The organism is Lysobacter sp. 05T417 (assembly GCF_056396405.1).
In genome coordinates, this window is record NZ_JBFTLK010000004.1 from 114308 (window position 1) to 344993 (window position 230686).

The 230686-nt window shown below is 67.4% G+C and carries 204 protein-coding genes, 3 tRNA genes, 2 pseudogenes and 1 riboswitch (2 of these 210 cut by a window edge); of the genes and pseudogenes, 120 read left to right on the forward strand and 89 right to left on the reverse strand.

Annotation, left to right across the window (positions count from 1 at the left end; all coding sequences use genetic code 11):
- Together aceE and AC1DER_RS08360 are read left to right on the forward strand one after the other, a co-directional pair.
- On the forward strand, positions 1-1867 hold the 3' portion of the coding sequence (aceE, locus tag AC1DER_RS08355; RefSeq protein WP_477357848.1) for a pyruvate dehydrogenase (acetyl-transferring), homodimeric type. 836 nt of this gene lie to the left of the window's left edge; 1867 of the gene's 2703 nt are visible here — the last part of the coding sequence; its start codon lies beyond the left edge, outside the window; its stop codon occupies positions 1865-1867.
- A 194-nt stretch (positions 1868-2061) separates the two neighbouring features.
- Entirely contained in the window at positions 2062-2859 is a 798-nt protein-coding gene (locus tag AC1DER_RS08360; RefSeq protein WP_477244663.1) for a type I restriction enzyme HsdR N-terminal domain-containing protein, read from the forward strand.
- A 52-nt stretch (positions 2860-2911) separates the two neighbouring features.
- On the opposite strand, the gene AC1DER_RS08365 is transcribed toward AC1DER_RS08360, so the two are convergent.
- Positions 2912-3796 (reverse strand): HNH endonuclease, encoded by an 885-nt coding sequence (locus AC1DER_RS08365; RefSeq protein ID WP_477244661.1) that lies wholly within the window; start codon positions 3794-3796, stop codon positions 2912-2914.
- A gap of 205 nt (positions 3797-4001) precedes the next feature.
- Between AC1DER_RS08365 and AC1DER_RS08370 the strand changes: the two genes are divergently transcribed.
- Both AC1DER_RS08370 and AC1DER_RS08375 read left to right on the forward strand, forming a co-directional pair.
- Complete coding sequence (locus AC1DER_RS08370) at positions 4002-4748, forward strand: glucose 1-dehydrogenase (protein ID WP_477244659.1); 747 nt, start codon at positions 4002-4004, stop codon at positions 4746-4748.
- A 137-nt stretch (positions 4749-4885) separates the two neighbouring features.
- Complete coding sequence (locus tag AC1DER_RS08375) at positions 4886-5701, forward strand: energy transducer TonB (protein ID WP_477357851.1); 816 nt, start codon at positions 4886-4888, stop codon at positions 5699-5701.
- Positions 5702-5713: 12 nt separating this feature from the next.
- Here the strand turns inward: AC1DER_RS08375 and AC1DER_RS08380 are convergent, their stop codons facing one another.
- The gene (locus AC1DER_RS08380; RefSeq protein WP_477244655.1) at positions 5714-6544 is read right to left on the reverse strand and encodes an oxygen-binding di-iron domain-containing protein; all 831 of its coding nucleotides are present in this window, start codon (positions 6542-6544) and stop codon (positions 5714-5716) included.
- Between the two features lie 62 nt (positions 6545-6606).
- Here AC1DER_RS08380 and AC1DER_RS08385 point away from each other — a divergent pair, with 62 nt between their 5' ends.
- Positions 6607-7602: an alpha/beta fold hydrolase gene (locus tag AC1DER_RS08385; RefSeq protein WP_477244653.1), complete on the forward strand. Its 996-nt coding sequence runs from the start codon at positions 6607-6609 to the stop codon at positions 7600-7602.
- A gap of 10 nt (positions 7603-7612) precedes the next feature.
- On the forward strand, positions 7613-8740 hold the full coding sequence (locus AC1DER_RS08390; RefSeq protein WP_477244651.1) for a helix-turn-helix domain-containing protein: 1128 nt from the start codon (positions 7613-7615) through the stop codon (positions 8738-8740).
- On the opposite strand, the gene AC1DER_RS08395 is transcribed toward AC1DER_RS08390, so the two are convergent.
- Positions 8714-9394 (reverse strand): DUF2306 domain-containing protein, encoded by a 681-nt coding sequence (locus AC1DER_RS08395; RefSeq protein ID WP_477244649.1) that lies wholly within the window; start codon positions 9392-9394, stop codon positions 8714-8716. The two genes, AC1DER_RS08390 and AC1DER_RS08395, sit on opposite strands and share 27 nt — an antisense overlap.
- Before the next feature lie 190 nt (positions 9395-9584).
- On the opposite strand from AC1DER_RS08395, the gene AC1DER_RS08400 reads away from it, so the two are divergent.
- Both AC1DER_RS08400 and AC1DER_RS08405 read left to right on the forward strand, forming a co-directional pair.
- On the forward strand, positions 9585-10838 hold the full coding sequence (locus tag AC1DER_RS08400; RefSeq protein ID WP_477244647.1) for an MFS transporter: 1254 nt from the start codon (positions 9585-9587) through the stop codon (positions 10836-10838).
- Positions 10839-10927: 89 nt separating this feature from the next.
- Positions 10928-11437, forward strand: coding sequence for a DUF1697 domain-containing protein (locus AC1DER_RS08405; protein WP_477357854.1), 510 nt, complete (start codon positions 10928-10930; stop codon positions 11435-11437).
- 24 nt (positions 11438-11461) lie between these two features.
- On the opposite strand, the gene AC1DER_RS08410 is transcribed toward AC1DER_RS08405, so the two are convergent.
- Entirely contained in the window at positions 11462-12001 is a 540-nt protein-coding gene (locus AC1DER_RS08410) for a DUF6630 family protein (RefSeq protein WP_477244643.1), read from the reverse strand.
- Positions 12002-12169: 168 nt separating this feature from the next.
- On the opposite strand from AC1DER_RS08410, the gene AC1DER_RS08415 reads away from it, so the two are divergent.
- The 6 genes from AC1DER_RS08415 to AC1DER_RS08440 all read left to right on the forward strand — a co-directional run bounded on the left by AC1DER_RS08415 (position 12170) and on the right by AC1DER_RS08440 (position 16783).
- Positions 12170-12568, forward strand: coding sequence for an SRPBCC family protein (locus AC1DER_RS08415; protein WP_441816449.1), 399 nt, complete (start codon positions 12170-12172; stop codon positions 12566-12568).
- A gap of 76 nt (positions 12569-12644) precedes the next feature.
- Complete coding sequence (locus AC1DER_RS08420; RefSeq protein ID WP_477244641.1) at positions 12645-13247, forward strand: TetR/AcrR family transcriptional regulator; 603 nt, start codon at positions 12645-12647, stop codon at positions 13245-13247.
- Complete coding sequence (locus AC1DER_RS08425) at positions 13244-13366, forward strand: hypothetical protein (RefSeq protein ID WP_477244639.1); 123 nt, start codon at positions 13244-13246, stop codon at positions 13364-13366. Before AC1DER_RS08420 ends, AC1DER_RS08425 begins: the two co-directional genes overlap by 4 nt.
- Before the next feature lie 53 nt (positions 13367-13419).
- On the forward strand, positions 13420-14613 hold the full coding sequence (locus tag AC1DER_RS08430; protein ID WP_477244637.1) for an acetyl-CoA C-acyltransferase: 1194 nt from the start codon (positions 13420-13422) through the stop codon (positions 14611-14613).
- 38 nt (positions 14614-14651) lie between these two features.
- Positions 14652-15359, forward strand: coding sequence for an SDR family oxidoreductase (locus tag AC1DER_RS08435; RefSeq protein ID WP_477244635.1), 708 nt, complete (start codon positions 14652-14654; stop codon positions 15357-15359).
- A 110-nt stretch (positions 15360-15469) separates the two neighbouring features.
- On the forward strand, positions 15470-16783 hold the full coding sequence (locus tag AC1DER_RS08440) for an alpha/beta hydrolase family protein (protein WP_477244633.1): 1314 nt from the start codon (positions 15470-15472) through the stop codon (positions 16781-16783).
- A 48-nt stretch (positions 16784-16831) separates the two neighbouring features.
- Here the strand turns inward: AC1DER_RS08440 and AC1DER_RS08445 are convergent, their stop codons facing one another.
- Complete coding sequence (locus tag AC1DER_RS08445; protein WP_441816454.1) at positions 16832-17380, reverse strand: hypothetical protein; 549 nt, start codon at positions 17378-17380, stop codon at positions 16832-16834.
- 196 nt (positions 17381-17576) lie between these two features.
- On the opposite strand from AC1DER_RS08445, the gene AC1DER_RS08450 reads away from it, so the two are divergent.
- Positions 17577-18563, forward strand: coding sequence for an NAD-dependent epimerase/dehydratase family protein (locus tag AC1DER_RS08450; protein ID WP_477244630.1), 987 nt, complete (start codon positions 17577-17579; stop codon positions 18561-18563).
- 55 nt (positions 18564-18618) lie between these two features.
- Here the strand turns inward: AC1DER_RS08450 and AC1DER_RS08455 are convergent, their stop codons facing one another.
- From AC1DER_RS08455 to AC1DER_RS08465, 3 genes are all read right to left on the reverse strand, one after another.
- Positions 18619-19065 (reverse strand): hypothetical protein, encoded by a 447-nt coding sequence (locus tag AC1DER_RS08455; protein WP_441816456.1) that lies wholly within the window; start codon positions 19063-19065, stop codon positions 18619-18621.
- A gap of 187 nt (positions 19066-19252) precedes the next feature.
- Positions 19253-19837 carry a hypothetical protein gene (locus tag AC1DER_RS08460; protein WP_477357857.1) on the reverse strand — a complete coding sequence of 195 codons (585 nt, stop codon included), beginning with the start codon at positions 19835-19837 and terminating at the stop codon, positions 19253-19255.
- Between the two features lie 237 nt (positions 19838-20074).
- Positions 20075-20434, reverse strand: coding sequence for an RcnB family protein (locus tag AC1DER_RS08465; RefSeq protein ID WP_477244626.1), 360 nt, complete (start codon positions 20432-20434; stop codon positions 20075-20077).
- Positions 20435-20834: 400 nt separating this feature from the next.
- Here AC1DER_RS08465 and AC1DER_RS08470 point away from each other — a divergent pair, with 400 nt between their 5' ends.
- The gene (locus AC1DER_RS08470) at positions 20835-22163 is read left to right on the forward strand and encodes a metal-dependent hydrolase family protein (protein WP_477244624.1); all 1329 of its coding nucleotides are present in this window, start codon (positions 20835-20837) and stop codon (positions 22161-22163) included.
- 65 nt (positions 22164-22228) lie between these two features.
- Here the strand turns inward: AC1DER_RS08470 and AC1DER_RS08475 are convergent, their stop codons facing one another.
- Positions 22229-22594 carry a YciI family protein gene (locus AC1DER_RS08475; protein WP_441816674.1) on the reverse strand — a complete coding sequence of 122 codons (366 nt, stop codon included), beginning with the start codon at positions 22592-22594 and terminating at the stop codon, positions 22229-22231.
- Between the two features lie 226 nt (positions 22595-22820).
- On the opposite strand from AC1DER_RS08475, the gene AC1DER_RS08480 reads away from it, so the two are divergent.
- The 3 genes from AC1DER_RS08480 to AC1DER_RS08490 all read left to right on the forward strand — a co-directional run bounded on the left by AC1DER_RS08480 (position 22821) and on the right by AC1DER_RS08490 (position 24737).
- A complete protein-coding gene (locus AC1DER_RS08480) occupies positions 22821-22943 on the forward strand; it encodes a hypothetical protein (protein ID WP_441816460.1) in 123 nt (40 codons plus the stop codon).
- Positions 22944-23040: 97 nt separating this feature from the next.
- Positions 23041-23979 (forward strand): ABC transporter ATP-binding protein, encoded by a 939-nt coding sequence (locus AC1DER_RS08485; RefSeq protein ID WP_477244621.1) that lies wholly within the window; start codon positions 23041-23043, stop codon positions 23977-23979.
- Positions 23976-24737: an ABC transporter permease gene (locus AC1DER_RS08490; RefSeq protein WP_477244619.1), complete on the forward strand. Its 762-nt coding sequence runs from the start codon at positions 23976-23978 to the stop codon at positions 24735-24737. Before AC1DER_RS08485 ends, AC1DER_RS08490 begins: the two co-directional genes overlap by 4 nt.
- A gap of 24 nt (positions 24738-24761) precedes the next feature.
- Here the strand turns inward: AC1DER_RS08490 and AC1DER_RS08495 are convergent, their stop codons facing one another.
- From AC1DER_RS08495 to AC1DER_RS08510, 4 genes are all read right to left on the reverse strand, one after another.
- A complete protein-coding gene (locus tag AC1DER_RS08495; RefSeq protein WP_477244617.1) occupies positions 24762-25328 on the reverse strand; it encodes a DUF3016 domain-containing protein in 567 nt (188 codons plus the stop codon).
- Positions 25329-25442: 114 nt separating this feature from the next.
- Entirely contained in the window at positions 25443-25682 is a 240-nt protein-coding gene (locus tag AC1DER_RS08500; protein ID WP_477244615.1) for a DUF3297 family protein, read from the reverse strand.
- Between the two features lie 101 nt (positions 25683-25783).
- Positions 25784-26218: a DUF4019 domain-containing protein gene (locus tag AC1DER_RS08505; protein ID WP_477244613.1), complete on the reverse strand. Its 435-nt coding sequence runs from the start codon at positions 26216-26218 to the stop codon at positions 25784-25786.
- Positions 26219-26319: 101 nt separating this feature from the next.
- On the reverse strand, positions 26320-26604 hold the full coding sequence (locus AC1DER_RS08510) for a DUF4031 domain-containing protein (RefSeq protein ID WP_441816466.1): 285 nt from the start codon (positions 26602-26604) through the stop codon (positions 26320-26322).
- Between the two features lie 253 nt (positions 26605-26857).
- Here AC1DER_RS08510 and AC1DER_RS08515 point away from each other — a divergent pair, with 253 nt between their 5' ends.
- Complete coding sequence (locus AC1DER_RS08515) at positions 26858-27067, forward strand: cold-shock protein (protein WP_158732419.1); 210 nt, start codon at positions 26858-26860, stop codon at positions 27065-27067.
- A gap of 199 nt (positions 27068-27266) precedes the next feature.
- On the opposite strand, the gene AC1DER_RS08520 is transcribed toward AC1DER_RS08515, so the two are convergent.
- From AC1DER_RS08520 to AC1DER_RS08535, 4 genes are all read right to left on the reverse strand, one after another.
- Positions 27267-27596: a low molecular weight protein tyrosine phosphatase family protein gene (locus AC1DER_RS08520; RefSeq protein ID WP_477244610.1), complete on the reverse strand. Its 330-nt coding sequence runs from the start codon at positions 27594-27596 to the stop codon at positions 27267-27269.
- Positions 27593-28003: a DUF3037 domain-containing protein gene (locus tag AC1DER_RS08525; protein ID WP_441816468.1), complete on the reverse strand. Its 411-nt coding sequence runs from the start codon at positions 28001-28003 to the stop codon at positions 27593-27595. Before AC1DER_RS08525 ends, AC1DER_RS08520 begins: the two co-directional genes overlap by 4 nt.
- Positions 27990-28757, reverse strand: coding sequence for a HipA family kinase (locus tag AC1DER_RS08530; protein ID WP_441816675.1), 768 nt, complete (start codon positions 28755-28757; stop codon positions 27990-27992). Before AC1DER_RS08530 ends, AC1DER_RS08525 begins: the two co-directional genes overlap by 14 nt.
- An 82-nt stretch (positions 28758-28839) precedes the next feature.
- Complete coding sequence (locus AC1DER_RS08535) at positions 28840-30069, reverse strand: CynX/NimT family MFS transporter (protein WP_441816676.1); 1230 nt, start codon at positions 30067-30069, stop codon at positions 28840-28842.
- A gap of 413 nt (positions 30070-30482) precedes the next feature.
- On the opposite strand from AC1DER_RS08535, the gene AC1DER_RS08540 reads away from it, so the two are divergent.
- Complete coding sequence (locus tag AC1DER_RS08540; RefSeq protein ID WP_477244608.1) at positions 30483-32150, forward strand: M28 family metallopeptidase; 1668 nt, start codon at positions 30483-30485, stop codon at positions 32148-32150.
- A 104-nt stretch (positions 32151-32254) separates the two neighbouring features.
- Here AC1DER_RS08540 and AC1DER_RS08545 read toward each other — a convergent pair whose 3' ends face one another.
- Positions 32255-32581 (reverse strand): hypothetical protein, encoded by a 327-nt coding sequence (locus AC1DER_RS08545; RefSeq protein WP_477244606.1) that lies wholly within the window; start codon positions 32579-32581, stop codon positions 32255-32257.
- 174 nt (positions 32582-32755) lie between these two features.
- Between AC1DER_RS08545 and AC1DER_RS08550 the strand changes: the two genes are divergently transcribed.
- From AC1DER_RS08550 to AC1DER_RS08560, 3 genes are all read left to right on the forward strand, one after another.
- The gene (locus AC1DER_RS08550) at positions 32756-33325 is read left to right on the forward strand and encodes an RNA polymerase sigma factor (RefSeq protein WP_441816471.1); all 570 of its coding nucleotides are present in this window, start codon (positions 32756-32758) and stop codon (positions 33323-33325) included.
- Positions 33322-33831, forward strand: a complete 510-nt coding sequence (locus tag AC1DER_RS08555; protein WP_477244604.1) for a hypothetical protein — start codon at positions 33322-33324, stop codon at positions 33829-33831. The genes AC1DER_RS08550 and AC1DER_RS08555 overlap by 4 nt, the downstream gene beginning before the upstream one ends.
- A 103-nt stretch (positions 33832-33934) precedes the next feature.
- Positions 33935-35197, forward strand: a complete 1263-nt coding sequence (locus tag AC1DER_RS08560; RefSeq protein WP_477244602.1) for an aminopeptidase — start codon at positions 33935-33937, stop codon at positions 35195-35197.
- Between the two features lie 78 nt (positions 35198-35275).
- On the opposite strand, the pseudogene AC1DER_RS08565 reads toward AC1DER_RS08560, so the two are convergent.
- From AC1DER_RS08565 to AC1DER_RS08585, 5 genes and pseudogenes are all read right to left on the reverse strand, one after another.
- Positions 35276-36212: pseudogene (locus AC1DER_RS08565) on the reverse strand (RtcB family protein).
- A gap of 56 nt (positions 36213-36268) precedes the next feature.
- Positions 36269-37393, reverse strand: coding sequence for a slipin family protein (locus AC1DER_RS08570; RefSeq protein WP_477244600.1), 1125 nt, complete (start codon positions 37391-37393; stop codon positions 36269-36271).
- A gap of 360 nt (positions 37394-37753) precedes the next feature.
- Positions 37754-37819 (reverse strand) — tRNA-Pro (locus AC1DER_RS08575).
- A gap of 2 nt (positions 37820-37821) precedes the next feature.
- Positions 37822-37892: transfer RNA gene (locus tag AC1DER_RS08580), tRNA-Trp, on the reverse strand.
- A gap of 641 nt (positions 37893-38533) precedes the next feature.
- Positions 38534-39220, reverse strand: a complete 687-nt coding sequence (locus tag AC1DER_RS08585; protein ID WP_441816677.1) for an arylesterase — start codon at positions 39218-39220, stop codon at positions 38534-38536.
- Positions 39221-39296: 76 nt separating this feature from the next.
- On the opposite strand from AC1DER_RS08585, the gene AC1DER_RS08590 reads away from it, so the two are divergent.
- Both AC1DER_RS08590 and AC1DER_RS08595 read left to right on the forward strand, forming a co-directional pair.
- Positions 39297-39998 (forward strand): ABC transporter ATP-binding protein, encoded by a 702-nt coding sequence (locus AC1DER_RS08590; RefSeq protein ID WP_441816476.1) that lies wholly within the window; start codon positions 39297-39299, stop codon positions 39996-39998.
- Positions 39995-42493 carry an ABC transporter permease gene (locus tag AC1DER_RS08595; RefSeq protein WP_477357861.1) on the forward strand — a complete coding sequence of 833 codons (2499 nt, stop codon included), beginning with the start codon at positions 39995-39997 and terminating at the stop codon, positions 42491-42493. Before AC1DER_RS08590 ends, AC1DER_RS08595 begins: the two co-directional genes overlap by 4 nt.
- Positions 42494-42523: 30 nt before the next feature.
- Here the strand turns inward: AC1DER_RS08595 and AC1DER_RS08600 are convergent, their stop codons facing one another.
- Positions 42524-42784, reverse strand: coding sequence for a hypothetical protein (locus AC1DER_RS08600; RefSeq protein ID WP_441816478.1), 261 nt, complete (start codon positions 42782-42784; stop codon positions 42524-42526).
- Between the two features lie 160 nt (positions 42785-42944).
- Between AC1DER_RS08600 and AC1DER_RS08605 the strand changes: the two genes are divergently transcribed.
- From AC1DER_RS08605 to AC1DER_RS08615, 3 genes are read left to right on the forward strand one after another with little or no spacing between them, the layout of a single operon-like run.
- Complete coding sequence (locus AC1DER_RS08605; RefSeq protein WP_477244595.1) at positions 42945-44069, forward strand: class I SAM-dependent methyltransferase; 1125 nt, start codon at positions 42945-42947, stop codon at positions 44067-44069.
- The gene (locus AC1DER_RS08610) at positions 44066-44773 is read left to right on the forward strand and encodes a pseudouridine synthase (RefSeq protein ID WP_477244593.1); all 708 of its coding nucleotides are present in this window, start codon (positions 44066-44068) and stop codon (positions 44771-44773) included. Before AC1DER_RS08605 ends, AC1DER_RS08610 begins: the two co-directional genes overlap by 4 nt.
- Positions 44770-45486, forward strand: coding sequence for an HAD family hydrolase (locus tag AC1DER_RS08615; protein ID WP_477244591.1), 717 nt, complete (start codon positions 44770-44772; stop codon positions 45484-45486). The genes AC1DER_RS08610 and AC1DER_RS08615 overlap by 4 nt, the downstream gene beginning before the upstream one ends.
- A gap of 10 nt (positions 45487-45496) precedes the next feature.
- Here AC1DER_RS08615 and AC1DER_RS08620 read toward each other — a convergent pair whose 3' ends face one another.
- On the reverse strand, positions 45497-46036 hold the full coding sequence (locus AC1DER_RS08620) for a DUF1415 domain-containing protein (protein WP_477244589.1): 540 nt from the start codon (positions 46034-46036) through the stop codon (positions 45497-45499).
- 6 nt (positions 46037-46042) lie between these two features.
- Positions 46043-46525, reverse strand: coding sequence for a YajQ family cyclic di-GMP-binding protein (locus tag AC1DER_RS08625; protein WP_477244587.1), 483 nt, complete (start codon positions 46523-46525; stop codon positions 46043-46045).
- Positions 46526-46720: 195 nt separating this feature from the next.
- Here AC1DER_RS08625 and AC1DER_RS08630 point away from each other — a divergent pair, with 195 nt between their 5' ends.
- The gene (locus AC1DER_RS08630; RefSeq protein ID WP_477244585.1) at positions 46721-47800 is read left to right on the forward strand and encodes an NAD(P)-dependent alcohol dehydrogenase; all 1080 of its coding nucleotides are present in this window, start codon (positions 46721-46723) and stop codon (positions 47798-47800) included.
- Between the two features lie 2 nt (positions 47801-47802).
- Entirely contained in the window at positions 47803-48690 is an 888-nt protein-coding gene (locus tag AC1DER_RS08635; RefSeq protein WP_477244746.1) for a DMT family transporter, read from the forward strand.
- Between the two features lie 106 nt (positions 48691-48796).
- On the opposite strand, the gene AC1DER_RS08640 is transcribed toward AC1DER_RS08635, so the two are convergent.
- Positions 48797-48991 carry a hypothetical protein gene (locus tag AC1DER_RS08640; RefSeq protein WP_441816486.1) on the reverse strand — a complete coding sequence of 65 codons (195 nt, stop codon included), beginning with the start codon at positions 48989-48991 and terminating at the stop codon, positions 48797-48799.
- A 183-nt stretch (positions 48992-49174) separates the two neighbouring features.
- Entirely contained in the window at positions 49175-49825 is a 651-nt protein-coding gene (locus AC1DER_RS08645) for an OmpW/AlkL family protein (protein ID WP_477244583.1), read from the reverse strand.
- 293 nt (positions 49826-50118) lie between these two features.
- Here AC1DER_RS08645 and AC1DER_RS08650 point away from each other — a divergent pair, with 293 nt between their 5' ends.
- The 4 genes from AC1DER_RS08650 to lpdA all read left to right on the forward strand — a co-directional run bounded on the left by AC1DER_RS08650 (position 50119) and on the right by lpdA (position 54975).
- Positions 50119-50943 (forward strand): DUF2884 family protein, encoded by an 825-nt coding sequence (locus AC1DER_RS08650; RefSeq protein WP_441816488.1) that lies wholly within the window; start codon positions 50119-50121, stop codon positions 50941-50943.
- Positions 50944-51049: 106 nt separating this feature from the next.
- Positions 51050-52516, forward strand: coding sequence for a dihydrolipoyllysine-residue acetyltransferase (locus AC1DER_RS08655; RefSeq protein WP_477244579.1), 1467 nt, complete (start codon positions 51050-51052; stop codon positions 52514-52516).
- Entirely contained in the window at positions 52513-53160 is a 648-nt protein-coding gene (locus AC1DER_RS08660) for a hypothetical protein (protein WP_441816490.1), read from the forward strand. Before AC1DER_RS08655 ends, AC1DER_RS08660 begins: the two co-directional genes overlap by 4 nt.
- Positions 53161-53175: 15 nt before the next feature.
- Positions 53176-54975, forward strand: coding sequence for a dihydrolipoyl dehydrogenase (gene lpdA / locus AC1DER_RS08665; protein WP_477357865.1), 1800 nt, complete (start codon positions 53176-53178; stop codon positions 54973-54975).
- A 76-nt stretch (positions 54976-55051) separates the two neighbouring features.
- Here the strand turns inward: lpdA and AC1DER_RS08670 are convergent, their stop codons facing one another.
- Complete coding sequence (locus AC1DER_RS08670) at positions 55052-55882, reverse strand: hypothetical protein (RefSeq protein ID WP_477244574.1); 831 nt, start codon at positions 55880-55882, stop codon at positions 55052-55054.
- Between the two features lie 285 nt (positions 55883-56167).
- Positions 56168-56383, reverse strand: a complete 216-nt coding sequence (locus tag AC1DER_RS08675) for a DUF2061 domain-containing protein (RefSeq protein WP_477244572.1) — start codon at positions 56381-56383, stop codon at positions 56168-56170.
- Between the two features lie 323 nt (positions 56384-56706).
- Here AC1DER_RS08675 and AC1DER_RS08680 point away from each other — a divergent pair, with 323 nt between their 5' ends.
- From AC1DER_RS08680 to AC1DER_RS08720, 9 genes are all read left to right on the forward strand, one after another.
- Positions 56707-57075, forward strand: coding sequence for a hypothetical protein (locus tag AC1DER_RS08680; protein ID WP_233264781.1), 369 nt, complete (start codon positions 56707-56709; stop codon positions 57073-57075).
- Positions 57076-57085: 10 nt separating this feature from the next.
- Positions 57086-57916, forward strand: coding sequence for a F0F1 ATP synthase subunit A (gene atpB / locus AC1DER_RS08685; RefSeq protein ID WP_441816494.1), 831 nt, complete (start codon positions 57086-57088; stop codon positions 57914-57916).
- A gap of 80 nt (positions 57917-57996) precedes the next feature.
- Positions 57997-58293, forward strand: coding sequence for a F0F1 ATP synthase subunit C (gene atpE / locus AC1DER_RS08690; protein WP_158732391.1), 297 nt, complete (start codon positions 57997-57999; stop codon positions 58291-58293).
- 90 nt (positions 58294-58383) lie between these two features.
- Entirely contained in the window at positions 58384-58854 is a 471-nt protein-coding gene (locus AC1DER_RS08695) for a F0F1 ATP synthase subunit B (RefSeq protein ID WP_477244569.1), read from the forward strand.
- Between the two features lie 8 nt (positions 58855-58862).
- The gene (locus AC1DER_RS08700; RefSeq protein ID WP_441816495.1) at positions 58863-59390 is read left to right on the forward strand and encodes a F0F1 ATP synthase subunit delta; all 528 of its coding nucleotides are present in this window, start codon (positions 58863-58865) and stop codon (positions 59388-59390) included.
- Positions 59391-59454: 64 nt separating this feature from the next.
- The gene (gene atpA / locus AC1DER_RS08705) at positions 59455-61020 is read left to right on the forward strand and encodes a F0F1 ATP synthase subunit alpha (RefSeq protein ID WP_477244567.1); all 1566 of its coding nucleotides are present in this window, start codon (positions 59455-59457) and stop codon (positions 61018-61020) included.
- 94 nt (positions 61021-61114) lie between these two features.
- Positions 61115-61978, forward strand: a complete 864-nt coding sequence (gene atpG, locus AC1DER_RS08710) for a F0F1 ATP synthase subunit gamma (RefSeq protein ID WP_441816497.1) — start codon at positions 61115-61117, stop codon at positions 61976-61978.
- Between the two features lie 82 nt (positions 61979-62060).
- The gene (atpD, locus tag AC1DER_RS08715; protein WP_477244564.1) at positions 62061-63461 is read left to right on the forward strand and encodes a F0F1 ATP synthase subunit beta; all 1401 of its coding nucleotides are present in this window, start codon (positions 62061-62063) and stop codon (positions 63459-63461) included.
- A 12-nt stretch (positions 63462-63473) separates the two neighbouring features.
- Positions 63474-63899, forward strand: a complete 426-nt coding sequence (locus AC1DER_RS08720) for a F0F1 ATP synthase subunit epsilon (RefSeq protein WP_441816499.1) — start codon at positions 63474-63476, stop codon at positions 63897-63899.
- Between the two features lie 104 nt (positions 63900-64003).
- On the opposite strand, the gene AC1DER_RS08725 is transcribed toward AC1DER_RS08720, so the two are convergent.
- On the reverse strand, positions 64004-64408 hold the full coding sequence (locus AC1DER_RS08725; RefSeq protein WP_477244562.1) for a GtrA family protein: 405 nt from the start codon (positions 64406-64408) through the stop codon (positions 64004-64006).
- A 153-nt stretch (positions 64409-64561) separates the two neighbouring features.
- Here AC1DER_RS08725 and glmU point away from each other — a divergent pair, with 153 nt between their 5' ends.
- The 5 genes from glmU to AC1DER_RS08750 all read left to right on the forward strand — a co-directional run bounded on the left by glmU (position 64562) and on the right by AC1DER_RS08750 (position 79756).
- Complete coding sequence (glmU, locus tag AC1DER_RS08730) at positions 64562-65932, forward strand: bifunctional UDP-N-acetylglucosamine diphosphorylase/glucosamine-1-phosphate N-acetyltransferase GlmU (RefSeq protein ID WP_477357868.1); 1371 nt, start codon at positions 64562-64564, stop codon at positions 65930-65932.
- 285 nt (positions 65933-66217) lie between these two features.
- Positions 66218-67921, forward strand: coding sequence for a ShlB/FhaC/HecB family hemolysin secretion/activation protein (locus AC1DER_RS08735; RefSeq protein WP_477244413.1), 1704 nt, complete (start codon positions 66218-66220; stop codon positions 67919-67921).
- Positions 67922-68008: 87 nt separating this feature from the next.
- Positions 68009-78337, forward strand: coding sequence for a two-partner secretion domain-containing protein (locus tag AC1DER_RS08740; protein ID WP_477357871.1), 10329 nt, complete (start codon positions 68009-68011; stop codon positions 78335-78337).
- A gap of 9 nt (positions 78338-78346) precedes the next feature.
- The gene (locus tag AC1DER_RS08745) at positions 78347-78553 is read left to right on the forward strand and encodes a hypothetical protein (RefSeq protein ID WP_477244417.1); all 207 of its coding nucleotides are present in this window, start codon (positions 78347-78349) and stop codon (positions 78551-78553) included.
- 501 nt (positions 78554-79054) lie between these two features.
- Positions 79055-79756: a hypothetical protein gene (locus AC1DER_RS08750; RefSeq protein ID WP_477244419.1), complete on the forward strand. Its 702-nt coding sequence runs from the start codon at positions 79055-79057 to the stop codon at positions 79754-79756.
- Positions 79757-79879: 123 nt separating this feature from the next.
- Here the strand turns inward: AC1DER_RS08750 and AC1DER_RS08755 are convergent, their stop codons facing one another.
- From AC1DER_RS08755 to AC1DER_RS08780, 6 genes are all read right to left on the reverse strand, one after another.
- Positions 79880-81199 carry a sensor histidine kinase gene (locus AC1DER_RS08755; RefSeq protein WP_477244421.1) on the reverse strand — a complete coding sequence of 440 codons (1320 nt, stop codon included), beginning with the start codon at positions 81197-81199 and terminating at the stop codon, positions 79880-79882.
- Positions 81200-81203: 4 nt separating this feature from the next.
- Complete coding sequence (locus AC1DER_RS08760; RefSeq protein WP_477244423.1) at positions 81204-82541, reverse strand: sigma-54-dependent transcriptional regulator; 1338 nt, start codon at positions 82539-82541, stop codon at positions 81204-81206.
- 73 nt (positions 82542-82614) lie between these two features.
- A complete protein-coding gene (locus AC1DER_RS08765) occupies positions 82615-83850 on the reverse strand; it encodes an ABC transporter permease (protein WP_477244425.1) in 1236 nt (411 codons plus the stop codon).
- Positions 83851-83862: 12 nt separating this feature from the next.
- Complete coding sequence (locus tag AC1DER_RS08770) at positions 83863-85182, reverse strand: ABC transporter permease (protein WP_441816512.1); 1320 nt, start codon at positions 85180-85182, stop codon at positions 83863-83865.
- Positions 85183-85195: 13 nt separating this feature from the next.
- Positions 85196-85927 (reverse strand): ABC transporter ATP-binding protein, encoded by a 732-nt coding sequence (locus AC1DER_RS08775; protein WP_441816513.1) that lies wholly within the window; start codon positions 85925-85927, stop codon positions 85196-85198.
- Positions 85928-85948: 21 nt separating this feature from the next.
- The gene (locus AC1DER_RS08780; RefSeq protein ID WP_477244428.1) at positions 85949-87238 is read right to left on the reverse strand and encodes an efflux RND transporter periplasmic adaptor subunit; all 1290 of its coding nucleotides are present in this window, start codon (positions 87236-87238) and stop codon (positions 85949-85951) included.
- Between the two features lie 197 nt (positions 87239-87435).
- Here AC1DER_RS08780 and glmS point away from each other — a divergent pair, with 197 nt between their 5' ends.
- Positions 87436-89268 carry a glutamine--fructose-6-phosphate transaminase (isomerizing) gene (gene glmS, locus AC1DER_RS08785; RefSeq protein WP_441816515.1) on the forward strand — a complete coding sequence of 611 codons (1833 nt, stop codon included), beginning with the start codon at positions 87436-87438 and terminating at the stop codon, positions 89266-89268.
- Positions 89269-89356: 88 nt separating this feature from the next.
- On the opposite strand, the gene AC1DER_RS08790 is transcribed toward glmS, so the two are convergent.
- The 3 genes from AC1DER_RS08790 to AC1DER_RS08800 form a co-directional block, all read right to left on the reverse strand.
- Positions 89357-89965 carry a hypothetical protein gene (locus tag AC1DER_RS08790; protein ID WP_477244432.1) on the reverse strand — a complete coding sequence of 203 codons (609 nt, stop codon included), beginning with the start codon at positions 89963-89965 and terminating at the stop codon, positions 89357-89359.
- Positions 89966-90158: 193 nt separating this feature from the next.
- Positions 90159-91136 carry an alpha/beta fold hydrolase gene (locus AC1DER_RS08795; protein WP_477244434.1) on the reverse strand — a complete coding sequence of 326 codons (978 nt, stop codon included), beginning with the start codon at positions 91134-91136 and terminating at the stop codon, positions 90159-90161.
- 108 nt (positions 91137-91244) lie between these two features.
- Positions 91245-92231 (reverse strand): alpha/beta fold hydrolase, encoded by a 987-nt coding sequence (locus AC1DER_RS08800; RefSeq protein WP_477244436.1) that lies wholly within the window; start codon positions 92229-92231, stop codon positions 91245-91247.
- Positions 92232-92380: 149 nt separating this feature from the next.
- Here AC1DER_RS08800 and AC1DER_RS08805 point away from each other — a divergent pair, with 149 nt between their 5' ends.
- From AC1DER_RS08805 to AC1DER_RS08840, 8 genes are all read left to right on the forward strand, one after another.
- Entirely contained in the window at positions 92381-92761 is a 381-nt protein-coding gene (locus AC1DER_RS08805) for a VOC family protein (RefSeq protein WP_441816521.1), read from the forward strand.
- Between the two features lie 51 nt (positions 92762-92812).
- On the forward strand, positions 92813-93229 hold the full coding sequence (locus AC1DER_RS08810; protein WP_441816522.1) for a hypothetical protein: 417 nt from the start codon (positions 92813-92815) through the stop codon (positions 93227-93229).
- A 202-nt stretch (positions 93230-93431) separates the two neighbouring features.
- Positions 93432-94646 carry an acyl-CoA dehydrogenase family protein gene (locus AC1DER_RS08815; protein WP_477357874.1) on the forward strand — a complete coding sequence of 405 codons (1215 nt, stop codon included), beginning with the start codon at positions 93432-93434 and terminating at the stop codon, positions 94644-94646.
- Positions 94647-94770: 124 nt separating this feature from the next.
- Positions 94771-95418: an N-acetylmuramoyl-L-alanine amidase gene (locus tag AC1DER_RS08820; protein WP_477244441.1), complete on the forward strand. Its 648-nt coding sequence runs from the start codon at positions 94771-94773 to the stop codon at positions 95416-95418.
- A 79-nt stretch (positions 95419-95497) separates the two neighbouring features.
- Positions 95498-97609, forward strand: coding sequence for a CHAT domain-containing protein (locus AC1DER_RS08825; RefSeq protein ID WP_477357877.1), 2112 nt, complete (start codon positions 95498-95500; stop codon positions 97607-97609).
- An 86-nt stretch (positions 97610-97695) separates the two neighbouring features.
- The gene (locus AC1DER_RS08830) at positions 97696-101475 is read left to right on the forward strand and encodes a WD40 repeat domain-containing protein (RefSeq protein ID WP_477244445.1); all 3780 of its coding nucleotides are present in this window, start codon (positions 97696-97698) and stop codon (positions 101473-101475) included.
- A complete protein-coding gene (locus AC1DER_RS08835) occupies positions 101472-102872 on the forward strand; it encodes a C25 family cysteine peptidase (RefSeq protein ID WP_477244447.1) in 1401 nt (466 codons plus the stop codon). Before AC1DER_RS08830 ends, AC1DER_RS08835 begins: the two co-directional genes overlap by 4 nt.
- 12 nt (positions 102873-102884) lie before the next feature.
- Entirely contained in the window at positions 102885-104192 is a 1308-nt protein-coding gene (locus AC1DER_RS08840) for a hypothetical protein (RefSeq protein ID WP_477357880.1), read from the forward strand.
- Between the two features lie 56 nt (positions 104193-104248).
- Here the strand turns inward: AC1DER_RS08840 and AC1DER_RS08845 are convergent, their stop codons facing one another.
- Positions 104249-105070 (reverse strand): alpha/beta fold hydrolase, encoded by an 822-nt coding sequence (locus AC1DER_RS08845; protein WP_477244451.1) that lies wholly within the window; start codon positions 105068-105070, stop codon positions 104249-104251.
- A 285-nt stretch (positions 105071-105355) separates the two neighbouring features.
- On the opposite strand from AC1DER_RS08845, the gene AC1DER_RS08850 reads away from it, so the two are divergent.
- Positions 105356-106018 carry an HD domain-containing protein gene (locus tag AC1DER_RS08850; RefSeq protein WP_477244453.1) on the forward strand — a complete coding sequence of 221 codons (663 nt, stop codon included), beginning with the start codon at positions 105356-105358 and terminating at the stop codon, positions 106016-106018.
- Positions 106019-106022: 4 nt separating this feature from the next.
- Here the strand turns inward: AC1DER_RS08850 and AC1DER_RS08855 are convergent, their stop codons facing one another.
- The 3 genes from AC1DER_RS08855 to AC1DER_RS08865 form a co-directional block, all read right to left on the reverse strand.
- A complete protein-coding gene (locus AC1DER_RS08855) occupies positions 106023-106907 on the reverse strand; it encodes an RNA polymerase sigma-70 factor (RefSeq protein WP_477244454.1) in 885 nt (294 codons plus the stop codon).
- 228 nt (positions 106908-107135) lie between these two features.
- Positions 107136-107546 (reverse strand): cupin domain-containing protein, encoded by a 411-nt coding sequence (locus AC1DER_RS08860; protein ID WP_441816532.1) that lies wholly within the window; start codon positions 107544-107546, stop codon positions 107136-107138.
- A gap of 35 nt (positions 107547-107581) precedes the next feature.
- Positions 107582-108061, reverse strand: a complete 480-nt coding sequence (locus AC1DER_RS08865) for a carboxymuconolactone decarboxylase family protein (protein ID WP_441816533.1) — start codon at positions 108059-108061, stop codon at positions 107582-107584.
- A gap of 200 nt (positions 108062-108261) precedes the next feature.
- Between AC1DER_RS08865 and AC1DER_RS08870 the strand changes: the two genes are divergently transcribed.
- The 5 genes from AC1DER_RS08870 to AC1DER_RS08890 all read left to right on the forward strand — a co-directional run bounded on the left by AC1DER_RS08870 (position 108262) and on the right by AC1DER_RS08890 (position 112368).
- Entirely contained in the window at positions 108262-108498 is a 237-nt protein-coding gene (locus tag AC1DER_RS08870) for a sigma factor-like helix-turn-helix DNA-binding protein (protein WP_477244456.1), read from the forward strand.
- Positions 108495-109562, forward strand: coding sequence for a LysR family transcriptional regulator (locus AC1DER_RS08875; protein WP_477244458.1), 1068 nt, complete (start codon positions 108495-108497; stop codon positions 109560-109562). The genes AC1DER_RS08870 and AC1DER_RS08875 overlap by 4 nt, the downstream gene beginning before the upstream one ends.
- 162 nt (positions 109563-109724) lie before the next feature.
- On the forward strand, positions 109725-110264 hold the full coding sequence (locus AC1DER_RS08880) for an Ohr family peroxiredoxin (protein WP_477244460.1): 540 nt from the start codon (positions 109725-109727) through the stop codon (positions 110262-110264).
- A 33-nt stretch (positions 110265-110297) separates the two neighbouring features.
- Complete coding sequence (locus AC1DER_RS08885) at positions 110298-111578, forward strand: cytochrome b (RefSeq protein ID WP_477244552.1); 1281 nt, start codon at positions 110298-110300, stop codon at positions 111576-111578.
- 28 nt (positions 111579-111606) lie between these two features.
- The gene (locus tag AC1DER_RS08890) at positions 111607-112368 is read left to right on the forward strand and encodes an SDR family oxidoreductase (protein ID WP_477244462.1); all 762 of its coding nucleotides are present in this window, start codon (positions 111607-111609) and stop codon (positions 112366-112368) included.
- Between the two features lie 57 nt (positions 112369-112425).
- On the opposite strand, the gene AC1DER_RS08895 is transcribed toward AC1DER_RS08890, so the two are convergent.
- Both AC1DER_RS08895 and AC1DER_RS08900 read right to left on the reverse strand, forming a co-directional pair.
- Entirely contained in the window at positions 112426-113433 is a 1008-nt protein-coding gene (locus AC1DER_RS08895; RefSeq protein ID WP_477244464.1) for a CheR family methyltransferase, read from the reverse strand.
- 214 nt (positions 113434-113647) lie between these two features.
- Positions 113648-114142: a hypothetical protein gene (locus AC1DER_RS08900; RefSeq protein ID WP_477244466.1), complete on the reverse strand. Its 495-nt coding sequence runs from the start codon at positions 114140-114142 to the stop codon at positions 113648-113650.
- Positions 114143-114381: 239 nt separating this feature from the next.
- On the opposite strand from AC1DER_RS08900, the gene AC1DER_RS08905 reads away from it, so the two are divergent.
- The 9 genes from AC1DER_RS08905 to AC1DER_RS08945 all read left to right on the forward strand — a co-directional run bounded on the left by AC1DER_RS08905 (position 114382) and on the right by AC1DER_RS08945 (position 126995).
- Positions 114382-116010 carry a TldD/PmbA family protein gene (locus AC1DER_RS08905; RefSeq protein WP_441816540.1) on the forward strand — a complete coding sequence of 543 codons (1629 nt, stop codon included), beginning with the start codon at positions 114382-114384 and terminating at the stop codon, positions 116008-116010.
- Positions 116011-116025: 15 nt separating this feature from the next.
- Positions 116026-117360 carry a TldD/PmbA family protein gene (locus AC1DER_RS08910; protein WP_441816541.1) on the forward strand — a complete coding sequence of 445 codons (1335 nt, stop codon included), beginning with the start codon at positions 116026-116028 and terminating at the stop codon, positions 117358-117360.
- A 159-nt stretch (positions 117361-117519) separates the two neighbouring features.
- On the forward strand, positions 117520-119145 hold the full coding sequence (locus tag AC1DER_RS08915; RefSeq protein WP_477244468.1) for a TldD/PmbA family protein: 1626 nt from the start codon (positions 117520-117522) through the stop codon (positions 119143-119145).
- Complete coding sequence (locus tag AC1DER_RS08920; protein ID WP_441816542.1) at positions 119142-119843, forward strand: DUF4159 domain-containing protein; 702 nt, start codon at positions 119142-119144, stop codon at positions 119841-119843. The genes AC1DER_RS08915 and AC1DER_RS08920 overlap by 4 nt, the downstream gene beginning before the upstream one ends.
- Before the next feature lie 25 nt (positions 119844-119868).
- Positions 119869-120864: an AAA family ATPase gene (locus tag AC1DER_RS08925; protein ID WP_477244471.1), complete on the forward strand. Its 996-nt coding sequence runs from the start codon at positions 119869-119871 to the stop codon at positions 120862-120864.
- A gap of 26 nt (positions 120865-120890) precedes the next feature.
- On the forward strand, positions 120891-121805 hold the full coding sequence (locus AC1DER_RS08930) for a DUF58 domain-containing protein (RefSeq protein ID WP_477244473.1): 915 nt from the start codon (positions 120891-120893) through the stop codon (positions 121803-121805).
- A complete protein-coding gene (locus AC1DER_RS08935; RefSeq protein WP_477244475.1) occupies positions 121802-122962 on the forward strand; it encodes a BatA domain-containing protein in 1161 nt (386 codons plus the stop codon). Before AC1DER_RS08930 ends, AC1DER_RS08935 begins: the two co-directional genes overlap by 4 nt.
- A complete protein-coding gene (locus AC1DER_RS08940; RefSeq protein ID WP_477244477.1) occupies positions 122959-125154 on the forward strand; it encodes a hypothetical protein in 2196 nt (731 codons plus the stop codon). The genes AC1DER_RS08935 and AC1DER_RS08940 overlap by 4 nt, the downstream gene beginning before the upstream one ends.
- Positions 125151-126995 carry a carboxypeptidase regulatory-like domain-containing protein gene (locus AC1DER_RS08945; RefSeq protein ID WP_477244479.1) on the forward strand — a complete coding sequence of 615 codons (1845 nt, stop codon included), beginning with the start codon at positions 125151-125153 and terminating at the stop codon, positions 126993-126995. Before AC1DER_RS08940 ends, AC1DER_RS08945 begins: the two co-directional genes overlap by 4 nt.
- A 30-nt stretch (positions 126996-127025) precedes the next feature.
- Here AC1DER_RS08945 and AC1DER_RS08950 read toward each other — a convergent pair whose 3' ends face one another.
- A complete protein-coding gene (locus AC1DER_RS08950; protein ID WP_477244481.1) occupies positions 127026-127373 on the reverse strand; it encodes a GFA family protein in 348 nt (115 codons plus the stop codon).
- Positions 127374-127399: 26 nt separating this feature from the next.
- Complete coding sequence (locus tag AC1DER_RS08955) at positions 127400-127924, reverse strand: nuclear transport factor 2 family protein (RefSeq protein WP_441816549.1); 525 nt, start codon at positions 127922-127924, stop codon at positions 127400-127402.
- Positions 127925-128115: 191 nt separating this feature from the next.
- Here AC1DER_RS08955 and AC1DER_RS08960 point away from each other — a divergent pair, with 191 nt between their 5' ends.
- Positions 128116-129654 (forward strand): PAS domain-containing hybrid sensor histidine kinase/response regulator, encoded by a 1539-nt coding sequence (locus tag AC1DER_RS08960; RefSeq protein WP_477244483.1) that lies wholly within the window; start codon positions 128116-128118, stop codon positions 129652-129654.
- A gap of 154 nt (positions 129655-129808) precedes the next feature.
- Here AC1DER_RS08960 and AC1DER_RS08965 read toward each other — a convergent pair.
- The 6 genes and pseudogenes from AC1DER_RS08965 to AC1DER_RS08990 form a co-directional block, all read right to left on the reverse strand.
- Positions 129809-130168 (reverse strand): annotated as a pseudogene (locus AC1DER_RS08965) (DUF2269 family protein); the annotation flags it as partial.
- Entirely contained in the window at positions 130165-131310 is a 1146-nt protein-coding gene (locus AC1DER_RS08970) for a saccharopine dehydrogenase family protein (RefSeq protein WP_477244485.1), read from the reverse strand. The pseudogene AC1DER_RS08965 and the gene AC1DER_RS08970, both read right to left, overlap by 4 nt.
- 156 nt (positions 131311-131466) lie before the next feature.
- On the reverse strand, positions 131467-134037 hold the full coding sequence (locus AC1DER_RS08975) for a TonB-dependent receptor (RefSeq protein ID WP_477244487.1): 2571 nt from the start codon (positions 134035-134037) through the stop codon (positions 131467-131469).
- 85 nt (positions 134038-134122) lie between these two features.
- Complete coding sequence (locus tag AC1DER_RS08980) at positions 134123-136150, reverse strand: tetratricopeptide repeat-containing sulfotransferase family protein (protein ID WP_477244489.1); 2028 nt, start codon at positions 136148-136150, stop codon at positions 134123-134125.
- Positions 136151-136277: 127 nt separating this feature from the next.
- On the reverse strand, positions 136278-137459 hold the full coding sequence (gene pcaF, locus AC1DER_RS08985) for a 3-oxoadipyl-CoA thiolase (protein WP_477244554.1): 1182 nt from the start codon (positions 137457-137459) through the stop codon (positions 136278-136280).
- Positions 137460-137483: 24 nt separating this feature from the next.
- Positions 137484-138299 carry an IclR family transcriptional regulator domain-containing protein gene (locus tag AC1DER_RS08990; RefSeq protein WP_477244491.1) on the reverse strand — a complete coding sequence of 272 codons (816 nt, stop codon included), beginning with the start codon at positions 138297-138299 and terminating at the stop codon, positions 137484-137486.
- Between the two features lie 223 nt (positions 138300-138522).
- On the opposite strand from AC1DER_RS08990, the gene AC1DER_RS08995 reads away from it, so the two are divergent.
- From AC1DER_RS08995 to AC1DER_RS09060, 14 genes are all read left to right on the forward strand, one after another.
- The gene (locus tag AC1DER_RS08995; protein WP_477244493.1) at positions 138523-139839 is read left to right on the forward strand and encodes an aminotransferase class III-fold pyridoxal phosphate-dependent enzyme; all 1317 of its coding nucleotides are present in this window, start codon (positions 138523-138525) and stop codon (positions 139837-139839) included.
- Positions 139840-139892: 53 nt separating this feature from the next.
- Positions 139893-141461, forward strand: a complete 1569-nt coding sequence (locus AC1DER_RS09000; protein ID WP_477244495.1) for an aldehyde dehydrogenase family protein — start codon at positions 139893-139895, stop codon at positions 141459-141461.
- A 4-nt stretch (positions 141462-141465) separates the two neighbouring features.
- Positions 141466-142317: a CoA transferase subunit A gene (locus tag AC1DER_RS09005; RefSeq protein ID WP_477244556.1), complete on the forward strand. Its 852-nt coding sequence runs from the start codon at positions 141466-141468 to the stop codon at positions 142315-142317.
- A complete protein-coding gene (locus AC1DER_RS09010) occupies positions 142314-143108 on the forward strand; it encodes a CoA-transferase subunit beta (RefSeq protein WP_441816558.1) in 795 nt (264 codons plus the stop codon). Before AC1DER_RS09005 ends, AC1DER_RS09010 begins: the two co-directional genes overlap by 4 nt.
- A complete protein-coding gene (locus AC1DER_RS09015) occupies positions 143105-144481 on the forward strand; it encodes an acetyl ornithine aminotransferase family protein (protein WP_477244498.1) in 1377 nt (458 codons plus the stop codon). Before AC1DER_RS09010 ends, AC1DER_RS09015 begins: the two co-directional genes overlap by 4 nt.
- 5 nt (positions 144482-144486) lie before the next feature.
- Positions 144487-147024: a CehA/McbA family metallohydrolase gene (locus tag AC1DER_RS09020; RefSeq protein ID WP_477244500.1), complete on the forward strand. Its 2538-nt coding sequence runs from the start codon at positions 144487-144489 to the stop codon at positions 147022-147024.
- A gap of 3 nt (positions 147025-147027) precedes the next feature.
- On the forward strand, positions 147028-149091 hold the full coding sequence (locus AC1DER_RS09025; RefSeq protein WP_477244502.1) for a S9 family peptidase: 2064 nt from the start codon (positions 147028-147030) through the stop codon (positions 149089-149091).
- Positions 149091-150260: a DmpA family aminopeptidase gene (locus AC1DER_RS09030; RefSeq protein WP_477244504.1), complete on the forward strand. Its 1170-nt coding sequence runs from the start codon at positions 149091-149093 to the stop codon at positions 150258-150260. The genes AC1DER_RS09025 and AC1DER_RS09030 overlap by 1 nt, the downstream gene beginning before the upstream one ends.
- A gap of 100 nt (positions 150261-150360) precedes the next feature.
- Positions 150361-151644, forward strand: coding sequence for a Xaa-Pro dipeptidase (locus tag AC1DER_RS09035; protein ID WP_477357884.1), 1284 nt, complete (start codon positions 150361-150363; stop codon positions 151642-151644).
- Between the two features lie 93 nt (positions 151645-151737).
- Positions 151738-153111, forward strand: coding sequence for an APC family permease (locus AC1DER_RS09040; protein ID WP_477244508.1), 1374 nt, complete (start codon positions 151738-151740; stop codon positions 153109-153111).
- Positions 153112-153185: 74 nt separating this feature from the next.
- On the forward strand, positions 153186-154382 hold the full coding sequence (locus tag AC1DER_RS09045) for an aminomethyl transferase family protein (protein WP_441816565.1): 1197 nt from the start codon (positions 153186-153188) through the stop codon (positions 154380-154382).
- The gene (locus AC1DER_RS09050; RefSeq protein WP_477244510.1) at positions 154382-155962 is read left to right on the forward strand and encodes a phytoene desaturase family protein; all 1581 of its coding nucleotides are present in this window, start codon (positions 154382-154384) and stop codon (positions 155960-155962) included. The genes AC1DER_RS09045 and AC1DER_RS09050 overlap by 1 nt, the downstream gene beginning before the upstream one ends.
- A gap of 17 nt (positions 155963-155979) precedes the next feature.
- The gene (locus AC1DER_RS09055) at positions 155980-157500 is read left to right on the forward strand and encodes a phytoene desaturase family protein (RefSeq protein WP_477244512.1); all 1521 of its coding nucleotides are present in this window, start codon (positions 155980-155982) and stop codon (positions 157498-157500) included.
- A 45-nt stretch (positions 157501-157545) separates the two neighbouring features.
- On the forward strand, positions 157546-158253 hold the full coding sequence (locus tag AC1DER_RS09060; protein ID WP_477244514.1) for a DUF998 domain-containing protein: 708 nt from the start codon (positions 157546-157548) through the stop codon (positions 158251-158253).
- 56 nt (positions 158254-158309) lie between these two features.
- Here AC1DER_RS09060 and AC1DER_RS09065 read toward each other — a convergent pair whose 3' ends face one another.
- Positions 158310-159419: an aromatic ring-hydroxylating oxygenase subunit alpha gene (locus AC1DER_RS09065; protein ID WP_477244516.1), complete on the reverse strand. Its 1110-nt coding sequence runs from the start codon at positions 159417-159419 to the stop codon at positions 158310-158312.
- A gap of 251 nt (positions 159420-159670) precedes the next feature.
- Here AC1DER_RS09065 and AC1DER_RS09070 point away from each other — a divergent pair, with 251 nt between their 5' ends.
- Both AC1DER_RS09070 and AC1DER_RS09075 read left to right on the forward strand, forming a co-directional pair.
- A complete protein-coding gene (locus AC1DER_RS09070) occupies positions 159671-160291 on the forward strand; it encodes a ferritin-like domain-containing protein (protein ID WP_477244518.1) in 621 nt (206 codons plus the stop codon).
- Complete coding sequence (locus AC1DER_RS09075) at positions 160292-161506, forward strand: NAD(P)/FAD-dependent oxidoreductase (protein ID WP_477244520.1); 1215 nt, start codon at positions 160292-160294, stop codon at positions 161504-161506. It abuts the gene before it with no gap.
- A 119-nt stretch (positions 161507-161625) separates the two neighbouring features.
- Here AC1DER_RS09075 and btuB read toward each other — a convergent pair whose 3' ends face one another.
- From btuB to AC1DER_RS09090, 3 genes are all read right to left on the reverse strand, one after another.
- A complete protein-coding gene (gene btuB / locus AC1DER_RS09080) occupies positions 161626-163506 on the reverse strand; it encodes a TonB-dependent vitamin B12 receptor (RefSeq protein WP_477244522.1) in 1881 nt (626 codons plus the stop codon).
- Between the two features lie 162 nt (positions 163507-163668).
- A riboswitch (cobalamin riboswitch) is annotated at positions 163669-163887 on the reverse strand.
- Positions 163888-164130: 243 nt separating this feature from the next.
- A complete protein-coding gene (locus AC1DER_RS09085) occupies positions 164131-164520 on the reverse strand; it encodes a TfoX/Sxy family protein (protein ID WP_441816573.1) in 390 nt (129 codons plus the stop codon).
- Complete coding sequence (locus AC1DER_RS09090; protein WP_441816574.1) at positions 164517-165002, reverse strand: GAF domain-containing protein; 486 nt, start codon at positions 165000-165002, stop codon at positions 164517-164519. The genes AC1DER_RS09085 and AC1DER_RS09090 overlap by 4 nt, the downstream gene beginning before the upstream one ends.
- A gap of 54 nt (positions 165003-165056) precedes the next feature.
- Between AC1DER_RS09090 and bioD the strand changes: the two genes are divergently transcribed.
- The 3 genes from bioD (at position 165057) to AC1DER_RS09105 (ending at position 170306) form a co-directional block, all read left to right on the forward strand.
- Positions 165057-165785, forward strand: coding sequence for a dethiobiotin synthase (bioD, locus tag AC1DER_RS09095; RefSeq protein ID WP_477244524.1), 729 nt, complete (start codon positions 165057-165059; stop codon positions 165783-165785).
- 147 nt (positions 165786-165932) lie between these two features.
- Positions 165933-167123, forward strand: a complete 1191-nt coding sequence (locus AC1DER_RS09100) for an efflux RND transporter periplasmic adaptor subunit (protein WP_441816576.1) — start codon at positions 165933-165935, stop codon at positions 167121-167123.
- 9 nt (positions 167124-167132) lie between these two features.
- On the forward strand, positions 167133-170306 hold the full coding sequence (locus AC1DER_RS09105) for a multidrug efflux RND transporter permease subunit (RefSeq protein ID WP_441816577.1): 3174 nt from the start codon (positions 167133-167135) through the stop codon (positions 170304-170306).
- A 251-nt stretch (positions 170307-170557) separates the two neighbouring features.
- Here AC1DER_RS09105 and AC1DER_RS09110 read toward each other — a convergent pair whose 3' ends face one another.
- Positions 170558-170968 (reverse strand): phasin family protein, encoded by a 411-nt coding sequence (locus tag AC1DER_RS09110; RefSeq protein ID WP_441816578.1) that lies wholly within the window; start codon positions 170966-170968, stop codon positions 170558-170560.
- A 393-nt stretch (positions 170969-171361) separates the two neighbouring features.
- Between AC1DER_RS09110 and AC1DER_RS09115 the strand changes: the two genes are divergently transcribed.
- Positions 171362-173683 (forward strand): patatin-like phospholipase family protein, encoded by a 2322-nt coding sequence (locus tag AC1DER_RS09115; protein WP_477244527.1) that lies wholly within the window; start codon positions 171362-171364, stop codon positions 173681-173683.
- A 6-nt stretch (positions 173684-173689) separates the two neighbouring features.
- Here AC1DER_RS09115 and queD read toward each other — a convergent pair whose 3' ends face one another.
- On the reverse strand, positions 173690-174046 hold the full coding sequence (gene queD / locus AC1DER_RS09120; RefSeq protein WP_477244529.1) for a 6-carboxytetrahydropterin synthase QueD: 357 nt from the start codon (positions 174044-174046) through the stop codon (positions 173690-173692).
- Between the two features lie 47 nt (positions 174047-174093).
- Positions 174094-175209, reverse strand: a complete 1116-nt coding sequence (locus AC1DER_RS09125) for a serine hydrolase domain-containing protein (protein WP_477244531.1) — start codon at positions 175207-175209, stop codon at positions 174094-174096.
- A 250-nt stretch (positions 175210-175459) separates the two neighbouring features.
- Between AC1DER_RS09125 and AC1DER_RS09130 the strand changes: the two genes are divergently transcribed.
- Positions 175460-175831 carry a BON domain-containing protein gene (locus AC1DER_RS09130; protein ID WP_477244533.1) on the forward strand — a complete coding sequence of 124 codons (372 nt, stop codon included), beginning with the start codon at positions 175460-175462 and terminating at the stop codon, positions 175829-175831.
- A gap of 101 nt (positions 175832-175932) precedes the next feature.
- Positions 175933-176958 carry an SDR family oxidoreductase gene (locus AC1DER_RS09135; protein WP_477244535.1) on the forward strand — a complete coding sequence of 342 codons (1026 nt, stop codon included), beginning with the start codon at positions 175933-175935 and terminating at the stop codon, positions 176956-176958.
- A gap of 15 nt (positions 176959-176973) precedes the next feature.
- On the opposite strand, the gene AC1DER_RS09140 is transcribed toward AC1DER_RS09135, so the two are convergent.
- From AC1DER_RS09140 to AC1DER_RS09185, 10 genes are all read right to left on the reverse strand, one after another.
- Entirely contained in the window at positions 176974-177768 is a 795-nt protein-coding gene (locus AC1DER_RS09140) for an alpha/beta hydrolase family protein (RefSeq protein WP_477357887.1), read from the reverse strand.
- Entirely contained in the window at positions 177752-178933 is a 1182-nt protein-coding gene (locus AC1DER_RS09145; protein ID WP_477244539.1) for a DUF3182 family protein, read from the reverse strand. Before AC1DER_RS09145 ends, AC1DER_RS09140 begins: the two co-directional genes overlap by 17 nt.
- Positions 178934-178939: 6 nt before the next feature.
- Positions 178940-179140 (reverse strand): hypothetical protein, encoded by a 201-nt coding sequence (locus AC1DER_RS09150; RefSeq protein ID WP_441816586.1) that lies wholly within the window; start codon positions 179138-179140, stop codon positions 178940-178942.
- Between the two features lie 108 nt (positions 179141-179248).
- Entirely contained in the window at positions 179249-180439 is a 1191-nt protein-coding gene (locus AC1DER_RS09155) for a BamA/TamA family outer membrane protein (protein ID WP_477244542.1), read from the reverse strand.
- A gap of 30 nt (positions 180440-180469) precedes the next feature.
- Complete coding sequence (locus AC1DER_RS09160) at positions 180470-181423, reverse strand: SphA family protein (RefSeq protein WP_441816588.1); 954 nt, start codon at positions 181421-181423, stop codon at positions 180470-180472.
- A gap of 25 nt (positions 181424-181448) precedes the next feature.
- Positions 181449-184058, reverse strand: a complete 2610-nt coding sequence (locus AC1DER_RS09165) for a hypothetical protein (RefSeq protein WP_477244544.1) — start codon at positions 184056-184058, stop codon at positions 181449-181451.
- A gap of 82 nt (positions 184059-184140) precedes the next feature.
- Entirely contained in the window at positions 184141-184674 is a 534-nt protein-coding gene (locus AC1DER_RS09170; protein WP_477244546.1) for a hypothetical protein, read from the reverse strand.
- Positions 184671-185471, reverse strand: coding sequence for a DUF2092 domain-containing protein (locus AC1DER_RS09175; RefSeq protein ID WP_477244548.1), 801 nt, complete (start codon positions 185469-185471; stop codon positions 184671-184673). The genes AC1DER_RS09170 and AC1DER_RS09175 overlap by 4 nt, the downstream gene beginning before the upstream one ends.
- A 78-nt stretch (positions 185472-185549) precedes the next feature.
- A complete protein-coding gene (locus AC1DER_RS09180) occupies positions 185550-187034 on the reverse strand; it encodes a DUF1254 domain-containing protein (protein WP_477244550.1) in 1485 nt (494 codons plus the stop codon).
- Positions 187035-187568: 534 nt separating this feature from the next.
- Positions 187569-187645, reverse strand: a tRNA-Met gene (locus AC1DER_RS09185).
- Between the two features lie 174 nt (positions 187646-187819).
- Between AC1DER_RS09185 and AC1DER_RS09190 the strand changes: the two genes are divergently transcribed.
- The 3 genes from AC1DER_RS09190 to bfr all read left to right on the forward strand — a co-directional run bounded on the left by AC1DER_RS09190 (position 187820) and on the right by bfr (position 189326).
- On the forward strand, positions 187820-188425 hold the full coding sequence (locus AC1DER_RS09190) for an RNA pyrophosphohydrolase (RefSeq protein WP_477357890.1): 606 nt from the start codon (positions 187820-187822) through the stop codon (positions 188423-188425).
- 93 nt (positions 188426-188518) lie between these two features.
- On the forward strand, positions 188519-188722 hold the full coding sequence (locus AC1DER_RS09195) for a (2Fe-2S)-binding protein (RefSeq protein WP_241920572.1): 204 nt from the start codon (positions 188519-188521) through the stop codon (positions 188720-188722).
- 133 nt (positions 188723-188855) lie between these two features.
- Positions 188856-189326, forward strand: coding sequence for a bacterioferritin (bfr, locus tag AC1DER_RS09200; RefSeq protein ID WP_441816594.1), 471 nt, complete (start codon positions 188856-188858; stop codon positions 189324-189326).
- Between the two features lie 74 nt (positions 189327-189400).
- Here the strand turns inward: bfr and AC1DER_RS09205 are convergent, their stop codons facing one another.
- Complete coding sequence (locus AC1DER_RS09205; protein WP_477247579.1) at positions 189401-189982, reverse strand: DUF4126 domain-containing protein; 582 nt, start codon at positions 189980-189982, stop codon at positions 189401-189403.
- A 77-nt stretch (positions 189983-190059) separates the two neighbouring features.
- Here AC1DER_RS09205 and AC1DER_RS09210 point away from each other — a divergent pair, with 77 nt between their 5' ends.
- From AC1DER_RS09210 to AC1DER_RS09235, 6 genes are all read left to right on the forward strand, one after another.
- On the forward strand, positions 190060-190803 hold the full coding sequence (locus AC1DER_RS09210; protein ID WP_441816596.1) for a DUF6776 family protein: 744 nt from the start codon (positions 190060-190062) through the stop codon (positions 190801-190803).
- An 89-nt stretch (positions 190804-190892) separates the two neighbouring features.
- A complete protein-coding gene (locus tag AC1DER_RS09215; RefSeq protein ID WP_477247581.1) occupies positions 190893-191312 on the forward strand; it encodes a bactofilin family protein in 420 nt (139 codons plus the stop codon).
- A gap of 148 nt (positions 191313-191460) precedes the next feature.
- Positions 191461-192171 (forward strand): DUF6776 family protein, encoded by a 711-nt coding sequence (locus tag AC1DER_RS09220; RefSeq protein ID WP_477247583.1) that lies wholly within the window; start codon positions 191461-191463, stop codon positions 192169-192171.
- Positions 192172-192285: 114 nt separating this feature from the next.
- Positions 192286-192663, forward strand: a complete 378-nt coding sequence (gene erpA, locus AC1DER_RS09225) for an iron-sulfur cluster insertion protein ErpA (protein ID WP_477247585.1) — start codon at positions 192286-192288, stop codon at positions 192661-192663.
- A gap of 2 nt (positions 192664-192665) precedes the next feature.
- Entirely contained in the window at positions 192666-193616 is a 951-nt protein-coding gene (gene nudC, locus AC1DER_RS09230) for an NAD(+) diphosphatase (protein ID WP_477247627.1), read from the forward strand.
- A gap of 70 nt (positions 193617-193686) precedes the next feature.
- Positions 193687-194640: a hypothetical protein gene (locus tag AC1DER_RS09235; RefSeq protein ID WP_477247587.1), complete on the forward strand. Its 954-nt coding sequence runs from the start codon at positions 193687-193689 to the stop codon at positions 194638-194640.
- Positions 194641-194647: 7 nt separating this feature from the next.
- On the opposite strand, the gene AC1DER_RS09240 is transcribed toward AC1DER_RS09235, so the two are convergent.
- Complete coding sequence (locus tag AC1DER_RS09240) at positions 194648-194992, reverse strand: CD225/dispanin family protein (protein WP_477247589.1); 345 nt, start codon at positions 194990-194992, stop codon at positions 194648-194650.
- Between the two features lie 76 nt (positions 194993-195068).
- The gene (locus tag AC1DER_RS09245) at positions 195069-196955 is read right to left on the reverse strand and encodes an MFS transporter (protein ID WP_477247591.1); all 1887 of its coding nucleotides are present in this window, start codon (positions 196953-196955) and stop codon (positions 195069-195071) included.
- A gap of 303 nt (positions 196956-197258) precedes the next feature.
- Between AC1DER_RS09245 and AC1DER_RS09250 the strand changes: the two genes are divergently transcribed.
- Positions 197259-197531, forward strand: coding sequence for a hypothetical protein (locus AC1DER_RS09250; RefSeq protein ID WP_441816602.1), 273 nt, complete (start codon positions 197259-197261; stop codon positions 197529-197531).
- A 29-nt stretch (positions 197532-197560) separates the two neighbouring features.
- Here AC1DER_RS09250 and purD read toward each other — a convergent pair whose 3' ends face one another.
- On the reverse strand, positions 197561-198862 hold the full coding sequence (gene purD / locus AC1DER_RS09255; protein ID WP_477247593.1) for a phosphoribosylamine--glycine ligase: 1302 nt from the start codon (positions 198860-198862) through the stop codon (positions 197561-197563).
- Between the two features lie 140 nt (positions 198863-199002).
- Between purD and AC1DER_RS09260 the strand changes: the two genes are divergently transcribed.
- The gene (locus AC1DER_RS09260; protein WP_477247595.1) at positions 199003-200451 is read left to right on the forward strand and encodes an alanine/glycine:cation symporter family protein; all 1449 of its coding nucleotides are present in this window, start codon (positions 199003-199005) and stop codon (positions 200449-200451) included.
- A 122-nt stretch (positions 200452-200573) separates the two neighbouring features.
- On the opposite strand, the gene AC1DER_RS09265 is transcribed toward AC1DER_RS09260, so the two are convergent.
- From AC1DER_RS09265 to prmA, 7 genes are all read right to left on the reverse strand, one after another.
- Positions 200574-201071, reverse strand: coding sequence for a GNAT family N-acetyltransferase (locus AC1DER_RS09265; RefSeq protein ID WP_477247597.1), 498 nt, complete (start codon positions 201069-201071; stop codon positions 200574-200576).
- 139 nt (positions 201072-201210) lie between these two features.
- The gene (gene purH / locus AC1DER_RS09270) at positions 201211-202794 is read right to left on the reverse strand and encodes a bifunctional phosphoribosylaminoimidazolecarboxamide formyltransferase/IMP cyclohydrolase (RefSeq protein ID WP_477247599.1); all 1584 of its coding nucleotides are present in this window, start codon (positions 202792-202794) and stop codon (positions 201211-201213) included.
- 126 nt (positions 202795-202920) lie between these two features.
- Complete coding sequence (locus tag AC1DER_RS09275; RefSeq protein ID WP_477247601.1) at positions 202921-203613, reverse strand: hypothetical protein; 693 nt, start codon at positions 203611-203613, stop codon at positions 202921-202923.
- An 8-nt stretch (positions 203614-203621) separates the two neighbouring features.
- A complete protein-coding gene (locus AC1DER_RS09280; RefSeq protein ID WP_477247603.1) occupies positions 203622-204830 on the reverse strand; it encodes a S1 family peptidase in 1209 nt (402 codons plus the stop codon).
- Positions 204831-205081: 251 nt separating this feature from the next.
- Entirely contained in the window at positions 205082-205354 is a 273-nt protein-coding gene (fis, locus tag AC1DER_RS09285; RefSeq protein WP_441816608.1) for a DNA-binding transcriptional regulator Fis, read from the reverse strand.
- Positions 205355-205520: 166 nt separating this feature from the next.
- A complete protein-coding gene (locus AC1DER_RS09290) occupies positions 205521-206363 on the reverse strand; it encodes a DUF3426 domain-containing protein (protein WP_441816609.1) in 843 nt (280 codons plus the stop codon).
- A 195-nt stretch (positions 206364-206558) separates the two neighbouring features.
- Entirely contained in the window at positions 206559-207479 is a 921-nt protein-coding gene (gene prmA / locus AC1DER_RS09295; protein WP_477247605.1) for a 50S ribosomal protein L11 methyltransferase, read from the reverse strand.
- 225 nt (positions 207480-207704) lie between these two features.
- Between prmA and AC1DER_RS09300 the strand changes: the two genes are divergently transcribed.
- Complete coding sequence (locus AC1DER_RS09300) at positions 207705-208637, forward strand: hypothetical protein (protein WP_477247607.1); 933 nt, start codon at positions 207705-207707, stop codon at positions 208635-208637.
- Complete coding sequence (locus AC1DER_RS09305) at positions 208634-209047, forward strand: hypothetical protein (protein ID WP_441816611.1); 414 nt, start codon at positions 208634-208636, stop codon at positions 209045-209047. The genes AC1DER_RS09300 and AC1DER_RS09305 overlap by 4 nt, the downstream gene beginning before the upstream one ends.
- Positions 209048-209202: 155 nt before the next feature.
- Here AC1DER_RS09305 and accC read toward each other — a convergent pair whose 3' ends face one another.
- From accC to AC1DER_RS09330, 5 genes are all read right to left on the reverse strand, one after another.
- Positions 209203-210570 carry an acetyl-CoA carboxylase biotin carboxylase subunit gene (gene accC / locus AC1DER_RS09310; protein WP_477247610.1) on the reverse strand — a complete coding sequence of 456 codons (1368 nt, stop codon included), beginning with the start codon at positions 210568-210570 and terminating at the stop codon, positions 209203-209205.
- 9 nt (positions 210571-210579) lie between these two features.
- Complete coding sequence (gene accB / locus AC1DER_RS09315; protein ID WP_477247612.1) at positions 210580-211050, reverse strand: acetyl-CoA carboxylase biotin carboxyl carrier protein; 471 nt, start codon at positions 211048-211050, stop codon at positions 210580-210582.
- 84 nt (positions 211051-211134) lie between these two features.
- Positions 211135-211572: a type II 3-dehydroquinate dehydratase gene (gene aroQ / locus AC1DER_RS09320; protein WP_441816614.1), complete on the reverse strand. Its 438-nt coding sequence runs from the start codon at positions 211570-211572 to the stop codon at positions 211135-211137.
- 131 nt (positions 211573-211703) lie between these two features.
- Positions 211704-212300 carry a TlpA family protein disulfide reductase gene (locus AC1DER_RS09325; RefSeq protein WP_477247615.1) on the reverse strand — a complete coding sequence of 199 codons (597 nt, stop codon included), beginning with the start codon at positions 212298-212300 and terminating at the stop codon, positions 211704-211706.
- Between the two features lie 75 nt (positions 212301-212375).
- The gene (locus AC1DER_RS09330) at positions 212376-214745 is read right to left on the reverse strand and encodes a protein-disulfide reductase DsbD (protein ID WP_477247617.1); all 2370 of its coding nucleotides are present in this window, start codon (positions 214743-214745) and stop codon (positions 212376-212378) included.
- 277 nt (positions 214746-215022) lie between these two features.
- Between AC1DER_RS09330 and AC1DER_RS09335 the strand changes: the two genes are divergently transcribed.
- Positions 215023-215502 (forward strand): hypothetical protein, encoded by a 480-nt coding sequence (locus AC1DER_RS09335; protein ID WP_477247619.1) that lies wholly within the window; start codon positions 215023-215025, stop codon positions 215500-215502.
- A 4-nt stretch (positions 215503-215506) separates the two neighbouring features.
- Here the strand turns inward: AC1DER_RS09335 and AC1DER_RS09340 are convergent, their stop codons facing one another.
- Entirely contained in the window at positions 215507-215908 is a 402-nt protein-coding gene (locus AC1DER_RS09340; RefSeq protein WP_441816619.1) for a helix-turn-helix transcriptional regulator, read from the reverse strand.
- Positions 215909-216422: 514 nt separating this feature from the next.
- On the opposite strand from AC1DER_RS09340, the gene groES reads away from it, so the two are divergent.
- The 4 genes from groES (at position 216423) to glnE (ending at position 225238) form a co-directional block, all read left to right on the forward strand.
- Positions 216423-216710 (forward strand): co-chaperone GroES, encoded by a 288-nt coding sequence (groES, locus tag AC1DER_RS09345; RefSeq protein WP_477247621.1) that lies wholly within the window; start codon positions 216423-216425, stop codon positions 216708-216710.
- 128 nt (positions 216711-216838) lie between these two features.
- On the forward strand, positions 216839-218476 hold the full coding sequence (gene groL / locus AC1DER_RS09350) for a chaperonin GroEL (protein ID WP_477357894.1): 1638 nt from the start codon (positions 216839-216841) through the stop codon (positions 218474-218476).
- Between the two features lie 370 nt (positions 218477-218846).
- Positions 218847-221453, forward strand: coding sequence for a S8 family peptidase (locus AC1DER_RS09355; protein ID WP_477247625.1), 2607 nt, complete (start codon positions 218847-218849; stop codon positions 221451-221453).
- A gap of 944 nt (positions 221454-222397) precedes the next feature.
- On the forward strand, positions 222398-225238 hold the full coding sequence (glnE, locus tag AC1DER_RS09360; protein WP_477248536.1) for a bifunctional [glutamate--ammonia ligase]-adenylyl-L-tyrosine phosphorylase/[glutamate--ammonia-ligase] adenylyltransferase: 2841 nt from the start codon (positions 222398-222400) through the stop codon (positions 225236-225238).
- Between the two features lie 23 nt (positions 225239-225261).
- Here the strand turns inward: glnE and AC1DER_RS09365 are convergent, their stop codons facing one another.
- Positions 225262-226227 (reverse strand): mitochondrial fission ELM1 family protein, encoded by a 966-nt coding sequence (locus AC1DER_RS09365; RefSeq protein WP_477357897.1) that lies wholly within the window; start codon positions 226225-226227, stop codon positions 225262-225264.
- Positions 226228-226359: 132 nt separating this feature from the next.
- Between AC1DER_RS09365 and AC1DER_RS09370 the strand changes: the two genes are divergently transcribed.
- The 6 genes from AC1DER_RS09370 to AC1DER_RS09395 form a co-directional block, all read left to right on the forward strand.
- The gene (locus AC1DER_RS09370; RefSeq protein ID WP_441816625.1) at positions 226360-226962 is read left to right on the forward strand and encodes a malonic semialdehyde reductase; all 603 of its coding nucleotides are present in this window, start codon (positions 226360-226362) and stop codon (positions 226960-226962) included.
- Between the two features lie 53 nt (positions 226963-227015).
- Positions 227016-227606: a YceI family protein gene (locus AC1DER_RS09375; protein ID WP_441816626.1), complete on the forward strand. Its 591-nt coding sequence runs from the start codon at positions 227016-227018 to the stop codon at positions 227604-227606.
- A gap of 9 nt (positions 227607-227615) precedes the next feature.
- Entirely contained in the window at positions 227616-228323 is a 708-nt protein-coding gene (locus tag AC1DER_RS09380; protein WP_477246524.1) for a pirin family protein, read from the forward strand.
- A gap of 94 nt (positions 228324-228417) precedes the next feature.
- Positions 228418-228615 (forward strand): zinc-finger domain-containing protein, encoded by a 198-nt coding sequence (locus AC1DER_RS09385; protein ID WP_441816628.1) that lies wholly within the window; start codon positions 228418-228420, stop codon positions 228613-228615.
- A 30-nt stretch (positions 228616-228645) separates the two neighbouring features.
- Entirely contained in the window at positions 228646-229773 is a 1128-nt protein-coding gene (locus AC1DER_RS09390) for a glycosyltransferase (protein ID WP_477246526.1), read from the forward strand.
- A 10-nt stretch (positions 229774-229783) separates the two neighbouring features.
- Positions 229784-230686, forward strand: partial view of an O-antigen ligase family protein gene (locus AC1DER_RS09395; protein ID WP_477246528.1) — the 5' portion only. The gene runs 399 nt beyond the window's last position; the window shows 903 of its 1302 coding nt (coding positions 1-903); its start codon is at positions 229784-229786; its stop codon lies beyond the right edge, outside the window.

The following is a 230686-nucleotide window of genomic DNA, read 5'->3' on the forward strand; positions in this document are numbered from 1 at the left end:
CAAGATCATCCAGGAGCTGGAAGGCCAGTTCCGCGGCGCCGGCTGGAACGTCATCAAGACCGTGTGGGGCAGCTACTGGGATCCGCTGCTGGCGCGCGACACCACCGGCAAGTTGCGCCAGCTGATGATGGAAACCGTCGACGGCGAGTACCAGAACTGCAAGGCGTTCGGCGGCAAGTACACGCGCGAGAACTTCTTCAACAAGTACCCCGAGACCGCCCAGCTCGTCGCCAACCTCAGCGACGACGACATCTGGCGCCTCAACCGCGGCGGCCACGACCCGCACAAGGTGTACGCGGCGTACCACGAAGCGGTGAACACCAAGGGCATGCCCACCGTGATCCTGGCCAAGACGGTCAAGGGCTACGGCATGGGCGCGGCCGGCGAGTCGCTCAACCCGACCCACCAGACCAAGAAGCTCGATGACGATGCCGTGCGCGTGTTCCGCGACCGCTTCAACATCCCGGTGACCGATGCGCAGCTGGCCGACGGCAAGGTGCCGTTCTTCCACCCGGGCGAGAACTCGCCGGAAGTGGAATACATGATGGAGCGCCGCAAGTCGCTCGGCGGCTTCCTGCCGCAGCGCCGGCAGAAGTCGACGCAGTCGCTGGAAGCACCGAAGCTGGAAGGCTTCGACCGCCTGCTCAAGAGCACCGGCGAGCGCGAGATCAGCACCACGATGGCGTTCGTGCAGGCGCTCAACATCATCCTGCGCGACAAGCAGGTCGGCCCGCGCGTGGTGCCCATCGTCGCCGACGAAGCGCGCACCTTCGGCATGGAAGGCCTGTTCCGCCAGATCGGCATCTACGCCCCGCACGGCCAGAAGTACAAGCCGGTCGACCGCGACCAGCTGATGTACTACCGCGAAGACGCGGCCGGCCAGGTGCTGGAAGAAGGCATCACCGAAGCCGGCGCGTTCGCCAGCTGGATGGCCGCGGCCACCAGCTACAGCACCAACGACCTGCCGATGCTGCCGTTCTACATCTACTACTCGATGTTCGGCTTCCAGCGCATCGGCGACGCCGCCTGGCAGGCGGCCGACATGCGCGCGCGTGGCTTCCTGCTCGGCGCCACCGCCGGCCGCACCACGCTCAATGGCGAAGGCCTGCAGCACGAAGACGGCCACAGCCACCTGCTGGCCGGCGCGATCCCGAACTGCCGCGCGTACGACCCGACCTTCGGCTTCGAAGTCGCGGTGATCGTGCAGCACGGCATGCAGCGCATGCTGACCGAGCAGCAGGACGAGTACTACTACATCACCCTGATGAACGAGAACTACGGCCACCCGGACATGCCGGAAGGCGCGGCCGACGGCATCATCAAGGGTATGTACCTGCTGACCGACGCCGGCAAGCCGAAGAAGGGCGAACTGCGCGTGCAGCTGATGGGCTCAGGCACGATCCTGCGTGAGGCGATTGCCGCGGCGGAGCTGCTGGACAAGGACTTTGGCGTGACTGCCGACATCTGGTCGTGCCCGAGCTTCAACGAGCTGCGTCGTGATGGGTTTGATGCCGAGCGTTGGAACCGCCTGAACCCGGAAGCGAAGACGCTGCGCAAGCCGTATGTGACCGAGTTGCTGGAAGGACGCCAGGGTCCGGCGATTGTCGCGACTGACTATGTGCGTGCGTATGCCGACCAGATCCGTGCGTTCGTGCCGATGCACTACACGGTGCTGGGCACGGATGGCTTCGGCCGCAGCGATACGCGTGCGAACCTGCGCCGTCACTTCGAGGTTGACCGGTACTACATCGCGCACGCCGCGATTGCGGCGCTGGCGGCGGAAGGGAAGATGACGGCTAAGGATGTGGCGAGGGCCATCAAGACTTATAAGATTGATGGGGAGAAGCCGAATCCTGTTGGGGTTTGATGATTGAAAGAGAAGGCGACCGCAAGGTCGCCTTCCTTTTTATGGGTTCAAACGGCGGTCCTTCGCTGCTTTTAGGTGATGAGACCTAGGTCAAGCCGGTCGTCGGCTAATGTCTCTCCGGGCAAGGCGCGTCGTTGTGTGATGGTTGTCACATCTAGTATTGTCGGGCGGTCGTGGGCTTCCGAGGGCAGGAAATGGCCGCAGTACCCAAGAAGGTCGCAGAGCGTTTGATCGTTGGCCTGAAGCGCTATCAGCCAGTTTTAACTGCGGCTCGCACAAGAGATGTGGGTGAAGCCGACACCGTAACGATCGTCAAGGACATGCTCGCTGACGTGTTCGGATACGACAAGTATTCAGACGTAACCTCAGAGCACTCGATTCGCGGAACTTTCTGCGACCTTGCAATCAAGATTGACAACCAGCTGCAGACGCTCATCGAGGTCAAGGCAATCGGCCTCGATCTCAAGGACCAGCACGTCAAGCAGGCAATTGACTACGCTGCCAACCAGGGCGTTGACTGGGTGTTACTGACGAATGGAGTTACTTGGCGCGTCTATCACCTGATATTCGCCAAGCCAATCGATCAGGAGCTCGTGCTCGAAATCGACTTCTGCGCATTGAGTTCGCGCTCGGAAGGAGACCTTGAGCTGCTCTACCTTTGGTGTAAGGAAGGTTGGCAGCGATCAGTTCTCGGCGAGTATCACACGCAGAAGCAAGCTCTTTCGCGCTTCTTTGTTGGCGCGATGCTTCAGACGGACACCATACTTGACGTGATTCGCAGGGAGCTTCGGCGCGTGTCGCCGGACGTTCGGATCGATTCGTCGCAGATCAAAGATGTACTTGTCAACGAGGTGATCAAGCGCGAAGTGCTCGAAGGCGACAAAGCCGAAGAGGCGCGTAAGAAGGTTGCCAAGTCCGCGAACAAGTCGCTTCGCGCTACTCCTGTGAAGGCATCGAAGCACGCGTCTGACGTCGAGGGTAGTACTGGCTGATTCGCCAGTGGGCTTGGATCGCGGAGTTCATCTGATCTGATGGCTTGCACCCTCAGACCTTGAATCGATTCTCGCGATGCCACTTCAAGTAGGTGGCATGGGGTCGCCACTCCGGGCTATCCGGAACCAGTAGCTTGCGACCGGGATGGATGAGTTTGTCGAGGTCGTCTGGCACGCCATGCGGCGACAGCAAGACGTTGTAGGAGTCGTCGACCGATAGCAGGCCTCGATCGAACAACCAGTGCACGGTTCCCGTCAGGGCAATCCCGTTACGCACGGTGTCCGGGCCGTCTTCCTCGACCGGGCGAATGTGGGCTGCCTGCACTTCCGGTCTCCCTCCGCCGTTGATGAGCCGCAGGCCCGTGACGGCGCAGGTGTTGGCGTACGCGTTGCGGACGTGTCGTCGAAATGCGACGTCACGGAACTTCCGGTTGACGATCTGCTCGACCATGGGGCGAACGACGTACTCGGGCACTTCCTCGGCGACACGATCCGCACGCTCCCAGGCTTCCAGCTGAGCTGTCAGTCCTTGCTGCACGATTCGTGCGAACTCGTCGCCAGGGATCTGTCGCACCGAACGGCCGAATGCACCCTTGTTGGTTGAGCCGTCGTCCTTTCGCAGCAGCGACTCGAAATACTGAGTGCCCTGTCGGAACGGTACCGCCTGGTCAAACTCCAGGTAATGCTTGAGGTGGGCGTAGAAGTGGTCCGCCAACCGGTGATCTGCTTCGATCGAAACGACCTGCGCAACTGCAAAGTAAGCCTGTCGGCCAGTTGCGCTGGATGGCCCCGTGGTCCTTCGCGGCTCGTAATAAAGGATCCAATCCCCTACGGCTTGCTCCGCCTGTCGAAGATACGTCTTCGGGAAGTGATACCACTTCTCGATACGGTCATCGTATGCGGAGCTCTCGGACGTCGTGAATACCGCGTTGGCCATGGTGCCTCCCTCAAGGCGGCACCAGGTTACCAGGTGCCGGTCTGCCCAATGGCGCGGGGGATCTGACACCAATGGCCCCAGCCATCCCGCCCACGGGATGTTCCTTCCCCGATTCCCCCTCTAATTTCCGGCGACCAGGTCTCCAAGTCATGGGAGTGCGTTGGCTATCCGCCATCGCTTTCCTCCCACTCCCCGGAAATCCAACATGAGCAAGCTTGCAGGCAAGGTCGCCGTCGTCACCGGCGCATCAAAGGGCATCGGCGCCGCCATCGCCACCGCACTGGCCGCCGAAGGCGCGTCGGTCGTCGTCAATTACGCGTCCAGCCAGGAGGCCGCCGATGCGGTCGTGGCGAAGATCACCGCCGCTGGCGGCAAGGCCCTCGCTGTGCGCGGCGACGTATCCAGCAAGACCGACGCCGAAGCCATCATCGACGCGGCCGTTTCCAAGTTCGGCCGCCTCGACATCCTCGTCAACAACTCAGGTGTCTACAACTTCGCGCCGCTCGAAGACATCACCGAAGCCGACTTCCACCGCCACTTCAACATCAACGTCCTCGGCCTGCTGCTGGCCACGCAAGCTGCTGCGAAGCACCTGGGTGAGGGCGGCAGCGTCATCAACATCGGTTCGCTCGTGACGCGCATCACCCCTGCCGGCAGCGCGGTCTACACCGGCACCAAGGGCGCGGTGGATGCGATCACCGGTGTGCTGTCGCAGGAACTGGGCCCGCGCAAGATTCGCGTCAACTCGATCAACCCGGGCATGATCGAAACCGAGGGCTCGATTGCAGCGGGCTTCATCGGCTCGGACTTCAACAACCATGCCGTTGCCCAGACCCCGCTGGGTCGAATCGGCCTGCCGAACGACATCGCCTCGATCGCGGTCTTCCTGGCTTCGGACGACTCCGGCTGGCTCAATGGCGAGCTGCTGAACGCGGCCGGCGGCATGCGCTGACCGTTCGGCGGGGAGGAGGCACCGCGCCTCCGCCCCGCCTGATGGCGGGCGCCGGGTCATGCGATCATCGCCCGGCTGACGCGAAGCCTGGGGAGGCCCGCGCGGCTGCAGGGGCCATTGCGCCCCGGGGGGATCTCTTGAGAGCACGCAACGCCGTCGCGTGGATCGCGGTCGCCATTGCCCTTCCGCTGGCCGGGAGCTGCCTTGCCGCGGACCCGATACTGCAGCAGTCGCCCGTGCCGTCTCCGCCGGCGCTGCTTCCGCCGCCCCCACCCGCTTCCGATTCAACGCAGTCCTTGCGACTGCCTTCGTACGTCCCGCCGTTCAAGCTGACGAACCAACCGCCGACCTTTCCGGAAGAAGCCCTGTGCCGGCAGCTGACGGGTCAGACCAAGCTCGTGCTCACGATCTCGCCGACAGGATCGGTAGTGGACGCAGTCGTCGAGAAATCCAGCGGGCATCCATCCCTCGATAGCGCCGCGCACGACGCGGGCATGGACTGGAAGTTCAGGCCGGCATTCGCGTACGGCGTGCCGGTGGGATCGCGGACGCGCGTCCCGGTCGACTTCATCGCCCCAGCCGAATGGCCGCACTGCAGCCAGGGCGTACGCGTCCTGTCTACCTACACGGTGCTTGGGGCAGAAGGCACCGACACGGGCGCGGCCATGCTCACGCCGATGTTCGCGCCGAGCGACAAGGTGAGCGCGGTCGTCGAATACGTGGTGACTTCCCCCGACGCAGTGGGCGAGTCATTGAGCGTCCGCTGGATCTACCTGGACGATGCAGGTCATCCGGTGGTCCGCCACGAGCAGACTTCGCCGTTGCAGGAAGGCGGCCGCAAGCGTTTCGTCCTTGCCTGCGCGCTGCCCGCCGGCTGGAAGCCGGGTCGTTACCAGATTGAAGTGCGCCTCAAGGACGACATCCTCGGGCAAGGGGAGTTTGCCGTCCGCTGACGGTGCCGGGGCCTAGCGTGCCAGCTCCGCCGCCAGTGCCCGCAGCAACGCCGCCCCGTCTCCCCGCCACGCGCTGCCGTGCATGCACGCGAGCGTATGTGGATTCGCCTGCGCCAGTTTCTCCAGGATCGCGCCGCTTTGGTTCGAGTGCGCGTAGTAGTCCATCTGTTGACGGAACGCTTCGCTGGGGCCGAGCACGTCAGTCTCGGTCAACGACAGATGGCCGCCGCCGGGCTGCGTGAACAGGTCGCCGCAGAACATCGTCGATGTGTGCTCCTCCATGAGGTATCCGCATTCCCAGCCGTGCGGCAAGTGCGGCGCGTCGAACCAGCGCACGCGATGGCGGCCCAGCGAAATGACCTCGCCATCGGCGAGCGCACGCGGCGGCCGGTCGGCGAGGTCGGCCATCGACACCATCGCCGCGATCGTCCCGCACAAAGGCGCGGCCTGCGGCGCGACCGCCAGCCACTGATTCATCGAGCCGCACTCGTCGGCCTCGACATGCGAGAACGCGACGTGGCGCAGCCGTGTCAGCGGCATCACAGTGGCCACGGCCTCCGACACCACCGGGAACAACCCGCGCAACCCGGTGTGGAACAGCAGCGGCTCCTCATCCACGACCAGGTACTGGTTGAACGAGAACGGCGTGTTGCCCGGCAGCGACACCGGCGTGTTGATCCGGTAGATGTGCTCGGCAATCTCGTGGACGTTGGTGCCGGTCTGGGTGTTGGTGACGGTCATGGCGGTTCCCGAGCGGCCGCGGTGGGGATTCGGGCCGACATCCCGGGTCAACGTAGTGGCCGCGGCGAGGGGGTCAGGCTCAAGGCAGATGTGGGCGGCCACGCTTGCCGGCGCCCGCCGTAGCCTGTCAGGCTTCCGGCCTGCCTTTCATCACGGATACGATCATGAAGGTGATGCGCTCGACCACGACCTCCATGCTGCTGCTTGCGTTCGCGACCCCCGCCGCCGCCGGCGCACCGCAACAGACGCCGGGCACCTTCGCCCGGGCCGGCGAGCTCGTCAGCATCGCCCCCGGCCGCGCAATCAACCTGCGCTGCAGCGGCAAGGGGCCGCAGACGGTGGTGCTGGAAGCCGGCGGCAATGCCGACTCGAGCACGTGGTTCCGCGTGCAGTCGCTGTTGTCGGGCATCGTGCGCGTGTGTTCCTACGACCGCGCGGGCTACGGCTTCAGCGACCCGGGCCCGATGCCGCGCAGCCTGCAGGCCGATGTCGACGACCTGCATGCGGTGCTGAAAACCGCGAAGCTGGAAGCGCCCGTGGTGCTGGTCGGGCATTCGCTCGGAAGCAACATCGTGCGCCGCTATGCGCAGCAGTATCCGTCGACGGTAGCGGGGCTGGTGCTGGTCGATCCGCCAGAGCAGGGCGCCGACGCAGCGCTGCCAGCGCAATGGCGGCAGGACGACGAAGACGGGCGCAAGCAGCGCAACGCGTTCCTCGATGCCTGTGCGCAAGCGGCGGCCGGCGGGACGCTCGCCGCGGCAGACGGTCCGTTGAAGGCCTGCCTGCGCGAGCCGCCGGCGTGGCAGAGCCCCGCAGTCGCCGCCGCCACGCGCGCCTACAAGCTCAAGCCTGGCTACTGGTCAACGCTGCGCTCGGAACTGGACGAGAACGTCTCCATCTTTGCCACGCCCGTTCCGCCCGATGCCAGCTTCGGCGCCATGCCCGTGGTCGTGCTGTCCGCCGACAACGACTTCGCGGAAGCGCCCACGGACGTGCGCGACGTCCTGGTGGCCGCACGCAAGCAGACCCATGAGCGCCTCGTAGTCGCCTCCACCCGTGGTCGCCGCGTCGCCGTGCCAGGCGCCTCGCACGATATCCAGCTGGATCAGCCGCAAGCCGTGGTGGATGCCGTGACGAGCGTGATTCCGGTTCGACCATGACGCGCGATCCATGAACGTCTGGAGCATCGTCTTCCTCATCGGCGCCGCGCAGGCCGCGCTGTTGGCGCTGGCGTTGTGGCGGCGGCCAGTCAACGCGCCGGCCAACCGCGTGCTGGCCGTCTGGATCGCGGTGATCGGCTTCGATCTGGCGGTCAAGGCACTCTACTTCCGCGACTCCTCGATCGACCTGATCAAGCTGTTCCGCTTCGTCGGGATGTTTCCGTTCCTCTACGGCAGCGCGTTCTACCTGTACGTCCGCACGTTGACCCGAGGCCGCGCGCCGGGACTGCGCGATGGCGTGCACCTGGTCGGCTTCCTCGTCGCGCTGGTGGTCAACGCGCCGTGGTTCATGATGGACCGCGCGCAGACGCAGGCCTTTCTTGCGGACCTGGCCGCAGGCGGTTACTGGCCGGGAACACCGTGGCTGGACATCTTCCTGTTCTCCTACAGCCTCTCGTACGTGGTCGCCGGACTGGTCCGTGTGCGTCGTTACCGGCGCGAACTGCTGCAACGCCGTTCCGATGCCGATCGCATGTCGTTGCACTGGATCGATGCGATGGCGCTGTCGCAGATCGTGATCTGGTGCATCGCGGTGGCGCAGTGGCAGTTCCGCATTCCGTGGATCGACTACCCGCTGATCTACGGCGCGGTGGTGGCGTGGGTGTTCGTGGTCGGCTATCTCAGCCTGAGCCAGGTGGCGGTCGCGGCGCAGCCGCCCCAGGTCGAAGACGACGCACCGGCAGAGGCGACGCCCGCTGCCGATGACCCTCGCTTCGCCGCGGTCGAGGAACGGTTGACCCGGCTGATGGAACACGAACGCCTCTACAGCGAGCCGGCGCTCACGATCGGCCAGTTGGCCAAGCGGAGCGGTTATCCCGAGTACCTGGTGTCGGCGGTGATCAACCGCCGCTTCGCCGGCAACTTCTGGGACTACATCAACCGGCAGCGCATCGAAGCCGCGCGCGCCTGCCTGGCCGACGGCGGCGACACCCGCACCATTCTCGACATCGCTTACGCATGCGGGTTCACCTCCAAGTCGACCTTCAACGCCGCCTTCAAGCGGCAACTTGCGGTGACGCCGAGCGTCTACCGGCAAGCGCGGTCGCAGGCGTCATCCATGGCCGACACCGGCGCGTGACAGCGATCCGTCCGGCGCCAGCCGGGCCCGGATCGCCGGCCAGTGCAGCCACAGCTCGCACAGCGCCAGGTTGATCGTCCAGCAGCTCCACGCCGCGAAGATGTAGACCTGTACGAACGGCAGGTGCAACACGGCCTGGCCGATCACCAGCGTGAGGCGCAGGGTGATGGCCGAGGCGGTGAGGGCGATGCTGCGCGCCATCCAGCGCCGGTGCAGGGCGATGTCGCCGGCAATCGCATGGCGAATGCCGATGCCGGTGATCGTCAGCCAGGTGATGGCGAGCAGGGCAAATCCGATGCCGGCCGCGGCCCCGCCGGTGGCATGGGTGGACAGCGACAGGCCGCCCAGTCCGCCGATCAGTACCCCGCCGGTATAAAGGCCGCCGCTGAGCCGGTGCAGGCGCGGCACCCGCCGCCGGATCGCGGCGCTCATCTGCACCGGCGCCAGCAACAGCGCCAGCCCGGCGCCGAAGAAGTGCGCCGGCACGTCGAAGCCGGAGCGGGCGAACTTGATCGCCATGCTGTCGGCCGGCCCGTGCGGGCGGTAGACATAGGTGAATGCATACGCCGCCACCGTCACGCAGAGCAGGGTGAAGACCAGCGCTGAGGTCCAGCGCAGCGCCGGGGATCCGAAACGTTGCCAACCGCGATTCATTGCCTGCCTCCTGGGTGGGGAGGGGTCAGGCTGGAGCGGCGAACCGTTCCGGTCGTCCGGATCGGGGGAGTCGTACGCGTATCGCGATCAAGTCGCTGGGTCCCCGCCTTCGCGGGGATGACGGGATGCTGCAACGCTGTGGCCCGCCGGCACGGCCCCGCCACATGGTGCGATGCACCATAATGCCGGCATGCCTGCCAACCTTCCTCCCGCTGCGCCCGCCGTGGCGACTGCTCCGGTGCCCTCGTCGCCCACGCTGTCCCCGCGCCAGGTCACCCTGATCCTGTTCGCCCTGGCCATGGGTGGCTTCGCCATCGGCACCAGCGAGTTCGTGGTGATGGGCCTGATCAACGAGATCGCCCGCAGCATGGGCGTGACCGAGCCCCAGGTCGGCCACGTGATCAGCGCCTATGCCCTGGGCGTGGTGATTGGCGCGCCGCTGCTGGCGATCCTCGGCGCGAAGCTGGCGCGACGTACCCTGCTGCTGGCGCTGATGGGCTTCTACGCAATCGGCAACCTCGCCAGCGCCATGGCGCCGGACTACCACACGCTGATGCTGGCCCGTTTCGTCGCCGGCCTCCCGCACGGCGCCTACTTCGGCATCGCCGCGCTGGTCGCCGCACGCATCAGCCGCCCGGAACAACGTGGCGCCGCGGTTGGCCGGGTGATGCTGGGCCTGTCGATCGCACTGCTGGTCGGCAACCCGCTGGCGACCTGGCTGGGCCAGGCCTTCGGCTGGCGCTGGGCGTTCGCGCTGGTGTCGGTGATCGCGCTGGCGACGGTGGCGATGACCATGCGCGTGCTGCCGCGCGGCATGAATGCACCGCGCCCCGACGCGCTGCGCGAACTGCGCGACTTCAACCGCAAGCCGGTGTGGCTGGCGCTGGGCATTGGCGCGATTGGCTTCGCCGGCATGTTCTGCGTCTTCAGCTACCTGGCGCCGACCCTGGTCAACGTGACCGGTGTTTCCGAGAGCTTCATCCCGTTCGGGCTGGTCGCGTTCGGCATCGGCGGCATCCTCGGCACGCTGGGCGGCGGCTGGCTGTTCGACCGCCTGCAGTTCCGCGCCGTGCCGGCGATCCTGGTGTGGTCGGTGGTGGTGCTGCTGTTGTTCCCGCTGGCCGCGCGCTCGGTGTGGACGGTGCTGCCGGTGGTGGTCGCCGTCGGCACGATGGGCGCGCTGGCGACGGTGCTGCAGGCGCACCTGATGGATGTCGCTGCCGAGGCGCAGACGCTGGCCGCGGCCTCCAACCACTCGGCCTTCAACATGGCCAATGCATTGGGCCCGTGGCTCGGCGGCATGGCCATCACCGCCGGCTACGGTTGGACATCGACGGGCGTGGTCGGCGCGTTCACTGCCGTGGGTGGCCTGCTGATCTACGCATGGGCACGGCGTGATGCGGCGCAGGGCGCAGTCGCTCTGGCAGCGACCGAGGCGGAATAGCGACCGTCATCCCGGCAGATACCCATACCACTCCTGCTGCACCCGCTCGATCGGTCCGATGGCCGTCGCGATCCCGCTATCCTTCACCGATGGCCACCTACATCGCCCTGCTTCGCGCCGTGAACGTCGGCGGCACCGGCAAGCTGCCCATGGAAACGCTGCGCGCGATGTGCGACGCGGCCGGGTTCAAGAACGTGCGCACCTACATCGCCAGCGGCAACGTCGTGTTCGAGACCGCAGGCACCGCCGCCAAGGCGAAGGCGGCGCTGGAGTCCGCGCTGGAGCGCCATGCCGGCAAACCGGTGGGCGTGGTGATCCGCACGGGTGCGGAGATGGCGCAGGTGCTGGCGGACAATCCGTTTCCGGAGGCCGCACCGAACCGCGCCGTGGCGATCTTCCTCGATGCCGCACCACCGGCCGATACCCTGGCCGCGGTGCGTCATCGAACCGAAGAAGAGCTTGCCCTGGGCACGCGCGAGATCTACGTGCACTACGGCGAGGGCATGGCCAGTTCGAAGCTGGTGATCCCGGCAGCCAAAGCCGGCACCGCGCGCAATCTCAATACCGTGGCGAAGCTTGCGGCGATGGCCGCCGGTTGATGCCGTGGCTGCCCGGCGGCTGGCTCAGCCGGCGCCGGGTCGAACGTGGAATCCCAATGCGCCGGCGACGGCGCGCAGTGCCTCGTCGTCGCGCTGCAGGGTCATGAAGCCGGCATGCGTGTCATGCCCGGTCTCCCAGGTCCACAGCGTGTAGTGATGCTCGCGCAGGCGGTCGTAGGCCGTGCCGATCAGCGAGGGCACTTCGGCATCGGACAGGAAGTCCTCGTCGGTCGGGTCTTCCACGCCCCAGTCGATGTGCAGGTTGAAACGCGATGCGAGTTCGTTGAGCACTTCGATCAACCCGGCCGGGTCGGTGTCCTCGACGTGGAAGCCGGACTTCCAGTCGATCACGTCGCGGATCAGTTCAACCGGTTCCTCGCCCTCGTCGAGTGCGTCGCGGCAGGCCTGGAACTGCTGCATGGCCGCGTCTTCATCGCCGGGATTGATCAGCAGCAGGAACTGCCAGGCCACCGCTTCCAGCGCCGCTTCCTCGTCGATGTCGGCGTCCGCGGTGAATGAACGGGCGAAGTTGTCGTCGGGGTCGTATTCGGTGTGGGTGTTCATGCGCGGTCTCCGCCCAGTGGCAGGGCCACAGGATACGGCGATCATCCGGCCGGCGCTGCCTTTATTCGCGACCGTGCCTCACGTCGAGTTGCGCGGCAACGGACTATCTTCAGCATCGACAGCGGCACGACGCTTGCCGCTGCGCAGCATCCGGCGCGAGGAGGACACATGGCTTCGATCCGCAGGGAAATACGGGTGACGGTACCGCCAGCGCAAGCTTGGGACGCGCTGCGCGATGTCGGCCGCATTCATGAGCGCCTCGTGCGCGGCTTCGTCACCGATTGCAGCCTCGACGGCGACGTCCGCACGATCACCTTCGCAAATGGCATGTCGGCGCGCGAACGCATCATCGATGTCGACGATGGCGAGCGCCGGGTGGTCTGGTCGGTGCAGGGCGATCCGTTCGCCCACCACAACGCGTCGGTGCAGGCGTTCGAGTCCGGCGACGGCGGCACACGCCTGGTCTGGATAGCCGACCTGCTGCCCGATGCCCTCGAGGCGCCCATTGCCGGGATGATCGAGCAGGGCCTGGAGGCGATGAAGCAGACGCTCGAAGGCACTGGCTGACCAGGACACGCTGACGAAGCACCGGCCGACAGCGGCCCCCCTTGAACCTTATATGATCGGCATCATATAAGGTTGCATGCGCTACGACCCAGACCACAAACGCCAGACCCGACAGCGCGTGCTGCGGGTCGCCGCCCATGCCATCCGCAGCGACGGCCCGACCCGTGTCGGCGTCGCCGGTGTCATGCGCGAGGCCGGACTGACCCATGGCGGCTTCTACGCCCACTTCCAGTCGAAGGACGACCTGGTCGCGGCCGCCATCACCCAGATGTTCGCCGACTCGCTGGCGCACTGGCGCAACGCCCAACAGCGCGCGGGCGATGGAGGCGACGAGGCCGGGCTGGTGGCCTATCTGCGCCAGTACCTGTCCGCGGCGCATCGCGATGCCCCCGGCCTGGGCTGCCCGATCGCAGCGCTGGCGTCGGAGGTGCCGCGGCTCGACGAGACCGCGCGCGATGCATTCGCCGCGGGTTCGCAACAGCTCACGCAGGTGCTGGCGGATGCACTGGAACGGCTTGGACACGATGATGCAGCGGCGCTGGCCGTGTCGGTGCTCTCCGAGCTCGTCGGCACGCTGGCCATGGCCCGTTGCGAACCCGATCGCGCCCGCTCCGATGCCGTGCTCGCAGGGTCGCGCCGGCAACTGGGCCGCCGCCTCCACCTGGAGATCGATGCATGAGCCTGGTCGACGAGATGGCCGCGGGCCACGGCCACGTCCACGCTGCTGGTGTTCGATCGCCCAACCGCTCCCCCCGTGTAGGAACCAGCTTGCTGGCGATCGCGAGCATCACCCGCTGACCGTCGCGGTCGCCAGCAAGCTGGCTCCCACACTTCTCCCCCACGAGATGCACATGTCCTCTTTCCACGACCCCATCGTCATCGTCTCCGCCGTGCGCACGCCGCTGGGACGTTTCCTCGGCGACCTCTCGCCGCTGACCGCGCCGCAGCTGGGCGCCCATGCCATCACCGCGGCGCTGGCGCGCGCCGGCCTCGCGCCCGAACGCATCGACGAAGTCCTGATGGGTTGCGTATTGCCGGCGGGCCAGGGCCAGGCGCCGGCGCGCCAGGCATCGCGCGCGGCCGGACTGCCCGATGCCGTCGGCGCGACCACCATCAACAAGGTCTGCGGCTCCGGCATGAAGGCGACCATGATCGCCCACGACCTGCTGCTCGCCGGTTCGGCCGACCTGGTCGTCGCTGGCGGCATGGAGTCGATGTCAAACGCGCCGTACCTGCTGTCGAAAGCACGCAGCGGCTATCGCGTTGGCCACGACCGCATCTTCGACCACATGATGCTCGACGGCCTGGAAGACGCCTATGAACCCGGCCGCGCGATGGGCGAGTTCGGCGAGGCCGCCGTCGCCAGGTACGGCTTCAGCCGCGCCGACCAGGACGCGTACGCGGTACAGACACTGACACGCGCCCGCGAGGCCATCGCGAGCGGTGCCTTCGCCGACGAAATCGTCGCCGTGCCGGTGCCGGTGAAGGGCGGCGAACGTCTCGTCGACACCGACGAGCACCCGTTGAAGGTATCGCCGGAGAAGATCCCGACACTGAAGCCCGCTTTCGCCAGCGACGGCACGATCACCGCGGCCAGCGCTTCGGCCAATGCCGACGGCGCCGCCGCGCTGGTGCTAACGCGCCGCTCGCTGGCCGAACGCGAAGGGCTGCCGATCCTGGCCGAGATCCGCGCCCACGCCACCCACAGCCAGGCGCCGGCCTGGTACACCACCGCGCCGATTCCGGCGATCGAAAAGCTGCTGGGCAAGGTGGGCTGGAGCGTGGACGACGTTGACCTGTTCGAGATCAACGAAGCCTTCGCGGTGGTGGCGATGGCCGCCGCGCAGGACCTGGGCATCGCCCGCGACCGCCTCAACGTCAACGGCGGCGCGTGCGCACTCGGCCACCCGATCGGCGCCACTGGCGCGCGCCTGATCGTGACCCTGCTGCATGCGATGCAGCGCCGCGGCCTCACCCGTGGCGTGGCGGCGCTGTGCATCGGCGGCGGCGAAGCCACGGCCATCGCCATCGAACGCACGCCCTGAATTCATACCCCCGTAACGCTCCCCCACAGAGGTGCAAGATGGACATCAAGAACGCCGTGGTACTCGTCACCGGCAGCAACCGCGGCCTCGGTCGCGCGCTGGTCGAAGCGCTCAAGCAGGCCGGCGCGGCGAAGATCTACGCGGCCGCGCGCAATCCGGCTTCGATCAACTACGAAGGCGTCACTCCCGTCGCGCTGGACGTCACCTCGCCCGACAGCATCGCCGCGGCCGCCAAGGCTTGCCCCGACGTCAATGTGGTGATCAACAACGCCGGCATCGCCCGCGGCGGCGTGTTGCTGTCCGCCACCGGCGAGCAGACCGCGCGCGAAGAAATGGACACCAACTTCTTCGGCCCCTGGCGGGTCACACAGGCGTTCGCCCCGACGCTGGCGCGCAACGGTGGCGGTGCGCTGGTGAATGTCCTGTCGGTGCTGAGCTGGATCAGCCTGCCGGGCACCGCAACCTACTGCGTCTCCAAGGCCGCGGCGTGGTCGCTTACCAATGGACTGCGCAATGAGCTTCGCGGCCAGGGCACCCAGGTGGTTGGCGTCCACCTCGGCCTGATGGACACCGACATGACCGCCGGCTTTGACGCGCCGAAGATCGCGCCCAAGGATGTCGCCGAGCAGATCGTGCGCGCGCTGCAGGACGGCAGCGACGAAGTCCTCGCCGATGACACCAGCCGCCAGGTCAAGGGCAGCCTCTCTTCGCCGCAGGCGGCGTACCTGTCGGCCGGCAGCGAGTAACGTCTGCAGACAGCGGCAATGCAGGGGCCCGCGCGGTCCCTGCAACGCATTCGGTCGTCGCCGTATCTCCAGACCTCGTGGCGCAACCGCGCTCTCCCACGAGGTCGACGATGCTCTCCCTGCTATTCGCCGCCGCGCTTGCGGCCACGCCCGCTGCACAACCCCCGACGCAGCCCAGCCAGTGTCCGGCCGGCGCCTACCGTTTCGCCGATGGCAGCACGATAGACATAGGCGCCGAGAAGGACGGGCTGCGCTGGCGCCGCATCGATGGCGCCACCGGGCTGCTCACGCAGGACGACAAGGGCAACTGGACCAGCACCCTGGGCTGGACCGGGCGACCGGACGGCAAGCGCATCGGATTCTCCGATTGCGCGCATGGCCGCATCGACTTCGACGGCAAGCCCGGCAAGCGCATCGCGCTGGTCGTGCGCGATACCACGTTTGAGGGCGAGGGCGGAATCAAGCTGGCGGGGCGCCTGCTGATGCCGGAAGGCAATGCCACCGCGCCGATCGTGGTGCTGGTGCACGGCGCCGAGAGCACGTCGGCCCGCATCGAGGACGACATGCAGCGCCAGCTGCCGGCCGAGGGCGTGGCCGCGTTCGTCTATGACAAGCGTGGCACCGGTGGCTCGCAGGGCAAGTACACGCAGGACTTCAGCGTGCTCGCCAACGATGCCGTCGCCGCCGTGCGCGAAGCACGACGCCTGGCCGGCACGCGCGCCGGGCGCGTGGGTTTCCGCGGCGGCAGCCAGGGCGGCTGGGTGGCTCCGCTGGCGGCCACGCGCACGCCGGTCGACTTCGTCATGGTCGGCTACGGCCTGGCGGTGTCGGTGCTCGATGAGGATCGCGAAGCGGTGATCCTGCAGATGGGCCTGAAGGGCTACGACCAGTCGGTCATCGACCAGGCATTGCAGATCTCCGACGCGGCAGCGGTGGTGATCAGCAGCGGCTTCAGCCAGGGCATCGATGCCTTCGATGCGGTCCGCATCAAGTACCGCGACCAGCCCTGGTACAAGGACGTCTACGGCAACTTCACCCACGTGATGCTGCCGTACTACGGCGAGGAACTGCGCCAGAAGGGCCAGGCCTACATCTTCGGCACGCCCTGGCATTACGACCCGCGGCCGGTGCTGCGCGAGCTGAAGACGCCGCAGCTTTGGATGCTGGCCGAGGCCGACATCGATGCGCCGATGGCGGAAACCCTGCGCCGGCTGCAGGCGATCGCCGCGCAGGGATCGCCGATCACCACGGCCGTGTTCCCCGGCGCCGAGCACGGGATGACGCTGTTCGAGTCCGGCGCCGATGGCGAGCGCCTGTCGACGCGCTACCCGGAGGGATACATGCGCATGACGCTGGACTTCGCCCGCGGCGGCCTGCACGGCACGTATGGCGATGCAGTGGTGCAGGCGCCGCCCGGCAACTGAGCGCGACCGTGCAGGAGCCGGCAATCCGGCTCCCGCACGTCGCAGTCATCACGGCAGCGGCGTGCCCTGGTCGGCGACCGCCAGCCAGCGATGGCCGTCATGGCTGTAAGTGACGCCGGTCAGCGCATGCTGGCGGAAGCCGATGCGCGGGATCTCGTACACGGTTTCGTACAGGATGTAGGCCGCGTTGCAGCCATCGACCACGCGGTACTTCTCGGTCCAGGTCCACACCGCCTCGCGGTTGGCGAAATGGCTGGCCAGCGCGGTCATGATCGCGTCGACGCCGTAGCGCACCGCGCCGCTGCCGAACACGGTGACGGCGCGTTCGTCGTGCACGGCGCGGAAGGTTTCCTCGTCGTAGTCGCGGAACGACTCCATGTCCGTGCGCTGGGCGACCTCGAACTGGCGCTCGCAGCCGCGCGCGCGACCGCGGTCATGGCCGTCGTCGTGACCGTCGTCGTGGCCGTGGCCGCCGCCGGCGAGGGCGATCGGGGCCAATGACAGGGCGGCCAGGGCCAGGGTGGTGGCGGCCAGGGGACGCAGGACGCTGCGGCGCGGGGCGGGGCGGCTTTGGGCTGGGCGGTGGTGGGTGTTCATCGTCGACCTCTCCATGGGTTGGGGGGAAGCGCGGTCGACGATAGGTGCGCGAGCGGCTCCATTCGAGGTCCAATATCGACCCACACAGCGGGGCCAATATGCCGATCCTGGCACCTCGCCCTCAGCCGTTCTGGAGTCCCGACTCGGCTGCGGACGCCATACTCTGGGCCAAGGCATCTGCCACAGGAGCGCACGCATGACGATTCTCGTGACCGGTAGCGCCGGCCACCTCGGCGAGGCGCTGATGCGCAAACTGCGCGCAGCGGGCCGCCCGGCCGTCGGCATCGACATCAAGCCGTCGCCGTTCACCGACCACGTCGGTTCGATCAACGATCGCGACTTCGTCCGTCGCCGCATGCCGCACGTGCAGGCGGTGATCCACACCGCGACCCTGCACAAGCCGCACGTGGCCACGCACCCGGCGCAGGATTTCGTCGACACCAACATCAGCGGCACGCTGGTGCTGCTGGAAGAGGCGGTGGCCGCCGGCGTGGCATCGTTCGTATTCACCAGCACCACCAGCACCTTCGGCGCGGCGCTGACGCCGGGCCCCGGCCTGCCTGCGGCATGGATCACCGAGGACGTGGCGCCGATTCCGAAGAACATCTACGGCGTGACCAAGCTGTCGGCCGAACACCTGTGCCAGCTGTTTTTCCGCAAGCGCAGGCTGCCGGTGGTGGTTCTGCGAACGTCGCGCTTCTTCCCCGAGCCGGACGACAGCATCGACATGCGCAGCGGCTATGTCACCGCCAATGCGCAGGCGAACGAGCTGCTGTACCGGCGTCTCGACATCGAGGATGCGGTCGATGCGCACCTGCTCGCGGTCGAGCGCGCGCCACAGATCGGCTTTGGCCGCTACATCCTTTCGGCAACGACGCCATTCACCCAGGACGATCTGGCGGAACTGCGCCGTGATGCACCCGGGGTGGTGCAGCGGCTGTTTCCGGAGGCCGCGGCGTTGTACTCGGCGCGCGGCTGGCGGATGTTCCCGCAGCTCGATCGCGTCTACGTCAATTCGCTGGCGCGTTCGGAGCTGGGATGGGCGCCGCGTTATGACTTCCGTGGCGTGCTCGATGCGATGGGCAGCGGCGGCGAGTTCCGCAGCGCCCTGGCCGAAGCGGTCGGCAGCAAGGGCTACCACGACACGGTGTTCGAAGACGGCCCGTATCCGGTGAGCGGCTGAAACATCCGACCCCTCCCCCGTGCGGGAGAGGGGTCGATGGCATTACAGCGGCTTGTTACCGCAGGCGCTCGATATTGAAGGCGCCGATATCGACGCCAAGGTTGATGCCCTCGCCGCCGCCGGCCAGCGCCAGCGACACCGGGCCCTTGGTCAGCACCTGCGCTTCGCCCGATTTCACCACGCCGGCATTGGCGCTGGCCTGGACGTAGCGTCCGAGGACATCGTTGATGGTGTGCACGTCGGTGAAACGGCCCTTGCCGTTATCGATCTGCCATTTGCCCGCGGTCAGGCCTACCGCCTTGGCGCTGACATGCACCGGTATCGACTGGCCATTGCTGCAGGTCACGGTGCCGTTGCCCGAGGTCTGCTTGTAGATGAAGGACCAGCCGTCGAGTTTGTATGCGAGCTTGCAGTCGATGTCCGCGGCACGGACGGGTGACGACAACATGGCCATGGCCATCGCACAGGCGACGCCAAGGACTGCTACTGGCTTGATGCTCATGCACAACCTCCATGGGGACGATGCCCGCTGTGTGTGTCCACAGCGAGTGTCCACTTCCGGCCTGAACGGGGAAGAACCCGGGCTGGAATGCTTCAGCGCGCGGTCGAGGAGGTGCGACTGGCGTGAACGTCACCCGAGACGAGCCCCTCTCCCGGTTGCGGGAGAGGGGTCGGGGTGAGGGTATTGCTTACTTGCGGTTGATCGACACCGCAGCGGCCTCGGTGAAGGCGATGCGCAGCATGTCGCCGACCTTGAGGTCCTTCAGGCGCGCCTGGTGCTCGGGCTTCTTGACGTCGAGGGTGACCACGTTTCCGCGCGGGCCCTTGACGGTGATCGTGTTGTGGACCGTATCGATCGCCTGGATCGGGGCCAGCACGGTCACCACCTGCGACTCGCCGTAATGCGGCTTGTCGCCGGTCTTGGCGACGTCCTTGTCTTCCTTGATGTAGGCGCCAGGTTCGGCGCTGCCGGCCGGCTGGATATCGACGGTGATCGCGTTGACGTAGTCGATCTGGACGGTGTCGCCCACGTGCACCTGGTCGAAGTTGCGCACCGTCTCATCGGCATGCACTTCGACCTGTTCGCCGGCCTGGTTCTCGATGGTGATCAGCCGCGACGGCGTGTCGATGTTCACGATCTTGCCGGTGGCCTGCACGTTCATTGCGACCGTCTCCCGTGGGCCGGTGTCGGCGGGAGTGTTGGTCGAGCAGGCGGTGGCCAGCGCTACGGTCAAGGCCAGGGGAAGGACGCGCGACAGGGAGGATGTCTTCACTACGGTCTCCATTGATTGCTTGGTAGGTGCGATCCGCAGCCCGCACGAAGGCCTGCGACCGGGAATGCAGCAGGTGTACCCCGATTCAGTCTGCGCAAAGGTAAGTGAAGGCCGGGTATGCCCCTTTGCCCGGAGGGGCCGGGTGTCGGTGCCGGGGACGGAAAACAAGAAGCCCCGCCGGGGCGGGGCTTCTAGCGTTCGACGCGGCGTGGCAGGGACGTGCCGCGCGGCGTGACGTCAGTGATGCAGCAGCACGTCGGCGATGATGCCGGTGGCGACCGCGATCAGGATGTACTTGCCGTCGTCGCTGCGCACCCAGCGGTGGCCGCGCGGCGGCTCGTGCAGGTGGTAGCGGGTGTAGTCGTCGACGTAGACGCGACGCTCGACGTAGACCACGCCGCGGCGGTAGTCCTGCTTGTGGTGCCCGCGGTGGTTGCCGCGGTCGTGGTCGTGGTCGTGATGGTGGTCGTGGTGATCGTCGTCGCGATCGTCATGGTGGTGACGGTCGTCGCCATGGCGGCCCTTGCCGTGGGCGGTGGCCGCCACTGGCGCAAGGAATACGAAACCAATCATCAGGACGGACAGCAGGCGCTTCATGGATTTCCCCTGTGGATTGCAGATGCGCTGCGATCCTACGTCGGCGGCGGATTCGGCAAGTCCCGCCCTTCAAGATCCATGACGGCCGTCGCCTTTCGCCGGCCAATCCCTTCATTCGCCCTTTAGGTAAGCGATTCCAGTGGCCCCAAGCGGCGGACCAGGGTCAGTGGAGAAAAGCCGGGGCGGCGCGCGGGGCCCAGTCCGCGCGCCGCTCCGCTGTCTCCCTGACGAGGAGGCGGCCAGTGTCGGCGCGTGCCGTCGCACCGGACGAGACACCCCGCCAGCACCGACTTCCGGCCCGCGCCGGGCACGACCGACCTGACCTACACTCGGGCCGGGGAATCCGCATCGCCGCGACATCGTCGCCACTTCATCGAACTGCATCGGAAAGGGGAAACAAATGAAGCTGCAACTCGCCATGGCCGTCACCGGCCTGACGCTCGCACTGTCCGCGGCACTGAGCGGACACGCCCAGGAACCTGCGAAGCCTGCCGTCGCCGTCGCGCAACCCGTCGTCCTCAAGGCCGCCCATCTGTTCGATGGCCGCAGCGGACGCATGACGTCGCCGGGCCTGGTCATCGTGCAGGGCGAGCGCATCGTCGCCATCGGCGCGTCGTCGCCGTTGCCGGCCAATGCCCGCGTGATCGACCTGGGCGAGGCGACGCTGCTGCCCGGCTTCATCGACGCCCATACCCATATCGCCTCCGACCACGATGACAACTGGGCGCAGGGTTTCTACGACAACATGCTGCGCTTTCCGGTCGAGCAGTCGTTCCATGCCGCGCGCAACGCCAAGGTGACGCTGGACGCCGGTTTCACCACGGTGCGCGAGGTCGGTGCGCCGGACTTCGTCGACGTCGCCCTGCGCAACGCCATCAACGGCGGCCTGGTCGAGGGCCCGCGCATGCTGGTCGCCGGCCATGCCATCGGTTCCACCGGCGGCCATTGCGATTCGTCACCATTCCCGCCGGAACGGGTCAAGCCCGCCGGGCCGCTCGAGGGCGTGTGCAACGGCGCCGAGCAGTGCCGCCTGGCCACCCGCGAGCAGATGAAGTTCGGCGCCGACGTGATCAAGATCTGCGCCTCCGGCGGCGTGCTGTCGGAAGCCGATCCGGTCGACGTGCCGCAGCTCACCCCGGCCGAGCTGGAAGCGATCATCACCGAAGCACACACCTGGGGCCGCAAGGTCGCAGCGCACAGCCACGGCGACCTGGCGGCGAAGCTGGCGGTCGAGGCCGGCGTCGACTCGATCGAACACGGCAGCTTCCTCACCACCCCGACCCTGCAGCTGATGAAGCAGAAGGGAACCTACCTGGTGCCCACGCGCATGACCCAGGTCTGGGTGCTCGACAAGGCCGACACCTACCCGCCGAAGATCGGCGCGAAGGCGCGCGCGGCCGGTGCGGCGCACCAGAAGATGTTCAAGGAAGCGCTCCGGGTTGGCGTGCTGATTGCGCTTGGCACCGATGCGGCGGTCTATCCGCACGGCCTCAATGCGCGCGAGTTCGGCGACATGGTCGACCTGGGCATGAGCCCGGCCGCCTCGCTGATGACCAGCAGCCAGGGCTCGGCGAAGCTGCTCGGCGTGGATGCGGAAACCGGAACGCTGGAAGTGGGCAAGCTCGCCGACGTCGTTGCCGTGCCTGGCAACGTGCTCGAGAACATCCGCGCGACCGAGCGGCCGTCGCTGGTGATGAAGCAGGGCAAGGTCATTCGCGGCGGGGAGTAAGCGCTTCCCCCTCCTGGCACCGCTGGCGCCCGTCCCTCCCCCGCAAAGGGGGAGGGATGCCGGACTCAGGCGCCTACGCGTACGCGCACAGCTTCCATGTCGCGCACCGGTCGCACTTCGATCGAGCCGACGCGGATCCACGGGAACGAATGCGCGATCTCCAGCGCCTCCTCGATATCCCGGGCTTCGATCAGGTTGAACCCGGCGAACACTTCCTTGGCCTCGGCGAACGGGCCATCGAAGATCGTCGTGCTGCCGTTGCGTGCGCGCAGCGACTTGGCGGTCACCGGTGCTTCCAGCTGCTGTGCGTCGAGCAGTACGCCGTTGGCGCGCAGTTCGTCGGCCTTGTGCAGGCAGCCGCGCATCATCCGGTCGAACTCGCCCTCGGGCAGTTCGTCCATCAGCTTGGGGTCGGTGTACACCATGAGCATGAACTTCACTGGGGCCTCCTGGCAGTGGGGATCAACATCGGGACCCTCATTGTGGCCGATCAGGCGCCGCACTCATGTGCCAAAGGCGATAGACGCGCGGCGACAGACACGCGGCGATAGACGAGCGATTCGCCCGCTGACGGGATGATTTCTCCCCCGATCAGTGACTTATCGCTGCCGCAATGTCTGCCTACTCTGTCCCTACCCCCGACGGAGCCGTACCCCCATGACGACGACCGCCAGAACTTCCCTCCTTTCCCGCTTCCTGTCCGCGATCCTGTCGCGCCTGTCCCGCCTCACGCGCGCGCTGGCATCACCCTCGGTCCGCAGCTTCGGAGCGATGGGCTGAGGGCCTGAATACGGACGAGCGCACCAGAGGCGGCCCTTCGGCCGCCGACGTTCCCGGTTACGATGCGGCGCTGACATCCGTGCAAAAGGATTCACGCGTGCCGCCGGTCATCGATGTCCGCAACCTCACCAAGACCTACGCTTCAGGGTTCCAGGCGCTCAAGGGCATCGACCTGCAGATCCGGCGTGGCGAGATATTCGCCCTGCTTGGCCCCAATGGCGCCGGCAAGACCACGCTGATCAGCATCATCTGCGGCATCGTCAACGCCAGCACCGGCACGGTCCTGGCCGACGGTCACGACATCGTCCGCGAGTACCGCGCCGCGCGCAGCAAGATCGGCCTGGTGCCGCAGGAACTGTCGACCGATGCCTTCGAAAGCGTCTGGGCAACCGTCAAGTTCAGCCGCGGCCTGTTCGGCAAGGCGCCCGACCCGGCCTATTTGGAGCGCGTGCTGCGCGACCTGTCGCTGTGGGACAAGAAGGACAGCAAGATCATGGCGCTGTCGGGCGGCATGAAGCGGCGCGTGCTGATCGCCAAGGCGCTGGCGCACGAGCCGCAGATCCTGTTCCTCGATGAACCCACCGCCGGCGTCGACGTCGAGCTGCGCCACGACATGTGGCAGATGGTGCGGCGCCTGCGCGAGAACGGCACCACCATCATCCTCACCACGCACTACATCGAAGAGGCCGAGGACATGGCCGACCGCATCGGCGTGATCAACCACGGCGAGCTGATCCTGGTCGAGGACAAGGCGACGCTGATGCGCAAGCTGGGCAAGAAGCAGCTGACGCTGCAGTTGCAGTCGCACCTGGAGTCGATCCCGCACGGCCTCTCGGAGTATCCGCTGGAGCTGTCCGAGGACGGCGCCACGCTGGTCTACACCTTCGACGTGCAGGCGCAGGAAACCGGCATCGCCGCCTTGCTGCGGCGCCTGCACGAGCACGGCATCGACTTCCGCGACCTGCATTCGAGCGAGAGCTCGCTGGAGGACATCTTCGTGACCCTGGTGCGCCAGGGCAGGGAGGCGCGCGCATGAACCTGCACGCCGTCCGCGCCATCTACCGTTTCGAGATGGCCCGCACCTTCCGCACGCTGATGGAGAGCATCGTCTCGCCGGTGCTGTCGACCTCGCTGTATTTCGTGGTGTTCGGCGCGGCCATCGGCGCGCGCATGGGCGAGGTCGACGGGGTCAGCTACGGCGCCTTCATCATCCCGGGCCTGATCATGCTGTCGCTGCTGAGCGAGAGCATCTCCAATGCCTCCTTCGGCATCTACATGCCCAAGTGGGCCGGCACCATATACGAGCTGCTGTCGGCGCCGGTGTCGTCGTTCGAGATCGTGCTGGGCTATGTCGGCGCGGCCGCGACCAAGTCGCTGATGCTGGGCACGCTGATCCTGTTGACCGCGCGCTTCTTCGTGCCGTACGAGATTGCCCACCCGTTCTGGATGGTGTGCTTCCTGCTGCTGACCGCGGTGACGTTCAGCCTGTTCGGCTTCATCATCGGCCTGTGGGCCGACAGCTTCCAGCGGCTGCAGATCGTGCCGCTGATGATCATCACCCCGCTGACGTTCCTGGGCGGCGCGTTCTATTCGATCAACATGCTGCCGCCGGTGTGGCAGAAGATCGCGCTGTTCAACCCGGTCGTGTACCTGATCAGCGGCTTCCGCTGGAGCTTCTATGGCATCTCCGACGTCAACGTCGTGGTCAGTGCGGGCGCGATCCTTGGCTTCCTGACGCTATGCCTGGCGATCGTGTGGTGGATCTTCCGCACCGGCTGGAAGCTCAAGAACTGAGCCTCGCAGCCTCCTGCCTCAGCCTCAGGTTTCGGGCGAACCGATCTCGCGCTGCAGCCAGCGGTCGATCATGCTCTTCTCGAAACGCAGGTAGTCGTTCGCCTGCACCGGGCTGGCGCCCATCATGAAACCGCTGTCGCTGAGCTTGCGTTCGCCCTCTGCCAGCACCTGGCCATCGGCGCCGGTGCGGCGGAAGGTCAGCGTCATCCGCGGCGGATAGATGTCGCGGATGATGCGCGTGTCATCGAGGTCGGGACCGTGCCAGCCCTCGTACATGCCGGCGCGGCGGATGTCGACGATGTCGACGTCCAGGCGCTCGCCCGACGGCAGGCGCTTCTCGGCGCTCTCGCGCAGGTGCTCGGCGAGCTGTTCGACCCAGTTGCCGCGCTTGGCCTCGTAGCGGTTGCCGCTGTAGCGGATGTCGCTGAAGGTGGACGGGTCTTCCCAGCGCACGTTGACCGGGCCCTGCACGGGCAGGGCGCGGGGCGCGTTGGGATCGGTGACGTTGCGCGTGCGCGCATCGGCCGCGCCGAACACCGCCAAAGACGCGGCAATCAGGGCCGAAGCGATAAAGACGGGCCGCAGGTTCATGGCGGGCTCCGGTAGCCGTACCGGCTGGTACACCGCGATTGTCTGCCTGCATCCGTGCGGCCGCCATGGGCGGCGCGACGGTCGTACAGCGGCGGTTGGCCTGGTGTGTCGGCGTCAGGTCAGGAACCAGGCCTCGATCGTGCCCTTCATCTTCACCGTCATCGGGTTGCCGCGACGATCGAGCGCCTTGCCGATCGGCAGCCGCACCCAGCCTTCGCTGATGCAGTACTCCTCGACATTGGTGCGCTCCACGCCGTTGACGCGGATGCCGATGCCACGCTCGAGCAGGGATTCGTTGTAGTGGGGGCTGCGCGGGTCGTTGGAGAGGCGGTCGGGCGGGGCGGTGTCGGTCATGGTGTCGTGGTCCGTTCTGGCTGCTGCCACGCGGCACGGGCCGCGCGGGGCCACAAGGATACTTGGTTGCGCCCGGCGCCCTGCCGTCAGCGTGGAGCGGGTTACTTCAGGACGTATCCGGCCAGGCGCCAGGTTCCGTCTTCGTCCTGGCGGAATGAGATCAGCTCGTGGCCGGCGCGGTTGCCCGCGAACAGGGTGTCGAATTCGACGTTGGCGTAGGTGCCGGCCGGAAGCTGCTCGGTGCCGGGCGTCGAGTGGCGGCTGACCACGGTCCAGCGTCGGGCCATCGTCGCCCCCAGCGGCTTGCGCTGGGCGGTGACGGAGTCGGTGAACTTCTTGCGGTCGACGCTGCGCTTGGCCACGGCCGAGGCGCCGTCCCAGACCTCGGCGGCGCGGCCGGAGTCGATCAGCTGCGCCGCCTGCAGGCCGGCAGTGGCCAGGCTGTTGGGGTCGATGTCGCGCGCCGGCGCCGCCTTCTGGGCCAGGGCCGGGGCGAACGCGGCCGTCAGGGCCAGGCACAGCAGGGCAGTGGGCATCCTCGGGGCATTCATCGGCGCGGGCTCCAGGCGGGGCGTGCAGGGGTGGCCTGAGTATGCGCAGGCCATGCCGAGGCGCTGTGAAGCGGGGCGGACGCGCGTCAGGGGTGCTCGCCGCGGCCCTGCAGCTTGGCCACGTGGATGACCGCGCGGACCTTTTCGCGGTCGGTATGGCGGGAAATCGCGACCGCGCCGAGTGCGATGGCGCGCTCGCGCAGTTCGGCCGGGACGTCGTAGTGGGCGCCGGAGGTCTTGTCCTGGAAGGCCCGGCGCGGGATCTCGAGCCGGGCGGCCATGGCGTGCAGTTCGTCCAGGGTGTCGGCCATCAGATGGGCCCAGCGCCGGCCGCGCCAGAGATGAACAGCGTCGTCGACGTAGACCGTCATGGCAGGGGCTCAAGGGTCATCGGGGGGCCTCCGGAGGGGTGATCTGGCCGGTCTGTGAACACAATTGCATCTCCGGCATTGCTTTGCGACGCAATAGCGTCTAACGTTTGCCGCGCTGAGTTAGCCAAGGGTCACCGTGAATGTGGCCCGATGTAGATCAAGATTCACTCCATCGTTGCACCTCGTTTTCTCCTTGCAACCAGCCTCACGTCGCGAAAGCGGCAAATTCACCATGTTCCAAGGAGTTAACAAAATGTCGAACCGTGAAACCGGTACCGTCAAGTGGTTCAACGATGCCAAGGGCTTCGGCTTCATCAGCCGCGAGAATGGCGAGGACGTTTTCGTCCATTTCCGTTCGATCCAGGGCTCGGGCTTCAAGTCCCTGCAGGAAGGCCAGAAGGTCACCTTCACCGTCGTCCAGGGCCAGAAGGGCCTGCAGGCCGACGCTGTGCAGGCGGTCTGAAGACTGACATCGTCGCGGCGCTCACGCGCTGACGAGAGAAAAACCCGGCCTCGGCCGGGTTTTTTTTTGCCCCGCATCTTCTTCGGGTGTGTCGGGCTGCGGCAAGGCGCCGTCCGCCGGGTCGGGGATTCAAATGCCCGGTCGTCATCTCAAAGCCGTCATTCCCGCGAAGGCGGGAACCCAAGGACGTTGCACGCGATCAGGGCAGGTGGCGCGGGACCCTGGCCTTGAGCAGGCGGATCAGGTCGGGGTCCATGAACTCGTAATCGTCGGGGATCTCGAGGCAGATCACGCGCTTGTTCGCCAGGTGCCGTCGGAACTGCGTGGCGAGCTTGCTGCGATGAGCGCGCTCCATCACGAAGATGAGGTCGGCCCACGCCACGAGTTCGGGCGTGAGCGGGTTGTCCGCGCCGATGTTGAGCCCGGCCGACGCGCTTTCGATACCGGGCCAGTCAGCGAAGACCTGTTCCGCGGTCGGGCTGCGCAGCCGGTTCTGGCTGCACAGGAACAGGACCTTGCAGGTGCTCAACCCTTCGCCACCCGCACCATCTTGGCCATCAGATGATCGATCGCCGAGCCGACCGAGGTGCAGCGGCCCATGTGCACCGGCGAGGTCTGGATGATCGAGCTGCGCCTGGCGGTCAGCCAGTGGAAGCGCGCGCGCTGTGGCAACTGGCCAATCGGACCGCTGCCGGGACCGCCGGCGCAGATCACTTCGATGGCGGCGAGGTGCCGGCGCACGGTTTCAAGATCGACCAGCGGGTCGACCGCGAGCAGCCGCGCCTCGTCCAGCTCGATCCGCGCCTCCAGGAACTTCGCGCCGGCACACGACACGATGATGCCGACGTTGACGAACTCCTCGCGCTCAACGCGCGGGACCACGCGGATGACCGAGTAGTCGTAGGTATCGGGGCGTTGCGGGTCAGGCGCGTGCATTGACGGCCTCCTCGACGAAGCGCTGGCGCTGCGCCAGCCGCTGCATGAAATGCTCGACGTAGGCGGCGCGATGTTCAGCCGGATCGGCGGGCGTGTCGGCGCCGGCCAGCCAGGCATCGGGCACCATCGCCATGATCGACGCGAAGCCCTCGCGCGTCAGCTTCGGCGCAAGTCGCGCATCGGCGCCGGCGATGTCATCGGCGCGGGCCAGCAGCACGTGTTCGCGGATCATCGGGAAGGCGCTGCCGGCGTGGCTCGGCGAACCGTCCCAGCCGTGATGGAAGTACAGCGCGGCACCGTGGTCGATCAGCCACGGCTTGCGATGCCAGACCAGCAGGTTCGGGTTGCGGAAGCTGCGGTCGACATTGCTGACGAAGGCGTCGAACCAGACCACGTCGGAGGCGAACGCGCCATCGACCTGCTCGGCGACCGGATCGAAGTTGACCGAGCCGGGCAGGTAGTCGAGGGCGAGGTTGAGGCCGGCGCTGGCGCGGATCAGCTCCTGGATCTCGGGGTCGGGTTCGGTGCGCGCCAGTTCCGGGTCGAGATCGACGAACACCAGCTCCGGAATCGGCAGGTCCAGTGAGCGGGCGATCTCGCCTGCCACCAGTTCGGCGACCAGCGCCTTGGGGCCTTGCCCGGCGCCGCGGAACTTCAGCACGTACAGGCCGTCGTCGTCGCCTTCGATCACTGCAGGCAGCGAGCCGCCCTCGCGCAGCGGCGTGACATAGCGGGCGGCATGGATGGATCGCAGGGGCATGGAGTACAGCCGATGAAAAGCTGCGACAGGTTACCCGCAACCCGCTGCAATGGTGCGGCGGGTCAACAGCCGCGCATCACCAGGTGTCTTCGAGCATCCGCGGCTGGCACGCCAGCCAACCGCCGACCAGCAGCACCGCCAGGCACACGCCGAGGAAGGCGAACGGCCAGCCCCAGCCGTGGGTCATTTCATGCAGCAGTCCGAACAGCAGCGGCCCCAGGCAACTGAGGCTGTAGCCAACGCCCTGCATGAAGCCCGACAGCTTCGCCGAGCCCACCTGCGAACGCGTGCGCAGGTTGATCAGCGTCAACGACAGCGGGAACGTGCTCGGCCCCAGGCCAAGCAGGGCGACCCACAGGAACGGTGCCGCCATCGGCGCCAGCAGCAGGCCGGCGAATGCGGTGACATACGCGACAGCGCAGGCCACCACGATGGGATAAGGGTTGGCCACGCGCACCGCCACCGCCGGCAGCACCAGCGCGCTGATCAGGCCGAGCGTGGAGAACAGCGCGACCATGCTGCCGCCCAGCGCCGGACTGCCGCCGGCCTCGACCAGCAGCTTGGGCAACCAGGTGAACATCGAGTAGGTGATCAGCGAGGTCATGCCGAACATCAGCGCCAGTCCCCACGCCACCGGCGAGCGCGAGACGCGACCGGTGACGACAGGGGCGGCCAGTTCCGGCGCCGCATCGCCTGCGGTCACTGCGCAGTCGTGCGCGTAGGCCAGCGCATGGGCCTGGCGCGAACGGCCAAAACGCTCCATCCACAGCACCGCGATCCACGGCAGCGCCGCCGCCGCCGCGATCAGCGACCAGCCACCCAGCGACGCGCGCCAGCCCACGCTCTGCGCGAGCGGTACCGCCAGCAGCGCCGGCAGGATCGTGCCCAGCTGCAGCACGGTGATGTAGAAGGTGCTGACCGTGCCAACGCGATCGGCGAAGTAGCGCTTCACCAGTGGCGGCAGCACCACGTTGCCCATGCCCATGCCCGACAGCGCCACGGCCGAGGTCAGCAGCAGCATCCAGGTGTCGCCGACAAAGGCGCGCGCGAACAGGCCCAGCGTCGCCAGCACCATCGCCAGCAGCGCGGTGCGTTCCAGGCCAAGGCGATGGGCGATGCCGGGCGTGGCGACGCCGAACACGGCGAACGCGGCGGTCGGCACCATGCCCAGCACGCCGGTCATGGTCGAACCGAATCCGAGCGTCTCGCCAAGGCTGTCGAGCAGCGGCGTCAGCGAGGTCACCGCGGTGCGCAGGTTGAAGGCCGACAGCACGATGCCGGCAAGCACCAGCGTGCGGTCGCGCAAGAACGGGCGCGCGATCGGCAATGCAGTGGGGGTAGCAGTCACGGGCGGCACCTGTTCGAGCCTGCAACGACAGGCGGGGGGATGGCTGGCACGTCCTCGGGCAGCGGTTCCGTGCAGCGACGGAAGGCGAAGACAGTGCGGCAGGAAAGTCTGCGCGCTGCCTGCGGGTGAAACCAGCCGCGATCCGGCAACGCTGGGTTCCATGGTACTGGCGAGCGCCGATCGAGGCGAAGGCATTGGCGCATGACGACACATCCAGCAACGTCGCGAGCACGCCCGCTCCGGCGGCCACGGGCCGGCCTCACCCGCCGGGGCGCAGCACCTGGGCCGCCCCGGCGCCCGGGCCGTTGGTCATGGTGGCCCTTGGCGCCCGGGCTGCCTAAGATCGGCGGACTCCATCTGGTAGAGCGTCCATGAAGTTTCCTGCCGTTTCCCTGCTGGCGCTGTCGATCGCGCTGGCGGTCAACCCTGCGTCGGCGGCCAAGCCGTCCGCACCGACCTTCGATGCCAAGCGCCTGTCCAACGACGTGAAGGTGCTGTCTTCCGACGAGTTCCAAGGCCGTGGCCCGGCCACCGAAGGCGAGGTCAAGACCGTCGACTACGTGGTTGCCCAGATGAAGGCCGCCGGCCTCAAGCCCGGTGGCGACCTCAAGGACGGCCAGCGTGAATGGACCCAGGCCGTGCCGCTGGCCCGCGCCGAGATCACCGGTGCGCCGCAGTTGTCGGTGAAGGTTGCCGGCAAGTCGCAGGCGCTGACGCAGGGCGACCAGATCGCAGTGCGCGCCGCGCAGGACGGCTCGAGCGCGGTCGACATCGCCAACGCGCCGCTGGTATTCGTCGGCTACGGCGTCAAGGCGCCGGAGCGCAACTGGGACGACTTCAAGGGCGTCGACCTGAAGGGCAAGATCGCCGTGGTCCTGATCAACGATCCGGACTTCGAAAGCGGCCAGGGTGACTTCGGCGGCAAGGCCATGACCTACTACGGCCGCTGGACCTACAAGTACGAAGAAGCCGCGCGCCAGGGTGCACTCGGCCTGCTGATCGTCCACGAAACCGCGCCGGCCTCGTACGGCTGGGCGACGGTGAAGAACTCCAACACCAACACCATGTTCGATGTGGTCCGGGACCAGCCGGCGTCGGTGCACCCGACCATGGAAGGCTGGATCCAGCGCGATTTCGCCGCCGCATTGTTCAAGAGCGCCGGCCAGGACTTCGACGCGCTGAAGAAGCAGGCCGCCACGCGCGAGTTCAAGCCGGTCGTGCTCAAGGGCGCGACGCTGTCGGCCAAGTACGACGTCAAGCGCGAAGTGATCACCTCGCACAACATCGCCGGTCGCATCGACGGCACCAAGCGTCCGGACGAGACCGTGATCTACAGCGGCCATTGGGACCACCTCGGCGTCGGCCAGCCCGATGCCAAGGGCGACACCATCTACAACGGCGCGGTCGACAACGCCACCGGCATCGCCGCGCTGCTCGAGCTGGCCCGCGGCTTCGCCAAGGCGCCGGCGCCGGACCGTTCGGTTGTGTTCCTGGCCGTGACCGCCGAAGAGAAGGGCCTGCTCGGTTCGGAGTACTACGCCTCCAAGCCGCTGTACCCGCTGGGCAAGACCGTGGCCGTGATCAACATGGACGCGCTCGACCCGCACGGCCTGGCGCGCAACTTCACCACCTCCGGCAGCGCCAAGCAGGAGTTGCTGGACCAACTGGTCACCACCGCCAAGCAGTGGAACCTGGACTACGTCACCGATCCCAAGCCGGAAGCCGGCCACTTCTTCCGCTCCGATCACTTCCCGTTCGCCAAGCGCGGCGTGCCGGCAATCTCGTTCGGTTCGGGCAACGACCTGGTCGACGGTGGCCTGGAAGCGGGCAAGAAGATGGAAGACGAGTACGTCGCCGACCGTTACCACCAGCCGGCCGACCAGTGGGAAGCCAGCTGGACCTTCGCCGGCATGGCCCGCGACCTGCAGTTGCTGTACACGGTTGGCCACGACCTGGCCGATTCCGACCGCTGGCCGAACTGGGATGCAGCCTCGGAATTCCGCGCGGCACGCGACGCGACGGCGGGCGACCGCAAGTAACGCCTGGCTCCCTCACCCGCAGCGCGGAAGAGGGCCAGTGTGACGGCAAGGGCGAAGCGAGAGCTTCGCCCTTTGCCTTTCAGGAGCCCGCTCGCCTTCCAGGATCAACCCAGCTTGCGCGCCGCCGCGTACGACAGCAGGTTGCCCAGGCCGGTCATGCCCAGCAGCACGGCAACCACGCCGGGGGTGATCTCGGTCCAGCCGAAGGCTTCGATCAGGGCGAAGCCCACGCCCAGCGCGACAAACAGGATGCCCCAGCGCAGCGAGGTGTGGCGGCGCTGCTGCGCCTCGGCCTGGACCAGCGTGCGGATCAACTCTTCCGAGCCGTTGCCGGCAATGAGCTTGGCGCGGGTGCGGGCATCGACCACGATCTTGATGGCGTAGGTGATGCAGATGAACAGGGTGATCGGGATCAGCAGCTCGAAATTCATGGCAGCTCTCTTGGTCTGGTGGTGTCTGGTGGTCGGGAAATGTTTCGGGTTCAGGCCATCAGATACGGCCAGGCCGGGCCCGGTTGCAGCCGGTCGCGGCCATCTGCCCGGAGCGATCGTTTGCAACCATCCGGGCCCCGGGCGTATCCACATACCCATGACGGGTGGATTTCAGTGACTGAAGACGACCGCAAGCTGGTCGAGGACGTGCTGGGCAATGTGCCCGGCGCGTTCGAGCGCCTTGTGCGCGAGTACCAGGGTCTGTGCTGGCACATCATCCAGCGCATGGTCCGCCAGCCCGAGGACACCCGCGAGCTGTGCCAGGAGGCGTTCCTGCGCGTCCACCAGTGCCTGCACCAGTACCGCGGCGAGAGCGCGCTGAAGTCCTGGATCGGCCAGGTCGCCTATTCGGTGGCCAAGCGCCACCTCGAAAAGCGCCGCATCGCCATTGCCGACAGCGGCGATGACGACGACGGCCTGTCGCTGCTGGACCAGGTCAGCGACGGCTTCGATCTGGAGGGCGCCTGTGCCGACGCCGAGATCGCCGCCGGCCTGCACGAGGAAATCGAGGCGCTGCCGCCCTTGCAGCGCACCCTGCTGACGCTGTATCACCTGGATGAAGTGCCCATCGTCGAAATCGCCCGGATCACCGGGCTCGCCGAGGGCACGATCAAGAGCCATCTGTTCCGGACCCGGGCACGCCTGCGCGAACGCCTGCAAACCCGGATGGGAGCCATCGCATGAACACCCCCGACGACCGCGCGCCTGACCACCGCAACCCCCTCGGCAGCCGTCGCCTGCCTGCCGACGCCCAGCGCATGGAGCGCGAATGGCAGGCGCAGGAACGCGCCCTGGACCAGGAGCGCCGAGGGGTGCCGCTAGACGCCGCCGACCCGCGCGTCGGCGAGTACCGCCTGATCGCCCGCGCCCTGCGCGCCCCGGCCATGGAGCCGGTGCCGCACGACCTGACCGCGCAGATCGTGCGCCGGGTCGAAGCCGCACAGTCCCTGGGCGAGCGGGTCGAAGGCTGGCTGCTGAGGATCCTGGTCGCGGTGCTGGCGCTGGTCGCCCTGGGCGCTGTGGCCATCTGGGGGTCGGACTGGGCCTCGGCCTTCGTCGGCCTGTGGCCGCAGCCATCGCCGCAATCGGCGGCCTGGGGCGGGCTGCTGCTGGCCTGCCTGGCCGCGTCGCTGCTGGCGCAGTGGGGCGGGCGCTGGCTGGGTCAGCAGGAGCATGGTCACCCTGCCTGATGGGCATTGCGGCCGGTAGGCCGCCGACCTAGTGTGACCGCTCACCCTGGCGGTTGGCGTTGGCTCTCCCAGCCCACCACCGCCCGGGCATGCGAGGCCTGCCATGAACCGTTTCCTCGTCAGGGCCGCGCTCGCGGTTGCCGTCTGCGCCGCGCTCGCGTCATGCCAGAAGCAGGCCGACCAGGCCGCCAGCGCGCCCGCGGCCGCGCCTGCCAGCAGTGCCCCCGCACCCGCCCCGATCCCCAGGCCTTCGGCCACCGAACTCGAGCAGCTTGCCGAGCGCCTGGTCACCCAGTCGGCTGCGGTCAAGGACGGCGAGATCGTCCTCGTCAGCGGCCGCAGCCAGGACGCCGAACTGGTCGAGAACATCGCGGTGCAGGTGCGCAAGCAGGGCGCCTTCCCGCTGGTGACCTACAGCAGCGATCGCATGTCGCGGCGCTTGTTCTTCGATGTCCCCGACAAGTTCGACGCGCAGCAGGACAAGCTGGCGATGAAGATCGCCGACATCGCCGATGTCGTGATCGGACTCAACAACGGCACCAACGAAAACCTGTTCGAAGGCGCCGACCCCAAGCGAATGGCGGCACGCGCCAAGGCCGACGAGGCCGTGAACCAGGCCTTCCTCGACAAAGGCGTGCGCATCGTCGAGGTGGGCAACAACCTGTACCCGACGCCATGGCGCGCCGAACGCTACGGCCTGACCGAAGCGCAGCTGGCGGATGTGTTCTGGAAAGGTCTCAACATCGATTACCCGCAGTTGCAGAAGCGCGGCGAGCAGATCAAGGCGACGCTCGAGGCCGGCAACGAACTGCACGTCACCAACCCCAATGGCACCGACCTCACGCTACAGGTGAAAGGTCGCCGGATCCTGGTCAGCGACGGCATCATCTCGGCCGAAGACGAAAAGGCCGGTGGCCCCTCACTGGCGGCCTACCTGCCCGCCGGCGAGGTCTACATGACGCCGGTACCGGGCAGCGCTCAGGGCAAGGTCGTGCACACGCGCAGCTACTTCCGCGGAAAACCCATCGACAACCTCACCCTGACCGTCGCCGGCGGCAGGATCACCGGCATGACCGGCGATGGTCCGGGCTATCCCGACTTCAAGGCCGAATACGACGCCGTCGCCGATGCGCGCAAGGACCAGTTCGCCTTCATCGACTTCGGCATCAACCCGAACGTCGCCTTGCCGGCCAACAGCACCGTGGGCACGTGGGTGCCAGCGGGTGCGGTCACTGTCGGCACAGGCAGCAACTCCTGGGCCGGCGGCGACAACTCGGTGCCGTACGGCATCGTCGCATTCCTGCCGGGCAGCACCGTCACCCTCGATGGCAAGCCCATAGTAGAGAAGGGCGTGCTGAAGCTCTGACGGCACCGCCAAAAGAAAATCCCTCTCCCTGGTGGGAGAGGGACGGCCGCGAACGCAGCCAGCGAGAGGGGAAGCCCCTCACCCCTTGATGCACACCACCTGCCGCAAGGTGTGCACCACCTCCACCAGCGAGCCCTGCGCCGCCATCACCGCCTCGATGTCCTTGTAGGCGGCTGGCGACTCGTCGATCACGCCCGCGTCCTTGCGGCATTCCACGTGCGCAGTTGCCTCGCGGTGCTCTTTCAGGGTGATCCGCGCACGCGCGGCGGTACGGCTCATCACGCGGCCGGCGCCATGGCTGCAGCTGTGGAAACTGTCGGCGTTGCCCTTGCCGCGAACGATGAAGCTGCGTGCGCCCATGCTGCCGGGAATGATCCCCAGCTCGCCCTCGCGCGCGCTGACCGCACCCTTTCGGGTGACCAGCAACGACTCGCCATGGTGCTGCTCGCGCTGCACATAATTGTGGTGGCAGTTGACCGCCTGCGCATCGAGCTGGAACTTGGGCAGGCGATGGCGCATCTCGTGCAGCACCCGCGCCATCATCGCCTCGCGGTTGGCGCGGGCGTAGTCCTGCGCCCACGACACCGCCTCGATGTACTCGTCGAACAGCGGCTCGCCCTCGAGGAAGAAGGCCAGGTCGCGATCGGGCAAGTGGAAGCCGAGCACGCGCTTCTCCAGCTCGCGACGCGCCAGCTCGATGAAGTAGGTGCCAATCATGTTGCCGGTCATCGGCCCGCAGCGTGGTGCGCACCGCGGCCATGCCACAGCCGATGTCGACACCGACCGCGGCCGGGATGATTGCGCCGCGCGTGGGCACGACCGAGCCGACGGTGGCGCCGATGCCGAGGTGGACGTCGGGCATCACCGCGACCCACGGGCCCACGAAGGGCAGGGTGGCGATGTTGCGCAGCTGCTGGCGCGCCTGGTCCTCGACCGGCACGCCGTGCACCCAGCCCTTGATCGGCGTGGCCGAACCGGGTGCGTGCAGCAACTCGTAGTCATGTTGCGTGTTCATGGTTCCTTCCTATGGATGAGAATCCATGCGGCCGGATCCTTCCGCCCGCATGGAGCTTACTGCTTGATGCTCACCAACTGGTTCAGCACGCCATCCAGGCCGCCGAACACCGTCAGCTTGTCGACCTTCTCGGTCACCTTCTCCAGCGCCTCCAGTTCCTTCAGGCGCATCAGGACCGGGCTCTCCTCGATCAGGCGCGCGGTGTTGAGCAGGGAGCGCGTGGCGTTCGCCTCCTCGCGACGACGGATGACGTTGGCCTGGGCCGACTTTTCCGCCTGCACGACCGAGTTGAGGATGTCCTTCATCTCGCCCGGCAGGATCACGTCCTTGACGCCGACACCGAGCACTTCGACACCGAGCTCGCCGACGCTGCCGCGCACGTAGCCGAAGATGTCGGCGTCGAGCGAAGCCTTGTCGCCGAGCAGTTCGTCCAGCGTCTTGGCGGAGATCGCCTTGCGCAGGCCGTACTGCAGCTCGCGGTACACGTAGTCGCCGTACTTGGCGACCCTGGTACGCGCGGCCACCGGGTCGGTGACGCGGATGCTGGCGGCGAGGTTCACACGCAGGCTGACCTTGTCGCGGGTCAACAGCTCCTGCCCGGAAACCTCCAGCGACTGCACGCGCAGCTCGATGGTCTCGACGGCGACGTTCTTCTGGAAGTTCCAGAAGGCGTAGGCACCGGCGCCGAGCGTGCGCTGCAGACGGCCGTCGACGAACACCAGGCCCGCCGACTCTTCCGGCACGACCAGCGACACCGCCACACGCTCGAGCGAGCCGAGCTGACGCAGGCGCCTGGCGACGCCGGCATCGACCTGCAGGCTTTCATCGATCGACACCGCCTGAACCTCGATCGCGACAAGCTCCTTCCAGTACAGCTTGCGGCTGCCCGGCGCGAGCACGTCTTCGAGCTTGCCGTTCTTCATCACCAGGCCGACCTCGTTCATGCCGAGGTTGGCCAGGACGAAATGCGCGGGCAGGTTGTCGCCGAGCGCCGCAATCAGCGCATCGGTGTCGTTGCCGGTGTACTCGGCGCGGGCGATGCTGTGCACGACGATCCCGACCCGCGCGAACGGGTCGAACCAGCGGTACACGCCCGGCGCGAGCACGCCTTCAAGCTGACGGTTGCGATACACCAGGCCGCGCTCGCCGTCACCGATCACGACCCTCTTGGTCCAGAACATGGGTGTTCCTCCTTGTTGGCTCTGGTGGTCCGATCCGCAGTGATGGCACGCGCGATGGATCGGTTCCCGCGCGTCGCATTGGCTTCTCCCGCTTGCGGAAGAAGAAAGAAGTTGGAAACACCCCTACGCCGATGCCGCGGAGTTCCGCGCGCTGCCAACGGGGCGGTCGCAGGTCGCGCAAGCAGCATGCTGCAGGCCCTGACCGGCGACCGGCCCGTCTCGAGGACGCGGGCCCGGCGACATCACCGCTGCGGCGTTCGTTGCACGTCGCGCACTGGGCGCGACGCCCGGCGAAACACCGCAGGGGGCGTTTCCTGTTTGGGCTTGCGCCCGGTATTGACGACGTAAAAGGTCGTTTTTTGGAGCGGGATTTGAACCCGCGACTCTCAGCTCCCTAAGCTGATGCTCTACCCATCTGAGCTATCCAGTGGTGGACGAACCGGAATCGAACCGGTGGCCAACGGCATGGCGCCGCTACTCTGCCTCTGAGCTACCGTCCGCTCGAGAAGCAACGCTTCCTGGATTCCCGGCATACGCCACGGCACAGCCGCGCGCACCGGACGGGCGCGGCCTTCAAGCCGCGAACCCGTGCCGCTGGAAATCCATTCGTCGATGCTTCGCATTGATGCCTGTCGCCAGGCACCAATTCATTGGCAATGCATCCCCCACCGCCCGTGCCGAAGCATCCCGGCACAGCGCTACGCGCCTCAGCAGTGTTCCCTTCCTCGGACCAGCATGTCCGGATGCTTCGGGACGCGATGCACCGCGTTATCCGTGTCTCCTTCGCTTTTGCGAACGACAAAAACAAAACGCCCCCGGGTCGTGGAACCCGAGGGCGTTCGCTTGCCTCGGGAGATCGGGGTCGCCGATCTCCCATGCGTCAGGAGATCAGTCGATGTGGCCTGCTTCGTCGCGATATCGCGGCGCCGGCGCGAGCGCGCACAGACCGTGGCCGGATGGCCGCAGTACGTGATGGCTGGCGATGACGAAATTGGATTTCATGACGAGATGATGTTCGAAAGAACGCTCGCAGGGAGCGAAGGCCGCGCACGTTACGCTCGCAAATGAATGAAAGCAATACCGTTCATCGGGAAAGACGAACGGCATGCATCGCGGCATGTATCGCGTTGCCAGCCAGAACTACTTCAGCAACGGACCCAGTGCCGTCCACACGTGATCGCGCAGCTTCGGTTGCGCGCTCGCGATTGGATGCAGGTTGTCGGCCTGGAAGGCATTGCGGTCCAGTGCGATCGGCTCGAGCAGGAACGGCAGCAGCGACACGCCGTACTGCCTGGCCAGCGAACTGAAGTTGTCGGCGAACCCCTGCGTGTACTCGCGACCAAAGTTGGGCGGCATGCGCATGCCGATCAGCAACACCTTCGCGCCTGCATCCTTCGATGCGCGGATCATGCGTTCAAGGTTCGCGCGCGACTGCGCCAGCGGCAGTCCGCGCAGGCCGTCGTTGGCGCCCAGTTCAATCACCACCACGGCCGGCTTGCTGCGCCTGATCTCGCCGGCAATGCGGGACGCACCGCCCGCGGTGGTCTCGCCGCTGATGCTGGCATTGACGACGCGCCAACCCGGGCGATCCCTGGCGATGCGGTCGGCGGTCAGCGCCACCCAGCCCTGCGATGCGGCCAGGCCGTAGCCGGCCGAGAGTGAATCGCCCATTACCAGTACCGTGCGCGCGGGCGCTGCGGCGGGCGTGGCCCTTGCCGCCGACTGCGCCAATGCTGGCGTGGCGAGGGCGAGCGACAACGCCATCGAGGCGACCCATCCGATGGCACATTGAATGCGCCGGCGCGATGCCGCATATCCTTCCTTCATGGCGGGCGATGACTTGGTGAACATGGTGAACATCGAGATTCGGGCTCCGGATTCCACTACCAGCATAGAGACGATCATGGCCGATTCACGTGAACTGCGCGCCACGGCTTCGGCCACGCTTCAGGTCGAAGGACTGGGCAAGCGGGTGATGCTGCCCTCGGGCGAGCTGGTCATCCTCGACGACGTCGGCTTCGATATCGCCCGCGGCGACACGGTTGCGATAGTCGGTGCGTCCGGCTCGGGCAAGAGCACCCTGCTGTCGCTGCTCGCCGGTCTCGACACTCCCAGCAGCGGCCGCGTCACGCTCGACGGCGAGGTGCTGTCGACGCTGGACGAGGATGGCCGTGCGCGCGTGCGCGGCGAGAAGGTCGGCTTCGTCTTCCAGAACTTCCAACTGTTGCCGTCGTTGACCGCCATCGAGAACGTCATGCTGCCGCTGGAGCTGCGCGGCGACCGCGAAGTGGAGTCGGCTGCGCGCACCATCCTGGAAAAGGTCGGCCTGGCGCAGCGCCTGGGGCACTATCCGCGCCAACTCTCCGGTGGCGAGCAGCAGCGCGTCGCGCTGGCCCGCGCCTTCGTCACCCGCCCGGCGCTGCTGTTCGCCGACGAACCCACCGGCAACCTCGACACCCACACGGGCCAGGCAATCATCGAGCTGCTGTTCGAACTCAACGCCGACGCCGGCACGACCCTGGTGCTGGTCACCCACGATGAGCACCTGGCCTCGCGCTGCAGCCGCATGTTGCGCCTCGACAGCGGCCGGCTGGTGGCGTCATGAGGATGATTGGCCTGGCCTGGCGGCAACTGCGTCGCGATCTCGCCGCCGGTGACGTCCGCATCCTGATCGCGGCACTGGTGCTGGCGGTGCTGGCGGTGACCGCAGTGGGTTTCGTCACCGACCGCGCCGAGCGCGCGCTGGCGATCGAAGCCAACCGCCTGCTCGGTGGCGACGCGGTGGTGCGCGCCGATACACCGATTGCCGGCGTCGTCCTCGACGCGGCCAACGATCCGCAACTGCAGCGCACGCAGACGCAGGAACTGCAGACCATGATCCGCGTCGGCGAGCGCCTGCAACTCGGCGATCTGCGTGGCCTGGGCGGGGGCTTCCCCCTGCGCGGAACCTTCCGCATCGCCGATGCCAGCGGCGTCGAGCGCGATGCCGGCGCCGTGCCGGCGAGGGGCACGGTCTGGATGAGCCGCGCCGGTGCCGACACACTCGGCGCGCGCCTGGGCGACGAGATCACCCTCGGCGATGCGCGCTTCCGCCTGGCCGCGCTGGTGATGCAGGAGCCCGACGCGGCGCTGGATTACTTCAACGTCGCGCCCAAGGTCTTCCTCAACCTCGGCGACGTGGCTTCGACCGGGCTGGTGCAGGAAGGCAGCCGCATCCGCTATCGCCTCGTCATCGCCGGCCCCGCGGCCGCGGTCGAACGTTTCGTCGCACGCGCACGTCCGGCGCTCGGCCGCGGCCAGCGACTGGAGACGATCGCCGATGCGCGCCCGGAGATCCGTTCCGCGCTCGATCGCGCCGGCCGCTTCCTCGGCTTGGCCGCGCTGGTGTCGGTGGTGCTGGCGGCAGTGGCCGTGGCGATGGCGGCGCGCCGGCACAGCGAACGCCATCTGTCCGGCACTGCGGTGATGCGCTGCCTCGGCGCCAGCCAGCGCACGCTGGTCACGATCCAGGTCGGCGAGCTGGTGATGCTTGGCCTGATCGCCAGCACGATAGGCGTCGTGCTCGCATTCGGGCTGCAATGGTTGATCGGCGGCTGGCTCGAGCAGGCGCTGAAACTGTCGATACCGCCGGCCGGCCTGTTGCCGGCATTGCAGGGCTATGGCGTCGGCCTGGTCGTGCTGCTGGCCTTCGGCGCGCCGCCGGTGCTGGCGCTGCGACGCGTGCCGGCGTTGCGCGTGCTGCGTCGCGACCTCGATCCGACCGAGCCCAGCGCATGGCTGGTGACGATTGCCGGTTTCGCCGGTCTCGCCGCGCTGCTGTGGTGGAAGGCCGGTTCGGCCACGCTGGGTCTGTCGATGCTGGTCGGCATCGCGGCGACGCTGGTCGTGCTGGCGCTGCTGGCGTGGCTGCTGATCCTGGTGGTCCGGCGTGTGCGCTCGCGCCTGCGCGGCAGCCTGCGCTACGGCCTGGCCAACGTCAGCCGCCGGGCAGGCGCCAGCATCGCCCAGGTGTCTGCGCTGGGCCTGGGCCTGATGGCGTTGCTGCTGCTGACATTCGTGCGCACCGACCTGCTCGATCGCTGGCAGGTGGCGTTGTCGGCCGACGCGCCGAACCGCTTCATCATCAACGTCCAGGATGACCAGGTCGCCGACGTGCGCGCTTTCATCGCCAAGCAGGGCGTTGCAGCGCCGACGCTCTACCCGATGATCCGCGGTCGCCTCGTCTCGCATAACGGCAAGGCCGTCACCGGCGCCGACTACGAGGCGCAGGGCGAACGCGCGCAGCGCCTGGCCGAGCGCGAGTTCAACCTGTCGGTCGGCGACCAGCTGCGCGATGACAACCGCATCACCGCCGGAACCTTCTGGGGCAAGCGCAAGCCGGCGCAGCCGGAGGTGTCGGTCGAGGAGGACTTCGCCGAGCGCCTGGGCTGGAAGATCGGCGACCGCATCGCCTTCGACATCGCCGGGCAGCCGTTCACCGCGAAGATCACCAGCCTGCGCAGCGTCGACTGGGAAAGCTTCCGCCCGAATTTCTTCGTCGTCGCATCGCCCGGCTCGCTCGACGGGTTCCCGGCCAGCCACATCACCGCGGTCAGCGTGCCGCCGGCGCGCACGCGCTTCACCGCCGACCTGGTCGAACGCTTCCCGAACCTGTCGGTAATCGACATCGATGCAGTGCTCAAGCAGGTTCGCAGTACCGCCGACCAGGTCTCGACGGTGGTGGAGGTGGTGTTCGTGTTCTCGCTGGTGGCGGGCCTGCTGGTGTTGATGGCGGCCGTCAGCGCCAGCCAGGACGAGCGCCTGCTCGAAGGCGGGGTGATGCGCGCGATCGGCGCCAGCCGCCGTCAGTTGCGGCTGGCGCAGGCGTCGGAATTCGCGGCGATCGGCCTGCTGTCGGGCCTGACAGCGGCGATCGCCGCATCGGTGCTGGCCGGCGTGATCGCCACCCGCGTGTTCGACCTGCCGTGGAAGACCGACTGGCGCCTGGCCGCCGCCGCCGCCGCCATTGGCGTGCTGGCGGCGCTGCTGGCCGGCATGTTCGCAACCCGGCGCGTGCTGGATGCACCGCCATCGGTGACGCTGCGGGAGTTGCAGGATTGAAACGGCGCAGCGTTACTGGGGCATGCCGCTCTACTGGAACACGATCTGCGGCTTTGCGCTGAACCGGCGCGGGTAGCCGCGCTCGGTGGCGACGCGGTCGACTTCGTCGGTGGGCAGGTCGGGGGCGCCGTATACCGCGTAGGCGATTTCGCCGTCACGCATGCCGATCTGGTGCAGCCGATAGCGTGATTGCCCCGCACCGGTGTTCTCCGGGTAATGCAGGGGTGGCTCGCTGCCGTCCAGGTCGAGCTCGCTGTTGTCGACCATTCCGCCTACGAAAAGCGCGCGCATCGCCATTCTCCTTGCCTGAATCTGCCTCCATGGTGCCGGGCAAGGCGTTGAATCGGCATGAAGCTTCGGTGCAGCGGCCGTACCGGCCCCGTGGCCGCGTAGAATTGTGCGATGACTACGGCAAAATTCCCCGCAACAACGCTCACGAACGGTGCACGGCATGCGCGCTGAAGACGACGCGGCCCTGCAAGCTCTGCTGCTTCCTTTCGTCGATGGCGTGCTGACGTGGCCGGAGAACGGCGGCGTACTGTTCCTGCGTGCGCGCGATGGCTGGCCACTGCACCAGCGCGAGCTGCCCGGCCTGGTCTGCGAGCAGAGCTTCAAGCCCGAGGCCGAGGCGCTCGAGCACTCCGGGCTGACCCTGGTCGATGCCAGCGAGGACAGCCGCCACGCGCTGGTGCTGGTCCTGCCGCCGCGCCAGCGCGACGAGGCGCGAGCGCTGTTCGCACGCGCCGTGGCGCGATGCGCTCCGGGCGGTCGCGTCGTGGCCTGCCTGTCCAACAATGAAGGCTCCAAGGCGGGTGAAGCCGACCTGGCCCGCATTGCCGGCCCTGTCGGCAACCTGTCCAAGCACAAGTGCCGCGTGTTCTGGACCGCGCCGCTGGACGGCCCGGCCGATCCCGGACTGGCCGCGCAGTGGCTGCAGGCGGACGCGCCGCGCGCGATCGCCGAAGGCCGCTTCCTGAGCCGTCCCGGCCTGTTCGCGTGGGACCGCATCGATCCGGCCTCGCGCCTGCTGGTCGAGCAATTGCCGGCGACGCTGGCCGGGCGCGCTGCCGATCTCGGCGCCGGCTACGGCTACATCGCCAGCGAGCTGCTGGCGCGTTGCCCGGGCATCACAGCGGTCGACCTGTACGAGGCCGAGGGACGGGCGCTCGAGCTGGCGCGCAGCAACCTCGCGCCGTTGGCCTCGCGTGCCCAGCTCGGCTTTCATTGGCATGACGTCACGCGTGGTCTCCAAGGCCAGCAGTACGACGTGATCGTCAGCAATCCGCCGTTCCACGCGCAGGGCCGAGCAGACCGCCCTGACATCGGCCGTGCCTTCATCTCCGCCGCTGCACAGGCGATGCGCCCGGGCGGCCAGCTGTGGCTCGTGGCCAATCGCCACCTGCCTTACGAAGAGATGCTCGCGGTGCACTTCGGCGACGTGCGCACGGTGGCGCAGCGCGACGGCTTCAAGGTCATTGCCGCCGTCGCCACGCCGCGCGCGGCTGCCGTCGCGCCCGCTGGCGCTATCGACAGGCGAAGGAACAAGGGCAAGGCCAGGAACAGGGACTGGAAATGAGGCTGGTCAAGCTGATCGCAAACCTTGGCTACGGCAGTCGCAAGGATGTCGCGACGATGTTCCGCGAAGGCCGCATCACCGATGCGGCCGGCGAAGTGCTCTACGCAGACGACAAGGTCGGCCACGATGCCATCCGCATCGACGGCGAGCCGCTGGATCCTCCGGCCGGCCTGACCCTGATGCTGCACAAGCCGATCGGGTACACCTGTTCGACCAAGGATCCCGGTCGCGTCATCTACGACCTGCTGCCGCCGCGCTTTCGTTTGCGCTCGCCGATCCTGTCGAGCGTCGGCCGGCTCGATCGCGACACCTCCGGCATGCTTCTGATGACCGACGACGGCGCGTTGCTGCACCGGATCGTTTCGCCGAAGGCAAAGCTCGCCAAGGTCTACGAGACCACGCTGGCGCAGGACCTGCGCGGCGACGAAGGCGCGCTGTTCGCCAGCGGCACGCTGGTGCTCGAATCGGAGGACACGCCACTGGCGCCTGCGCAATTGCACGTCAACGACCCGCGCCACGCCGCGCTGACGCTGACCGAAGGCCGTTACCACCAGGTTCGCCGCATGTTCGCCGCGATCGGCAACCACGTTGATGCGCTGCACCGCAGCCGCATCGGTGGGCTTGGGCTCGACGCGCTGCCGGCCGGGCAGTGGCGCCTGCTCGACGCCGATGACATCACCCGCCTGTTCGGGTCTGGTGCATGAGCCTGCTGGCGCCGGTGCAGTTCACCCCGGTCGCGGTCCTGTTCGACATGGACGGGCTGATGATCGAGAGCGAGCGCGCGCTGCTGCAGTGCTGGCGCGAGACCGCCGACGAACTGGGGCTGGCGTTCGAGGATTCGTTATGGCTGTCGTTCGTCGGCCTGTCCGACCGCGCCTGCCATGAGCTGCTGCGCCAATGCGTGGACGAGGCGCAACTGCAGGCTCTGCTGCAGGGATGCAAGGCGCGCTACGACGCCCACGTCGAGGCCGGGTTGCCGTTGAAGCCGGGTCTGATCGAACTGCTGCAGCTGCTCGCGCAGCGCGGCGTGCCACGCGCCGTGGTGACCTCGACCCGGCGCGAGCGCGCGATGCAGAAGCTGGAACTGTGCGGGCTGCTGCCGCACTTCGTCACGGTCGTAACCGGCAGCGACGTGGTCCATTCAAAGCCGGCGCCGGACATCTACCTGCTGGCGGCGCAGCGCCTGGGCGTGACGCCGGAGCATTGCGTGGTGCTGGAAGATTCGGTGCCGGGCGTGCGCGCCGCGCTGGCCGCGGGCATGACCCCGATCCAGGTGCCGGACCTGGTGATGCCCGATGCGGCAGCCAGGGCGTTGGGGCATCGCGTGGTCGACTCGCTGGTGCAGGCCAGGGCACTGATCGAGCCGGTGCTGCCTTGGCAAGGCAACGTCCATGGTTCCCCGCCTGCGCGGGGATGACGAGCGGGCCTTACGCCTCCAGCAACCGCCGCCAGCCTTCGATCCCCAGCCTCTCCAGCGTCGCGATGTTCCGCTCGACGATCACATCCGGATCCGGAAACGCCGCCACCGCGCGCTCGACGCTGGCCTCGCGCAGCAGGTGCAGCATCGGGTAGGGCGAGCGATTGCTGCAGTTGCCGACGTCGTCGATCGCGGTACCGGCAAACTGGTAGTCGGGGTGGAAGCTCGCGATCTGGATGTCGCCTTCCAGCCCCAGCGCCGCCACCACCGCGTCGGCCTGGTCGAGGAAGTCGTTGTAGTCGAGGAAGTCGCCGAGCACCTGCGGATGGATCAACAGGGTCGTGTCCGTCTGCTCGGGGTCGGTCGCGGCGAGCAGGGCCAGCTCGGCGGCGAGCTCTTCGCGCAGCGCATCCGCGCTGGTCGCCGCGCTCAGCACGAAGCGCACCTGCTGCTTGACATACACCGCCTTGGCGAACGGGCACAGGTTCAGCCCGATCACCGCGCGCTCCAGCCAGCGCCGGGTCGCGGCGATGGGGTCTTCGCCGCTCATCGTGGCTCAGTCGCGGAAATTGTCGAACTGCAGCGGACGCTCGTACTCGGCGCCCTTGAGCAGCGCAATGGCCGCCTGCAGGTCGTCGCGCTTCTTGCCGACCACGCGCAGCTTGTCGCCGTTGATCTGGCTGTCGACCTTGAGCTTGGCGTCCTTGAGCGAGGCCTGGATCTTCTTCGCCAGTTCGCGCTCGATGCCCTGCTTGACGGTGATCTTCTGGCGCGCGCCGGCCAGGTTGGTCTCGACGTCGCCGAACTCCAGGCAACGCGCATCGATGCCGCGGGCAATCAGCCGTGCACGCAGGATGTCGTTCATCTGCTTGAGCTGGAATTCGCTTGGCGCCGACTGGCTGATGACCTGGTCGTCAAGCTCGAACTTCGCTTCGACGCCCTTGAAGTCGAAGCGCGTGCCGAGCTCGCGATTTGCCTGGTCGACGGCGTTGGTCAGCTCGTGGCTGTCGACTTCGGAAATGACGTCAAAGGAAGGCATGGCCGGCGCGGCTCCATTGGGCGAATTCGGGCGCGAATTCGGGGGCGCAAAGGGTAGCGCAGGCAACGACGGAGTGCAGCCACGGCACGCTGCGTTCCGCCGCATGGCCCTCGCCTGCGCCCAGCGCGACACCCGTCGAGGCTAGACTGGCTGCCTCCCGATGCCTCCAACCCCCTCAATCCGCCTGGAAGCGCCATGCTGAAGACGCCCGCCTACGCCGTGCAGGACGCCCGTTCGCCGCTCGCCCCCTTCACCATCGACCGCCGCGAGCCGGGCCCGGAGGAGGTGCTGATCGACATCCTCTACTGCGGCGTGTGCCATTCCGACATCCACCAGGCGCGCGACGAGTGGGGCGGTTCGAACTTCCCGATGGTGCCCGGCCACGAGATCGTCGGTCGGGTGGCCAAAGCCGGTGCCGGGGTCAGCAGGTTCAAGGTCGGCGACAACGTCGGTGTCGGCGTCTTTGTCGACTCCTGCCGCAGCTGCGCGAACTGCAGGTCCGGCGAGGAGCAATTCTGCGAATTCGGCATGAGCGGCACCTACAACAGCTTCGAGCGCAATCCGGACGACCACCGCTTCGACAGGTCGCGGCCGACCCATGGCGGCTATTCCACGCGGATCACCGTCGACCAGGCCTACGTGCTGCGCATCCCCGAGGCCATCCCGCTCGACCGCGCCGCGCCGCTGCTGTGCGCCGGCATCACCACCTGGTCGCCGCTGAAGCACTTCGGCGTGAAGGCCGGCGACAAGGTTGCCGTGGTCGGCCTGGGCGGGCTGGGGCACATGGGCGTCAAGCTGGCGGTCGCACTCGGAGCGGACGTGACCGTGCTGAGCACGTCGGAATCCAAGCGCGCCGATGCACTGGCGCTGGGCGCCAGGGGATTTGCCGCGACCCGCGACGGCACCGCCTTCAAGGAACTCGCGCAGCAGTTCGACTACATCCTCGACACCGTCTCGGCCGAACACGACTACAACGCCTACCTCGACCTGCTCAAGCTCGACGGCACGATGGTGCTGCTCGGCATTCCCGAGGCTCCGCAGGCGGTGTCGGCCGGCACGCTGATCCGTCGGCGCAGGCGCCTGGCCGGATCGATGATCGGCGGCATCGCCGAGACCCAGGCGATGCTGGATTTCTGTGCCGAGAATGGCGTCGCCTCCGACATCGAACTGATCGGCATCGAGCAGGTCAACGAAGCCTACGAGCGGATGTTGAAGGCGGACGTGCGCTACCGCTTCGTGATCGATGTCGGCCGCTGGGCCTCACAGGCCGGTTGACCGTGCCCACCGGCCACAACCCCCGCCAGATCCGCGCGATGCTGACCATGCTGGTCGCGGTGGCGCTGTTCGCGATGATGGACGCCGGGCTCAAGCAGCTGTCGGCGCACTATCCGCCGCTCCAGGTCGCGGCGCTGCGTGGAGCGGCCTCGTTGCCACTGGTGCTGGTGTGGGCACTGGCCACCGTCGGCGTGCGGCCGCTGCTGAAGGTGCGCTGGTCGTTGCACCTGCTGCGTGGCGTGCTCGGCGTGGCGATGATGGCCGCCTTCGTCTATGCGGTCAGCCGCATGCCGCTGTCGACCACGTACTCGATTTTCTTCGTGGCGCCGCTGCTGATCACCGCGATGTCGGTGCCGTTCCTCGGCGAGAAGGTCGGGCCGAGGCGCTGGACGGCCATCGCGGTCGGACTGATCGGCGTGCTGGTGCTGCTGCGCCCGACCGGCGAGGGCCTGGTCAGCCTGGCCGCGCTGGCGGTGCTGGTGGCCGCGGTGATGTATTCGATCAGCGCGATCACGGTGCGCATCCTGGCCCGCACCGACAGCACCCAGTCGATGATGGTCTGGCTGATGGTGATGATCGCGGTAGGCGGCGGCGCGCTGGCCTGGCCGCAGTGGGTGCCGATCCGCAGCGAACACCTTTGGCTGATCGCCGGGGTCGGTGTGGCCGGCGCGCTGGGGCAGTACGCGATCACCGAGGCGTTCCGCATGGGCGAAGCGTCGCTGATCGCGCCGCTGGAATACACCGCATTGATCTGGGGCGTGCTGCTGGACCTGAGCCTGTGGGGCGTGCTGCCCGATGCGATCACATGGCTGGGCGCGGGGATCATCATCGCCAGCGGCCTGTACCTGCTGCGACGTGAGCGCGTGCACGCGGAAGCCGAACATCCGTGAGGCGCGGCAATGCCCGAGGTGCGTCCGTGGGGGAGGTCGTTGGCGCGGCCAGGCGAGCCGCGCCTTCGATCCGGTCAGGGTGTGCGCGCCGCGATCTCGCGGCCGACTAGTTTTCGGTGCTGGCGTTCAGCGCTGCCGACAGCGCCGTATTGCCGCCGACGAGGTCGGCCCAGCGGACTTCATGGCCATTGCGCCGACCTTTCTCCACCAGCTTGAGACCATCGGCATCGATGGTCAGGGTGTAGGGACGGTCTTCGATCTGGATCTCGCGACGCAGCGGTTTATCGAGCTTGGTCGTCATGCGTAACTCCTGCCTTTAGGAAACACCCGCGACCCTAACTGCGGGCGGTGATCGCAGCGTGAACGCCGCGGGGCCGCGTAGAGGCGCCCAGCCCGCGCGTCATCGGCGCGTGAAGGACAACGGGCCCGGTGGGCCCGTTGTCCTGCGACCGGAGAGGATCGCGATCAGAGCATCTGGATCAGATCAGAACCGGGCGCCGACACCGACGCCGAGCACGACCGGATTCAGCTCGGCCTTGCCGACCTTCGCGCCATCGACCCGCACGTCCGGCTGGCCGGTGGTGTCGTGCATGTAGCGCACGTCGGCGCGCGCGAACCAGGTCGGGGTGATGTTGACGTCGACGCCGGCGGTGGCGATGGCGCCCTTGGCGGTTTCCACGCCGATGCGCTGGCCGGCCAGTGCGCCCGACGGTTCGGCCTTCTCGCCGTCGACGTTGGCTTCGAAGTAGCCCAGGCCGACGAACGGACGGATCAGGTTGGCCGAGCTGCCGAAATGGTACTGGCCGCTCAGCGCATACGGCTGGCTGTCGATGCTGGCGATCTTGCCGTTGGGCGTGCTGACGCGATTGCCGAACTTGTCGGCGGCGCCCCAGGCTTCGACAGCGATGTTGTCGGTGACGTACCAGCTCGCGCTCAGGGTCGCGGCGCCATCGCCGTCGACGTTGGTGCGGGTGCCGGCGATCTGCGGGTTGCTGGTCGGCTCGGCCAGCGCGTAACCGCCAACCACCGCGAAGCGCTTGCCGCCGGTGTCGGTGCCCGCGTCCTGCGCGAATGCGGTCGGGGCGATGGCCAGGGTGGCCACGACGGCCAGGGTCAAATGACGAAAATGCATCATGGAGAAATCTCCTCGTTATTGAAAACGATCTTGTTGACGCCTTGGGGGAGGCTGCCTCGGAAAAGGCGCGACCACCCTAGCCATCGATCCATGAACCGTGGTTGCCCCTGCGACCGCGGCGGCCGGAACTTTTTCGCGATCGTCGTGTTCACTGACGTGCGCGCGTAAACATGTCGGCGATGAACTCGCGATGACGGCGCAGTCCCCCGCGGCCGCAAAACCAGGACATGCGACAGGGGACATCGCTGCGCGAAAACGGCAAGATGGGCGCAAACATCCACAGGGGTCAGGTCATGCGCAGCTTGTCTTTGCCCAGCGTGCTCATCGCACTTGCATTGCCGGTTGCATGTGCACAGGCCGCTGAAGTCGACGTGGATGTCTCATGCAACATGGACAGTGACTACGACCTGAGCATCGACGAGCGCAGCGTCATCCTGACCCGCGCCGACGGCGTGCCCAAGGCGATCGTGATGCGCCAGGGCAAGCTGTTCGTCGACGACCGCTGGGTCGCGCTCGGCAGCGCCGACACGCAACGCATCGCCGATTTCGAGAAGGGCGCGCGGGCGGCGATGCCGGAAGCGCAGGCGATCGGGCGCGAAGCGGCCGACATCGCCTTCGCCGTGCTGGGCGAAGTCGCCGCCGGATTCAGCAGCGACCCGAAGGCGGCGCAGGCCAATGTCGCCCAGGCGCGGGCGAAGATCGACACGCGCCTGGCGCGGTCGGTGACGGCGACACGCTTCAATGGCCGCGATCTGGGCGAAGGCATCGGCGATGCGGTCGCAGAGGTCATCCCGAGCATGATCGGCGACATCGTCAGCGGCGCCCTCGGCGCGGCCTTCAGCGGCGATGCCAGCCGCCTCAAGCGGCTGGAGAACCTGGACGCCCAGATCGAGGCGCGGGTCGAACCACGCGCCAAGGTGCTCGAGCAGCGCGCCGACAGCCTGTGCCGGCGCATGGTCGAGCTCGACCGGATCGACGACTCGCTGGAATACCGGGCGCCCAATGGGCAGCCGCTCAACATGCTGGAGGCACGCCGGGACAAACCGGCCGACAAGGAAGATGCCAACCCGTCCCAGGACGCCGCGGCGGAGGCGGCTCGGGCGTCGGCGCAGGGCTGACAAACCGGCGTCACCGGTCGATACCGTGACGTATGTCGCCCGCGGTTGGCGCAGTCGCCGGCAACCCGCACAATAGGGTTTTCGCGTACCGCGGGACCCCCACATCATGGCTGAGCTCAAAGAAGCACGCGTTCCCGACATCGGGGACTACGAAGGCGTGCCGGTGATCGAATTGCTGGTCGCAGTCGGCGACACGGTCAAGCTGGACCAGGGCCTGGTCACGCTCGAATCCGACAAGGCGACCCTGGAAGTGCCGGCGCCGTTCGCCGGCGTCGTGCGCGAGATCAAGGTCAAGATCGGCGACGAGCTCTCCGAGGGCAGCGTCGTGGCGATGATCGAGCCGGCCGAGGCGGGCGCCGCAGCGGCCGCGCCGGCCAAGGCTGCCGAAGCGCCCAAGGCCGCCGAACCGCAAAAGGCCGCCGAGCCGCAAAAGGCCGCCGAGCCGCCGCGCGCCGAACCGGCCGCGCCGTCGCAGCAGGTCAAGGCCGCCGAGACCGGGACCCGGGTCGAGCCGGTGGTCGTCGCGGCGCAGGCCGACCGCATCGCCCAGGCGTCGATCGATGCCCAGCGTCCCGGCACCGATCCGGAGGCCATGCCGCCGACGTCGCCGCCGGTGACCTTCGGTGCCGACGAACTGATGCCCGACAAGGTGCCGTACGCCAGCCCCGCCGTGCGCCTGTACGCACGCGAGCTCGGCGTGGACCTGTTCCAGATCGGCGGCAGCGAGCGCGGTGGCCGCATCAGCAAGGACGACGTGTCGAAGTTCGTGAAGGGCGTGATGCAGGGCGGCGCGGCACCGGCAGCCGCCGGCGCACCGGTTGCACTGGGCGGCGGCCTCAACCTGCTGCCGTGGCCGAAGATCGACTTCAGCAAGTTCGGCGAGACCCAGACCAAGCCGCTGTCGCGCATCCAGAAGCTGTCGGGTGCGAACCTGGCGCGCAACTGGGCGATGATCCCGCACGTCACCCAGCACGACGATGCCGACATCACCGACCTGGAAGAGCTGCGCGTGGCGCTCAACAAGGAGAACGAGAAGGCTGGCATCAAGCTGACCATGCTCGCCTTCCTGATGAAGGCGTCGGTGTCGGCGATGCAGAAGTACCCGGCGTTCAATGCCTCGCTCGATGCTACCGCCGAAAACCTGGTGCTGAAGAAGTACTTCCACATCGGCTTCGCTGCCGACACGCCCAACGGCCTGGTGGTCCCGGTCGTGCGCGACGTCGACAAGAAGGGCGTGATCCAGATCGCCCAGGAAACTTCCGAGCTGGCCAAGAAGGCCCGCGACGGCAAGCTCGGCCCGGCCGACATGAGCGGCGGTTGTTTCTCGATCAGCTCGCTCGGCGGCATCGGCGGCACCAAGTTCACGCCGATCGTCAACGCGCCGGAAGTGGCGATCCTCGGTGTCTCCAAGTCGGCGATCCGGCCGGTGTGGGACGGCAAGCAGTTCGCGCCGCGCCTGATCCTGCCGCTGTCGCTGAGCTACGACCACCGCGTCATCGACGGCGCACTGGCCGCGCGCTTCACCGCGCACCTGGCGCAGTTGCTGGCCGACATGCGGCGCGTACTGCTGTGAGCCTGCGCGCGCTGTGCCTCGCGGCGAGCCTGCTGGCCGTGCAGGCCGCAGCAACCGCCCGCGCCGACGACGAGGTCTGCAACCTCGACCTCGGCCGCGGCTGGCCGCCGGCGACCGAGAACTACGGTTCGGCGGTCGAAGGCCTGTTTGCCGCCGGCGCCAAGCCGACGCTGAGCATGACCCGCCTGCCGGCGCGCAGCGTCGAGAGCGCCGTGCAGTTGTTTGCCGGCGACGGCGATGGCGACTGGACCCTGCGTTTCAGCCAGGCCGACGAACGCGTCGAAGTGTGGAGCGGCGGCAAGCGCGAACTGCGCGTGGGCCAGCAACCCGACGTGCAGCAGGTGCCGATGCCGGCCGCGCTGGCGCGACGCATGGTCGCCGACTGGCAGCGCGCGCTCAGCACGCAGGTGCCGCAGGACCGCGGCGCGCAGTTCCATGAGGGTGAAGTGCTGTTGTTCGTGGTCGACGACCTGCGCATCAGCGGCCTGCAGCCCGCCTGCGGTCCGACGAGCCAGCTCATGGACCAGGTCGGCCTGCTGATCGAGGCCACCGACGACAGCGACGAGAAGCGCATCAAGCGCTGGCGCAAGCTCGAAGAGAAGCTTGACGAACTGGAACAATCGCTCACCGGCGCCACCGGTTGAGCGCAGGAGACATTCATGGCGACCATTGAAGTCAAAGTGCCGGACATCGGCGATTACGACGGCGTTCCGGTGATCGAGCTGCTGGTCGCGGTCGGCGACACGGTCAAGAAGGACCAGGGCCTGGTCACGCTGGAATCGGACAAGGCAACGATGGAAGTGCCGTCGTCGGCCGACGGTGTGGTCAAGGAGATCAAGGTCAAGATCGGCGACAAGGTCGCCGAGGGCGCGGTGATCGCGATCCTCGAGGGCGCTGGTGCCGGCGAGGCGAAAGCACCGGCTGCCGCTGCCGCCCCGGCGGCCGCACCGACTCCGGCCCCGGCTGCAGCGCCCGCAGCGGCGGCCGCCCTGGCGAGCGCGACACCCGCACCGAAGGCGGCCTCCGGCAGCGGCCGCAAGGCCGACATCGAATGCCGCATCGTCGTGCTCGGCTCCGGCCCCGGCGGCTACACGGCGGCATTCCGTGCTGCCGATCTCGGCCTCGACACGGTGCTGGTCGAGCGTTACGCATCGCTTGGCGGCGTCTGCCTCAATGTCGGCTGCATCCCGTCCAAGGCGCTGCTGCATGCCGCCGCGCTGATCGAGGAAGCCGCGCATTCGGCCGACATCGGCATCGACTTCGGCAAGCCGAAGATCGACATCGACAAGCTGCGCGACTTCAAGCAGAACAAGGTTGTCACCCAGTTCACCAAGGGCCTGGCCGGCATGGCCAAGCAGCGCAAGGTGCGCACGGTGCAGGGCGTGGGCAGGTTTGTTTCGCCCAACGAGCTTGAGATTGCCGGCGACGACGGCAAGACCCAGCTGCTGCGCTTCGAGCAGTGCATCATCGCCGCCGGTTCGCAGGCGGTGAAGCTGCCCAACTTCCCGTGGGACGACCCGCGCGTGATGGACTCCACCGACGCGCTCGACCTGGTCGACGTGCCGAAGAAGTTGCTGGTCGTCGGCGGCGGCATCATTGGCCTGGAAATGGCCACGGTGTACAAGGCGCTCGGCAGCGAAGTGACGGTGGTCGAGTTCATGGAGCAGCTGATGCCGGGCACCGACAAGGACCTGGTCAAGCCGCTCGCCGATCGCCTCAAGAAGCAGGGCGTGGCCATCCACCTCAAGGCCAAGGCGACCACGGTGGAAGCCTCCAAGCAGGGCATCACCGTGTCCTTCGAAGGCGACGCCGCACCGGCGGCAATGACGTTCGATCGCGTCCTCGTGGCCGTCGGCCGCTCGCCCAACGGCGGCAAGATCGATGCCGACAAGGCCGGCGTGCAGGTGACCGATCGCGGATTCATCCCGGTCGACCGGCAGATGCGCACCAACGTCCCGCACATCTTCGCCATCGGCGATCTCGTCGGCCAGCCGATGCTGGCGCACAAGGCCACGCACGAAGGCAAGCTCGCGGCCGAAGTCGCCGCGGGCGAGAAGCGCGAGTGGGTGGCGCGGGTGGTTCCGTCGGTGGCCTACACCGATCCGGAAATCGCCTGGGTCGGCGTGACTGAAACCGAAGCCAAGGCCAAGGGCCTGGAGATCGGCATCGGCAAGTTCCCGTGGGCCGCTTCGGCGCGCGCGGTGGGCATCGGCCGCGGCGAAGGGTTCACCAAGCTGATCTTCGACGAGAAGACCCACCGCATCATCGGCGGCGGCATCGTCGGCGTGCATGCGGGCGATCTGATCACCGAAGTGGCGCTGGCGATCGAGATGGGCGCCGAAGCATCCGATATCGGCCACACGATCCATCCGCACCCGACCTTGAGCGAATCGGTCGGCATGGCGGCGGAAGTGTACGAAGGCACGATCACCGACCTGTACATCCCGAAGAAGAAGTAGCCCGTCATCCCCGCGAAGGCGGGGAGACTGGCCCGTCATCCCCGCGTGCGCCGGGATGACGGGGCCCGGTGCGCCGTCAGAACGTCAGCGACACGCCCGCAATCGGCCCCTTGAAGCGCTGGTCCAGTCCGAGCGAGCCATCGCGGCCACCGCGCGTGGCGTCGAGCTTGAACCAGTCGTAGCCGGCGAACACGCCGAACACCGGCGTGAAGCGGTACTCCACCACCGCGTTGGCGCGGGTGATGCTGCCGTCGTAGTTGTCGAAGTTGCCCCAGTCGGCATCCAGGTACTGGCCCTGGAGATTGATCAGCCAGTGCTCCGAAGGCGTGACGGTAAAGCGTGCGCCGACCACCGGCGCATAGCCGTCCTCGCTGGAGCTGTCGCGAAACCGGTCCGGGCCTGCCTCCGCGAGCAGCGTCCCTTCGAGCTTGGCCCATTCGGCGCCGATCTGCAGGCCCAGCTCGAACGTGTCGGTGTCGACCACGGCGTAGTCGTACATCAGGCTGGCCAGGGTGAACTCGACCTCGGCGCGAGCGAAGCTGCCGGCAGGCAGTGTCACGTCGTCAAACGACAGGTCGTTGTTGAGCGTGGCGGTCTTTTCCTTGTCGTACTGGAAGTAGTCGAAGACCAGCCGTTGGCGGTCGCTGAAACGGAACGTGCCATCCAGGCGCGGCACGATTTCATCGCTGCCGAAATCGAAGTCCTGGCTGTAGCGCAGGTCCTGGCCCATGAACTGCGTACGCGCGCTCAGCTCGCTGGATGCGTCCGCGTCCATCGCGCCCAGGCGCAAAGTGAAACGATCGTTCTGCTGCGCATGCGCCGCATGGGTGTACATCGCTGCCGTCAGCGCGAGTGCAAGCAATGAAGGCAACGAAGGCGCGCGCAGCGAAGAAGTGGATCGTGGCATCAGTGATCTCCGGACAATCGAAGGAGTCATACCGATGCCGCACACGTCATACAGCGTGAGTGAAATCCATTACGTCGATCCGTAAAAAAGCGGTGCGCGTCACACTTGCATGCCGCACAAGGCGAAGCCCCGGTAGGGAGACCGGGGCTTCGGAGGGCCCACCGCAGCTTGCTTTGACGAGGAGTAGAGACTGGGCGGGCGATCCCTAGGTCGGACCGGCGGAATGGGGAAAGGTTCCGTCGCCCATGTGCCGGCTTGGCCGGCTGGTTGCCTGACTGCGCGCTATCAGGCCGTCACTACGGCGGCGTCGCCTGGCCGGTCCGCACTCCGGCGCTGTTCGATCCGCTTCCAGATCTTCTCGTGGAAGTGGAAGGCGACCGTGTTGCAGGCCGGTTCGACCAGGGCGAGCGCGCCGCCGACCCAGACGCTGCCCGTCATCAGGTAGCCAACCATGAATGCGACCGTGAAGTGGACCGCGGCGAAGCTGAGGGTCTTGGACATGACGTGCCTGCCAGATGAGAATGAGTCTCGATTCTGCACCCGGCAGGGGCGGAGTCAAATTCAATGTCGCAGTCGGTCCGATAGTGGCGGGCTATGGCAAGCCGGGGAGCCGCGCCAGGGTTACCTCGCAGGCGAATCTCCGCTCGTGCCGATGCCGCCACCCGGGCCGGAAGGGACGTCAGGCGAACCCGTCTCCGCCAACCTGAACAGGCCGCCGCCCCCGGCAAACGTGACTGGCGGCGGTTGCCGGGAACGCCGCCGACCTCTATACTTTTGCGGCTCTACCGGGCGCTTTGCGCCTGCCCCAGACCGACGAGTCCAGCGTGCACGATCCATTGTCCGCAGGTCGCCGGCTGGCGTCGCGCGCGACTGCCTGGCAGGCCGGCGCGGCAGCGCTGGTCGCGCTGGCCTTCCTCCCCTTCGGGGCGCCTTCGGCGCTGGCGGCGGCGGTCGGCGGTGGCGCGATCGTCGCGGGCAGTGTCGTAGCGGCCCTGATGGCCCTCGGAGGCGGTATCCAGCCGGCCGGGATGGCGGTGGGGCGGCTTCTGGCCGGGGTGATGTTGAAGTGGGTAGTGGTGTTTGCAGTTTTAACGCTCGGCCTCGCCGGGTTCAAGCTGCCGCCGTTGCCAATGCTGGTGGGAGTGCTTGCGGGAACGCTGGCATTCGTCCTGGCCAACCTTTTGAAACGATAGGTGTCTTTTCGTGAGTGAACAGACCGGTTCGGGCGGCCTGAACGAATACATCCAGCACCACCTCCAGCAGAACTCGGTCGAGTTCTTCGGCGGTGCGTTCCATATCGACACCTGGGCGGTGTCGCTGGTGCTGGGCCTGATCTTCATTACCTGGTTTGGTTACTTCGCGCGCAAGGCCACCTCGGGCGTGCCGGGCAAGGGCCAGGCCTTCGTCGAGCTGATCCTGGAGTTCATCGACGGCCAGGTGAAGGACAGCTTCCACGGCGACCGCCGCTCGCTGACCCCGCTGGCGCTGACCATCTTCATGTGGGTCGTGATGATGAACTGCATGGACCTGCTGCCGCTCGACGCGCCGTACACGGCGATCAAGCTGGCCGCCGGCGCCGATGTCGCGCACCACACCTATTTCCGTTGGGTCCCCACGGCGGACCTCAACACGACGCTGGCCATGTCGGTCGTCGTGTTCTTCCTGATCCTGTGGCATTCGGTGAAGGCCAAGGGCGGCTTCGGCTTCGGCAAGGAGCTGCTGACCGCGCCGTTCCACGCGCACGGCACCGGCACCAAGATCGCGCTGGCGCCGGCCAACCTGGGCCTCAACGTCATCGAGTACCTGGTCAAGCCGGTCAGCCTGGCAATGCGACTGTTCGGCAACATGTACGGCGGCGAGCTGGTGTTCATGCTCATCGCCGGCCTGCTCGGCGGCAGCCTGATCATGTTCGTGCCGGGCGTGCTGTTCAACGCTGCATGGGCGCTGTTCCACATCCTGATCGTGCTGCTGCAGGCCTTCATCTTCATGATCCTCACCGTCGTCTATATCGCCGGCGCGTACGAGAGTCACTGAGTCCGCTTTTGTTTTCGCTTCACCCTTCCGCGCTTTATCTATCCGTTAGTCCAACCAAAACGTTTCAGTAGGAGAAAACCATGGAATTCATCGCCAGTGTGCAGGGCCTGACCGCTATCGCGATCGGCATGATGGTCGGCCTCGGCGCTATCGGCGCTTGCCTCGGCATCGCGCTGATGGGCTCGAAGTTCCTTGAGTCGGCTGCCCGTCAGCCGGAGCTGGTGCCGATGCTGCAGGGCCGTATGTTCCTGCTGGCCGGCCTGATCGACGCGGCGTTCATCATCGCGCTGGCCGTCGGCCTGCTGTTCGCCTTCGGCAACCCGCTGCTGGGCGAAGTCAAGAATGCTGCTGCCGCCACCGCCGGCGCCGCGCATTAATCAGTTCGACGTTGTAGAAGCACCGGAGCCGTCCGCCAAGCGGACGGCTCTCCCGGGCATCACCGCCCGCAGCGCCCTATCGGAGCTGTCATGAATCTCAACATGACCTTCTTCGGCCAGATGATCACTTTCGCGATCCTGATCTGGTTCACGATGAAGTTCATTTGGCCGCCCCTCAACAAGGCGATCGAAGAACGACAACACAAGATTGCCGAGGGTCTGGCCGCTGCAGAGCAGAGCCAGAAGAACCTCGCGCAGGCACAGCAGAGCGTCGACGCCGAGCTGCGCACCGCCCGTACCAAGGCCAACGAGATCATCGAGCAGGCGCATCAGCGCGCCAATCAGATCATCGACCAGGCCAAGAACGACGCGATCGCAGAAGCCATCCGCCAGAAGGCGGTTGCCGATGCCGAGATCGCAGCCAGCGCCAATCGCGCCCGTGAGGAGCTGCGCAAGCAGGTCTCCACGCTGGCCGTGACCGGTGCCGAGAAGCTGCTCAAGCGCGAAATCGATGCCAACGCCCACAAGGCGCTGCTCGACGAGCTGGCCGCAGAAATCTGAGCTGAGCGATGACCCAGGCACTGACCCTCGCCCGTCCGTACGCCCGTGCCGCCTTCGCGCTGTCGCGTGAAAGCGGCCGCACTGCCGCATGGTCGCAGGCGCTCGCGTTCGCCGCCCGTGTGGCTGCCGATCCGCAGGCGCAGGCGCTGCTCGGCCATCCGCTGATCAATCCGGTCGACGCTGTCGGCCTGCTGGCGATGGACGGTGCCGAGGACAGCTTCACCCGCTTCCTCGGCCTGCTCGCCGACAACCGCCGCCTCGCCCTGCTGCCGGAAATCACCGGCCTGTTCGAGGAGCTGCGCGCCGATGCCGAGCGCGTGGTCAAGGCCAAGGTCACTGCTGCCAGCGAACTGCCGGCTGCCGAACTCGATGCCATCAAGGCCGCGCTGGTCAAGCGCTTCGGCCGCGATGTCGAGATCGAGACGGCGGTCGATGCCTCGCTGATCGGCGGCGCCGTGATCGACGCCGGCGAAGTGGTCATCGACGGCTCGCTCAAGGGCAAGCTCGCGCGCCTGCAGTCCACGCTCGCGCAATAACGAATTCATCTGCCGGCTTTCAATTTGTATTTCCGGGTAATACCGGATCAAGGGACCTAAACCCATGGCTACCACCCAGCTCAACCCGTCCGAAATCAGTGAACTGATCAAGACCCGCATCGAGAAGGTCAAGCTGACCGCCGAAGCGCGCAACGAAGGCACCGTCACCTCGGTCGCCGACGGCATCGTGCGCATCTACGGTCTGGCCGACGTGATGCAGGGCGAAATGATCGAGCTGCCCGCTTCTGATCAGGGCGCCGAGACCTTCGCACTCGCGCTGAACCTGGAGCGCGACTCGGTCGGCGCCGTGGTCCTGGGCGACTACGAACACCTGCGCGAGGGCGACGTGGCCAAGACCACCGGCCGCATCCTCGAAGTGCCGGTCGGTCCGGAACTGCTCGGCCGCGTCGTCAACGCGCTGGGCGAGCCGATCGACGGCAAGGGCCCGATCACCGCTTCGCTGACCGCTCCGGTGGAGCGCGTCGCCCCGGGCGTGATCTGGCGCAAGTCGGTCGACCAGCCGGTGCAGACCGGTTACAAGACCGTCGACTCGATGATCCCGATCGGCCGTGGCCAGCGCGAGCTGATCATCGGCGACCGCCAGACCGGCAAGACCGCCCTGGCCATCGACGCGATCATCAACCAGAAGGGCACCGGCATTAAGTGCGTGTACGTGGCGATCGGCCAGAAGGCCTCGTCCGTCGCCAACGTCGTGCGCAAGCTGGAAGAGAACGGCGCCATGGCGCACACCATCGTCGTTGCGGCGACGGCGTCCGAGTCGGCCGCGATGCAGTACATCAGCGCCTACTCCGGCTGCACCATGGGCGAGTACTTCCTCGACCGCGGCGAAGACGCCCTGATCGTGTACGACGACCTGTCCAAGCAGGCCGTGGCCTACCGCCAGATCTCGCTGCTGCTCAAGCGCCCGCCGGGTCGCGAAGCCTACCCGGGCGACGTGTTCTACCTGCACAGCCGCCTGCTCGAGCGCGCAGCCCGCGTGTCCGAGGAGTACGTCGAGAAGTTCACCGAAGGCAAGGTCACCGGCAAGACCGGTTCGCTGACGGCGCTGCCGATCATCGAAACGCAGGCCGGCGACGTCTCCGCGTTCGTCCCGACCAACGTGATCTCGATCACCGACGGCCAGATCTTCCTCGAGACCGACCTGTTCAACGCCGGCATCCGCCCGGCCGTGAACGCCGGCATCTCGGTGTCGCGCGTCGGTGGTGCGGCCCAGACCAAGATCATCAAGAAGCTTTCGGGCGGTATCCGTATCGCGCTTGCCCAGTACCGTGAGCTGGCTGCGTTCGCGCAGTTCGCCTCCGACCTGGACGAAGCCACCCGCAAGCAGCTCGAGCACGGCCAGCGCGTCACCGAGCTGATGAAGCAGAAGCAGTACGCGCCGATGTCGATTGCGCTGCAGGCGCTGACGATCTACGCCGTCAACGAGGGTTACCTCAACGACGTGCCGGTCAGCAAGCTGCTGGCGTTCGAAGCCGGCCTGCACGCGCACTTCGCCAACACCCAGGGCGAGCTGATCAGCAAGATCAACGCCTCGGGTGCCTGGAACGACGAGATCGAGGCGGCCTTCAAGCAGGGCATCGCCGAGTTCAAGCAGACCGGAACCTGGTAAGCGTGCACTGGTAAAGGGTTGCGACGGGCTCCGGCCCGTCTGCAGCAATGGCGGGCTCCGGCCCGCCCGATGATGAACCGAAAGCGAGCGATACATGGCAGGCGGCCGCGAAATCAAAACCAAGATCAAGAGCGTGCAGAACACCCGCAAGGTGACGCGCGCGCTCGAAATGGTCTCGGCATCCAAGATCCGCAAGGCGCAGGACCGGATGAAGGTCTCGCGCCCGTATGCGCGCGTGATGAAGCAGGTGATCGGTCACCTGGCCCAGGCCAACTCCGACTACCAGCATCCGTACCTGGTCGAGCGCCCGGACGTGAAGCGCGTCGGCTACATCATCGTGTCCTCCGACCGTGGCCTGGCCGGCGGCCTCAACAACAACCTGTTCCGCAAGCTGCTGGGCGAGTTCCGCAAGTGGCAGGAGCAGGGCGTCGAGATCGACGTGGTCACCATCGGCCAGAAAGCCTCGGTGTTCTTCCGTCGCATCAACGTCAACATGGTCGGTTCGGTCACCCACCTGGGCGACCACCCCAAGCTCGAGCAGCTGGTGGGCGTGATCAAGGTCATGCTCGACGGCTACAGCAGCGGTAACGTCGACCGCGTCTTCATCTGCTACAACGATTTCGTCAACACGATGACCCAGCGCGCGGCATTCGACCAGCTGCTGCCGCTGCCGGAATCGGACACGAAGGTCGCGCACCACGACTGGGACTACATCTACGAGCCCGACGCKGCGACCGTGCTTGAGCACGTGCTGACCCGTTACGTCGAGTCGCTGGTGTACCAGGCGGTGCTGGAAAACGTCGCCTCCGAGCATGCCGCGCGCATGGTCGCGATGAAGGCCGCTTCGGACAACGCCACCAAGCTGATTGGCACGCTGAACCTGGTCTACAACAAGGCCCGCCAGGCTGCGATCACCCAGGAAATCTCGGAAATCGTCAGCGGTGCCGCCGCGGTCTGACCGCGCCGGCACAGCCATCACCAATCCCGCGGGCGCGATAGTCGCGACTGCACACCAGCTTTAAAGTTACGAGGAAACCACCATGAGTCAGGGCAAGATCGTTCAGATCATCGGCGCGGTCGTCGACGTCGAGTTCCCGCGCGAGTCCGTGCCGCGGGTGTACGACGCGCTGAAGGTCGACAACACGCAGATCACGCTCGAAGTGCAGCAGCAGCTTGGCGACGGCGTCGTGCGCACCATCGCGCTCGGCTCGACCGACGGCCTCAAGCGCAACCTGGTGGCCAACAACACCGGCAAGGGCATCTCGGTGCCGGTCGGCGCCGGCACCCTGGGCCGCATCATGGACGTGCTGGGTCGCCCGATCGACGAGGCTGGCGAAGTCGCCGCTTCGGCGCATTGGGAGATCCACCGTTCCGCTCCGTCGTACGAGGACCAGTCCTCGGGCAACGACCTGCTCGAAACCGGCATCAAGGTCATCGACCTGATGTGCCCGTTCGCGAAGGGCGGCAAGGTCGGCCTGTTCGGCGGCGCCGGCGTCGGCAAGACCGTCAACATGATGGAACTGATCAACAACATCGCCAAGGCGCACTCGGGTCTGTCCGTGTTCGCTGGCGTGGGTGAGCGTACCCGTGAGGGCAACGACTTCTACCACGAGATGAAGGACTCCAACGTCCTCGACAAGGTGGCGATGGTGTACGGCCAGATGAACGAGCCGCCGGGCAACCGCCTGCGCGTCGCGCTGACCGGCCTGACCATGGCCGAGTACTTCCGCGACGAGAAGGACGCCTCGGGCAAGGGCCGCGACGTGCTGCTGTTCGTCGACAACATCTACCGCTACACGCTGGCCGGTACCGAAGTGTCGGCACTGCTGGGCCGCATGCCGTCGGCCGTGGGCTACCAGCCGACGCTGGCCGAGGAAATGGGCGTCCTGCAGGAGCGCATCACCTCGACCAAGTCCGGTTCGATCACCTCGATCCAGGCCGTGTACGTGCCCGCGGACGACCTGACCGACCCGTCGCCGGCGACCACCTTCGCCCACCTCGACGCCACTGTCGTGCTGTCGCGAAACATCGCCTCGCTGGGTATCTACCCGGCCGTCGATCCGCTCGACTCGACCTCGCGCCAGCTCGATCCGAACGTGATCGGCCTGGAGCATTACGAAGTCGCGCGCAAGGTCCAGTCTACCCTGCAGAAGTACAAGGAACTGAAGGACATCATCGCGATCCTCGGCATGGACGAGCTGTCGGAAGAAGACAAGCAGGCCGTGTCGCGCGCGCGCAAGATCGAGCGCTTCTTCAGCCAGCCGTTCCACGTCGCCGAAGTCTTCACCGGTTCGCCGGGCAAGTACGTCGCGCTGAAGGACACGATCCGCGGCTTCAAGGGCATCGTCGAAGGCGAGTACGACCACCTGCCGGAGCAGGCGTTCTACATGGTCGGCAGCATCGAGGAAGCGGTCGAGAAGGCCAAGAAGATCGCAGGCTGACCGGAGATTCCCATGGCATCCACCATTCGTTGCGACATCGTCAGTGCCGAGCAGGAAATCTTCCACGGCGAAGCCGAGCTGGTGGTCGCCACCGGTGAAATGGGCGAGCTGGGCATCGCGCCCAAGCATGCGCCGCTGATCACCCGCCTCAAGCCGGGCAAGGTCGTGGTGACCCTGCCGGGCGGCGAGCACCTGGACTTCGCCATCTCCGGCGGCATCCTCGAGGTGCAGCCGACCGTGGTGACGGTGCTGGCCGACACCGCCGTGCGCGCCCAGGACATCGACGAAGCCGCTGTCCGCGCCGCCAAGGAAGAAGCCGAGCGGATCCTGTCGAAGAAGGATCCGAAGATGAGCATGGAAGAAGCCCAGAACCAGTTGGCCATGAGCATCGCCCAGCTCAGCGCGCTCGAGCGCCTGCGCAAGAACATGAAGCACTGAGTGTCCAAGCCGGTCCGCGCTGCGGATCGTCGATCGACCCGAGAACGCCGGCCCAGTGCCGGCGTTTTTCGTTATTCGTTAACGCCAAACCTGAACGCCGGACCTCAGCGACGATAGACCCAGTGGCGCGACAGCACGAACTGCAGCGCCGCCAGGCCAAGGTCGATGACCGGCTTGGCCAGCCACGCCCAGTGCAGGCCGACGAGCCGGTCGACATGGGCCACGCCCCAGGTGCTGACGATGGTGGTGAGCACCCACATCACCAGGAATCGCGCGAACTGGCGGCGCCCCACCGCGGTCTCGGCGCTGGCGAAGGTGTAGCGGCCATTGAGCCAGAACCCGAGCAGCGCGCCGCCGACGCGACCGCACAGGTTGGCCGGCACAACCGCCAGGCCAAGCGCACTGAGCGCGACGAACGTTGCCCAGTCCACGAGCAGTTGCACCACGCCGATGACGAAGTAACTGCCGCCCTGGCGGAGGAGCGTCGAGTCGCGGAAGGGATTTCGCATGGCGCGATTCTAGGCATGATGCCGTCCCGCGCGCAGTGGCGGGGCGCGTTCGCCCGGCTGGGCTCACCCCGGAAGCCCGGCGGCCGGGCGCCCGCGGGGATTGCTAAGATTGACCCGGAGCGCCACTGGCGCAGCAATCGAACGGGATTTCGCATGAGCCAGTTGCACGTCGTCATCCTCGCCGCGGGCGAGGGCAAGCGGATGAAGTCGGCCACGGCCAAGGTGCTGCAGAAGATCGCAGGACGGCCGATGCTGGCGCATGTCATCGACACGGCACGCGGCCTGGGCGCCGACGGCATCCATGTCGTCTATGGCCATGGTGGCGAGCAGGTCCGCGCCGCCTTCTCAGACCAGACCGACCTGCACTGGACCGAACAGGAGCAGCGCCTGGGCACCGGCCACGCCCTGCAACATGCCATGCCCGCGGTGCCGCAGGATGCGCGCGTGCTCGTGCTCTACGGCGACGTGCCGCTGATCACGCAGGACACGCTGCAGCACCTGCTGGCGGCGCCGGGCCGGATCGCGGTGCTGGTCGCCGATCTCGACGACCCGAGTGGTTACGGCCGCATCGTCCGCGATCCGCAGGGCCGCGTCGGCCGTATCGTCGAGCACAAGGATGCCGACGACGAACTGCGCGCGATCCGCACCGTCAACACCGGCATCCTCGTCGCCGACGGCGAGGCGCTGCGCGGCTGGCTGCAGCACCTGGGCAACGACAACGCCCAGGGCGAGTACTACCTCACCGACGTGTTCGCTTCTGCCGCGGCCGAGTTCAACGCGGCCGAGATGGTGCACGTGCGCGATCCGCTCGAAGTCGAAGGCGCCAACGACCCCTGGCAGCTGGCGCAGCTCGAGCGCGCCTTCCAGCGCCGCGCCGCGCGTGCGCTGTGCCTGCAGGGCGCGCGCCTGGTCGATCCGGCCCGCTTCGACCAGCGCGGCGAGGTGACGGTCGGCCAGGACGTGGAGATCGACGTCGACGTGGTGCTCGAAGGCCGCGTCGAACTGGGCGACGGCGTGCGCATCGGCCCGTTCTGCCGGCTCAAGGACGTGCGCCTTGGCGCCGGCACCGAGATCCGCGCGCACTGCGACCTCGATGGCGTGGTGGTCGAAGGCGCGGCGCAGATCGGTCCGTACTCGCGCATGCGCCCGGGCACCGTGCTCGCCGATGGCGTGCACATCGGCAACTTCGTCGAAACCAAGAATGCGCGCATCGGCGTGAGCAGCAAGGCCAATCATCTGAGCTACATCGGCGATGCGGTGATCGGCAGCGGCGTCAATGTCGGCGCCGGCACCATCACCTGCAACTACGACGGCGCCAACAAGTCAACCACGATCATCGAGGACGGCGCCTTCATCGGCTCCAATTCGTCGCTGGTGGCACCGGTGACGATCGGCAAGGACGCGACCATCGCCGCCGGTTCGGTGATCACGAAGAATGCGCCGGACGGACAACTGAGCGTGGCGCGTGCGCGGCAGATGGCGGTCGAGGGTTGGGTGCGGCCGAAGAAGCAGCCGAAGCACTAAACGCGAGATGGGCTCGCATCGACGCAGCTGACGCCGATGCCGAAACGAGTGGCTCAATCAGCTCGAGTGGCGTTACCACTGCGTGTCATCGCGTCGGACAGGCTCGAACGCGCCCGCAAGGAACGCGCCGACCGGTATTTCAGACCGATCCTATAGTTCTGACCCACAGCGCGCTGGCACTGTTCGCGCTCGTGGTGGCACCGCGCCAGAAGGCGTCTTGCCGGAGTCCGGATTTGGGGGTCGGTCGTGACGCGTGTGACATGGAAGCCGCTGCGTCGGCAGTATTTGCAGTGTCTGTTTTTCGGACTGCTCGTGCCTGTGGCCGTCGTCCGGGCGCAGGTTTCCCCGTCCCAGCAGGAATTACTGCGGCAGCAGGAACGGGAACGAGTGCTGCGCGAGGAGCACGAGCCCTCGCCGGACGCCCGGTTGCCGTCTGGTTCCGGCCGCATCGTGTTCGAACCGCTGCCCAGTAGCGAGCACCCGTGCTTCCCGATCCACCAGATCGCACTGGTGGGTGAGGACGCAAAGCTCTTCGCCTGGGCATTGCGGGCCGCCGATCCTCCGCAGGACCCTTCCGTGGGCAGCTGCCTTGGCACGCAAGGCGTGGGCCTGGTGATCAAGCGTGTGCAGAACGCGATAGTTGCGCGCGGCTTCGTGACCACGCGCGTCCTGGCTTCGCCGCAGGACCTGGCCGACGGCGAACTGGAGTTGACGGTGGTGCCGGGCCGCATTCGCGCCGTCCGCTTTGCCGACGGCACCGACTCGCGCGCAACGTGGTGGAACGCAGTGGCGGCCGAGCCTGGCGACCTGCTGAATCTGCGCGACATCGAGCAGGCGCTGGAAAACTTCAAGCGTATCCCAACGGTGGAGGCGAATATCCAGATCGTCCCAGCTGACGGCGACGATGCGCGGCCGGGCGAGAGCGATCTGGTGATCGCCTGGAAACAGGTGTCCCCGTTACGCTTCGGCCTCACGCTGGACGACTCCGGTGGCAAAGCGACAGGCAAGCTACAGGGCGCAGCCACGCTGTCGCTCGACGACTGGTGGCTGCTCAACGACCTCTTCTACGTCAACGTCGGACACGACGTGGCAAACGGCGCGGGCAAAGGCACGCGAAGCTGGACGGCGCATTACGACGTGCCGGTCGGGTACTGGTTGCTCGGCGCCACCGCCAGCAGTTACGACTACCGGCAGGACGTGGTCGGGCCCTTTGAGACCTACACCTACGCCGGCAGCAGCGACAACGCCGAGCTGCGTGCGGCGAGAATGCTGTTCCGCAACGCCCGTATGAAGCTGGGCGCCTATGGCCTTGGCTGGGTGCGCGAGTCGAAGAACTTCGTTGACGACACCGAGATCGAAGTGCAGCGCCGACGCATGGCGGGTTGGGCAGTGGGTCTGACCTACAAGCAGTTCATGGGCACCTCGACGCTGGACGCGAGTGCCGGGTACAAGCGGGGCACGGGAGCCTTCGGCGCACTGCAATCGCCCGAAGAACGCTTCCATGCAATCGACCCGAGCGCGCCGCTGGAAGGCACCTCGCGTCCGCGGATCATCACCGCCGATCTCACGCTCAACGTTCCGTTCGAACTCGGCGCGCAGCGGCTGCGCTACACCGGTAGCTGGCGCGCGCAGTGGAATCGCACGCCCCTGGTGCCGCAGGACCGCTTCGCGATCGGCGGGCGCTACACCGTTCGCGGTTTCGACGGCGAACTGTCGTTGACGGGCGAGCGCGGCTGGACAGTGCGCAACGACTTCGCCCTGGCGCTCGGCGGTGGCCAGGAACTGTATCTGGGGCTGGACTACGGCCAGATCGGCGGTCCGGCCACGCAGTGGCAACTGGGTGACCACCTGGCCGGCAGCGTGATCGGTCTGCGCGGCGGCCTGGGCCGTGGCTACTGGGACGTGTTCGTCGGTGCGCCGATCAGCAAACCCGATGGTTTCCAGACCACCGTCACCGCGCTCGGCTTCAGCCTGGGCTGGCAGTACTAAGGCGTCGAAGCAGCGTTGGCGCCACGTTAGCGCCGTGTGGTGCCGCGGACGCGAGCATCGAAGAACAAGCAGCAGGGAAGCAGCGCAATGAACCGCATCTACCGTCTCGTCTTCAATCACGCCCTGGGTCTGTGGCAGGTGGCCTCGGAGCTGGTGCAGTCGCCTCGTGGAGGGGCCACCCCTGGCAGTGGAGCGGTGGTGGGAACCGTTCCGAGGTTGCGCTTCGCGCTGTGGTGCGCGTTGGGTCTGGTGGGTCTGGCGGCAACGCTGGATGTGCCGTCGGCGCATGCGCAGGATGCCAGCAGGATTCGGGTCGACCGCGGCGCACCGGGCAACCAGCGCCCCAGCGTGGTGGAAGCGCCCAGCGGCGCGCCACTGATCAACATCACCACGCCCAGCGCGGCGGGCGTGTCGCGCAACGCGTACTCGCAGTTCGACGTCGGCACGCAGGGCGCCATCCTCAACAACTCGCGAAGCGGGGCGCAGACACAGCTGGGCGGCCAAGTGCCGGGCAATCCGTGGCTGGCCACGGGCACGGCCAGGGTGATCCTCAACGAAGTCAACGGCCCGGCCAGCCGCCTGAACGGATATATCGAAGTGGCTGGCGATCGGGCTGCTGTGGTGATCGCCAATCCCGCCGGCATTCAGGTCAACGGCGGCGGCTTCATCAATGCGGACCGCGCGACGCTCACCACCGGCAAACCGATCGTCACCGGTGGCGCGCTGGAAGGCTATCGCGTGGAAGGCGGTGCGATCCGGTTGGACGGCGCCGGCCTGGATGCGTCGCGCCAGAACTACACCGACGTCATCGCGCGTTCGGTCGAAGCCAATGCGGGCCTGTGGGCAAACCAGCTACAGGTCACCACGGGTGCCAACACAGTCAGCGCCGACCACACACAGGTCCGCGCGATGGCAACTGGTACCGCCGCGCCCAACTACGCGCTCGACGTCAGCGCGCTGGGCGGCATGTACGCCAACAAGATCCGGTTGCTCGGAACCGAGCACGGATTGGGCGTGCGCAACGCCGGTACGATCGGCGCGCTGGCGGGTGAACTGACGATCTCGGCCGACGGCCATCTGCAGAACACTGGCAAGCTGCAGGCGCAGACCAACACGCGAGTCGATGCGACAGGCGGCGTAACCAACGCCGGGCTGATCAGCGCCGGACGCGAGGCGGCGATCCGCACCACGCTGGCGCTGGACAACAGCGGCGGAACGCTCAACGCACAGCGCATCCAGATCGAAGCGGCCGCGCTGAAGAACCGCGACGGCGCGATCGAGCAGACGGGCCTGCAGGGCCTGGCTTTGAGCGCAACCAACGTGAGCAACCGCGATGGCGGCCGCATCGGACTGGCGGAGGCATCCGACGGTGGGAGCGGGGGTTCCAGCGGCGGCGGCGGCACCGGCGGCAATGGCGGAACCGGCAGCACCGGCGGTTCAAGCGGCGGCGACCAGAGCGGTGGCAGCGTGGTGCTGCCCTTGCCCGAGCCCATGGCCAGCGGCGCGTTGACCATTGCCGGTGCGCTCGACAACGATGGTGGCCGCATCAACGCCGGGGGCGGCGTGCAGCTGACCACCGTCACGGGCATCGCCAACGACGGCGGTCACCTGGGCCTGCGCGAGCTGACCATCACCCAGGGCGAGCTGAGCAACAACGGCGGCGAACTGACGGTAACCGACGGCGCCCACGTGCAAGCCCAGCGCATCGCCAACGACGGCGGCCGGTTCGAGGTCGGCGGCGCCCTGGACCTGCAGGCGGCGACCATCAGCAACCGCGCCGGCACGATCAGCCACAGCGGCACGGGCGATGCCCTTGTCCAGGCAGGGATGTTCGACAACAGCGACGGCAAGCTGATCGCCAATGCCGCGCGCGTGGATCTGTCTGGCGACGTGGTCGTCAACGAGCGCGGCCGCATCGAACATGCTGGCAACGCCGGGTTCACCCTGACCGCGGGCACGTTGCGCGGCAGCCAGGGCGTCGTCATTACCAACAGCGCGGCCACGGTGAAGGCAGGCACCGCCGACCATCGCAGTGGCACCCTCAGCGCGGTGCAGCTCAGCCTGGACGCCAACGACTTCGACAACCGCGGCGGCACCGTGGTCGCGACGGGCGCGGACGGCAACACGCTGGCCGCGACCGGCACGCTGGACAATGGCGATGGCGGCACCGTCGCCGGTAATGGCGACCTGACGATCAGCGCCGGTACGCTCGGCAACGCCGGCGGTACGGTCCAGCAGGCCGGCACCGACAACACGCTGGCGATCAACGCCGCCACGCTCGAAGGCGCCGGCGGCACGCTGACCAGCAACGGCGCGCTGACGCTTACCGGCACGACGACGAACCTGCGCGATGGCAGCACCAGCGCGCGACGCATCGACATCGACACCGGGCGACTGGTTACCGCTGGCGGCAAGTTGACGGCCACTGGCGCGGCTGCGCTGTCGATCAGCGCCCGCGACGGCATGGACAACAGCGCGGGCAGGATCGAAACCAACGGTGCCATCCAGCTTGAGGCGAAGGCGTTGGAGAACACCGCGGGCTCGATCATCGCCGCCGGCGCCGATGCCTCCGGTATTCGCGTCGAGAACCGGCTCGACAACACCGCCGGCACGTTGGCCAGCGGCGGCGCATTGCGCGTACAGGCGGACACGCTGATCAACCGCGACACGCGTTCGGCCGAAGGCGAAACGGCATCGACCGGTATCCAAGCCGCCACGCTCGATGTGCAGGCCGCGCAGATCGACAACCACCACGGCCAGATCAGCGCCGCAGACACCGCGTCGGTGAAGGCCGCCACGCTCGACAACACCAGCGGTTCGGTGACCGCCGCCAACACCTTGACGATCGATGCCACCACGATCGTCGGCAGCGACGGCACGCTTGGCAGCAACGGCGCGCTTCACCTCACCAGCCAGACCATCGACCTGCGAGGCGGCTCCACGTTCGCCAAGGCCGTGCACATCGACACAGGCGCGCTGGTCACCGCGGGCGGCACGCTCAGCGCCATCGGCACCGATACGTTGCGCATCGCCGCGCGCGATGTGCTGGACAACACCGCCGGCACGATCGCCAGCAACGGCGCGATCGCCCTGGATGTCGGCACGACGGACAGCGGCACCTGCAGCGGCGGCAGAGTTCACGTCCGAGGCGACGGCTGCGGCGTGCTGAGCAACGCCAACGGTGTCATCAGCGCGGCCGGCAGTGATGCCTCGCGGATCACCGCAACCGGCCGCCTCGACAACACCGCAGGCCTGATGGCCGCGAGCGGTGCACTTGAACTCACCGCCGGGGCGCTGATCAACCGCGACACTCAGGCCGCGGAGAGCGACGACGGCCAAAGCGCACCGTCGGCCCCGGGCAAAGGCATCCAGGCACGGTCCCTTGCCGTCACGTCGCACATTGTCGACAACCGCAACGGCCAGATGAGCGCTACCGATACGGTGTCGCTGAAGGCCGCCACGCTGGACAACACCAATGGTTCGGTAACGGCCGCCGGCGCCGTGGCGATCGATGCAACCACGCTTTCCGGCAGCGGCGGCACGATCGGCAGCTACGGCACCCTCAGCCTGACCGGCCAGATCACTGATCTAAGCGGCGCGACCACGTTCGCCAGGACCGTGCGCATCGACACCGGCACGCTGGTCAATGCCGGCGGCAAACTCAGTGCCACGGGCACCGATGCCCTGCGCATCAACGCGCGTGACCTGCTGGACAACACCCGCGGCACCCTCGCCGGCAACGGTGCGATCGATCTGACCGTTGGCACCACCAGCAGCGACGCCTGCGGCGATGCAACGGTGCACATGCAGGGCGACGGCTGCGGCATGTTGACCAATGCCGGCGGCGTCATCAGCGCGGCCGGCACGGACACCTCGCAGATCACCGCCACCGGCGGGCTCGACAACACCGCCGGCCTGGTGGCCGCCAGCGGCGCGCTCTCGCTGGACACCGCCGCGCTCAACAACCGCGACACCCGAGCTACCGTCCAAACGGCGGCCGCTACCGGTGTGTGGGCCGAAGATCTCACCATCACTGCCCGCACCATCGACAACACCCGGGGCCAACTGGGTACAAACGATGCGCTGTCGGTACGCGCCGAGACCGTCGACAACACCGACGGCGCCGTCACTGCCGGCAATACACTCACCGTCAATGCCGATTCCATAGCCGGTCCCCGGGGCACGTTGGGCGCAAACGGGGCGCTCACGGTCACCGGCAACACGATCGATCTGCGTGCTGGCACGACCACGGCCAGAGCGATCAGTGTGGACGCACGCGAGCTCACCACCGCCGAGGGCACGCTGACGGCCAGCGGCACCGGCGCACTGCGACTGAACGTGCGCGACCGCATTGACAACCGCGCCGGCACCATCGCCACCAACGGCGCCCTGCGAGTCGACGCCGCCGCGCTGCACAACGTCGATGGCACAATCCGCGCGGCCGGCGCGGACGCCAACGACCTGCGCATCGCTGGCCGCTTCGACAACACCCACGGCAAGCTGGCCACCGCTGGCGCCACGACGGTGACGATGGGGGATCTGCTCAACGCAGGCGGCCTGGTGCAGGCAGCCAGCGATGCCACGCTGGTGCTCGATGCCTCCGGCCACCTGGACAACAGCGCCGGCCGGGTGGTCGCCAATGGCGCCATCGACATGATGGCGCAGTCGCTCACCAATGCTGGCGGCACGGTGCAGACTCAGCAGGCCATCGCCGCCCGCTTGGACGGCACGTTGAACAACGACGGCGGAATCATCGTCGCCGGTGGCGATCTCACCGCCAACGCCGGCACGCTGCTCAACCGCGGCACCCGCGCGCCCAAGGCGGCCGGTGCCGGGACTGGCAGCCCGTCGATGCCGAACGGCCTGCTGGGTCAGCACGTCACGCTGCATGCCGACACCATCGACAACGCCCGCGGCCAGATCGTCGCCAACGATGCACTCACCCTGGCAGGCGCCACCCAAACCGGGACCACGCTGAACAACACCGGAGGTCTGCTCGACGGCGTCGGCACGACCATCATCTCGGCCACCGCGTTGGACAACACCGGTGGTCAGCTGGCGCAGCGTGGCGCGCAAGGCGCGCTCGCGCTGGATGTCACTGGCGTGCTCACCAACGCCAATGGCCTAATCGCCGCCGAAGGCACGGGCAATGTTCGTGCCGGCACCGTCGACAACCGCGCCGGCACCGTACTCGGCTCGCATGGGCTGACGCTCACCAGCAATGGCGACCTGCGCAACAACGGCGGAACCGTTCGCGCCGGTCAGGGTGACGATGAAACGACCGGGGCCGATGAGACCGTCATCGGCGCACTCACCCTGCGCGCTGGTGGCGCCCTCGACAACAGCGACGGCCTGATCGACGCCACCGGCGTGGCCGGCCTGACCGCCACCCGCATCGACAACGCGCGCGGCCAAGTGCTGACCGGACAGGCTGCCAGCGACACGCTCAGCGTGAGCACCGCCACGCTCAACAACCAGGCCGGCGTCATCGGCACCCGCGGCGGCGACCTGACCCTCGACGTCGCCGATATCGACAACCGCGCCGGCGGACGTCTTGTGGCCGACCGCGACCTCACGTTCCGCGCCAACCGCGTCGACAACAGCGGCGGCACCGTGTTCGCCGGTTCCAACTTCGGTTACGACAACGCCAGCGGCACTTTGGTGAATGCCGGCGGCCAGTTCGGCGCCGGCGGCACTGCGTCCCTCACGCTGGCCAACATCAGCACCACCGATGGCGGCCGCATCCAGGCCGGCACGGTCCGGTTGAACACGCCGATGCTGGATGTCAGCGGCGGCGAGGTGGTCGGCAATGAGGTGTACGCGCAACTGACCACGCTCACCGGCGCCGGCCGCCTGTATGGCGCACGGCTGCTGGACGTGGACTTCAGCGGCGACTTCACCTACGGCACGGGGCCGCGGCTTGAGAGCGATGTCCTGCTGGATCTGGCGGTGGCCGGCGCGTTCACCAACCTGGGCACGCTGCAGACAGCCGGCGAATTGGCGCTCAGTGCAACCAGTGTGATCAACCGGGGCGTGATCAACGCCAGCAACGCCGACGGTGGCGGTTACGCCAACATCACCGCCGGCAGCATCGACAACCGCCGCGGCGCCAGCCTCGAAGGCGATGAGCTGGAGTTGAGTGCCAGCGTCATCAACAACACCGGCGATATCGTCGGCGACTTTGTATCTGCCACGGCCGACACGCTGACCAACGGTCGGGACCTGGGCAACGCGCTGGCGGCGGTGAACTACGGCGAGGGCTACATCGGCGCGTCGCAGAGCCTGGACATCCGCGCCAATCGCCTGGCCAACCGCGATGGCGACATCTTCAGTGCAGGCGCCCTGTCCATTGGCGGTCGCGACTCGGCACGTGCGGTGGAAGTGGCGAACATCTCCGGCCGAATCCAGGCCGAAGGCAACGCCTGGATATCGGCCGACACGATCCGCAACGAGCGGCGCATGTTGGCGGTGGAGACCTACGAGCTGTCCGAGCAGGAGGCGTACGCGCTGAGTTCGCAGCACCGGTTCGACGAGTTGTATGCAGCCATGAGCCCGCAGGATCGCGCCGAACACGACCGGCTGGCGGCAAAGGCCATCAGAAGCGCGGCGGAAGATCAGCGCCTGTCGCAGCTGATTGCACAGATCGGTTGGGGCCGCGAGCAGGTCACCGACGCAATGTGGGCCGAGGCGGCCGCCGAGTACAACCGCATTGCGATCAACCAGTACCGAGCGGACGGCGGACGACTCGTCGGCGGCCCGGGCGGCGCCTGGGTACGCCAAGCGGATACCTACCGGACGGGGCAGCGACTGGATGAAGCCAACACCTCGGCCGAAAGTCTGATCGTTGCAGGTGGCGACCTGACGCTCGACAGCGGCGGGACCGTGCGCAATTACGCATCCACCATCGCTGCCGGCCGTGACCTGACCATCGCCGGCACGCAGTTCAATCCGGCTTCGCCCGATCCTGTCGTGGAGAACATTGCCGTGACGGGCCAGTACCAGGGCGAGCGGGCGACGACGGCGTGGTTCTTCGCGCCGTCCATCCAGGCGCAGTACCTGGACGGCGGCAGGTGGAGGAACACCGACGCCGATTTCAGCGTGACCACCACCCAGGCGCTGCTCACCGACGGTCCGGCCTTGGCCAACGCCCGAATCACCGCCGGCGGCACCGTCAGCATCAACGCAGGCAATGTCACCAATACCGCCGTCACCGGCGGTAGCGGGGCGGGTGCGTTGGACGGCGGCAACCTCAATGGCGCCGGCGGCACCGCGCTGGGCGCGGTCAACGGTGCACAGGCCGCGCGCGCGGACGCGGTGGACGGCACGGCCACCGACCGAATCCACGGCAGTGCCGCAGCCGGCTCCGCGCAGGGCGGCACTGTCGCCGGTGCCAACGGCCCGGGCGGCGCCGCCGGCGGCACCGTCACCGGTCGCGTGGACCCTGCCACGCAAGCCCCGCAGTTCATCGGCAGCGCAGAGCGCCCGCTGCCGGGCCTGGTCCCGGCCGACAACGGCATGTTCGACCTCAGCGCCGACCCGAACGCGAAGTTCCTGGTCACCACAGCGCCGCGCTTCGCCAGGGGCGGCCCGTGGGACGGGTCCGATTACCTGCTCAACGCACTGCGCACCGATCCCAACAACATCCACAAGCGCCTGGGCGACGGCTACTACGAGCAGCGCCTGGTCAACGATCAGATCCTGCAACTGACCGGCCGCCGCACATTGAACGGCGACGGCGATGCCAACGCGCAGTACCGCGCGTTGATGGACAACGCCGCCACCACGGCCGGCCGTCTGGGCCTGCAACTGGGCGCGCCGCTGACCACGGCGCAAATTTCCGCACTGGACAGCGACATCGTCTGGCTGGTCGAGCAGGAGGTGAACGGCCAGAGGGTGCTGGTGCCGGTGGTGTACCTGTCCAAAGCCACCGCCGAACGGCTGGCCGCACAGGGCGCGTTGATCGACGGCGACACGCTGGACATCAACGCGACCGGCACCGTGCGCAACGACGGCACGCTGTCGGCCAGCAAGGGCGCCTGGCTGAGCGCGGACAAGCTGATCAACGACGGCAAGATCAACGGCGGCGCGTTCACCGGCATTGCGACCCGCGGCGACACCGTCAACCGCGGCCGCATCGAAGGCAACGCGGTGGCCATCGATGCCGGCGGGAGCGTGATCAACACGGTCACCTTTGACGGCATCAACGCCAAGGCGGGCGTGATCAACGCCGGCACCGGTGGGCTGCAGATCGACGCCAAGGTCGACGTGATCAACCAGGGGCGGATGGCCAGCGCCGGCAATGCCGTCGTCACCGCCGGCCGCGACTACGTGCAGAACGCGGTAACCACCAACACGTCTGCCGTGACCGGCGTGCGCGCCGTTGCCGGCAGCCTGACCACCGGCGGCAGCGCCGTGGTCACTGCTGGGCGCGATGCCGTCATAGATCAGAGCGGGATCAAGGCCGGCCAGCATGCGGTCATAGCCGCGGGCCGAGACGCCATCTTCAACGCGGGCACTGCCGAAGCCGGTGGCAGCTTGGCCATCCGAGCCGGCGGCGGCCTGATCAGCTCTGCAGTCGTGGACACCAGTACGACCACGTCGGTTGAAAGACAGGGGAAGGCGACCACAAAGACAACGACCACGGACCAGACCGTTACCGGAAGCTCATTCCGCAGTGGTGGCGACCTGGTCCTGGAGTCTGAGGGAACGATGGTGCTGCAAAGCGCCGATTTGGAAGCCGGTGGACGTGCCCACTTGAAGGGAGAGAACGTCTACCTGCTAAGCACAATCGAGACGGACAGCAAGTCCGTCGATACCCAAAAGAAGGGCAGTGGCCTGTTCGGACGCGATAAGAGCAGTCAGGAAGAGACCACGAGCACCCGGGCCAACGTGACCAGCGTCAAGGCAAGCGGGGGGCTAACGATCGAAGCGGACGGCCGAGTCATTTCAGAGGCTGCAAATCTGGATGGCGGATCAGTCGGCGTGCTCCTGGCTGGCCGTGAAGGCGTGGCACTGCGCACTGTGGAGGAGCGCGACAGCTATCAACGGCAGTCGCAATCGGAAAGTTGGGCTTGGCAGTCGCACGACGATCGCGGTCGCATCGAAACCACGCAACGACAAGGTCAGATCACCGGTCCGCTGACGGTCCGTGGTGGCGAAACGATCATCGAGATCGGCCAGCGTGAAGGCGAAAGCATTGAAGCGGCCCTTCAGCGGCAGTCACAAGTGCCGGGGCAGGAATGGCTCTCGAGGTTGGACCCGAACAGTGCGCAGTTCCGAGGAACGGACGAGGCGCTGAAGGTTTGGCACGAGCATCAGGAAGGATTGAGCCCTGAGCTGGCCGCCATTGCGGCGGTCGCGCTTGCCATCTGGGTCGGACCGGCGGCTGCAGGTGCGGTCGGCGGTGGCTTCACGGGCGCAGTGGTGGGCGGCGCAGCCGCGGGAGCCGCCAGCAGTGCGGCAAATGCGGGTCTACAAGGCCGGGACGATTGGCTGGACGCCGCAGGGCAGGGGGCATGGACCGGCGCCCTGAGCGGCGGACTGTTCTATGGCGCCGGTACGTTGACCAATGGCTATGCCGCGGGAAGTTGGCAGAAGGTCGTTGCACACGGCGCGGCCGGCGGCATTGCGGACGTTGCCGGCGGCGGAAACTTTTGGAATGGCGCGCTGAGCGCGGGTCTGTCGGAAAGTGCCAGTCCATGGATCGATGCCAACTGGAGCAGTACCACGGGGCGCAGCGTTGTGCATGGTGGACTGGGCGCAGCCACGTCAGCGCTGACGGGAGGCGACAGTGGTGCAATACGCCAAGGTGCCTTGAACGGAGCGTTTGGCTATTGGTTCAACGAGCAGTTGCACTATGTGCGGGCGCCTGACGGACAGATGACCGTCGAATCGCCCGGCGAGCGCTATCCGGGGATGGCTAACGCTTTCGAGATGCTGCCGGGCGTGACGGCGCTAAGGTGCATGATCGATGGGTGTACTCCTTTCGAGCAGGCCCTCGCCGCCATGGACTTCACGGCCTTCAGGGTGATTGGTGAAGCCGGCGACGTAGCGGGTTTCGTGGGCAAGGAGGCAATGCGCGATGCCACAACCGCGGCAAGTGGAGCTGCACTCAAGTCCCAGCTAGTCGCCGAGGAGATCGCCAGGGGACATGCATTCGAGAAGCATGTATTGACGCAGGGGGAGTTTGCAGGGCTCGGAATTCGAACGGAGAAGCAGTTCGCCGAACATATCGAGAATGTAGTCAATAATCCATCGTCGGTGAGATATTACAGAGATGGGCGAATAGTCTACCTTCAGGAGAGCACTAGGACAGTGGTTGTTAGGAATCCAAACGCGGAAGGAACAGCGTTTCGCCCTGACGACTGGAATGACTACGTGTCACGACTCCCGAAAAGAGAAAGATCGTTTGATTGAGGAGTGGATATGAATCTTATAAATAACCGCGACGGAACGCTGTCGCTTCGACTGACGGAGACACAGCTGCTTGTTATGTTCTCTTGTATGCGTGAGATGTTCGCGGCGCTGGATAAAAGGTCATTTGATGCAAGAATCGGGGCGTCGGCTGATGATGTTGCCGGGATATCCGAGCAGCTTCTCGCGTTGATGGAAGCTGAAGGCATCGAACAATAGGTTTGTCAACGGACGTCCTGGCCAGGGGCCAGTGACCGCGGAACCTAGCTGAGCGCCGATACGCCTCCAATAAGGGTGCGATCCGCAGCGGTGAGTCTGTAAATTGAACTGTGTAACTGCGATTTGAGGCGATGTGGCCAGAGCCGCGAGGAGCAGTCGACGTCCCCCGCTTACAGTAGCGGTCTGATCTCGTCATCGGCTTTCGGTGGGATGAGCGTCTCCGACGCCAAGTGCCTGCGCGAGCTGGAGACGGAGAACGCCCGACTGAAGAAGCTGCTGGCGGAGTCGATGCTCGAGAACGAGGTGACCATTCACGGATAGGAACTGAGTGTGTCCTGCCGCATTGATGCTGTAATCCCAGCTCCGGATATCGGCCGGCGCTCGAATAGCGGCTACTGCAAGAAATACTCCCAGTCGAGGGCGTGCATTCCTTGATTGTCTTGATCAAAGAAGCATGCAGCCAGTGGTCAGGCGCTAGCGGCCTGGCCATCCCGAGCTCGAGTGGCTGCCGTCGAAGCTAACTTCCCATCCGCGTTGGTGTCGGCCACGCCACCACGAGCGTCCGGCACGCTCATGGCAGCGGAAGCAGCTTGGGTGCGCGAGCAACACCTGCCGCCGCCATCCGCAAGACTATTCACTCAGTCTGTCGAAGCGAATTTGCGCGAACTACTGGCAGACTGGCGACGATCGTCAGGGAAGTCTCAGATGGAAAGCGGGAGAGCAGACGACATCGTTGCGGCAATGATCGAGCTCGTCCCGCATGGGCAATCGTTGGCCGAGCGCAATCGGCGACGTCGACTGCAGGCGCGCGAGTCGAAGTTGTTGAGCTACATCGGCGGCGTATACGCCTATAGCGGATTCGTAACAATCGTCATGATGGTAACCGCCGTCTCGGCGGGAATCTACACCGAAGCAATTACGTTCGCGGTCACTCTCGGTGTCATTGCAAGCGTGGGCATTCACATGTGGCGACAGAAGCAGCTTCCGCTGTGGATTCTGCTGATGCCCTGTGTTGGCTATGTTGGAGCGTGCCTGTCGGAAAGCCGCGTGAACATCGCACTCTTGCTAAACCTCCCAGTACCGATCGCGGCCTTTCTCGCGTCGAGTGTCTGGAAGCAGCTCTATCCTGTGACGGTCGCGTCGGCTGACAGCATGCGTGCCGCTAATCCCGACCAGGCTATTGGATCCGGAGATGGAAAGTAGTCCACAGCCTCTCCCAGATGGCGTTGCGTCCCAAGCCTGGGCAAATCTTTCCACCAGCCTGCGAGTCTTCGGCTTGGCTTTCGGGGCGTACCGAACTGCTATGGGGCCGCGGCGTGCTCAAAGTCACTCCGCCGGCAGCGTCAAACTCACAGTCAGTCCGCCACCCTCGCGATTCGCCAGTGCAATCCGCCCACCGTGCGCTTCCGCAATCTCGCGTGCCAGCGCCAGACCCAGCCCGCTGCCGGTGCGCTTGGTCGAATAGAACGGCACCAGCGCGTTGGCCAGCACGGTCTCCGACATGCCCGGGCCGCGGTCGCCGACTTCCATGCGCACCATCCGGCCGATCTGGCGCACTGCCAGGCTGACTTTGTCTGGCGATGACCCCGATTCGTGTGCGTTCTTGAGCACGTTGATCAGCGCCTGTTCGATCTGTGCGGCATCGAAACGGACGTCGTCCTCCGGCGGCGTGCCGTCCAGATGGAACGCATAGTGCTGCTGCAGGCGCATCAGGAACGGCGTCCACTGGACTGTCTCGAGTTCCGGCACCGGCAGCTTGGCAACGCTGGAATAGGCGCGCAGGAAGCCGTGCAGATGGCGCGCGCGTTCTTCGATGGTGTCGAAGATGCGGTCGAGCTTGCTGTAGTCCTGCCGACGCAGCAGCTCGGCGCCGGAATGGGCGAGCGAAGTGATCGGCGCCAGCGAGTTGTTGAGCTCGTGGCTGATCACGCGGATGACCTTCTTCCAGGTCGCCACTTCCTGGCGATTGAGTTCGGCAGTCAGCCGCTTGAACAAATACAGCGTGTGCACCCGGCCGTTGAGGTGGAACTCGCGTCGCGCCAGGTGGTAGGTCTCTTCCTGGCCGGCGTGTTCGAAGGTGAAGAGGCGGTCGCGGCCAGCGCCGAGCGCCTCGCGCAACGGTGCGGGCGTGCGCTCGATCAGCTGGGCGAAGCGCAGGCCCTCGATCTTGCGGCCGTCGTTGAACAGCTGTCGCGAGGCCAGGTTGCCGTAGACGATCGCGCCACCGGGCTCGGTCAGCACCAGCGAGGTCGGGGTGTTCTGCACCACGGTGTCGAGCAGCAGTTCACGCTGGAACAGCGATTGCCGTTCCTGGCGCAAAACGTTCCCAAGTTCGTTGTGCGCCTCGACCAGGTCATCGAGCTCGTCGTTCGATTGCCGGGCGAGGCTGAAGCTGAAGTCGCCGTCGCGGAAACTCGCGACCGAGCCGGAGAGCGCGCGGAACAGGCTCAGCTGGCGTGCCAGGTACCGGTGCGCGAGCCACGGCGCCAGCACGGCGCACAGCAGTGCCGACAGCGACGCGGCCAGCGGCCAGTTGTCGAGCAGATAGTCGAACAGCACCGCGACACCAATGGCGACCAGTGCGAACGCGAACAACAGCAAGGCGAGCTTGCCGGTCAGCGAGAAACGGTGCGAAGCGGTGCCCATGGGATCAACGCGGAATGCCCAGCTTGTCCAGGCGGCGATACAGCGCCTGTCGGCTGAGTCCCAGTTCGGCGGCGGCCTGGCTCAGCACGCCACCGGCGCGGCGCATGGCCGCTTCGATCGCATCGCGGCCGATCTCGTCATCGCCGTTGGGTCTCGACAATGGCGGCGAAGCCGGCAGCCCGAGCTCCTCCGGGTCGATGCGGTCGGCTTGTCCGAGCAGCAACGCGCGCTGGATCGCGTTCTTCATCTCGCGCACGTTGCCCGGCCAGGCATGGCGCAGCAGGGCAGAGCGCGCCGCCTCGCTGAGCTGGCGGCGGCCGTCGAGGAACGACTCGGCCAGGGGCAGGATGTCGCCGCGCCGCTCCGACAGCGGCGGCACGCGCAGCTCGATCACGTTGAGCCGGTAGTAGAGATCCTCGCGGAAGGTGCCGGCGCCGATCATCGCCGGCAGGTCGGCATTGGTCGCGGCGATCACGCGCACGTCGACCTGGCGCTCGCGGTTGGAGCCCAGGCGCTGGAAGCGGCCGGTCTCGAGCACCCGCAACAGCTTCATCTGCCCGGCCGGCGGCAGGTTGCCGATCTCGTCGAGCAGCAGGGTGCCGCCGTCGGCGGCTTCGAACTTGCCCTCGCGCGACTTGTTGGCGCCGGTGTAGGCGCCGGCCTCGGCGCCGAACAGCTCGGCCTCGATCAGCTCCGACGGCAGCGCGCCGCAGTTGAGCGTCACGAACGGCCCGCTGCGCACCGACGAGTTGGCCTGGATGATCTCGGCGATGCGCTCCTTGCCGGCGCCATTGGGCCCGCTGATCAGCACCGGCACGTTGGCGCGGGCGACGTGGCAGGCCAGGCTGATCACGCGTTCGCTGGCCGGGTCCTCGAACACCACGCCGCGCAGGTCGTAGTCGCGCTCGAGCTCCTTGCGCCGGCGCCGCTCCTCGGCACGGCGTTCGGCCAGGGCGCGATTGGCTTCGCCCAGTTCGAGCAGGTTGGTCACCGCGGTCATCAGCTTGTGGTCGTCCCACGGCTTGCCGAGGTAATCGGCAGCGCCGGCCTTCACCAGCGCCACCGCCGATTCCAGCCGCGTCCACGCGGTCAGCAGGATGATCGGCAAGTCGGGATAGCGGTCGCGCAGGGTGCGGAACAAGGCGATGCCTTCTTCGCCGGAGGTGGTGTCGGCGGTGAAGTTCATGTCCTGGATGACCAGGTCGATGCGCTCGCGTTCGAGCAGATCCAGTCCTTCCTCGGGCGACTCGGCGCTCAGCACGCGCAGGTCGGCCAGGGAGAACAGCACGTCGAGTGCGACGTGCACGGCGTGGTTGTCGTCGATGACGAGGATGGTGCGCATCGGCGTAGCCTAGCAGTGGGCCACGTGGCCGGGATGTGCCGGACGGCGGGCGCCGTCCGGCACGGAGCCGCACTCAGACCGTGCGCGTGGCGACCGCCGGCGAGACACGGGTTGCGCGCGTGGCCGGGCCGAACACGGCCAGCTGGCCCAGCAGCAGCACGGTCAGCGCGCCCAGCGGCGCGTAGTACCAGGCCAGGCGCGGCAGCTCGTAATGCTTCATCAGCCACATGTTGAAGCCGTAGGTCAGCACCAGGCCGACCGCGACGCCGATGCCGACCACGATCAGGTTCTCGATCATGAAGTAGCGGCGGATGTCGAACCGGCGAGCGCCCAGGGCGCGGCGCGTGCCGATCTGCTTGATCCGGCGCGTGACCCAGAAGCTGACCATGCCGACGATGCCCAGGCCGGTGACGGCCAGCAGCGAGAAGATCACGGTGGTCAGCACCATGGTCATCGCGCGGTCCTGGCGGTAGCTGTCGCCGCGCACTTCCTCGATCGAACGCAGGCCGCGGACGATGCGGCCGCTGTTGATCTCGCCGAGCTTGCGTTCGGCTTCCTTCATGATCTCGTCGCGGCGACCGGGTTCGGCGCGGATGAGGTATCGCGAGCTGTTGGCATCGAACTCACCGAGGCTGTACTGCGGCACCAGGGTCGCGTTCTCGACCTTGTCCCAGCCGACCCACGGCGCCTGCAGGCGCTCGACCACGCCGACCACCGTCACCGGCCCGTTCTTGCCGGGCAGGCTGCTGTAGAGCGTCTTGCCGACCGCGCCACCGGGGAACAGCTTGTCGGCCAGCGCCTGGGTGATGATCACCGAGTGCAGCGTGCCCTTGTCGTCCTTGGTGCGCGGGCTGACATCGCCGGCATTGAAGTCGCGACCGGCGACGAGCTTGACGCCGAGGGTGTCGAGGCCGTGCTCGTCGACCATGTAGACGGCCGAGCTTTCACGGATCCGCTTGTCCTGCGGCACGGCTTCGGACTGGTCCGACAGGCCCTCGCTCCAGCCACCCTGCGACAGCGGCACCGAGTTGATGGTGGTCGCATTGATCACGCCGGGGATCGAGCGCAGTGCGACGAGGTCCTGGCGCAGGCTGCCTTCCAGGTCGAAGTCCGGCGCAAAGCCGAGGCTGTTGACGGTGAACAGCCCCGCTTCCTGCATGCCGCTGGGACGGTTCACCTTCTCGATGCGCTGCAGAATGATGAAGACGCTGTTGCACACGATCGCCAGGGTGATGGCGACCTGCAGCACGATCAGCAGCAGGCCGGTCTTGTTGCGCATCAGCGCGTTGAGTACTGGACGGAATTCCATCGACTGGCTCCCTTACTGCGTCTTCAATTGCGTGGCGGGCTGCACCTGGCAGGCGCGCCACGTCGGGTACAGGCCGGCGATCAGGCTGGCGACCAGCGCGATCAGCAGCGACAGCCCCACCATGGTCCAGTCCAGCTGCGCCAGTTTCTCGATCGAGGTGCCGGCGTAGAGCTTGCGCAGGGCGAGCAGGCCCAGGCCGGTGAAGGCCAGGCCGATCACGCCGCCGGCAAGGCCGACCAGGCCCGACTCGGTCAGGTACTGGGCGAACACCGCCGGCTTGCTGGCGCCGACGGCGCGGCGCAGGCCAATCTCGGGCGCCTTGCCCATGAACTTGGCCAGCAGCAGGCCCACCGTGTTGATCAGGCACACGGCGAAGAAGGCGAACGCCAGCCACACCTGCGTGCGCGCATCGCGGCTGACCACGCGCTCGGCGACCAGCCACTCCGACACGCTGCGCAGCTTGTTGTTCGTCGGGCGCGGGAAGCGGCCGTTTTTCTTCTGCTCGGTGACGTAGTTGTTGAGGAAGCTCAGGTAGCGCTGCGCGTCGGCGTCGTCCTTGACCTGCACCCACAGGTCGATCCAGATGCACTCCGAACCCAGCAGGCCCTGGTAACCCGGATCGGAACGGTCTTCATAGCAGCTGTTGTTGGAACCGCTGACCAGCTGCTTCTCGATGCCGATGCTCATCGGCACGAAGATCGCCTGCGGGTCGTTGAAGGCGCCGGCGGCGATGTGGTAGACCAGCGGCGTCGGGTGCCATTTGTCGAGCACGCCGACCACGGTGTAGTCCTCGCCACTGAGGCGCAGCTTGCGGCCGACGCTGTTCTCGCCGCCGAAGACCTTCTCGTTGGTCTCCTGGTCGATGACGGCCACGCGCGCGGCGTTGTCGTCCTCGGCCTGGCTCCAGCCGCCGCCGAACTTGAACGGCGGCTCGAAGATCGGGAAGAAGCCGTGGGTGGTGAACAGCGCCTCGACCATGTACGGCTTGATCTCGCGCTGCGGCGGTTCCAGCGACAGCACGTTGGGGAAGAAGCCGGCTTCCTGCTCGGCCTTGTGCGCGGCGACCAGGTTGCGCACGTCCTGATAGGTCATCAGGTCCGGCGGCTCGGCCGGGTTGTCCTCGTCCCATGGCTCGTTGGCGTCCCAGTTGTCGACCTGCACGCGACGGACCTGTTCGTCCTTATGCGACAGCGGGTTGGCCGACATCATGTGCAGCACGGTCATCGAGGTCATCGACATGCCGATGCCAAGCGCGATCGCGGCGACCATCAGCGCGGTCAGGATGCGATTGCGCCTGAGCGAGATGATGGCCAATCGGAGGTAGTAGCCCATCATGGCGTGATCCTCAGTTGGCCGGCACGGTGGCGGCGGCTGCGGCGGGCATGACATCGCTGCCCAGGCGCGGTGCATCGTCGAGGTCGGTGACCTGGCCGTCGATGATGTGGACGTTGCGCTGCGCGCGCGCGGCCAGTTCCGGGTCGTGGGTGACCATGACTATGGTCGTGCCCTGCGCGTGGATCTCCTCGAGCAGCTCCATCACCCCGCGCGCCATCAGCGAGTCGAGGTTGCCGGTCGGTTCGTCGGCGAGCAGCAGGCGCGGCGAGCCGGCCAGGGCGCGGGCGATGGCGACGCGCTGCTGCTGGCCGCCGGAGAGTTCGGACGGGTAGTGCTTCATGCGCGACATCAGGCCGACGCGGCCAAGCGCGTGCTCGATGCGCTGCTTGCGCTCGGCCGCGTTCATGCCGCGGTAGCGCAGCGGCACGTCGACGTTGTCGAACAGGTTCAGGTCGGGGATCAGGTTGAAGCCCTGGAAGATGAAACCGATCTTCTCGTTACGCAGGCGCGAGCGGGCGTTGTCGTCCAGCCCCTTCACCGATACGCCATCGAGCAGGTAGTCACCGTCGCTGAAATCCTCCAGCAGGCCGGCAATGTTGAGGAAGGTGGTCTTGCCCGAGCCCGACGGGCCGGTGACGGCGACGAACTCGCCCTCGCGCACGTGGATGTCGAAGCCGCGCAAGGCGTGCGTCTCGATCATGTGGGTGCGGTAGACCTTGCTCAGGTTGCTCATCTTCAGCATGTCGTTACTCCAGTGCTCGTATCAGTTGTTGACCAGCACCTGATCGGCGCCGTTGAAGGGGGTGATGTCGGAAATGACGACCTGCTCGCCCGGCTGCAGGCCGGAGAGGATTTCCACGTCGGACAGGCTGCTGGAACCCACCGTGATCGGCCGCTTGACCGCGGTGTCGCCGTCCATGACGTAAGCGATGCGGCCGCCGCCGGTGTCGAGGAACGGGCCGCGCTGCACCATCAGCACATTGGGCTTTTCTTCGATCAGCACGCGGGTGCTGACGCGCTGGTTCTGGCGCAGGCCGGACGGACGGCCTTCGGCGGCCTTGTCGTCGGCGAAGCGCACGCGCGCCATGACCTGGCCGTTGACCACTTCCGGCGAGACCGAGCGCAGCTTGCCGGCGTACTTGTGGCCGCCGTAGCTGATCTCGGCAGCCATGCCCAGGCGCAGGTCGTCGGCGAAGCTTTCCGGCACCGGCAGTTCGACTTCCAGTTCGCGCAGGTCGACCACGACCAGCAGCGCCTGGTTGATCGGCACCACCGTGCGGTCGGTGACGGCGACGGTGCCGACCACGCCCTCGACGGGCGAGCGGATGTTGAGTTCATCGACCTGGCGCTGCAGCTCGCCGACGACGGCCTGCTGGCGCTGCGCGAGCAGGTGCTTGTTGCGGGTATCGAGACCGACGCCCTGGTCCTGCAGCTCATAGTCGCGTTTGGCGTGCAGCAGGCCGATGTCGGCCTTCTTGACCGCGTCCTGCGCGCGCGCCACTTCGACCTGCGACACCGCGCCGCCCTCGAATCCGCGCTGGCCGCGTTCGAGGTCGCGCATCGCCGCGGTGCGGTCGATCTCGGCCTGGTCGAGCAGCTTGCGTGCGGTCGAACGGGCGAGCTGGGCGTCGAGCGCGGCACGGCTGGCTTCGGCCTCCAGGCTGGCCAGCGTCGACTGTTCCTGGACCAGGCGGCTGCGCAGCTCCGGGCTGTCGATCTCGGCCAGGGTCTGGCCCTGCTTGATGACGTCGCCGGCCTGGACCCGCAGCTTCACGGTGCCGGCTGCCGGGGCGTACAGGGTCGGGCTGACTGCGGCAACCATGCGGCCCTGCACCGCGACGTCGCGGACCAGGGTGCCGCGGCGGACCTCGGCCAGGCGCAGGCGCTCGCCGCTGACCGACTGGCCCGAGCCGAGCCAGCGCCCGACCGTGGGTACGGCCAGGGCCAGCACCAGCGCGGCGGCGATGCCGCCGCCGATCAGCAGCTGCTTGCGCCGCGGGTTGGCCGGGGCGGGGGCGATAACACGGTCTTGTGCAGAGGTGTCGCGGATCATGCGGTGTTGGATGCGCTGGAATGGGAATGCGCTTAAACAACGCAGGAACCGTGCCACCCGGCCGATCCAGTGGAATCAGTGACTTGGGGGCAGCGCCGGGTGTCCGCAGTGTCCGCGCGGACACTGGCGTGTCCGCCGTACAGCGGCGGTACCGCGGCCGCGGCTAAACTAGCGGGACAACGAGGGAGTACGACCGAATGTGTGGAATTGTTGGTGCGATCGCCGATCGCGACGTGGTACCGGTCCTGATCGAAGGCCTCAAGCGCCTTGAGTACCGCGGCTACGACTCGGCGGGCATCGCCGTGTTCGACGGACAGGACATGCGCCGCGTGCGCCGCACCGGACGGGTCTCGGAGATGGAAGCGGCCGCGCACGCGGAGGATTTCCATGCCGGCCTGGGCATCGGCCACACCCGCTGGGCGACCCATGGCGGCGTCACCGAGGCCAACGCCCACCCGCACATCAGCTTCGGCGAGCTGGCGGTGGTCCACAACGGCATCATCGAGAACCACGAAGAGCAGCGCGAGCGCCTGCGTGGCCTGGGCTACTCCTTCGAATCGCAGACCGACACCGAAGTCATCGCCCACCTGATCCACTACTACCAGTCGCAGGGCCGCGACCTGCTGGCGGCGGTGCGCTTCGCCGTGCGCGAGCTGACGGGCGCCTACGCCATCGCCGTGGTCAGCAAGCACGAGCCGGGCCGCATGATCGCCGCGCGCATGGGCTGCCCGCTGCTGGTCGGCCTGGGCGACGGTGAGAACTTCATCGCCAGCGACGTTTCGGCGATCGTCCAATCCACGCGTCGCGTGATTTTCCTGGAAGAGGGCGACACCGCCGAAGTGCGCCGCGAAGGCGTCAGCGTGTTCGACATCCAGGGCGAGCCGGTCGAGCGCGAAGTGCATGTCTCCGACGTGTCGCTGGCGTCGCTGGAGCTGGGCCCGTACCGCCACTTCATGCAGAAGGAGATCCACGAGCAGCCGCGCGCGATCGCCGACACCATTGAAGCGGTGATGGACGGCAACGCATTTTCGCCGGCGCTGTTCGGCGCCAACGCCGCCGACGTGCTCGGCGCGATCGAAGGCGTGCAGATCCTCGCCTGCGGCACCAGCTACTACGCCGGCCTGACCGCACGCTACTGGATCGAGGCGATCGCCGGCATCCCGTGCTCGGTCGAGATCGCCAGCGAGTACCGCTACCGCAAGGCGGTGGCCAACCCGAAGCACCTGATCGTCACCATTTCGCAGTCGGGCGAAACGCTCGACACGATGGAGGCGCTGAAGTACGCCAAGTCGCTCGGCCACGACAAGTCGCTGTCGATCTGCAACGTGCCCGAGAGCGCGATCCCGCGCGCGAGCAAGCTGGTGTACTACACCCGCGCCGGCGCTGAGATTGGCGTGGCCTCGACCAAGGCCTTCACCACGCAGCTGGTGGCGTTGTTCACCCTGGCTGCGACCCTGGCGAAGCTGCAGGGGCGGTTGTCGGTGGAGAAGGAAGCCGAATACCTGGAAGCGCTGCGTCACCTGCCGGGCAGCGTGCAGCACGCACTCAACCTGGAACCGCAGATCGTCAGCTGGGCCGAGCGCTTTGCGCCGCGCCAGCACGCGTTGTTCCTCGGTCGCGGCGTGCACTACCCGATCGCAATGGAAGGCGCGCTCAAGCTCAAGGAAATCTCCTACATCCACGCCGAGGCCTACCCGGCCGGCGAGCTCAAGCACGGGCCGCTGGCGCTGGTCGACGCGACCATGCCGGTGGTGGTGATCGCGCCCAACGACAGCCTGCTGGAGAAGGTGAAGTCGAACATGCAGGAAGTGCGCGCGCGCGGCGGCGAGCTGTTCGTGTTCACCGACGAGGACAGCCAGTTCGGCCCGTCCGACGGTGTACACGTGATCCGCGCGCCGCGCCACGTCGGCGTGCTGTCGCCGGTGGTGCACGCGATCCCGGTGCAGTTGCTGGCGTACCACGCGGCCCTGGCGCGCGGCACCGATGTCGACAAGCCGCGCAACCTGGCCAAGTCGGTGACGGTGGAATGAACGACGGGGGCTGGCCGCGCTTTGTGGTGTTTGGGAATAGTTGGTCCAACTCAATGCGCTAGGACCATCAATAGTTGGTCCAACTGACTTAGAGAGAAACGGTACCAATTTGGTGCCAACCCATCGACAGACGGAACCCGACGCTGCCGCTGCCGATGGCCTGCACCGCATGGTTGCTGTTGCCGTTGGGGCGGGCGACCGTAACGGTGGTGTTGCCCAGAGTAACGGTGGCGCCGCTTTCGGCACTGACGCCGTGCATGTTGACGGACGCGCCGGAGACCGGGGACATGGTGATCGCCGATCCCGTGGCGAAGATGCTGCTGCCGGCGCCAACTGCGCGCAGTCCGATCTGGCCGCTCGCCGCCGCACCGATGGAGGTCGTGGCAAGCGAGCTGCCATTGAACTGGATGAGTCCGCCGGTCTGCGCAAATGCACCGACGGAACTTGCCGCTCCCAGACGCACTGAAACGCCGTCGGCAGTGATCACGCCGCCGGAGCCCGCTGCACTCAAGCCTGCCGCGGCGGCGGTTGATACCGTGACCGTGGTTCCCGACGCAACCACGCATGCAGTGCCGTTCACCTGGATCGGCGTCGGGCATGCCACCTGCGCGTAAACAGGTGACATCAACGCAGAGGCTATCCAGAGCGACAACGGGAGCCGGCGCAGTCTTGCGCCACTTCGTGAGATGTTCGGCATGGCCACACCTGTCCTTTGCGGCGCAAAGCGTCGCGAAGCGACCAGGGGCACGGACCACCGCGCGTGACGACTTCGCGACGTAGCCGCTTCAGGTACCACAGGAGCCGTGAACGACAGGTCGACAGCGACGTGTATCAACGCCAGGCCCACTCGCGCTCAGTGCATCACACCTGCACGCAATGGCTTCGTGCGATCACGCTTGCCACAATCCCCGCGCTTCCTCGGCGATCACATCTGGGAACTCTTCGGGCCAGAAGGTCTTGGCGCCGGCGAGGCGACGCACTCCGCGCGAGTTGCCGAACGCGCGGGCCAGCCTGTCGGGACTCTCGGGCGAAAAGATGGTGTCTGCCGTGCCCCACACGATGCGTACCGGGGCCTTGCAGCTTTTCAATGCCGGGCCTATTCCTGCCAGCGGATTGGGCTCGAACGCCACCAGCGTCGCATCGACCAGGGCCCGTTGCTCGGCCGATCTGATCAGCGGCGAGAAGTAGTAGTCGATCGACTCGTCGGTAAGGGTGGCCGGATCGGCATAGACCGCGCCGCCGAACGTACGACGTGCAGAGGTCTTGTCGGCCAGCCAGCCGGGGAAGACATCGGTGGATCGCCCCTGATGCGCCAGTGCCAGAAGCGGCTTGAGTGCCGGCGGCGGACTGTCGAGTTCCTCGTCGCCATTGGTCAACAGCATGCTGCGGACGCGTTGCGGATAGCGCGCGACGAACAGTTGCGCGATTGCGACGCCGCTGTCGTTGGCCACCACGTCCACGCTGTCGACGCCGAGTTTGTCCAGCAGTGCCGCCAGCATCGCCGCCTGCGCCGCCGGCGCCACGCTCTGGCCGGCAGCGACGCGCGTGTACCCCAGTCCCAGCAGGTCAGGGGCAATGCAACGGCGAACCGACGCGAGGCGATCGAATGCACCGCGCCACTGGAATCCATTGATCGGATGGGCGTGCAGGAACAGCGCCGCCGGGCCGCGCCCGAGCTGGGCATAGGCGATCTCGCCGAAACTCGTGCGGGCCGAGCGCCGCAGGGCGCGGAAGCGCGCCACATCCAGAGGGTGCGCCAGAGCCGCGCCGCCGGCGCCGCGGCCAGCGGCCAGCAGCGGTGCGTATGCGCCTGCAATACCGGCTCCAACCGTGGCCGCAGCCAGGCCCATGAAATTCCTGCGGTTCATACCGTCACTCCCGAAATGGATGTCAGGAGTGCACGGTGGCGCGCCAGTTGCTGGCGCGCGCGCACGATCAGCCGGGCGCGAGCACGAACGGATGATTCGCTTTCGCGATCAATGCCTGGCGAGGAACGGGACGATCAGGTCGATGGCCTGCTGTGGTTGTTCTTCCATGATCCAGTGGCCCGAATCCTGGATCACGGCGCCTTCGACGTTCGAGGCGACGTACTCCACTTCGGTTTTCATCGAAGCGCCGTAGGAGTGGTCGCCGCCGATGGCGAGGACCGGAATCGCGATCTTCCCCGACTTGGCGAACGTCGACTTGTTCTCTTCGGCGTCGCGGGAGAAGGCCTCGAACTGCCCGCCAAGCGCATTGTGGATGGCGCCGGGTCGCGCATAGAGTTCGGCGTAGTGCGCGCGGGTTTCCTCATCGATGCCGGCAGGGTTCGCGCCAAGATCGTTGTAGAACCGGTCCAGCAGGATGCGCTCGCGGCCCGCCACCAGGCGCTCCACATCGGGCCCGCGGAAATTGAAGTGCCACACCTTCGGGTTGGTCAGCTGGGCTTGCCAGGTTCCCATGCCGGGGAGTGGTGCATCCATCACCACCCAGGCCGTCACCCGGTCGGGGTAGTGCGTGGCGAGCGCATAGCCGACCATGTTGCCGATGTCGTGGGTGACCAGCTGCACCTTCTTGACCTTCAACTTGTCGAGAATGCCGACGAGGTCGCGCGCCTGTGCCGCTTTCTCGTAGCCGTCTTCGGGGTGCGACGACAGGCCCATGCCGCGAAGATCGGGCACGATCACCAGATGGTCCTTGGCGAGCCGGGTCGCCAGCGGTTCCCACATGTCGCCGGTGTCGCCGAAGCCGTGCAGAAGAACCACGGCCGGTCCCTTCCCGCCCACGCGGACAAACTGCGTGCCGCCGGCCACCGCCATCTGGCTGTCGTGGAAGCTGTCGGGGAAAGGCTGCACCCCGGCCGCGGCCTCAGTCATCGGCAATGCGCAAAGCATCAGCGGCACGAGCACGGCGCGGGCCATGGACTTCAAGCAGGACATATCAGCTTCCTTGTTGCGGGCCAGCAGCGGGTCGGCACGGTCCATGAAGGGACCGGGCAAGCTGCATCCCTCGAACGCAACGCGGGGCTGGGTGCGGCCAGCGCCAGGCATGGCATCGCGCGACGGCCGTCGCGAATATGGGCCCAGCGACTGGCAGTATTCTCGGCAACTGTCAGCCACCTTCGGAGAAGGCCATGCAACGTGTCACCGGTATTGGCGGCGTCTTTTTCAAATCAGCAGATCCCAAGGCCCTGGGCGCCTGGTACCGCGACCACCTTGGCCTGGACGTTTCCGACTGGGGTGGCGCGGTGTTCCAGTGGGGCGGGGCGGACAGCGCGCCCGGCATGACCATCTGGAGCCCCTTCGCCCAGGACACGGGCTACATGGAGCCGGGCACTGCGTCGTTCATGATCAATTTCCGCGTTGCCGATCTCGACAGTCTGCTCGCGGCGCTGCGTGCCGAAGGTTGCAACGTCCTCGACAAGACCGAAAGCTCCGAGCAGGGAAAGTTTGGCTGGGTGATCGATCCGGAAGGGAACAAGGTCGAACTCTGGCAGCCGCCTGCCGGGCAGTAGACTGGACTGCGCAAACAATCCGGATCACGGCGAGGCAAGGAGAGAGAACCCATGGCTGACGATCTTGCTGCGGCTAACGTCAATCGGTCTTATCAGCTCGCGGCGTCGAGCATCGCGATCTTCACGTTCCTGCTGTTCTTCCTGTATCCCAGGTTCACAAGCGGCCAGGTCAACGCCATCGCATTCCAGGCCACGCTGGTCGCAATGGGTGTGGCGACGTTCGCTTTCGCCTTCTCCTCGTTCTTCTATTACGGCGCCGCGCTTTCCGGGCGGATCGACGATGTCGAGCGTGCCCGGTATTCGCGACGGGCCGACCGCCTGTGGCTGACCGGTTGCGTGCTCCTGTTTCTCGCGCCGAGCATGATCCTCTTCACGGTCGGGCTGCTGGTCGTGGCGTCTGCCTGGTTCGCGCTGTGGCTGGTGTACCTGATTTTCGTCGCGCGCTACTTTCCCCGCATCCAGACCTAGAACAAGCGTTGAGCCTGGCAATTTCCGTGCCGGTTGCTTCGCGCGGGCGTGGAAGGGCCGGGCATTGATTCACTTTGCTCAACAGCGAATTTCCGTTGGCCGATCTACCGGCTCGGCCGAGCCGCGCTTAACGTCGCCATGCCACTGCGAGCCGCAACGCGCGGATGGCGTGTCGACCGGAACGGCTACAAGGAGCGCAGACATGAGCCCTGCAGATTCCTCTTCCAGAAGGCCGCCATCGCAGCTGCCTGAGGCCGACGGTGACTTCTACCAGTTCGCCAAGACGCTGTCTGACGACGACAACGCCATTCGCCTGAAGGTGCGGACCTTCATGGAGGAACAGGTCCAGCCGATCATCTCCGGATTCTGGGAGCGCGACGAGTTCCCCTTCGAGCTGCTGCCCGGCTTCAAGGCGCTGGCAATCGCCGGGCTGCCCTATCGCGGCTATGGCTGCGCCGGACGCAGCACCACGCTGCTGGGTTTTGTGATGATGGAAATGGCACGCGTGGACGCATCGATGTCGACGTTCTTCGGCGTGCATACCGGGCTGGCCATGGGCTCGATCTACCTGTGCGGATCGGAGGAACAAAAGCAGCGTTGGCTGCCTTCGATGGCGGCGATGGAGCAGATCGGCTCGTTCGCGCTGACCGAGCCCGATGTCGGCTCCGGAACTGCCGGCGGGCTGACCACCACGGCCAAGCGCGAAGGCGACACCTGGACCCTCAACGGCCAGAAGAAGTGGATCGGCAACGCCACCTGGGGCGACCTGACGATTGTCTGGGCGCGCGACGTCGATGACGGCCAGGTCAAGGGTTTCATCGTCCAGAACAAGTCCGCCGGTTTCCACGTGGAAAAGATCCTCCACAAGATGGCGCTGCGGGTGGTGCAGAACGGCCTGATCACGCTCACGGACTGCCGCGTCAGCGAATCCGACCGGCTGCAGAACGCCAACACCTTCAAGGACACGGCGCGCGTGCTGGCAATGACCCGGGCCGGCGTGGCCTGGGAGTCGGTGGGCTGCGCGAGGGGCGCCTACGAGCATGCCCTGCGGTATGCGCAGCGACGAATGCAGTTCGGCAGGCCCATCGCAGGATTCCAGCTGGTGCAGGACCTGCTGTTCCGCATGCTGTGCAACATCACCTCGAGCCAGGCCGTCTGCGTGCGACTTTCGCAGATGCAGGACCAGGGACTGATGCGCGACGAGCACGCGTCCCTCGCCAAGGGTGTCTGCACGGTGCGCATGCGCGAGACCGTGGGCCTGGCAAGGGAACTGCTGGGAGCGAACGGCATCCTGCTCGACCAGCAGGTGGGACGGTTCGTGGCCGATGCCGAGGCGCTGTACTCCTACGAGGGCACGCGCGAGATGAACGCGCTCATCGTGGGCAGGGCGATCACCGGCTTCAGTGCATTCGTGTAGATCCGCGTCGCGACACCGTCGTGGTTTCTGAACGGGCTTGAGGGCGATCGCGGCCGCAGCCCTCTCCGGTCCAGCGCGATCAGGTCGTTGGCTCCTCACGCACAGGATGAGCGGGAGAAGGCAGATGAGCGTGATCGTCATCGATCCGGGCCATGGCGGCACACAGGTGATCGGCGGTTCCAGTCCGAACAACGCCACCGGGCCGCAAGGCACCAAGGAAAAGAACCTGACCCTCGATGTCGCGCGGCGGATCGTGCCGCTGCTCACGGCAAAGGGTCATACGGCGGTGCTGACACGCGACAGCGACGTCAACCTGGGCCTCACTGCGCGCGCCCACGTCGCGCGCGACCGCAAGGCCGCGGCGTTCATCGCGATCCACTTCAACGGCTTCAACGGCCGCGCGCAGGGAACGGAGACCTTCGTCCACGCGCGTTCGGGCGCGGCGTCGACGGCGCTGGCCAAGCAGGTCCAGCAGTTCCTGCTGGCGGTGACCCAGCACACCGACCGCGGCCTCAAGCGGGCGCAGTTTGGCGCGCTGTCGCCGGCCTCGCACCACGCCACTACCGCGGCGTGCCTGGTCGAGGTGAGCTTCATGGATGTCGCGCAGGAGGAGCAGCGGCTGCTGCAGGAGCCGTACCGGCAGGGCATCGCCGAGGCGCTGGCCGCGGCGGCGCAGGCTTTCGTGGAGTCGGCTTCGTTTGGCCTGGAGACGTCGGCGGACGAGGCTGAATTCCCGGAGCCGGAGGACGGATTCGAGCTGATCGTGCGCTGACGGCGACGGACGGTGTCCGTAAAGCCCGGTCCCCGGCGTTGCCAATGTTGGGGGGGCGCTTCTGGCGGAGGTCCAGATCATGTCCTACAGCGAGCTGGAACTGCGGATCCAGTGGCTCGACCCAGGCAAGTACTTCGTAGGCGGACGCTACATCGACCCGGAACAGGACCGGGAAACCGACCTGATCGATCCGGTCCGGATCGACATCGACCTGGCAACGCTCCAGGGCCATGCCCTGGACGGAGACGCCTACGGCGCCGCATTGACCGACATGGTCTTCGGCGGCCCCGGCAACCGCATCTTCGATGCCTTCGTGCAGGCGCGCACCGCTGCGGCGGCACGTGATGGCCTGCGCATCCGCCTGCATGTCCAGGCCAACGCACCTGAGCTGCACGCCGTGCGCTGGGAGTTGCTGCGCGAGCCGGGCAAGGCGACCTCGCTGCTGTCGAACCAGAACGTGTGGTTCTCGCGCTTCCTGAGCACCGACGACTTTCGCCTGCGGCCGCTGCAGGATCCCAACACGGTGCGGGTGCTGGTGGTGGTGGCCAATCCGTCCGACCTGACGACGCGCTGGCAGCAACCGGCGATCAATGCCGATGAAGAATTCCGCCAGGCCGAGGAAGCAATCGCCTCACAGTACGGACGCAGCCCGCGCGAGATCGTGGTGCGACGCCTGGCCGGCCGCGCGTCGGTCTACAGCATTGTCTCCGACCTGCGCGACAACTACTCCGACGTGCTGTATCTGGCCTGCCACGGCACCATTACCCAGGAGGGCGAGCCGCGGCTGCTGCTGGAAGGCGACACCGGCCTGGGCGAGATGGTCCGCGGCGAAGAGCTGGTGCAGCGTTTCGCCGCCACCGAGGACCGCCCGCGGCTGGTGATCCTGGCGTCATGCAAGAGCGCCGGTGGCGGCGGCGCGCAGGGACTGGCGGCACTGGCGCCGCGACTGGCGCAGGCGGGCGTTCCCAACGTGCTGGCGATGCAGGGCGATGTCACCGTGGCCTCGGTCAATCGCTTCATGCCGCGCTTCTTCCGCGAGCTGGCCAGCGACGGGCAGATCGACCGCGCGGTCGCAGCCGCACGCTTCGACATCCTCGACCAGCCCGACTGGTGGATGCCGACGCTCTACACCCACTCCAAGAGCGGTGTCCTGTGGCCGCCGCGCAGCGTCGACATCGACGGGTTCGACCAGTGGGAGGCGGTCGTTTCCAACATCCGCAACAAGCGCTGCGTGCCGGTGCTGGGCCCGGGACTGGTCGAACCGGTGATCGGTTCGACCCGCGAGATCGCCCGCGCGTGGGCCGAACGCTACGAGTTCCCGCTGGCGCCCCGCGACCGCGATGACCTGGCGCAGGTGGCCCAGCATCTGGCGTACCGCAACAGCCCGGGGTTTGTCGTCGATGCGATCCGCTCGTACGTCGTGCGCTACCTGCGGCGCAAGTTCCGCGACCAGCTCACCGACGAGCTGATGCGCGAGCGCGTGCAGGAAGGCCTGGTCGACCGCATGGTGTCGCACATCGGCAAGGGCCTGCGCGCAGAGAATCCGGCCGAGGTGCATACGCTGCTGGCGCGCATGCCGGTGCCGATCTACGTCAACGCCAACCGCGACAACCTGCTCCACGACGCGCTCATCGAACAGGGCCGCAAGCCGCACATCCAGCTGTGCACCTGGCGCAGCAGCGGCGACCTCGGCATTGCCCACGGACCCGCTGTCGAGGACGGGTATGTCCCCAGTGTCGATGAGCCGCTGATCTTCCACGTCTTCGGCAACTACCAGTACCCCGAAAGCCTGGTGATCACCGAGGACGACTACTTCGAGTTCCTGATGGAGGTCACGCGCAACGAAACGCTGCGCGAGAACGGCATTCCGCATGCCGTCACCGCCGCGATCTCGACTTCGGGCTGGCTCCTGCTCGGCTTCCAGGCCGAGGACTGGGACTTCCGGGTCGTGCTCGGCAGCGTGTTGCGCCAGCCTGGCCGCGAGATCTCCCGGCGCCGGACCAGCGTCGCCATCCAGATGAATCCCGCCGGCGAGCGCATCGTCCCGGCGCGCATGTACAAGTACCTGCGCAAGTACTTCGAAGAACAGTCGCATGTGAACCTGTTCTGGAGTTCGCCCGAAGAATTCATGGTCGAACTGATGGAGCATTACGAGCGGGCGGTGAAGGCCGACGAAGAGGTGCCGGCGTGAACAATGCCGCAGGGAACGGTGCTGTCGGTGCTGCGGGCGTCAAGGCCGTGCCCGTTGCCGTGCCGGCAACGGCATCGCCTCCAGCCTTGCCGTCGAATCCCTTTGTCGGTCCGGTGCCGCTGGACGTCGGCCAGACCCTGCATGGCCGGCGCCGCGAGACCGAGGAACTGTCGGACCTGCTGGTCAGCAAGCGCATCGCGCTGCTGTTCTCCCCGTCTGGCGCGGGCAAGACGTCGCTGATCCGCGCCGGCCTGATTCCGAAGCTGGAGGACGCCTATGACATGGAGGCGTTGCCGATCGTCCGGCTCGGCCATCGCGACGCGGAGTGCGACAACAATCCGTCGATCAACCGCTACCGGCTGGCCACGTTGTACGCGCTGGAGAAGCTGCGCGGAGAGGACGAGCGACGCCAGGCGCGCGACCTGTGCGGTTACACGCTCAAGCAGTACTTCGAGGAGTGCGTGTCCGCCGCGCTCGGCCGCGATGCCGAAGGCGAACCGCACTATCCGCTGCTGATCCTCGACCAGTTCGAGGAGCTGTTCGTCGCCGATCCGCTCGATGTCGACCGCAAGCGCGAGTACCTGGAAGAACTCGGCGACCTGCTGCGGGGGGCGACGCCAGGCCGTTGGGGTGGTGAAGCGGGCGCGCAGATCTGGGCCCTGTTCGCCATACGCGAGGATCGCCTGGCCGAGCTGCAGCCCTACCTGGACCTGATCCCGACCGCGCTGTCGTTCCGCTACCGGCTCGATGCACTCGGCGTGGACGCCGCGCGCGAAGCCATCGGCGAGACCGCCGGTCCGCAGTGGATGGCCCAGGACGTGCCGCCGCGCCTGGTCGAGGACCTGTGCCAGGTGTCGGTGCGCGGCGCCGACGGCAGGGACACGCTGCAGCCGGGACGCTTTGTCGAGCCGGTGCAGTTGCAGGTGGTGTGCCGGCGGCTGTGGACGAAGGTCGTGCTGCGTGAAGGACGCAGGATCGAGGTCGGTGACGTCACCGCGCGCGGCCTCAGCGAGGTCGACAGCGCGCTTCGCGAATTCTTCGATGACGAGATTGCCGCGGCGGCCGAGGAGTCCGGAGTTTCCGAGCGCACGCTGCGCGAGTGGATCGGGACCAGCCTGATATCCGAATCGGGCGTGCGTACCCAGGCTTTGCGCGACAGGACCCAGCTGGGACAGGTCGACGAAGCCGTCACCCGCCTGGTCGACGCCCACCTCCTGCGCTCGGACTCGCGCGCCGGGCGCGACTGGATCGAGCTCCCACACGACCGCCTGGTGGCGCCGGTGCTCGCCTCCAACAAGGCGTGGGAGCAGGCACACCTGCAACCGTTCCAGGTTCGTTCCAGGCTTTGGCACGAAGCCAGCGGGGAATACGCGCGTCACCTGCTGCTGCCCGCTGAAGAGCTGGCGGCCGCCAACAGATGGGCGGCCGACCATCGCGGCGACATGAACGAAGACGAAGACGAGTTTCTGCGTACCAGCGCAGAGGAAGTTGCGCGGTCCAACCGCGCGCGCAGGGATCGCAATCTGTTGCGCGGGGTGATCGGTGCCAGCGCGGTGGCGATCATCGCCGTGGTCAGTGCATGGGGGCTGGTCGAACGGAAACAGAAAGCGCAGGCGGTGAAACGCTCGGCCCTGTACCAGACGGTCGCTTCGACCCGCGACATGACCGCACCCGGGGAGGCGCTCAACATGCTCTTGCCGCTGAGGGAACAGGCCGATGCGCTGGACAAGGAGGGCAACCTCAAGCGTGCCGTCGACAATGCCATCGCGATGCAGCTGACACGTGCACAGGCGGCGGTGATCCGCGAGCTGGCGCCGCGCGACCACATCGTCTGGTCTGTTGCATTCAGCCCCGATGGTGACCGCGTGCTTGCCGGATCCTGGGACGGACACATCTCGGTCCAGAACATCGCCGTGCCGGGGTCGGATGTGTACGTCACACCGGATCTGCGCACGCAGACCTACGCCGTGGCGGTTCACGGGGACCTGATCGCGTCGTCGCACTGGGACGGCCGCGTGCTGCTGTGGCGAATGGACAAGGGAAAGCTGCGGCAGGTCGCGGTGCTCGTGCCGGTCCCCAATCGCGGGCGCCTGACAACGGCCGCCTTCAGCGACGACGGCCGCTGGCTGGCCGCTTCGGGTTGGGGCAAGAGGGTGGAACTCTGGGACCTGGCCAACCCCACGGCACCGATCCACGTCGCTTCGTTCGGAAAAGGTGGCGCTCCGGTCCAGAGCATCGCATTCCTGCCGCGCGGCGCTGCGCAGCAGCAAAGGCTCGCGTCCACCGACTACGACGGAAACGTCCGTCTGTGGTCAGTGGGCGGCGACCAGGCTGAACCACAGCAGCCGCAGCAGGAGTTCAGCATCAAGGACCACCTGGGAAGAGAGGTGGGCATTTCCGCGTCTGCCGCCGATCCGTCGGGACGCTACTTCATCGCCGGCGATACCGAAGGATCGCTGCACGTGTGGGACCTTGCGTCAGCGGACCGTACACGCAATGGAATCCGACTGGATCGGGCGTCGCATGGAGGCAGCGAGAGTCCGAGCGACCGGGCCGTCAAGGGCCTGGCCTTTGCATCCGGTTCGAACGATTTTGTCAGCGTGGGGGTGGATGGCTACCTCGTGCGATGGCGGTTGCCGGCCGATGCCTCGGACCTGGCGGACTTGAACCGGCGCGCCTGGGCGCAGCGATTCAAGATCGGAGAGCGTCTGTTCAGCGTGGCCTACCGGCCGAAATCGCGCGCGCAGGTCGTGGTCGGCGGGACGCGGCAGATCCTGCTGCTCGACCTCGACAAGGGACGCGGCCCGGCGTTGTCGCATCAGTTCCCTGCTTCGCTCCAGAAGTCCTGGTCGGAGCTGTCGATGAACGTCGACGGCACCCGCATTGCCGCGCGTTCAACCGATGGAATCATCCAGCTGTGGCAGCGCGAGGGCGGCCGGGTCAAACCCATGCCGCAATGGACCCTGCAGGCGGCGGATGCGGGGAAGTTCGTACTCTCGGCCGATGGCCAGCGTCTGGTCACGGTCGGTTGTCATGGCATTCCGACCGAATGGGTGCTGCCGCCTGGAAAGGCTCCGCAGAATGCGGGCCCGCCGTCGGCGGTCCGGCAGAGCCACTGCGACAACGACACCACAACGCCAGCCGTGAGCCCGGACGGACACTTTCTGGCGACGTCCAGCAAGAACATCCTTCGCGTCTGGGCGCGCCGGGAGGGAGCGTCGGGGCCGTGGGTCGAAGTGGCGTCGACTTCGCTTCGGCAACGCGTGGGCGACAGCTCGATCGCCCCGGACGCGGACAGGATCTCGGCCATCGCATTCGACCCTCACTCGCGGCGACTGGCCGTCGGCTCGGCCTACGGCACGGTGCGCCTGTGGAACATCGCACGCGGCTCGTTCCCGAAGCCTTACCTGCCTGTGGCCTACAGCGACGTCGGGCAGCGCGTGTCCGAGCTGGCATTCCGTGGCGACGGAACCCTGTTGACCGGCGCCGATGACGGCCTGATCACCACGTGTTCGGTGCCGGGACTGGAGAAGCGGGAGATCTACCGGCGACACGAGCGTTCCATCACGGGGGTGGCGGCGGCAGGAACGGGCGACGGTGTACTGGTGACATCGGACGCCGACGGCAACCTGTTGCAATGGATCAAGCGCAACAAGCGTGTTTCGCCATTTGAGCTGGCAGCGCGTGGACGCGCTCCACTCAAGGCGATCGCCCTCAGTGGCGATGGAGCGTTCCTGGTGACCGCCGGTGACGACCTGCTCGCGTGGGACCTGGATCGCAGCCGCATGATTGCAACCGCCGGGCAGTACGCCAGGCGCAGTGTCGGCGACCCGACCGCGGACGGTGATGAGGACACCGGGCCATGAGCACCGAGCCCACCGGTTTCAACGGCATCGATGCCACCACGGGCGAGTACCTGCAGACGCCATCCGTCGAACAGATCTCGCGCGCGGCGCGTGGCGAGCCGGCGGAACCGGTCGTCGAGCGCGATGTGCTCGTCGCCAAGCAGCACGCGATGGCGCCCACGTTTGGCGTTCCCTTCGGCGTCGATCCTGCCGACCTGGCGCAGACCGGCTGGGGCATCGTCCTTGCCCACGATGCGCCGCCCGAGGTATTGGATGCTCTCAAGCCGTTGTGCGACCTGCGCAATGCGCAGGCAGGCGCGCGCTACAAGGCATTCACCGGACCGGCGGCCTACCGTCCGGATGACCGCGCCCGCACCTGGCTGGCGCGCCAGGGCGCGGCGCTCGGCCTGCCGCAGATCGACAAGGTGCCTTATTACCTGCTGATCGTGGGCGGCCCCGAATCGATTCCGTTCCGCTTCCAGTACGAACTCGGGATCAACTATGCGGTGGGCCGGCTGCATTTCGACTCGATCGACGGCTACCGCAACTACGCCGCCAGTGTCATCGCCAGCGAGCAGCGCAGCCCACAGCCTGGACCGAGACGGGCGAGCTTCTTCGCGGTCAACAACGACGATGACCGCGCGACGAAACTGAGCAGCCAGATGCTGGTCGCGCCGCTGGCCGACAAGCTCGCGACCCGGCAACCGCAATGGCAGCTGGAGCGCATCCTCGCCGCCGAGGCCACCAAGGCGCGGCTCGGCGCATGCCTGCAGTCGGCCCCCTCCATCGTGTTCACTGCCAGCCATGGCATGGGCTTCCCGCTGGGCGATGCAAGACAGCAGCGGCACCAGGGCGCGCTGCTGTGCCAGGACTGGCCCGGGCCGATCCGTCACCGCGGCGCGATCCCGGAGGCGTTCTATTTCTCCGGCGACGACGTCAGCGACAGCGCCGACCTGTCGGGCACGATCGCATTCCATTTCGCCTGCTATGGCGCCGGCACGCCGCAGCGCGACGACTACGCGCCGGCCGGCACCGTCCCGGCGACGATTGCCAGCGCCCCCTTCCTTGCGCATCTGCCGCAGCGACTTGCCGGCAAACCCGATGGCGGCGCGCTGGCGGTGATCGGGCACGTCGAGCGCGCCTGGACCTACTCGTTCTCCTGGCCGGGCGTCGGCGCGCAGACCAGCACCTTCGAGGAGTGCCTGCATGCGCTGATGTCGGGCGTGCGCGTAGGCGCGGCCATGGACGCGTTCGCGATGAAGCACGCCGACCTTGCGGTAACGCTCAACGGCGAGCTCGACGCCATCAAGTACGGCGCCGCCGTCGACGACTACACCCTGGCCGGTCTGTGGACCGCCCACCACGATGCGCGCAGCTACGTCGTCATCGGCGATCCCGCTGTCCGCCTTTCCGTTTGATGGAGCTTCGCCATGCCGATCGAGACCCTTGCAGCCACCGGAACCCGCTACTACCTCGTCGCGCTCGACGAGAAGGGCAGGGAGCGCAGCGACGACAGCGATGGCCGCATGCGCGACCGGATCCTGGAAGCGATCCGGGCCGAACACCCCACCGACATCTTCGTCTTCATCCACGGCTGGAAGGGCGACATGCCCGCGGCCAGGCAGCAGTACGCATCGTGGATGGCGACCTTGATGGCGCAGTCCGGCGACATCGCCCGCGCCGGCCCGGACTTCGTCCCGTTGCTGATCGGCCTGCACTGGCCGAGCCTGCCGTTCGGTGAGGAGTCGCTGGCAGCGGCCGCTGGCGAGTCGTTCGGCATCGGTGGCGATGCGATCGAGGCCGAGGTCGAGGCGGCCGCCATGCAGATAGCCGACACGCCTGCCGCGCGCGCGGCGCTGCGAACCATATTCGAAGCAGCGCAGGGCGAGTTCACGCCCGCCTCGCTGCCGGCGGAGGTCGCCGAGGCCTATCGCGTGCTCGACGGCGAGGCCGCACTGGGCGCGCAGGGCGTGGAAGGTGATCCGGGCTCGGATCGCGAGCCGTTCGACCCCGCCGCCGCCTACGCGCGCGCGCTGGAGGGGGCGGACAGCTTCGGCAGTGGTGGCGCGCGCAAGGCGCTGCTGTCGCCGCTGGTGCAGTTGTCGTTCTGGAAAATGAAGGAGCGCGCCAGGCGCATCGGCGAGAGCGGCGGATTCGAACTGCTGTCGGCGCTGATGGCGGCCACCAGCGACCGCAACGTGCGATTCCACCTGATGGGGCACAGCTTCGGCTCCATCGCCGCATCCGCGTCCGCGTGCGGGCCGGCCAATGCGAAGCTGCCGCGCCGCGTGCAGTCGGTGGTGCTGGTGCAGGGCGCGTTGTCGCTGTGGTCGTGCTGCGACAGCCTGCCCGATTCACCGCGCAAGGCCGGTTACTTCCGTCGCCTTGCCGCGGGCGACGTGGTGGCCGGCCCGATCGTCACCACGCGCTCGGAGCACGACATGGCCGTTGGTTCGCTGTATCCGGTCGCGGCCGGCGTCGCGCGCCAGGTCGATTTCGCGCCGGGCGCCTTCCCGAAGTACGGCGGCGTCGGCACCTTCGGCCTGCGTGGCGGTGGCCTGGAGATCGTCGACCTCGACGTGCAGGACGCGAGCTTCGCCTATGGCTTCAAGCCCGGGCACATCTACAACGTCAACTGCAATCGCGTCATCCGCGAAGGCGGCCCGCCGTCTGGCGCGCACAGCGACATCGCCAGGCCGGAAGTGGGTCACCTGGTCTGGTCGGCAGCGTTGGGCTGACCGGCACGAATGCAGACAGGGCCGCGAAGGCCCTGCCTGCATATGCCGGGCGAACGTCAGCTGCGGAAGAACGCCAGCAGGTCGGGGTTGATCACGTCGGCATGGGTCGTGCACATGCCGTGCGGGAAACCCTTGTAGACCTTCAACGTGGCGTTGCGGAGCAGCTTCGACGACAGCATCGCCGAGTCGGCGATCGGCACGATCTGGTCGTCGTCGCCGTGCATGACCAGCGTGGGTACTTCTATACGCTTGAGATCGTCGGTGAAGTCTGTTTCCGAGAACGCGGCGATGCAGTCGTACTGCGCCTTGGCGCCACCCATCATGGCCTGGCGCCACCAGTTCGCCCGCACCGGTTCCGCAAGGGGCGTGCCGGGACGGTTGTAACCGTAGAACGGCACCGGGAAATCCCAATAGAAGCCGGCACGGTTGGCGGCAAGGCCCTTGCGGATGCCGTCGAACACCTCGCGCGGCAAGCCGCCCGGGTTGGCTGCCGTCTTCAGCATCTGCGGCGGCACCGCGCCGATGAGCGCCAGCTTGGCCACCCGTCCTGCGCCGTGGCGGGCGACATAGTGAGCAGCCTCGCCGCCACCGGTGGAATGGCCGACGTGGATGGCATCGCGCAGGTCCAGGTGCGCTGCCAGTTCGGCGAAGTCGGCGGCATAGGTGTCCATGTCGTTCCCGGTCGCCGTCTGGCTCGAGCGGCCGTGGCCGCGCCGGTCGTGGGCGATGACGCGATAGCCCTGGTCGAGGAAGTACAGCATCTGCGTGTCCCAGTCGTCGCTGGACAGCGGCCAGCCGTGATGGAAGACGATCGGCTGACCTTTACCCCAGTCCTTGTAATAGATCTCGGTGCCGTCTTTGGTGGTGATCGATTGCATGTCGTGGTTCCTCGTGGGGGACGTGGTGCGCTTGGGGGGCTTGGCACGCATGCACCATAGAAATCAAACCGGGCCGGCGGTAGCCCCGCGCCAGTGCCCACGCTGTTGATTCCGGCGCACCAATGCCTGGCATGGCGTTGAACGCGATACACGCGGATTGATGCTTCACGGGCAACAGCGTGGGCCCGCTGCGGGCGCTACCGGTCGCGATTCGGGGGACCTAGCATCAATCGACCGCGCACAACCGGTGCGCCGGATCGACTGTTCAACTGGCGGAGCGCTGCCATGACATCCAGCAACACCACTGTCGGTTCATCACGCCTCCTGGCCGGTGTGACCGTGCCGGACACCGAGCTGGTCGCCGCGGCCGTCGGGTTCGCCCGCGAGCACAGCGATGAGTACCTCTTCAACCACGTCATGCGCTCGTGGCTGTTCGCGACCCTGATCGCACAGAAGAAGGGCGAGCCCTTCGACGCCGAAGTGCTGGCGGTGTCCGCGCTGTTGCACGACATCGGTCTGACCCGGGCCGTCGACGGTCCGCTGCGGTTCGAAGTGGAAGGCGCCAATGCGGCGCGCACGTTCGCCCGTGGCCAGGGCGTGGACGAACGGCGGACCCAGCTGATCTGGGACAGCATCGCGCTCAACTCCACGCCCTCGATCTGCCTGCACAAGGAGGCGGAAGCGGCCCTGTGCGTGATGGGCGTGGCGCTGGACTGGGGTGGATGGGGTTACGACAGCCTGGGCGCGGAGGAAATCGCGCGCATTGTCGCGGCGTACCCGCGTCTGCAGATGAAGCAGCGCTTCACCCAGGCTGTCTGCGGCATCTGCGAGCGCCACCCGGACACGACGTACGACAACTTCGCCCGCGATTTCGGTGAACGCTACGTGCCCGGTTACCGGGCGCCGTCCATGGTCGACGCGCTGCTGGCCGCGCCGTTCGAGGAATAGCCGGTCAGTCGATGTCCGAAGACTGGTTCGCGGCGATGCGGCGCAACTTCTCCGGGTTGCGCTGCACGAAGACCTGCGTGATGCGCTCGCCATCGGTGTCGTAGGACTGCGCCGACTCCAGCTTCCCGTCGAAGTAACGCAGCACGCCCATGCGGCCGTTGATCTGCGTGAGCCGGATTTCCATCTTCTCGTTCCTGCGCAGGGTCCCTGCAAACAACAGCTGCGCGATGCGCTGGCCCCCGACCATCGGCTTGGGGAAGCTGGTGACGATACCGCCGCCGTCGCCGACCAGGGTCGCCGACTCGGCCATCATGTCCTTCATGGCGTGGAAGTCGGCATTGTTCCAGGCCGCGGCAAAGCGGCGCATCAGGCGCTGGTGCGCATCGGCGGAGACGACGTAGCGTGGCCGCTCCTCACGCAGCTGGCTCTTGGCGCGATGCACGATCTGCCGGCAGGCCGCTTCGCTCTTGTCGAGCGTGGCGGCGATCTCTCCGTAGTCGGCGTCGAACACTTCGCGCAGCAGGAACGCGGCGCGCGCCTCGGGAGCGAGCCGCTCCAGCACGGTCAGGAAGGCGATCGACAGGTCGCTCGAGGCTTCCTGCAATTGTTCGGGCGTGGTCGGCCCTTCCGTGAGCACCGGCTCGGGCAGCCAGATGCCGACGTAGTGCTCGCGTTCGCTGCGCGCCTTGCGCAGCCGGTCGATGGCGCGTCGGGTGGTGGTGGTGACCAGCCAGGCCTCGGGGTCGGCGACGTCGGCGGACGCGTTGTGCCAGCCCAGCCACACATCCTGGACCACGTCTTCGGCCTCGGCCACTGAGCCGAGCATGCGATAGGCCACGCCCAGCAGGCGCGGCTGCAGGCGGGTGAAGATATCGGTGGCGCCTTCCATAAGACACAGGTCGTGGCAGAAGGCCGGATTGTGACGCAGACGGCATCAAACGGGAGCAACGGCCGTCGGCTGCCAGGGTACTCGGGCAGTGCCTGGGTCATGGCCGGGGTAACGTCGGGGGGAGGAACCTCGTTACCGTGCTGGCCATGGACCCCGACACTGCCCGAGAACAACAGGGCAGCCAGGACCGGGACGATCACGCTCCGGGACGATCACGCTCCTGGACGATCAGGCGCCCGGGATCACGGCGGGCTTGCCGGCGTCCTTGAGCAGGAACACGACGAACTTCGCCGGCTTGTCATTGCTGGCATTGCGGCTGACGGTGTGGATGTCGCCGGGTGCTTCGCTCCAGCTCTGGCCGGCGGTCAGGGTGACCTCCTTGCCTCCCTTCACCGCCATCACCACCGAGCCTTCGATCACGTAGACGAACGCGTAGGCGTCGTGGTGATGCAGCGGCGAGGAACCACCGGGCGGGTAGTCGACGGTGAGGACGAGGCCTTCCTTGCCCGGGTATTCGGGCAGCGCCTTGGTCAGGACCGGCTTCACGACCGGGCCCGGCGCCGGATGAGCCGGATGCTGGGCGAGGGCGCTGCCGGACAACAGCAGCGCGGCCAGGGCGAGGGAATGATGAACGCGCATGGGATGTCTCCTGTGTGGCGTGAGGAAGCGGTGCCTCAGGTCAGCTGTGCCTTGTCCAGCCCGAAGGCCTTGTCGGCGCTGCCCGGCTCGGTGCGGAACCCGACGTTGACGCGGTTCCAGGCGTTGATCGCCATGACGTCGTAGGTGAGGTCGACGATTTCCTTTTCCGAAAACTGAGTGCGCACGCGCTCATAGACCTCATCCGGCACGCCCTGGGGCGACAGTTGCGTCAGTGCTTCAGTCCACGCCAGCGCGGCGCGTTCGCGCGGGATGAACAGCGTCGATTCGCGCCAGGAGGCGACGTGGTGCAGGCGCAGCGGACGCTCACCGTGGATGGTCGCTTCCTTGACGTGCATGTCCAGGCAAAACGTGCAGCCGTTGATCTGCGAGGCGCGGATGTTGACCAGGTCGCGGATCGGCTGCTCGATCGAGGACTTGTGGGTGAGCATGCTGAATTCCACGAACTTCTTGAACAGTTCCGGGGATTGCTTCTGGTAATCGAGGCGTTGGCTCATGGCAGGCGTTCCTGGCGTGAATGGGGGAGGGCGGGCCGGCACGACGCCGTCCGGCTGGACGCAAATCTAGGCACCGTGCCGTCGCGACGGTAGATCGCCCAGCGGACGCGCAGTGGTGAGCGCGACGCACCAATGGCGTGTCACAACCCGGGTTGCTGGCGCGACCTTGTTACATGACGAACCCATGGAAGCCCGGCCCCATGCCATCGAAGGCAGACCGCGTCTGGTCCGAGTTCATCTGCGCATTGGACAGCCTTGAACCGGACATCCGCGCGGCGTTCCTGCTGCACGAGGTGTTCGAGGCCAGCTACGAGGAGATCGCCAGACTGATCGGGGAACCGGCCGAAACCTGCCGGGCCCACGTCGAGTACGCCCGCGAACATGCCGTCTTCCGCAAGTCGCCACTGAGAGACAAAACCAAGGTGCCCCCGCGATGAACACCAATCCACACGTCGATTCCCAGGCCCAGACCGATCGCCAGGATCGGCTGTCGTCGAGTTTCTCTGCCAGCTACGCCGGCGTGGTGGCATTCATCACGGTCGCCACCGAAGGCAGCTTCGCCCGCGCCGCCGACAGGCTCGGCGTCGGACGGTCGGCCGTCAGCCGCAGCGTGCAGAAACTCGAAGGGCAACTGGGCGCGCGCCTGTTCTCGCGGACGACGCGTTCGACCACGCTGACCGCGGAGGGCGAGTTGTTCTTCGAGAACTGCCGTCCCGGTGTGGAGCGCATCGTGCAGGCGCTGGACGAGATGCGCGACCTGCGTGACGGGCCGCCGCGCGGGCAACTGCGTATCAGCGCCACGCACGGCTTCGGGCGCAAGGTCATCGCGCCGATGATGAAGGAGTTCCACCTGCGCTATCCGGGCATCGCCATCGAACTGATGCTCGACGAGCGCGCCCCGGACCTGGCCGTCGACCGGATCGATGTCGCCTTCCGCGAGGGCCGCCTGGACGACAGCCAGGTCATCGCCAAGCAGCTCGTGCCGATGCAGATGCTGGTCTGCGCCTCGCCCGACCATGTGCGCCGGCACGGCCTGCCGACATCGGTCGAGGAGATCCAGACCCATGCCTGCATCAACCGGCGGCTGGCCAATGGCCGCCTGCGCAGCTGGGACTTCAAGGTCGATGGTCGCCCGGTCTCGATGACGCCGCAGGCAGACATCGTGCTCAACGACGACGACCTGATACGCCTGGCCGCCCTCAACGGCGAAGGGTTGGCACAGATGCCCGCATTCGAGGTCTGCGACGAGATCCGCAAGGGCACCCTGGTCAGTTGCCTTGCGCAATACACGCCGGACGACCGCGGCCACTATCTTTGCTACCTGAGCCGCCGGCAACTGCCCAAGCGCATCCGCGTCTTCATCGACTTCATCACCTCGCAGGTGCGGGCGCTCGACCTGGACTGCGCCAGCACGATGACGCGCACCGCGGTCCTTCCCGAGAACGATGCGGCGACCAACGCTGACGCGCATCGCAACGATGAAGCCGCGGCCGCTGCCTGACGCCGCCGCGATTGGTGCGCACCAGGAAACATCGTGCATCCGGCGCGATGGCTACTGCGCACGCGACCGCACTCCTAGCATCGCACTGCAATGCGAACGTGCGACACGCGCGCAGACGGCAACACCCGTGAATGTCGGCATCGACAAGGAAAGCCCGTAGCCATGAGCCAGCTCAAGCCACCGCCGACAGGCCTCCTCGACAAGTACTACGGCGAGACGGCCGAGACGATCTACACCGGTCGCGTCCGGGTCACGGGCGGCGAAGCGGCGCACGGTCGCGCATCCGGGGTCGTCAGGTCCGACGACGGCACGCTCAACGTCAACCTGCGACTGCCCGCCGAACTGGGTGGAGAAGGCGGTGGCAGCAATCCGGAGCAGTTGCTTGCTGCCGGCTACGGCGCCTGCTTCCACGGCGTACTGACGCTGCTGGCGATCCGGGCGGGCGTGCCAATGCACGATGCCACCGTCGACACCGCCGTGACGTTCGCGCGCGACCCGGTGGACGGTCTGTTCCTGCTCTCGGCCGAAATCCGCGTCGCCCTGCCAGGTGTGGAGCGCGCGCTGGCCGCCGAGCTGGTCCGCAACGCCGAACGCATCTGCCCCTACGCCAAGATGTTCAGGGACGGGATCGATCACGTGGTGGCGCTTGCATCGGAATCGTCGCCACCATCGCCGCCGCCACCGTCTGGCGACGCGGCCTGACCGCACAGTGCGGCGGGAGACCATGCCATGACACTGAAAGTCGTCCGCGTATATCCGAAGAACCGGCTGCTGGCCTGGATCGAGGACCGCCTGCCGGTCACCTCGTTCCTGGCCGCGCACACCAGCCGCTACTACACGCCGAAGAACCTCAACATCTGGTACCTGTTCGGTGCGCTGGCCGGGCTGACGCTGGTCAACCAACTGGTCACCGGCATCTTCCTGGCGATGCATTTCAAGCCATCGTCGCAGGAGGCCTTCGCCTCGGTCGAGTACATCATGCGTGACGTGGAGTGGGGCTGGCTGATCCGCTACATGCACTCCACCGGCGCGTCGCTGTTCTTCGTGGTCGTCTACCTGCACATGTTCCGCTCGCTGCTGTACGGCTCCTTCAAGCGCCCGCGCGAGCTGGTGTGGATCCTGGGCATGATGATCTACCTGGTGCTGATGGCCGAAGCCTTCATGGGCTACGTGCTGCCGTGGGGCCAGATGTCGTTCTGGGGCGCCAAGGTGATCATCTCGCTGTTCGGGGCGATCCCGGTAGTCGGCGAGAGCCTGCAGCACTGGGTCATGGGCGACTACGTGCCCGCCGACGCGACCCTCAACCGCTTCTTCTCGCTGCACGTGGTCGCGCTGCCGATCATCCTGCTGCTGCTGGTCACCGTGCATATCCTGGCGCTGCACGAGGTCAGCTCCAACAATCCCGACGGCATCGAGATCCACGACAACGAAGGGCCCGACGGTCTGCCGCTGGACGGCATCCCGTTCCATCCCTACTACTCGGTCGAAGACGTGCTGAGCGCGGTGGTATTCGTGCTGGTGGCCGCGTTCCTGATCTTCTTCGTCCCGACCGTGGGCGGGCTGTTCCTGGAACACGACAACTTCACCGAAGCCAACCCGCTGGTCACGCCCGAGCACATCAAGCCGGTGTGGTACTTCACCCCGTACTACGCGATGTTGCGCGTGATCCCGCACAAGCTCAGCGGCGTCATCGTGATGGCGCTGGCCATCGGCGTGCTGTTCCTGTTGCCGTGGCTGGACCGCGGCAAGGTCCGCTCGATCCGGTATCGCGGCCTCGGCTACAAGATCGCGCTCGCGGTGTTCACGGTGTCGTTCGTCCTGCTCGGGGCCGTCGGCATCGGCGCGGTGGCGCAGCTGCTGCCGCAAATCGTGGGCGAAGGCGTCGACGTCAATTTCATCGAGAACTGGATCGGGCGCGTGCTGCTGGTTGGTTACTTCGGCTTCTTCGCCTTCACCTGGGTGTACACCCGCTTCGGCTTCGAGCGCACGCGTCCGCTGCCGGAGCGGCTGACCTGACCAGGCCCCACCCCCCACGGAGACAGACATGAAGATCGTAGTCATAGGCGGCACCGGACTGATCGGTACCAGGGTTTGCAACAATCTGCGCGGTCTCGGCCATGAAGCCGTGCCCGCATCGCCCAACACCGGCGTCAACACGCTCACCGGCGAAGGGCTCAAAGAGGTGCTGCAGGGCGCGGACGTCGTGGTCGATGTGTCCAACTCGCCATCGTTCGAGGAGAAGGCGGTGCTGGAGTTCTTCGAGACGTCCGGGCGCAACCTGCTCGCCGCCGAGGCCGCGGCCGGAGTGAAGCACCATGTCGCGCTGTCGGTCGTGGGCACCGACCGCAAGCCGGGCAACGCCTACTTTCGGGCGAAGCTCGCCCAGGAGAAGCTCATCCGCGAATCGGGCACGCCGTACACGATCCTGCGCGCAACGCAGTTCTTCGAGTTCCTCAACGCCATCGCCCATTCCGGCACCAAGGGCGCGGCCACCCACATCTCCACGGCCGCATTCCAGCCGATCGCGGCCACCGACGTGGCAGCGGCATTGACCAACGTGGCCGTCGCCGAACCGAAGAACCAGATTGCCGAAGTGGCCGGTCCGGATCGCCGGCCGATGGTGGCCTTCGTGCAGGAGTACCTGGCGTTCAACAAGGAAACGCGCGACGTGGTGGCTGACGCCAGTGCCGAATACTTCGGTGCACCGATCAACGATGAGTCGCTGACGCCCGGCGCCAATCCAATCATCGGCGCAATCAACTTCGAGACCTGGCTCAAGACGACTCCGCCGCCGCCGGCAGCATGAGCCTGCCGCGCAGACTGCCTGGACGGCGCTGTCCAGGCCCCTGCGGCGGGTCGTGGTCTATGCGGGCGAATCCATCGCCCCCATCGCCACGGCCAGCGCCGGCGCTTCGACCGCCACGGCCGCGTTGGGCTGATCGATCGCGCTCTGCTGCCTGAGTTCGCGAGTCGACGGGATGCCGAACACCGTCGCGTAGCGGTGCTCCCAGTCGGCGCGCTGGTAGTCGATCGGCTCGTGCGCCCAGCGCGTCCACGGCCAGTCGCCCTTGGTCGGATCGGCGGTGTGTATCTCCTCCAGGTAACGCGTCACCGGCTTGAGCCCGAGCGACTGGGTGACGCGCGCCTTGAGATCCAGGTCGAGCCCGTCGAGCACCAGGTAGCCGCCGGGGACGACCAGTTCCACCACGTTCCTCAGGCATGCCTCGGCCATCGCGTCGTCCATCGGGCCGAGCACGTTGCACGCCATCACCACGTCCTGCGGCCCCATCGTTGCGGCGAGTGCGGGGTCGGTCGCATCGGCGACGTTCCAGGTCACGCCTTCGCGGATCCAGTCCTTGATCCGGAAGTCGCCCTCGGGCGTGACGTCCATGATGTCGCCCAGCGCGTTGGGCACGGTGGTGAAGACCTTCGAGCCCTTGAGTTCCAGTGTGCCGCCAAGCGACGAGGGAGTCCTCAGCCGGTAGACGCCCGTGCGGGCCACTTCGATCACATTCGCCGAAGCGTCGATCCCGCGCGCGACGACCTGCAGCCACGGGTGGTGCCGGCGCAACAGCCACAGCGTGGAGTAGAGCTCGGCGCCGACGCTGCATCCGATCGATGCGATCCGCAACGGCGCTCCACGCGGATGCGCGGAGACGACTTCGTTGAGCAGGCGCAGCTGCGGGATGTTGCGCAGGAACCAGGTGTAGTGCGTCTGGTTGCGGTCCGTGTCGCGAACGTAATGGTCGTAGAAGAATGCCCCGATGCTGCGGGCCTCCCGGGTCTGGCGCAGCGATGGCGGGAGGCGTCGCCAGGCATAGCGGACGAACGGGACAAACGGTTTGAGTGCGAGTTCCAACAGCCTGCTCATCTGGAGTCCCCTGGGCCCCCACGCCACGCAACCGCACCCGGCCGCAAAGGGTCGTGCGCCGTCGTGGACGTCGGTAGCCACGGTTCATGCGATTCGACCGCGAGCGCAGTGGCGTGCGATTCGTGCCGGCCGCCAGTACCTGGCCGGCTCGACCGAACGGAGCGCTGCCTTGCGGGTCAACGGAGGTCAGACCGTCCCGGGACGGCCTCCGGCCTCAGGCAATGGGTGGCCTGAAGGGCACCGCACGTTGCAGCCGGGAGACCGGCACGCAACTGGGAGTGGGTACTGGCGAGGTCCGCGTGTCAGCCAGTACAAATGGTGCTGCCGACGCATCGACCGATGCGCCGGCAAAGTGCTGGTGCATCAGCGTGTGAGCACCTTTGGCATGCGTGTGGTCGCCCAGCGGGGCGTTGTGATCCAGGTGCACGTGACCCTGGCCGGACGACGCCGCCAGGATGGAGCCATGCTCCATGGCGAGCAGATCGCAGCCCAGCCCCGTTGCCGGCCTCGACACCAGCCCGAGCACCAGCAGCGCCAGGAAACTGGCGCGCAGGGCATTGGAGAGCGTGCGGAGAGAGCGTGACACTGGCGTGGGTTTGCGAGCGGGGTCGCGACCGGGTTTGGGGGATGCACCGGTTTCAACGCCTTGGGGGGCGGCGATCGGCCACGCGGTGGTTCGGACGGTGAATGCATCGACTGTGCCGATCATGGCGGCATGCGCCAGTCCAATACCTGGCAGACAGCGCGCAGCCCGTCCGCCGGGACGCACCGGCATGCGCAGACGCAGTCCACACTTCGGCGTATCAGCACTGTGAGGCCCAGTCATATAGCCCGAACGTCACTTGACGGGCCGCGGCCCCCTTAGCACAGTCGCGGGGGGCTTTGCCTTCGACTCTATGCCTGGCTCGGCAGCCTCTGCCGCGCGGGCCTTTCCGGGGAGTTACACAAGTGGATAGACGCTCATTCCTGTCGATGTCCGGCATTGGTGTTGCCGGGCTCATGCTGCCCTTCGGTCGGACCATCGCCGCCGAAGCGCTGGTGGAGACGATCGACGTGGCCAAGAAGAAGCAGCTGGCCGACGCTGCCATGGGCGCGGCGACCGCTGCCGGCGCCTCCTACTGCGACGTGCGCATTGGCCGCTATCTGCGCCAGTTCGTGATCACGCGCGAGGACAAGGTCCAGAACGTGGTCAACACCGAGTCCACCGGCATCGGCATCCGCGTGCTGGTCAACGGTGCATGGGGCTTTGCCGCCACCAACGACCTGGGCACCCAGGGCGTGGTCAAGGCCGCCCAGCAGGCCGCCGCGATCGCCCGCGCCAACGCCAAGCACCAGACCACCCCGGTGCAGCTGGCCAAGGCGCCCGGAGTTGGTGAAGTGTCGTGGAAGACGCCGATCCGCAAGAACTCGATGGAAGTGCCGCTCAAGGACAAGGTCGACCTGCTGCTCGGCGTCAACGCCGCGGCGATCAATGCCGGTGGCAGCTTCGTCAACTCGATGCTGTTCCTGGTCAACGAGCAGAAGTACTTTGCCTCGACCGACGGCAGCTACATCGATCAGGACGTGCACCGCATCTGGGCGCCGATGACGGTCACCGCCATCGACAAGACCACCGGCAAGTTCCGCACCCGCGACGGTCTGTCCTCGCCGATGGGCATGGGCTTCGAGTACCTCGATGGCGCTGCCGCCGGCAAGGTGGTCTCGCCCAATGGCGTGGTCAACTACGGCCTGTCCTACGACATGGTCGAAGACGCCATCGCCTCGGCCAAGCAGGCCAAGGCCAAGCTGACCGCGCCGTCGGTCAAGCCGGGCAAGTACGACCTGGTCCTGGACCCGTCGCACACCTGGCTGACCATCCACGAATCCATCGGCCATCCGCTCGAACTCGACCGCGTGCTCGGCTACGAAGCCAACTACGCCGGCACCAGCTTCGCGACGATGGACAAGCTCAAGGACAAGTTCAAGTACGGTTCCGACAACGTCACCGTCTTCGCCGACAAGACCCAGCTGGGCAGCCTCGGCGCGGTCGGCTATGACGACGAAGGCGTCAAGACCAAGAAGTGGAACCTGATCAAGGACGGCACCCTGGTCGACTACCAGACCATCCGCGACCAGGCCCACATCCTCGGCAAGACCGAGTCCGATGGCTGCTGCTACGCCGACTCGTGGTCGAGCGTGCAGTTCCAGCGCATGGCCAACGTCTCGCTGGCGCCGGGCAAGAACAAGCTCAGCGTCGCCGACATGATCAAGGACGTCGAGAACGGCATCTACATCATCGGCGACGGTTCGTTCTCGATCGACCAGCAGCGCTACAACGCCCAGTTCGGCGGCCAGCTGTTCTACGAGATCAAGAACGGCAAGATCACCCAGCAGATCGAGGACGTGGCCTACCAGATCCGCACGCCGGAGTTCTGGAACGCCTGCGTCGCCGTCTGCGACGACAGCGACTACCGCCTCGGCGGCTCCTTCTTCGACGGCAAGGGGCAGCCCGGCCAGGTGTCGGCGGTCTCGCACGGCTCGAGCACGGCGCGCTTCAACGGCATCAACGTCATCAACACCGCCCGCAACCTCGGCTGAGCCTGGAGAACATCAATGAGCATCTTCACCGAAGAACAGGCCAAGGCGATCCTCGACAAGGTCATCAAGCTGTCCAAGGCCGACCAGTGCACGGCGCAGCTTGAGGGTTCGATCGACGGCAACATCCGCTTCGCCCTGAACAACATCTCCACCAGTGGTGTCGTCGACAACACCGAGCTGGCCGTGGAAGTGGCGTTCGGCAACCGCGTCGGCACCGCCACCATCAACGAGTTCGACGACGCCGCGCTCGAGCGCGTGGTCCGTCGCGCCGAAGACCTGGCCCGCCTCGCCCCGGAAAATCCGGAGTTCATGCCGGCGATCGAGAAGCAGACCTACAAGGCCAGCCCGACGTTCAGCCCGGCCACCGCCGCGATCAACCCGGAGTACCGCGCCCAGGTCGCAGCCAACTCGATCGGCCCGTGCAAGGCAGAGAAGCTGATCGCCGCCGGTTTCCTCGAGGACGGCCAGAGCTTCGTCGCCTTCGCCAACTCCAAGGGCAACTTCGGCTACCAGCAGGCCACGCGTTTCGACTACACCTGCACCGTGCGCACCGAAGACGGTCGCGGTTCGGGCTGGGTCGGCCGCAACCTCAAGGACTCCGGCGAGTTCAAGGTCGACAGCGACATCCACACCGCCATGCGCAAGGCCACCGATTCGGCCGAAGCCAAGGCACTGGAGCCGGGCAAGTACACCGTGATCCTGGAACCGGCCGCGGCCGCGGGCCTGATCTCGTTCATGATGAACTTCTTCGATGCACGCCAGGCCGATGAAGGCCGCAGCTTCCTGTCCAAGAAGGGCGGCGGCAACAAGCTCGGCGAGCAGGTCTACGACCCGCGCGTGAACATCACCGCCGACCCGTGGGACGAGCGCGCACCGGTCATGCCGTGGGACGGCGAAGGCCTGCCGCGCGAGAAGATGGCGATCGTCGAGAACGGCAAGGTCGTGGCGATGCAGTACTCGCGCTACTGGGCCAAGAAGCAGGGCAAGCGCGCCGTCGGCGAGCCGGGCAACCTGCTGGTCGCCGGTGGCGACAAGACCACCGCGCAGCTGGTCGCCAGCACCCAGAAGGGCATCCTGGTCACCCGCACCTGGTACATCCGCATGGTCGATCCGCAGACCGTGCTGCTGACCGGCCTGACCCGCGACGGCACGTTCTACATCGAGAACGGCCAGATCAAGCACCCGGTGAAGAACTTCCGCTTCAACGAGTCGCCGGTAATCATGCTCAACAACATCGAAGAGCTCGGCAAGCCGGTGCGCGTGGCCGGCGACGAGTCCTCGTTCGTGATGATGATCCCGCCGATGAAGCTGCGCGATTTCACCTTCACCTCGCTGTCGGATGCGGTCTGACGGAGCCAGCGTACGGTTTGCCGTCAACTCGTCATTCCCGCGAAGGCGGGAACCCAGCGACTTGGCTTTGTCGCAAGGCGCAAAGTCGCTGGGTCCCCGCCTTCGCGGGGATGACGTGTGGTTGGCGGGAATGACGATCAACATCGAGTACCCCCGTAAATGCAACGCCGCGATTTCCTGAATCTCACCGGTCTGTCGCTCGCCGGAATGCTGCTCCCCTTCGGCCGCAGCATCGCCGCCGAGGCGCTGCTCGAACCCGTTGATGGTGCGCGTCGTCGGCTGCTCGTCGACGCCGCGCTGACTGCCGCCCGCGCTGCCGGCGCGCAGTATTGCGACGTTCGCATTGGCCGCTACCTGCGCCAGTCGGTGATCACCCGCGAGGCGCGGGTGGAGAACATCGTCAACGGCGAGTCCTCCGGCATCGGCGTGCGCGTGCTGGTCGACGGTGCATGGGGCTTTGCCGCCACCAACATCGCGACCACCGATTCGGTTGCCGCGGTCGCGCGCCGCGCCGCGGACATCGCCCGGGCCAATTCGCGCCACCAGACCCATCGGGTCGAACTGGCGCCGACGCCCGGCGTGGGTGAGGTCAGCTGGGCGACGCCGATCGGCAAGAACGCGATGGCGGTGCCGATCAAGGAGAAGGTCGACCTGTTGCTGGGCGTCAATGCCGCGGCGATGAAGGCCGGCGCCGATTTTTTCAATTCGACGCTGTTCGTGATCAACGAACAGAAGTACTTTGCCTCCACCGACGGCAGCTACATCGACCAGGACGTGCACCGGATCTGGTTGCCGATCACCGCCACGGCGGTGGACAAGGCGAGCGGCAAGTTCCGTACGCGCAACGGTCTGTCGGCGCCGATGGGCATGGGTTACGAGTACCTCGACGCCGATCCGGCGGGCAAGTTCAAGCTGCCCGGCGGCATCACTGCCTACGGCCGCAGCTACGACGTCATGGAAGACGCCATCGCCAGCGCCCGCGACGCCCGCGCCAAGCTCAAGGCGCCGTCGGTCAAGCCGGGCAAGTACGACCTGGTGATCGACCCGTCCAATCTGTTCCTGACCATCCACGAGAGCGTCGGCCACCCGCTCGAACTCGACCGCGTGCTCGGCTACGAGGCCAACTACGCCGGCACCAGCTTCGCCACCCTCGACAAGCGCGACGCCGGTTATCGCTGGGGCAGCGACATCGTCGACTTCGTCGCCGACAAGACCCGTCCGGGCAGCCTGGGCGCGGTGGGCTACGACGATGAAGGCGTGAAGACGAAGCAATGGGACCTGGTGCGCGACGGCATTCTCGTCGACTACCAGGCCACCCGCGACGAGGCGCACATCCTCGGCCACAAGGAGTCGCACGGCTGCAGCTATGCCGATTCGTGGTCGAGCGTGCAGTTCCAGCGCATGGCCAATGTCTCGCTGCAGCCGGGCAGGAAGCCGCTGAGCGTGGACGACATGGTCAAGGACGTCGAGAACGGCCTCTATGTCCACGGCCGCGGCTCGTATTCGATCGACCAGCAGCGCTACAACGCCCAGTTCGGCGGGCAGCTGTTCTATGAGATCAAGCAGGGCAGGGTGACCGGGCTGGTCGAGGACGCCGCGTACCAGATCCGCACGCCGGAATTCTGGAACGCCTGCACCGCGATCTGCGACGAGCGCGACTTCCGCCTCGGCGGTTCGTTCTTCGACGGCAAGGGCCAGCCCAGCCAGGTGTCGGCGGTGTCGCACGGGTCGAGCACGACCCGCTTCAACGGCATCAACATCATCAATACCGCGCGGTCGATATGAACCGCGCGCAGTTCCTCCGCCTGATGCTGGCGGGCGCGGCGGGGGCGCTGTTGCCTCCGCTGGCGCGCGCCGCCAGCGTCGAGTACGACTTCTGGCTGACCCGCCTGAAGTACGACTCGGGGGACTGGGACGTCGACCAGCGCATGCCGGCCAACCTGGTCACTTCGCTGATCGACTACACCAACCTGCGCGTCGACCCGAAGGAGCACGTGCTGGCGTTGGCCGACCCGAAGATGCTGACCGCGCCGTTCTGCTACCTGGCCGGGCACAAGCTGGTCGAGTTCAACCCGGACGAGCGCCGCAACTTCGAGCGCTACGTGCGCAATGGCGGTTTTGTCTTCGTCGACGACTGCAACCACGACATCGACGGCCTGTTCGCGCGTTCGTTCGAGGCGCAGATGGCGACGATCTTCGGGCCCAGGGCGCTGCGCAAGCTGCCCAACACGCACGCGCTGTACCGCAGTTTCTTCGAGTTCAAGGACGGGCCGCCGGCCACGGGCTTCGAGCTCAACGGCTGGGGCGACGACCTGGTGCACGACTACCTGCAGGGCATCGAGATCGACGGCCGGCTCGGCGTCCTCTACAGCAACAAGGACTACGGTTGCGAGTGGGACTACGACTGGCGCAACAAGCGTTTCCTGGCCGAGGACAATACGAAGTTCGCGGTCAATATCGTGATGTATGCGTTGAACAGCTGACGGTCGACAGATAACAGGAACTGCAATGAACACTAGCCCCACCGAAGCCGACATCCAGGCCCAGCTCGAAAAGCTCGGCACCCTGCGCGCCGCCATTGCCCAGGCCATCGTCGGCCAGGAAGCGGTCGTCGAGCAGTTGCTGATCGGCCTGCTCGCCGGTGGCCACTGCCTGCTCGAAGGCGTGCCGGGACTGGGCAAGACGCTGCTCGTGCGCTCGCTCGGCCAGGCGCTGGAGCTGCAGTTCCGCCGCGTGCAGTTCACCCCCGACCTGATGCCCAGCGACATCCTGGGTACCGAACTGCTGGAAGAAGACCACGGCACCGGCCATCGTCACTTCCGTTTCCAGCCGGGACCGATCTTCACCAACCTGCTGCTCGCCGACGAGCTCAACCGCACGCCTCCCAAGACCCAGGCGGCATTGCTGGAAGCGATGCAGGAACGCACCGTCAGCTACGCCGGCGTGACCCATTCGCTGCCGGCGCCGTTCTTCGTGCTCGCCACGCAGAACCCGCTCGAGCAGGCCGGCACGTATCCATTGCCGGAGGCGCAGCTCGACCGCTTCCTGCTGCACATCCGCGTCGACTATCCGACCGAGACCGAAGAGCGCGACATCCTCGCCCAGACCACCGGCACCCGCCACTCCGAAGTGCCGCGCGTGATGCACGGCGAGGAAGTGCTGGCGCTGCAGGCGCGTGTGCGCGAAGTGCACCTGGGCGACGACCTGCTCGCCTGGATCACCCGCCTGGTTCGCGCCAGCCGTCCGAACGAATCGGCGCCGGCGGAAGTGAAGCAGTGGGTGAAGTGGGGCGCCGGCCCGCGTGCCGGTCAGTCGCTGGTGCTTGCGGCCAAGGCGCGCGCGCTGCTGCAAGGCCGCCTGGCGGCTACGCGCGAGGACATCGTCGCGCTCGCCGCGCCGGTCATGCGCCATCGCCTGCTGCTGTCGTTCGCCGCCGAGGCCGAGCAGAAGAGCGCCGACGACGTGATCGCCGCGCTGCTGCGCAGCGTGCCGTTCGCCGGCTGATCGCCTGACCTGAAGACCTGACACGCGTGGCCAGTCCTGGTTCGAGCTTCGTCGACTTCATCCCGCCGCAGGTACGCGCGCGGTTGAAGGACCTGCGCCTGACCTCGCGCCGCGCGGTCGGATTGCAGGGCATCGGCCTGCACCATAGCCGCAGCCGCGGCGCCGGGTTGGAGTTCGCCCAGTACCGCGCTTACGAACCCGGCGACGAACTGCGCCAGGTCGACTGGAAACTCTACGCGCGTTCCGACCGCTTCTTCGTCCGCGAAGCCGAGCGCGAAAGCCCGCTCGCAGTCTGGCTGCTGGTCGACGCGACCGCATCGATGGCGCAGGAAGACGCGGCCCGCCCGGGCTGGTCGCGGCTGTCGGCAGCCAAAGGCCTGGCCGCGTGCGTGGCCGAGCTGGCCCTGCGCCAGGGCGACCGCTTCGGCCTGGCCGTGCTGCACGGCGATGGCGTGCGCGTGCTCGCCCCCGGCGGCGGCCTGCGCCAGCGCGACCGCTTCATGCTGGAGCTGCAGCGCGTGCAGGCCGGTGGAGGCTGGCCTTCGCCCGAACGGCTGCGGCCGCTGTGGGAGCGCATCGGCGCGGGCGACCTCGTCGTGCTGCTCAGCGATGCCTTCGACGAAGGCGCCCTGGAAGTGGTGACGCGACTGGCCGCCGCGCGACGCGAAGTCGCGGCGATCCAGATCCTGACTGCCGAAGAGCGCGACTTCCCGTTCCGCGGGGGGCATCTCTTCCGCGATCCCGAAACCGGCGAGGAACTGCGTGGCGATGGCGTGGCGATGCGCGAGGAGTTCCTGCGCCGCTTCGAAGTCGCAAGCCGCGAACTCGACGCGCGCCTCGATGCCAGCGGCATCCGCCATGCCCGATACTTCCTTGACCAGGCGCTGGACTTGCCGTTGCGGCGGCTGTTCGGTTCCCGCGACGCGGCGGAGTACGCATGAGCCTGGCATTGCTGTTGCCGGCCGGGCTGGCCGCGCTCGCGGCGCTGTTGCTGCCGCTGTTGATCCACCTGGCGCGACGCAGCGAGCAGCGTCCGATCCAGTTCGCCGCGCTGCGCTGGTTGCGGCAGAAACCCAAACCGCGCCATCGCATCCGCTTCGACGAGTGGCTGCTGCTGGCGCTGCGGCTGTTGTTGCTGGCTGCATTGGCATTGCTGCTGGCGCGGCCGGTACTGGTCGGTGGCGCCAGCCAGTCGCCGTGGATCGCCGTCGTGCCGGGCGTCGATCTGCAGCAGGCGCGGGCCGTACCTGCCGCCGGGGATGCGAGACGCCATTGGCTCGCCCCCGGGTTCCCGTCATTGGACCAGCCTGCGCCTGCGACCACCGCATCGGTCACCAGCCTGCTGCGCGAGCTCGATGCTGGCCTGCCCGCGGGTGTCGCCTTGACCGTGCTCGTTCCGCAGCAACTCGATGGCGTCGATGCGCAGTTGCCGGCACTGAGCCGTCGCGTTGACTGGCGCGTGCTGCCTGGGGCGATGACGCTTGCACCGGCGCGTGCGGCCACCGTCGCGTTCTCGCCGGCCATTCGTTACGCACCGCAACGCGAAGCATCGATACGCTACCTGCGTGCCGCGCAGGCAGCGTGGAAGGGCGACGGCAAGGCCGCATCCGACCTGGCATCGCTCGCGCAACCGCTGCCCGCAAACGCGAGACAACTGATCTGGCTCGCGCCGGGGCCGCTGCCCGCCGCGGTCGATGGCTGGGTGCGCCAGGGCGGCGCGGCGCTGCTCGACCACGAGAGCGCGCTGCCGAAGCTCCCGGCCACGACCGTGCTGTGGCGCGATGCCAGCGGAACGGCGCTGGTAGAAGGCGTGGCTTACGGCAAGGGCAGGGTGATGCGCTTCACCCGCGCACTGACGCCACAGGCAATGCCGGCGCTGCTCGAGCCCGATTTCCCCCAGCGCCTGCGCGCGCTGTTCGACCCGCCGCAGATCGCGCCGACGCGCGTGCTGTCGGCATCGCACGCACCGCTGACCGGCGGGCCGACCTTCCCGCAGTCGCCGCGCGACCTGCAGCCGTGGCTGGTGCTGCTGATCGCGCTGCTGTTCCTGGCCGAGCGCTGGATCGCCACCGGTGCTCGCCGGACGGTGGCGCCATGAGCACGACGACCATGGGCGCAACCGCCATCCTGCAACGCACGCTGCAGCAGGCCCAACGCCGCCGCGGACTGGACGCCGCACTGCGCTGCCTTCCGTGGATGGTGATGGCCACCACGCTGGCATGGCGCCTGGGCGGAACCGCGATCGCGCTGCTTGTGCTCCTGGTCGCGATGGGAGCCACGCTGGCGTTCGCGATACAGCGTGCCCGCGCGCTCGATGCGCGCTGGCTGGTGCGCGAGCTCGATGCGCGGCGCACCGACATGGACGACAGCACCGACCTGCTGTTCGCGTCGAGGGCGAAGCTGACCGGACTGGAGCATCTGCAACGGCGTCGACTGCAAGAACGCATCGAGTCTGGCCCGGCCCCCGACCTGCGCCCGCGCTGGTCGGCACGTGCGCACGCCATCGGCGCAGGCATCGCCGCGCTGGCAGTCGCCGCGATCCTGCTGTGGCCGGCGCGCCTGGGCGAAACCTTCGACACCGTGCTGGCCAGCGTCGGCGTCACGCCGGCCGCACCGACGCAGACGACCATCGTCGCGCAACGCATGCAGGTCATCCCACCCGGCTATACGCGTCAGCCGCCACGCGATGAAGCGACGCTCGACGCCAAGGCGCCGCAGGGCACGCGGCTGCAATGGACACTGCGCTTCGCGCCGCAGCCCAAGGGTGCGGAGCTGGCGTTCCACGACGGCCGCCGCATCAAACTGGTGCGCGAAGGTGACGAGTGGCGTGCCAGCGACGTGCTGGCGCGCTCGGCGCTGTACCGCATCGTGCTGCAGGCGGACGCGCCGCCGTTGCAGCCTTCGACCCTGCACCGCCTCGACGCGATCCCGGACCGCGCCCCGCAACTGCGCGTGCTCGAACCGGATCGCAGCCTGAGCCTGGTTACACCGGGGCAGCGCAGCTGGCCACTCGCCTTCGAGGGCAGCGACGACTACGGCCTTGCCTCCACCGCGACCCTGCGCATCACCCTGGCCCAGGGCAGCGGGGAAAACATCACCTTCCGCGAGCAGACCATCAACATCGGCGGAAGTGGCAGCGCCACGGTCAAGCGCTACGCGCACCGTCTCGATCTGGCCGCGCTCGGACTGGCCGCTGGCGATGACCTGATCGTGCAGCTCGCCGTCAACGACAACCGCGCACCCAATCCGCAGAGTGCGCGCAGCGCCAGCCTGATCCTGCGCTGGCCGTCCGACCTGGGCACCGAGACAACCGGCCTGGAAGGCATGGTCAAGAAGGTGCTGCCGGCGTACTTCCGCAGCCAGCGCCAGATCATCATCGATGCCGAGGCGCTGCTGAAGGAAAAGCGCAAGCTCGAAGCCGAGCGCTACGTGAAGCGCAGCGACGAGATCGGCGTCGACCAGCGCATCCTGCGCCTGCGCTACGGCCAGTTCCTCGGTGAAGAGGCCGAAGGCGAACCCAAGCCGCCGCCGACCAGCGATGCCGACACGGCCAAGACCGGCGAACACAGTGAAACCGGGACCAAGCCCGAAACCACGGCCAGCCCGCAGGACGACCACGGCCACGCCGAAGCAGGCGCTGCGGGCAAGTTCGGCGAGGAAGGGGCGGTGCTCGAGGAGTACGGCCACACCCACGATCACGCCGAGGCGGCGACGTTGCTGGATCCGGACACGCGCAAGATCCTGAAGTCCGCACTCGACGAGATGTGGCAATCGGAAGGGCATCTGCGCCAGGGCCATCCGGACCTTGCATTGCCCTACGCCTACCGCGCACTTCGGTTCATCAAGCAGGTGCAGCAGGCCACGCGCATCTACCTGGCGCGCGTCGGACCCGAGCTCCCGCCGATCGACGAAAGCCGGCGCATGGGCGGCGACCGCGCGGGCCTGGCGCGGCGCGATGACGCGCTGGTCGCGGCGGAGGTCGCCGACCCGACGCTTGCGGCGCTGTGGCACTCGCTTGACGCCTCGCAGGTGCCGGCGGCCGCCATCGATTTCACCGCGCTTGAGCGCTGGTTGCGCGAACACGAATCGCGCCTGGCCGATCCGCTGGCCTTCGTTGCGGCAATCGAAGCCCTGCGCGCCGATCCGGATTGCACGACCTGCCGCGCCGACCTGCGCGCGCTGCTGTGGCCCCTGCTGCCGCGCCCGGCCAGTGCCGTGCCGCGTCGCGATGCCGGCGACGCCATGGGGCGCCGTTACCTGGATGCGCTGCGCCTGGAGGAAGCGAAGTGACCGCGCCCGTCTTCGACGTGCCGATGCTGGTGGCGGCGCTGCTGCTCGTCGCCGTCATCGTCGCCGCGGCACGTTTGCTGTACCGGCAATGGCGCGCCGAACCGGCGCAGCGCTCGCGCAGCTGGCGCATCGCCGCGCTGTTGCTGGCGCAGCCGGCATGCGCCGCGCTGCTGTACTTCGCACTGGTGCCGCCGTCGTTGCCCGGAGAAGCGGGCACGCTGGTCGTGGCCACTGCCGGCACGACGCCCGCGCAACTGGGCGCAGGTCGCGGTGGCGAAGCTTTCGTTGCGCTGCCCGAGGCGCCTGCGCTGAACGAGGTCGAGCGCGTGCCCGACCTCGCCACCGCCTTGCGTCGCCATCCAGGCACGCGGCGCGTGCGGGTGGCAGGCGCCGGCCTGGAGGCGCGCGACCGCGATGCAATGCGCGGCCTGACAGTGGAATTCAGCCCGCTTCCGCTACCGCGCGGATTGATCGAACTGCAACCGCCGCGCCAGGTCGTGGCCGGCGCGGACTTCGTCGTCGGCGGTCGCGCCAATGATCTGCCTGGCGGCTTTGCCGAGCTGCTCGACCCGGGCCGCCGTCGCGTCGATCGCGTCGCGCTGCCTGGCGACGGTCGCTTCACGCTGACCGCGAGCCCGCGCGTCGCAGGTACGGCGGGCTTCGTCGTCCGGCTGCGCGACGCCAAGCAGGCCGTCGTCGAGGATGTCGAACTGCCGTTGCAGGCGATCGCTGCGACTCCGCCGCGCGTGTTGCTGCTGGCCGGTGCGCCGGGTCCGGAGATCAAGTACCTGCGGCGCTGGGCGCGCGATGCCGGCCTGGGCCTGCAGACGCAGATGGCGGTGGGCGGCGGCATGCTGCTGGGTGATGCGCCAGTCGCGATCAACGCCGCCAACCTCGGTCGCTTCGACCTGGTCATCCTCGACGAGCGCGCCTGGTCTGCGCTCGGCGACGGCCAGCGTGCGGCGCTGACGGAGGCGATCAACAACGGCCTGGGCGCATTGCTGCGCGTGACCGCGGCGCTTTCGCCGTCCGAGCGCCGCCGCCTGCAATCGCTTGGATTCGCGGTTGCCGCCGGTGGCGATTCGATCACCACGACGCTGGCGCAGGCCGCTCTGGACGAGGACGCCATCCGTGCGCGCCTGGGCCCCGGTACACGCGACGCACCGAGGCTGCACGATGCTGCCTTGCCCGACGTACCCACCCTCACCCGGCGCGATCTGCGCATCCAGTCCACCGATGCCGTGCCGATGTTGCGCGACGCCGGTGGCGCCTGGCTCGGTGCCTGGCGCGCACAGGGACGCGGACGCATCGCATTGTGGACGCTGACCGACAGCTATCGCCTGGTGCTGGCCGGACGCGATGACCTGCACGGCGAAATCTGGAGCAACGCGCTCGCCGCGACAGGTCGCGCGCAGGCGCGAAACGATCTCGTGATCGAAGGCGAGACGCGCCAGCGGCAACGTATCGCCCTGTGCGGCGTCGCGGTCGGCGCCAGCGTGAGCGCGCCGGACGGAAGCAGGACCACTCTGCTGCGCGATCCGGCAACCGGCGCGCGCAACTGCGCCGCGTTCTGGCCGCGCCTTGCAGGCTGGCACCAGCTTCTATCCGGCGACCGGTCGCTCCCGTTCTTCGTGCGTGCGGAAACGGTCGCGGCAGGCCTGCACGCAGGCGCCATGCGCGATGCAACCGCGCGCCTGGCTGCCGATTCGGCGATCAGCGAAGCCACGCCTGCGTCGGTCCCGGGGCATCCCGGCGAACGCTGGCCCTGGTGGCTGGGCTGGCTGCTGGCGAGCGCTGCCACGTGGTGGCTGGAGCGCTCGCGCTACGGTCGCCGCGCCTGATCGCAGGCGCGGGTGTCGGCGTTGCCGGCGTTACCTGGACTTGCCGTCGTACTCGTGCACCGCAATGGCCGCGAGGTCGATGCCTTCCAGGCAACGCAGGTTGATTGCCGCCGTGGGATTGCCCTTGGCATCGTTGGCCTCGCCATAGGCGTGGATGCCGCACTCCGGGCAGAAGCGGTGCCTGATCACGTGCCGGTTGAACAGGTATGTGCTGGCCGCATCCTCGGGCGTGGTCAGTCGCATCTGGTCGCGCGGCACGAACCACAGCAGCGAACCTTTGCGACTGCACATGGAACAGTTGCACGACAGTCCACTGTCGATGGTGCCTTCCACTTCGAACGCGACGCGGCCGCAATGGCAGCTGCCCTGGTACTTCATGTCTGATACCTCCGTGTGCCTGGGTGTCACTTGTTCTCGCGGTGCCCGTAACTGAGTACCCGCGTGATCTGCCACTTGCCGTTGTTGTTGTTCCACACGATCAGGAAGTCGGCGATGCCCTCGCACTTGCCCGAGTCGAACTGGCAGAAGCGATGCGTGCCCTGTTCGATCGCGCCGAAATCCTTGATCGGATAGACCTGCAGCGTGCCCGGCACCAGTTCGCGACGGAAGTGGCCGCACACGTACTTCCCGGTGTTGGCGAGCATCTCCTGGCGCGACCAGGTGACGCCGCCGGTGTCGTGATAGAACTCGACGTCAGGGGCGAAATAGCCGGCGTGCTTGAGCAGTTGCCCCGGCTGGTCGCAGGTGTTGAAAGCCTCGAATGCAGCCGTATCCAGCGCCAGGACGGTATCGAACAGGGGATCGGCTGCCGGCTTTGCGGCGCTGCCCGGGCCCGACGCGAACGAAGCCCCCGCAGCCGCCACGGCGAGAAGTGCGGCAAACAATCCGATCGACTTCTTCGTGCCAGGCAGGACTTCGGAAAAACCCATCGTGTTCACCATTGTGGGGAAGGGGCGCAGGTGGCCCGGAGCATAGCAAGCCCCATCCCGGACAGCCCCCGCTGCCGCCGGCTGCGCCCGCCGGGCACTGCAGCAACCCTGCAGGTAAGATCCGACATCAGCACAGCAAGGCCCGGCGACTCTCGATTGACCGCCGATGGGGCCCTGCGCGGGGGAACCACATGACGAACGCGAAAGACCATTCGACCCTGACCGCATGGGAGGAGGGCGTCGACGACGCCACCTACCGGCTGCTGGTGGAGTCGGTGCGCGACTACGCGATCTTCCTGCTCGACGAAGACGGCTACATCCGCAGCTGGAACAAGGGCGCCGAGCGCATCAAGGGATACAAGGCAGGCGATATCGTCGGCCGCCACTTCTCGGTGTTCTATCCCCAGGATCGCATCGACCAGGGCTGGCCCGACCACGAACTGGCCGAGGCGCGCAGCAAGGGCCGGTTCGAGGATGAAGGCTGGCGCCTTCGCAAGGACGGCTCGCAGTTCTGGGCGAACCTGGTCCTCACCCGCATCGACCACCCCAATGGCGAGCTGCGCGGCTTCGCCAAGATCACCCGTGACCTGACCGATCGCCGTCGCATTCACGCGCTGGAGGACGAAGGTCGCAGGCTGACCACGTTCCTTGCCATGCTCGGCCATGAGCTGCGCAATCCACTCGCACCGATCGCCAACGCGGTCGCGATCATGCAAAGCGAATCCATCGAGTCGGAGTCGCTGCGGTTCTGTCGCGACGTGATCGGCCGCCAGGTCGCGCACATGACGCGGCTGGTGGACGACCTGCTCGATGTCAGCCGTATCACCAGCGGCAAGATCAGCCTGGAACTGAGCGTGCTCGACCTGCGCGAGGTGCTGGGCAATGCGATGGAAACCATCGAGCCGGAGGCGCGGCAACGCGGCCACGTCCTTCGCATCCAGCTCGCCGATGAACCGGTCTGGGTCTGCGGCGATCGCGCCCGTCTGCTGCAGGTGTTCAGCAACCTGCTCAACAACGCGGTCAAGTTCACTCCCGCAGGCGGCGTCATCACGGCATCGATGCGCCATGACAACGCGCAGGCCGAGGTCTCGGTCCGCGACAACGGCCCGGGCATCCCGGTCGATCGCCTGGAAGAGGTCTTCGGCCTGTTCGTGCAGGGGCAGGCGCATTCGGCGCAGGCGCCGGGCGGTCTCGGGCTGGGCCTGAGCCTGGTGCAGCAGCTCGTCGCGCTGCATGGGGGCGAAGTGAGCGCCTTCAGCACCGGCGAAGCCGGCAAGGGCGTCGAGTTCGTGGTCAAGCTGTCCACGGTTACCGGGCCGGCAGAGAACGCGACGGTCGAGTCCAGGCGTGCGCCGGCGCAGCCGCGCCATATCCTGATCGTCGACGACAACCGCGACGCCGCCGATTCACTGCAGCGCCTGCTGCAGCAATGGGGTTACCGCAGCAGCATGGTGTTCGACGGGCGCAGCGCGATGGACGCGATTCACGTCACCCGTTTCGATGCGGTGATCCTCGACGTGGGACTGCCGGACATCGACGGCCTCGAGGTCGCGCGCCGCCTGCGCAGCGAACTGCAGGACCCGCCACCGTTCATTGCCCTGACCGGTTACGGCCAGGACAGCGACCGGCAGGCGAGCAGGGAAGCGGGAATCGGTGTCCACCTGACCAAGCCGCTGCTGGAAGGCGAGATCGAACAGGCGCTGCATGGGCTGTTCGGTGCCGACGACTGAGGCGCGGTGGTTTCGCGTGTGCCGGTGTCACGGCAGCAGCTGCGACCACGTCGCAGGCTTGGCCACCATCAGGTAGAACACCGCCAGCATCGCGGAAGGCGGGGTATCCGAGCGCCTCCCACCTTCGCGCGTAGCGCCAGTAGCGGTCCGGCAACGCGACATCGGCGCTGGCTGCCGCGGTTGCCATCGCCGCCATGCGGATCTGCAGCCACACCACCGGCAGCCACAGTGCACCGGTCAGCACGTACAGCGCGATCGACAGCGCCAGCCAAGGCGTCGTGAGCGGCCACCCGGCCAGATGCGCCATGAACAAGCCGCTGGCGGGCTGGATCAGTACCGCCGGGGTGGTGAACCACCAGTCGGCACGCACCACCAGCCGCGCCACGACCGCCTGCGCCTGCACGTTGCCGCTGCGGTTGCCGAAGTACAGATAGAAGGCTGTGCCGAACCCCGTGCCGACGAGCACGACGCTCGAGAGGATGTGGATCCACTTCACCAGCAGGTAGGGGGTCATGCCAACTCCGGGACGACTGTCGCTGAACCCGTCGGCACGTTCTCATCGATCGTGTCGGTCTGCATGCCCCAGCGTGCGAACTCCGGCGCGAACTCCGCCAACTCCAGCAGGCCGGTTGCGGTGAATGCACCGGCCGGCATCGCGCCGCCCGCTGCCAGCCGGCGTGCCAGCAGGATCGCCGGCATGCACGGGATCTCCGGACCATGATCGTCGCCCGCGGCAATGTGCCAGGCCCTGCGGGTCGGCTGCCCGGAAGCGTCACGGCCTTCTACGCGGACAACCATTCCACCCAGTGCCGTGCCAAGGAAATCGAACAGGCCGGCGATCCGGTTCAACGCCCCGGCCCAGCGCTGCGGCCGGGGCAGCAGGCCCATCGATCGCAGCGCGGCGAGCATGGCGAACACCCGCTGCGTGAACCCGACTTCCAGCGCCGCACGGAACATCACCCGGTCGCGCACGCCATAGCGCGGCGGAAACAGTTCGAGATCGGGGATGTCGCACAGCGCGCCGATGCGCGGACGCAGGCGCAGGAAATCCACGCGCTCCGGGTTCGCCCAGCCGGGCGCATCAAGCCATCGCCCACGGCGCCAGACACGAACCGGTTCGCCGCAGTAGCTCAGCACCGCGGCCATCGTGGCGGTGCCGCGGGGCGCGGTCTGGGCCGGAGCGATGCAGATGTCCACCGCGTCGATCGCGCTCCAGCCCTCGCACAGATGGTCGACCACGGCTGAAGACAGCGCGGGCACGGTGCTGGCGCCGGTGATCCCGGCCTTGCCCGATGCCAGGAACGCTTCGTGCAGCGCCGCAGGAAAATCGCAGACAAAGCGCCGGCCATCGGCGAGGTCGATGTAGTGCGCGCCCGCTTCGGCGGCAGCGTGGGCCACCGCATACGACTGCTGCTGGAACGGTCCGGCAGCATGGATGATCAGGCCAACGTCGAGCTGCCTCAGCGTCCGGGCGAAGTCCGGCGCGTTGAAGTCGATGGCCACGGCAGTGGCCCTGCCTCCGATCGAATCAACCAGGCGCTGCGCCGAATCACGATTGCGGCCGGCAACCATCAGCTCGATCGCGGAATCGCCTGCCAGTGCGCGGCAGATGCGCGCGCCGAAGTTTCCGTAACCGCCCAGTACCAGTGCTTTCATCGCGCTTGCCCGGCCACGTCCCTGTCCGTCGTCGAATCCCCGGCGGCACGCTATCAGGCCGCCCGGAAGTGGGCAAGGCGGAAAAAAACAGCCGGCGGCAACCCCCCGATTGCCGCCGGCTTCCCTCACCCCCACACCTCTTGTCGCACCTGCCCCTTAGAACTTCTGCCCGAACCGGATGCCCAGCGTGCGCGGCTGGTTGGTCACGGTGTAGATCTGGCCGTTCGGGTACTCCGGCACCACGCCCGAGGCACCGCAGACGGTTTCCGCACAGCTTGCGAAACGGTAGATGTCGGCGCGTTCGTCGAAGACGTTGTTGAGGTACACGCTCAACGTCCAGTTGTTGCGGCTGATGCCGGCCGACATGTCGGCGACGGTGTAGGCATCAAGCTCGCCGAGGATCTCCCGCTCGACGATGCGCAGGTCCGACTTGCGACCGCCCACATGCACCAGCGAGCCCTGCACGAAGGCATCCATCGTGCCCAGCGTGAAGTTGTAGCGGGCGATGACGTTGCCCTTGAACTCCGGCGTCACCGGCAACTGGGTGCCGTCCGGCGCTTCCGGGTCGGCGCAATCGGTGACCGGGTTGCCGTCGCCGTCGGTGAAACCGCAGTAGTTTTCGGTCAGCTTCGGATCGTAGAACGCCAGGCCGGCGCCGATCTGCAGGTTGTAGGTCGCGGCCCAGTTGATGTCCATTTCCAGGCCGTCGATGCTGGCCTGGTTGGCGTTCTTGATCTCGGTCAGACCGTTCGCGCCAAGGATGCTGAACTGGAAGTCCTCCCACTCCTGGTGGAACACCGAGCCGTTGAAGGTGAAGCGGTTGTCGGCCCAGCTGGTCTTCCACCCCATCTCGTAGTTGGTCAGGTAGTCCGACAGGTACGGCGGCAGCGTGCCGCGGCGGTTGATGCCGCCCGGACGGTAGCCTTCGGACCAGGTGGCGTAGATCATCTTGCTCGGCGTGATCTGCCAGGTCAGGTTGGCCTTGCCCAGGTTGCCGCTTTCCTTGACCGTCTTGTCGAAGATCTGGCACGGCGCGCCGTTGAACGAGGGCCAGTTGGCCGAGTCGGGACCGAACTGCTCGATACAGATCGACTCGCCGTACGACGAACCCGACGACCAGCCGTCACTGAAGCCGAAGAAGCCCTTGAGGCTGTTCTCCGAGCGGAAGTGGCGGCCACCGATCGTGCCGATCAGCACTTCGGGGATGAAGTCGTACGAGAACTCGCCGAATATCGCTTCGTCCTTGTCCTCGCGGTCCTGCTTGGTCAGCCAGATGGTGTTGGGCCAGCCGGTGATCGAGAACTGCGAGCCGAAGCCGTCGATCTTGTAGCGCTGCTCGATGTCGTGCTTCTGGTCCTGGTAGAACAGGCCGGCGGTGAAGCGGAAACGGTCCTCGGCCGGCGAGCTCAGGCGCAGCTCGTGGCTGTCCTTCTTGTAGCGGTCCTTGCCGACGATGTACTGCGACGGGTTGATGAAGTTGTCGTTGTCGTCGTAGGCGCTGTAGGAGGCCAGCGTGTCGTACCAGAAGCCGTAGTCGTTGTAGTCGGAGTCGACGTCGACGTCGCGCTTGAGGTGGCCGTAGGCGTAGGTCAGGTCGAAGTTGCCGATCTTGCCCTCGACCGTAAGTGCGGCCTGCCACCAGCGGTCGTCCGACTTCTCCTTGTAGAAGTGGCTGATCGCCAGGTCGCCGACTTCGCGGTCGGTGAAGAAGGCGCCGTTGGACTTCTCGGTCTGGCCCATCACCATCGGCGTGATCGACCAGTTGTCGTTCAGGTCGACCTTCAACGCCATGCGCGCACCGGTGGAGTCGACGTCGTTGTAGTCGTCCTTGGCGCGGCCGGTGCAGACCAGCAGGTCGGTGCTGGTGCAGTCGCGGTTGGTCAGCACGCCGCCCCAGCTGGCACGGGTGTCGTCGCTGGGGTCGTCGGGCGTGCCGCCGTCGTCGACGCGGACCGGGAACTGGCGATCCTGCGGCTTGTTGTCGATGTAACCGGCGTCGTGCTGGTTCCAGCCGACCAGGCGGATCGCGGCAGCCTCGCCGACCGGGATGTTGACGAAGCCTTCCTCGATATGACCGATGCCGCCGTCACTGACGCTGTTGAGCTCGAGGTCGTAACCGGCGGAGAACCCGCTGGCGTCGGGCTTGTTGGTGATGATGCGCAACGCGCCGGCCTGGGCGCTGGCGCCGTACAGCGTGCCCTGCGGGCCCGACAGCGCCTCGACGCGGGCGACGTCGTAGATGTGCAAGTCGAGCGGGCCCTGGATGGTGGTGATCGGCTGCTCGTCGAGATACACGCCCACGCTCGGCAGCGAGCCGGAGTGGTTGCCGTCGCCGCCGCTGGCGACGCCGCGCATGTAGATCTGGGCGAAGCCGGGACCAAAGGTCTGGTAGCTGACGCTCGGCAGGTACTTAACGTAGTCCTCGAAATCGGTGACGTTGAGTTCGTCGAGCTTCTGCTCGCCCAGCACCTCGATGCTGATCGGCACCTTCTGCAGGTTTTCCGAACGCTTCTGCGAGGTCACCGTGACCGTGTCGAGGACCAGTGCCTCGCGCTGGCCAGCCGGCGTGGGTTGGGTTGCGGGCGCTGGCGTCGTCGCGTCCTGGGCAAACGCCGGCGAGGCGAAGGCCAGGCAGATGGCTGCCGTCAGCGGGAAGCGCGCGTAGCGTGCGGGTCGAAGCGGCACGGGTGTAACGCGTGTACGTGATCTACTGCCGGACTTCTGCATCGTTCTTCTCTCCCCAGACGGACGAAATGGAGCGGTACCGGAACTGACAAACCAGGTCTGACGAACAAACCAGGTCTGACTTACTTCATGGGTCCCCAGGCGCCTCGGGGTACGCATCGAGCACCGGGCCGAGCGCTGCCTTGAGCGGCTCGAGCCAGGGTTCGTAGTGGCGCCACTGATCAAGGCCTTCGCGGAAGATCGGCTTGCGCACCTGTTCGGAGCTGGCCGTTCGCACCGGGCGGTCGTTCTCGAAGAAGCGCAGGCACTGCGGCTCGAACGGCAGGCCGCAGGCGTCGAGCAGGCGGCGCACCTCGTGTTCGGTGTCGTCGACCATGCGCTCGTAGATGACGCGGTGGACGCGGCCCGGCAGTACCTCGTCGAAATGCGCCATCAGCGCGACGTAGTCGCGGTAGAAGCGGCCGATGTCGTCGAGGCTGTAGCTGAAGCCCTGGCCGCGGGCGAAATGCTGCTTGAAGTTGGAGAAGCAGCACGCCAGCGGGTGGCGGCGCGCGTCGATGATGCGCGCGTTGGGCAGCATCAGCTGGATCAGGCCGACGTGCATGAAGTTGTTGGGCATCTTGTCGATGAACAACTTCGCGTCGGTGTGGCGGTGGATGCGGGTGCGATCGAGGTAGCGGCGGCCGAGGGCGCGCAGTTCGTCGTGATCGAGCGTGGCCAGCACGTCGTGGTACCGCCCCGGGCCGCCGGCATCGGGGCCGGCGCGCGAACGCAGCTCGCGGCTGATGGAGGTGACTTCCGACAGCTCCATCGTGCCTTCGACCAGGCTGTGGCTGGACAGGATCTGCTCCAGCAGCGTCGAACCCGAACGCGGCAGGCCGACGATGAAGATCGGATCGCGCGCTTCGTCGCCACTTCCCGCGCGGCGCTCGAAGAACTCGCGCGTGTAAAGCTGGCGGACGTGGTTGACCTTGGCCGTGGTGGCGCCGGCGTTGTAGTCGATCTGGGTGCGGCGCAGCGCATTGGCGCGCGCGTAATGGCCGAACGAGGACTCGTGGTCGGCGGCGTCCTCGAGCGCCTTGCCGAGCGCGAACTCCAGGTGCAGGCGGTTGTCGTCCGACAGCCGCGGCTGCGCCAGCTGTGCGCGCATCGTCTCGATGTCGTGCGCGGTGAAGCGCAGCGTCTTCAGATTGGCCAGGCTCCACCAGGCTTCGCCCAGCGACGGTTCCAGCGCGATGCAGCGACGGTAGGCTGCGATCGAATCGTCCTGGCGGCCGGCGGTCTTGAGCGCGTGGCCGTAGCTCATCCACGCCCGCGTCTGCCGCGGGTAGGCGCGCAGGATGCCTTCGTACAGGCCGATGGCCGTGGCGTAGTCGCCGATGCGGCACAGTACGGCGGCCTTGAGATTGCGGTAACCCGGGTTGTCCGGGGCGTGCGCGAGCAGCATGTCGATCTGCACCAGCGCCTGCCCGGACTTGTTGCCGCGGTGCAGGACCAGGGCGTAATGCTGACGTGCGGCATGGAAGTCCGGCGCCAGTTCCAGGCAGCGCGCCAGCAGGTTCTCGGCGTCGCTGCTGCGGTCCAGGCGCGCGGCCAGCTCGGCGAACATGCGGATCGCGGCGACGTCGTTGGGCGACTTCAGCAGGTGCGCGCGCAGCAGCGCCTCGGCTTCGGGGATGCGGTTCTCGGCCAGGGCCGCGCCTGCGCGCAGCAGGGACGGGTCGCGGCTGGAATAGCGGATGTGCTGACTGTAGGCGGCTTCGGCGGCGGTGTTATCGCCGGTGGCCGAGAGGTGCTCGCCCAGTGCCAGCCAGGCGCTGGGCAGGTCCGGCTTGAGCGCGACCGCGCGCTGCATCGCCTGCAGGGCCTCGTCGCCGCGGCTGCTGCGGCCAAGCGCGATGCCCAGTTCGAGCTGGGTCCGCGCCGAGCCCGGCTGCGCCTGCGCCAGTGGCTCGAGCACCGCCAGCGCGCCGGCGTTGTCGCCGCAGGCCGAGCGCGAGGCGCCCAGCACCAGCAGCGCGGTCGGATGGTTGGGCAGTGCCCGCAGGATCTCCGCGGCCTGCGCCTCGGCCAGCGCCGGCTGCTCATCCAGCAACCGCACGGCATGGGCCAGGGCGATTTCGAGGGAGGCAGAGGGCTCGGGTGCGACGCTCATGCGGGGTCTCACGCGTAACAGGACGGCGGGGGCAGGCAAAGCGGTGGCGCGACCCGACTATGCCGAATGTGGTGCCAACAATCACCAATTTTTAACACCAAGCGGTCTGGGCGGGGCTGCGGCGTATTCATCCGGCGCGCTCCATGGCCAGGGCCACGCCCTGGCCGACGCCGACGCACATCGACACCAGGGCGCGGCGCCGATCCGCCGCGTCCAGCTCGTGCATCGCCGTCAGGACCAGCCGCGCGCCGCTGGCGCCGAGCGGATGACCGAGCGCGATCGCGCCACCGTTGCGGTTCACCCGCGTGCTGTCGTCGGCCAGGCCGAGCGCGCGGGTCACCGCCAGCACCTGGGCGGCGAAGGCCTCGTTGATCTCGATCGTGCCAAAGTCGTCCAGGGCCAGTCCCAGTCGCGGCAACAGGCGGCCAATGGCCGGAACCGGGCCGACTCCCATCGTCCGCGGCGGCACGCCGGCACTGGCCATGCCGAGCACGCGCGCGCGCGGCACCAGGCCATGGCGCACGGCCGCGTCCTCGCTGGCGAGCAGCAGTGCGCAGGCGCCGTCGTTGAGGCCGGAGGCGTTGCCGGCGGTAATGCTGGTGCCGGCGCCGAGAGTTGGTACCAGCGCTGCCAGTTTGTCGGGCGAGGTGTCGCCGCGCGGCTGCTCGTCGTTCTCGAGCTTTCCGGCCGGCATCAGTTCGCGCGCGAAGCGGCCGCTGGCCATCGCCTGTGCCGTGCGCTGCTGCGAGCGCAGCGCAAATGCATCCTGGTCGGCGCGTTCGATGCCGTGTTCGTCGGCCAGGTTCTGCGCCGTGCGCATCATCGGGTCGACGCCGAACTGCGCCTGGAACCTTGGATTGACGAAGCGCCAGCCCAGGGTGGTGTCCTGCAGTGCCTGTTCGCGATCGAACGCGGCGTCGGCCTTGCCCATCACGTACGGCGCGCGCGACATGCTTTCCACGCCGCCGGCGATCACCAGTTCCGCTTCGCCTGCGGCGATCGCGCGCGCGGCCTGGCCGACCGCCTCCAGGCCCGACGCGCAGAGCCGGTTGACGGTGACGCCCGGCACCGACAGCGGCAGACCGGCCAGCAGCAGGGCCATGCGCGCGACGTTGCGGTTGTCCTCGCCGGACTGGTTGGCGCAGCCGAGGATGACCTCGTCGATGGCCGCCGGATCGAGGCCGGCATTGCGCTGCAGCAGCTGCGCGATCGGCAGGGCGGCCAGCTCGTCGGCCCGGACCATCGACAGGCCGCCGCGATAGCGGCCAAACGGCGTGCGCACGCCGTCGCAGAGATAGACGGGGCGCAGGCCGGTCATGTCAGACGCCGACACTCACGCAGACACCGCCTGCAGGCGGTTCGCCGGCACGCACCCTTCGATTGCCGCGGCGGTCTGCTCCAGTTGCGGCAGCACGTTCTCGATCGCGTGGCGGCCGGCGTCCGGGTGGTAGGGCATGGAGACGTTGATTGCCGTGGCGATCTTTCCCTGCGCGTTGCGCAGCGGCACCGCGATCGAACACAGGCCCAGTTCGAGCTCCTGCTCGACGTAGGCATAGCCCTGCATGCGCACGTCCGACACGATCCGGCGCAGCCGGCGCAGGTCGGTCTGCGTATGCGGGGTGAGCTTGCTCGGCTTGCACTGCGTCAGCCACGCGTCGAGCTCGGCGTCGTCCAGGCCCGACAGCAGCACCCGTCCCATCGCCGCGCAGAACGCAGGCAGGCGCGCGCCGACGCCCAGGCTCACGCTCATCACCCGCTGGCCAGGCACGCGCAGCACGTAGACGATCGACTGACCGTCGAGCACCGCCATCGAACTGCTCTGGCGAACCTTGCGCGCAAGGTCTTCCATCAGCGGCTGGGCGAGGTCGGTCAGATTGAGCGAGCCGAGGTAGCCAAAGCCCAGCTCGAGCACGCGCGGGCCGAGCATGAATTCACGACCGACGGCGCGCACGTAGCCCAGGTGCTGCAGGGTCAGGACCAGTCGCCGCGCCGCGGCGCGCGACAGGCCGGTGCGCCCGGCGATGTCGGCCAGGCCCAGGCGGTTGCGGTCGCGGCCGAAGGCGGACAGCACCGACAGCCCGCGCGCCAGCGACTGCACATAGTCGCCGCCGTCCTCGAACTGGTCCGAGCCCTCTGCTTTTCTCGGCATGCGTTGCGTCCTTCTCTCCGGGCCGGCTCGTGGGTGTTCGTCGTGGTGCTGGTCTTGCTTGTCGTGGGTCGCACCCGGTCCATGCGAACTTGTCGCGGACCGGATTGACGACGAGATTAGTGCTTCCGTAGAGTGGTGCGCAATACGCACATCCGTGCGCATAGCGCACAGATCGGTTGCCGGGGAGGGCGCGCAGTCCATGGTGAAGGCGAGGGTGCAGTCGATGGCCACAGCTGAGCGGGACTGCGTCCTGCACAGCTGGTCGGTGCAGGCCGACTGGGATGCGCCGACCGTGGTCGGCGGCCGCGGCGCGCGGCTGCACCTGGCCGATGGCCGCGAAATCCTCGACATGAGCAGCCTGGCCGAGTGCAGCAACCTCGGCCACCAGCATCCGCGCCTGATCGAAGCGATCCGCGCCCAGGCCGAGCGCCTGTGCTTCGTCACCAACGCATGGGGAGCGCAACCGCGTGCCGAACTGGCGCAGGCGCTGCTGGAGCGGTCCGGGTTCGAGGGCGGGCGGGTGTTCTTCACCCTGGGCGGTGCCGATGCCAACGAACATGCGGTGCGGATCGCACGCCAGGCTGCGCGCAAGCCCGGCGGCGCGATCATCGCCCGCGAGCGCTCGTACCACGGCGCCACGCAGCTGGCGATGGCGATGTCCGGCGACACCCGCGCCAAGGCGCTCGGCATCGACCCACGCGCACTGGGCGTGCATCACGTGCCGCCGCCGTATGGCTACCGTTGCCCGTTCGGTGGCCGCGACGAGGCGCAATGCGGAGAACGCGCGGCCGCAGCAGTGGCCGACCGCATCGACGACCTTGGCGCCGGAAACGTCGCCGCGGTGATCATGGAGCCCGATGCCGGCACCAACGGCATCGTCGCCCCCGACAACTACTGGCCGGCGCTGCGCATGCACACGGCCGACCGTGGTGTCTGGCTCATCGCCGACGAGGTGATGAGCGCATTCGGCCGCTGCGGTGAGTGGTTCGCCTGGCAGCGCCATGGCGAGGCCGGCCGTCCCGACCTGATGACGCTGGCCAAGGGCCTGACCGGCGCGGCGCTGCCGCTGGGCGCGGTCGTGCTCAGCCGCGAGGTCGCGGCAACGCTGGAACATGAAGTCCTGTATTCCGGGCTTACCTATTGCGGCCATCCGCTGGCCTGCGCCGCCGGCGTGGCGGCCCTGCAGGCCTATGAAGACGAAGGTTTGATCGAGCGATCGCGCGCGCTGGGTGCGCGCCTGCTCGCGCAGTTGCAGCAGCTGCAGACCAGGCACCGGGTGATCGGCGACGTCCGCGGAGGTCACGGGCTGTATGCAATCGTCGAACTGGTTTCCGATCGCCAAAGTCGCGCCGCGCTGGCGCCCTGGCCGCAGACGCCACCGGCCCTGAAGGCGCTGGTCGACGAGGCGATGGCGGCGGGCGTGTCGTTCGCCACGCGCGGCAATCTCATCGTGCTGGCGCCGCCGCTGGTGGTCAGCGAGGACGAGCTGGCCGACGCGATCTCGCTGCTCGACCGCCTGCTGGCGCGGTTCTTCCCGTAAATGCCCGTCCCACGATTCCAACCGGCGATCGTCGCGATCGCAGCGAGGCCGCAATGAGCTTCCGCCTGACCTACGCCACCATGTTCAACCCGCCCGAGGCGATGCATGAGCGCTTCGAGGCCGCGATGGCCCGGGTCAGTGCGGACCTTGGTCGCCGCCACGAACTGTTCATCGATGGCGAGGACCGAGCGGCGGCAAGCCATGCGCAGCGGCGCAGTCCGATCGACAGCACGCTGTCGCTGGGCGAGTTCGCGCTTGCCGACGGCACCGACGTCGAACGCGCGATGCGCGCGGCGCATGCCGCATTCCCGGCCTGGCGCGCATTGCCGGTCGCCGAACGCGCGCGCCTGCTGCGCAAGGTCGGCGACCTGATGGAGGAGCGCGTCTACGACATCGCCGCGGCGCTGACCCTGGAGGTCGGCAAGAACCGCATGGAGGCGCTGGGTGAAGCGCAGGAGACGGTCGACTTCTTCCACTACTACGCCGACGACTACGAGCAGAACGCCGGCTTCGACCGGCGGCTGCCGAACGACCCGCTCGAAGGCGTGGTCTCGCGCAACCGCAGCGTGATGCGGCCGCATGGCGTGTGGGTGGTGATCGCGCCGTTCAACTTCCCGTTCGCGCTGGCCGGTGGCCCGGTCGCGGCGGCGCTGGTGACCGGCAACACGGTGGTGGTGAAGGCAGCGAGCGACACGCCGTGGTCCGGGCGCCTGCTCGCCGACTGCATCCGCGACGCCGGCTTGCCGCCCGGCGTCTTCAACTACGTATCGGGCTCCGGCCGCGAAGTCGGCGAGGCACTGGCGCAGCATCCGCTGACCGCGGGCATCACCTTCACCGGTTCGGTCGGCGTGGGCATGCAACTGCTGCGGCAGATGGCCGGCGGCGCCTGGCCGCGGCCGTGCATCGCTGAAATGGGCGGCAAGAATCCGTGCATCGTCACCGAGCACGCCGACCTCGAGCGCGCCGCCACCGGCATCGTCCGTTCGGCCTTCGGCATGGGCGGTCAGAAGTGTTCGGCGCTGTCGCGGCTGTACGTTCACGACCGCGTCGCCGATGAACTCATCGCGTTGCTGCGCGGCAAGATCGAGGCGATCCGGATTGGCGATGCCCGCAAGCGCGAGAACTGGCTCGGCCCGGTCATCAACGAAAGCGCCTACGACAACTACGCCCGCTACATGGAGCAGTTGCAGTCCAGTGGTGCAACCCTGGTCGCCGGCGGCCGCCAGCTCCGTGACGGCGAACTGGGGCGCGGCTACTACGTCGAACCGGTCCTGGCCGAAGCCGACCTCGCCCATCCGTTGTGGAAGCAGGAGATGTTCCTTCCCATCGTGATGCTTCACCGCTACCGCGACCGTGAGCACGCGATGCGACTGGCCAACGACACCGACATGGGCCTGACCGCCGGCTTCTACGGCGGTGCCGACGAAGTGCCGTGGTTCCAGGATCGCATCGAGGCCGGCGTCACCTACGCCAACCGCCCGCAGGGCGCGACCACCGGCGCCTGGCCGGGCTACCAGCCGTTCGGTGGCTGGAAGGGTTCGGGCTCGACCGGCAAGGCGATCGCATCGTTCTATTACCTGCAGCAGTACCTGCGCGAACAGTCGCGCACGGTCGTGGAGTGAACCGCTGATGCGCCTGATGTCGCTGCGCGAAGCGCTTGCCGCCCACGTCGCCGATGGTGACTGCATCGCACTGGAAGGCTTCACCCATCTCATTCCGTTTGCCGCAGGCCATGAACTCATCCGCCTGGGGCGGCGCAACCTGCACCTGGTGCGGATGACGCCCGATCTGATCTACGACCAGATGATCGGCATGGGCTGCGCGCGCCGCCTGACGTTCTCCTGGGGTGGCAATCCCGGCATCGGCTCGCTGCACCGGTTGCGCGATGCGGTCGAGCACGGCTGGCCGCAGCCGCTGGAACTCGACGAGCACAGCCATGCCGGCATGGCCGCGGCTTACTGCGCCGGCGCGGCGCGGCTGCCGTTCGGCGTGCTGCGCGGCTACCTCGACAACGACCTGGACAAAGCCAACCCGCGCATCGGCCGCATCGAATGCCCGTTCACCGGCGAGCGCCTGGCGGCCGTGCCGGCGATCAATCCCGACGTGACCATCCTGCACGCGCAATGCGCCGACCGCGAAGGCAACGTCGCCATCCAGGGCATCGTCGGCGCGCAGCGCGAAGCGGCGCTCGCGGCCGGTGCGGTGGTGGTGACGGTCGAGGAGATCGTCGATCAGCTGGCGCCCGCGATGAACGGCATCGTCCTGCCGCACTGGACCGTCGACGCGGTGGTGCATTGCCCGGGCGGCGCGTATCCGTCGTATGCCCACGGCCACTACACCCGCGACAACGCCTTCTACCAGCGTTGGGATGCCATAGCGCGCGACCGCGACACCTTCAATGACTGGATGCGCGAACACGTGCTGGAAACCAATGACCACGCCGGCTTCCTGGCCAGCCTGCAGGCGAAGGCGGCATGAGCGAAGCCACCCGCGATGAGTGGATGACCGTGGCGGCCGCACGCATGCTGTGGAACCGCTGCGTCTGCTTCGTCGGCATCGGACTGCCCAGCGCGGCCTGCAACCTGGCGCGGTTCACGCATGCGCCCGACATCGTGCTGATCTACGAGTCGGGCACCATCGGCACGCGTCCGGACGTGCTGCCATTGTCGATCGGCGATGGCGAACTGGCCGAGACCGCCTCGTTCGTGGTGCCGCTGCCGGAGGTGTTCAGCCACTACCTGCAGGCCGGCCGTGTCGACGTCGGCTTCCTCGGCGCGGCCCAGGTCGACCGCTACGGCAACCTCAACAGCACGGTGATCGGGCCGTATGACGCACCGACCACGCGTCTGCCCGGCGCCGGTGGCGCGCCGGAAATCGCCGCGCATGCGCGCCAGACCTTCGTGATGCTGAAGGCTTCGCCGCGCAGCCTGGTCGAGCAGCTCGATTTCCGAACCTCCGCCGGCTATCTCGACGGCCATGGCGCGCGTGCAAGGACCAGCGCAACCGGCGATGGCCCGCGCGCGGTGATCACCGACTTCGGCATCCTCACCCCGCACCCGCGCAGCGACGAACTGCGGCTGAGCGCGCTGTACGCCGGCGCCACCGTCGAGGAGGCGAGGGCGGCGGTGGCCTGGCCGCTGCTGCTGGCCGAGACCGTCGAGACCATCGCCGCGCCGAGCGAGTCGGAACTGGCGATCCTGCGCGCGCTGCATGCGCGCACCCGCGAGGCGCATGCGCGGCCGGTCGTGCTGCCGCAGGTGACCGCATGACCCGTCAACCCTTCCACGAGCCCGCCATGCGCAACGACCACAGCGGCACTGATCACATCCGAACGGAACTGCCCGGCCCGAAGGCGCGCGCGATGATCGCACGCGACGCGGAGGTGATTTCGCCGTCGTACCCGCGCGACTATCCGTTCGTGATGTCGCACGGCCGCGGCAGCGAGGTCTGGGACGTCGACGGCAACCGCTTCCTCGACTTTGCCGCCGGCATCGCCGTGTGCAGCACCGGCCACGCCCATCCGCAGGTCGTGCAGGCGGTCAAGGACGCCGCCGACCAGTTCCTGCACATCTCCAGCGACTACTGGCATGAGCAGATGACCGGGCTGGGCGAGCGCCTGGCGAAGATCGCGCCGATGAAAGGCGGCGAGGCGATGAGCTTCCTGTGCCAGTCCGGCACCGAGTCGGTCGAGGCGGCGATCAAGCTGGCGCGCTATGTCACCGGGCGCCCGCGCTTCATCGGTTTCCTCGGCGGCTTCCACGGTCGCTCGATGGGCTCGCTGGCGTTCACCTCCAGCAAGTACACCCAGCAGAAGGGCTTCTTCGCGACGATGCCGGGCGTCACCCACGTGCCGTATCCCAATCCGTACCGGCCTTTGTTCGCCGGTACCGACCAGGGCGTGGCCGTGCTCGATTACATCCGCATGCTGTTCGAACGCAGCGTGCCGGCGGCGGAAGTGGCCGGCATCCTGGTCGAGCCGATCCAGGGCGAGGGCGGCTATGTCGTCCCGCCCGATGGCTTCCTGGCCGGGCTGCGCGAGCTCTGCGACGAGCACGGCATCCTGCTGATCTTCGACGAGGTGCAGTCGGGCATCGGCCGCAGCGGACGCATGTTCGCAAGCGAGCACTGGGGCGTGAAGCCGGACATCATGACCCTGGCCAAGGGCCTGGGCTCGGGCCTGCCGGTGGGGGCGATGGTCGCTTCGAAGTCGCTGATGTCGCAGTGGAAGCGCGGCGCGCACGGCAACACCTACGGCGGCAATCCGCTGGCCTGCGCGGCAGCCAATGCGACCATCGACCTGGTCGCCGGCGGTTTCGCCGACAACGCTGCGCAGGCGGGCGCCTACTTCTCTTCCAAACTGCGCGAGCTGATGCGCGACTACGCCTGCATCGGCGAAGTCCGCGGCCGCGGCCTGATGATCGGCATGGAGCTGGTCGAGTCCGATCCGGCACGCACGCCGGCGCGAGCGCTGTGCGACGCGGTCATCACCCGCGCCTTCGACAACGGCCTGTTGCTGCTGTCGTGCGGCACCAGCACCGTGCGCTTCATGCCGCCGCTGAATGTCGAGCGCGCGCAGATCGACGAGGCGGTGGCGCTGTTGCGCACCAGCCTCGACGAGGCGCTGAACGGAACTCAGGGCTGAGCCGCATGCGATTCCGTCACCGGTCAATCGCCGCCGCTTTGCTGTTGGCGGCGGTCGGCGTCGGCGTGGCCGCCGCAAGCGGGCGCGAGCCGGTGCTCAAGCAGGTCGACCTGCCGCACAGTTACTACTGGCGCGAACTTTATCTGCCGCAGCTGACCACCGGCCCGTCGTCGCTGGCGTTCCTGCCTGACGGCCAGTCGCTGGTGTACAGCATGGCCGGCTCGCTCTGGCGCCAGCGCATCGGCGACGGCGAGGCGGTCGAGCTGACCCACGCGCAGGGCGGCTACGACTTCCAGCCCGATGTCGCCCGCGACGGACGCAGCGTCGTGTTCACCCGCTACGACGGCAAGGGCATGGAGCTGTGGCGCCTGGACCTGGCGAGCGGCCGCGCGCAGGCGCTGACCAGCGGCGGTGCCGTCAATGTCGAGCCGCGCCTGTCGCCCGACGGCAGGCGCATTGCCTGGGTGTCCACGCAGGGCACGGGACACTTCAACCTGTTCGTCGCCGACATCGACATCGACGGCCTGCACCACCCGAAGCCGCTGCTGGGCGAGCGCAAGAGCACGCTCGACCGTTACTACTATTCGGCGTTCGACCATGCGATCAATCCGTCGTGGTCGCCGGACGGCAAGCGCATCGTCTTCGTCGGCAATGCCGAGATCGCCTGGGGCAGCGGCGACCTGTGGTCGGTCGACAGCACGCACCCGAAGGCGCCAACGCGGATCCTGCGCGAGGAGACCAGCTGGAGCGCGCGGCCGGAACTCGCGCCCGATGGCAAGCGCCTGCTCTACGCCGGCTACCACGGCCGCCAGACGCACCAGCTTTGGCTGACCACGCTCGACGGCGCGCCGCCGTTGCCGCTGACCTTCGGCGATGACGAGCGCCGCAACGCGCGCTGGTCGCCCGACGGCCGCCGCGTCGCCTACATCGGCCAGGATGCGGTGGGCAACACCGCGCTGTCGGTGATCGACGTGATCGGCGGCGCCAGCCAGGCCGTGGTCGCAAAGCAGCGACGCACGCTGGCACCGACGGCGCGGCTGCAGATCCGGATCCGCGATGGCCAGGGCCGCGAGGTACCGGCGCGCGTCAGCGTGCAGGGCAGCGATGCCCGTGCGCAGGGACCGGCGGATGCCTGGATGCACGCCGACGACGGCTTCGATCGTGCCGTGCAGGCGACCGAGAGCCACTACTTCCACTGCGCCTCGCCCTGCAGCCTCGACGTGCCTGCCGGCGCGACATCGGTGACGGTGCAGCACGGCTTCGCCCACCTGCCGTGGTCGCGGACGCTCGACCTGGCCGCAGGCAGCACCACGACCGTGCGAGCCGACCTGCAGCCGCAGCCGCTTCCGGCCGCGTTTGGCCACTGGCGCAGCGCCGACCTGCACGTGCACATGAACTACGGCGGCCACTACCGCAACACGCCCGGGCACCTGGCCTTGCAGGCGCGCGCCGAGGACCTCGACGTGGTCGAGAACCTGGTCGTCAACAAGGAAGAGCGCATCCCCGACATCGCCCGTTTCGGCACGTCGGATGCGACCGGTCCAGTGCGCATCGCCAACGCGCAGGAATTCCACACCAGTTTCTGGGGCCACCTGGGCCTGCTCGACCTGCGCGATCACTACATCACGCCCGACTTCGCCGCCTACCGCCATACCGCGATGGCCAGCCCGTATCCGCACAATGGCGTGATCGCCGACCTGGCGCACGCGCAGCAGGGCGTGGTCGGCTACGTGCATCCGTTCGACACCGTGCCCGATCCTGCGAACGATGCGGTGCTCAGCCACCAGCTGCCGGCCGATGTCGCCAACGGCAAGGTCGACTACCTGGAAGTCGTCGGCTTCAGCGACCACAAGGCCACCGCCGCAGTCTGGTACCGGTTGTTGAACCTCGGTTACCGCCTGCCGGCCGGCGCCGGCACCGATGCGATGGCCAACTACGCTTCGCTGCGCGGCCCGGTCGGACTGAACCGGGTGTTCCTGGAACAGCGCGGCAGCGACGGCGGCGATGCCGCGCTGCTGCAATCGTTGAAGCAGGGTCACAGCTTCGTCAGCAATGGCCCGCTGCTCGGCCTGCTGTTGTCGGGTCGCAAGCCTGGCGATACCCTGGCGATGACCGCGCCCGGGCGCGCGGGCTACCGCGTCGCCTTGCGCTCGCCGATGGCGGTCGACCATCTCGAACTCGTCCAGAACGGTCGCGTCGTCAAGCAGTTCGACCTCGGCGGCGACCGCCGCAGTTTCGATGGCGAAGGCGAGCTCGATCTGGCGCAGGGCGGCTGGATCCTGCTGCGCGCCTGGAACGACGGCGCCGACCCGCAGTTGCTGGACCTGTACCCGTACGCGACCACCAACCCGGTCTGGCTGGAACTGCCGGGCGGAGCGCCGCCGGCGCGCGAGGATGCGGCCTACTTCACGGCCTGGCTCGGCCGCGTGATCGAGGCCGCAGACGCGCGCGACGACTTCAACGACGCCGAAGAAAAACGTGCGACGCTCGACTACCTGCGCGCGGCGCAGGCCATCTACCAGGGCAAGGCCGGGGGACACTGATCGATGCAGACGCCACGCCGATGGATAGCGCTGTGCCTGGCCGTGACCGCACTGGCGGCGCAGGCCGCGCCACCGGCGCAGCTGGCCCGCTTCAGCATCGCCGACTACAACCGCCTGGCCGACGTCGCCGAGCCCGATCTGTCGGCGGACGGCGCGGCCGTGGTCTACAGCGTGCTGACCGTCAACAATGCGCAGGACATGACCCAGAGCGACCTGTGGCGTGTCGGCTACGACGGCAGCGGGCGCAAGCAGTTGACGAACACCGCGGAGAACAGCGAATCGCGGCCGCTGTGGTCGCCCGACGGCAAATCGATCGCCTACCTGTCCGATGCGCCCGCGCCGCGCAAGCCAACCACTGGCAAGGATGGCGCCGGCAGCAAGGACGAAGACGAGGAAGAGATCAGCCAGGTCTGGCTGATGCCTGCCAGCGGCGGCGTTGGCCGACGCGTGACGACATTCGCCAGCGGTGTCGACGACTACGTGTGGTCGCCCGATGGCAGGCACCTGGCCGTCATCGTGCGTGATCCGGAGCGCCCTGCCGGCACGCCGGCGCCGAAGAACCCGCCGCCGATCGTCACCACGCGCTACCAGTTCAAGGAAGACGGCACCGGCTATCTGGACGGACATCGCACCCATCTGTACGTGGTCGACATCGCCACCGGTCGCGCCGAGCAGATCACGACCGGCGACCACGACGAACTGCTGCCGTCCTGGTCGCCCGACGGCAAGCTGATCGCCTACGTCACCAAGCGCGGCGTCGACCCGGACCGCCACCTCAACTACGACATCTACGTGGTCGAGCCACGCGCCGGCGCCAGGGAGCGCCAGCTCACCACCTTCACCGGCTCCGACCTCGACCCGTACTGGGAAACACGCCCGTCGTGGAGTCCGGACAGCCGCCGCATCGCCTACCTGCAAAGCGGCGAGGACAAGTGGATCTACTACGCACCGTGGCAGCTGGCGGTGATCGATGTCGCCACTGGCGCGTCCCGCATGGCCGCTCCGATCGACCGTTGCATGAGCAAGCCGCGCTGGGCGGCGGATGGCCGCCACGTCTATGCGCTGGTCGAGCGCAGCCGCGTCACCCGCGTCGAGAAGATCGACGTCGACAGCGGCGAGATGAGCGAACTCAGCCACGGCAACCGCTTCGACTACGACCTTGCGGTGTCGGCCAACGACCGCGTCGTCGTGCTCGGTGGCGACGACACCCATCCCTACGGCATCTCGGCGGTGGAACCGCAGGGCCTGCGCGAGTTGACCGATCACAACGCCTTCCTGCGCGAACGCACCCTCGCGCAGGCAGAACCCATCGCCTTCAAGGTCGACGGTGTCGAGATCGAAGGCATCCTGGTCAAGCCGGTGGGCTACCAGCAAGGCCAGCGCTACCCGACGATCCTGCGGATCCATGGCGGGCCGGTGTACCAGTTCAGCCATGAGTTCATGCCCGACTGGCAGGTGTATGCGGCCAACGGCTACGCCGTGGTCGCGATCAATCCGCGCGGCAGTTCCGGCCGCGGCTTCGACTTCGCCCGCACCATCTATGCCGACTGGGGCAACGTCGACGTCCGCGATGTCGTCGCCGGTGTCGAGCATGTCGTGGCCATGGGCGTGGCCGATCCCGAACGCCTGGGCGTGGGCGGCTGGAGCTACGGTGGCATCCTGACCAATGCGGTGATCGCCCGCGACACCCGCTTCAAGGCCGCCATCAGCGGCGCCGGCGCGTCCAACATGTACGCGATGTACGGCCACGACCAGTACGTGCGCGAGTACGCGCTGGAGCTGGGCACGCCTTGGCAGAACCGCGAACAGTACGACCGCGCCAGTTATCCGTTCCTGCACGCCGACCGCATCACCACGCCGACGATGTTCCAGTGCGGCGAAGCCGACTTCAACGTGCCATGCCTGGGCGCCGAGCAGATGTACCAGGCGCTGCGCTCCCGCAACGTGCCCACGCAGCTGGTGGTCTATCCGGGCGAGAACCACCAGCTCAGCGTGCCGAGCTACCTGACCGATCGCCTGACCCGCAACCTGGCGTGGTACGACCGTTACCTGAAGGACGCCCCATGATGCGCAAGCAGATCTTGCTGTTGTCGCTGGCGTTGTGCGCGGCCTGCGCCGCGGCGCAGGCGGCAGAACCCCGTGCCCGCGATCTCGGCATCCCGTTCGAGGGCACGCCGGGCGCGCTCAACGCGATCACCGATGTCGCCGGTGTCACGGTCGGCCAGGTCACGCTGATCGAGGACCTGGCCGACGGCCACAAGGTGCGTACCGGCGTCACTGCGATCCTGCCGCGCGGCAAGGCCAGCCTCGACACGCCGGTGTTCGGCGGCTGGTTCGCGCTCAACGGCAATGGCGAGATGACCGGCACGGCCTGGATCGACGAATCCGGGATGCTCGAGGGCCCGGTGATGCTGACCAACACCCACAGCGTCGGCGTGGTTCGCGATGCGGTGATTGCCGAACGCGTCAAGGCCGGCGGCGCCGATGCCAGCGGCTACTGGTGGTCGCTGCCGGTGGTGGCCGAAACCTGGGATGGCCACCTCAACGACATCAACGGTTTCCACGTCAGGCCAGAACACGTCGCCCAGGCGCTGGCCGGCGCCCGCAATGGCCCGGTCGCCGAAGGCAATGTCGGCGGCGGCACCGGCATGATCTGCCACGAGTTCAAGTGCGGCATCGGCACGGCCTCGCGCCGCGTCAGTGGCGACGGACTGGACTACACCGTCGGCGTGCTGGTGCAGGCCAACTACGGCGTGCGCGATCCGCTGCGCATCGCCGGCGTGCCGGTCGGGCAGTTCCTGCGCGACGATCGCGTCTACACCGACGCGGCAATCACCGGCGACACCGGCTCGATCGTGATCGTGATCGCCACCGACGCACCGCTCCTGCCGCACCAGCTCAGGCGAATAGCCAAACGCGCTGGCATGGGCCTGGCGCGGATGGGCAGCTATGCCGGCAACGGATCCGGTGACCTCTTCCTCGCCTTCTCCACCGCCAATGCCACTGGCGCCGGCGAAGGTGCGCTGCACGAAGCCAGGTATCTGGGCAACGACAACGTCGACGGCCTGTTCGAGGCGACGGTGCAGGCCACCGAAGAAGCCATCGTCAACGCCATGATCGCCGCACGCGATATGCGCGGCGAAGGCGGACGCTATGCCAACGCGATTCCGCACGGGCCGCTGCTGAAGCTGCTCAAGCGCTACGGCCGCCTGGGCCCGACGCAGGCGCCGAAGTGAACCCGATCTTCCATCCGACTGCCACTGGCCCGAATCGATGACAAAGCTTCCCCTGAAAGCGCTTGCCGCCGTCCTGACTGCCGCCCTGTCCGGGGCGGGCATGGCTGCGCCGCCTGCCCAGAGCGTCGCTGCCCAGGCCATCGTGGTCCGTGCCGGTCACCTGGTCGACGTCGACAACGGTCGCGTGCTCAACGATCAGGCGATCCGCATCGAAGGCCAACGCATCACCCGCGTCGAACCGTTCTCGGCTGCCGCCGTCGGCGACGCCCGTGTCCTCGACTGGTCGGCCTACACGGTGCTACCGGGCCTGATCGACCTGCACACGCACCTGGTCGGCGACATCCAGTCCGACAACGTCGCCGCGCCGCTGATGAGCACCTCCGCGCGCGACGCCCTGATTGGCGTGCGCAACGCCCGCGACACCCTCCGCGCCGGCTTCACCACCGTGCGCGATGTCGGCACCTACCGCGCCTTCACCGACGTCGCCCTGCGCAACGCCATCAACGAGGGCATCGTCGAAGGCCCGCGCATGTTCGTGGCCGGCACCTACGTCACCGTCAGCGGCGGCGGTGGCGAAGTCACCGGACTGGCGCCGGACGTCCAGGTCCCCGCCGACATGCGCCGCGGCGTCGCCAATTCCGAGGCCGAGATCCGCCAGCGCGTGCGCGAACTGATCGCAGGCGGCGCCGACTTCATCAAGATCATCGCCACCGGTGCGGTGCTGGCCAGCGGCACCGAGCCGGGCGCACCGGAGTACAGCGAGGCCGAGATCCATGCCGCGGTCGAGGAGGCGGCGTTGCACGGAACCTTCGTGGTCGCCCACGCACACGGCGCCGAGGGCATCAAGCGCGCCGTCCGCGCCGGCGTGCGTTCGATCGAACACGGCTCCTACCTCGACGACGAGGGCATCGCGCTGATGAAGAAGCACGGTACCTGGCTGGTCGCCGACGTCTACAACGGCGACTACATCGAGGAGATCGGCCGCCGCGACGGCTGGCCCGAAGAGATCCTGCGCAAGAACACCGAAACCACCCAGACCCAGCGCGACGGTTTCCGCAAGGCGGTGAAGGCGGGCGTGCGCATCGGCTTCGGCACCGACAGCGGCGTCTACCCGCACGGCCAGAATGCGCGCCAGTTCGCCTACATGGTGCGAAACGGGCAGACGCCGATGCAGGCGATCAGTTCGGCCACCATCAGCGCCGCCACGTCGCTCGGGCGCGAGAAAGAGTTGGGCTCAGTCGCCGTGGGCAAGTCCGCCGACCTGATCGCGGTCGCCGGTGATCCGTTGACCGACGTTGAAGTGCTGCGCCAGGTCGAGGCCGTGGTCGCCCAGGGCCGGCTGATCTGTGCCGCACCGGAGCAAAGCTGCACCGGATCCCATTGAAGTCCATGATGGCGAATACATAGTGGGTTGAAAGCTGGCGACACAATTCGCAGGACGCGCACCGCAGTACCAACTGAACAGGGGTGGCAAGGCATGCAGGACCCGCGCGTCAACGAGGCTGGCAACACGCAACACTGCGACACACGGCCGGAGCGCAAGCTCGGCTTCTGGATGTGTACGGCACTGGTGGTCGGCAACACCATCGGCATCGGCATCTTCCTGTTGCCCGCGTCGCTGGCGCCGTATGGCTACAGCGCGATGCTGGGCTGGGTCATCACCGTGTTTGGCTGCCTGGCCATGGCACGCGTGTTCGCGCGGCTCGCGCGCGACATGCCTTCGGCCGACGGCCCCTACGGCTATATCCGCGGCACGCTCGGCGAGATCCCCGCGTTCGTGGCGATGTGGTCGTACTGGATCGCGACGTGGATCACCAATGCCGCCATCGCCATAGGCGTGGTCGGCTACCTCGACACGCTGTTCCCCGCGCTGCGCGAGGTGCCCGCCGCGCTGCAGGCGGTGACACTGCTGTGGCTGTTCGTGCTGGTCAACCTGCTGGGTGTGCGCGCCGGCGGGCGCGTGCAGATCGTGACCACGGTACTGAAGCTGTTGCCGATGTTGTCGGTGGCCGGGCTCGGCATCTGGCTGCTGCTGACGCACCCATCGAGCTACACCGAAAACCTGCCGACCGAACCGGTCAGCCTGGCGCCACTGATGGCGGCGTCGACTATTGCCCTGTTCGCGATGCTCGGTTTCGAATCGGCGGCGGTGCCGGCCGACCGCGTGCGCGACCCGGGCTGGACCATCCCGCGCGCGACCATGGTCGGCACGATGATCACGGCTGTGATCTACCTCGTCGTCTCGTCCGTGCCGCTGCTGCTGATCCCGGCGGCGGAGCTGGCGCAATCGAAGGCGCCGTTCTCGGATCTGCTCGATCGGCTGGTCGGCGGCGGCTACGGCCGCGCCCTGTCGCTGTTCGTGGTCATCAGCGGCCTGGGTGCGTTGAACGGCTGGGTGCTGCTGGTCGGCGAGCTGACCCGCACCATCGCCTGCAACGGCGGCCTGCCGGCGTCGTTCTCGCGAAGCAACCGCTTCGGCGCGCCGGCGCTGGCGCTGGTCGCGACCGGTGCCCTCGCCAGCGCGATGATCCTGATGAACTACAGCAAGTCGCTGGTGCAGGGCTTCACCTTCATCACCACGGTCGTCACCGCCGCCAACCTGCCGCTGTACCTGTGCTGCGCGCTGGCGCTGCTGGTGCTGTGGCGCCGCGGCCAGCGGCCGGCCAACAGCGACATGCTGGTGCTCGCGGTGCCAGGCCTGGCGTATGTGACGTTCGCCTTCATCGGCCTTGGCAGCGAACCGTTCGGCTGGGCTATCGTACTGGCGGCCGCCGGATTGCCGGTGTACGCATTGCTGCGTCTGCGCAATGGCCGGGTCAGCCCGCTGCTGCCGCCGGCCGCGAAACCCTAGCCGTCCGCAGCACCGTCCGCACCACCGCCTTCCGGACCACCCGCAACACATAGCGCCACGCACGCAGGACTCCCATGCTGGAACTCAAACGCACGCCCTTCCATGAGCGCACCTCGCGCCTGTGCCTGCCGCAGAACTGGCGGCGCTGGGCCGGGCACATCGTCGCCGGCTCCTACGACCTGCACCTGGACCGCGAGTACTGGGCGATCCGCGACGGCGTCGCCGCGATCGACGTCTCGCCGCTGATGAAATACATCATCACCGGCCCCGACGCCGCCCGCCTGCTGCACAAGCTGACCCCGCGCGACGTGCAGAAGATGGCGGTGGGGCAGGTGGGCTACACCGGCTGGTGCGACGAGGAGGGCAAGCTGCTCGACGACGGCACGATCTCGCGCCTGGCCGAAGACACCTTCCGCCTGACTTCGGCCGAGCCGTCGCTGCGCTGGCTGTCGATGAACGCCGTCGGCATGGACGTGACCATCACCGAGGTCACCGAACTGGTTGCGGCACTGAGCCTGCAGGGTCCGAAATCACGCGCGGTGCTCAACCGCTGCTGCGCCAAGACGCTCGACAAGCTCAAGTACTTCAAGGTGATGGCGAACACGCTGGCCGGCAAGCCGGTCACCATTTCGCGCACCGGCTACACCGGCGACCTCGGCTACGAGATCTGGATCGACAAGGCCGACGCGCTGCACGTCTGGGACGCGCTGATGGAAGCCGGCGCCGATTACGGCATCGTCCCGTGCGGAATTCTCGCGATGGACATGGCGCGCGTGGAAGCCGGCTTGTTCATGATCGACGTCGACTACACCGCCGCCAACCACGCCTGGATCGAAGGGCAGAAGTCGACGCCGCTGGAGATGGGCCTGGACTGGGCGGTGCAACTGGACAAGCCCGGCTACTTCGTCGGCCGCCGCGCGCTCGAGCGCGAGAAGCGCGAAGGCTCTGCGTGGAAGCTGGTCGGTTTCGAGGTCGACTGGGAAAAGATGGAGCCGCTGTTCGCCCGCGTCGGCCTGCCGCCGCAGATTCCCGCGATGGCGGTGCGCGACAGCCTGCCGATGATGCAGGGCGACAAGCAAGTGGGCTACGCCTCCACGAGCACCTGGTCGCCGGTGCTGAAGAAGTACATCGCGCTGGTGCACCTGCAGCGCCCGTACTACGAGCCGGGAACCGCATTGACCATGGAAGTCACCGTCGAGCACAAGCGCCTGCAGGCGCCGGGCAAGGTGGTGAAGCTGCCGTTCTACGAGCCGGAGTGGAAGAAGAAGTGATGACCAACCAGTACGACGCCGTCGTCATCGGCGCCGGCCACAACGGCCTGATCGCCGCCGCCTACCTGGCGCGCGCGGGCAAGAAGGTGGCCGTTCTCGAACGCCGCGAAGTCGTCGGCGGCGCCGCGGTGACTGCCGAACCGTTCCCCGGCTATCGCTTCAGCCAGTTCTCCTACGTCGTCAGCCTGCTGCGGCCGGAGATCATCCGCGACCTCGAGTTGCCCAGGCACGGCCTGAAGATCCTGCCGCTGCCCAGCACGGTCACGCCGATGGACAACGGCGACTACCTGGCTGCGTGGGACGATCACGACCTCACCCGCCAGGAGCTCTACCGCCATTCACCGCGCGATGCCGAAGCCTCCGACGAGTACGGCCGGGTGATGGCGCGCGCCGCCAAGGCGATCAAGCCGATCATCGGCCTGGTGCCACCCGATCCGTCGTCGCTGAGCCTGCGCGACCTCAAGGGCCTGCTCAAGCTTGGCCAGTACGGCAAGAGCCTGTCGGAAAAAGAGCTCTATCAGATCGCCAAGCTGCTCACCCAGTCGGCGGCCGACCTGCTCAACGACTGGTTCGAGTTCGATCCGCTCAAGGGCACCAAGTCCGCCAGCGGCATCATCGGCACGTTCCTCGGCCCGCATTCGCCGGGCACCGCCTACGTGCTGCTGCACCACTACATGGGCGAGATCGACGGCGCCTTCCGCGCCTGGGGCTTCTGCAAGAACGGCAACGGTGGCGTCACCCAGGCAATCGCCAGCTCGGCGCGCGCGCTGGGCGTGGAGATCCGCACCAACGCCGCGGTCGAGCAGGTCGTCGTACGCGGTGGTCGCGCCTCGGGCGTCGCCCTGGCCAACGGCGACGAACTGCGCGCCAAGGTCGTCATTTCCGCAGCCGACCCGAAGCGCAGCTTCCTGCAGTTCGTCGAAGGCAAGCATCTGCCCGACGAATTCGTGCAGCAGATCAGGAACTTCCGCGTCCGCGGCTCCTCGGGCAAGGTCAACATCGCCTTCAGCGGACTGCCCAGTTTCACCTGCCTCCCCGGCGAAGGCCCGCTGCATCGCGGCGCGGTCTCGATCAGCCCGAGCATGGAGTACATCGAGCGCGCCTACGACGAGGCCAAGTACGGCCAGTTCGCCAAGCAGCCGTACATCGACATGATCTTCCCGTCGATGATCGACCGCGACATGGCGCCTCCTGGCCACCACGTCGCCTCGTGCTTCGTGCAGTACGCGCCCTACGACATCGAGGGCGGCTGGGACGATGCCAAGCGCGACGCGTTCGGCGAGACCGTGATCTCAACGCTGGAGCGCTACGCCCCGGACATCCGCAGCAAGATCGTCGGCAAGCAGGTGATCACGCCCAAGGACATCGAACAGATCGCCGGCATCACCGGCGGCAACATCTTCCACGGCGAGCTTCTGCTGCACCAGCTGTTCTTCCTTCGCCCGGCGCCGCAGTGGGCCGACTTCCGCACGCCGCTGCCGGGCTACTACTTCGGTGCGTCCGGCGCGCACCCGGGCGGTGGCGTCATGGGCGCGGCCGGCAAGATGGCGGCGCAGGAAGTACTGAAGGACTGGAAGTGAGCGCGATGGCGATCAACATGACGAAACAGCGATACGACATCCTCATCGTCGGCGCCGGCCACAACGGCCTGGTCGCGGCGACCTACCTGGCCAAGGCCGGCAAGAAAGTGCTGGTGCTCGAACAGCGCGGGACCGCCGGCGGGCAGCTGGCCGCCGACACGATCGGCGACAGCGCATTCGACCCATTGCACGCCGGCGCGCAGCTGCGGCCCGACATCGTCAGCGACCTCGGCCTGGGCAAGCAGGGCGTGAGTCATGAGGCGGCCGCGCCGTACGTGTCGCTGCTCGCCGATGGCAGGCGCCTGCACCTGTCGACCGCGCCCGGCGACACCGCGACGCTCGAATCGATCCGCCAGTTCTCCGCCGCCGATGCCGCGCGCTGGCCCGAGTTCGTCGCCTTCATGGACCGCGCCGCGGCCTTCCTCGATGCCGCCTACCGCACGCCGATGCCGCGCCTGCCGCACGTCGGCATGGCCGAGGGCTGGCCGCTGGCGAAGCTGGCCTGGACGCTGCGCCGCCTTGGCGGCCGCGACATGTTCCGGGTGATCCGGGCGATGTCGATGTCGACGGTGGAGTTCACCGAAGAGTGGTTCGAGTCGGAGCAGCTCAAGTCCGCCATTGCCGCCGTCGGCATCCACGGCCACACGCTCGGTTCGATGTCGGCCGGCACCGGCTACACGCTGATGCACAACTGGCTCAACCGCGGCGGCCTTGCCCATCGCCAGGTGGCCGGCGGCAGCGGCAAGGTTGCCCAAGCGCTGGTGGCTGCGTTGAAGGCGGCCGGTGGCGAACTGCGCACGGGTACCGGCGTCGACCGCATCCTGGTCGACTCGCTGCGCGTGTCCGGCGTGCGACTGGCCAATGGCGAAGAGATCGCCGCGACCACGGTGCTGTCGGCCGCCGACCCGCGCCGCACGCTGCTGGGCCTGGTCGGCGCGCCGGAACTGCCGCCGGACTTCGTCTGGCAGGTGCAGTCGATCAAGATGCGCGGCGCCGTCGCCAAGGTGCACCTCCTGACCAACGGCAACCACAGCCTGCCATCAGGCACGCTGGCCGTGGCGCCGACCCTGAAGTTCCTCGAGCGCGCCTACGACGCGGCCAAGTACGGCGAGCTCTCGGCGCATCCGTACCTGGAAGTCACCACGGACGGCAAGGTCGTCTCGATCCACGTGCAATCCGCGCCGTACAAGCTGCGCGGCATCGGCTGGGACGAAGCCCGCGAGATCGTCGCGCGCACCGCGATCGCCAGCGTGGCCGAGCACTTCCCGGCGCTGGAGGCTTCGATCCGCGAAGTGCGCACGATCACGCCGGCCGACCTGGAGCAGCAATACGGCCTGAGCGAGGGCGACCTCAACCATGGCCAGCTCATCCTCGACCAGATGTTCTTCATGCGCCCGCTGCCGGGCTGGTCGAACCATGCCACGCCGGTCGATGGCCTCTACCTGTGCGGCAGCGGCAGCCATGGCGGCGGCGGCATCAGCGGCGCGGCCGGACGCAATGCCGCGCAGGCGGTGTTGAAGGTCAAGCCAGGCGCGTAAAGTCGCAGGTGGCCGCGACGCTGCGGCCGCCTCGTTGGCACAGTCATGAAGGCGCCGGTTTCCGTCGGTGCGGCAGTCCAGGGGAAGCTGGCGCGAAGCGGCTTCCTCGACGGCGTGGTGCGGCACCGCTCGGGGCTGATCTGCCTTGTCGCCGTGCTGGTGTTCCTGGCAACCTGCCTCGTGCTGCAGTGGCTGCGCACCGACCTGGACTGGCGCCACGATCCGCTCAGCGCCTACCTCAAGGGTCCCTACGGCGGATGGCTGCGGATGGCCTATTACACGCTGAGCGCGGCCCTGGTCCTGCTCGGCGCAGGCCTGTACCGGAACCTGCAGCCGCAGGCGCGCAGCGCGGTGCCGGTGCTCCTGCTGACCGTGGCCGGCGTGGCGCTGGCGGTGACCGCGATCTCCGAAACCGACCTCCCGGGCCTGGACCATGGCCAGGAAAACCAGTTGCACCGGATCGCCGCGCTGACCACGTTCCTGTGCGTGACGCTGGCGATGATGGTGCAGTCCTGGCGCTTCCACTACGACCAGGCCTGGCGCATCCACGTGGCATGGGCGCTGCCGTGGGCCGTGGCGACCTTCATCGCATTGTGGATCTATGCGTTGTGGCACGGCCTGCCGGAGGGCCTGCGGCAGAAGACCGTGATCTCGATGATCCTGCTGTGGCTCGGGTTTGCCGCATCGTGGCTGCGCCAAGAACAACGGGTGCGGTTGCAGCCGGTGCAGGAACGGCCGCCATTTCCGCAATAGAAGCGGCTCGCCATCCCCGCGAAGGCGGGTCCCGGCGACTTTGCTCCTGTGAGGGTTCAGTCGCCCGCGCTCAGATCCTCATGCAGCAACCGATGGAACAGATGCTCACCGGCTTCGCGCCGCACCGACAGCCGTCCGGTCGAGTACGCGCGCGAGTGCAACCCGCGCTGCACCGACTTGCAGATCGCCATGTCCTCGTCCTGGATCTGCTGGCCAACATCGACACTGGCGCGATTGCGCGCATGGGCCGCCTCGGACACATCGTCGAACCAGAAGTCGAAGATCACCTCGGTCTTGTCCACGCCCAGCGGCAGCACGAGGTTGGTGTCCATCATGCCCTCGTACCAGTTGATCATCAGGTTCGGGTGCATCCAGTAGTAGAGCGCGCGATCGCCCTTGCGCACGGCGGCGTAGTCCTCCTGCGCCTTGGCCGTGGTCAGTGGACTGGACTGCAGGCAGAAGCGGCCGCCGTTTTCGATGGTGTAGTTCTTGTAGTCCAGCACGCTGTCCAGGCCCTTGTGCAGGTGCGGGACGTGGTAGCCGCCATCGAGGTAATTGTCGACGAATACCTTCCAGTTGCAGTCGAACAGGTAATGGCGGCGTTCGAAGAAATGCAGCTTCGACAGCTGCAGTGGGCGGATCTGCGCGATCAGGTCGGCACCGAGGAACTCCTCCAGGCTTGGCCCCTGCGCATCCAGCCGCACGAACACCCAGTTCTCCCAGACCGCGGTGGCGACAGGCGCCAGACCATGCTGCGAGCGGTCGAAGTGGCATTCGCTGTTGAAGCTCGGCGTGCCCTTGAGCGCGCCCTCCAGCGTGTAGGTCCAGCCGTGGTACGGGCAGCGCAGGTTCTGCGCGCAGCCGGAAGGCTCGGTCATCACCGCCGCGGCATGGTGGCGGCAGACATTGAAGAAACCGCGCAGCTCGCCGTCGCTGCCGCGCACGACCAGGATGGGTTCGCCCGCGATCTCGCAGGTGACGTACTGGCCGGGTTCGCGCAACTGGTCCAGGCGCGCGGCCATCTGCCAGGAGCGCGAGAACGTGGTACGCCGCTCGCGCTCGCTGATGCGCTCATCGACGTACCACGACGCCGGAATGGTCGAGGCCTCTTCCAGCGGCAACGTCGGATCGTACTGCCCAACCAGCTCTGCAACGGATGGATTCATTCGCCTCGCCCTGATGCGCGGGCCTGGCGGCCCGGACTGCTTCCCCGACACATACTTTCCCGCGGCTGGCGACGGTGTCAATGCGGGCCCTTCCGTGCGCACAGCGAACGCTTCCAGTCGCATTCGTGACGACGCCATTCACTTCGACGGATGGGCGGATGTCGAAGGCGCCCACCGAATTTTCCACGTCCGGTTAACGCCGCGGTGTCTACACGTGGGTCTCCCTCAAATCAGTCAGTGGAGTCCCGGCAATGGCCAGGAAAGCAACGATAGAACAGGACCAGGTCAACGAACTGCTGTTTCAGGCGCTGGAGACCGAGCTGGGCGGCATCCAGATCTACGAAACCGCCATCGCCTGCGCGGTCAACGAAGACCTGCGCGAGGAATGGCAGGGATACCTGTCCGAGACCAGGACCCATCGCAAGGTCCTGCTCAACGTCTTCGAAGCCCTGGGCCTGGATCCCGATACAAAGACACCCGGTCGCGAGGTTGTCGGCCACATCGGCAAGTCGCTGGTCGAGGCGATGACCATGGCGCGCAAGAACGGCACCCCCACCGCGGCCGAACTGGTGGCGACCGAATGCGTGGTGCTGGCCGAAACCAAGGATCACCACAACTGGGAGCTGATCGGACAGATCGCCGAACACACCACCGGCAACCTGGCGAGCGTGCTCAAGCAGGCATACGAGGCCGTGGAGAAAGACGAAGACCACCACCTGTATCACACCAAGGGCTGGAGCCGGGAGTTGTGGCTGCAGTCGCTCGGCATCCCCGCGGTGCTGCCGCCGCCGGAAGAGGTCAAGCAGGTCGAGACCGCCATTGGCGCGGCGCGTGCCGAGAAGGCGCGCGAATCGATGCCGAAGAAGCACTGATTGGACCTCAAGAGCGGATACCCGTACTGGGCCGTCAACAGCGGCCTGATGCATGCATTTCCGCGCCTGCAGGCCGACACCCGTTGTGACGTGGCGATCATCGGTGGCGGCATCACCGCCGCCCTGATCGCCGATGCCCTGGTCGAGGACGGACACGAGGTGGTCGTCCTCGAGCAGCGCGACATCGGCTGGGGCAGCACCGCGGCAAGCACCGCGCTGCTGCAGTACGAGAGCGATGTGACCCTGGGCGACCTGGCCCGCCAGTACGGAATGGACGAAGCGCTCAAGTCGTACCGGGCCTGCGCCGAAACCATCGGCGGCCTGGAAGCATTGTCGCGCCGGATCCGCGATGTCGGCTTCCAGCGCGTGAAGAGCGTGTACTACGCCAGCCGTGCCTGGCACGCGCGAGCGCTTCGCGACGAGTTCGAACTTCGTGCCGGGCACGGGTTCGACGTCGAATGGCTCGGACCGGACGAACTGCAGGAGCGTCATGGCTTCCGCGCGCCGGCGGCGATAGTCAGCACGCCGGCAGCCAGCATCGACCCGTACCGGCTGACGCTTCGATTGTTCCGCGCGCTGCAGGGCGAGGGCGCGCAGGTATTCGATCGCACCTGCGTGGCAGCGGTCATCCCTTCCGCCCGCAAGGTCGAGCTGATCACCGCAGGCGGCCAGCGCGTTCGCGCCGGGCACGTCGTTATCGCCGCCGGCTACGCTTCCCAGAACTGGCTCAAGCGACGTTACGCCAGCAACCGCAGCAGCTATGCATTCATCTCGGACCCCTTCGATCCATCGGTGCTGGAGCCGCTCCGACGCACCGTCATGTGGGAAACCGCCAGACCGTATCTCTACCTGCGCACCACGCCCGACTACCGCGTGATCGTGGGCGGCGAGGACGACGCCGTCGACATCCCGGCCCGGCGGGACAGCCGGCTGGGCAAGAAGTCACGCAAGCTGTTGGAGAAACTCGCCGCCCTGCTTCCACATCTGCAGCCATTGATTCCTGCCTTCTCCTGGGCCGGCACCTTCGCCGAGACCAAGGACGGCCTGCCCTTCATGGGCCCGCATCCGCAATGGGGCACACGCGTCCTGTTCGCGATGGCCTACGGTGGAAACGGCATCACCTACTCGATGGTCGGTCGAGACCTGATCCGCGCCGCGATCAGGAAGAAACGTCATCCCCTGTCGCAACTGTTCTCGTTCGAGCGCATGCATTGACTCCCCACCCGGGCGGACGGCGCCACCCCGACGACAGCCACAAACCCGTCAGCGACAGCCAAAAAGAGGGACCCGGCATCCCGCCGGGCCCTTCCATCACATCAAACGCAGAAGCCGCCTCAGTTCATCGGCGCATAGCGCAGCGTCAGGAACCACTCGCGACCCGGCTGGTTGTAGAACGCCACCGTCTCGTAATCACGGTCGAACACGTTGGCCACCCGTGCCTGCAGCGTCAGATCGCGGGTAAGCGCGTACTCGGCGCGCAGATCGAGCGTGCCGTAGCCGCCGAGACGACGCGTGTTGGCGACATCGTCGTAGCGCGAACCTTCGCCCACCGCAGTCAGGCCAACACGGAAATCACCAAAAGCGCGATCGACATCCAGGCGAGCACTGTTCTTGGCGCGACGGGCCAGATCGTTGCCCTCATAGAACCCACGACGATTCTCGGTGTCGAGGAAACTGATTGCACCATTGATCGTCCAGTCCGCGATCGTCGTGTCGGCCGACAGCTCCGCACCCTGCATGCGCGCCTTCTCGACGTTGTTGGGAAGATTGATCGCCGCATCGAACGCGATCAGATCGTCGACGTCGGTGCTGAAGGTATCGAGGTGCACGTTGAAACCGTTACCCAGATAGGCCACGCCAAGCTCCCAGGTCTCCGAGTCTTCCGGGCGCAGGTTGGGGTTGCCGAAGAACGGGTAGTACAACTCGTTGAACGTCGGCGCCTTGAACGCACTGCCGTAGCCAGCAGTGACGCGCCAGCTGTCGGCGAACACCAGGCCCCATGCCGCGCCGCCGGTGGTGTGGCCACCGAACTGCTCGTTGTCGTCGTGGCGCACGCTGGCCTCCAGCGACTGCGCGCCGAACTTGCCCTGGTACTGCACGAAGGCTGCCTTGTTGTCGCGCTCGTCCTCGTCGTAGCGGGTGGTGCCCTCGACGCTGTCGTTGAGCCAGTCCAGGCCGACGCTGACGAGCTGGTTGGCGGCGAGGCCGAAGTCGCCCTGCAGCGTGGCGCTGTCACGGTTGGTGCTGAAGAAATCGAGGTAGGTGTCGCCGAGGAAGTTGTCGGACGAGTCGACGTTGCGGCCGGCGGTCAGGTGCACGTCGACGCGGTCGGACGGGTGCCAGCGCACCTTGCCGCCGATGACCTGCTGCACGGTTTCGGCGCGGTCGGTGAAGTCGCCGTCGAACTCGTTGTCGCCTTCGTTGCGCAGGGCATGGCCTTCCAGCGTCCACTGCTCGCCGAGGTTGATTCCACCGCGCAGCGACAGGGCGTCCTTCTCATAGCCGTCGCGGTCGGGCTGGGAGTCGAGGGCGATGAAGCAACCGGCGCCGTCGAACGTGGCCGGGTCGAAGAAGCCGTTGCAGGCGTTGATGCCGCCGGTGCGCGTGTGCTGGTAGTCGGCGCCGAACCAGCCACGGTCGTTGCCTCCGCCGAAGCCGACGCCATAGCCGAGGGTGTCGTTGCTGCCGCCGTCGAAGCGCACGCGCGGGGCGAATGCATGCTTGTCGCGGCGGGTGAACACCTGGATCACGCCGCCGATGGCGTCGGCGCCGTACAGGCTCGAGCGCGGGCCACGGACGATCTCGACGCGGTCGATCATCTCGATCGGCAGGTCCTGGAACGCGGTCAGGCCGGAGGTGGCCGAGCCGACGCGGATACCGTCGACAAGCACCAGCACGTGATCGGATTCGGCGCCGCGCAGGAACAGCGTGGTCAGCTTGCCGTCGCCGCCCTGGTTCGACATCGAGATGCCGGCGCGGCCGCGCAGCAGGTCGGGCAGCGAGCGCGCCTGGCTGGCGCGGATCTGTTCGGCGTCGATGACTTCCACCGGCGCCAGTGCGTCGTTGACGCTGACCGCGGTGCGGTTGGCGGTGACGATGACCTGGTCCAGGTCGGTGGCGCCGGCGGTGTCCTGCGCCTGGGCGAGCGCGGGCGCGGCGAACAGGCACGCGACAGCGAGGTGCACGGCCATCGACATCGGGGTACGCAATTGCATCGATATTTCTCCAACGCACGGCTCGTGCCGTGACGGGCAACTGGGGACGTCGCGAGGAGAGTGCACGGGGCTGCGGTGTGGGCGCACGGCGCCAACGTCGCCGCCGCGATGCCCTCCGCATCGCAACCAGGGGTGGGCCCGGCCGTACTGTCGTGTACAGGCGCGTGACCCTGCTTCCAGGCCGGTCTCCGGACTCGCGAGTGGAGGCATGTGCTCTCCGGCGCCGCGCCTTCCCGTGTCATGCACAGTGGCGGATGCAGCGCTTGTACTCGCTTACCGTTGCGGGGGCAGTGCCGGAATGATCCCTGCGGGGACGTCACCGGCTTCCCGTTTCAACCCGCCGGCAGACGCCGCCGGGTCACCTCGAAGCGGGCGCAGTCTACGCGATATGTTCCCCGCTGCCCAAATGTCCTCTCGTGATGCGGGGGCTTCGCATGGGCGGCGTCCGCCGGGCCGGGGATTGCTACGCCCGGCAGACGACATCCTGTCTCTATGCCGGGCGTGGGCCATCCATGGCCCACTGCTTCGCAATCCCCGACCCGGCGGACGCCGCTTCGGCAATTCGTTGCCCGGTCTTCGATTTGATGTCATCCCCGCGAAGGCGGGGAGGGACGTTGCCCTGCCTCAATCCCGCTCGGCGGGCTCGTCCAGCAGCGACGGCATCTCCATCGTCTCTTCGGCGATCTGGGTCGTGGTCACCGGTCCCGCCGGTGGGCGGTAGCGCGGTGGCGGCAGCAGGGCGATTGCGGCTTCGGTGGCGGCAATCAGCTCGGCGCGGCGTTCGTCGGAGACTTCCTGCCAATGGCAGTCCTGCAGCGCGCCCTCGATGGCGTACAGCAGGTTCAAGGTCGGTTTGAAGCCGGCGCGCTTGACCCGCATGAACGCCTCCACCGTGCCCACTCCGGCCAGGTCCTCGCGCGTGCGCAATCCCACCTGGCGCAGCCAGGCCGCGGACTTGGGCCCGATGTTGCGCATCTTGTCGGTGCTGTTTGCGGCGTTTTTTGCGGTATTCATGCCAGCGACTCCACGAAGGCCTGGGCAATCGCCTCCAGGCCGCGCTGGTCGTCGGCGTCGAAGCGGTCGAAGTGCGGGCTGTCCAGATCGAACACGCCGATCAGCTGGCCATCCCCCCCCACAAGTGGCACGACCAGTTCGGAGTTAGACGCAGAATCGCACGCAATGTGGCCAGGGAAGGCGTGGACGTCGGCGATCCGCTGGGTCTGGCGGGTGGTCGCGGCAGCCCCGCACACCCCCTTGTCGAGCGGAATCCGGATGCAGGCGGGCAAGCCCTGGAAGGGGCCGACCACCAGTTCGGTGCCGTCGTAGAGGTAGAAACCGACCCAGTTCAGGCCCGGCAGCGAGTTGTAGACCAGCGCCGAAAGGTTCGCGGCATTGGCGACACGGTCGCGCTCGCCATGCACGAGGGCGCGCGCCTGCTCGAGCAACTGTGCGTACTGTTCGGGCTTGGGCCCGCTTAGACTTTCGCTGGTGAACATAAGCGCCTCTTTCCCGCAGTCTACCAGCGTGCATGTCAGGCCCGGGTGCCGGCCATGAGCGACGCTACGTCCCATGAATGCGCGGGCTGGTTCATTACCGGCACCGATACCGGCATCGGCAAGTCCCTGGCCAGCGCGACCTTGCTGCACGCATTGCGCGGGCGCGGCCTGCGCGCGGTCGGGATGAAGCCGCTGGCGAGCGGCTGCGAGGTCACCTGCGATGGCCTGCGCAACGAGGATGCGTTGCTGCTGCAGGCGGCCAGTGCGCCGCGGCCGGACTACGACGACGTAAACCCCTATGCACTGTTGCAGCCGCTGGCGCCGGAACTGGCCGCCGCCGATGCCGGCGTGACGGTGCGACTGGAACCGATCCTCGATGCGCACGCGCGGCTGGCGGCGATGGCCGATGCCGTCGTCGTGGAAGGCGTGGGTGGCTGGGCTGCGCCGTTGTCGGCCACGCTCGACCAGGCCGACCTGGTGCGCGCGCTGAAACTGCCGGTGGTGATGGTCGTCGGCCTGCGCCTGGGTTGCATCAATCACGCGCGCCTGACTGCGCGTGCGATCGCTGCCGATGGTTTGCAGCTGGCCGGATGGATCGGCAACGACATCGATCCGCACATGGCGCGCGCGGACGACAACTTCACGCTGCTGCGGCAGCGCCTGCCGATACCTTGTTGGGGTCGCCTGCCATTCTGCGATCGGCCCGGGCCCGATCCCGCCGAACTGGCCCATTTGCTGGACCTGTCTGGCATCCAGCCTGGCATCCAGCCTGGAATCTGCTGAGCCGGCTTGTGCCTGATCCGGCGTGATTCCCCTCTGTGTGACTTCTGGGGGGTTGGCAGAAAACTCAGAATGCTAGACTGGGCGGTATAGGAATTAAACCAATCTGAGCATCATCGCTCGTACATGACGGAACCGGAGTCCTCCCCCATGGTCAAGAACCCGCGCTCGGTGGCACTGGCCGCCGCGTTGGCCCTCGCACTCTCCGCCTGTGGTGGCGGCAAGGATCAGGCACAGGGGGGCGGCATGCCTCCTCCGGAAGTCGGCGTAGTCAAGCTGCAGCCCGGCAACGTGCCGTTGCAGAAGGATCTTGTCGGTCGCCTCGCGCCGTTCCGCAGCGCCGACGTGCGCGCCCGCGTGCCGGGCGTGCTCAAGCAGCGCCTGTATGCCGAAGGCACCGACGTGAAGGCGGGGCAGGTGCTGTTTCAGATCGATCCCGACCAGCTGCAGGCATCGACCGGCCAGTCCCAGGCCGCGCTCGCGGCGGCGGAGGCGAGCTACGCCAACGCCAAGTCAGCCGCTGACCGCGCCCGTCGCCTTGCGCCGCAGAAGTTCGTCTCGCAATCCGACCTCGACAACGCCCTGGCCGCCGAGCGCAGCTCCGCAGCTGCAGTGAAGCAGGCCAAGGCCGCGCTCGCCGATGCCCGCATCAACCTGGGCTACGCCACCGTGCGCGCGCCGATCAGCGGCCGCGCCGGCAAGCAGCAGGTCACCGAAGGCGCACTGGTCGGCCAGGACACGGCGACGCTGCTGACCACCGTCGACCAGATCGATCCGCTGTATGTGAACTTCTCGGTCAGCGTCACCGAGCTCGAGCAGATCCGTCGCGCCCGCACCGGCGCCGGCACCGGCCAGGGCGAGGTCCAGATCGTCCTGCCCGACGGCAGCACCTACCAGCGCACCGGCACGATGGACTTCTCCGGCGACGTGGTCGATCCGGCCACCGGCGCGATCGCGATGCGCGCGCGCATCCCCAACCCGGACAAGAACCTGCTGCCCGGTACCTATGTGACGCTGAAGGCGACGCTCGGCGAGCAGGCCAATGCCTACCTCGTGCCGCAGGTCGGCCTGCTGCGCGACGCCAAGAGCGCCTACGTGCTCGTCGTCGGCGGCGACGGCAAGGTCGCGCGCAAGGACGTCGTTACCGATCGCCTGCAGGGCGACAGCTGGGTCGTGAGCACGGGCCTGGCCGCTGGCGACCAGGTCATCGTCTCCGGCATCCAGCGCGCAACGCCGGGCCAGCCGGCCAAGGCCGCACCGGTCGCCGCCGATGGCAAGCCCGACCAGGGCGCCAAGCCCGACGCCAAGCCTGCCGCCGAGGCGCAGGCAAACAAGGACTGACCCCCAGCCATGTCCAGATTCTTCATCAACCACCCGGTATTCGCCTGGGTCATCGCGATCCTGATTTCGCTATGCGGCGTGCTGGCGATCGCCAACCTCGGCGTCGAGTCGTACCCGAGCATCGCCCCGCCGCAGGTCACCGTGTCGGCGTCGTACCCGGGCGCGAGCGCCGAGACGGCTGAAGGCGCGGTCACCCAGGTGATCGAGCAGCAGCTGACCGGCATCGACAACCTCGTCTACTTCAACTCCTCGTCGAGTTCGAGCGGCGGTTCCAACATCACCCTGACGTTCGCACCGGGCACCGACCCGGACATCGCCCAGGTGCAGGTGCAGAACAAGGTCGCACTGGCAACGCCGCGACTGCCGACCGAAGTGAACCAGCAGGGCGTGGTGGTGGCCAAGGCCAACGCCGGCTTCCTGATGGTGGTGGCGCTGCGCGCCGACAGCGAGACCTACGACCGCGACAGCCTCAGCGACATCATCGGCTCGCGCGTGCTCGACCAGATCGCGCGCGTACCGGGCGTGGGCAGCACCCAGCTGTTCGGCAGCGAATACGCCATGAACATCTGGCTGAACCCGGACAAGCTGCGTGGCTTCGGCCTGTCGGCGACGCAGGTGCTGACCGCCGTGCGCGGCCAGAACGTGCAGTTCGCGGCCGGCAAGATCGGCGCCGATCCGGCTCCGGCCGGACAGGCGTTCACCGCGACGGTGTCGGCCGAGGGCCGCTTCAGCACGCCCGAGCAGTTCGGCAACATCATCCTGCGCACCAACACCGACGGCACCAGCGTGCGCCTGCGTGACGTGGCACGCATCGGCCTGGGCGCGACGTCCTACGGCTTCGACAGCCGCTGGGACGGCAAGCCGGCCGCCGGCTTCGCCATCCAGCTGGCGCCGGGCGCCAACGCGCTGGGCGTGGCCAAGGCAGTCTATGCGCGCATGGAGGAACTGCAGAGTACCTTCCCGCCGGGCGTGAACTGGTTCTCGCCGTACGACAGCTCGACCTTCGTCTCGGTCTCGATCAAGGAAGTGATCAAGACCCTGGGCGAAGCGATCGTGCTGGTGTTCCTGGTGATGCTGATCTTCCTGCAGAACTTCCGGGCGACGCTGATCCCGACGCTGGTGATCCCGATCGCACTGCTCGGCACGTTCCTGGGCATGTACTTCATCGGCTTCACGATCAACCAGCTCAGTCTGTTCGGCATGGTGCTGGCGATCGGCATCGTGGTCGACGACGCGATCGTGGTGATCGAGAACGTCGAACGCATCATGACCGAGGAGGGCCTGTCGCCGAAGGCGGCCACGCGCAAGTCGATGAGCCAGATCAGCGGCGCGGTCGTGGCGATCACCGTGGTGCTGGCGGCGGTGTTCATCCCGTCGGCGTTCCAGGGCGGTTCGGCCGGTGAAATCTACAAGCAGTTCGCCATCACCATCGCCATGGCGATGTTCTTCTCGGCGTTCCTGGCGCTGGGCTTCACCCCGGCGCTGTGCGCGACGCTGCTCAAGCCCACCGCCGACCACCACCGCGACAACTTCATCTTCCGAAACTTCAACAAGCTGTACGACAAGGTCAGCCGCACCTACATCGGCCATATCGGCGGCGCGATCAAGCACACACCGCGCTGGATGATGGTGTTCGGGCTGCTGGTGGTGCTGTGCGGCTTCCTGTTCACGCGCATGCCGGGCAGCTTCCTGCCGGAGGAAGACCAGGGCTATGCGATCGCCCTGATCGGCCTGCCGCCGGGCGCGTCGATCACGCGCACCAATACGGTGCTCGACCAGGTCCGCGAGACCATGCAGAAGCAGGAAGGCTTCGACGGCATCTTCCAAGTCTCGGGCTTCAGCTTCGTCGGCCAGGGCGAGAACGTCGGCATCGCCTTCATCCGCCTCAAGCCCTGGGACGAGCGCAAGGTCACCGCAAGCGAGTTCATCCAGAACGCCAACATGGCGCTGTATGGCATCCGCGACGCGCAGATCTTCGTGATCAACTTGCCCACGGTCAGCGGCCTGGGCCAGTTCGGCGGCTTCGACATGTACCTGCAGGACCGTAGTGGTAAGGGCCGGGAGGCGTTGGCCGAGGCGCGCAACACGCTGCTGGGCAAGGCCAACCAGAACCCGGCGCTGACCGCGGTGCGTCCCAACCAGCTCGAGGAGTCGCCGCAGCTCAAGCTCGACGTCGACCGCGTGCAGGCGCAGTCGATGGGCCTGTCGGTGTCGGACATCTACAACTCGATCCAGCTGATGCTGGCGCCGGTGTACGTCAACGACTTCGTCGACTCCGGCCGCGTCAAGCGCGTGACAATGCAGGCCGATGCGCCGTACCGCACCGGTCCGGGTTCGCTGGCGAACTTCTACACGCCCAGCCCCGACGGCGACGCCGACGACACCGATCCCAATGGCGCGATGATCCCGTTGTCGAACGTGGTCAAGAGCCACTGGATCACCGCCTCGCCGTCGCTGACCCGCTACAACGGTTACTCGGCGGTGGAGATCGTCGGTTCGCAGGCACCGGGCCACAGCTCGGGCGAGGCGATGAAGGAGATGCAGAACATCGTCGAGGAAGACCTGCCGGAAGGCTTCGGTTACGACTGGACCGGCCAGTCGTACCAGGAAATCCTCTCGGGCAACCAGGCGCCGGCGCTGCTGGCGCTGTCGATCCTGGTGGTGTTCCTGTGCCTGGCGGCGTTGTACGAAAGCTGGTCGGTGCCGGTGGCGGTGCTGCTGGTGGTGCCGCTGGGTGCGCTGGGTGCGGTGCTGTTCTCGCTGATGCGCGGCCTGCCCAACGACATCTACTTCAAGATCGGCCTGATCACGGTGATTGGCCTTGCCGCCAAGAACGCGATCCTGATCGTGGAGTTCGCGATCGAGCAGCGCCAGCATGGCAAGACGCTGCGCGAGGCCACGATCGAGGCGGCGCACCTGCGCCTGCGTCCGATCCTGATGACCTCGTTCGCCTTCATCATGGGCGTGTTCCCGCTGGCGATTTCCAGCGGCGCCGGCGCCAACTCGCGCCACGCGATCGGCACGGGCGTGATCGGCGGCATGATCTTCGCCACATTCCTGGGCCTGCTGCTGATCCCGGTGTTCTACGTCGCGGTCCGGCGCGTGCTGGGCGACAAGCTCGACGAGAAGCCGGTGCTGGTCCACGACGAAGACGAAGAACCGGTGCCGCGACCGGCGACCTGATCGCCGCTCGCGTCCGAACGCAAACAGCCCGCCATTCGGCGGGCTGTTTGTTTCCGGAGTCAGTCATTCGCGCGAAGGCTGGAATCCACGGACGTCGCCCCAGGCCGCGACGTCGTCCCAGGCCGCGCAAAAGAAAAAACCCGACAGCTTTCGCTGCCGGGCTTCCATACCACCGCCGGGAGGGGTTGGCGGGGAGAGAGAATAGAAATCAGTTGGCCTGGAGAGAGGCGCCTGTTTCGACTTGCTTGGACTTACTTGGCAGCCTTGCCGGCAGCCTTGAGGGTGTTGTCGACGCTGGTCTGCACCGAGGTCTGCACGCCCTTGGCGGCGGACTCGAACTGGGCCTTGGCCAGCTCGGTGATCGCACCGTGCGTCTTGAGCGAACGGCCGAAAACTTCCTGGCCGGTGCTGACGCTGCGCTCGAGATTCTCGCGGGCGACCTGCACGCCCTTCGGCAGCAGCGACTTGGCGCTGTCGAAATCGCGCACTTCGGCGGCTTCGCCGAGGAAGGCGAAGGTCGCGTTGACGCGCTCTTCGATCGCGGCAAGCTGCAGGCCGAACACGGCCTCGGCGTTGTCGAGGGCGAGGCGGTTCACCTGCGCGGCGGTCTCCGCGAACTGGCGCGTCGCGGCGGCAAATTGCTCGTTGAACGGCTGGTACATGGTTGACTCCGTTAGGTGGATCAATCCGGGGAGGGAGTTCGGATTGTGCGGTGCAGCATAATCCAGATTGTGTTGCAGTGCAACATGGCTGGAACGGAGGGTTCAGGCGGCGGTCAAAACCGTGGCGGGATGCCCGGACCGGCTGCCAGAATCCATCCACACCGCGGGCCGGAACTGGGGCCATAACTGGGGCCATAACTGGGGCCATAACTGGGGCCAGAACTGGGGCCAGAACCGCGTCACACGACCGACAGGGCCCTTCTGTCACGGTCTGAATGCGCCGGAACAAGGATGATGGGCCTCCAGGATGACCAAACGATGATCCCAGACCCCATGCCTGGAACCCCCCTGCCTGGTGCCGCCCTGCCTGGAGCCGCCCTGCCTGGAGCCGCCGTGACTGGAGGCGCTGTCCCCGGATCCCGCTTCCCGCGCCTGTTCCGGGCCGGTATCGGCCGTCTGGCCGTCCTCGCCGTGCTGGCCCTCCCGCTCGCGGCCGCTGCCCAGCAGCCAACCCAGCAGCCCACCGCGCAGCCCACCGCGCAGCCCACCACCCCGCAGCCGGCCCAGCCTGCCGATCTCCCCTGCGTCGGCCTGGTCCTGGGCGGCGGTGGCGCCCGCGGTTCGGCCCACGTCGGCGTCCTCAAGGTCCTGGAGCGCGAGCGCATCCCGGTGTGCAAGGTCGCCGGCACCAGCATGGGATCGATCGTGGGTGGCCTGTATGCGACCGGCTACACCCCGGCGGAAATGGAAACCCTGATCGAGACCATCGACTGGGCCGACATGTTCGTCGACGACCCGCCGCGCGCCGGCCAGCCGATGCGCCGCAAGGACGCCGACTTCCGCTACCTGCTCGACCTGGAGATCGGCTACGCCGAAGGCCGCGTGGTGCTGCCGGTCGGCATCGTGCAGGGGCAGAAGCTGTTGATGCTGCTGCGCCGGCTGACGCTCTCGACCTGGGACGTGAAGAGCTTTGACGAGCTGCCGGTGCCGTTCCGCGCCGTCGCCGCCGACATCATCACCGGCGACAAGGTCGTGTTCGACGACGGTGACCTGGCGCTCGCGATCCGCTCGAGCATGTCCGTGCCGGGCGCGTTCGCGCCGGTTCGCATCGGCGACCGCCTGCTCGTCGATGGCGGCATGGCCGACAACGTGCCGGTCGACGTGGTCCGCAAGATGGGCGCGCAACGCCTGATCGTGGTCGACGTCGGTTCGCCGCTGCACACCGAGGCGACCCTGACCAATCCGCTGGCGATCATGGACCAGATGATCTCCGCGCTGATGGCCGAGAAGGTACGCGCGCAGCTGGCCACGCTCGGCGACCAGGACGTGCTGATCCGGCCCGAGCTGGGCGACATCACCGCATCGGAATTCAACCGCGGCGCCGAAGCGATCGCGATCGGCGAGCGCGCGGCCGAAGCCATGCTGCCGCAACTGCGCACGATGGCGGTCGACGAGAAGACCTACGCCGCCTACCGTGCCAACCAGCGACAACGCAACTTCGACGTGGGGCTGGTGAAGTTCCTCGACGTCAGCAAGGGCAATTCGCCATCGGCCAATCGCCAGGTGGAGCGCGCCGTCGCCGACAACCTGGCCAAGCCGTTCGACGTCGACGAGGTCGAGAAGGACATCGGCACTGCCTATGGCGACGGCCGCTTCCAGCAGATCGACTACCGCCTGGCCCAGCACGATGGCGAACTCGGCCTGGAGATCATCCCCGTCGACAAGCCGTGGCGCGCGTTCGGCAAGCTCGGCTTCCAGCTCGACGACAACTTCAACGGCCGCAGCAGCTACATGGTCTCGGCCGAGCTGACCTTCAACAACATCAACAGCCTCGGTGCGGAATGGCGCAACGTGGCGCGCCTGGGTCGCATCACCGGCCTGTTGTCGGAGTTCTACCAGCCCTTCGGCGAGACCGGCGAGTTCTACCTGAAGCCGTCGATCGAATTCCGCAACGAGTCGCTGCCGCTGTGGCTCAACGGCAACCAGCTGGCGGAATTCCGCATCAACCGTCGCGAGGCCGCCCTTGAGGCGGGCTATTCGCCGCAACCGGAGTGGCGCGTATCCGCCCAGCTCGTGCGCGGCCGCGACGAGGCCGATCTGCTGATCGGCAATCCCAACGACTTCAAGGGTGGCGACGAGAGTTTCGCCGGCGTCGACTACAACGCCACCTGGGACACGCTCGACAACATCAACTTCCCGACGAAGGGCACGCGCGTCAGCGTCGACCTGGAGACCTACTACGACGTGCTGGGGGCCAACATCGAGGGCAACGTGGCACGGGCGACGGTGGACTGGGCCCATGCGTGGGGCCGTTACCACCTGCTGCTGGGCGCGCGTACGAGCAGTGCGCTCGAGGACGACACCTTCTTCGAGACCCAGGGCTTCCTGGGCGGCTTCCTCAACCTCTCGGGTTTCGACGAGCGCGCACTGTTCGGCAACCAGACCGCGCTGGCGCGCGCTGTCCTGTACCGGCGCACCGGCAACACCAGCCGCCTGTTCTCGCTGCCGATGTACGTCGGCGCCAGTCTGGAGACGGGCAATGTCTGGCGGAGCAAGGACGAGGTCGATGCCGACGATCTGATCCTCGCCGGCAGCCTTTTCATCGGTTTCAGCACGCCGCTGGGGCCGATGTTCCTGGCCTATGGCGGCAACGACGACGGCGAGAGCTCGTGGTACCTGACCTTCGGCTCGCTGTTGCGTCCGACGGTGAAGTAGCGCCGGTCAGCTGCCGCGGTAACGGCAGCCCGACGTGCAGGTCTCGTGCACGACGATCTCCGACAGCAGCGGCAGCGACGGCTTGAGGTGATCCCAGATCCACACGGCCAGGCGCTCGCTGGTCGGATTGTCGAGGCCGTCGATGTCGTTGAGGTAGTGGTGGTCGAGGCGGTCGTAGAGCGGCTGGAAGGCCGCCTTGACGTCGCCGAAATCCATTACCCAGCCCGCATGCGGGTCGATCTCGCCCTCGACGTGGATCTCGATGCGGAAACTGTGCCCGTGCAGGCGCGCGCATTTGTGCCCCGGCGGCACGTTCGGCAGGCGGTGCGCGGCCTCGAGGGTGAAAGCCTTGAATATCTTCATGGCGCCAGTTTACTCCGCAGCGCCCCCGGGCCGGACCGCGGGCGCGGTCAACTGCCGCAGCCGGCCTTGGCGCCGGCGCGGGCCGCGGCATTGGCCGCGCCGACATAGCGGCCAACCAGTGCCTTGAGCTGGTCGAACTCCTCGCGGCGGGTGACCGCTCCGGCGATGGTCCGGCCCGAGACCGGTTCGCGCACCACCAGCGTGCCCCAGAACCCGGAGTGGCCCGTCGCACCGACGCCGTCGAAGGTGTAGGTGAGCAGGCCCAGGCGGTAGGGGCTGTCGGCGGGCAGGCCCACCGGCGACTGCATCAGCGCCAGCGTGGCGCTGTCCTTGAACACCCGGCCGGCCAGCAGTGCCTCGAAGAAGGTCGCCATGTCGGCCGGCGTGGCGACGATGCCGCCGCCGCCGAACAGGTCCATCGACGGATCCCAGTCGTAGGTGTCGTCGCCCTCGAAGAACTGATGTGCACGCGTCCGGCCCCTGGCGGACTCGGCGCGCTCCCACCAGGTATCGGGAAGGCCACGCTTGTCCAATGCGAGCTGGCTGCGCACCGCTTTCGGCAGCGACTGGCCGCTGACGCGCTCGATGATCGTGCCGAGCAGGATGTAGCCGGTGTCGGAGTACGAATACTTCTCGCCCGGCTTGCCGACCGGCTGCGTCCACTCCACCAGGTGCGCGACATCCTCCGCCGGCGTCCATTTCGTGCTGGGGTTGGCCTTGACCGCGGCGATGAACTGCGGCGCCTGGGCGTGATCGGCCAGCCCGGAGGTGTGGCTGAGCAACTGCCGCACGGTCATCGCGCCGGGGTCGTAGCCATCGCTCTTGAGCTGGTCGAGCCAGGGCTGCGGAAGGTAGCGATCGATGGTGCTGCGCAGGTCGAGCTTGCCGGCTTCGTGCAGTCGCAGCGCGGTGGCGGCGACGTAGGTCTTGGTCACGCTGGCGATGCGGAAGCCTTCGTCGCCTTTCAGTGGCGTTGCCGTGGGCGCCGCCAGCACGCGCGTGTCGCGTGCGCCATCGGGCGCCAGCGTCGATACCACGATCTGTCCCTTGAGGGCGGCGGCGTCGAGCGAAGACGCGGCCTGGGCCAGGCAGGCATCGGCCGCCGATGCAGCGAACGCTGCGGGGTAGAGCAGTGCAAAAAGGGCAATACGGGGCAGAGGCATGGTGGTCGGCTCGATCCGGGCGCAGTGGCGACATCTTGAACCGCTCGGGCACGGCTCGACCATGGCATTGGTCACGCCAGGGAGGTTCGCCAGCGCAACGTGGCGTTCCATGACGTTGCATGCCGACGCTGTGCACGCGACGCTCGCATCGATGAACCCCACCCGAGCGTCAACGTGCGGCTATCGATGTCTTCACGCGACGGTACGCGCCGATTTCCACACTGGCCCCACACCAAAGCGGGAGGAACGCATGAGGATGAAGTCCAAGACGATGAAGTCGACGATGAAGTCGAAGCTGTCAGTGATCGTGGCTGCGTCGCTGCTGTTTGCAGCGGCCATGCCGATGCAGGCACTGGCCCAGGACAAGACGATGGAAGCCGAGGAAGGCGATGCGTCGCAGGCCGCCAGTGATACCTGGATCACCACCAAGGTCAAGACGGACCTGATGGCGACGTCGAATGTGCCGGGCACGACGATCGATGTTGAAACGGTGAACGGCAGGGTGTCCCTGGCCGGCACCGTCGACAGCAAGGCCAGTGCCGACAAGGCGGTCACGGTCGCCAAGGGAATCAAGGGCGTCAAGAGCGTCGATGCCTCCGCGTTGAAGGTCGCCAAGAAGTAGAAGTGAAGTTGCGCGACGACCGCAACGCGCTGCCCCTCTCCCGCCCTCCGCGGGAGAGGGGTTTTTATTGGGGGGTTCCTACCCTTTGAGGGAGTCCGATCATGGCCATGAAGAAAGCCGCGAAGAAGAACGCTGCCAGGAAGCAGGCGGCATCCGCGACCACTGCCACCGTCGCCCGCCAGCGCAAGATCCAGAAACAGGTCGACACCCGCGACAAGGCCAAGCCGAAGGCGGACAAGCCTGAAGAGAAGAAGCCCGTCCAGGCAGGCGAACGCAGGCAACCGCAGAATCCGTTGCCGCGCCAGCACCTGCGCAAGCCCGGCAACGAGCACGAACTCGCGCCCAGCCCGCGTTACCTGGCGCCTGACTATCGCGGCAGCGGCAAGCTCGACGGCATGCATGCACTCGTTACCGGGGGCGACTCCGGCATCGGCCGTGCGGTCGCGGTGCTGTTCGCCCGCGAGGGCGCGGACGTGGCCATCGTCTACCTCAACGAACACGTCGATGCGGAAGCCACCTGCAAGCAGATCGAAAGGGAGGGGCAGCGCTGCCTGCTGATCCCGGGCGACGTCAAGGACTCCACCTTCTGCAACGCTGCCGTGGCGGCGGCGGTGGAAGCCTTCGGCGGCCTCGACATCCTGGTGAACAACGCGGCCTTCCAGGAGCACGCCGACACGCTGGAGGCGCTGACCGACCAGCACCTGCAGGAAACGCTGCAGACCAACATCGCCGGTTACTTCCACATGGCGCGCGCCGCGCTGCCGCACCTCAAGCGCGGAAGCAGCATCATCAACTGCGGTTCGGAGACCGGCATCTTCGGCAGCAAGCACCTGCTCGACTATTCCGCAACCAAGGGTGCGATACACGCCTTCACCCGCTCGCTGGCCAGCAATCTGCTCGAGCGCGGCATCCGCGTGAACGCGGTCGCGCCGGGCCCGGTCTGGACGCCGCTCAATCCTGCCGACCGGCCGGCCGACGACGTGTCGAAGTTCGGCCAGGACAGCGACATGGGTCGCCCGGCGCAACCGGAGGAGATCTCGCCGGCGTTTGTCTTCCTCGCTTCGCCGGTGTGCGCCTCCTATGTCAACGGCGTGATCCTGCCGGTGATGGGCGGGCCGCGCGGGTGAACCGCGCTTTGGCCCTCATGGGCGCGCGGGATCGATCCTGCCGCGTTCGCGCATGCGCAACCCGGCCGCTTCCTCGCGCGCGCCCATGATCATTTCGCCCAGCCACTTGATCAGGATCGCGGTGTAGGCCTTCTGCGCGGGCTTGTCCGTGAACGCATGATCGGCATTGTCGACGGTGCGCCGGGTCAGCGAGCGCGCGTGCCGGAACGCCTCGGCGTAGTTGTCGATCACCGCCTCGGGCACGATCTCGTCGTGTTCGGCGGCGACCAGCAGCGCATGCCCGCGGTAATCGGCACAGGCGCGCAGGGCCCGGTTCTGATCCCAGCGCAGCGTGCTGCGGCGGTACGCGCGCAGGTCGGTGTCGACGTGCAGGCGCAGCTTCGGCAGGTCCCAGCCTTCGTCCTTGTAGAGGGCCGGCGAGCGCAGCGCCAGCCAGTGCACGGGGCGCAGTGCGGTCAGCAGCGCCGCCAGGTAGCCGCCGTAGCTGATGCCGACCACCGCCACGGCGGTCGGGTCGACGTTGGGCCGGCGCACCAGCCAGTCATAGGCGGCGACGAGGTCGGCCAGGTTCTGCGGCCGGTTCACGTTTTCCCAGTGGCGCGCGGTACGCTCGTGCCCGCGCAGGTCGAAGGTCAGGCAGACGCAGCCAATGCCGGCCGCTTCGCGCGCACGCACCAGGTCGTGCTCCTGGCTGCCGCCCCAGCCGTGCACGAACAGCACGCCGGGAAGGCGCGCGGCTGGGGAGAGGACGGTGCCGCAGATGCGCTCGTCCTCGACATCGAGTTCGACGGTCTCAAGCCGGATGTCCATGACGCTCGGTGCCCTGGAGATCGCTGCCGGGTTCAGATGCGCATGCCGGTGCATCGTCAGGTTCGACGATGCCGTACTTGGTGATCGCGCCCACCACCGGGTCCTCCGCGCGGAACGACACTTCGGCGCCAGCCGGAACGTCGATCAGATCGTAAACCTCGCACGAGGACACGCAGATTCGCTGCAGCCCGGGGTCGGCCTTGAACGCCTGCAGCGCGAGGACCTCGGCCGGCGATGCGCCGCCGATCCGCCACGACTGCTCCAGCACGCCGCAGCGCATGGCGCCACTGCTGTCCTCGCCGACGACGATGTCGTAGTTGCGGCGCGAGGCGAAGAACTGCGGATACGCGCGGCCGACTTCGCGGTCGTAGCCGATCGCGCTGGCAATGGCGTGGCTTTCGTCTTCGTTGCGGCTGGCCCGCAGCAGGTCGTCGAGACCGCCACGCAGGCAACGCAGCGTCGATCCGCCGTATACCTCGTGCCTGGCGTGGTTGTGCGTGGTGCGCTGGGTGCCGCTGTAGGCCAGGCCGATCGCGCCGACCGTCAACACGCCGACGCTGTGGGTGACCGCATGGCCCAGGTTCAATTCCAGTCCCAGCCCGAACTCGCGCATCGCCCCGGCATCGAGCGCGGATACGGCGGCGTCGAGTTCATCGAAGTCGGCAACCACGCGCTGGCCGGAGCCGCCGATGCCCTGGCCCGGCTTGGTCCGGATTGGCGCGCCCACCGCCAGCAACGAGCGGCCCGCGCGACGCGCGTCGTCCGGGTTGAACACGCTCATGCCGGGCAGCACGAACGGCGCCAGCGCCTCACCGAGCGAACGCGACCAGCCCTCGGGAAGATCGCGCGCGTCTGCAGGCGCCGGATGCGTGATCGACTTGGTGGCCACGAAGGGGTGGGGCACCACGCCGCCGAACAGGTCGCCGGGGCCGCGGATGCCCAGTTGCGCCGCTTCGGAAGCCAGAAGGGTGCGATCGGGGACGAAGTAGAGCGGGCCGGCGTAGGCGCGATCGGGCACGTACTCGCCGGCGAAGGCGGCACCTGTCAGATCGGCCAGCCGCTGCGCGGCCCATTGCCGCGTCGCCCTCTCGTGGATACCGCGCTTGCGCGTGAGGATCAGGTCGAGCACCGATCCGCGAGCATCTGCGCCGCGACCGAACGCCATCGCGGTTCAGTCCCGCGGTTTGGCCGGCACGAACGGCGACACCGGATCGCTGGCCGGAAAGGTTTCGTTCAACGCCTCGTCGAGATTGTCGCTTTCGTGGCGCTTGCGTCGCGCCCGTTCCCCTGCGCCCTTGTCGCCAGGCGTGGCGGTGTCGGAACGGCGCGAACGATGGATCGGCGGATCTTTCCGGTCCTGATGGCCAGCCATCGCGTACTCCGTGTCTTGGGGCGTCTTCGACGATACGGACGCGACGCTAATGCCACGTGAGGACTGCGCTGCCTGCGCGTGCACGCGCGTTGCGATGCGGTGAAGAACTCAATGCCAGGCGCTGCCGACCTGGATGTAGAACGTCTCGTCTTCAGGCCCCCACGCGTAGTCGATGCCGGTGTAGAGGCCAAGCTGGCGCGCGATCAGATAGCGCACGCCGGTGCCCTTGGAGACCTGGCTCTGGCCGTCGCCGAAACTGTTGTGTCGGCCCCAGGTGCGGCCTGCGCCGGCGAAACCGATCAGGGCCCAGCGCGGAGTCACGTTCCAGCGCAGCTCCGTTTCCAGCGTGGCCGCACGCGTGTCCTGGTAGCGGGCCGAACCGATGCCGCGCAGGTCGATGTAGGGCAGGCGGTAGAACGGAACGTCGCCGTTGGCCCAGCGCACGTCCGCGCGACCGCCCAGGACGAAGCGCTTGTCGCCGAACGGCAGATAGCCGAAGGCGTGGCCGCGATAGCTCTGGAAGTCGTTGTCGCTGCCGATCAGGTCGTCGTAGAAGTTGCCCTCGATCATGCCCAGCCAGCCGCTGTTGGGCGTGAACGTGTTGTCGCGGTCGTCGAACTCCAGCGACAGGCCCAACCCGGAGCTGCGCTCGTTCAGCTCCTTGTCCGTGAACAGGTTGCGATCGGACTCGATATCGAAGCCGATATCCAGGTCCATGTAGATCCACGCCAGCCCAAGGAACAGGTCCTGCTGGCCCAGTCGCCTGAACACCTGCTGCAGCGACATGATGCCGTCCATGTTGTAGCCGATCTGCTGCGGCGGCAGGAAGCGGCCTTGCGTGTAGAAGTCGAGGTTGATGTCGGCCTTGGCGACGCCACCGCGATAACGCCAGCGGTCGTCGTCGAAATGCAGGATTGCACCGGCGCCGTAGGCCTGGCTGCCGTTGGAGGTGCGAATGGCGCCGAAGCCGTAGATATCAGGCGTCACCATCATCTTGCGCCCGTCCTCGCTGGTGCGCGCGGTCGAGCCCTCGGGCTTGTGGAAGAACGTCAACGCGATGCCGCCACCTGTGCCCACGGCCGGGTCGGTGATGATGATCGGCACCGGCAGGAAGCCCTTGTGCTCCAGCAGCCAGCGCGACATGTCGAACTTGCCGTCGGCGGGATCGTGCAGCAGTTCGAGGAAGCCCGGCTTGACCGGGCCGTCGGATGTCACCTCGTCAGCGGCATGCGCCGGCGTCAAATTGGCAATTGCGAACAAGAGCGGGAAAACAGCAATCGGTGCCAGTGGTGATTTCATCCATCGTCCTTGCGGCAATCCGTTCGCAGTTCAGAACGTGATGCTGGCCGAGAGCATGAACGGCTCGCCCTTGAGCCGGTTCTCCACGTCGAACTCCTTGAGCCAGCGTGCGGAGAACTCGACCTGGCCGCCGTCCCACTTCTTCGCGTACGTGGCGATCGGGCCAAGCGCCAGCGAGTGGCCCTTGAAGCCGTCAAGGCGATCGGCGATGGCGCTGTCGTCGTCCTCGATCTGTTCGATCCAGCCACCGACGCCGCCAATGCCCCAGCCGTTGGCGAAGCGTTTGACCAGCAGCGAGTCGACGCGGAACACGGCGCCGTTCTGGTAATCGGTGGCGTCGTTCTCGGTGTAGATGTCGACCGCGGTGGTGGTGCTCCATTCCAGCGTGCCCTTCTGGAACAGCTGGGTGTAGCCAACGGTGGGCGAGAACGTCCAGTTGTTGAGGCTGGGGTTGGCCAGTCGCCCGACTTCGTAGTCACCGGTCGGCGCGTAGATGTACAGCGACAGAGAGACGTGGCGCAGCTGGTCGATGTGGTAGCTGGCGATCACAGGCGCGAAGAAGGCGTCGAACAACCCCGTGTCGCTGTCGCTGCGGCTGCCGCTGATCGGCCCCAGGCGCAGGTCGGCATCGGCGCTGACATCGATGAACGGAATCGTCGCCATCGAGGCGAAGTTCCAGCGGCCTTCGCCGGTGTCCCAGATGTACAGGCCGGTAAAGGTGAGCATGTCGAACGTGCCGGTCAGTCCGACCGCGCTGACGCCACCGATCGGGATCTCGCGCTGGCCGCCGATCTCGCCCGAGTAGTAGGCGTACCCGATCTGCATGTTCCAGCCGGGTGTCGGTGGGATCAGTCCCGAATAGGACGCCGCCTGCAGGCCGGTGATCGGACGTCCGACCGCGCCTTCAGTTGCATGCGCCGGCGCGAAGACTGCAGCGGCACCGACGGCCGCTGCAAGGATGGTTCCACGAATGCTTTTGTTCATCAGGCCCCCCGGCCGTCATCGAGAATCAGCGCCGCCGGAAGCCGCCGCCGCCGCGACCGCCGCCCATGCTCGGACGGAATCCGCCGACGGGTCGGTTGTAGCCGCCGGCAGGACGGTTGTAGCCACCTGCAGGGCGGTTGTAGCCGCCGGCAGGACGGTTGTAGTTGCCGCCACCCGAACCCATGTTCGAAGGCCGGCCGCCATAGCTGCCGCCAGTGATGCGTTCGTTGCCGCGATCACGCGCCATGCGTTCGCTGTCGAGGTCGCGGGTCTCGCCGCCCGGGTTCCTGGACGAGTCCGGACGCGTGACCTGGCTCCAGCCGTTCTCGTCGTGCTTGTAGACGTTGCCATCCTTGCCGGCATAGACGTTGTCGTTGACGTTGACCACGCCACCGTGGCTGAGCGTTCCGGTGTCGGCGTTGTAGTGGAAGCCACCTGCACCCTTCGCGTCGACACGATTTCCCTGGCTGTCGAATGCGCCAGCACCGGCCGCACCGTTGGGGCCGGCAACCGCGCCGCCTGCGCTCTGCGTGACGCGGCCGGTGTTGGTATTGACCGTTGTGCGGCTGCCGCCGGCCGCTGCCTGCCCGGTGTAGGGATTGACCGCCGCGGCGCCACCGCCGGCGACCACGCGGCCGGTCTGCGGGTTGTAGCGGATGCCCTGCGCTCCTGCGGTCGTGGTGCCGGTGTAGATGTTGGTGTTGACGCCGGCGCGGCCGACGCCGCGACCGCCGGTGGCTTCGTTGTAGTAGCCACCGCGTCCACCGCGACCGACATTGCCGGTCCACGGATCGGCCCAGGCTGCGGCGGTGCCGCGAACAGCGGCGTTGCCCCAGTGGCCGTAGACATTCCACGCGGCCGCGCCGCCACCCCAGTAGCCCCAGCCGTAACCCGGGCCGTACCACGGGCCCCACCATGGGCTGTAAGGCCCGTACCAGCCGCCGTACCAGCCCCAGCCGTAGCCGAACGTCCAGCCGACCCAGGCATTCCAGCCGAAGTACACGCCCATGCCATAGGTGGCGGGGCAGCCGTACCAGTACGCACCGACCCAGGGATCGCAGGCGTAGCCGGTGCCGTAGACAACGACGTTGTCGGTGACCACCGTGCCGTAGTAGCCCGGCGTGTAGCCGACATACACCTCGTCATCGCTGCTGCCATACACGCGCACGTAGGTGACGTAATGCAACGGCGAACTGGTCGGGATCGAATAGATCTCGGCCGGCACGCTGGTCGCCACGGCCCACGGTCCGGTCGCGGAGCTGGAGGAGAACCAGATGCCCTTGTCGACTGCATAGAAACTGTTGGCCGTGACCTTGATCACCGGCACGGCGGTGTTGTGCGCGTACTGCAGGCTGGTGCCGCCGATCGAGACGAACTGCGGCGCACCGTCGTACTGCACGTTGAGCTTGGCTTCGTTGCGCTTGACCGTGGCGTTCTGCGGGATGTCGTTGGCGATCAGCGCCTCACGCGATTCGGGCGTGTTGGGGATCGAGGCCAGCACGCCGCTCTTCGGGCTGTCGGGCGGGATCTTCGCAAACTCGGCCGGCAAGCTCGCCGGTGGCACATAGCGCCACGGCCCTTTGCTGGTGGCCGCGGTGAACCAGCGGCCAGACACCAGCACGTACCAGGCGTTGTCGGCGGCGCCGTCGAGCAGAACGTCTGCGCCGGTGTTGTCGATGTAGCTCAGCCTGGTGCCCGGGATGGCGACGAACTGCGGCTCGCCCTGCACCGAAACAAGTTCGGCCGGGTGCGTGCGCACGAAGATGTCGGGGGCCCTGCCGGCGGCAAAGTCCTGCTTGAGCGCATCGGGCGGATCGTCGAACGTGTCGGCGTCCTTGCCCACCTTCGCCATCGCCTGGGTCAGCGCGGCATCGACACTGGCCGCTGCCGTCCACGGACCGCTCAGCGCGGGCGCGGTCGACCAGTGGCCGGCAACGTTGGTGTAGTACTTGCCACCCTGCTGCAACAGCAGCGAACGGGTGTTGATCACCCGCTGCACGCCCGAAACGCCGCTGGGCTTGAGCGCGGGCTCGCCATCCACCAGCACCAGCACGGCCGGCGTGGTGCTGAAGATGATGTCGGGCGGATCGTTCTTCACCGGCAGCGACGGCGGCATCTTCGCGTCGACCTTGGCAATGGCCATCGCCGACTCGAGCATGTCCAGCGACACGGTCAGGGTCGACTTGGTCTTCAACTGCTGGCGTGCCAGCTCCAGGTACTGGGCCTGCTTCGCGGTTGCGGTGGGGAAGCTGGCCGAGGGCAGTTCCAGGTCGGTCAGCACCACCGCGCGCGCTTCCTTGTCGATCTCGGTGCGGGCCTGGAACTGGACCACGCCGTAGTCGAACGCGGGCTCGGACTTGCCGCTCTTGCCGGTATGGACGCCCGACTTCACCGCCATTACGAAGCGGCCCTTGAGCTGGTTGCCTTCCCAGCTGTCGTACTGCGGCTGGTGGACGCTGAAGCTGGTGCCCTGCACGGTGAAGTCACGCGGGAACGGGCGCGCGTCGATCGTCGTCGCGCCCGCCCCGGAGGCGGATGTTCCCTGCGCAGCCACCTGCGGGATGCCGATTGCGGCGGATCCGATGAGCACTGCAATGGCCAGGCTCAGGACGGGCAGGAAGGGGTGGATGCGCATGGAAGGCCTCAATGCAGTGAAACTGGATGATTCGTTGCGGGGCGCGCGCCGTTACGCGCACTGGGATGGGCAACCGCCCGGCTCAGCCGGGCGGATTGACCACGACGTACTGGACGCTGGTGCCCGCGTACTGCGGCTGGTACCAGGTGCTGCCGCATTGCTGGTAGGCGACCCCGTTGATCACGCTGGTCACGCAGCTGGGCGGCACGGTGTTGACGATCGATCCCACCGCGGCGGCGGTAAGCGCCACCGCACCGGTGACGGCCGCGGCAGTGGCGATCGGGTGATCGTCCCAGCCGCCATTCCAGCCGTTGTCGACATCGATGTTGACGTCGTTGTGGATGTTGGTATTGCGGTTGACGTTGGTATTGCGATTGACGTTGGTGTTGCGGTTGACGTTCGCGTTGTTGTTGCGGTTGACGTTGGCGTTGCCGCCGCGATTCACGTTGGCCGCGTGACCGCCGCCGCCGCCGGCCCGGGCACCTGATGCGTGGTTGACGCTGGTACGCGCGCCGCCACGGGCGTCGGCGTCGAAGCTGACCGCCATCAAGGCGGTGGTGCCGGCCAACATGCCAATGCCAAGGCCGAGCGCGGTGACGTTGTGACGAGTGCTCATGGCGACTTCTCCTCGACGGCGACCACGTCCACCGCGACCATCTCGATGCGATGCGAGTCCTTGGGCGGAGTGAACGTGAAGGCGCTGTCCTTCAGTCCGGCAGCGGTGTTCCAGGTCAGCGTGCTCGCGTACTGCGGCTGCGCCGGATCATCGGTGGTGGTGATGACCAGGCGACGCGGCAGCGGCTTGGGACCGGATTCGATCCAGACCTGCCAGTCGACGCCTTCCTGGCGGAACGCGTACTGCGACGTAACGGTTCCATTGATGCGCGCCGGGCCCACGCGCGTCGCCGCCTTCAGCGCCGACGTCGGCGCCTGGTCGGTTCCCCACAGGAACAGGTCCGCCAGCGGCATCTCGATGCCGTACTTCTGCTCGACGCTGCCCAGCATCTCGCGGATGGTCGGCGGCGCGTCGACGGTGGCGTAGTACTTCGCCTTCGGCCCGTACACCGTCAGCGACTTGCCGTCGTAGAACAGCTGGCGATTCTTGCGATCGCTGTGCAGGTCGAGCTGCAGCTTGTCGGGCGCGCGCACCTTGTAATCGAGATCGCCGGCGAACTGCAGCTTCTGCCCGTCTTCCACCACGATGTCCAGGGTGGTGTCAGCGTGGACCGTGAAGTCCTTGAGCGAGCGCAGGTATTTGCCCATTGTTTCCAGGGCGGCGACGGCTTCGGGATCGACGGCGGTGGCGGCTGGCGCGGACGCTGCTGCCTTGGCGGCTTCAGGCGGAGGCGCGGCCAGCGCCATGGGCGCGGCGAGCGCCAGGCAAAGGCCTGTGATCAACGCAGGGTGACGCATGTCGTTCTCCTCGAAGTGGACGGCCACGGCCGTCGTCTGTACGTGCCCGCGCATTGGCGCGCGCCGGCACCGGTGCGATCATGGAGCCTTCGTCACGGCTGGCGTCTTCCACTGGTCATCGAGCAGTTCCTGCTTCGGCCAGTAGTAGCGCATGAACATCACGAACGGCCCGTTGGGCGAGGGCAGCCAGTTGGCTTCCTTGTCCTTGCCGGGTGACTGCGCCTGGACGTAGATCGTCAGCCCGCCATCGCTGTCCTTCTTCAGGCCCGGCAACATCGGCGAGTTGATCAGGTAGCGGTTGATCGGATTCTTGACCAGCAGCTGCTGCGGCAGGTCATACATCGTGACCGACCAGAAGGCGTTGACCGGCGGCAGCTGCCCCGGCGCGAAGCGCAGCGTGTACTTGCCCTTGCTGCCGTCGAGCGGCTGGCCGTCGGCATCCTTCTCGAGGATCGGGTACATCGCTTCTTCGCGCGAGTTGGCGCCAATGCCGACCTGCGTGCCGGTGGCGCGCGCGACGTAGTCGTTCTTCAGGAATTCGCGGTTGCCGAAGAGCATGTCGGTCTTGCCGCCGAGCGATGCACGCTTGTCGTCGATCTGCTTCTGGCCATCGGCCACGCCCTGCTTGACCGCGGCCTGCAACTCCGGCGACAACATGCCCGGATCGAACGGCTTGCCCGGTTCGATGCCGAGGCGGGCAAATCGCTGCATCAACGCGGTCTCGCTGGAATGCGGCGGCTGGGTGAACTGCAGCAGGAACGCGAGCTGGTTGAAGAACTCCGGCGATTCCTGGTCCTTGCCCGGGGCAATGGGCATGGGCCATTGCAGTGAGGGCGCTGCCGGCGGCGCGGGCGCGCCGAGGAACGCCGACAGCGGCTGCACCTTGTAGCCGGCCTGGATCTTCTTGACGTTGGCCAGGTCGGCGACGTTGAACATCTGCGTGCGTCCGACCACGGTCACCAGCTCGGTTTCCGATCGGATCACCTTGCTGATGCCCTTCGGGTTTTCGCCCTGCCATTTCGGACCGGCGATGAGGAAGCTTCCGCCGTCGTTGCCGGTCGTACGACTGCCGATGTAGTCGAAGTTGAAGGTGTACAGGTCCATCAACTGGAAAACGAAGTAACGATCCTTCTCCATCTTCGGCACGGTGATCACCACCGGCTCGGCACGCAGGTCGAGTCCGGCAAAGGTGTAAGGCGTATCGGAGTTCGGGGTGACGAAAGCGGTATCGGCGGGCGTGAACACGCGCGCCATGTTGAGCACCGAGTTGAACGGCCCCTGGTACTGCGGACCGTCCTTGCCGATCGAGTACGCATACATCGTCTTGTACTGGTCGACCATCGGCACGCCGTAGACGTAGGCGTCGCGCGCGATCTCGCGCGCCTCGGCCGCGGTCAGCGCGCCAGGCCGGGGCGCGCTGTCCGTCGCTGTGGCGGTTGTTGGCGGACTCGTTTCCGCGTTCGTCGCATCGCGCTTGCCGCACGCTGAAAGCAGCAATGCCGCAGCAACGGCCACTGCCATTGCTGCAGTCGCCGTCATGATGTTGTGTCGTGGGGCAGTCATGGGTCGTCCTTAAACAAGCGCTGCGAATCATTGGCCTGCATCCATACTGCGGACGCAGCACCATCCCCGGTTGAGCACGCGGTACACGCTGACACCGGGCTTTCTTCGTGGCTGCCCGGTGTCGGATGATTCATTGCTGGTGCATTTCTGCCCGTGAAGCGTGAAAGAACTGTGATGGTGTTGCGCTTCAATGGCCGCGCCAAAAAAGCGCTTCGGGAAATGCGCAACTGCCATTCATGAATCACGCGATGATTGCGGCAACCGCGCGCACGTCGAGATCTTCTCGACAGCGGCGCACGTGTAAAGAGCACTCGCTGCGGAAGCCGGTGCAGTTGGATATCGGCGGTGGATCGCAGCAGGATGGCGACTGCCAGGCAGTGTCCTTGCGGGGATCAATTCGATCTCGATGCGGACAGGCGGGCGCGTGGGCGCTGAAACCCGACCCGGGTCCCGGGCCCAGAAACAAGAAACAAGAAACCCCGCGCGAGGCGGGGTTTGTTGTGGGCCGCGCCAAGGGCGTGACCGGATACCGTGTGGTGGCTATGGGTGGACTCGAACCACCGACCCCAGCATTATGAGTGCTGTGCTCTAACCGGCTGAGCTACATAGCCACGCGGTGAACCGCGAATTATTCATGCCGAGGGGGTCCGCGTCAATCGTCTTTTGACGGTCCCTGAGCCATCGGCTTTGCAAGGCCCGCCTTTGCAAAGCCCGCCTTTGCAAAGCTTGTCGTCCCGGCGTACGGCATGGCAGAGTCGGACACAGTGAATTCAGGAGTCCGCATCGTGATCGATCCGGACGGCTACCGACCCAATGTCGGCATTGTACTGATGCACCCCGACGGACGCCTGTTCTGGGCGCGCCGGGTGCATCGCGACGGCTGGCAGTTCCCCCAGGGCGGGATGAACAGCGACGAGACGCCGCTGGAGGCCATGTATCGCGAGTTGCGCGAGGAAACCGGCCTGCTCCCCGAGCACGTCGAAGTCCTCGGCGCGACCCCCGGCTGGCTGCGCTACCGGCTGCCGCAGCGGGCGATCCGCCGCCACGACCGCCTGGTCTGCATCGGCCAGAAACAGGTCTGGTTCCTGCTGCGCCTGACCGGCCAGGAGTCGGACCTGCGCCTGGACCTTACCGACAAGCCCGAATTCGACAACTGGCGCTGGGTCGATTTCTGGTACCCGATCGAGCACGTGGTGATGTTCAAGCGCGGGGTCTATGCCCGCGCCCTGAACCACCTGGCACCCGTCGCCCGCCAGATCGCCGGCGCCCAGGCGGTGCCGGCCCCCGGCCCGGAGTGCCGCTGCCAGGATCCCCGGGCGCCCGGCCGGGGCCGCCCGAGGGCGCGCTGGAGGGGCCCAGGCGGGGCTGAACCGGGGCAGGGCTCGCGTTAATGACAATCACTGCCCGAATCAATTGACAATCATTCTCATCCATGGCGAAATGGCTCCCGTAGCCACTCCGGCTGCCAGCCCGAACCAACCGCCGTGTACGTCTGCATCTGCAATGGGGTTACCGATCACGACATCCGCCAGGCCGCCGACGCGGGCTGCAGCAGCGTGACCGAACTGACCATGCGCACCGGCGCCGGCGCCAACTGCGGCAGCTGCCTGGACATGGCCGCGTCGATGCTCGACGCCGCCCGCTCGGTCCGTGAGCTGCCTTTCGCAGTGATGCAGCAAGCCGCCTGACGCGGCACCTGCGGGCCCGCGCCCGCCCCCAATCGCCACTGATTCCTGCTCGCGGTTGCAGTCGATTCGCGTTCCGTCACGTCTTGCGTGAACGGGGTAGAGTCCGCCCATTGCACGCACAAGGAGCCGGGCCATGAAGGGCGACGCCAAGGTCATCGAATACCTCAACAAGGCGCTCTACAACGAGCTGACCGCGATCAACCAGTATTTCCTGCACGCCAAGATGCTGAAGAACTGGGGCCTGAAGGAACTCGCCGACCACGAGTACCACGAGTCGATCGACGAGATGAAGCACGCCGACAAGTTGTCGGAACGCATCCTCTTCCTCGACGGCCTGCCGAACTTCCAGGCTCTGGGCAAACTGCGCATCGGCGAGAACCCGCGCGAAGTGCTGTCGTGCGACCTTGCACTCGAGCTCGAGGCGCTGCCGATGCTTCGCGAGGCGATCAAGTACTGCGAGACGGTGGGCGACTATGTCAGCCGCAAACTGTTCGCCGACATCCTCGACTCCGAGGAAGAACACGTCGACTGGATCGAGACCCAGCTGTCGCTGATCGAGCGCCTGGGCGAACAGAACTACCTGCTGACCAAGATGGAGGAGTGAGCCGGGCGCGTCCCGCACTCACCTCCTGAGCAACGCCGCCGGCAACACCGGCGGCGTTCTTGTTTGCTTCGCGGTCAGGCCGCCCCGGGCCGCGGTGCGCGCCGGAACAGCGTCCGCCACACCCACCACAGCAGCAGCGCCAACACCACGCTGATCAGCACCACGATCGACAGCGCGATCCACGGATGAGCGAAAACCAGCGCAAGACCGCCGACCGTGGCCACGTCCTCGGTGATCGACGCGGTCCAGTTGCTTACCGGTTCGGGCGAGGTGTTTAGCAACGCGCGCGAACCGGACTTGAGCACGTGGCTCGTCAGCGCCACTCCCGCGCCCGCGGCGAGGGCGCCTGCCCCCAGATGACCGTCCGGCGACAGGGTCGCAGCGGCCAGGAAAGCGCCCGCCGGAACCCGCAGCAGCGTGTGCAGCAGGTCCCAGCCCGAATCCACTCCGGGGATCTTGTCGGCAAAGAATTCCGCGGCTGCCAGCACCCCCGACACCCCCAGCACCCACGGCGAGGCCGTCACCTGCAGGGCCTGCGGCAAGTCCAGCCAGCCGAAAAAGCCGGCCAGGCCGACGCCAAAGACGGTCAGGTAGACCCGGATGCCGGCAAGCCAGGCCAGGACTACACCAATTGCGAACAGGTGCGCATCCGTCACGGCTTTTACCTCGCTAGACTGTGGTCCGAGTATAGGGGGCAGGGGATCGATGGCGCAGGCCATCGGCACGCACGCTGATGAACAAGCCGCCACGCAGGGCGCCACCGCCGCGCTTCACCATCGTCCAGCAGCGCCCCGACCGGCGGCCGCTGATCGTCACCGTGCTCGTGCTGGCCTGGGTGGCCACGCTTACGGCGGCCTGGATCGGCGCCGAACGCCGCGCCGCGCCGCGACTGCCCGAACTGACCGCACAGCTCGACGCCACCCGCGTCGAGCTCGACCACTGGCGCGACAAGGCCGAGACGCTCGAGCAGCGCGAAGCGACGCTGGCGCGCTCGGACCAGATCAGCCGCGTCGCCAACAAGCAGGTGCAGAGCGAGCTGGCCGAGCGCGAAGAGGAAATCTCCGACCTGCGCTCCAACATCGCCTTCTATGAGCGGCTGGTCGGCGCGACCGGCCAGGCCAAGGGGCTGAGCGTGCATTCGGCGCAGTTCTCGCCCGAGGCCGGCGGCACCTGGCGCTACCAGATCGTGCTCACGCAGAACCTCAACAAGGGCGCGATCAGCCGCGGCAAGCTGCGCTTCAACGTCGAGGGCGTGCGCGACGGCAAGCTCGCCTCGATTGGCTGGGACGAATTGCACCAGCGCCAGGCCTGGCCCGCGCAGGACTACTCGTTCCGCTATTTCCAGCAGCTCGGCGGCAGCGTCATGCTGCCGGCCGGCTTCACGCCGCAGCGGGTGCGGGTGTCGCTGCAGAACGGCGACGTCGCCATCGAACAGAGTCTGGGCTGGAGCCACGGTGGCACGATCGCCAGCCTCTGACGGCACGCTTTCCTACAGCACGCTTTCCTACAGCACGCATACGTAGCAACGGCCCGCTCGCGCGGGCCAACAACCGGAAGTACTGACTGATGTTCAAGAACAAGACGGCCGTGCACGATGGCCAGGTTGATACCCTGATCGGGCCGCAGGTGGTGATCCGCGGCGACCTGCTGTTCAGCGGCGGGCTCCATGTCGAAGGCCGCATCATCGGCAAGGTGATCGCGCAGGAAGGGCAGAAGGCGACCCTGACCCTGGCCGAGCAGGGCAGCATCGAAGGCGAGGTGCGCGCGCCGGTGGTGATCCTCAACGGTCAGCTCAGCGGCGATGTCTACGCCAGCGAGCGCGTCGAACTGGCAGCCAAGGCACGCGTCCAGGGCAACGTCCACTATCAGGTGGTCGAGATGCTGGCCGGCTCGGTGCTGACCGGCCGCCTGATCCATGCCGAGGCGCATGCCGAAGCCGGCGCCCTGGCTGAAGGCCATCTGGACGCCCACGCCGCTTTGGGCTGACCGTCACAGTCAGGCGCGGTAGGCTGGTCGCTGGAGCATCCCACCAGCGGCCGGCATGACCCACCCCGAGAACCACCCCGAAAGCGCAGTTCCCGATGGCCCGGAGCCCGCCACAGCGGCAGCCCCGGCGGCGCCCGCATGGCCGGTGATGCAAGTCCAGACGCGCTGGGTCACGATTGCCGGCGTGGTTTTTGCCCTGGCCCTGGCGGTGGGCGGCTGGGGCCTGTGGCAGGTCCTCGCGCCCGCCCCGGACGATCCGCGCGCCCAGCTCGACGAAAGCCAGCGCACCAGCCGCGGCCAGAAGACGCAGATCGACCAGTTGCAGCAACGCGTCTCGACCCTGACCCGCTCCGACCAGATCAGCCGCGAGGCCAACCGCGACCTGCAGAGCACCCTGGCCGAGCGCGACGAGGAGGTCGCCGCGTTGCGCGCCGACGTGGCCTTCTACGAACGCCTGGTCGGCAGCACCGCCCAGCGCCGTGGCCTGGCCGTGCATGCGCTGCGGCTGCAGCCGCAGAACGACACCGCCTGGCACTTCACCACCACCCTGACCCAGAACCTCAACCGCGGCGCGGTCAGCACCGGCGAACTGAGCCTGACCATCGAGGGCACGCGCGCCGGCAAGCTGCAGAAACTGGTCTGGGCCGACCTGCGCCAGCAGCCGGGCGCAACCGGCGTGCCCTATTCGTTCAAGTACTTCCAGCAGGTCGAGGGCGACGTGTTCCTGCCCGCCGACTTCACCCCAGTGCGGGTGAGCGTGCGCCTGGTGCCCAGATCCGGGGCCGCGATCGAGCAGTCCTTCACCTGGGCCGATGCGATCCGCGACGTCGCCCCGGCAACGGCGGGCGAGCCGGGCTGACAGCCGTCGCGGAGGCCGCCAGGCGGCCCTCGCGCGTCGAGCGTCGCCCGTTGCGGCAGGGCGCTGGCGGCATCAAGGCTTGAACACCGTCGCGCGGCCCCCCATCCTGATCGGATGGAAACGCTCATCCCCACGCTCGCGACGCCGGACTACCAGTCGCTCGATCGCCCCCTGCAGTTCACCTCCGCAGCCGCCAGCAAGGTCCGCGAACTGATCGCCGAGGAGGGCAACGCCGGCCTCAAGCTGCGCGTCTACATCCAGGGCGGCGGTTGTTCGGGATTCCAGTACGGGTTCGAGTTCGACGACCAGCAGGGCGAAGATGACCTCGCCGTGCACACCGACGGCGTCACCCTGCTGGTCGATCCACTGAGCCTGCAGTACCTGATGGGCGCGCAGGTCGACTACACCGAAAGCCTGCACGGCGCACAGTTCGTCATCCGCAATCCGAATGCGAAGACGACCTGCGGCTGCGGCTCTTCGTTCGCGGTGTGAGTATCGAACCGGCTCCCTTCGCGTTCGTGGAGGCGGGCGTCGATGCCGCCTGCCGCGCCGCGCTCGACCGCGCCGATCGCCTGCGCGACGACCCTGATGCGCTCAACGCGTTGTGGGCGCGTGGCCATGTCGTGCTGCTCGATGAGCACGGCCACGCCTATGCCGACGATGCCGGCCAGCTGCTGGCCCCGCACGGCGAGCAGATCAGCGAAGGACCCGGGGGAATAGGCGCTGCCGTCTTCCTTGGACTGGACGCGCGGCAGCGCGCATGGTTCGCGCTGGAAGGTGCGTTGACTGCATTCTTCGCGCCGCGCCGGGTCGACCTGCGCAGTGCCGCGTCGTTGTGGCCGCGATTCGATGCCAGCGTGTTCGCGCAGGCGCGCGCGCTGCAGCACTGGCGCAGCCGCCACCGTCATTGCGGCGTCTGCGGCGGCGAAGTCGCGTTGTCTCGCGCGGGCTGGCAGGGGCGCTGCAGCCAATGCGGCGCCGAACATTACCCGCGCACCGACCCGGCCGTGATCGTGGCCGTCAGCGACGGCGCCCGCCTGCTGCTGGGGCGCCAGAAGTCCTGGCCGGCGCGGCGCTATTCGGTGATTGCCGGGTTCGTCGAACCGGGCGAATCGCTCGAGCAGACCGTGGCGCGCGAAGTGCTGGAGGAAACCGGCGTACGCGTGCGGCGCTGCCGCTATCTCGCCTCGCAGCCGTGGCCGTTTCCCGGCGCGCTGATGCTCGGCTTCAGTGCCGACGCCGAACCCGACGAGCCGCAGGTCGGCGACGAACTCGAGGAAGCGCGCTGGTTCACCCGCGAGGACGTGCTTGCGGCGCGCGCCCGTGGCGAGTGGGGCGGAGCCCAGGACGACGGCCAGGGCGCGGTGCTGTCGCCGGGCATTTCGATCTCGCGATGGCTGATCGAGCAGTGGTTGCAGGCTGGAGAGCCCACCTCGGCGCGTTGACCCCATGGTCGCGCGCGCCAGCTAGAATCGACCCGCGGGCGCATGGGCGCCTGCCCGGAGAGTCTGCTCAATGTCCGCAACCCTGATCGCCGTCGTCGTCGCGCTAGTGCTGGGCCATCTGGCGCAGTCGCTGGCCGCGTCGGTGCGCGACTACAGCTGGTATCGCAACTGGTTGCGGTGGCTGGGCGGGCGCCTGTCGGCGAATGAATTCTGGCGCGGTCGCTGGGGCATCCTCATCGCCCTGGTGCCGCCGTTGCTCGCGATCGGCCTGTTCCAGCTCGCCCTGCTGGAGCCGCTGTGGGGCCTGGCCGGCGTCGCCTTCTCCATCGCAGTCCTGTTCTACGCCTGGGGACCCCGCGACCTCGACCTCGACGTCGAGGCCATCGCCGCTGCCGGCGACACGACGTCGCGGCGCACGGCCGCCGCCCGCTTGTGGCCGGAAGGCGAAATGCCGGCGACGCTGGACGGCGCCTCGCTGATCGAGGCGGTCTTCCGCAACGCGCAGCAACGCTGGTTCGGCGTTCTGTTCTGGTTCCTCGTGCTCGGGCCGCTTGGCGCGCTGCTGTACCGGTTCACGGTACTGGCCGCGCAAGGCGAGGCGGCGAGCGAATTGCCCGGCGAGACGCGACTGGGTGCGCGCAAACTGCTGGCCCTGCTCGATTGGCCGGTGGCGCAGTTGCTGACCTTGTCGCTGGCGCTGGTTGGCAACTTCGACACCGTCCTGGGCGCCTGGCGCGAGGCAGGCGGTGCGTCCTTCGATCTCGACCGGCCGTTCCTTGGCGCCGTCGCGCGCGCCAGCGTGAAGTGCGAACTGGCCGATGAAGCCGCCGACTACGCCGGTTACGGCGACGACGTCGGCAGCGTGGAAGCCGGCGAAGGTGGCCTGCCGGTGCCGCCGCCGATGCCGCCGGCCTGGTCGTCCGACCTGCCGGAACTGCGCGATGCGATGAGCCTGGTCTGGCGCAGCCTGCTGGTGTGGCTGGCGGTGCTGGCGCTGTTCGTGATCGCCGGCTGGGTCAGCTAGCCCGTCTTCATCCGTGCAGGTGGATGCGCTGGAGCTCCTCCATCATCTGCTGGTACTTCGCCCAGCCGCCGCTGTAGACGAAGAGCGTCGCCACGCACAGACCGACGATCAGCAGGACCGTGGTGATCCAGCACCACACCTTGGCGCTGCGCGATGCCTCGATGGCCCCGGTGTCGTCGCCGGCGCCGAACCTGCGCCTGGCCAGCGCCGCATACACGATCGCGACGACGCCCGAGACCATGCCGAGGATGCAGAACAGGAACACCGACGCGACCGTGACCGCGATGGCCCACAGCAGGTGCGTGGACAACGAGGGCTGCGACTGTGGCGTTGCCGATGGCGGCAGGCTCATGGTCGGTCCCTCGCAGGTGGTCCCGACCGATCCTAGGCAGTGGCCTGTCGCGGCCGTGTGGTGATGCGCGGACCGGTCAGGCGGCGTCGCCGCGCAGCTCCCGGACCCGCGCTTCCAGCATCGGCGCGTCGGCGACCGAGCCGTCGATGGGCGCCTGCGCGATCACCTCGACCGTCGCGCGCAGACGCCGCGGCACCCGCATCCGGCCCAGGCGGCCATCGCGGCGGCTCCACATGCTGGTCCACATGTTGCGCAGGGCCATCGGCACCACCGGCACCGGGCGCTGTTCGAGGATCCGCTCGACGCCGGACTTGAAGGGCGCGATCGCGCCGTCCTTGCTCAGTCCGCCTTCCGGGAAGATGCAGACCAGCTCGCCTTCGGCCAGGGCCGCGTCGATTTCGTCGAATGCGCGCTGCATCAGCACCGGGTCCTCCTTGGCGCCGGCGATCGGGATCGCCTTGGCGTTACGGAAGATCCAGCTCATGACCGGGATGTTGAAGATCCGGTAGTACATGACGAAGCGCACCGGTCGCGGGATGCTGGCGGCCAGGATCAGCGCGTCCATGTAGCTGACGTGGTTGCACACGATCAGCGCCGCGCCTTCGTCGGGCACGTGCTTCTCCACGCCGTGCACCTTCAAGCGGTACAGGCTGCGCACCAGCACCCAGCTGAGGAAGCGCATCAGGAACTCGGGCACGATCGTGAAGATGTAGATGGCGACCACGATGTTCGCGATCGCCAGTGCCAGGAACACCTGCGGGATCGACCAGCCCAGGAAGCGCTGCACGGCGATGGCCAGCACGGCGGCGAGCACGATGAAGCCGGCATTCTGGATATTCATGCCGGCGATCACGCGCGAGACCTCGCTGCGCGGCGTGCGGCTCTGGATCAGGGCGAACAGCGGCACCACGAAGAAGCCGGTGAACATGCCGATGCCGACCAGGTCGATGACGATGCGCCAGCTGCCCGGCTGCGCCATGAACCCGGCGACCGTGCCTACCTGCGCCGGCGCGGCGCCGCTGCGGGCGAAGTACAGATCGACCATGAAGGCACTGATGCCGAACGCGCCCAGCGGCACCAGGCCGATCTCGACGGTGCGCGCCGACAGCTTCTCGCACAGGATCGAGCCGACGCCGGTGCCGATCGAGAACAGCGCCAGCACGAACAGGTAGAGCGTGCCGCTGCCACCCAGGTTGACCTCGGCGTAGGTCGGCAACTGCGACGTCAGCACCGTGCCGATGAACCAGAACCAGGACACGCCCAGGATGGCGTTGCGCACCGCCGGCTGCTTCCTGGACAGGCGCAGGATTTCGATCGACTCGGGGATCGGGTTCCAGTTGATCTTCAGGTCCGGTGCGCCCGGTTCGGCGCGGGGGATCGCGCGGCTGACCAGGTTGCCGGCGACGGCCAGGGCGATGATCGAGACGGCCGCGACGATAGGGCCGTGCGCGCCGGCGACGGCGAAGATCAGGCCGCCGAAGATCATGCCGGCGAGGATCGAGATCGACGTGCCCATCTCGACCAGGCCGTTGCCGCCGGTGAGTTCCTCGGGCTTGAGCACCGATGGCAGGATCGAGTATTTCACCGGCCCGAACAGCGTCGACTGCAGGCCGGTGCAGAACAGCGCGACCAGCAGCACGATCATGTTCTGGGTCAGGAAGCCGACCGCGGCCAGCGACATGATCGCGATTTCCATCGACGTGGTGATGCGGATCAGCCGCGCCTTCTCGAGCTTCTCGGCGATCTGCCCGGCGGTGGCCGAGAACAGGAAGTAGGGCAGGATGAACAACGCCGGCGCGAGGTTGGTGTAGAGCGTGCGCTGCTCGGGACTGACGCCCAGGTAGAACAGCAGGCCAATGACGGCCTGGCGGTAGACGTTGTCGTTGAAGGCACCGAATGCCTGGGTGGCGAAGAACGGCAGGAAGCGGCGCTGCCGCAGAAGTTCGAACTGGTTGTGCGCCATGCGCTGGGGTGGTCCGTTCTCGGTTCGGGCGAGACTAGCAAACGCGCGTGCCAGGCGTCAGCGCGAGTGCTGGCGGACCGGCCGGAGAGTTGCCCGTTCGTCCTGAGCGTAGGCCGCAGGCCGAAGTCGAAGGATCAGGCGTGTCCGCTGAGGTGGGTCCTTCGACTTCGCGGCTGCGCCGCTACGCTCAGGACGAACGGGTGATGGGGCGACGGCGTGAAGACCACGCATACGCGCCCATTCCGCTCCCAGCCAGCTTCCCCCGCCTACCCTGCGGCGGACACCCTTGCAGAAGGAGGCGTCATGACCGCGGACACCAAGACCCCGCTCGAGCACGTCAACGACACCGTGCTGCAGCTCAAGGAGATGCGCCATTACTCGAAGAACAACGTCGAGCTGCTGACCACGCAATGGCTGCTGTTCGACGGCGAGCTGTCCAAGCTCAAGAAGGCGCAGGCGATCGAAGACCTGATGTCGCGCCAGGCCGAATTCCACGATGCGCTGGAAACGGCGATCACCGACCTGGAAGAGGTCGCGGTGAGCCTGCAGCCGCCGCCGGAAGAGGCGGCGGGCTGAGCGCGCTTGAGTAAGTGAGTAAGCGCGCCTCAGGCCGGCTCGAGGTCGGCGGTCTCGCGCTCGATCGCGCGCCAGCCGATGTCGTGGCGATGGAACTCGCCGTGCCAGGAGATGCCGGCGATCTCGGCATAGGCGCGGCGCTGTGCATCGAGCACGGTGTCGCCGAGCGCGCATACGCACAGCACCCGGCCACCGGAGGTGACCACATGGTCGCCTTCGATCCGGGTGCCGGCGTGGAAGACCTTGGTGTCGTCGAGGTCGGGGGCATCCCAGGCGCCGATCACGTCGCCCAGTCGAGGCGTGCCCGGGTAGCCTTCGGCCGCCATCACCACGCCCAGCGACGGGCGCGGATCCCACTTCGCCGTGACTTCATGCAGGCGCTCGTCGATCGACGCCTCCACCAGGTCGAGCAGATCCGACTCCAGGCGCAGCATGATCGGCTGCGTCTCCGGGTCGCCGAAGCGGACGTTGAACTCGATCACCTTCGGCGCGCCCGACGCGTCGATCATCAGGCCGGCGTAGAGGAAACCGGTGAACGGCACGCCGTCGGCGGCCATGCCGCGCACGGTCGGCTCGACCACTTCGCGCATGATGCGCGCGTGCACCTCGGGGGTGACGACAGGCGCCGGTGAATACGCGCCCATGCCACCGGTATTGGGGCCGGTGTCGCGGTCGCCGACGCGCTTGTGGTCCTGGCTGGTCGCCATCGGCAATGCGGTGGTTCCGTCAACCATCGAGATGAAGCTGGCTTCCTCGCCGTCGAGGAACTCCTCGATCACCACGCGCGCGCCGGCCGCGCCGAAGGCGTAATCGGAGAGCATGTCGGTGATCGCCGCCTCGGCCTCGGCCAGGGTCATCGCCACGATCACGCCTTTGCCGGCGGCGAGGCCGTCGGCCTTGATGACGATGGGTGCGCCTTTCTCCTGGATGTAGTCGAGCGCGGCATCGGCTTCGGTGAACACCGCGTAGTGCGCGGTCGGGATGCCGTGGCGGGCGAGGAAGTGCTTGGCGTACGCCTTGCTGCCTTCCAGTTGCGCGGCTTTCGCGCTCGGCCCGAAGATGCGCTTGCCGGCGGTGCGGAAGCGGTCGACCACGCCGGCGACCAGCGGGCCCTCGGGGCCGACGATGGTCACGGCCACGCCTTCGCTTTCGACCAGGGCAAGCAGGCCATCGATGTCGTTGACGCCGACATCGACATTGCGGCACTTAAGCTCGGCCGCGGTACCGGCGTTGCCGGGCGCGACCAGCACTTCATCGATGCGCGGCGACTGCGCCAGTTTCCACGCCAGCGCGTGCTCGCGACCACCGGAACCGATTACGAGGACTTTCATGCGTGCTCCTGGTGTGCGTGCCACGGCGTGGGACTTGGAATTTTACGGGACGCGCCGCAAAGCCGCGACCGCCCCGTGGGCCGGTCCAGCGCCGGCAAGCTGCTAGGATCACCGCCCTGCTTGCCTGCGGAACGCTGCCCATGGATCTGGTCCTGCAATGGATTGAAACGTTGTTGTCGCCGGTGATCGGCCTGATCAACACGGTTTTGTGGGATTACGTGCTGGTCTATGGCCTGCTCGCCGTCGGGCTGTACTTCACCGTGCGCCTGCGCTTCGTCCAGGTTCGTCGCTTTCCGCACATGCTGCACGTGATCGGTCGCGGCACCGACGGCGACAGCGCCGGCATCTCGCCGTTCCAGGCCCTGTGCACGTCGCTGGCCTCGCGGGTCGGCACCGGCAACCTCGCTGGCGTGGCGATAGCGTTAAGTGTGGGCGGTCCGGGTGCGCTGTTCTGGATGTGGTGCACGGCCGTCCTGGGCATGGCCACGGCCTACGCCGAGAGCTCGCTGGCGCAGCTGTACAAGGTTCGCGACGAGAATGGCCAGTATCGCGGCGGCCCTTCGTATTACATGGCAAAGGGCCTTAAACGGCCTTGGATGGGCGTGGCTTTCTCGCTGTGCCTGTTGCTGACCTACGGCCTGGTGTTCAGCAGCGTGCATGCCAATGCCATGGCGCAGTCGCTCAGCGATGCGTTCGGCTTCAGCCGTGCCCAGATCGCCACGGCCCTGGTGCTGCTGACGGCGGTGATCATCTTCGGCGGCCTGCGCACGATTGCGCGCTTCGCCGAGTGGGTCGTGCCGTTCATGTCGGTGGGCTATCTCTGTCTTGCCGGCTGGGTCGTGCTGACCAACCTCCCCGAGGTCCCGGCGGTGCTGTCGCTGGTCTTGCGCAGCGCGTTCGGGCTCGATGCGGCTGCTGGCGGCATCTTCGGTGCGATCGCGGTGGCGATGTTGCAGGGCGTCAAGCGTGGCCTGTATTCCAACGAGGCTGGCATGGGCAGCGCGCCAAACGTCGCCGCGGCGGCGACGCCGGTTCCGCACCATCCGTCGAGCCAGGGTTTCGTGCAGTCGCTGGGCGTATTCATCGACACGCTGCTGATCTGCAGCGCGACCGGCTTCGTGATCCTGCTGTCGGGCGTGCTGGGCCAGGGCGGCGACGGCGTGCAGATCACCCAGGCGGCGATGACCGTGTTCTTCGGCGGCTGGGGCACGTACTTCGTGGCGATCGCGCTGTTCTTCTTCGCCTTCACCACGATCATCGGCAACTACTCCTATGCCGAGATGAACCTGATCTACCTCGGTGGCGGGCGCTGGAGTTTGCTGGTGCTGCGTCTTGCGGCGCTGGCGGTGATCGTCTGGGGCGTGTTCTCGAAGGTGCAGCTGGTCTGGGACGCGGCCGATGCGGCGATGGCGCTGATGGCGTCGATCAATCTGGTGGCGATCATGATGCTGTCGGGCGTGGTCATCAAACTGACGCGCGATTACGACAGCCAGCTGCGGGCGGGCAAGTCGCCCACGTTCCATATCGCGCAGTACCCGGAGCTGGGTGATGGCGTCGATCATGAGATCTGGAAAGAGCAGGGGAAGTAGCCGCCCCCTCCGCGTCATCCCGCTGAACCGGGATCCAGGCCCGCACCGGATCGGTCCCGTCACCGTCACCGTCATCCCCGCGAAGGCGGGGATCCAGGGACGTTGCTTCTATTCGACACCCGCTACTCCGCGCTAAAGCTAGCGTGATAGGTCACTTCACCGCTGGCCTCGCGTTCGCCAAACGCCAACGCCTGGAAGTACTGCGGCGGCACATCACCAAACGTCAGGCCCGGTTCGTTGCGGAATCCGAAGCGCCGGTAATACTCCGGATCGCCCAGCACGACACAGCCGCGTGCGCCGCGGTCGGCCAGCTCGCTCAGGCCGGCACGAATGAGGGCAGTGCCCACGCCGTTGCGCTGGTCGCGCGGCGCCACGGCCACCGGACCCAGGCCATACCACCGTTCGGCACTGTCACCGACGCGCACCGGCGAGAACGCGACGTGGCCGGCGATGCGGCCGTCGATGTCGGCCACCAGCGACAGGCTCAGTGCGCCGTCGGCACGCAGGGCTTCGACGATGCGCTGTTCAGTTCGGCCCTCGCCCGTCTGGTCGGCGAAGGCTGCCGCGATCACGGCGTTGATGGCGGCCGTGTCGGCCTGGGTTTCGGTCCGGATCCACATGTCTGACGCGCCTGACGGGTCCAGCGCAGTCTGCCCGACCGGCGGTTATGGCGCGGTCAGGACGAAAATGCCCCCTGCATAGCAGGATCCCGGCGTGCGCCGGGATCCTCGTGCCCACCTGGCCGCGCCGATGGCGCGATCAGTGGCGGAAATGGCGCACGCCGGTGAAGACCATGGCGATGCCGTGCTCGTCGGCGGCGGCGATGACCTCGCCGTCGCGCATCGAACCGCCGGGCTGGATCACCGCCTTGATGCCGGCCTCGGCCGCGGCGTCGATGCCGTCGCGGAACGGGAAGAACGCGTCGCTCGCCATCACCGATCCGGGCACGACCAGGCCCGCGTCGGTTGCCTTGATGCCGGCGATGCGGGCCGAATACACGCGGCTCATCTGGCCGGCACCGACGCCGATGGTGCGGTGATCCTTCGCATAGACGATCGCGTTGGACTTGACGAACTTCGCCACGCGCCAGGCGAACAGCAGGTCGGCCATCTGCTCGGCGGTGGGCGCAAGCTTGCTGACCACCTTCAGCTCGCCTGGCGTGACCTCGCGGATGTCGCTGGTCTGCATCAGCAGGCCGGAGCCAACGCGCTTGATGTCGAAGTTGTTGCGGCCCTCGCCGTGCGGGATGCGCAGCACGCGGACATTGGCCTTCTTGCGGGCGTAGTCGAGCGCGCCTTCTTCGTAGTCCGGCGCGATCAGCACTTCGACGAACTGGCGGTCGAGGATCGCCTTGGCTGTGGCCGCGTCGAGCGTGCGGTTGAAGGCGATGATGCCGCCGAACGCGGAGGTCGGGTCGGTCGCATACGCCAGCTCGTAGGCATCGCCGCAGGCCACGCCCTCGGCGACGCCACAGGGATTGGCATGCTTGACGATCACGCACGCCGGGCGCTCGAACTGGCGCACGCATTCCCACGCGGCATCGGCGTCGGCGAGGTTGTTGAAACTCAGTTCCTTGCCCTGCAGCTGGGTGAACGTCGCCAGCGTGCCCGGCACCGGATACAGGTCGCGGTAGAACGCGCCGTGCTGGTGCGGGTTTTCGCCGTAGCGCAGGTCCATGACCTTGACGAAGTTGCTGTTCTGCTGCGCCGGAAACAGCGCGCGGCTGCCATCGGACTGCAGCGCCGACAGGTAGTCGCTGATGCAGGCGTCGTACTGGGCGACACGGTTGAACGCGGCCACCGACAGCGCGAAGCGCGTGGCTGCGGCAAGCGCGCCGTCATTGGCCTGCAGCTCGGCGACGATGCCGGCGTACTGTGCCGGGTCGGTGGCGACGGCGACACGGGCGAAGTTCTTCGCCGCCGAGCGCAGCATTGCCGGGCCGCCGATGTCGATGTTCTCGACGATGTCTTCCATCGAGCTGTCCGGATTGACCGACACCTTCTCGAACGGATACAGGTTCAGCACCAGCAGGTCGATCGCGCCGATGCCGTGCTGCGCCATCACCGCGTCATCGACGCCGGCGCGTCCGAGCAGGCCGCCATGCACCAGCGGGTGCAGGGTCTTGACCCGGCCGTCCATCATCTCGGGAAAGCCGGTCACGTCCGAGACGTCCTTGACCGCCAGTCCGGCGTCGCGGATGGCCTTGGCGGTGCCGCCGGTGGACAGCAGCTCCACGCCGTGGGCGGCGAGCGCCCGGGCAAGTTCAATCAGGCCGGTCTTGTCGGACACGGAAATCAGCGCGCGGCGGAGTTTCACCGGCGAGGCAGCGGCTTCGATGCTCATGGGGGGCTTGGGAGGCGGAAAACCCCGGAATTATACGCCGGCGTTCATTGACGCCGGGCCGGTAGTGGCCGGCGTCGCGCAGCCGGTCTGGCTGCGCGGGCCTTATGGCGCCATGCCCCGCGGGGCTTACTTCGTGGCGCCGCCAGCGACGGCCTTGGCCGGAGCAGGCGGGAAGTAGAAGTCGATCTCGTCGCGCACGGCCAGCATGGACGGGTCGTGCGGCAACTTGGCGGCCACTTCCACGGCCGTCGTCTTCAGCCATTCCAGGCCGGCCTTGCCGAGCCCGTCATCGCCCTGGGTGCCCATGGTCCACAGGTTCTGCGCGCGCGTGGCGGTGCGCTCGAAGCTGTAGGTGGTGACCGTCTTGCCGTTGAGCAGGACCTCGTAACGGATGACCAGCCGGTCGTTGGTGACGACCGGGATGATGCCCAGCGTGCTGCCCGACAGCACCGCACTGAGCAGGCCTGCGGCGGTGCCGCCGGCGGTCGGACGCACGGTGTGGGTCACGATCAGCGACAAGGGGCTGCCGGCCAGTTCCTTGTCGAGCGCCGACAGCGCCGGGTCGGCCTTGAGGACGGTGAACACCTCGTCGCCGGCAAGCGAGCTGAGGAACTTCATCGGCGGCAGCGTCGCCACCTTTTGTACGGGCACAACGGCCACCGCTACCGGCGCGGGGATCGAGGGCACTACCGAAGGTTCGGCGGCCAGCACCTGCAACGGCAGCATCAGGGCGAGGGCGAGCACCGTTTCCCGGATCATGCCTTCCCGGATCACGCTCTCTCGGATCACGCTATTTCGGATCACGCTATTTCGGATCATGGCGCGCCTCACTGGTAGCAGTTCAACTGGACGGTGTTGCCGAGCGCGGCCTTGTTGGCCACCTGCATGCTGCCTGCGCCGGGCGCCCGCATCGATTCGAACGGCACCTTCTCGCGGCGCAGGAACATCGCCACGTAACGCGCATCGAGGGCGAAGTTGACGTTCTGCGGAATCTGCCCGGTCTGGGCGAGTGAGGCGGCGTTGAGCGTGCTCACGGCCATGCCGAGCAGTTCGCCGTTGTCGGACACGATCGGGCCGCCGCTGTTGCCGGGCTGGATCGGCGCCGAGAACTGGAACATGCCCAGGGAACCGCGCAGGCCCTTGCTGGCGCTGATGTTGCCGCGGGTCACGTTGGGCGAATCGCCGAGCAGACCCTGCAGCGGATAGCCGACGCTGGTTACCGATTCGCCGAGGATGATCTCGTTGCCTTCGCGCAGGGCGATGGCGCCGGCATGGGGCTTGCCCGAGTCGAGCACGGCGACATCGAGCAGGTCGCTGTATGCCTTGGCCTTGACCGGGAACGTCTCGCCGTCCTGGTGCGCCTCGATCACCACGCAGTCGCGCGACACGTGGGCCGCGGTCAGCAGCTGGCCGCCGCCGTTGACGAAGAAGGCAGTGCCGGTGCGGACCGGTTTTTCGCGATCGACCAGCGGCGCCAGGTCGATCGCGGCGACCGAACCGGTGGCCGGCATGCGCGTCGGGTCGGGCTTGGCCCGGTACTGGATGTCGCTCATGATCTGCTGGATCGCCACCACCGAAGCACCGCTGGCGGTGGCATTGAGGTTGCCGCGCAGCGGCACGAGTTCGTCGCTGGTGCCGCTGATCAGTTTCTTGCCGTCGACGGCATAGACGTCGTACTTCACCGTCAGGCGGATCTTGCCCGCTTCACGCTTCCATTCCGGATCCATGTCGACGAGCAGTGCGTAGTGCGAATCCGCGGTCGACGGGACCACATGCAGGTTGGGGAAGTAACGCTGGCCCACCTCCGTCAGCGCATCGGAGAACGCCTTGCCGGGCTCGACCCACATGTTCGAGGCCGCCACGTACGATCTGGCGCTCAAGGCTGCAGGTGGCACGTAGACGGCGATTTCCGTGGCGTTTGCCACCACCGGGGCCGAGCGGGGCGTGGCCGAACCGGCCGGCGGCGCCGCAAGGACGGATGCAACGAGCACCAGCACGGGGATCACCCGCGCAGGTGTGGACACGACAGCTCGCATTTGGACAGCCTCCCCAGACTGTTGCGCGGCAGCGGCATGCTGCGCCGTTGCGCGACGTGATCGCTTGGATTTGTTGCACGGGTCGAAGTGCTCTGGCCGGCCTGTCTGCGGCACCCCTGCCTTGGACAGCCCGGTGGCGCGAGTCTAGCCGATCGCTGTGGGCGCTGGACAAGCCGACGCCAGGCAGGCGGTGCCGGAAGGCCGGCGCCAGGACCGGGGTACGGACGGCTGTTGAAGCCGGAGCCGTCGGCTCAGTCGAGGCCGTACTCGCGCAGCTTCTTGCGCAGCGTGGCGCGATGGATGCCGAGCATCGATGCGGCGCGGCTCTGGTTGCCGTCGCAATGCTGCAGGACTTCGATGAAGAGCGGGATCTCGAGTTCGCGCAGGGCGATCTCGTAGAGGTTCTCGGTCTCGCTGCCGTCCAGGTCGCCGAGGAAGCGGCGGATCGACGTGGCGACATGATCGCGCAACGGTACGCGCGGTGCGCTACGTGCGGAGTCGTTGCGGTCGGCGGCTGCGTTCAACTTGATCCCCAAGTGCTTCGTGCTGTTCGTGTTCGATGTTCGGTGTTGCGGGCGTCGCCGGTGTTGCGGGCGCTGCCGCCGGTCCGGGCAAGGGACGACGGGCAGGGGACGACGGGAAGCGGAGTCTAGCGCGGCCCCGTCGCAGGCGACAATGTGATGGACGGTGTCATCGGAAGTCGAAGGTGAACGCAACGATTCGCGGCGCCGGTTCGATGACCTCGAGCGTCACGGTCGTACTTTGTCCGGGCAGCAGCACGTCGCTGGCCTCCTGGCCGGGACGGTACTCGTCAGGGGTGAACGCGCGCTGTCCGGCCAGGCGGCCGTCGACATCGGACAAACCCAGTAAAAGGGTCGGCCACGGCTGCGGCCAGTGCGCGTCGTTGCGGAAGCTGGCCTCGACCGACAGCACGCCGGCACTGCCCGGTTTGGCCCGCACGTTGCGCTGGATCATGGTGAAGGCGGCCGGTTCGCGCCAGGGCGGCAGGTCACAGCCGGCAACGCGGCACAGCGCGGAAACGTACGGTCGCCAGCGCGCGTCGGCGGCAAGTTCGTGGCGCTGCGCCAGCATCAGTTGCAAGGCGAGCATCACGACCAGGCCGGCCATTGCCGCATACCAGCGCCAATGCAGGCGGGTGGACGCGTAGGCGGCATGGCGGCTGGCAAAACTCGGCGCGTCCTGGCGGCGCGGTCGCGTGCCACGGCGCGAGCGCCGCGGCGAAACGGGGCGGACGGCCGCGGCCTCGATGGCCTGTTCGAATGTCGGCGTTGCGTGCTGGTCGTGCACCGCCGCGACGTCAGTCGCTGTGTGTTCCTGCGCCGGCGCGTCGGACGGTTCAATAGCGGTGCCGTCGACTGCAGCGTCGTCGATTGCCGCGCTGTCGACTGCGTCCACCGCGACATCGTGCGGCGCCTGCACCAGGCCATCGCATCGCGGGCACCGCTGCGATGCGCGATCGCGTGCGGCGATCAGCGCAACCAGGAATCCGCAATGAGGGCACGGTACGAACATGGCGTGGGTCGAATCGAAACCAGGAAAGACGACGTGGAGTGGCGAAGTGCAACGAGCAGGGGGACGGATCGCTGGAGCAGGCGGCTGCCGGCCCCGAGCCGGGCACGTGCAGTGCCCGAGAAGGCTGCAGGCGCTGCCGCTCCACGGTAATGCGTTCCGGTCGATCCCCGGTCGTATTCAATCACGTCGACGCGGTCAGCGGCGACGCACGCCTGTGACGCGCATCCAGTCTTCGAGCCGGTCCGCCTGCAGCGACTCGAACTCGGCGGAATAGCGCGCCATGACCTCGTCCTCCTGGCCGGCGAGGATGCCGGACATGGCGATGCGGCCGCCGGGCGCGACCCGCGCCGCCAGGGTATCGGCCAGCGCGACCAGGGCCGAGGCCAGGATGTTGGCGACCACGACCGGATAGGTCGCGACCGGCTCCTGGTCGGGCATGAAGGCATGCAGGCGCTCGCCCACGCCGTTGCGTTCGGCGTTGTCGGCCGTGGCCAGCAGGGCCTGGGGGTCGTTGTCGACCCCGATGGCCTCGGCCGCCCCGAGCTTGAGCGCGGCCAAGGCGAGGATGCCCGAGCCGCAACCGAAATCCAGGACACGGTTGCCGGCCAGGGCGCCTTCGCCGGCGAGCTGGTCGAGCCATTGCAGGCACAGGGCCGTGGTCGGGTGCGTGCCCGAACCGAACGCCAGGCCCGGATCCAGTCGCACCACCGCCGCATCGTTGGCGTCGGCGCCGGCGGGCAGGTCGTGGTTCCAGGGGACGATCCAGGTCCGTGCGCCGAAGTGCAGCGGCTCGTACTGGTCCATCCAGGCCCGTTCCCAGTCCTGGTCGGCCACATCGCGGAACGTCGCACGCGACCAGTCCAGGCCCTCGTCGGCGGCGCTGAGTGCATACAGCAGCAGCTCCTGGGGCGTGCCGCCCTCGAACAGCGCCGTCAGCGTCAGCTCGTGCCACAGCGGTGTCTCGCCGACGCCGGGCTCGAAGATCGCCTGTTCGTCGGGGGCGTCGGCATGGGCGTCGGCCAGGGTGACGGCCAGCGCGCCGACGTTTTCCAGGGCGCGTTCGTAGCGGGGCTGCTGGACTTCGGAACAGGGAAGGGTGAGTTCGAGGTACGGCATGGTGGCGGGCGCGATGGCGGCGCGAGGGGAGGGGGGCGGCCATGTTGCCCCCGGCACGTGGGAATCGCCAGCCCGTTCAGTCGGACCGCACCGTATGGGGTGGCCTGTTGCCAGTAGAATGGCCGCCTTGATCGCAGGGGCCGCCGCACCACGCCGCACATACGGATGTCAGACACGTTGCAAACCGGGTTCAGGGCACGACCCCCCATGGCTATGGGCACGCGCATGCGTGTATCGGCCGTGGTGGTTGCGCTTGCGATCCTGGCGGTAGCCGGCGTGGCCTGGGTCCGCAGCCACCGCACGGTCGGCGTCGACAGCGGGCTGGTGACGCTGGACGCGGTCGATGCGGCCCTGGTCGAGCGTTCCAACGGCGGCGACGTACCGCCGTCGCAGGCGATCACCGTGGCGCGCGTTGCCGCACACGTTCCGCAGATCCGCGTCGAGTTCGAGCGCAGCGACGATCTGTTCGCCTACATGCAGTCGCTGGAACCGGCCGTGCGCAGCGGCGATGCCGATGCGATGTGGATGGTGAGCCGCGTCTACGACTACTGCTCCGGCTATGCCATGGCGCCGACCGCGTACGCGCGCGACACCCAGGTGATCCGCGACATGGCCATGCGTGGCTCGCCGGCGATGGCGTCCGCGCGCGAGCGGGTCAGCCGCCGTTGCGCCCGCTTCGTGCCGCAGGACGATCTGTCGCCGCGCATGATCGTGGTCAAGCGCACTGAAGCGGCGCAGGCGGGCAGCATCGCCGCCGAGGCCTCGCTGATGGCGTCGGGCAAGCCGGTCAAGGAAGGCGAGGCGTATGCACGCGACCTCGTCCAGCGTGTGCAGGAATCGAAGGATCCCGACGCCTATTCGGCGCTTTCGCCGGGCATGGGGATTGCAGCCAGCGGACGCGTCGCGCTGTCCGACCAGGTCGCCGGCACCCAGTTCTCCGAACTGGCGTGGCAACTGGCGGCGTGCCGGATGGGTCTGGATTGCGGGCCGCAGAGTTCGCTGATGACCTCCTACTGCGCCAACGGCGGGATCTGCTCGACCGATCCCTCGCAGGATTTCCAGAGTTTCGTTTACGACGCCGCGATTCCGCGCCAGGGCGTCGATGTGGTCAATGCAATGGTCGACTCGCTGATGGGCGAGAAGAGGGCAAAAAAATGAAGAAGCTTCAATTCAGCGACAAGGCGCGCCGCTATTTCTGGGTGCTGCTGTTCGCCACGTATTCGGTTTCGGCAGCAGGCGTGGTGATCGATGTGCTCGGCGACGAGTACCGTCATCTGTCGCAGGTCTCCGTCACGACGGTCAAATCTTCCGAAGCGGTGCGCATGTCCGGCGCGGCCCAGGTCGCGGCGGTCTACCGGGCCAGCAGTGGCGCGCCGTTTTCGACCCTGCCGCCGGGGAGCACCTTCAAGGTGCTCTGGCCAGACGGCTCGAGCGAGTACGTGATGATCATCAGTCCGGCCTCGGCCGACGGCGTCAGTTCGATCCCCGGCAGTGCACAGCCGGCGAAGGCGGAACCGGGCGACGTCGAGGCGACTGCAGACGCGTCGCAGGTCGTGGGCGCGCGCTGAAGGTCCAGGTGGGTCCCGGCGTTCGCCGGGATGTGGTGCCACAGTTGATGCGATGACAGCTCACACTGCGGACAAAAGAACGGCGCCTTTCGGCGCCGTCTTCGTGTCAGTCAGCTTCATGTCAGCCAGCTTCATGTCACCTGGTACGACGCCGATCAAACGATCGACAGCGCCTTTTCCTTCTGTTCCTTCAGGCGCTTTTCCAGGTAGTGGATGTTCATTCCACCCTGCTGGAAACCGGCATCGGACATGATTCGCTGCTGCAGCGGCACGTTGGTCTTGATGCCGTCGACGACCATCTCGCTCAGCGCCACGCGCATGCGCGCGATCGCGGTCTCGCGGTCGGGGCCGTGCACGATCAGCTTGCCGATCATCGAGTCGTAGTTCGGCGGCACGCGATAGCCCTCGTAGATGTGGCTGTCGACGCGCACGCCCGGGCCGCCCGGTGCGTGGAAGTGCTGGATCAGGCCCGGGAACGGCATGAACGTCTCCGGATCCTCTGCGTTGATGCGGCATTCGATCGCATGGCCTTCCAGCACCACGTCGCTCTGCTTGATCGTGAGCTTGTGGCCGGCGGCGATGTTGAGCTGCTCGCGCACCAGGTCGATGCCGGTGACCATCTCGGTGACCGGATGCTCGACCTGGATGCGGGTGTTCATCTCGATGAAGTAGAAGCGGCCGTTCTCGTACAGGAACTCGAACGTGCCGGCGCCGCGGTAGCCGATGCGCAGGCAGGCCTCGACGCAGACCTTGCCGATCTCCGCGCGCTGCTCGGGCGTGATGCCCGGCGCCGGCGCTTCCTCGACCACCTTCTGGTGGCGGCGCTGCATCGAGCAGTCGCGTTCGCCCAGATGGATCGCCTGGCCCTGGCCGTCGGCGAGTACCTGGATCTCCACGTGGCGCGGATTCTCCAGGAACTTCTCCATGTAGACCATGTCGTTGCCGAACGCGGCCTTGGCCTCGGACTTCGTGGTCTGGATGGCCACCGTCAGGTGCGCCTCGGTGTGGACCACGCGCATGCCGCGGCCGCCGCCGCCACCGGCGGCCTTGACGATGATCGGGTAGCCGATCTCGCGCGCGATCTTGACGTTGGTCGCCGGGTCGTCGCCGAGCGGGCCACCGCTGCCGGGCACGCACGGCACGCCAGCGGCCTTCATCGCGCGGATTGCCTCGACCTTGTCGCCCATCAGGCGGATCGTGTCGGCCTTGGGCCCGATGAAGATGAAGCCCGACTGCTCCACGCGCTCGGCGAAGTCGGCGTTCTCCGACAGGAAGCCGTAGCCCGGGTGGATTGCCTGGGCGTCGGTCACCTCGGCAGCGGCAATGATCTGCGCCATGTTGAGGTAGCTGTCGGTCGACGGTGCCGGGCCGATGCAGACCGACTCGTCGGCCATCGCGACGTGCTTGAGGTTGCGGTCGACGGTGGAATGCACCGCGACCGTACGGATGCCCAGCGCGTGGCACGCGCGCAGGATGCGCAGCGCGATCTCACCGCGGTTGGCGATTACGACTTTATCGAGCATGGGCTGATCTCACCCGATGACGAACAGCGGCTGGTCGAACTCGATCGGCTGGCCGTTCTCGACCATCACCTTGAGCACGGTGCCGGCGACGTCGGCCTCGATCGGGTTGAACATCTTCATCGCTTCAATGATGCCGAGCGTGTCGCCGGCCTTGACCGCCTGGCCGACGCTGACGAATGCCGGCTTGTCCGGCGACGGCGAGCCGTAGAAGGTGCCGACCATCGGTGCGCGCACGATGTGGCCTTCGGGCAGGTCGGCGTGCGGCTTGGCGTGGCCGCCGGTGGCGGCCTCGGTCGGGCCCTGCATCGGCATCACCGGGGCGTGCGCGACCGGTGCGGCGTGCATGATCGGCGCGGCCGCGGCGACGCCACGCGGTGTGCGGGCGAGGCGGACGGACTCTTCGCCTTCCTTGATCTCGATCTCGGCGAGGTTGGACTCCTCGAGCAGGTCGATGAGTTTCTTGATTTTGCGCAGGTCCATGGTGGGCCTCAGGTAGTCAGGTGATGTTTCGTCCGGACAGGACGGTCGAACGTAAAGGGCTGTCGGGGCTGGCCGCGGCGCGGCTCAGCCCAGGCGCTTGAGTGCGGCGTCGAGGGCGTAGCGGTAACTGTCGGCTCCGAAGCCGCAGACCACGCCGACCGCGAGGTCGCTGAAGTAGCTGGTGTGGCGGAACGGTTCGCGCCGGTGTGGGTTGGACAGGTGCACTTCGAAGAAAGGGATGGCGACCGCCGCCAGCGCGTCGCGGATGGCCACGCTGGTGTGGGTGAAGGCGGCCGGGTTGATCAGGACCAGGGCCGTGCCGTCATCGCGGGCGGCCTGGATGCGATCGACCAGCACGTGCTCGGCGTTGGCCTGCAGGCTTTCGAAGGCGTGCCCGGCGGCCTCGGTGCGCTGGCGCAGGTCGCTGTCGATGTCGGCCAGGGTGGCATGGCCGTACACCTCCGGCTCGCGGCTGCCGAGCAGATTGAGGTTGGGGCCGTGCAGAACCAACAGCTTCGCCATGGCGGACCGTGACGCTCCTGACTAACAACTCTAAAGGCCGGCAGTGTGCGCGAAGCCGGGCGGGGAGTCCAGACGTTCGCTACCGTATCGGCGGAGTTCTCAGGATTTAAGCAGTTGTTTGAGTGGACGCTCTAATCTGCGACCCAGTCGTCGATTTCGCCGTGCGCAAACGGCCCGATCTTCTGCTTGAGCAGGCGCCCATCGGCGGAAATCAGCACCGTATAGGGCAAAACGCCCTTGGGATTGCCCAGTTGCACGCCGGCATCGCGCGGGCCGGCCTGGTCGAGGGCGATCGGGTAGCCGACCGGGATCCGCTGCAGGAAGGCCTGGACCGAGGCGGCATCATCCAGGGCGATGCCGACCACTTGCGTGCCGTTGGCGCCCTGGCTGGCGGCGAAGCGGTCCAGCTCCGGCATCTCCTCGATGCACGGCCCACACCAGCTCGCCCACAGGTTGATCAGGATCGGCCGGCCGGCATAGTCGGCCGGAAGGCGGAGCGGGCGGCCGTCGAGCCCGGGCAGCTGCAACGCGGGGATGGCCTCGCCACGACGGGCGACCGCCAGGCCGGCCGGTGGCGGCGGCGCGGTCGCTTCCATGGCCGTCTGCAGCGCGCGCTGGCCGACCTCTGTACGCAACAGCGGTCCCGGGCCGTTCGACCACAGCCCGGCGATGACGCCCAGGCCGCCGGCGGCGACCGCGACGAGCAGGATCCTCGTGGTGGCGCTCAATGCCATGAGAGTCGGGCCATCAGAGGCGGGCCATCACGGGCAGGCCATCACAGGCAGGCCATCACAGGCAGGCCATCAGCGGCTGGCCTTGCCGATTCGCTCGACGAACGGTCCGGCCTTCTCGAAGCCGAAAAGCCGCAGGTTGCGGCGTTCGGCGCCGTCGACGTAATAGAGCGTCGCCGGCGGGCCGACGATCCCCAGCTGCGTCATCAGCGCCTGGTCGACATCGTCATTGGCGGTGACGTCGGCCTTGAGCAGGACGAAGCCCGAGAGCGCCGACTGCACCGAGGCATCGGGGAAGGTGTACTTCTCCATTTCCTTGCACGACACGCACCAGTCGGCATAGAAGTCGAGCATCACCGGCTTGCCGGCGGCCTTGGCCGCAGCGACTTCGCGGTCGAGATCGGCCAGCGACTTGATCGTGCGGAACGGCAGTTCGGCCGCATGGGCTTCGCCGCCGCCGCGCAGGCCGGCGAGTGGCTGCAGCGGATCGCTGGAGCCGGCCATCGCACCGAGCAGCTGACCCGCGCCGACCATACCCAGCAGCAATGCAGCCGTCGATCCGAGCACGCGAATTGCAAAACCCTGCGTCGCCTTGAGCGCCACGGCGATGGTCGCCGCGGCCGCCAGCAGCAACACGCCCCACAGCGCCAGCGTCGCCGCGCCCGGCAGCACGCGCGACAGCATCCACACCGCCAGGCCAAGGAAGATGAAACCGAACACGCGCTGCACCGCGACCATCCACGGGCCGCTGGTGGGCAGACCCTTGCCGGCGGCAACGCCGAAGGCGAGCAGCGGCACGCCCATGCCCATCGCCAGCAGGAACAGCGCGGCGCCGCCGAACAACGGATCCTGGGTCTGGCCGATGTAGAGCACGCCGGCCGCCAGCGGCGGTGCCACGCATGGCCCGACGATCAGGGCCGACAGCGCGCCCATCACGGCAACACCGGCCCATGAGCCACCGCGTTGCTGGTCGCTCATCGAGCCGAGCCGGTTGCGAAGTCCGGCCGGCAACTGCAGTTCGTACAGGCCGAAGCTGGACAACGACAGCACCACGAACAGCAGCGCGAATGCGCCGATCACCCACGGATTCTGGAACGCGATCTGCAGGTTGGCGCCGACCAGGCCGGCGACCACGCCGGCGACGGTGAACACCAGCGCGCTGGACAGCACGTAGACGAACGACAACGCGAATGCGCGGCGCGCGCCCAGGCCCGGGCCATGGCCGGCGATCAGGCCCGACAGGATCGGGATCATCGGCAGCACGCAGGGCGTGAACGAAAGCAGCAGGCCAAAGCCGAAGAAGCTCGCCAGTGCCCACCAGCGGTTCGGCCCGGCGAGCGAGGCCGCAAGGCGGCTGTCCTCGGCCAGGTCAGAAGCGGGCGCGACAGCAGCGCCGCCGCTTTGCTCGCTCCCCTTCAAGGTGAGGGCCGGGGAGGGGATGGGTTGCCGGTCAGCCGCCGCCGCCGCAACCGCCCCCACCGCAACCACCCCCGCCGGCAACGCAACCTCCACCGTCCGCGTCATCGGCGGATAGCAGATGCCGTCGGTCTGGCATCCCTGGAAGCCGGCCGTGAGCCGCACCGTCGCCGCATCGGCCTTGCTGCGCGTCAGTGCGACCGGCAACTCGACCTGGTCGAAATAGACGATGACGTTGCCGAAGTGTTCGTCGCGATGAGCCACGCCCTGCGGCCAGCGCGGGCTGCCCAGCGCAATGCCGGCCTTGCCCGCGGCCTCGTCGAGACGCAGCGTGGTCTTGTCGCGATACAGGTAATAGCCCCGCGCCGGCGTGAAGCGCAGCAGCAGGGTGTTGCCGTCGCCGGCGATCGCCTCGAAACCGAATGCCTGTTCCGGCGGCAGCGGCAGCGCATCGGCAGCGCCGCTGCCAGCCACCAGGCCACCGCCAAGCGCGGCGCCACCGCGCGCCGGACCGAAGGCGACGACGGGTTCGCCGGAAGCGGCGGCGTTGGCCGTTGGCAGTGTCACGGTCAGGTTGCGCGTCTGCGGCGGATAGCAGATGCCGACGTCCGCGCAGCCCTGGTAGCGGATCTTCAGCGTGACCTGGCCAGGTCTGGCGCCGCCCGTGCCCGCGGTGCCTGGGAGCACCGCCGTGAGCGCCTGCCGGTAGGTCTCCACGCGCCCGAAGAACTCGTCCTGATGGGCTTTGCCAGGCGGCAGCTGCAACGGCTGCGCGGCAAAGGCCGCGTCGGCCTGCACGGCGATGCGGTGCTTGTAGAGGTAGTAACCGTCGGCGATATGCCAGCGGATCTCGATGCGGTCGGCGCTGGGTGCTTCGGCGCGCAGCGCGAAGGCCTCGTCGACCGGCAGCAGGTCGTCGGGGTTGATCGCGGCAAATGCCGGCGCCGTCGTCAGCGCGGAGGCGACCAGGAAGGTCTTCAGCAGCGCGGCGCGCAGTCGTGGTCGCAGTCGAATCGATTCAGTCATGTTCACGGGTCTGTTCGGCCACCCACTGCAGGTAGGGGGCAAGGCCGCCAACGGCTTCGACCGCGACCGCCTCGGGCAGTTCATAGCGGGTCGGCGCAGGTGCTGAGGACCAGCCGTACGGGCGATGCGGGGGGCAGGGTCATGAGGGGCGCAAGTGTAGCTGCCGCCTCCGGGGTGGGCGAATGACCCGGTGCAACGGCCTGTGTTGCCCAATGCGCCGGTGGATGCCGTAGGCTGCCGGCGCCGGCACCCGTCCGGCCGCGCCGGAGGAGGTTCGATGTCCCATCGCCACTGCCCACGCCTGCTGCCGACCGTCCCGGTCGCGTTGTTGTTCGCGCTCGCCTGTGCCGCCCCGGTCATGGCTGCAGCCCAGCCGGCCTACGGCATCCGCGTGCATGCGGCCTGCCAGCTGGTCGATGCCGCGGCGCCGCGGGTGCTGGCCGACCTCAGCTGCGAAAACGCGATGACTTGCTGGAGCGAGCCGGAGACGATGAGCCTGCTGGACGCAGCCAGCGCCGAAGGCGTCGCCTCGGCGCCGGGCCAGCTGCTGTACGTCGATGCCAGCGGCAACCCGCTGGCCGAGCCGCCCATGCAGGGGACCATCCGCGCGGTCTGGGCAGCCACGATCAGTGCGCCGCCGCTGCCCAGGCGCCTGCAACTGGCGATCGACGGCGCCGCCGCAACCGCCCCGTTCGAACCGGCCGGCGACTGCTCGGCGCTGCCGCCGGCTGTGGTGAAACGGCTCGGCGGCGGCTGAGCCGCTACGGCGCCGGTGCCCGCCCGCGACCGCGCCCGGTTCGCAACTGCGCCAGTTGTTCGACCACCTCCACCAGTGGCGCCTTCGAGCGGGTTGGTGCTTCGCGGAAGGCCGCCAGCAACCGCAGCTCGAGCGGATCATCGACCAGCAGCGCGTCGGCAGCGGCGACCGAATCCAGGGCGGTATCTGCCGACAGCCCCATGGTTCCGCGCCCGGTAGCCAGCCACTCGAACTGCACGCCGGTGACCAGCGCGATCTCGCGGAGGTGGGCCACGCTCGGGTACTTGCCCCGCGCCGCCTCCCAGTGCCCCACCGCGCTGCGCTGCACGCCCACGGCGGCCCCCAGGGCGGCCTGCGAAAGCCCGCAATGACGGCGGGCGAGTCGAATGCGCTGTTGCGGAGTCATGTCGGATTGCTACCGTTATTCACGTAGTGAACAAAATTCACCCATTGCTGTGTCCAATGGGTAGCGCAGTGCGTCAATACCTGCAGCGGAGACCAACGATTTCAAGCTTTTCCGGAACGTCACGCTACCAGAATTCAACACACCGACGCTGGCCGAACTGTGCCGAAGCGCAGAGTATTGAGCCCTGCCGACAAGGGCGTTGGTAGTGACAAGGCGTCGGTTCGGGGCCGTGCGCAGGACGCGACGAGCACAGGACAGCCACCTCCGTACCAGAAAGAGCGCGTCCCTTCGGGGCCGCGCTCTTTCCTTTTGTGGCCGGGTCCCACCCCAGGCTCGGGCCTCAAACGCATGAGCCCCTTGAAAGCCCTCCGCGCGGACCCAATCTCCCCCGCTGTCCCGGTTCGCCGGGTTTCTTCGTCCCTGACATTGGCACTCATCAGGGTCGACTGCTAAAATTCGATCACTTTTCCCGTTCGTTCAACAACTTACGTACATCCCTCGGAGATTTGTCGCGATGAATATCAAGCCGCTCTACGACCGCGTGGTCATCAAGCGCATGGAAGAAGAAAAGATGTCCGCTGGCGGCATCGTGATTCCGGACTCGGCCACCGAGAAGCCGATCAAGGGTGAAGTCGTCGCCGTCGGCGCCGGCAAGGTCCTCGACAACGGCACCGTCCGCCCGACCTCGGTGAAGGTTGGCGACAAGGTCCTGTTCGGCAAGTACAGCGGCACCGAAGTGAAGCTCGACGGCACCGAATACCTGGTGGTCAAGGAAGACGACATCTTCGCGGTGCTCGCCTGAGAGCCACTGCGGGAATCGGGAAACGGGAACGTAGCGCATCGCGCACTTCCCCCTCCCACCCCATTCCCGTCGCGAACCTTTCGTTCCCAATTCCCAATTCCCAATTCCCGCTTTTGAGGTAATAGAAAATGGCTGCCAAGGAAATTCGTTTCGGTGAGGACGCGCGCGTCAAGATGCTGCGCGGCGTCAATGTGCTCGCCAATGCCGTCAAGGCCACGCTCGGCCCGAAGGGTCGCAACGTCGTGCTCGAGAAGAGCTTCGGCGCCCCGACCATCACCAAGGACGGCGTCTCCGTCGCCAAGGAAATCGAGCTTGCCGACAAGTTCGAGAACATGGGCGCGCAGATGGTGAAGGAAGTCGCTTCCAAGACCTCCGACAACGCCGGTGACGGCACCACCACCGCCACCGTCCTCGCCCAGGCGCTGATCCGCGAAGGCATGAAGGCCGTCGCTGCCGGCATGAACCCGATGGACCTCAAGCGCGGTATCGACAAGGCCGTCGTCGCTGCTGTCGACGAGCTCAAGAAGATCTCCAAGCCGTCCTCGACCAACAAGGAAATCGCCCAGGTCGGTACGATCTCGGCCAACTCCGACGCCAACATCGGCGACCTGATCGCCCAGGCGATGGACAAGGTTGGCAAGGAAGGCGTGATCACCGTTGAAGACGGTTCGGGCCTGGAGAACGAGCTCGACGTCGTCGAGGGCATGCAGTTCGACCGCGGCTACCTGTCGCCGTACTTCATCAACAACCAGCAGTCGATGCAGGCCGAACTGGATGATCCGTTCATCCTGCTGTACGACAAGAAGATCTCCAACGTGCGCGACCTGCTGCCCGTCCTCGAGGGCGTGGCCAAGGCCGGCAAGCCGCTGCTGATCGTCGCCGAGGAAGTCGAAGGCGAAGCGCTGGCGACCCTGGTGGTCAACACCATCCGCGGCATCGTCAAGGTCTGCGCCGTCAAGGCGCCGGGCTTCGGCGACCGTCGCAAGGCGATGCTGGAAGACATGGCCGTCCTCACCGGCGGCACCGTGATCTCCGAGGAAGTCGGCCTGCAGCTCGAGAAGGCCACGATCAAGGATCTGGGCCGCGCGAAGAAGGTGCAGGTCTCCAAGGAGAACACCACCATCATCGACGGCGCCGGCGAAGCCGACGGCATCCAGTCGCGCATCAAGCAGATCAAGGCGCAGATCGAGGAGACCTCTTCCGACTACGACCGCGAGAAGCTGCAGGAGCGCGTGGCCAAGCTGGCCGGCGGCGTTGCGGTGATCAAGGTCGGCGCTTCGACCGAGATCGAGATGAAGGAAAAGAAGGCACGCGTCGAAGACGCCCTGCACGCCACGCGTGCTGCCGTTGAAGAGGGCATCGTCCCGGGCGGCGGCGTTGCACTGCTGCGCGCCAAGGCTGCGATCGCCAACCTCAAGGGTGCCAACGAAGACCAGAACCACGGCATCCAGATCGCCCTGCGCGCGATGGAAGCGCCGCTGCGCGAGATCGTCACCAACGCCGGTGAAGAGCCGTCGGTCATCGTCAACAAGGTCGCCGAGGGCAAGGGCAGCTTCGGCTACAACGCCGCCAACGGCGAGTTCGGCGACATGATCGAGCTGGGCATCCTGGACCCGACCAAGGTCACCCGCACCGCGCTGCAGAACGCAGCGTCCATCGCCGGCCTGATGATCACGACTGAAGCCATGGTCGCCGAGCTGCCGAAGAAGGACGAGCCGGCGATGCCGGGCGGCGGCATGGGCGGCATGGGCGGCATGGACTTCTGATCCAGCCTCCAGCGCTGATGTAGCGATACCAAAGCAACACGAAAAGCCCCGCAGCGATGCGGGGCTTTTTTTGTGCGCTACCGCAATTCCGCTATTCGCTTTTGGATGGCAATTTCCATGCCACCCAGATGCGCCCATTCACTGGCCGACGCACCACTGCTTGCGCGTTTGACTCCTTGCGCTATCGCTCGAGCCCCGGGCACGGCGTGAAGCCATTGTGAAGACCGGCGCAGTCATGTTGCTGCACCGGGGCAGGTGCGTTTTCTTGTTGCATTGCCGCGCGCGGAGACTGCCAATTTCAGGCAACAATGGCACCACAGGGGGCTGTTCCATTTTGCGTCATCACCTACTTTGAAGAAGGGGATTCGCAGTGAAGAAGCCAACCGTACTTGTAGTTACGGCGATTGCCAGCGCCTGCATGGCCGCCCTCGCCGCGCCGGTGTCGACGGCGCTGAAACAGGTATTTCCCGACGATCCCCCCGCTCAGCCCGAGGCCGGACCGCCCAAGGATGAAAGCCCGCAACGCTGGTTCGTGGAACTCAGCGCTTCACCCAAGGCAGACGGCGGCTCGGCGGCATCGCTGGATGCAGAGAAGAAAGCCTTCCGCGACGGCGCGCGCGCCGCGGGCGTGAGGTACCGCGAGAACTTCGCCTACGACGATCTGTTCAACGGTCTGTCGCTGACGGTCACGCGCAGCCAGCTGAGCACGGTCGCGCGCCTGCCCGGCGTCAAGGCGATCTATCCGGTCGAGGTCATGCAGATGCCCGATCCGGAAACCAACCCGCATCCGGACCTGATCACCGCGCTGACGATGACCGGCGCCGACATCGCCCAGAACGAGCTCGGCCTCGACGGCCGCGGCATCCGCGTGGCGGTGATGGATACCGGCATCGACATCGACCATCCCGACCTGGGTGGCAATGGCACCAACCACAGCACGCCGTTCCCGACCCCGCGCGTGATCAAGGGTTGGGACTTTGTCGGCGACGCGTTCAACGCCGATCCGGATTCGCCGACCTACAACCCGGTCGCAACGCCGGACAGCAACCCCGACGACTGCAACGGCCATGGCACGCACGTGTCGGGCATCATCGGTGCCAACGGCGCGGTGAAGGGCGTTGCGCCGAAGGTGAAGTTCGGCGCCTATCGCGTCTTCGGCTGCGAAGGCTCGACCACCGCCGACATCATGATCGCGGCCATGGAACGCGCGGACCACGATGGCATGGACGTGCTCAACATGAGCATCGGCTCGACCTACCAGTGGCCGGACTACCCGACCGCGAAGGCGGCATCGCGACTGGTCAACAAGGGCATCGTGGTCGTTGCCTCCGCCGGCAACAGCGGCGCCACCGGCATGTATTCCACGGGTGCCCCGAGCACCGGCGACAAGGTCATCAGTGTGGCCTCGTTCGACAACATCTCGGCGCGCCAGCGTTACTTCACCGCATCGCCTGACAACCTGAAGGTCGGTTTCAACCCGGCCACCGGTTCGCCGAATGCACCGGTGTCCGGCAGTCTGCCGCTGGGTCGCGTCGGCACCGCGGCCAGCGTCGATGCGGCTTGCCTCGCGCTTCCCGCCGGCAGCCTTACCGGCCAGGCAGTGCTGATCCGTCGCGGTGGCTGCACGTTCTACATCAAGGCCATCAATGCGCAGAACGCAGGCGCCGCTGCGGTCGTGATCTACGACAACGTCTCCGCCGCACCGTTGAACCCGACCGTGGCCGGCGTACCGTCGGTGAACATCCCGACCGTGGGCACGACCAAGGCCTTTGGCGACCTGCTCGATGGTCGCGTTGCCGGTGGACCGGTGCAGCTGACCTGGAGCGGCGATACCGACTCGTTCCCGAACGTGGCCGGTGGCCTGATTTCCAGCTTCAGCGCCTATGGCCTGTCGCCGGACCTGCAGCTCAAGCCGGACATCGGTGCGCCGGGCGGTTCGATCTGGTCGACCTATCCGCTGGAAAGTGGCGGCTACGCATCGATCAGCGGCACGTCGATGGCATCGCCGCACGTGGCCGGTGCTGCGGCGTTGTTGCTGCAGTCGGCGCCGGACACCAACCCGCAGGCTGTCGCCAGGATCCTGCAGAACTCCGCCGTGCCCAAGGCCTGGTCGCTCGCTCCGACCGCCGGCTACCTCGACAACGTGCACCGTCAGGGTGCGGGCATGCTGCGCATCGACGATGCTGTGACGGCAGCAGTGCGCATCAACCCCGGCAAGCTGTCGCTGGGTGAAGGTGCCAGCGGTGCGACCACGCAGGCGATCACGCTGAAGAACACCGGCAAGACGACGGTGACCTACACGCTGTCGTATGAGAACGCACTGACCACAGGGCCCAACACGTTCACGCCGAGCTTCTTCGAAGGCGATGCCGGAGTGACCTTCTACGCGTCGACGGTGACGCTGACGAAGAAGCAGAGCGTGACCATCCCGGTGACGATCGCACCGCCGGCCGAGCCGGTGGGTGGCCAGTACGGCGGCTACCTGGTGTTCACACCGAACGATGGCAGCCCGACGCTGCGTGTGCCGTTTGCCGGCTACATCGGCGATTACCAGCTGCGTCAGGTGCTGGTGCCGACCGTCAATGGCTTCCCGTGGCTGGCCAAGCTGTCGGGTGGGTTCTTCAACAACCAGCCGGCCGGTGCGACCTACTCGATGGTTGGCGACGACATCCCGTTCTTCCTGGTCCACCACGATCACCAGGCGCGCGAGATGCGGCTTGATGTCTACGAGGCCGGCTCGGGCAAGCTCTGGTACACCGCGTACAAGGAAGAGTTCCTGGGCCGCAATTCGACTTCGACCGGCTTCTTCGCCTATTCGTGGGATGGCGTCACCACGAAGAACAAGAACAAGCAGATCGTCGTGCCCAACGGCAGCTACATCCTGCGGCTGTATGTCCTCAAGGCCCTGGGTGATGAAAACAACCCGGCGCACTGGGAGCAGTGGCAGTCGCCGGTGGTGACCATCGCCCGTCCCTGATCCCCTGTTCAGGTACTGATGGCCAGCAGGCCCCGCCGCAAGGCGGGGCCTGTGTTTTTTGCACCTTCGTATGCAATTGCGCTGACAAATCCCTATTCAGGAAAAGGTGGGCTGGCTGGCTCAAAGCGGCTGTTTTCAGGGCTTTCTATACCCGTGAGTTCTTTTTTGCAGTGCAGCGTGCAAGGCCCTAACGGTTCCTTCACGATCGGCCCCGCATCCCGACGTGGGGGAGGGAGCAGGCCCGCAACCGGTTCGACCGGGGCGGGCTTTTTTATTGCCCGCTGTTTGGTGAGGCGTCTTTTTGCGGCCATGTGGTCGCGTGGTCGCGTGGTCGGTGGGGAGGGGGTGGGGTGCATTTCGCGAACCTCCGCTTCGCTCCGTTAATCGTTCACGAAATACACCCCACCCCCTCCTTCCCGAAGCTGCAGTTGTTTTGTTGCCTTCACGTGCAGGCGCTCATGCGCTGCCCGCGTGACGCAGCTGCGAGGGTGGGACTCGGGCTGCAGCGATCAAGGGCGGGGTCAGTGCCCTACTCATTCGCGCGCCCGCTCGGTGAGCTCGGGCCCGGACGCCCGCGAAAAGATCCGGTGGTTTTAGAACCATTGAGGAGCCACGTCGCTGGGTTCCCACCTTCGCGGGAATGACGGGGTTGGGGTGAGGGCCACCGAAGACCGGGAAATAACTAGCTGAAGCGCTGTCCGCCGGGTCGGGGATTGCGCAGCAGCGGGACATGGATGTCCCGCGCCCCGCATCGGACAAGGAAGTCCGATTAAGGGGCGGAGCAATCCCCGGCCCGGCGGACAGCGCCCCACCGCAGCCAGCAGCCCCGCACCGCACCGCACCGCACCGCACCGCACCGCACCGCACCGCAGCAGCAAGGCGTCCGCCAACGCCAATGCCAACGCCAACTCCGACCCCGCACACGTGCGTGCCATCATTCGGCGATGACCGATGTCGAACCCTTCGTCGCGCGCGCACTCGCCCGCCTTCGCGCTGCCGCCCCCGAGGCATGGCACAACGATCCCGAGCTTGATGCACGCCTGACCGCGCTGGCGCGCGCCAGCGACTTCGCCGTGGAGACCCTGCTGCGGCAGCCAGACCTGCTACTGCGACTGTCCGTCGATGCCGATGCACCGCCGGCACCGCCGCCGGAACTGCTGGCTGGCCAGCGCGAACAGTGGCCGGCACTGCTGCGCCGCTACCGCACGGCCGAATCGACGCGAATGATCTGGCGCGACGTCCTCGGCCTCGACGACGTCGATGCCACGCTCGCGGCAAGCACGCGCCTGGCCGAACAATGCCTGCAACTGGGCCTGGCCGCGATCGAAGAGGAATTCGCGCAGCGCCACGGCGTGATCCGCGACAGCGAGGGCCGCGCGCAACGACTCGTGGTGTTCGGGCTGGGCAAGCTCGGCGGCGAAGAACTGAATTTCAGTTCCGACGTCGACCTGGTCTATGCCTACGAACACGACGGCGGCGCATCGTCTCCAGGCAGCGACGGCCCGCGCCCGCTCGACGCCGAGCACTATTTCGCCCGCCTTGGCCAGCAACTGGCCAAGCTGCTCGACGAACCCACCGTCGACGGCTTCTGCCATCGCGTCGACCTGCGCCTGCGGCCGTACGGCAATGCCGGCCGCGTGGCGTGGTCATTCAACGCCATGGAACAGTACTTCCAGCGCGAAGGCCGCGACTGGGAACGCTACGCCTGGCAGAAGGCGCGCCCGGTGGCCGGCGACATCGAAGCCGGCGAACGCTTCCTCGAGAGCCTGCGGCCGTTCGTCTACCGCCGCTACCTCGACTTCGGCGCACTCGATGGACTGCGTGCGATGAAAGCGGCGATCAGTGCCGAAGTCGCGCGCAAGGAACTGGCCGACGACATCAAGCGCGGCCCGGGCGGCATCCGCGAGATCGAATTCCTCGTGCAGGCGCTGCAACTGATCTACGGCGGTCGCGAACCGGCACTGCGCGGCCGGCGCCTGTTGCCGGCGCTGCAGGCGCTGGTCGAGGCGCGACAGGTCAGCGAAGAGGCCGCCGCCCTGTTGGCGCAGGCCTATCGCTATCTGCGTCAGCTGGAAAACCGGTTGCAGATGTTGCGCGATGCGCAGACGCACGCCTTGCCGGAGGCAATCGAGGACCGCGCACGCATCGCCGCCGCGCTGGCCTACGCCGACTGGGACACCCTGCGCGACTCGCTGGACGTCCAGCGCGGCCGCGTCACGGCCGAGTTCGAAGCCCTGCTGGCGCCGCGCCGTCGCCGCAGCGCGCCCGATGCGCTGACCGCCTACTGGCGCGCGCTGCCCGACGGCGGCGATAGCGCGGTGCTTGGCGATGCCGGGTTCATCGAGGCCGGCAACGCCGACGGCGTCCTGCGCGATTTCGCGCGCAGCCCCGGCGTGCGGGGCCTGTCCGACAGTGCGCGCTCGCGTCTGGACCGGGTATTGCCGGCGCTGTTGCAGGCCGCTGCCGCCTCCAGCGAACCGATGCTCGCGCTGCGCCGCCTGCTGGCGCTGCTGCACAACGTACTGCGTCGCAGCGCTTACCTGGCGCTGCTCGACGAACAACCGGCGGCGCTGGCGCGGCTGGTCGAAGTGGTCGGACGCAGCGCGCTGCTGGCCGAACGCCTGGCGGCGCATCCGCTGCTGCTGGATGAACTGCTCGATGCGCGCGTGGCCGGTCCGCTGCCCGGGCGCGATGCATTGCACGCGGCCTGCTTCGCCGTGGCGCAAGGCGCGGACGACGACGCCGAAGCCGTGCTGCAGGCCCTCAACGAAGTGCGCCAGGCGCTGAGCTTCCGCATTGCGATGGCATTGCGCGATGGCCGCCAGCCGGCGGCGGAATGCGCACGCCAGCTCGCCTGGCTGGCCGACGGCGTGGTGATGCGGGTGTTGCACCTGGCCGACCACGAGGTCGCCAGTGCGCACGGTCGCGTCGCCGGCGCGCGATTTGCGGTGATCGGCTACGGGAGCCTGGGCGGCGAAGAGCTCGGCTTCGGCTCCGATCTCGACCTGGTGTTCCTCTACGAAGCGCCCGGTGGCGAGAGCGCGGCCTCCGACGGCGCGCACTCCGACGGCGCGCGCCCGCTGGAAGCGTCGCGCTGGTTTGCCCGGCTGGCGCAGAAGGTGGTCGCGCTGCTGGGTGCGGTCACCGGCGCCGGACGCCTGTTCGATGTCGACGTGCGCCTGCGGCCCGACGGCGCCAAGGGCCTGCTCGTGTCGAGCCTGGCCAGTTATCGCGACTACCAGCGCGAGCGTGCGTGGACGTGGGAACACCAGGCGCTGGTGCGCGCGCGATTCGTTGCCGGCGACGCCACGCTGGCTGCCGATTTCGAGGACGTGCGCGCGCAGACGCTGGCACGCACGCGGGACGCTGCGGCCCTGCGCGGCGATGTGGTGGCGATGCGGCGGCGCATGCGTGCCGAGCTTGACCGCAGCGACGCGGCCGCGTTCGATCTCAAGCAGGGCGAGGGTGGGCTGGTCGACCTGGAGTTCCTGCTGCAGTACGCGGTACTGGCCGAGTCGGAAGCGCATCGCGACTGGCTGCAGCCGCGCAGCACGCCGGAGCTGATCCGGGTCATGGGCAGCAGCGGCTGGTTCGGCGAAGCGGAAACCGATGCGCTGCTGCAGGCGCATGCGGTGCTGCTCGAAGCCGGCCTGGCCTGCACGCTCGATCGCCGCCCGCGGCGGTTGCCGGTGACCGACGCCATTGCCGATGCGCGCCGGGTCATCACCGAAGCGGCGGCGCAGCGCGGACTCACATTCGACGCCGGGCCGGCCGCGTTGTCGTAGATGCGGTCCGTCAGGCAGCTGCGCTACACGCGCAGCCGCGCCTGCACCTGCGCAGCCACACGCGCGGTTTCGCGCAACGGGTTCACCGGGAAAGCATCTGGCGCGGCGTCGAGCGTGCGGATGCGTCCACGTTCCAGCAGGCCGTCGAGGAAGCGTCGCGGCCGACCGTCGATACGCTCCAGCCCGGCGACGAACACCGGCGCCCACGTCGCCGCGGCCTCCGACAGCATGTTGACCGAGTCGGCCGTGCAGACGATCCGGTCGGCCCAGCCGAGCAGGCCGTGGTACGGGTTGGCGCCGTCTTCCTCGCCGCGCCATACCACCCCCGGCAGTGCCGACAGCCGCTCGCGCAGACCCTGGCGAACCCTCGCCGGCGTGCGTCGCGACGCCGTCGCCAGCAGGCTTCCGCCTTCGTCGCGCACGATCGCCTCGACGCGGGCGAGAACCTGTTCGTAGAGGGCGTCGTCGAACCGCGCACGCGCGCTCGCGCCGCCGAGCAGCAACGCGGTGCGCGGGCCGGGCAGGGCGGCGTAGCCGGCGAACTCCTGCCGCGCCGCCGCCAGCCAGAGGTCGTCGACCGGATGCAGGCTGCCCACCATCGCAATGACATTCTCGCCATACAGGCGGTCGTGTTCCGGCGCGACCACCAGGTCCCAATGCGTGGTGGCCACGCGTGGATCCAGGATCTGCACCGTGCGTGCGCCGCGCTCGCGCAGCAGGCGCGTGGCCAGCGCGGCCTGGCGCCCGCAGCCGATGGCCAACCGCGGCGGCGCGGCCAGCGCCTGGGCGAAGCCGGCGCCGAAGGCGCGCCCGGATCCCGGCCAGCGGCGCGGCGCCAGCCATTGCCAGGGTGCCTGCGGCGACAGCGACCACTCGCGGAACGGCTGCCCCAGCGCGCCCGCCAGCGCATCGGACTGGCGGCGATTGCCGGCCTTGCCGTCGCTGATCGACCAGACCGTGGTGCTGTCGGCGCCAGTCGCAACATTCATGGTGCTGGAACCTGGTTGTTGCACGATTGTGCTCAATCCGTTCTGGAAGCGTCGAGTGTTGCGATCGCGCCAGACTCTACACTTTCATTCCTCGGCCGCGGGCACTCCCGGCGGCTTCACATGGAGTACCTGATGTCGCACCCCTCCCACGCCGCGCTCGACGAGGCCACCCTCGACCGCCTGTTCCGCACCGCCCGCACGCACAACGAGCTTGCCGGCGAGGTCAGCGACGAAACCCTGCACCAGCTGTACGAGCTGGCCAAGTGGGGTCCGACCAGCGCCAACATGTCGCCGCTGCGGCTGGTGTTCGTGAAGTCGGCCGAAGCCAAGGCCCGGCTGGCGCCGGCCCTGGACGAGGGCAACCTGGCCAAGTCGATCGCCGCGCCGGTGACGGTGATCGTCGGCTTCGACATGGCCTTCTACGAAAAACTCCCCTATCTGTTCCCGCATGCCGACGCGCGCTCCTGGTTCGAAGGCCGGCCGGCACATGACCTGGAGGTCATCGCCCTGCGCAACGGCAGCCTGCAGGGCGCCTACGTGCTGATGGCGGCGCGGGCGCTGGGCCTGGATACCGGCCCGATGTCGGGCTTCAAGAACCATGTGGTCGACGAGACGTTCTTCGCCGGCACCCAGGTCAAGTCCAATTTCCTGATCAACCTCGGCCACGGCGACCCCGCCAAGCTGTTCCCGCGCTCGCCACGGCTTTCGTTCGACGAAGCCGCCCAGATTCTCTGAGCCTCGCTCCCATGAACTGCGCCGCACGCCCCATCCACAAGGAGATCCACACCATGTTCAAGCGCATTGCCCTGGTCGTCGCCCTCGCCGCCGCCAGTACCGTCGCCTTTGCCGCGCCGGTGACCTACAAGATCGACCCCAACCACACCGACGTGATCGCCAGCTGGAGCCACTTCGGTTTCTCCAACCCGATCGCTCATTTCGGCGAAGTCGATGGCTTCGTCACCTACGACCCCGACCACGTCGGCGCGTCGAAGGTCGAGGTGACCATTCCGATGTCGGGTCTGGAGGCGCACGTGTCGGACTTCAACGAGCACCTGCGCAGCGCCGATTTCTTCGACGCCGAGAAGTACCCGACCATCACCTTCAAGAGCACCAAGGTCGAAGCCGCGGGCAGCAACAAGCTGCGCGTGTTCGGTGACCTGACCCTGCACGGCGTGACCAAGCCGGTCGTGCTCGACACGACCATCAACAAGGTCGGCGAGAACCCGATCTCCAAGCGCGCCGCCGCCGGCTTCGACGCCACCACCACCATCAACCGCAGCGATTTCGGCATCGCCAAGTACGTGCCCAACGTCAGCGACGCGGTCACCATCCGCATCACCACCGAAGCCAACGTGCCCAAGCCCGACGCCAAGAAGTAAGCTTGGGCAATGATCATCGAACGCCCATCCAGTGCCCGTGGCCATGTCCGCACGGACTGGCTCGACAGCCGCCACACGTTTTCGTTCGGCGGCTATTACGACCCGGCCTGGATGGGCTTCGGACCGTTGCGGGTGATCAACGAAGACCGCGTCGATGCCGGCGCGGGTTTCCCGCCGCACCGCCACGCCAACATGGAAATCCTCAGCTACGTCATCTCCGGTGGCCTGGCGCACAAGGACAGTTCCGGTGGCGGTGGCCTCATCGGTCCGGGTGAGTTGCAGTGGATGAGCGCCGGCCACGGCGTGGAGCACAGCGAATACAACGGCTCGCCGACGCAGCCGGTGCACTTCCTGCAGATCTGGATCCAGCCCTCTCGGCTCAACCACGAGCCGGCCTACGCGCAGCGCGCGGCGGTCGTCGCCGATGCCCGCGGCTGGACCCTTCTGGCCGCGCCGGATGGCCGCGACGGAAGCGTGCCGCTGCGCCAGGATGCGATCGTGCGCGACGTGCGCCTGGACCAGGGCGAGGCCGCCGAGCACGTGCTCGACCCGGCCCGCCTGTACTGGCTGCAGGTGGTGCAGGGCACGGTCAGCGCCAACGGCCGCGAGTTGCAGGCCGGTGACGCGCTCGGTTTCCAGGACGAATCGGGCCCGTTGCGACTGCACGGAGGCGGCCAGGGCCGCGCCGACGTGCTGTTGTTCGACCTGGGCCACTGACGCCGTCCGAGGCTACAGTTGGCGATCAGGGGGAGGGTGAGGGTGTCGGCAGGCTGCTAAACTAGCCGTCCCGCGTCGCCACCTGTCCAGTCCCATGACCGCAGCCACCGCCCATCCGACCCAGGCCAATGCCGAGCTGCGCTATGTCGTGCATCGCAGCGACCTGCCGCTGAGCTGCCCGCTGCCGTCGATGGGCCTGTGGAACTCGCACCCGCGCGTCTACCTGCCAGTCGAGGCCGAGGGCGAGGTGCAGTGCCCGTACTGCGGCTCGCATTTCGTCCTGGAAGACTGACGACGCCGGCTCGCCGCCATTCCTCCGGGCATGCGCCGCCTGACCGTCGTCCAACTGCTGCCCGCGCTTGAATCCGGCGGCGTCGAACGTTCCACCCTCGAAATTGCCCAGGCCCTGGTCGCGGCCGGACATCGCGCGATCGTCGTCTCTGCCGGTGGCCGTCTGGTGCCCCGGTTGCAGGCGCTCGGCGCCGAGCACGTCACCCTCGATATCGGTCGCAAGTCGCTGCTGACGTTGCGCCATGTCCGCACGCTGCGCGCGCTGCTGCTGCGCGAGGGCGCCGACGTGGTGCATGCACGTTCGCGCCTGCCGGCCTGGATCGGCGTGCTGGCGCTGCGTGGCATCGATGCCGCGCGGCGGCCGCACCTGGTGACCACCGTCCACGGCCTCAATTCGCCATCGCGCTACAGCGCGGTGATGACGCGCGGCGAGCGCGTGATCTGCGTATCGCAGACCGTGCGCGACTACGTGCTCCGGCATTATTCCGACACCGACGCCGCCAAGCTTCGCGTCATCGAACGCGGCATCGACCCGACCCAGTTTCCACGCGCACCGCTGCCCGATGCGGCGGCGCGCGCATGGGCCGCGTCCCTGCATCCGGCGCTGGGCGGCAATGGACCGCTGCTGCTGCTGCCCGGTCGCGGCACGCGCCTGAAGGGCCACGCCGATGCGCTGGAACTGCTGGCGCGCCTGCGCGGCGATGGCCTGGATGCGCGACTGTGGTTGCCGGGTGCGCGCGAGGCAGGGCGCGAGGCCTACGTCGCCGAGCTCGAGGCCGATGCACGTGCGCGCGGCATCGACGCCGCGGTCGCCTTCACCGCCCCGACCGATGCCATTGCCCGTGCGTACGCCGCCAGCGACCTGGTGCTGCAGCTGTCGCGCAAACCCGAGTCATTCGGACGCACCGTGCTGGAGGCGCTGTCGGTGGGTCGTCCGCTGCTGGGCTGGGGCCATGGCGGCGTCGGCGAACTGCTTGCGCGCTGGCAGCCCGATGGCGCGGTGACACCGTTCGACCAGGGTGCGCTGCATCACAGAGCCCACGAACTTCTTACGCATCCGTCCGCGCCAACGGCTAGGATTCCCGATTCCTTGCGCGCGATGCAGGAGGCCACGCTTGCCGTCTACGCCGAGTTCGCCGATGAACCCAGCCGCCGCTGACCACGCTGTCATGGACACGGGCATGGGTGGCGCGGCGCCGCGCGCGCACGGCTGGCGCTGGGCGCCGGCGTGGATCCTGACCTATGTCGCCCTGTGGCCGGCCCCGGGCTATGCCGAGGGCGTGCTGGTGCTGGGTGCGCTGGCGGCGATCATCCGCCTGGCCCTGTCGCGCTTTCGCGGCGGCACGCAGTTGCTGAGCAACCCGGCGTGGGCGCTGACCAGCGTGCTGTTCTTCGCCTACTGGACGCCGGAACTGGTGTCGGCCATCGACGCCATCGACCCGGCCCGCGCCCTGCGCGAAGCGGCGGTGGACCTGCGTTACCTGCCGTTCCTGTGGCTGGTGGCGTCGGCCGTGGCCGATCCGCGCGGACGCCGCATCACCTTCGGCGGGCTGGCGGTGATCGTCGCGATCTGGACCGTCGACGCGCTGCTGCAGGCGGCCACCGGCAGCAGCCCGTTGTTCTCGGGCATCGATGCCATCAAGCATGCGATCAGCAACCACGGCATGTGCACGCCGCAGGAGATCGCCGGCGTGGATCGCCTGAGCGGCGTGCTCGGGCCGTGCAACCTCAAGCTGGGGCCGGTGCTGGCGAGCCTGTCGCCGTTCGTGCTGTTCGCTGGCGGCCGTCGCCTGGGAACGCTGGGCTGGCTGGTTGCCGCCGCCTCGGTCGGCGTCGTGCTGGTGCTGGCCGGTTCGCGCGCATCGTGGATCACTTTCTCCGTTGCGCTGGCGCTGTCGGGCTGGCGCCTGCTGGGCTGGAAGAAACTGGCCGCCGTGTTCGTGTTCGGCGCGATCGCGGTGGTGGCGCTGGGCACCTCGGTGCCGCAGGTGCGCGAGCGCATCGCCCGCACCACGCACGTGCTGGCTGCCGATGTCGAAGGCGTCGACAGCGCGCTGTCGGGGCGGGCACGG

Bases quoted from the DNA above. Each gene is read 5' to 3' on its own strand.
- AC1DER_RS08360 (WP_477244663.1), top strand. From the start codon at position 2,062: ATGGCCGCAGTACCCAAGAAGGTCGCAGAGCGTTTGATCGTTGGCCTG.
- AC1DER_RS08365 (WP_477244661.1), bottom strand. From the start codon at position 3,796: ATGGCCAACGCGGTATTCACGACGTCCGAGAGCTCCGCATACGATGAC.
- AC1DER_RS08370 (WP_477244659.1), top strand. From the start codon at position 4,002: ATGAGCAAGCTTGCAGGCAAGGTCGCCGTCGTCACCGGCGCATCAAAG.
- AC1DER_RS08385 (WP_477244653.1), top strand. From the start codon at position 6,607: ATGAAGGTGATGCGCTCGACCACGACCTCCATGCTGCTGCTTGCGTTC.
- AC1DER_RS08390 (WP_477244651.1), top strand. From the start codon at position 7,613: ATGAACGTCTGGAGCATCGTCTTCCTCATCGGCGCCGCGCAGGCCGCG.
- AC1DER_RS08395 (WP_477244649.1), bottom strand. From the start codon at position 9,394: ATGAATCGCGGTTGGCAACGTTTCGGATCCCCGGCGCTGCGCTGGACC.
- AC1DER_RS08400 (WP_477244647.1), top strand. From the start codon at position 9,585: ATGCCTGCCAACCTTCCTCCCGCTGCGCCCGCCGTGGCGACTGCTCCG.
- AC1DER_RS08405 (WP_477357854.1), top strand. From the start codon at position 10,928: ATGGCCACCTACATCGCCCTGCTTCGCGCCGTGAACGTCGGCGGCACC.
- AC1DER_RS08410 (WP_477244643.1), bottom strand. From the start codon at position 12,001: ATGAACACCCACACCGAATACGACCCCGACGACAACTTCGCCCGTTCA.
- AC1DER_RS08415 (WP_441816449.1), top strand. From the start codon at position 12,170: ATGGCTTCGATCCGCAGGGAAATACGGGTGACGGTACCGCCAGCGCAA.
- AC1DER_RS08420 (WP_477244641.1), top strand. From the start codon at position 12,645: ATGCGCTACGACCCAGACCACAAACGCCAGACCCGACAGCGCGTGCTG.
- AC1DER_RS08425 (WP_477244639.1), top strand. From the start codon at position 13,244: ATGAGCCTGGTCGACGAGATGGCCGCGGGCCACGGCCACGTCCACGCT.
- AC1DER_RS08430 (WP_477244637.1), top strand. From the start codon at position 13,420: ATGTCCTCTTTCCACGACCCCATCGTCATCGTCTCCGCCGTGCGCACG.
- AC1DER_RS08435 (WP_477244635.1), top strand. From the start codon at position 14,652: ATGGACATCAAGAACGCCGTGGTACTCGTCACCGGCAGCAACCGCGGC.
- AC1DER_RS08440 (WP_477244633.1), top strand. From the start codon at position 15,470: ATGCTCTCCCTGCTATTCGCCGCCGCGCTTGCGGCCACGCCCGCTGCA.
- AC1DER_RS08445 (WP_441816454.1), bottom strand. From the start codon at position 17,380: ATGAACACCCACCACCGCCCAGCCCAAAGCCGCCCCGCCCCGCGCCGC.
- AC1DER_RS08450 (WP_477244630.1), top strand. From the start codon at position 17,577: ATGACGATTCTCGTGACCGGTAGCGCCGGCCACCTCGGCGAGGCGCTG.
- AC1DER_RS08455 (WP_441816456.1), bottom strand. From the start codon at position 19,065: ATGAGCATCAAGCCAGTAGCAGTCCTTGGCGTCGCCTGTGCGATGGCC.
- AC1DER_RS08465 (WP_477244626.1), bottom strand. From the start codon at position 20,434: ATGAAGCGCCTGCTGTCCGTCCTGATGATTGGTTTCGTATTCCTTGCG.
- AC1DER_RS08470 (WP_477244624.1), top strand. From the start codon at position 20,835: ATGAAGCTGCAACTCGCCATGGCCGTCACCGGCCTGACGCTCGCACTG.
- AC1DER_RS08475 (WP_441816674.1), bottom strand. From the start codon at position 22,594: ATGCTCATGGTGTACACCGACCCCAAGCTGATGGACGAACTGCCCGAG.
- AC1DER_RS08480 (WP_441816460.1), top strand. From the start codon at position 22,821: ATGACGACGACCGCCAGAACTTCCCTCCTTTCCCGCTTCCTGTCCGCG.
- AC1DER_RS08490 (WP_477244619.1), top strand. From the start codon at position 23,976: ATGAACCTGCACGCCGTCCGCGCCATCTACCGTTTCGAGATGGCCCGC.
- AC1DER_RS08495 (WP_477244617.1), bottom strand. From the start codon at position 25,328: ATGAACCTGCGGCCCGTCTTTATCGCTTCGGCCCTGATTGCCGCGTCT.
- AC1DER_RS08500 (WP_477244615.1), bottom strand. From the start codon at position 25,682: ATGACCGACACCGCCCCGCCCGACCGCCTCTCCAACGACCCGCGCAGC.
- AC1DER_RS08505 (WP_477244613.1), bottom strand. From the start codon at position 26,218: ATGCCCACTGCCCTGCTGTGCCTGGCCCTGACGGCCGCGTTCGCCCCG.
- AC1DER_RS08510 (WP_441816466.1), bottom strand. From the start codon at position 26,604: ATGACGGTCTACGTCGACGACGCTGTTCATCTCTGGCGCGGCCGGCGC.
- AC1DER_RS08515 (WP_158732419.1), top strand. From the start codon at position 26,858: ATGTCGAACCGTGAAACCGGTACCGTCAAGTGGTTCAACGATGCCAAG.
- AC1DER_RS08525 (WP_441816468.1), bottom strand. From the start codon at position 28,003: ATGCACGCGCCTGACCCGCAACGCCCCGATACCTACGACTACTCGGTC.
- AC1DER_RS08540 (WP_477244608.1), top strand. From the start codon at position 30,483: ATGAAGTTTCCTGCCGTTTCCCTGCTGGCGCTGTCGATCGCGCTGGCG.
- AC1DER_RS08545 (WP_477244606.1), bottom strand. From the start codon at position 32,581: ATGAATTTCGAGCTGCTGATCCCGATCACCCTGTTCATCTGCATCACC.
- AC1DER_RS08555 (WP_477244604.1), top strand. From the start codon at position 33,322: ATGAACACCCCCGACGACCGCGCGCCTGACCACCGCAACCCCCTCGGC.
- AC1DER_RS08560 (WP_477244602.1), top strand. From the start codon at position 33,935: ATGAACCGTTTCCTCGTCAGGGCCGCGCTCGCGGTTGCCGTCTGCGCC.
- AC1DER_RS08570 (WP_477244600.1), bottom strand. From the start codon at position 37,393: ATGTTCTGGACCAAGAGGGTCGTGATCGGTGACGGCGAGCGCGGCCTG.
- AC1DER_RS08585 (WP_441816677.1), bottom strand. From the start codon at position 39,220: ATGAAGGAAGGATATGCGGCATCGCGCCGGCGCATTCAATGTGCCATC.
- AC1DER_RS08590 (WP_441816476.1), top strand. From the start codon at position 39,297: ATGGCCGATTCACGTGAACTGCGCGCCACGGCTTCGGCCACGCTTCAG.
- AC1DER_RS08595 (WP_477357861.1), top strand. From the start codon at position 39,995: ATGAGGATGATTGGCCTGGCCTGGCGGCAACTGCGTCGCGATCTCGCC.
- AC1DER_RS08600 (WP_441816478.1), bottom strand. From the start codon at position 42,784: ATGCGCGCGCTTTTCGTAGGCGGAATGGTCGACAACAGCGAGCTCGAC.
- AC1DER_RS08605 (WP_477244595.1), top strand. From the start codon at position 42,945: ATGCGCGCTGAAGACGACGCGGCCCTGCAAGCTCTGCTGCTTCCTTTC.
- AC1DER_RS08610 (WP_477244593.1), top strand. From the start codon at position 44,066: ATGAGGCTGGTCAAGCTGATCGCAAACCTTGGCTACGGCAGTCGCAAG.
- AC1DER_RS08615 (WP_477244591.1), top strand. From the start codon at position 44,770: ATGAGCCTGCTGGCGCCGGTGCAGTTCACCCCGGTCGCGGTCCTGTTC.
- AC1DER_RS08620 (WP_477244589.1), bottom strand. From the start codon at position 46,036: ATGAGCGGCGAAGACCCCATCGCCGCGACCCGGCGCTGGCTGGAGCGC.
- AC1DER_RS08625 (WP_477244587.1), bottom strand. From the start codon at position 46,525: ATGCCTTCCTTTGACGTCATTTCCGAAGTCGACAGCCACGAGCTGACC.
- AC1DER_RS08630 (WP_477244585.1), top strand. From the start codon at position 46,721: ATGCTGAAGACGCCCGCCTACGCCGTGCAGGACGCCCGTTCGCCGCTC.
- AC1DER_RS08640 (WP_441816486.1), bottom strand. From the start codon at position 48,991: ATGACGACCAAGCTCGATAAACCGCTGCGTCGCGAGATCCAGATCGAA.
- AC1DER_RS08645 (WP_477244583.1), bottom strand. From the start codon at position 49,825: ATGATGCATTTTCGTCATTTGACCCTGGCCGTCGTGGCCACCCTGGCC.
- AC1DER_RS08650 (WP_441816488.1), top strand. From the start codon at position 50,119: ATGCGCAGCTTGTCTTTGCCCAGCGTGCTCATCGCACTTGCATTGCCG.
- AC1DER_RS08655 (WP_477244579.1), top strand. From the start codon at position 51,050: ATGGCTGAGCTCAAAGAAGCACGCGTTCCCGACATCGGGGACTACGAA.
- lpdA (WP_477357865.1), top strand. From the start codon at position 53,176: ATGGCGACCATTGAAGTCAAAGTGCCGGACATCGGCGATTACGACGGC.
- AC1DER_RS08670 (WP_477244574.1), bottom strand. From the start codon at position 55,882: ATGCCACGATCCACTTCTTCGCTGCGCGCGCCTTCGTTGCCTTCATTG.
- AC1DER_RS08675 (WP_477244572.1), bottom strand. From the start codon at position 56,383: ATGTCCAAGACCCTCAGCTTCGCCGCGGTCCACTTCACGGTCGCATTC.
- atpE (WP_158732391.1), top strand. From the start codon at position 57,997: ATGGAATTCATCGCCAGTGTGCAGGGCCTGACCGCTATCGCGATCGGC.
- AC1DER_RS08695 (WP_477244569.1), top strand. From the start codon at position 58,384: ATGAATCTCAACATGACCTTCTTCGGCCAGATGATCACTTTCGCGATC.
- AC1DER_RS08700 (WP_441816495.1), top strand. From the start codon at position 58,863: ATGACCCAGGCACTGACCCTCGCCCGTCCGTACGCCCGTGCCGCCTTC.
- atpA (WP_477244567.1), top strand. From the start codon at position 59,455: ATGGCTACCACCCAGCTCAACCCGTCCGAAATCAGTGAACTGATCAAG.
- atpD (WP_477244564.1), top strand. From the start codon at position 62,061: ATGAGTCAGGGCAAGATCGTTCAGATCATCGGCGCGGTCGTCGACGTC.
- AC1DER_RS08720 (WP_441816499.1), top strand. From the start codon at position 63,474: ATGGCATCCACCATTCGTTGCGACATCGTCAGTGCCGAGCAGGAAATC.
- AC1DER_RS08725 (WP_477244562.1), bottom strand. From the start codon at position 64,408: ATGCGAAATCCCTTCCGCGACTCGACGCTCCTCCGCCAGGGCGGCAGT.
- glmU (WP_477357868.1), top strand. From the start codon at position 64,562: ATGAGCCAGTTGCACGTCGTCATCCTCGCCGCGGGCGAGGGCAAGCGG.
- AC1DER_RS08740 (WP_477357871.1), top strand. From the start codon at position 68,009: ATGAACCGCATCTACCGTCTCGTCTTCAATCACGCCCTGGGTCTGTGG.
- AC1DER_RS08745 (WP_477244417.1), top strand. From the start codon at position 78,347: ATGAATCTTATAAATAACCGCGACGGAACGCTGTCGCTTCGACTGACG.
- AC1DER_RS08755 (WP_477244421.1), bottom strand. From the start codon at position 81,199: ATGGGCACCGCTTCGCACCGTTTCTCGCTGACCGGCAAGCTCGCCTTG.
- AC1DER_RS08760 (WP_477244423.1), bottom strand. From the start codon at position 82,541: ATGCGCACCATCCTCGTCATCGACGACAACCACGCCGTGCACGTCGCA.
- AC1DER_RS08765 (WP_477244425.1), bottom strand. From the start codon at position 83,850: ATGGAATTCCGTCCAGTACTCAACGCGCTGATGCGCAACAAGACCGGC.
- AC1DER_RS08770 (WP_441816512.1), bottom strand. From the start codon at position 85,182: ATGGGCTACTACCTCCGATTGGCCATCATCTCGCTCAGGCGCAATCGC.
- AC1DER_RS08775 (WP_441816513.1), bottom strand. From the start codon at position 85,927: ATGCTGAAGATGAGCAACCTGAGCAAGGTCTACCGCACCCACATGATC.
- AC1DER_RS08780 (WP_477244428.1), bottom strand. From the start codon at position 87,238: ATGATCCGCGACACCTCTGCACAAGACCGTGTTATCGCCCCCGCCCCG.
- glmS (WP_441816515.1), top strand. From the start codon at position 87,436: ATGTGTGGAATTGTTGGTGCGATCGCCGATCGCGACGTGGTACCGGTC.
- AC1DER_RS08790 (WP_477244432.1), bottom strand. From the start codon at position 89,965: ATGCCGAACATCTCACGAAGTGGCGCAAGACTGCGCCGGCTCCCGTTG.
- AC1DER_RS08795 (WP_477244434.1), bottom strand. From the start codon at position 91,136: ATGAACCGCAGGAATTTCATGGGCCTGGCTGCGGCCACGGTTGGAGCC.
- AC1DER_RS08800 (WP_477244436.1), bottom strand. From the start codon at position 92,231: ATGGACCGTGCCGACCCGCTGCTGGCCCGCAACAAGGAAGCTGATATG.
- AC1DER_RS08805 (WP_441816521.1), top strand. From the start codon at position 92,381: ATGCAACGTGTCACCGGTATTGGCGGCGTCTTTTTCAAATCAGCAGAT.
- AC1DER_RS08810 (WP_441816522.1), top strand. From the start codon at position 92,813: ATGGCTGACGATCTTGCTGCGGCTAACGTCAATCGGTCTTATCAGCTC.
- AC1DER_RS08815 (WP_477357874.1), top strand. From the start codon at position 93,432: ATGAGCCCTGCAGATTCCTCTTCCAGAAGGCCGCCATCGCAGCTGCCT.
- AC1DER_RS08820 (WP_477244441.1), top strand. From the start codon at position 94,771: ATGAGCGTGATCGTCATCGATCCGGGCCATGGCGGCACACAGGTGATC.
- AC1DER_RS08825 (WP_477357877.1), top strand. From the start codon at position 95,498: ATGTCCTACAGCGAGCTGGAACTGCGGATCCAGTGGCTCGACCCAGGC.
- AC1DER_RS08835 (WP_477244447.1), top strand. From the start codon at position 101,472: ATGAGCACCGAGCCCACCGGTTTCAACGGCATCGATGCCACCACGGGC.
- AC1DER_RS08840 (WP_477357880.1), top strand. From the start codon at position 102,885: ATGCCGATCGAGACCCTTGCAGCCACCGGAACCCGCTACTACCTCGTC.
- AC1DER_RS08845 (WP_477244451.1), bottom strand. From the start codon at position 105,070: ATGCAATCGATCACCACCAAAGACGGCACCGAGATCTATTACAAGGAC.
- AC1DER_RS08850 (WP_477244453.1), top strand. From the start codon at position 105,356: ATGACATCCAGCAACACCACTGTCGGTTCATCACGCCTCCTGGCCGGT.
- AC1DER_RS08855 (WP_477244454.1), bottom strand. From the start codon at position 106,907: ATGGAAGGCGCCACCGATATCTTCACCCGCCTGCAGCCGCGCCTGCTG.
- AC1DER_RS08860 (WP_441816532.1), bottom strand. From the start codon at position 107,546: ATGCGCGTTCATCATTCCCTCGCCCTGGCCGCGCTGCTGTTGTCCGGC.
- AC1DER_RS08865 (WP_441816533.1), bottom strand. From the start codon at position 108,061: ATGAGCCAACGCCTCGATTACCAGAAGCAATCCCCGGAACTGTTCAAG.
- AC1DER_RS08870 (WP_477244456.1), top strand. From the start codon at position 108,262: ATGCCATCGAAGGCAGACCGCGTCTGGTCCGAGTTCATCTGCGCATTG.
- AC1DER_RS08875 (WP_477244458.1), top strand. From the start codon at position 108,495: ATGAACACCAATCCACACGTCGATTCCCAGGCCCAGACCGATCGCCAG.
- AC1DER_RS08880 (WP_477244460.1), top strand. From the start codon at position 109,725: ATGAGCCAGCTCAAGCCACCGCCGACAGGCCTCCTCGACAAGTACTAC.
- AC1DER_RS08890 (WP_477244462.1), top strand. From the start codon at position 111,607: ATGAAGATCGTAGTCATAGGCGGCACCGGACTGATCGGTACCAGGGTT.
- AC1DER_RS08895 (WP_477244464.1), bottom strand. From the start codon at position 113,433: ATGAGCAGGCTGTTGGAACTCGCACTCAAACCGTTTGTCCCGTTCGTC.
- AC1DER_RS08900 (WP_477244466.1), bottom strand. From the start codon at position 114,142: ATGATCGGCACAGTCGATGCATTCACCGTCCGAACCACCGCGTGGCCG.
- AC1DER_RS08910 (WP_441816541.1), top strand. From the start codon at position 116,026: ATGAGCATCTTCACCGAAGAACAGGCCAAGGCGATCCTCGACAAGGTC.
- AC1DER_RS08915 (WP_477244468.1), top strand. From the start codon at position 117,520: ATGCAACGCCGCGATTTCCTGAATCTCACCGGTCTGTCGCTCGCCGGA.
- AC1DER_RS08920 (WP_441816542.1), top strand. From the start codon at position 119,142: ATGAACCGCGCGCAGTTCCTCCGCCTGATGCTGGCGGGCGCGGCGGGG.
- AC1DER_RS08925 (WP_477244471.1), top strand. From the start codon at position 119,869: ATGAACACTAGCCCCACCGAAGCCGACATCCAGGCCCAGCTCGAAAAG.
- AC1DER_RS08935 (WP_477244475.1), top strand. From the start codon at position 121,802: ATGAGCCTGGCATTGCTGTTGCCGGCCGGGCTGGCCGCGCTCGCGGCG.
- AC1DER_RS08940 (WP_477244477.1), top strand. From the start codon at position 122,959: ATGAGCACGACGACCATGGGCGCAACCGCCATCCTGCAACGCACGCTG.
- AC1DER_RS08950 (WP_477244481.1), bottom strand. From the start codon at position 127,373: ATGAAGTACCAGGGCAGCTGCCATTGCGGCCGCGTCGCGTTCGAAGTG.
- AC1DER_RS08955 (WP_441816549.1), bottom strand. From the start codon at position 127,924: ATGGGTTTTTCCGAAGTCCTGCCTGGCACGAAGAAGTCGATCGGATTG.
- AC1DER_RS08960 (WP_477244483.1), top strand. From the start codon at position 128,116: ATGACGAACGCGAAAGACCATTCGACCCTGACCGCATGGGAGGAGGGC.
- AC1DER_RS08970 (WP_477244485.1), bottom strand. From the start codon at position 131,310: ATGAAAGCACTGGTACTGGGCGGTTACGGAAACTTCGGCGCGCGCATC.
- AC1DER_RS08975 (WP_477244487.1), bottom strand. From the start codon at position 134,037: ATGCAGAAGTCCGGCAGTAGATCACGTACACGCGTTACACCCGTGCCG.
- AC1DER_RS08980 (WP_477244489.1), bottom strand. From the start codon at position 136,150: ATGAGCGTCGCACCCGAGCCCTCTGCCTCCCTCGAAATCGCCCTGGCC.
- AC1DER_RS08990 (WP_477244491.1), bottom strand. From the start codon at position 138,299: ATGCCGAGAAAAGCAGAGGGCTCGGACCAGTTCGAGGACGGCGGCGAC.
- AC1DER_RS08995 (WP_477244493.1), top strand. From the start codon at position 138,523: ATGGCCACAGCTGAGCGGGACTGCGTCCTGCACAGCTGGTCGGTGCAG.
- AC1DER_RS09000 (WP_477244495.1), top strand. From the start codon at position 139,893: ATGAGCTTCCGCCTGACCTACGCCACCATGTTCAACCCGCCCGAGGCG.
- AC1DER_RS09010 (WP_441816558.1), top strand. From the start codon at position 142,314: ATGAGCGAAGCCACCCGCGATGAGTGGATGACCGTGGCGGCCGCACGC.
- AC1DER_RS09015 (WP_477244498.1), top strand. From the start codon at position 143,105: ATGACCCGTCAACCCTTCCACGAGCCCGCCATGCGCAACGACCACAGC.
- AC1DER_RS09020 (WP_477244500.1), top strand. From the start codon at position 144,487: ATGCGATTCCGTCACCGGTCAATCGCCGCCGCTTTGCTGTTGGCGGCG.
- AC1DER_RS09025 (WP_477244502.1), top strand. From the start codon at position 147,028: ATGCAGACGCCACGCCGATGGATAGCGCTGTGCCTGGCCGTGACCGCA.
- AC1DER_RS09030 (WP_477244504.1), top strand. From the start codon at position 149,091: ATGCGCAAGCAGATCTTGCTGTTGTCGCTGGCGTTGTGCGCGGCCTGC.
- AC1DER_RS09035 (WP_477357884.1), top strand. From the start codon at position 150,361: ATGGCTGCGCCGCCTGCCCAGAGCGTCGCTGCCCAGGCCATCGTGGTC.
- AC1DER_RS09040 (WP_477244508.1), top strand. From the start codon at position 151,738: ATGCAGGACCCGCGCGTCAACGAGGCTGGCAACACGCAACACTGCGAC.
- AC1DER_RS09045 (WP_441816565.1), top strand. From the start codon at position 153,186: ATGCTGGAACTCAAACGCACGCCCTTCCATGAGCGCACCTCGCGCCTG.
- AC1DER_RS09050 (WP_477244510.1), top strand. From the start codon at position 154,382: ATGACCAACCAGTACGACGCCGTCGTCATCGGCGCCGGCCACAACGGC.
- AC1DER_RS09055 (WP_477244512.1), top strand. From the start codon at position 155,980: ATGACGAAACAGCGATACGACATCCTCATCGTCGGCGCCGGCCACAAC.
- AC1DER_RS09060 (WP_477244514.1), top strand. From the start codon at position 157,546: ATGAAGGCGCCGGTTTCCGTCGGTGCGGCAGTCCAGGGGAAGCTGGCG.
- AC1DER_RS09065 (WP_477244516.1), bottom strand. From the start codon at position 159,419: ATGAATCCATCCGTTGCAGAGCTGGTTGGGCAGTACGATCCGACGTTG.
- AC1DER_RS09070 (WP_477244518.1), top strand. From the start codon at position 159,671: ATGGCCAGGAAAGCAACGATAGAACAGGACCAGGTCAACGAACTGCTG.
- btuB (WP_477244522.1), bottom strand. From the start codon at position 163,506: ATGCAATTGCGTACCCCGATGTCGATGGCCGTGCACCTCGCTGTCGCG.
- AC1DER_RS09085 (WP_441816573.1), bottom strand. From the start codon at position 164,520: ATGAATACCGCAAAAAACGCCGCAAACAGCACCGACAAGATGCGCAAC.
- AC1DER_RS09090 (WP_441816574.1), bottom strand. From the start codon at position 165,002: ATGTTCACCAGCGAAAGTCTAAGCGGGCCCAAGCCCGAACAGTACGCA.
- bioD (WP_477244524.1), top strand. From the start codon at position 165,057: ATGAGCGACGCTACGTCCCATGAATGCGCGGGCTGGTTCATTACCGGC.
- AC1DER_RS09100 (WP_441816576.1), top strand. From the start codon at position 165,933: ATGGTCAAGAACCCGCGCTCGGTGGCACTGGCCGCCGCGTTGGCCCTC.
- AC1DER_RS09105 (WP_441816577.1), top strand. From the start codon at position 167,133: ATGTCCAGATTCTTCATCAACCACCCGGTATTCGCCTGGGTCATCGCG.
- AC1DER_RS09110 (WP_441816578.1), bottom strand. From the start codon at position 170,968: ATGTACCAGCCGTTCAACGAGCAATTTGCCGCCGCGACGCGCCAGTTC.
- queD (WP_477244529.1), bottom strand. From the start codon at position 174,046: ATGAAGATATTCAAGGCTTTCACCCTCGAGGCCGCGCACCGCCTGCCG.
- AC1DER_RS09125 (WP_477244531.1), bottom strand. From the start codon at position 175,209: ATGCCTCTGCCCCGTATTGCCCTTTTTGCACTGCTCTACCCCGCAGCG.
- AC1DER_RS09130 (WP_477244533.1), top strand. From the start codon at position 175,460: ATGAGGATGAAGTCCAAGACGATGAAGTCGACGATGAAGTCGAAGCTG.
- AC1DER_RS09135 (WP_477244535.1), top strand. From the start codon at position 175,933: ATGGCCATGAAGAAAGCCGCGAAGAAGAACGCTGCCAGGAAGCAGGCG.
- AC1DER_RS09140 (WP_477357887.1), bottom strand. From the start codon at position 177,768: ATGGACATCCGGCTTGAGACCGTCGAACTCGATGTCGAGGACGAGCGC.
- AC1DER_RS09145 (WP_477244539.1), bottom strand. From the start codon at position 178,933: ATGGCGTTCGGTCGCGGCGCAGATGCTCGCGGATCGGTGCTCGACCTG.
- AC1DER_RS09150 (WP_441816586.1), bottom strand. From the start codon at position 179,140: ATGGCTGGCCATCAGGACCGGAAAGATCCGCCGATCCATCGTTCGCGC.
- AC1DER_RS09155 (WP_477244542.1), bottom strand. From the start codon at position 180,439: ATGAAATCACCACTGGCACCGATTGCTGTTTTCCCGCTCTTGTTCGCA.
- AC1DER_RS09160 (WP_441816588.1), bottom strand. From the start codon at position 181,423: ATGAACAAAAGCATTCGTGGAACCATCCTTGCAGCGGCCGTCGGTGCC.
- AC1DER_RS09165 (WP_477244544.1), bottom strand. From the start codon at position 184,058: ATGCGCATCCACCCCTTCCTGCCCGTCCTGAGCCTGGCCATTGCAGTG.
- AC1DER_RS09170 (WP_477244546.1), bottom strand. From the start codon at position 184,674: ATGAGCACTCGTCACAACGTCACCGCGCTCGGCCTTGGCATTGGCATG.
- AC1DER_RS09175 (WP_477244548.1), bottom strand. From the start codon at position 185,471: ATGCGTCACCCTGCGTTGATCACAGGCCTTTGCCTGGCGCTCGCCGCG.
- AC1DER_RS09180 (WP_477244550.1), bottom strand. From the start codon at position 187,034: ATGACTGCCCCACGACACAACATCATGACGGCGACTGCAGCAATGGCA.
- bfr (WP_441816594.1), top strand. From the start codon at position 188,856: ATGAAGGGCGACGCCAAGGTCATCGAATACCTCAACAAGGCGCTCTAC.
- AC1DER_RS09210 (WP_441816596.1), top strand. From the start codon at position 190,060: ATGAACAAGCCGCCACGCAGGGCGCCACCGCCGCGCTTCACCATCGTC.
- AC1DER_RS09215 (WP_477247581.1), top strand. From the start codon at position 190,893: ATGTTCAAGAACAAGACGGCCGTGCACGATGGCCAGGTTGATACCCTG.
- AC1DER_RS09220 (WP_477247583.1), top strand. From the start codon at position 191,461: ATGCAAGTCCAGACGCGCTGGGTCACGATTGCCGGCGTGGTTTTTGCC.
- erpA (WP_477247585.1), top strand. From the start codon at position 192,286: ATGGAAACGCTCATCCCCACGCTCGCGACGCCGGACTACCAGTCGCTC.
- AC1DER_RS09235 (WP_477247587.1), top strand. From the start codon at position 193,687: ATGTCCGCAACCCTGATCGCCGTCGTCGTCGCGCTAGTGCTGGGCCAT.
- AC1DER_RS09240 (WP_477247589.1), bottom strand. From the start codon at position 194,992: ATGAGCCTGCCGCCATCGGCAACGCCACAGTCGCAGCCCTCGTTGTCC.
- AC1DER_RS09245 (WP_477247591.1), bottom strand. From the start codon at position 196,955: ATGGCGCACAACCAGTTCGAACTTCTGCGGCAGCGCCGCTTCCTGCCG.
- AC1DER_RS09250 (WP_441816602.1), top strand. From the start codon at position 197,259: ATGACCGCGGACACCAAGACCCCGCTCGAGCACGTCAACGACACCGTG.
- purD (WP_477247593.1), bottom strand. From the start codon at position 198,862: ATGAAAGTCCTCGTAATCGGTTCCGGTGGTCGCGAGCACGCGCTGGCG.
- AC1DER_RS09260 (WP_477247595.1), top strand. From the start codon at position 199,003: ATGGATCTGGTCCTGCAATGGATTGAAACGTTGTTGTCGCCGGTGATC.
- AC1DER_RS09265 (WP_477247597.1), bottom strand. From the start codon at position 201,071: ATGTGGATCCGGACCGAAACCCAGGCCGACACGGCCGCCATCAACGCC.
- purH (WP_477247599.1), bottom strand. From the start codon at position 202,794: ATGAGCATCGAAGCCGCTGCCTCGCCGGTGAAACTCCGCCGCGCGCTG.
- AC1DER_RS09275 (WP_477247601.1), bottom strand. From the start codon at position 203,613: ATGATCCGAAATAGCGTGATCCGAAATAGCGTGATCCGAGAGAGCGTG.
- AC1DER_RS09280 (WP_477247603.1), bottom strand. From the start codon at position 204,830: ATGCGAGCTGTCGTGTCCACACCTGCGCGGGTGATCCCCGTGCTGGTG.
- AC1DER_RS09290 (WP_441816609.1), bottom strand. From the start codon at position 206,363: ATGTTCGTACCGTGCCCTCATTGCGGATTCCTGGTTGCGCTGATCGCC.
- prmA (WP_477247605.1), bottom strand. From the start codon at position 207,479: ATGCCGTACCTCGAACTCACCCTTCCCTGTTCCGAAGTCCAGCAGCCC.
- AC1DER_RS09300 (WP_477247607.1), top strand. From the start codon at position 207,705: ATGCGTGTATCGGCCGTGGTGGTTGCGCTTGCGATCCTGGCGGTAGCC.
- AC1DER_RS09305 (WP_441816611.1), top strand. From the start codon at position 208,634: ATGAAGAAGCTTCAATTCAGCGACAAGGCGCGCCGCTATTTCTGGGTG.
- accC (WP_477247610.1), bottom strand. From the start codon at position 210,570: ATGCTCGATAAAGTCGTAATCGCCAACCGCGGTGAGATCGCGCTGCGC.
- accB (WP_477247612.1), bottom strand. From the start codon at position 211,050: ATGGACCTGCGCAAAATCAAGAAACTCATCGACCTGCTCGAGGAGTCC.
- aroQ (WP_441816614.1), bottom strand. From the start codon at position 211,572: ATGGCGAAGCTGTTGGTTCTGCACGGCCCCAACCTCAATCTGCTCGGC.
- AC1DER_RS09330 (WP_477247617.1), bottom strand. From the start codon at position 214,745: ATGACTGAATCGATTCGACTGCGACCACGACTGCGCGCCGCGCTGCTG.
- AC1DER_RS09335 (WP_477247619.1), top strand. From the start codon at position 215,023: ATGTCCCATCGCCACTGCCCACGCCTGCTGCCGACCGTCCCGGTCGCG.
- AC1DER_RS09340 (WP_441816619.1), bottom strand. From the start codon at position 215,908: ATGACTCCGCAACAGCGCATTCGACTCGCCCGCCGTCATTGCGGGCTT.
- groES (WP_477247621.1), top strand. From the start codon at position 216,423: ATGAATATCAAGCCGCTCTACGACCGCGTGGTCATCAAGCGCATGGAA.
- groL (WP_477357894.1), top strand. From the start codon at position 216,839: ATGGCTGCCAAGGAAATTCGTTTCGGTGAGGACGCGCGCGTCAAGATG.
- glnE (WP_477248536.1), top strand. From the start codon at position 222,398: ATGACCGATGTCGAACCCTTCGTCGCGCGCGCACTCGCCCGCCTTCGC.
- AC1DER_RS09365 (WP_477357897.1), bottom strand. From the start codon at position 226,227: ATGAATGTTGCGACTGGCGCCGACAGCACCACGGTCTGGTCGATCAGC.
- AC1DER_RS09370 (WP_441816625.1), top strand. From the start codon at position 226,360: ATGTCGCACCCCTCCCACGCCGCGCTCGACGAGGCCACCCTCGACCGC.
- AC1DER_RS09375 (WP_441816626.1), top strand. From the start codon at position 227,016: ATGTTCAAGCGCATTGCCCTGGTCGTCGCCCTCGCCGCCGCCAGTACC.
- AC1DER_RS09380 (WP_477246524.1), top strand. From the start codon at position 227,616: ATGATCATCGAACGCCCATCCAGTGCCCGTGGCCATGTCCGCACGGAC.
- AC1DER_RS09385 (WP_441816628.1), top strand. From the start codon at position 228,418: ATGACCGCAGCCACCGCCCATCCGACCCAGGCCAATGCCGAGCTGCGC.
- AC1DER_RS09390 (WP_477246526.1), top strand. From the start codon at position 228,646: ATGCGCCGCCTGACCGTCGTCCAACTGCTGCCCGCGCTTGAATCCGGC.